We start from the raw sequence: 210,807 nt of genomic DNA on the forward strand, positions 1-210,807 counted from the left end.
CCAGGGAACCGGTAGGCAGACCCACGGCCGTTGCACCCTCCGGCACCCCGGGGGCGAGGTCGTCTCCGGCATGATCGCGGAGAGCCCGGCCGAAGTCCATCGCTTCGGTTCGATCATCGCTGAATCGGAGGCTTCGAGTGACCAGGTGGTGGTCTGCCGTGGTTTCGCCAAAGGGCCAGTTGCTGCTGAAAGTGGCTTCTGCCTGTTCTGCCTCGGAGCCTTCTTCCAGGAGGAATCCATCCGACACCAGCGCGTTCAGGATTTCATCTGCCCGTTGGTTGTCGCCCACGCCGTCATCAAGCTGCCTGCGGATCCGGTCCGACTCCGTCCATTCGGTGCTCTGCCGCAGGATGTTCCAGATCGGCTGCGGAATTCGGCGGACGGCGCCGTTCGATGGGTTGGCGCCCACCACACTCCCATCACGAAACCGAAAGGTCAACCGGTGGGCAGTACGGACCCTGGCGTTCATTCTTCTCCCCATTGAATTTGTTCCCAATCAACTTCAGCCCTGGCGTTCACAACGGGCCGGTCCACTCTAATGCGGCCACTGCTGCTGAGAGTCGAAACTGCCCGTAAGAGTGGCACAAATCCATGTCCGACTCCGAATGCCGTGTCAATAATCTCCAGTTGTGCACCATGTAAGGGAGCATCTCCCCGCAAGTATTCGTTGTAGTCCACTGAATGCAGATGGCAGGAAATACTCTGCCGGGATAGCTGCTGCTTGATATTCGTGGCGACTGTTTTGTTCGGATGGAAATCGGTGTATTGGATGGTTATCGTCCCGAATCCGCCATTGCCAGTCATTGTTGTGTGAGCAGCGGGCAGTTCCGTGTACGTCCCCCCAGTCACGGCGGCCAGTTCCAAGGGATCGAGGCTCGCCGCGAACCCTTGGGAAACCGTTGACCCCCGCGCAAACCTCAGCCCCATCACCAGATCAACGCTGCGGTTTAGGTCTTTGTCCCTACGGAACGGGCGGCCGCCCAACACTCTGGTCAGGTCCAGTTCACCTCGCCTAAACATCGCCTCTCCCTCGTCAACGGATTCAGTGGAAATGATGCTGATGCTGTCCACTCCCTGACTTTTCGAACCTCGGCGACGCCGCAGGTTGACTGTCCTGCCGCCAGCGCCGATGTCATCGATGACATAGGGTCCGCTCGTGTGCCGCGTCGCGCTGTCCCGGATACAGGGAGTCAGTGAAAATGCTGCGGTGGCGAGGAGTGTCTGTAGGCGTTCAACCGGAAGGGGACTGTTTACCAGCAGCCTGTCCGTTTGGCGCTCGACATTCCCTGAGCGCTGACTTGCCGTTACTGCGAGGCCGCGTGCGACGCAGCGCTCGAGTTCCGCGACGGTTACTCTGTGGCCATCCGTCCACGTCGTGTCTTCGGCGGGAAACAGTGCGGTCACGTTCTCTTCGACCTGTTCAAGACAGGCTCCTTGGGGAACGATCGATCCGTTGGGGCGGAGGAGAAAAGGGCGGGCGTGGACAGCTGATGTGGTGAAGGCCCAGGCATGGTCAAGGTGTGGGGGGAAGGTCACCCGCCGCAGCGGAAGTTCAGCTTCGGCACTAAGCATCATGGTGCGCACAGTCCCGGGCGAGTGAGCGGTGAATTGTCAACGAATCGAACTCAAGAGTCATTCGGGTCGGCTCGCTATCGGTGTCCGGGGCCACGGCCCAGTCAAGGACACGTTGTGCCATGAGGGCACCCACCAACGTATTGGTGACTCCATGGGACCACGGGGTTACGGCTTGCTTCGCAGCCCGGGACCCGTACCAGCACGCCAAACATACTGTTTGGCGTGGACTGAAGAAGGGGCCCACATGGCCAAGGTCGACGCCCACGGCGCCGGTCATCACTGGTAAGCCAGCGGACAGGCACGCAGTAACCACTTGCTGTTCAATCCCGGCTGGTGAGTCGATGCACGACGCCACGACGGTGACTGACGGATATTCGCCGAGTAATAGTGCCACGTCGCTCTCACTGGAAATCCGGCGATCGACGGTTTGGATGTCAGCGTCCTCCACTCGCTCCGAGATCCAAGCCTTCGTCGTGTCCAGTTTGGCGGCACCAACGTCGGATGTCCGCCAAAGGAATTGACGGTTGAAGTTGGAGAGCTCTACGGCGTCGTGATCGACCAGGACGAAGCGGCGTACGCCTGCTGCGACCAAGTGTTGGATCAGGACCGTTCCTGTTCCGCCGACGCCAAGCACCAAGACGCGCTGATCACCGATCTGCTGCTGCGCAAGCTGTGGAGCCTTTGAACGCGTGGCCAGATATCCGAGGGATCGACTCTGACGCTCGTCCACTTCAACGTGAGGATGGCGTTCAATGATGACGTGGCGCTCCACGAGCGCGTTGAGCAGTTTGCGCATTGCGGCGTTCGCTGTGGACGGATCCGCCATTGCTGCATGGAGCAGACTCGCAGTGGCGTCGTGTTGAAGTAGAGCCACTGTCCGGCGGCTGTACTCGTCCTCGATGGTCAAGGTTTCCTCGTCGAATGCGACGGCTTTTGCGGGGTGAAATTCGTAGTGGAACATAAGATGCGGCGGGCGCCCGAAGGCACCCGCCGCTCCCTGTCTTCTTCGATCAGCAGCGGCGCATCACGAATTCGCTGGGATCAAAGCTTGTGGTTGTCTCGAAGAACTCGTCAAACTCGATGCCCTTCAAACCATTCTCGAGCGCTTCGAGCGCTCCGGCTTCAGTTGCCACTTCAAGATTCTGCATAATATGCTCCCGTTCGTTATCGGACGGAAAATGCTTTCTGCATCCCCGAGCATGAGCCTAGGGCAACTCCGCTGGTGAGGCTAGAGCAAAATGACAGAATTTATCAATTTATTTGAATACTGTGTCAATAAAATCATCATTCATTCAGAATGCGGCCATTATGAACAAATGGTCGCGTATTCTTGCACATGAGTTTGCGAAATAAAAGTCAAGCCGTGCAGCTGGTTTGGGCAGCTAGAGGTTCTTCTCTGCGTAGATCCGCAGGGCATCCCTGACAAACGTCGCCCCTGATTCGCCGCCGTAATTGGCTGCGAACCGCGGGTCTGCAACGTACATTTCGCCGAGTCCTGTGACGTAACCTTTCACGTCTCCGCCGGGTACCGCCGTCGGGGTTCCCGGGACGCCGCGGAGCCACTCGACGTGGCGCTGCGCGAGGTCCTGCGCTTCAGCACTGTCAGGTGAAACCCCGGATTCTGAGGCGGCGATCCAATCCGTGCCCAATTTCCGGACGCGGTCCTTCCACTGCTGCTTTTCGTCGGCGCTCATCCCGCGCCACCACGAATCACCGGCGGCGTAGGCATCCTTGCCCCAGCGCTCCTCCACCTCGTCCTTGTACTGAGTGTGGTCGAAGCCGTCAAACATGTCCTGTGCCATGTACTTTCCATCCCCTTTCATTGTGTCGATGGTTTGCCGAACGGAGGCGATCTGCCGCGTCAGCCTGTCCTGCTCCTGGGCCAGCCATTCCAGATGGCTGCTTAGCGCTTTGACGGTATCCGTCTCACGGTCAAGAACTTCGGCGATGGCCGGAAGGCCCAGCCCTAGTTCCCGGAGCAGGAGGATGCGTTGGAGCTGAACCAATGCCGGACCGTCGTAGTAGCGGTAGCCGTTATGGCCGGTCCGGCTTGGTTTCAGCAGCCCGATGTCGTCGTAGTGACGCAACGTGCGACTGGTAGTCCCTGCAATCTTGGCGATTTCCTGAATTGACCAGTCCATACGTCCTCCGTCCTGTGCTTGTTCTTCGACAGTAAGGGTTGACGTTACGTCAAGGTCAAGGAGATGGTGACCAGCACTTAGTCGGCCAAGATCAGGTAGAGCGCCCGGCGGGTTTCGTCCAGCTTTTCGATGGCAGCTTGACGCTGTTCGTCGGTAGCGGCTGCACGGAACTGGTGAATGACCCCCATGAGCTTCCCGACGCTTTGGTGGAAAGCTGCGCCGGTGCCGTCAGCCTCGGTGTTCCAGGCGTTGGCTAGTTCCTCTTCATGCTCGGCGATGTAGGCCTTGCCGTCGTCGGTGAGCGTGAACTCGGTGCGGCGACCCTCGCCGACGGCGACGATCAGTTCTTCGTCCACCAGCTGCTGCAGGGTGGGGTACACGGAGCCGGGGCTGGGACGCCAGGCGCCGGACGTCTTCTCTGCGATCGTCTTGATCAGGCCGTAGCCGTTGGACGGCGCTTCAGCCAAGAGCGAGAGAATCGCTGCGCGGACGTCGCCGCGGTTGGCCCTGCGTGTTCCACCGGGACCGAAGCCCCGAGGCCCAAATCCGGGTCCGAAGCCTGGGCCGAAGCCACCGGGACCAAATCCGCCGCCGCCGTGTCCGCCCGGCCCGCGCCGGCCCTTGCCTCGGTTGAAACGGCCTCGGCCCTGTCCGTGTTCGGGATGTCCGTGATCGTGCTCGGGGAATGAGTTGTTGTTTTCGTTGATGCCTTTCATAACAGCATCGTCCTTTCGGTTGTTGTTACGCCGAAGGAGTATCGGCGATAGCTAACGATATATCGGTAACTATCGAGACGTCAAGACCCGAAATCGGGATGTGAGAGAGCGACGCCGAAAAGCCCGGGGGATGTGAGAGAGCGTTGTTAAAGCACGACGGCGGGTGCGGACTTCCGTAGGGAAGCCGGCACCCGCCGTCGTGAATGGTTAAAGCGACGTAGCTATTTCCACCAGGTATCGAAGATGGTGACCGGAACGGTGCGCTTGTGACGCGTGCGCAGGTACTTCTGCTCCAGCAGCTCTGCCGCGTCCTCGGGAACGTCGCGGCCTTCGAGGTAGTCGTCGATGGTGTCGTAGGTGATACCGAGCTCGTCTTCGTCGGTACGGCCGGGCTTGTTGTCCAGGAGGTCGGCGGTGGGAACCTTCTCCCAAACCCTTGATGGTGCGCCAAGCTCTGCCAAGAGTGCGCGGTTCTGGCGTTTGTTCAGGCCGAACAGCGGCAGGATGTCCGCGCCGCCGTCGCCGAATTTCGTGAAGAAGCCCGTCACGGACTCGGCGCCGTGGTCCGTGCCGATCACCAGGTAGTTGTGTTCACCGGCCAGGGCGTACTGGGCGATCATGCGCGCGCGTGCTTTGGTATTGCCCTTGTGGAAATCGGAGATGGGAGCGCCGGTGGTCTTCTCGAACTCGTCCTCGAAGCCGTCCACAGCCTGGGAAATGTTGTAGGTCCACTCGGTCTTGGCCTTGATGAAGTCGAGGGCTGCCTGAGCGTCGTCTTCATCGTGCTGGATGCCGTAGGGGAGGCGGACGGCTACAAAGTTTGCGTCCACGCCCTCGGCTTCCAGTTCCTCAACGGCCAACTGGGCGAGGCGGCCGGCAAGGGAGGAATCGATGCCTCCGGAGATGCCAAGAACGAATCCTTTGGTGTTGGTCGCCTTCAGGTAGTCCTTCAGGAAAGCGACGCGCTTGCGGACCTCCTCTGCGGGGTTGATCCGGGGCTGGACGCCCATTTCTTCAATGATCTTGGCCTGGAGTTCGCGCATGTATTCCACACTAGTCAGCCCGGCTGCGGACGCTCAACCATATTGCGGACTTCCAGCCCACGTGTCAGTTATTTAGAGGGCACCGGACCTGTGGAGCCGCGGACGGTGAGGTGGGTGGGCATGACTGAGCGGCTGCGGTTTCCGCCGCCGGCGAGGGGATTCAGCTGGGCCAGCAACATGGACACGGCCACGCGTCCGGCCTGTTCAATGGGCGAGCTCATGGTGGTCAGCGGTGGGTTGCAGAAGTCCGCGCCAAAGATATCGTCACAGCCCACGATGCTCATGTCCTCCGGCACCCTCAGGCCGCGTTCACGGAGCCGTTGCAGCATGCCGATTGCAATGAGGTCGTTGAAGACGATGCACGCAGTGACCCCGCTGTGCACGGCTGCGTCTGCTGCGGCTGCGCCGGATTGGGTTTTGGGTGCGAAGGGTCCGATTCTGCGGACATCGACTCCGCGTTCCTCGGCGGCTTCGGACAAGGCAGTCCACCGCCGGGCACTGGACTGCGAAACGGCGGGACCTGAGACGTACGCAACTGACGTGTGGCCCAAGGAAATCAGGTGGTCCAAAGCCTGCGGCATGGCTGAGGGGGTGTCGATGAGAACCGCAGGAACGCCGTCGACGTCGCGGTTAACGGTGACCATGGGCATCCTGGCCGCGGCAGCGGCAAGTGCTTCGTCGTTGAGGCGGGACGCCGCAACGATGACGCCGTCGGCACTTTTGCGCAGCTGCTCCAGCGTGCTGGCCTCAACCTCGTCCGATTCTTCCGTATCAACCAGCAGCTGCGTGTAGCCGGCTGCCTTCAGTTGAAGCTGTGTCCCCCGGATGAGGTCGAAATAGAAGGGGTTGGTAATGTCCGGAACCAGGACGCCCACGGCACCTGTCCGGCCGGAGCTCAATGCTTTCGCCTGGGAGTTGGGCGTGTAATTAAGCTCGACGGCGGCGGCCTGGATCCGCTCGCGGGTGCGGATGTTGACGCGCTCCGGATTGGCGAGGGCCCTCGAAACGGTGGACGCTGCTACGCCGCAGTGCGCAGCGATGTCATGGATGGTGGCAGGCCGGCCTGTTGCCATGGGTTGCGTCGCCATGGGCGTTCCTCTCTGAACAGCAAACATGGGCGTTCCTCCCGGAACGACAAGATCATCCGGCTGTGACTACTGCCACACCGTTGAATAAGGATGACACAGGATGGCAGGGAATGGCAATCGGTTGTCAACTGCGTGCCAAGCTGGCTAAACTCAAGGGACAAGACTCGCCTGTGAAGTGCGTCACCGCGACCCTCGGGTGCCGCAACAGGACTACCTAGGAGATTTCGTGACTCAACCCAGTGCCGTGTGGAGCCTGTCCGGTTTCGGCGACGAAGTAGACCCCGATCCCGCCGTCCAGGCCGCCGTGCTGCTGGCCCTTGGTGCGAGCCACATCGAAGTCCGCAGCGCGTGGGGGACCAACGTTTCAGAACTAGAGCGCGACGCTGTGGTGAGGCTCAAAGCCATCCTGGACGAGAAAGGCCTCAAGGTTTCAGCTGTTGCCAGTCCTATTGGCAAGGTGGACGTCAGCCTCCCCGTGGAGCATGAGGTAACCCGGCTTCGCCAGATCATCTCTGTGGCGAAGGCCTTGGACACAAAGTACGTCCGTATCTTCTCCTTCTACCGCGGCGAAGGCCAGGAGCAGGAGGAGATCCGGGAGGCAGTCATGGAGCGCATGTCCGCCCTCGCTGCTGAAGCCGCAGCTCATGGCATTGTCCTGCTGCATGAAAATGAGAAGGGCATCTACGGTGATACTCCGGATCGCGTCCTGGACATTATGGAGACAGTCAACTCGCCGGCGCTCCGGGTGGCATGGGACAACGCCAACTTCGTCCAGGTAGGCGTCAAGCCCTACACCGAGGGATATGCCATCCTGCGTCCATACCTCGAATACCTTCAGGTTAAAGATGCCATCGCCACAACCGGTGAAGTAGTTCCCGCCGGTGAAGGAGACGGTGAACTGGATGCCACCATCAGCGCCCTCGCTGCCGATGGCTACACCGGCTTCGCCTCACTTGAGCCGCACCTGGCCAGTGCCCACGAGCTCGGCGGTTACTCCGGCCCGGTTGCTTTCGGAATTGCAGCCCGCGCTTTTGCCGGCCTCGCCGCCAAGAATGGCGTGGACCTGGTCTAAAAGCGCGGCACCAAGACAACCCCAGCATTAACCTTCGAAGGAGCAGGTATGCCTACAGCAGCAGTTATTGGTTGCGGCGACATCTCGACCATCCACTTCGCGGCCCTGGCCACCATGGACAATGCCGAATTGGTGGCGGTTTGCGATACCGATCCGGATAGGTTGCAAGCGGCGGAAGCCGCCCACGGCGTCCCTGGCTACGCGGACTACCTGGACATGCTCCAGAAGGTGCGTCCCGACGTCGTGCATGTTTGTACGCCGCACCACCTCCACGCCTCCGTTGCCGCTGACTGCCTGGAGCGCGGCGTCAACGTGATCGTCGAGAAGCCGCTGGCCCACACCCTGGCCGAGGGGCAGCGGTTGATTGAGGTGGCGGAGCGGAGCGAAGCGAAGATCGCTGTCTGCTTCCAGAACCGGTACAACGCGACCTCGCAAGCCATGCATGAACTGCTCGACGGCGGCACGCTGGGCCAGGTGATCGGCGCCTCGGCAACTGTCATGTGGCACCGGGACGCCAGCTACTACCGCAACCGCCCATGGCGGGGGACCTGGGCGGAAGGCGGGGGTGGGCTGATGATGAACCAGGCCATCCATACCGTGGACCTGCTGCAGTGGTTGGTGGGCGATGTTGCCAAGGTGGAGGGCCATGCGTCCACCCGTTCCCTGGGCGGCGTGATAGAGGTGGAGGACACCGCGGAGTTCGTTGCCGAGCACGTCAACGGCGCGCGCAGCGTCTTCTATTCAACGCTGGCCAACGCGGTGAATGCGCCGGTGACCCTGGATATCGTCACAGAGAAGGCGACGCTCAGCCTGCGTGGCGACCTCACGGTGAGCTACGCCGACGGCACGGTGGACGTCATCCCGGAGAGGGTGGCTGAGAGTGGTGGCAGGTCCTACTGGGGCGTGTCCCATGAGCTTCTAATCGCGGATTTCTACAACAAGCTGCAGGATGCCGGGCCTTTCTGGATCAACCCTGCCGAGGCCGGAAAATCCTTGAGGATCATCAAGGATATCTACGCGCAAAGCTACCCGGAGATGGCTGACCGGGTGGGTTGATCGGCGCCTGTTATGCCATCTTGGCAACAATCTAAGAAACTTTTGACAATCGGTTGCCAAGATCACGCAAATTCCGTACTGTAAATCTCACACCCAAGAAAAGTGTGGCGCAGGCCACACGCTCAAGCTCTGACTCGCATCAGGCTATGACTCAGTAGGAGCCAACAATGAAGTTAGGTCCCAAGGCGGCAGCAGCCGCCATCGTACTTAGCGCCTCCCTGGCGCTCACCGCATGTGGCGGCGGGAATGCCGGCGCCGGAGCGGGTTCCACTTCAGGAGCTAAGACAGTCACCGCACTGACGCTGGGCACCCTCCGGGACCTCACCTCATGGGACCCGGCACAGGCTCACGTAGGCCACGCGCTCCAGCCGTATCAGGCAGCCTACGACTCCCTGATCCTCCGCGAACCGGACGGCAAGCTCAGCCCCATGCTGGCAACCGCGTGGAAGTACAACGACACCAACACCAAGCTCACCGTGGACCTCCGCACGGATGTCATCTTCAGCGACGGAGCCAAGTTCGACGCCGCTGCCGCCAAGGCGAACATGGACCACTTCAAGAAGGCCAACGGCCCGCAAATGGCCCAGCTGGGGTCAGTTTCCGACGTCGCAGTAGTGGATGCCGACACGATCGACATCAACCTCAGCGCACCGGAACCGGCCCTCGAATACTTCCTCAGCCAGGCCGCAGGCCTGATGGGAAGCCCCGCAGCACTGGGCACGGACGCCATCAAGACCGTGCCCGTAGGTTCCGGTCCTTATGTGATGGACAAAGCCGCCTCCGTCAAGGACTCCCAGACGGTCTTCAACGCTCGCGAGGGTTACTGGAACAAGGACCTCCAGAAGTACAAGAAGCTCACCCTCAAGGTCCTCCTGGACCCCACCGCCCGCACCAACGCACTGGTCTCCGGCCAGATTGACGCAACCCTGCTGGATCCCAAGAACGGCAAGCAGGCCGAGGGCGCCAAGATGAAGCTCGAAACCAACCAGGTTGACTGGTCCGGACTGCTCCTGCTGGACCGTGATGGCACCAAGAACCCGGCCCTGGCAAACGTCAAGGTCCGCCAGGCCATCAACCATGCCTTTGACCGCAAGACCATCCTGGACCAGGTCATGCTGGGCCAGGGCACTCCCACCACGCAGCCCTTCGGCAAGGACAGCGGCGCTTGGAGCGAGGAACTGGAGAACTACTACAGCTACGATCCCGAGAAAGCCAAGCAGCTCCTGAAGGATTCCGGCTTTGAAGGCAAAGTCAGCATTGACGTTCCCACACTTCCCGGTGCTGAAACCCTCATCTCGGTCATGAAGCAGCAGCTCGCAGACGTGGGAATCACGCTGAACCCGGGTGCGGCCATCACCAACACCTTCACCGCGGACGTTGCCGCGCAGAAGTACCCGGCCCTGTTCTTCAACCTCTTCCAAGGCCAGCCCACCGTGGCAATCGACCAGATCGTTTCCACCAAGGCCCTGTACAACCCGTTCAAGACCACCACCCCTGAGCTTGAAGCCAAGATCGCGGCCGTGCGCACCGGTGGTGCCGACGCCGGCAAGCTGGCCCAGGAAGTCAACAAATACGTGGTGGAGCAAGCCTGGTTCGCCCCGCTGTTCCGCGTGAACCAGATGTACTACCACAACGACAAAGTGAACGTCACGCCGCAGGTCCAGCAGGCCGTTCCGTCCATCTACAACTACTCGCCCGCCAAGTAGGAACCCATGATCAAGTTCATTGCGAAAAGACTGGGCAGTGGTCTGGTGGTGTTGTTCGTCGTCTCGGTCCTCACCTTCACCCTGCTGTACACCTCCAGCGGAAGTATCGCCCAGAACATTTTGGGGGATCAGGCAACACCTGAACAGGTTGCTCTGAAGGAACAGGAACTGGGACTCGACCAGCCACTCTTCGTCCGCTACTTCGCCTGGTTGGGAGATGCCCTCACAGGTAACCTCGGTGCCTCCTGGTTCACCTCGGAGCCGGTAGCCAGCTCCCTGGCCACCCGCATCCCGGTCACCATGACCATGGTCTTCACCGCAATGATCCTGATCGCCATCTGCGCAGCACTGATCGGTGTTGCCGCAGCCGTGAAGCGCGGCTGGGTGGACAGGGTGGTCCAGATCGGCGCGATCGTGGGGGACTCCATCCCCGGGTATGTGATCGGCGTGTTCCTGGTAACCATCCTGGCCATCCAGCTGGGTTTCTTCCCCGCCACCAGCACCATCTCCCCGGAGGTGGGCCCGGAGGCCTGGGTCTACTCCATGACCCTTCCGGTGATCGCGTTGCTGATCAACGGTGTGACCGGCGGTGCGCAGCAGATCCGTTCCGCCGTCATCAAGCAGCTTGAACGGGACTACGTCCGGACGCTGCGCAGCCGTGGCATCGGAGAACGCGAAATCCTCTTCAAGCATGTGCTCCGCAGCGCCGCACCTGCAGGTTTGACCGTCTTGAGCCTGCAACTGATCGGCATGCTGGGCGGCGTGGTGATCATCGAGCAGATCTTCGCCCTTCCTGGAATGGGTCCGCTGGCTGTGGCAGCAACCACCCAAACCGATCTTCCCGTGGTCATGGGAGTGGTGATGTACACCGTGGTGGTGGTCATCGTCGTGAACCTCCTGGTGGACATCCTCAATGGTTGGCTCAACCCGAAAGTACGTGTCTCATGAGCGACTCCGTAGATTCAGCAGCAGTATCCGCAGACTCCATGGGCGTCGCGGCAAAAACAGGCCAGAGCGGCACGGTGGTCCGGTCCACCGTGATGCGCCGCCTCCTGAAGAACCCCATGGGCATCGCCTCGCTGGTGATCCTCCTGACGATCGCTGTGCTGGCCATCCTGGCGCCGGTGATCGCCCCTTTCGAAGAGAACTTCGCCAACATTTCCAAGACCCTGGCCGCTCCGGATTCAGTCAACATCATGGGCACGGACAGCGCAGGGCGCGATACCTGGAGCCGCCTGCTCTTTGGTGCGCAGCTCACCCTCTTGTCCGCGCTGCTGTGCGCAGGCGTCGCGATTGCCATCGGACTTCCGGCAGGCCTGATTGCCGGCTACTACGGAGGTAAATTCGAAGCAGTCTCCAACTGGGTGGTCAGCATCCTCATGAGCCTGCCCGGCCTGATCGTCCTGCTCACCATCCGTGCAGCGTTCGGCCCGTCCGTATGGATCTCCATGATCGCTTTCGGTGTGCTGATCAGTCCTTCCTACTTCCGGCTCACCCGCACCGCGGTGCAGTCGGTCCGGAACGAGCTCTACGTGGACGCTGCCCGGGTTTCGGGCCTGTCCGATCTAAGCATTATTGCCCGCCACATTTTCTCCGTGGTCCGCGCACCCATCATCATCCAAACCGCCGCAATCGCCGGTGTTGCCATCGCCATTCAGTCCGGGCTTGAGTTCCTTGGCCTGGGCGATCCCACCAAGGCCACTTGGGGCGTCATGCTCTCCGAAGGCTTCAAGAACGTCTACCTGACCCCGATTCTGCTGCTCTGGCCGGCACTGGCCATGGCGCTCACCATCGGCGGACTCGTCCTGCTGGGCAACGCCATCCGCGACGCCTTGGAAGACGGCGAAAAGATCAAACATCGCAAAAAGCGGTCGGTTGCTTCTGCTGGCAGCACGACGCCGGACCCCGCCAAGGCGCGCCAGTCACGGAAGTTTGTGGCCGCCGTCGACGCCGGAACCGAGCACCACTTGGTCAAGGTGACCAACCTCGGCGTCGGATATCCGCAGGCTGACGGGTCCATCAAAAAGGTGGTGGACGACGTCTCCTTCCACGTGGACCGCGGCGAGATCCTGGGCATCGTGGGCGAATCGGGATCGGGCAAGTCCCAGACCGCGTTCTCCATCCTGGGCCTGCTGCCGGACAACGCACGCATTGTGGGTGGTTCCATCCAGTTTGATGGCAACTACACGGTGGCCCCCGGTGAAGACCGCGTCAGCCAGGAGAGGTTGTCCAAACTACGCGGCAAACGGATTTCCTACATCCCCCAGGAGCCCATGAGCAACCTGGACCCGGCGTTTACCATCGGCTACCAGCTGGTCACACCCATGGTTCGAGTCCTTGGAATCTCCAAGGCTGAAGCCCGCACACGCGCCCTCAAGCTGCTTACCGACGTCGGAATTGCCAACCCGGAACTCACCTTCAATGCTTACCCGCATGAGGTCTCCGGCGGAATGGCCCAACGCGTGCTGATCGCCGGTGCCATCAGCTGCGAACCGGACCTGGTGATCGCGGACGAACCCACCACCGCCCTGGACGTCACCGTGCAGGCCGATGTGCTGGACCTGCTGCGTGAACTGCAGCAGCGCCTCAACATCGGGGTCATCCTGGTGACCCACAACTTCGGTGTCGTGGCCGACCTTTGCGACCGCGTGGCCGTGATGCAGAACGGCCGGCTCGTGGAAGAAGGGACCGTCCGGGACATCCTCCGGAACCCGAAAGAGCCTTACACACAGACCCTGCTGGGGTCCATGCTCGAAGGAAAGACGCCCATGACCATGCTTGTATCCAAGCCTGGATCGGCAGCACAGTCCGGATCAGCAGCACAGAAGGAGCCGGTGGCATGAGCACCTCTCTTGATTCATCGCAGAAGTCTCCGCTCCTTTCAGTGGAGAACCTGGTGGTGGAATACCCCAGCAAGCGGTTCCGGGCGAAGCCCTTCCGGGCGCTGACGGACATCAACATCACCATCGGCCAAGGCGAGACCTTGGGCCTGGTGGGGGAGTCCGGTTCCGGCAAGACCACTCTTGGCCGCGCCGTCCTGGGCCTTGCCCCGGTCACCGCAGGAAAGGTGATCTTTGAAGGCAACGACATCAGCAACGCTTCGCGGAAGGAACGCCGTACCCTGAGCCGGGACCTGCAGGTGGTATTCCAGGACCCCTACACCTCGTTGAACCCTGCGCTGGAGATTGGTGACATCCTTGCCGAGCCCCTCGGCGTGCAGGGGATGGAGCCTGCTGCGGCCAAGAAAAGAGTCAAGGAACTGCTGGACCAGGTGGGCTTGCCGACGGACGCGATCCACCGGTTGCCGCGCGAGTTCAGCGGCGGGCAGCGCCAACGCGTTGCGATCGCGCGGGCACTTGCCCTGTCCCCGAAGCTGATTGTCTGCGACGAACCCGTCAGTGCACTGGACCTCTCCACCCAGGCCCGCGTGCTGGACCTGTTCCTGCAGATCCAGAAGGACACCGGCGTTTCGTACTTGTTCGTCTCACACGACCTCGACGTCGTGCGGCACATCAGCCACCGTGTGGCCGTCATGTATCACGGTGAAATCGTGGAGCAAGGCCCAGCCGAAGTTGTCACCCGCGATCCCGAACACCCCTACACCCAGCGGCTGCTGCTTGCCTCGCCGGTGCCCGACCCTGACCGGCAGGAACAACGCCGGGCAGACCGCCACCGCCTACTCGCAAACCAGCACAGCCAAATCGAACAGCAAGGTGCCGTGGCCTGAACGGCCCGGCATCCCATCACACATCCAGGGTCCGGAAGGGCCCGGAAACCCCGGAGGAAAAAGTGGCCACAATAGGCGTCCAAGCCATGATGTTGAAGGACAGTTTTGCTGACGTTGGAGCATTCGAAACGCTCCGTAAGGTCAGCGCGATCGGCTATAACGCCGTCGAGATTTCCCAGATCCCCATGACCCCGGAGAATGTGGGCGAGCTGGACCGCTCCCGTACGGAGCTGGGCATGGACATCGCCGCGCTTTCGGTCAACATTGAAGGCCGCAAAGGCATGCCCGTGGAATCACTGGCGGACAATTTCGACAAGATCGTGGACGACGCCAAGCGGCTGGACAGCTCGCTGCTGCGCATCGGGATGCTTCCGTTCGGGGCCATGCAGTCACTGGACTCGGTGGTTGAATTCGCCAAGCAAGCCAACGGTTACGCCGAACGGCTCCAGGAACACGGCATCAGCTTGTACTACCACAATCACCACATCGAGTTCGCAAAGTTTGACGGCAAGTACATGCTAGACATCATCGCCGAAAACTCCCCGGCCATGGGCATGGAAATTGACGTCCACTGGGTGCAGCGTGGCGGCCTCGATCCCGTGCGGACCCTGGAAAAGTACGCCGGTAATACCGCCATGGTGCACCTGAAGGATTACAGGATCGGCCAGATGCCGGAATCGTCCTTCGGGCTCCTGGAGAAGGGCGACTTCCCCGGGTTCATGGCCGAGTTCCGCAATGTGGTGCAGTTCGCCGAAGTGGGCGAGGGCAACCTGGACTTCCCCTCCATCATTCCGGCCGCCGTCGCCGCAGGAGCCAAGTACCTCTTGGTGGAGCAGGACGAACTCTATGGGCGGACCGTGTGGGATGCGCTCCAGACCTCGTACGACAACTTGGTGGCCATGGGCCACGCCGACCTTTTCTAGATTTCAGCCACTTCCCGGTTTTCAACACAGGAGATTGCATTCATGAGCAAGAAAGTACGCCTCGGCATCATCGGCCTGGGCCAGCAAGGCGGCGCCTACGCCAAGTTCATCACGGACGGCCTGGTGCCCAATATGGAGATCGGCGCAATCTGCGATGTTGATCCCGCCAAGAAGGAACTCGCAGCCTCGCAGTATCCGGATGTCCCGTTCTACGACGACTACATCACCCTGCTTGAGAGCGGATCCGTAGACGCGATTGTCACCTGCGTGCCGCACTTCCTGCACCCGGAGATGGGCATCGAAACACTCAAGCGCAACATCCACGCGCTCGTGGAGAAGCCCGCCGGCGTCTACACCAAGCAGGTCAAGGAACTGAACGAGTTCGCCGCCTCCAAGCCGGAGCTTTCCTTCGGCATCATGTTCAATCAGCGCAACAACCCGCTGTACAAGAAGCTGAAGGAAATCGTCGATAACGGCGAGATCGGCAAGATCCGCCGCTCCAACTGGATCATCACCAACTGGTGGCGCCCGCAGGGGTACTACAACTCCAGCGAGTGGCGTGCTACCTGGGGCGGCGAGGGCGGTGGCGTTCTGGTCAACCAGGCACCGCACCAGCTGGACCTGTGGCAGTGGATCTGCGGCGTCCCCCAGTCCGTGTATTCCAAGGTGGCGTACGGCTTCCGCCGCGACATCGCCGTCGAGGATGAAGTCACTGCAGTGGTGGATTATGGCGACGGCGCCACGGGCGTTTTCGTGACAGCAACCCACGACATCGTGGGAACCGACAGGTTCGAGATCCTGGGCGACCAAGGCAAGATCGTGGTGGAAGACAGCAAGGTGGCCACGGTTACCCGGCTGGTCAAACCTGAGCGGGAAATCAGTGATTCCATGGATATGGATGGCGTCCGCAAGCTCTTCATGGGCCAGCTGAACCGCGAAGAGCTGTACAGCAGCGAGGTCATCGAGTTCGAGTCTGCGTGGGGTGGCCAGCATGCCGGCGTCCTGGAGAACTTTGCGGCCAACATTTTGGACGGAACTCCTCTACTGGCTCCGGGTTCGGACGGTATCAACGGTGTTCGCCTGGCCAACGCCATCCACCTTTCCAGCTGGACCGGCAAGGAAGTGTCCTTGGACTTTGATGAGGATGAATTCCTGCAGGAGCTAAACAAGCGCATCGCTGAAGAGGGCAAGTTCCCCGAGCGTTCCTAGCCCCTTCGAAGCGGGCCGGTTGTCAACATTCTTTTGGCAACCGGCTTGTTTTGTTGCCAAGCGGTCTACGATGGAGCGGTGACTGACCTGACGAGCACTGGAGCAGCAACCACCCCCACCAAACGAGGCCGGGGTGAGAAGTCCTCTGCCACGATTTACGACATCGCAAAGCTCGCGGGCGTGAATCCCTCTACAGTGTCCCGCGCCCTGAGTAAACCGGGCCGCGTGAGTGCCAAGACGCAGAAGATCATTGAGGACGCGGCGGCGGAGCTGAACTATCAAGTGAATCCCTTCGCTCGCGCCCTCCCCACCGGCCGTACCCAGACCATCGGGTTGATCGTGGCGGACATCACCAACCCCACGTTCTTTGACATCATCCGCGGCGCGGAAACCACGGGATCGGCCCGCGATTACACGCTGGTTCTGGCCGAGTCCGCTGAGTCACCGGAAACCGAAGTAACAGCGGCCCGGCGTCTGTTGAGCACCGTGGACGGTCTCATCCTGGCCAGTCCCCGCATGGACGATGACCAGATCCGGGCTTTGGCTGCGGACAAGCCGGTGGCCGTTATTAACCGTGAGATCACCGGGGTTCCGTGCGTGGTGCCGGACGTCAACAAGGGCATCAGCGAGGCCGTGCGCAGCCTGGCCGCCAACGGCCATGAGAAGCTCGCCTACGTCGCCGGCCCCAAGCAGTCATGGATGACGGGCCGGCGTTGGGATGGCGTCAAAGCCGCTGCGGAGTGGTCCAAGCTCAGCGCGGTCCGCCTGGAGTCCTCCAAACCAACCGTCGACGGCGGCAGGCAAGTAGCGCGCGACGTCCTGGAAAGCGGGGCGACGGCGGTGATCACCTACAACGACCTCCTCGCCATTGGCTTGATGCAGGAGCTGCAGGCTGGTGGGATGAGTGTCCCGGACCAGATCAGCATTGTTGGCTTTGACGACATTTTTGGAGCCGATTTCACCACCCCCGCGTTGACCACCGTGCGCTCACCCTTGGGGGAGTGCGGCACCCGCGCCGTCACCATCCTGCTGGATATGCTGCAGGGCCAGGAGGCCCCGGACGAAGCGGTCCGGGTGGAGACGGAACTCGTGGTGCGAGGGTCCAGCGGACGGCTCCTCGCCTAGGCTCAGTGAGCCGCTGCGCAGCGGGATGCAACAGGGTGGCAATTTTTGGCAACCGGTTGACAAAGTGCCGAACCGGAACGCAAGATTGACCTATGTCACAGTCCATCGCCGCACACCCTGACAGGCTCCTGCCCGCAGATCCCGGGACGCGCAGCATCGCGCGCTCTTTGTTGGAGCGCGTCCAGGACCTGCCCATCATTTCCCCGCACGGCCACGTTGACGCTGCTGTCATCGAGCAGAACACGCCGTTTCCCGACCCCGCAGCACTTCTGGTTAGCCCGGACCACTACGTCACCCGCCTGATCCACGCCAACGGTGTTCCGATGGATCAGTTGCTGGCCGGGACGGCCTCTGCGCCGGAGTCCCGGGAGATCTGGAGGCAGTTTGTCCAGTCATGGCCGCTGTTCGAGGGCACGGCCTCCGGGTACTGGCTGCGCACCCAGTTCAACGACGTTTTCAAACTCGGCGCAGACCTCAGCGAGATGCCGGCAGACGCCAGCTATGACGCGATTGCCGCGAAGTTGGTGGAGCCGGACTTCCGTCCCAGACAGCTTTTCAAGGACTTCAACATTGAGGTCCTGGCCACCACGGACGATCCCTTGGACAACCTTGCCAGCCACAAGGCCCTCACCGAGGATCCCAGCTTCAACGGCCGCGTGCTCCCCACGTTCCGTCCGGATGCCTACCTGAACGTGGCGCATCCGCAGTGGAGCGCGAATGTTGACCGTTTGATCGAAACTGCAGGCGACGGTGCCACAGGCTACGCGGGCTATATTGCGGCGCTTGAGAACCGCCGTCGGTATTTTGTAGAGCATGGCGCGGTATCGGCGGACCATGGCGTCCGCACGCCGGCCACCCTCAAACTGGATGCCGCGGAAGCGGAAGCCCTCTTCGAGAAGGCGCGGGCCGGAAAGGCAACTGCCCAGGACCGCGACGCGTTCGAGGCCCACATGATGTACCAGATGGCGCGCATGTCAGTGGCCGACGGTTTGGTCATGACCATCCACCCGGGCTCCTACCGGAACCACCACGAGCCCACCTTCAAGTCCTTCGGGGCAGACACCGGCCACGACATTCCGTTCGCCGTGAACTACACCGAGGCCATCCGTCCGTTGCTGCAGGACTTCGGCACGGCCAAGGACTTCCACCTGGTGCTCTTCACCCTCGACGAGACTGTCTTCTCGCGTGAACTCGCTCCATTGGCCGGCTTCTACCCGTCCGTGTACATCGGCGCACCGTGGTGGTTCCTCGATGCGCCGGATGCCATGTTGCGCTTCCGCTCAGCAGTTACGGAGACCGCCGGTTTCTCGCGGTCCTCGGGCTTCATCGATGACACCCGCGCCTTCTGCTCCATCCCCGCACGCCATGACGCCTCCCGCAGGATCGAAGCCTCCTTCCTCGCGCGCCTTGTGGCCGAGCACCGCGTTACTGAAGACCGCGCGCACGAGTTGATCCTCGACGTCGTCGATTCCTCGCCACGCAGGGTGTTCAAGCTATGACCGCCGAACTGCCGCGCCTTAGCCGCGCTGTTTCGCCTGCCGGCCAGGCACCGATCAGGATGGTGCATCTGGGCCTCGGGGCGTTTCACCGCTCCCACCAAGCCTGGTACACGCAGCATGCCGGCGACGCGGGGGAGTGGGGCATCGCTTCGTTCACCGGCCGCCGTCCTGACGCCGCGGAAGTCCTCGCTGCACAGGATGGGCTGTTCACAGTGGTGGAGCGATCCGACGCGGGCGATTCCTTCGAGGTAGTGGGCAGCATCGTCGAAGCCGTAGATGGCGCCAACGTGGGCCGGCTGGTTGAACTGCTCGCCGCGCCCCAGACCGCTGTGGTCACCCTCACCATCACGGAAGCGGCGTACGGCCTTGGCACCGACGACGCCCCGCTGCTGGTTTCCGGGGCAAAGCCCACGACGCCGTTGGGCCGCTTGGTTTTGGGACTCGCCGCGCGCAGGGACGCCGACGCCGGCCCTCTGGCCGTCGTTTCCTGTGACAACCTCTCGGACAACGGAAACGTCGCACGGGATGGCGTGCTGGGTATTGCCAGAGAGTTCGACGGCGGCCTGGCCGCCTGGATTGAGGCGAACGTGAGCTTTGTGAGCACGTCCGTTGACCGGATTACTCCGCGTACCACCGCGGATGACGTTGCCTTGGTGCGTGAAAAGTGCGGCTACCAGGACGACGCTCCGGTGGTCACCGAACCTTTCCGCAACTGGGTCCTCAGCGGAGACTTCCCCGCCGGCCGCCCGCGGTGGGAGGACGCCGGCGCGGTTTTCGTGGACGACATTGAGCCCTACGAAAACCGCAAGCTCTGGCTTCTTAATGGTGCTCACTCGATCCTGGCGTACGCCGGGCAACTGCGTGGACACTCCACGGTGGCCGAAGCTCTGGCCGATCCGTTGTGCTTGCAAGCTGTTGAAGATTTCTGGGAAGAGGCGTCGAGGCACCTATCCGGTGATGATCTAGGCATTCCCGAGTACCGGGCGGCATTGCTGGATCGCTTTGGCAACTCCCGGATTGCGCACCACTTGGCCCAGATCGCCATGGATGCCAGCACCAAGCTGCGCATGAGGGCCGTCCCTGTATTCCGCGCCGAACGCGCAGCAGGGCGAACCGGCGAGGCTGCGGCAAGGATGATCGCCGTGTGGGCTGCCTACGTGGAGTCGAACCCCGGGTTACAGGACCCCCAGTCCGGAGCGGTGGCCGAGGCTAACAAAGAGGCGGGCTCTGAGCGCATCGCTGCCCTCGTAGCGTTGCTGGATGCTGAGCTCGCCCGGGATTCCGCGGTGGTGGAGCTCGTTCATAAGCTCAGCAGTAGCTTTGCGCCCGAAGTTTCAGCTAACGCTGGTACTGCGGCGTAGGAATCTATATGCGAGGTGGTCCGGGCCCTGAGGTTTCAGGTGCCCGGGCCACGGTCGTTTAACGTGGTCGACTGGCACCCTTAGCGTCCAACACCGCAAACCCATGCGTTGTGGGGCCCACTCTGCGTGCCTCGACGCGATCTTGGGGCGCAGAGCGGGCCTCACAAGGGAAGAGATTTGGTGTAACTTTCAATGAAATATGGCGGCAACCGATTGCCAAACGCTTGCCAAGGTGACTAGAGTTACATCAGCTGCACAAGCCGGTCCCCTTCCAGTGATCGCCCTCGGGGATCCAATCCCCGTGCGAAGTCCACTGTCGAGTCGGCTCGGACCGCAATGACGCGAAGGGTAAAGGAGCCCGCATTGAAAAAGCTCAGCAAACTCAGCATCGCCGGCTATGGTGCCGGCGATGCCGCCAACAATCTTGCCTTCACCACCGCCACGATGTTCCTGCTGGTGTACTACACGGACGTCGCAGGAATTTCGGCGGCCGCAGCCGGCACACTGCTCCTGGTGGTGAGGATCTTTGACGCGTTCGCCGACGTCTTCGCCGGACGTATGGTTGACCGCTCCTACAGCAAACGCTTTGGGAAATTCCGGCCGTTCATTATGTTCGGCTCCATTCCGCTCCTGCTCCTCAGCGTGGCCACGTTCTCCGTGCCGCAGTGGGGTGAGGCGGGCACCTTGCTCTACGCCTATGTGAGCTACGCGGCCCTGGGGTTGGCGTACTCCCTGGTCAACATCCCGTATGGCTCGCTGGCCGGGGCCATGACGCAGGATCCCGGGGACCGTGCCAAGCTGGGCTCCGCCCGCACGGTAGGGGCACTGTTGGTCGGTTCCGCCCTGGGCATCTTCGTTGCGCCACTGATCAAGCCCGGCGCTGACCTCCAGACTACGTTCACCACCATCACACTGGCTTTTGTGGTGATCGGCGCGGCGCTCTACTTCTTCACGGTTCTCACCGCCAAGGAGCGCGTTCACCGCACGGTCCCCAATGTTTCCTTCAAACAGAGTATGGACACGTTGAAGACCAATCGTCCGCTGCTGATGCTGTGCCTGAGCTCCTTCCTTTTCCTCACCGGCTACATGGCGTTGTCCTCAGTTCAGCTCTACTACCTCCGCGATGTCCTGGGCCGCTTGGATCTCTTTCCGGTGCTTGCCATCGTCCAACTGGCCATGACCCTGGCCCTGGCACCTTTGATGCCGCGAATGGTCCGCAGGATCGGCAAAAAGAACGTCTATATCGCTGCCGGAACGCTGTCCATGGTGGGCGGAATTGTTGTCTTCCTCGCCCCACCTTCCATGGTTTGGGTTGGATTCTCCGGGTTGGTGGTCAGCCTGATGGGCGTCATGGCGGTGAACATCGTGGTGTGGGCCCTGGAGGCCGACACCGTTGAGTATGGCGAATGGAAAACCGGCGTCCGCACCGAGGGAATCACCTACGCGCTGTTTTCCTTCACCCGTAAGACCGGCCAAGCCGTGGGCGGCGCCCTGGCCGCCTATTGCCTCGCCGTGGGCGGGTACAAGTCGGGGGCGGCTCAGAGTGCGGAAGCCATGCAGGGAATCCAATTCGCCGCCGGAGCGCTGCCGGCCATCATGACCATCCTGGCGATAGCGGTGATGGCCAAATACAAGCTCACGGACGCAGTGCATGCGCAGATTGTGGGGGAGATTCGTGCGCGCCGTTCTGCGGACGCCGCGGAGGCTGCACCTGCCGGTCATGCCGCACGCGGCTAGACGCTCCAACTACACAATCCAAAATATTCGGCAACCGGTTGCCACTGGATGCAATCCAACCTAAAATCGTACTTAATCTCAACCAGCCACATCCCGAAAGGAAAAGCTGTGAAAATCATTGCCGCTGAAGTCTTTGTGACCAGCCCGTCCCGTAATTTTGTTACTTTGCGCATCACCACGGAGGACGGTGTAACGGGCATCGGTGACGCCACGCTCAACGGCCGTGAACTCGCCGTCGCTGCCTACCTCAAGGAGCACGTGGCGCAGCTGCTCATCGGCAAGGATCCGCACCGGATCGAGGACACCTGGCAGTTCCTCTACCGCAGCTCATACTGGCGCCGCGGCCCCGTGACCATGGCGGCGATTGCCGCCGTCGACATGGCGCTGTGGGACATCAAGGGCAAGATCGCCGGGATGCCGGTGTACCAGCTGCTGGGTGGCGCTTCCCGCAACGGTTTGCGGGCCTACGGCCACGCGTCCGGCGCTGACATTCCCTCGCTGTTCGACTCCGTTCGTGAGCACCTGGAACTGGGCTACAAGTCCATCCGCATCCAGACCGCCATCCCCGGCATCAAAGCCGTATACGGTGTGGCCGCACAGGCGCAGGCCTCGGGCGAACGCTATGACTACGAGCCCGCCGGCCGTGGCGCGTTCCCGCAGGAAGAGGACTGGGACACCCGCGCCTACCTGCGCCACCTGCCCACCGTGTTTGAAGCCGTCCGGAACGAGTTCGGCCCGGAAATCCCGCTGCTTCACGATGGCCACCACCGTATGACGCCCATCCAAGCCGCCAAGCTCGGCAAAGCCCTGGAGCCTTACGACCTCTTCTGGCTGGAGGACTGCACCCCGGCCGAGAACCAGGAAGGCTTGCGCCTGGTCCGCCAGCACACCACCACGCCGCTGGCCATCGGTGAAATCTTCAACACCGTGTTCGACTTCCAAACCCTCATCAAAGAACAGCTGATCGACTACGTTCGTGCTGCATCCACCCACTTCGGCGGCATTTCACCGCTGAAAAAGGTCATGGACTTCGCGGCCCAGTACCAGATCAAGTCAGGCTTCCACGGCCCCACCGATATTTCGCCCGTAGGTTTCGCCGCCCAGCTCCACGTGGGCCTGGCCATCCATAACTACGGCATCCAGGAATACATGCAGCACTCGGACAAGACCAACGAGGTCTTCCAGCAGTCCATGACCTTCAAGGACGGCTACCTGCACCCCGGCGACGAACCCGGCATCGGCGTCGAATTCAACGAAGAAGCCGCCGCCGCGTTCCCGTACCAGCAGGCCTACCTGCCGTACAACCGCCTCGTGGATGGCACGGTTCATGACTGGTAGAGAGGTCATGACTGATATAGCGCAACCCCGCCACCACATTGTGGTCATGGGGGTGGCCGGCTGCGGCAAGAGCACCGTGGGTGCGGCCCTCGCCGAACGCCTCGGTGCTGGATTCCTCGACGGCGATTCGCTGCACCCCCAGGCGAACATCAGCAAGATGGCCTCGGGTATTCCGCTGAACGACGACGACCGCGCACCGTGGCTGGCCGAAATCGGCAGGCGATTCCCGGCGTCGAACTCTGCTCTTGTCATCGCGTGCAGCGCGCTCAAGCGCTCCTACCGGGACATCATCCGCAACGCCGATCCATCCGTGGTGTTCGTGCACCTGCACGGCACCCGGGAGTTGCTAAATGCCCGCATGACTGCCCGTCCCAGGCACTTCATGCCGGCCTCGCTGCTGGACTCACAACTGGCTACGCTGGAACCGCTCAGGGACGACGAGGCCGGGATCGTTGTGGACATCGCACTGCCTGTGGAGGACATCGTGAATGACGTACATGCCGCGTTGACAGGACAGTCCGCTGCGTCTGCCGGGCCGCACCTGGTGGACTTGACGGCCGCTCCCTACAACCTGGACGACGCCGCGGTGGAGTGGGTGGAGAGCACCATCGGTTCCATGACGCTGGAAGAGAAAATCGGCCAGCTCTTCATCAACCACAACAACGATTACTCCCCGGAGTACCTCGACGGCGTGCTGGAGAACTTCCACGTAGGCGGCATGCGGTACCGGCCGGGGCCCTCTGCAGCCGTGCAGGAACACATCCGCTACGCCCAGTCCAAAACCCGCATTCCGCTGCTGATCGCCTCCAATCCGGAGATGGGGGGCGCCGGCAGTTGCGACGACGGCACGTTCGTTTCCACGCACCTGCAGGCAGGCTCGCACCCGGACAAGACCATTGCACGGCAGATGGGCCAGGTGGCCGGCGTCGAAACTGCTGCGCTGGGCTGCAACTGGGCCTTCGCGCCAATCGTGGACATCCACTACAACTGGCGGAACACGGTCATCTCCACGCGGGCCTTTGGAAACACCCCGGACATAGTGGTGGAACGGGCAAAAGAGTACTTCGACGGCATCAGCGAATCACCCACCGTCTGCGCCATGAAGCACTTCCCCGGTGACGGTATTGATGAGCGGGACCAGCATGTGGTCACGTCCTACAACACCCTGGGATATGACAAGTGGAACGCCAGCTACGGGCACGTGTACCGCGAAATGATCGGGCATGGCGTGCAGTCCATCATGGTGGGCCATATTGGTGCTCCCGAGGTGTCCCGGCATTTCCGGCCAGACTTGTCGGACGCTGAAATCTTGCCTGCCACGCTGGCGCCGGAGTTGTTGCAGGACCTCTTGCGTGGGGAACTCGGGTTCAACGGGCTGGTCCTCACGGATGCGTCCCTGATGGTGGGCCTGACTCAGACCATGAAGCGCAAGGACCTGGTTCCTGCCACCATCGCAGCGGGCTGCGACATGTTCCTGTTCTTCCGGAACCCCGAGGAGGACTTCGGGTACATGCTGGATGGCTACAAGTCCGGGGTCATCAGCGAGGGACGTTTGCAGGATGCCCTGCGGCGGATCCTTGGCCTGAAGGCGAGCCTGGGCTTGCATCTCGCTTCGCGGGAACGGTTGGTTCCGGCGGCCGAAGCCTTGGCTGTTATCGGCAGCGAGGCCCACCGGGCCATAGCTGCTGACATCGCTGACAAGACCGTCACGCTGGTGAAGGACACTGCCCGCAACCTGCCGATCACGCCTCGGACCCATCCGCGAATCCGTCTCTACGGCATCTCCGGGGGCGCCGACTTCACCCGCGCAGATCCTCTGGCTTACCTGGATACCGTCCGGGAAGAACTGGAAGCCGCAGGTTTTGAGGTCAGCGTCTTCCAGACCGCTGAGCAGCGTGAGGCCGCGGGAGAGGCCGGCATGAACTTCATGCGGGTCCTGTCCGAGGAAGCCACCGGCGACTATGCGGAGCGATACGACGCCGCCTTCGTCTTTGCCAATGTGAAGGGCTTCGCGCAGGAGGCCTCCATCCGGATCAAGTGGTCCTCGCCCATGGCCGCCGAGATCCCTTGGTACGCCACGGAGGTTCCCACGGTGTTTGTCTCACTGAACCAGCCGAACCACTTGATCGATGTGCCTATGGTCAAGACCGCCATTCACGCCCACGCAGCAACACGCGAGGCCATTCGCGCAACGATCCAAAAGATCCAGGGTGAGTCCGGATTCCAGGGGACGTTCAATCAGAACGTGTTCTGCGATTCGTTCGACACCCGCCTCTGACAGCAGGCGTTAGCCCGGTACTGCCCACAAGGCGGTGCCGGGCTTTTTGCGTTACTCGGTGAAACCGCCAATTGTGAACGCTAACAACGTTTCATGTCAAGAGTCTTGGGAGCGGTTCTAGTCTGCAATCATTTCGTGATCCACGGCACTTGACCAGCGGTATTGTTAGCGTTCACAATGGCATTCGCATTACATACTCGTGGCATGCGGCATTCAACTGGCCGCAGACCATATATCGCTTCACCGTGCCGGACGCGCAGATGCTCCGGCTGCATCAGAGTTCGCGGCAATGCTGCCGCGGAAGGAGAGCATCGTGAGATTGAAGAAACTCCTGGGCGCCGTAGCGGTTGTCCTTACCTTGACTGTTGGAGCCACTGGCTGCGGTAGTCGCGGGGGCTCGGCCGAGTCCACCAGTAGTGCAAATCCCAGCGATTCGCTGGTTGGCATTTCGATGCCCACCCAGACGTCCGAGCGTTGGATCGCCGATGGCGCCAACGTTGAGAAGTCCCTGAAGGACCTTGGCTACAAGACGGACCTCCAGTTCGCCAACGATGACATTCCCACACAGGTTTCGCAGATCGAGAACATGCTGACGAAGGGCGCCAAAGCGCTCATCATCGCAGCGATCGACGGCACCACCCTGACAGACGTCCTGGCCAAGGCCAAAGAGCAGAACGTCAAGGTGATCGCGTACGATCGCCTCATCAACGGAACGCCGAACGTTGACTACTACACCACCTTCGACAACTACACCGTGGGTGTTCAGCAGGCCACTTCCTTGCTGACCGGCCTGGGCCTGGTTGACGCCAGCGGCAACAAAGTTGAAGGCAAGGGCCCGTTCAACGTTGAACTCTTTGCGGGCAGCCCGGATGACAACAACGCCAACTTCTTCTGGACCGGCGCCATGGACACCCTGAAGCCCTACATGGATGCAGGCACCTTGAAGGTTCCCAGCGGCCAGACCAAGTTCGAGCAGGCAGCCATCCTGCGCTGGCAGGCACCTGTTGCCCAGAAGCGCATGGAAGATATCCTCACCTCCGCTTACAGCTCCGGAACCAAGCTGGACGGTGTGCTTTCCCCGTATGACGGCCTGTCCATCGGCATCATTTCCGCGCTGACCAGCACCGGCGGCTACTCCACCGGCAACCTGCCGGTAGTCACCGGCCAGGATGCGGAGAAGGGCTCCGTGAAGTCCATCATCGCCGGCGAGCAGTACTCCACCATCTTCAAGGACACCCGCCAGCTCGGCGCACAGGCCGTGAAGATGGTTGACGCCGTCCTCAAGGGCACCGAACCGGAGACCAACGACACCAAGACCTACAACAACAAGGTCAAGGTTGTCCCGGCCTTCCTCCTGAAGTCCGTCATCATCACCAAGGACAACTTCCAAAAGGAACTGATCGACTCGGGCTACTACAAGGAAGCCGACGTCAAGTAATCACGTCCCCGGTCTGTGGCCCCAAACCTCTGTGTTGCTGTACGCAGTGCGGCGGGGCCACAGCCTCCCATAGAGCCTGCCCGAGTCCTCGGCCCGGGCCAAGTTCCAACCAGTCAGCGGGAATTGACGATGAACGTACCCATTCTTCAAATGCGAGGAATCACCAAGACCTTCCCCGGGGTAAAAGCCCTTCAGGACGTCACCCTGGACGTCAACCGTGGTGAGGTTCATGCCATTTGCGGCGAGAACGGAGCAGGGAAGTCCACCCTCATGAAAGTGTTGTCCGGGGTCTACGCCCACAACACCTTCGACGGCGACATCCTCTTTGAGAACGAACCCTGCGAATTTTCGAGCATCACCGATAGCGAGAAGCGCGGCATCGTGATCATCCACCAGGAACTGGCCCTGAGCCCGTACCTGTCGATTGCCGAGAACATCTACCTCGGGAATGAGCTTGCCAGGAACGGCTGGGTGGACTGGCGGAAGACCAACCTTGAAGCCGCCAAACTGCTGGCACGTGTTGGCCTCAGTGAAAACCCGGTCACCCCCATCCAGCACATCAGCGTGGGCAAGCAGCAACTGGTGGAAATCGCCAAGGCGCTGTCCAAAGAGGTGAAGCTCCTCATCCTGGACGAGCCCACCGCTGCGTTGAACGACGAAGACTCGGACCACTTGCTGGACCTCATCCTGCACCTCAAGGGCCAGGGCGTCACCAGCATTATCATCAGCCACAAGCTCAATGAGATCCGCAAGGTGGCTGACGCCGTCACCATTATCCGCGATGGCAAATCCATTGAGACCCTGCGCCTGGACCAAGGCCAGATCACCCAGGAACGCATTATCCGGGGCATGGTGGGACGCGACCTGGAGAGCCTGTACCCGGACCGGAACCCCAACATCGGCGAGGAAGTCCTCCGCATCGAAGACTGGACCGTCCAGCACCCCCAGGACCATTCCCGCATGGTGGTGAACAACGCCAGCCTCAACGTCCGCAAGGGTGAAGTGGTTGGCCTGGCCGGCCTCATGGGCGCCGGCCGGACCGAGCTGGCCATGAGCGTCTTCGGCCGGACTTACGGGCGGGCAGTATCGGGCAAGGTCTACAAGTACGGCCAGGAAATCGACACCTCCACTGTCTCTGACGCAATCGACCACGGGATCGCCTATGCCACCGAGGACCGGAAGCACTATGGCCTGAACCTGATCGAAGACATCAAACGGAATATCTCCATGGCTGCACTGAACAAGCTGGCCAAACGAGGTTGGGTGGACGGCAACAAAGAGACCACCGTCGCCAACCATTACCGGAAGAGCATGAACATCAAGGCTCCTTCCGTTGCTGCGATCACCGGCAAGCTCTCAGGCGGAAACCAGCAAAAGGTGGTGCTGAGCAAATGGATGTTCTCAGACCCCGACGTCCTCATCCTCGACGAGCCAACCCGTGGAATCGACGTCGGCGCCAAATTTGAGATTTACACCATCATCGCGGAGCTTGCAGCGGCAGGAAAAGCCGTCATAGTGATCTCCTCTGAGCTTCCGGAGCTCCTGGGCATTTGCGACAGGATCTACACCCTGTCCGCAGGCCACATCACCGGCGAAGTCCCCATCGCCGAAGCCACCCAGGAAACCCTCATGCACTTCATGACCCAAGAGAAGGAATAGCGAACATGTCCGCCCTACGAGAATCCCTTGGCTTCCTCACAAGCCGCCTCCGCCAGGTTGGCATCTTCGTCGCCCTGATCCTGATCGTCATCCTCTTCCAGGTGCTTACGGACGGCATCCTGCTCCAGCCACAGAACGTCACCAACCTGGTGGTCCAAAACAGCTACATCCTGATCCTGGCCATCGGCATGGTGATGGTCATCATCGCCGGGCACATCGACCTCTCTGTCGGTTCCATCGCAGGCTTCATCGGCGCTGTTGCTGGCGTGATGATCGTCCATTGGGGCTGGGCGTGGTGGCTCGCCATCCCGGCCTGCCTTCTGGTGGGTGCGTTGGTGGGTGCGTGGCAAGGCTACTGGATTGCCTATGTAGGTATCCCGGCCTTCATCGTCACCCTTGCAGGCATGCTGATCTTCCGCGGCCTGACCCTCATTACCCTCAAAAACCAGCAGATCACCCCGTTCCCGAACGAGTTGCGTGCCCTGGGCGGCGGCTTCCTGCCTGACATCTCCGGCGGCACATCCGTCCTGGAATGGCTGACAGTGATCCTGGGCGTCGGCGGTACGGCAGCCATTCTTTTCCAGGCCCTCAAGGAACGCCGGGTTCGCCGCAAGTTCAACCTTGAAAATGAACCGATGGCTTGGTTTGCCGTCAAGAACGGGTTCATTGCAGTCCTGATGCTCATCATCACCTTCCTCCTGGCCAGCTACCGTGGCACCCCGATCGTCCTGATCGTCCTTGCTGTCCTGGTGATCGTGTACTCGGCACTGATGAACAACAGCATCTTTGGCCGCCACACTTACGCGATCGGCGGCAACCTCCACGCAGCCGAGCTCTCGGGCATCAAGACCAAGAAGGTCACCTTCCGCCTCTTCGTCAACATGGGTGTCCTCGCGGCCTTGGCAGGACTGGTCTTCACGGCCCGCCTGAACTCGGCGCAGCCCGCCGGTGGTACCGGGTTCGAACTCGACTCCATCGCTGCGGCCTTCATTGGTGGCGCCGCAGTGCAGGGTGGCATCGGAACAGTAGCCGGAGCCATGATTGGCGGCCTGATCATGGGCGTCCTCAACAACGGCATGTCCATCCTTGGCCTGGGCACCGACTACCAGCAGCTCATCAAGGGCCTGGTGCTGCTGCTCGCCGTCGGCTTCGACATCTTCAACAAGAACCGCACCGGTTCCGGTGGAGGCTCCACCATGGGCCGCCGGTTCAAATGGAAGACCACCCCGCCGGCAACCGCAACGTCCACGCCCGCCAAGGCGGAGCCCGTCGCGGTCGACGCGAAGTAGCCACACATGTCCACAGGGGGAGCGGCGCGAGCTCCCGTCATGGGTGATGTTGCCAAGATGGCGGGAGTCTCGCACCAAACCGTTTCCCGCGTCCTGAACAACCACCCGAACGTCAGTCACCAGACCAAGCAACGCGTGGAATCGGCCATCTCCCAATTGGGCTACCGCCGCAACACCGCAGCCCGCAGCCTGGTCACACGCCGGTCCCGGACCATCGGAGTGCTTGCCTGTGAGACAGGCCAGTTTGGGCCCGCGAATACCCTCTTGGGAGTAGAACAAGCGGGCCGGGAAGCAGGGTACTTCGTCAGCATTGCGAACCTCCGCGAAGTGACCGACCACAGCGTTGAGGATGCCATGGCGCATTTCCGGAACCAGTCCGTTGACGGGATTGTCATCCTGGTCCCGCATCCGGATGTCCTGGCCGCCTTGCGCGATGTTTCCTTTCCCGTGCCGATCGTCGCCGTCGGGGCAGGCGCCGGCAACCAGTTGACGGGGGCATCCCTGAACCAGCGGCTGGGAGCCCGCCTCGCGGTTGATCACCTGATCGGCCTGGGCCACCGCCGTATTGCGCACATTTCCGGCCCGCCCCACTGGATCGACGCCGCCGAGCGCATCACGGGATGGCAGGAGTCGCTGAAAAATGCCGGTTTGCACGCCGACGTCCTGCTGCGGGGTGGCTGGGATGCGGCCTCCGGCTACCGCGCCGGCCTTGAGCTCATACAGCAGCACACCGTCACTGCCGTGTTCGTCGCCAACGACCAGATGGCAGTGGGTGTACTCCGTGCTGTCCAGGAATCCGGCCTGCACGTCCCGGGGGACATCAGCGTGGTGGGCTACGACGACCAACCCGAGGCTGAGTTCTTCATGCCGCCACTCACCACCATCAAACAGGACTTCGAGGAACTCGGCCGCCGATGCATGGAGGCGGTGCTGCAGCAACTGGACGGGGACGGGGGAGCGGGCGACCAGATCGTCAACCCCCGCTTAGTGATCCGCGCAACCACGGCGGCCCCACTAAACTAGGAGCCATGACTTCCACGCCTGATACTGCTGCAGCCCGCGCCCGCCTTCTTGAACTCATCAAAGAACTGGCGGTGGTCCGCGGCAAGGTGATCCTCTCCAGCGGCAAGGAAGCGGACTACTACATCGACCTCCGCCGCATCACCCTGCACCACGAAGCCTCCAAGCTGGTGGGTCAGGTCATGTTGGACATGATCGACGACGCCGGCGTTTCAGTTGAGTGCGCCGGCGGGCTCACCATGGGTGCCGACCCCGTGGGTACCGCTGTGATGCACGCTGCTGCCGACGCCGGCCGTGCCGTGGACGCCTTCGTTGTCCGCAAGGCCCAGAAGTCCTACGGCATGGGCCGCCAGGTGGAAGGTCCCTCGGTTGAAGGCCGCAACGTGGTGGTCCTCGAGGACACATCCACCACCGGCGGGTCCGCACTGACCGCCGTCGAAGGTGTCCGCAAGGCGGGCGGCAACGTAGTAGCTGTAGCGGTAATCGTTGACCGCAACACCGGCGCCAAAGAGAAGATTGAAGCCGAAACCGGAGTGCCGTACCTCTTCGCCTTCGGCAAGGATGAACTGGGCCTCGACTAAGCCTATGCTTGCTGCGTGGACGTTCAGGTAGGGAAGCTCCCGGCGCCGCCGGAGGTGACTGAAAACCTCCCCGCACCGGTGAGCGAGGAACCGGAGAAGGCAGCGGATCCGGGCTCATGGGCCCGGATCCTTCCCTACGCTGCCCGGTTGAAGAAAACGTCCCGCCGTAACTTCCTCATCACCGCCGGGGCTTCGGGGGCGCTCGCAGCGGACATGCTTTTCACCCGTCGTGTGCAGGCCGAGCGGCGAGCCACCAAGATCCTCCGTGTGCCGGATCCGTACTCGGACGTTTACTTTCCCAAAGCCAGCTGGATCCTCTTCCCTGGTTACAAAACCAGTTGGGAAGAGGCTCAATGGATCCTCAACTCGCTGCGCCCCGCCCTGCATCAGCGGGGCCGCCTTGCCGCCGTCGGATATTCCAACCTGGGACTGGACGTGGACGAAATTGTCCGCGAAATCATCCTGCACGTCCGTGAGCTGAAACTGGAGAAGCTGTACTTTTATGGCCACAGTTTTGGCGGCATGCTCGCCACCCAGGTAGCTGCCCGCCTGCTGGAGCTGCACGGCGTCGAGACGCAATTGATCGTCCTGGATTCGAGTCCCTTCAGCCGCGCCGACGTCCTGGACCAGAGCTGGTTCGACGGCGTGGTGTTTCTTTACGAGAATGGCTTCCGCATCCCATCGGTCCTGCGCGGCGGCTATGAACTGGGGGAGCGCGTGGCGCATAAGGATGAGCGGACGTGGCGGCAAATCCTCGATCAATCCTTGGAGCAGCTCTCGCCGATCGCCCCCTCCAGCGTGCTGATACAGACGGAATCGGCGTACATCTACCACTTTGACGGCCTCCGGCTGGCAGGAAAAATCGGTGGCGCCAAGATGGCCTTCATTGGCAATGCCAAGGACGCCACCGTGGATTATGAGTCGGCGCGTGCGGGGTGGAGCAAGGTCTTCGGGCCAAACATGGTGATGCCCACGCTCAGTACGGAAGGCGCCCGGCCCGCCCACGCCAGCCCGCAGTGGAACGGGGGCATCTACCGGCCACTGCTGGAACGCGTCCAGGATGAGCTCCAGCCGCTCCCGCCTGAGCCCCGGGAACCGTCATACCAAGAACCGAATGGCAAGGTCATCCGCCCGGCCTAGGTGAACTTTTGTACAAGTGAGCTCTGTACTCGAGTACAGGGTGGATATACCCGATCCTCCGTAGCGTCGTTCTTGACAGGAAATAAGAACGAATTTCGAGGAGCGAAGTATGAACGGCCTACAGCTCACGGGCATCAGCCGCAGCTTCGGTGACCGCAGGGTCCTCCACGATATGGACCTCACGGTCCATCGCGGGGAGATCGTGGGATTCATCGGCGGCAACGGTGCAGGTAAGACCACCACCATGCGCGTGATCCTTGGTCTGCTGACCCCGGACCACGGCGAAGTCACCTGGGAGGGCTTGCCCATCACGGCCAGGGACCGGAGGCGCATCGGGTACATGCCCGAGGAACGCGGCCTCTACCCCCAGATGCCGGTGAGGGATCAGATCATTCACTTCGCCTTGCTGGAAGGGCACCAACCCGAAGCCGCGCGTGGGGTTGCAGACGAACTCATAGCCTCCCTTGGCCTCCAAGGCCGTGAGCAGGCACTGGTTCAGGACCTCTCCTTGGGAAATCAGCAGCGCGTCCAGCTGGCGGTCGCCCTGGTTGGTAACCCGGCCCTGCTGGTGCTTGACGAGCCATTCTCGGGACTGGATCCCCTCGCCGTCGAAACGATGTCCCGCCTTATCCGGGAGCAAGCAGACCGGGGCGTCGGAGTTCTGTTCTCCTCGCACCAACTTGAGCTCGTAGAGCGCCTGTGCGACAAAGTATGCATTCTGGACCGCGGTCGAGTGACGGCAAGCGGCAGCGTCGTAGAGCTGCAGGATGACGGAAAGAGCCGTTGGAAACTCGGTTTCTCCCGGGCGGCAGATTCATTCGCCGCCGAAGTGTCCATGGCCCGCGGCGTCAACGTGGAGTTTTCTGCGGCCGACCGTACTACGGTGCTCGTCTCCGTGGACGGCTCAGAGCGGGACGTGCCCGGCGAAATCCTGGCAGCAGCGCAACGGCACGGCGGGCTGAAGAGCATCGCGTCCGCACAGAGGTCCTTGGCAGACCTGCTCGCCGGCAAGTTCATTTCGTCAGATCCAGAGACCACGCCGGGGGCGGAGCGCCCCCTCGACAAAGTTGGAGTATCGCAATGAGCACAACAACATTTGATCGCACAACCCGCAGTGCCGCTCCTTCTTCCGGCAGTGGACTACGCGAGACGCGCCTGATCATTCGACGCGAAGTCCTCACCAGGCTGGGGAACCGGACCATACTCACGGCAACGGGACTTCTGGCCCTTTTCGCCGGCGCCGCTGCCGGGATCGGCGGATGGTTCCTGGTGGACTCCTTGGGCGGGGCCGGTGCAATGAGCTTTGATCCTCGGGCCATTTTTGCCACCGCCATGATCAGCGCATTGCTGGCCTCACTGGTCTACTCGGCATCGAGCCTGACCTCGGGGGTGGTGGAGGAGAAATCATCGAGGATCGTGGAGATCCTCCTCACCAAGATCGGCATCGTCCCGTTGCTGGCCGGCAAGATGATCGGCATCGGGCTGGTAACCCTGGTCCAACTGCTGGCGATCGGCGGAACCGCCGTGGTGGGGTTCAGCGTGGTGGGGGGCTGGTCCCTCATCAACGTCGCCGTGGGTCCCAGCCTGCTGTGGTTCCTCCTCTGGTTCCTGTTGGGCTACGTGATATTCGCAGCCTTGAACGCGACCCTAGCCTCAACGGTTTCTCGGCAAGAGGACCTGGGCACAGCGGTCATGCCTCTATCAGTCCTGCAAATGGTGCTGCTGGTGGTCTCCCTCTACGTCCTGCCAATGAACATGGGAAACCCATGGCTGGAAGGGCTGTCCTTCGTGCCGCTGTTCTCCTCCTACCTCATGCCGATGCGCTTCGCACTGGAAGACGTGTCCACCTGGGAGATGGTGCTGGCCGCCGGCACAGCGGTGGCAGCGATACCTGCCCTGTTCTGGTTGGCAACCGTGATTTACCGGAACAACGCCCTGCGCACCGGCTCCCGTGTCTCGCTCCAGCAATCCCTGACCTCCGACGAGATGGCCTAACCCCCACCCCGTCACTTAGTCCACAAGCCCGAATCATCGGGTCTCTCCAGATAGGAAAAACCATGTCTGACAACAAGCGCAACCAGTCACTGGCCACCAAAAAGCTTCTCCGCAACGTGGCCCTTCTGTTGATCGGTGTCCTGGCCGCGTACGCGGTAACCGCCCTGCTGCTCTGAAGGAGACCCTCATGATGATTGACACGGCCCCGCACCCGCAGTCCATCACGCTGGCCGGCCTCCGCGCGGCCGATGTGGCCACCACCGTCCTTGCACGCCACGGCAGGGAGGCAGTGGAAGAGATTACCCCGGCCGCCTTTGCAGGCCGCAACGGCACCTGGAACATGAAGCTGCGGAGTGGGGAAAAGGTCTTCGTCAAGCAGATCTCCGCGCAGGCCTCCGGCCCGGCGGCCTTTGACCGCTCGGTAGCCTTCGCCGCCTTTGCAGAGCAGTCCCCCCACTTCGCGCCGGCAACGCCACAGCTCATTGGTAGCGACACCGGGAACGGCCTCTTGGTTTTTGAGCACTGCCCAGGAACCAGCCTGGCGCAGCTGCTGGTGGAGGAGACCATGCCGGACAGCTTCCCGGAGGAAGCCGGCGCGTTGCTCGCCCGGCTCCACTCCGGGCCCGCAGTCGGATTGGAACGCTCTGCACCTCCCAGCCCGCCGGTGGAAATGCTCGCAGTTGGCGTTCCGCACGCTCGCTACCTCGACTTCACCATGGCGGAGATGGCCCTCTGGGCTGAACTGCAGAACGATCGGGAACTGGTCGCCGCTGCGGGGCTGCTAAGGGCCACGGAACGGAAACACCAGGAACGTCCCATCCATGGCGACCTGCGACTTGACCAGTTCCACGTCCACAGCGGAGAGCTATGCGTCCTCGACTGGGAAGAATTCGGACTCGGCGATCCCGCCCGGGACCTGGGAATGCTGGCAGGCGAATGGATCTACCGGGCGGTCCTGGACACGGTCACCACCCGCGGAGGAGCCTCCGCACCCCCCGCCAGGTTCGACGACGAGAGCGCCTCGGCACGCATCGCCGAGCGGATGGCAGCCATTGTTCCGTCAATCCGACGGATGTGGACCTCGTATGCCGATCATGCCAACTACCACGATCCGGAGCTGCCGGTTCGGGCTACCGCGCACTTGGGGTGGCATCTGGTGGACCGAACAATCACCAGGGCTCCCATGGTGTCCCGGCTACCCGGCATCGAACGGGCTGCTGCGGGTGTTGGGCGCGAGGCACTGCTAACACCTGGCCACTATGTCAAAGCCCTCGGTTTCGAAAGGACACCTCGATGACGGTCATGCTCAACGCTCCCACACAGACTACATTCGAGCAGGTCTCATTCGAACAGGTACTGCAGGTCCTGAAACACCGGATTTCCATCGATGTTCGCGAGCTCACCGCCACCATAGACGCCACCAGACTCAGAGCAACCAGCCACACCGAGCTGCGCTCGCAACTGGCCGGAGCGATCTACACCCATCTGCACATCGGGCACCCAGGCATCGAGGCGGTGCCGGGCACTGGACACCAGGACCTGGCCGCGGCGCTGATTGCAGGCATCCCGCACCGCACGGTTGTTCAGGCAGCGACAGGACAGGCATCCGTTCAGGCAGCGTCGAAGAGGACGCAGCTGGGGACTTCGGTCCAAGGCGTTCCGCACCAGGTGGTGGAGCTATCCGGAGTGAAGGTCCTCTTTCCCGAGGAGGCACTGGTACGCAACCCCCTGGATGAGATCGTGGGGGTGCGTGTTCCCAGTTGGCGAAGCCGCACCACCCCCGGATTCCTCCTTGCACTCGGTGCCCACGGATCCATGAACCCTGCGGCCGCTTCAAGGCTCTATTTGTCCTGTTCCACGGCAGCAGAAGCTCTTGAAATGTGGCCGAAGATTCTTGGAGCCCTTGCCGCCAGCGGGCTAGGCCATCAGGTCAAGACCCTCTCCTCATCCCTTGCTTTCCCCCGCAGTGACGCGATGGTCATTTACATGTCAGCCAAACATGCGGACGCCGTGGCTTCCCTTGTTCGTCCTGCCCTGAGGTCCTTGTCCGGGCCGGACGCCCCTGCCTCGGTTTTCACCCATAGCGTCCACGACCGCCTGGCACTTGCCATGGAACCAAACGATCCGCGGCCGGGGTACCGGGGGCTCAGCTTCGGACAACACCGCTCGCGGGTACTGACGGACGCGCTACTCCGTGCGTCTGTGGAAAAGACCGACCTCCAAGCCGCCTGGGTTCTGGAAGCCCATGCGGCCTGCATCAACCCTCACCAGCCCGGATACAACGCCGGCCAGTGATGAAACCGGGCAGCGGCCCGCCGCTGCCCGGCACCCAAAAACCTCCCATGAGGAACCCAAAAAGAAAAAACCCATTCCCACTGAGTGGGAAGCAAAGAAAACAGGAGACACCATGTCCAACGCAGTTGTTAACTTCCACCAGGCCAACCTGACCGATCTGGCACGCGCCCACAGCACCTTCGCGGCTGCCGACGAGCTCGGCGGCGACGCTGCCACCGAAGCTCCGGCAACCTCACCGCTGTGCATCGGCATCATTGTTGGCGCCACCCTCGGTGCCGGCTGCTAAGTCACCCCTGGCACCACCGCAACAAAAGCTTTCACCCAGTAGCAACCCCGGACGCACCCAACCACGTGGTGCCATCAAAAGGAGACACCAGCATGACTCACGCCATCACCAACATCCCGCAGGCCGACCTCACGGACCTGGCCCGTGCGCACAGCACCTTCACGGCTGCTGACGAGCTCGGCGGCGACGCTGCCACCGACGCGCCGGCCACCACGCCGTTCTGTGCTGGGGTGATCATCGGCGCAACCCTGACCATGGGCTGCTAGGCAACTCAAACACGGGGAAGGCGCCGGCGAGGTGGTGGAAACATCATCACGCGGGCGCCTCCTGACCCATAACTGACCCACCCACCCCTCGTGAATGCTGAGACCTGCCATGACAACCACTGACAGCAGTCCTCGTCCAATATGGGCGGACCTCACCCTCGAAGCCTTCGGATACTCCAAGGTTGCCCTGATTCTCACAGGCTCGGCAGTCACCCAAGTTATGCCGTTCTGGATTGAGTGGGCGGTTTCAGCGGCGCCGGAAACGGAATTCAAGGTGGTCATGCGGGATTCCGCACAGCGTTTCATCACCCGTCACAGCATTGAGTCCCGCTTGAAATCCCGTGTACAGGCCGATATCTGGGGGGAAGAGCTCATTGCTGCACACATCGATTTGGCAGAGTGGGCGGACCTGATCCTGGTCTACCCGGCAACCCTTGACTACTCATCGCGCCTGGCTCACGGCATAGCCGATTCGCCGTCCTTGCTGGCAGCAATGACAACGGAAGCCCAGGTCTGCATCGCTCCGGCCTTGCCGCCCCGGGCCTTGGCGAACCCTATCGTCGCCGAGACCCTCGGGAAACTGCGCATGCCGGAAAACTTCCTGGTCATTGACCCCGTCCCTGGCCCCAGCGAGTCCAGCGACGTCGCCCTGGCCTGGGTGCCGCCGTCGTTCCCATCCGTGCTGCGCCGGCTGGAAGAGGAACGGCTCCTCCGTGCGGGGATGACCAAAGAGGCGGCTACTGTATGAGCGCCGCGATGGATTCCCGGCAGAAACCAGTCATCCACTCCACCCGGACCGAGTTGCTGTCCACCGGTGTATACGAGGTAGGCGGGGCTTATGAATGGGTCCACAGCCTGGGCGTCGGAGCGCCCATCCCTTTCTCGTCCCTGCCCATCAGCATCGATCCCGCGCCCGGCGCTGACCTCTTGGTGGTAGGCATCGGGGGTGATCGCCACCGTTCATACTCGACGCCGGCAGGGTCAACGGTCTTCGACCTCATCACGGCGGGGGTGCCCGCAAACCTCCGGGCGGCAGGGCGGGCATGGGGCACTGCCCTGAGCGTTCTCCATGAAAATGCTTCCCTCATCGACTTTCCGGGAAGTACTCCACGAACCGTCCAGCGGGCGGAGGTATGGCTGGGAGGTGCATGGGAGCCGGCCCGCGAAGTTTTGGGCGACCCCGGCCTGCAAGAGATCCGTCGATGGATCAAACGCGTACTTTCCGGCCCCCGCCAAGTCATAGCTCACGGATATCCGGGGATGGCCCATTGGGTGGTGACCCCTGATGGTGCAACGGGGTCGCTCCTCACCGGCGAGGACGTGGGGCTTGCCCACCCGGAATATGACATTGCTTGGGTGCTGGGGGAGATGGCGGAGCTGCATGCATTCCACCCTGTTCTGCGTCCAGCCCTTGAAGAACTGCGCGCAGGGTTCCTTGAGACCTGCGGAGAAGCTCCCGGACCGTCCGAGATTGGCCCGGCATTGGCCTTCAGGATCGCCCAGCATGCCTACGACTGGCACCACTATGCCGGCGCAGGAGAGGCCCAAGCGAAGGCGCTGCTTCACTTGGCTGGCTGGTACCTGGCCAGCCCGGCTGCGGACACCACCCCGGAGATGCGATGACTACCCCTACGATTCTTGGCACATTGGACGGCCGGGCCGTGCACGGCATGCAGCTGGACAGGGGAACACAGCTGATCGCGGTTCACGATCCCTCCGCGCGCATCCTCTCCGTCAGTCTGGGCGTGCCAGCGGGAATGCGCCATGAAAGGCCGGGGGAGGAAGGCATGCTGCACCTCCTCGAACACATGGTCTACCAAGACAGTGAGAACACCACGGCGTCCGAACGGCAGGCTTCGGTTCAGAAAGCCGGCGGAATCCTGGGCGGGAACACCCACATGGACTACTCCGAATTTTACGAGTCCGGTCCCACGGGACACCTCGAACAGATCTCACGTCGCTTGGTTGAGCAAGTCTTCCAGCCCGCACTGACCCAGGAGCAGATTGCGGAGCAGATAGACGCCGTGGCCACAGAACGGGCGCAGCGTTTGGCTCCGGCACCCGGGGGCATCCTGCCCTGGCCGCACCTGACGGCGCAATATTGGGCGGACCACGCCAACGGTCATGACGGCACCGGAGATCGTGATCTGGCATCCCGGGTCACCAGTGAAAAGCTTCACGCACTGCATCGCCGCCTTTATCGTCCCTCGGGGGCGGTTTTGACGGCGGTGACATCTGAAGACCCTGTTAAGACGCTCCGGTTTCTGGCGGCACCGTTCTCTGGAATTTCAGACCAAGCGTACGTCGTCCCTGTGGTGCAGGAGTCCGTGCGCAGGGGTGGTTCGGCGTCCAGGATCTGTTCCGGCGGAGCCACCTCCACTCGTTTACTTTCCGCCACGGCTGCAGCGTTGGGTCACTCTGCAGGCCCGGATCTCCTCGGTGACCTTGTAACAGCTGAGCTGCTGTCCCAGCAGGATGGCCTGGATGCCAGCGCTGGCTTGTTTGGCCCGGGGGACCTTACCCGGGATGATCTATTCGTCCTGGTGGACGACACCGGACAGGCCATAGACCCTTCCGAGAGATTCCGGGCGCTCGCGATCGCCGATGATGCGGTGATGATCTTTGCGGCCCGTCGCGCCGTTCTCCGGATGGAAAGGTTCACGCACGATGACCAACGGCTCGCCCGGACCGTCACCCGCGACGTGCTTCTGAGGGGGACGCCGACGTTCGCCGTTGAGCTGGCGGATGCCCTCGCCAAAATATCCGACGACGCCACGCGGCTCAGGCCGTTGGTCACCGCCGCGGCATGGCGTCTCGCCGAGCAGGAGTCCGTGTCAGTCATCGTCCAGCCTTCCGAGGAGGTTCTCCGATGATCATCACTCGCCGCTATCTGGCCCAGGTTGACCGGCGTTCCCGCTTCACCACGGTGTCGATGGGCTGGCGAACCGCTTCCGACGGCGTCCCGCACCTGCGTAGCGCCGTTTCCACGGCAGGTGAACGCTGCGGGCCGGCCCAGCAGCCGGTTGCCTTGACGTGGACGCCCGGCGATGGGGCCGTGGTCATGACTGCCACCCTGCCGGAGGCTGCGGTAGGGAGCTGGATTGACCATGTCATCAATACCGAACCCCCGGGAAGAGGGGAAGTGGGTGATCCCGTGCTTGCTGTGGTGGGTTCTTCCGGCGTTCTGGAAGAGCTTGAGGACAGCGTGTTGGAGCGGGAGGGAGAAGGGCCTCCAATCCCGCAGCCTGCCTTCCGGAGCACCATGAGGCAGACAACGGCCCAGGGATTCGAGCAGACCTTTGTCATTGGGCAGGATCCCGCAGGCGACGTTGGGTTCGCTGCTACTTTTCTTGCCATCTGCCTGGTGGCCGGAGGACCGGGAACCTTGCTGCCAAACGCGATTCAACAGTCCGGGCACCAGGCTGTACTCCAAGCCAGCCGGGGGCTGCAGGCCTCCACACCGACAGTGATGTGGCAGGTCATCACGTCCCGGCCCAACAGTACGGCCATTCTGGACACAGCGCTTTCCGCAGTGGCGGACTACAGGATTGCGGACCACTGGGAAGCAGTGGAGCAGGCAAGGGAGTTTGCGCGGACAAATCTGAACCGGGCGTGGCAGTCCCCGCTTGAACTGGCACGGTCCCTCGCCCACTACGAGGTGATGGGGTGGGGTGGCGAGCTTATCCGCAACCCGGATACGTCCCTCGATGGGGTGCGTTCCGCTGCCATCGAAAAGGCAGTCGAGGGCTTGGTTCGGCCCATTAAGGAGGTCCTTGGACGCAGCTAGTGCGTGGTGATCCTCAGGAATCCAGCCTTGACCGCGAACCGGGGCTAAGGTCCACCAGCCCGCCCTCAACGGCCGCAACAAGAATCTGTACCCGGTCCCGCACGCCGAGCTTCTCCATGACGTTCACGAACCGTGCTTTGATGGTGGATTCGGTCACGAAGAGCTCCGCAGCCATCTCGCGGTTACTCATTCCCCGTCCAAGCAGCTGGATTACCTCCAACTCCTTCTTGGTCAGCGCGTCCACGAGCTTGGGGTCCGGAACAACTTCGGCAGGGACGGACTCCGCCAGCCCTGTCACCACATGCCGTGTCACTTTGGAGGACAATACGGACTCACCTGCCATCACATTATGGATGGCGGCGGTAATTTCTTTGGGCAGCGTGTCCTTGACGAGGTAACCCGACGCTCCGGCACGCAGTAAATCCACCACGTAGCGATCGGTGGAGAAGGTGCTCAACCCCAGGATGGCAATTTCCGGGAATTCTGCATGAATTTGCGCTGTTGCAGCCACGCCATCCATGACCGGCATCTGCATATCCATCAGAATCACGTCCGGACGAAGCGCAGCTGCCTGGACCACGGCCACGCGCCCATCAGATGCCTCGCCGACAACCTCGATGGACGGGTCGGACGAGAGATAGTCCCGCAGGATCTCCCGGGCCAACAGCTCATCATCCACCAACAAAACCCGCGTCATACTGATCCCCCAATGTCAGTCACGGAGCCCATCTTCCCACAGATGTGATCATGCATTCGAAGAGGCTAATCCTTCCAACGGGATGGACACCGCGGTGGTCCAGCGCTCCTCGCTAAGGCCCACGTCCATGAACCCGCCAAACACTTCGCAGCGGGCACTCATCGCCTCAAGCCCAGTCCGGGAAGACATGATCGGCTCGGCTTTGGAAACTGTATTCTCCGATGTGAGCTGCACACGATCAGCCCCTACGGCCAACCGCAGGTCCACCACCCCGGACGGGTCCGCGTGTTTAAGCACGTTGGTCCCCATTTCCCGTACCGTCCGGCGAAGCGCCTGGCGCAGGCTGGCCGGGATGCGGGCTACTTCACCTTCGACCACCAAACTAACCTGGAAGCCCGCACGGTCCAGTGCTTCCACAACTCCGTCCAGATCGTGAACCAAGCCAACCGCAGTAGTGGTTTCACCGGACATGGCAGGAGCGTCCAGAAACCCAGCGGTTTGTCCTTCACTGCCCGGTATCTGTGGGAGGCCTCCCGGCTCGTCCCTTTCTTCGTCCTTGAGGAGGGTCACCAGGCTACGCAGATCCTGAAGGGTCTGCTGCGCTGCAGTCCCTATGCCTTCCAGGATTTGGGATGTCTTGGCTGGGTCGTTCACGAACTCGGCGCGCCGCGCCTGCATGGCGATGATGGTCACGTCGTGGGCCACGATGTCATGAAGCTCGTGGGCGAGGCGGGTCCGTTCCTCACTCCGGACTAGCGCCTGTTGCTCCTGCAAATCACGGATATGGTGTGTGCTTTGCTCATAGCGGTGCCGGTAGACGTTGACGCTGCGCCATGCCGCGGCCGCAAGGAAGACCACCAGCGCCAGCAGAACCGCCGGTTGGTCAGCCATCTCCGGAGTTGATATGTACAAACCCAGCAAGACACTGGGCACGAACAGCGAGAAATTGATGGCAAGCTTCCACGGAAGAAGGAAGGAACAGAAGGCCACCACCACCATGGTGGGGAAGATCATGGCCACCACAAGGGACGCGTCCCCGCCCAGCACCGTGATGACGGCCAGAGCCAGACACCAGGCAACAGCGGATTGCACGGCGCCAAGGAGGAGCGCCAGGAGCGGCAGGTACGGGACTACCAGCTCCAACCAGCCCTGGAACGACGAAAGATCGTGCTGTTGCCAGCGGATCCCCAACACCAGGAAAAGTATGGTTGCCAGGACGATAGCCGAGCGAAGAACCCACCCTCCGGGCAGGGGTTTGACGTCAGCGAGCCAGTTCGTCCTACTCATCCACCCAAGTATTACAGAGCCAGCGATTCAACCTCGACGGCGGTAAGTCCCGCCTCACGCAGGAAGCTCCGCGCGTCGCCGAACTCCTGCGCAAAGCCGGCCAGGAAGTGCTGCATGGCAGCTTCCGGGCTCTGCAGGATCATCAGCTCGGGGCTGAAGTACTCTGCCGGTGTTGCGGGAACGCTGAGCCGCCACGTTTCTGCCATAACTTCCAGGACGTCCGGCAAGTTGGCTGTGGTGGCGGCATAATCCGCCACTACCTGGTCCTCGGTTCCACCGGATGCCAGAAGAGCTATCGCTGACACCACGCCGGTCCTGTCCTTTCCCAACGAACAGTGAACCAGCGTGCGCTTGCCACGTGCGACGGGTCGCAGTGCATCGCCCACCCATTCGGGCCGCAGCCGGACCCAGCCCAAATACAAGTCGCCGAGGTCCTCCGCTGTTTCCACGGATTGGAGCGACCCGGCAATGGCGTTCGGGTCCAGCGGGTTATGGATGAGCTCGACGGCGGGCGGGGCCGCGGCGGCACCCGCGCCTCCGTCGTCGTCCTGAACCAGCCATGGAACCAACGATCGCTCAAGCTCACTCCGCAGGTCCACGATTGCCTGGATGCCGTGCTCCGTCAGGAAGCCCGACGTTGCAGCGGCATCCAAGCCGAAAGGCTGGCTACCCCTGAGCATCCGGCCACCGGCTATGGGACGCAGATTGAGTACAGCCATGGTTCTGTCCTCTTAGATTTGGCTCTTCAGGTCGGCCACAGAGTTCAGGATCTGGTTGGGCCGGAACGGGAAGGACACGATTTCTTCGCGCTGCGTGATGCCGCTGAGCACCAAAACCGTGTGCAGGCCCGCTTCCATGCCTGCCACGATGTCCGTGTCCATGCGGTCGCCGATCATGGCCGTGGTCTCGGAATGGGCGTCGATCTGGTTCATGGCGGAGCGGAACATCATGGGGTTCGGCTTGCCCACAATGTAGGGCTCGCGGCCCGTGGCCTTGGTGATCATGGCCGCTATGGCACCGGTGGCCGGCATGGGGCCGTCCTTGGAGGGGCCGGTGGCGTCCGGGTTGGTGGCGATGAAACGGGCGCCGGCCAAGATATGGCGGACGGCCATGGTGATTGCTTCGAACGAGTAGGTGCGGGTCTCGCCGAGCACCACGAAATCGGGATCGGTGTCAGTGAGGATGAACCCGGCCTCGTGAAGGGCAGTTGTAAGACCGGCTTCGCCGATGGTGTAGGCGCGGTTGCCCGAGTCCGAGGACTGGACCTGGTCCTTCAGGAACTGTGCGGTGGCCAGCGCAGAGGTCCAGATGTTTTCCTCAGGGACTTCCAGGCCGGACGCGCGAAGGCGGGCTGCGAGGTCGCGAGGCGTGAAGATGGAGTTGTTGGTCAGAACCAGGAAGCGCTTGGACGTGTCCACCCAGCGCTGGATGAGCTCAGCGGCACCGGGAATCGCCTGGTTTTCGTGAACCAGGACGCCGTCCATGTCCGTGAGCCAGCATTCGATTTCGTGGCCATTCCGGTACACCGATGTGGACGTGGTTTCTTCTGCCATATTTGCCTCCGGCTGGGATTGTTCATGCACTGCCACCCAGTCTTCCATCAATCTGCTGCCCCACCATCCTGAAAGCCCCCTTATGTGGGAAGTTCTGCCCATGTGGATAACTCTTTTGACTTGTGTCGTGCGCGTTGGGCTGGTCTACGCTGGTTGCGGCGCTGGTGTGCCACCACCTTGGGTCGGGGGATCGACATGGTGGATTAGCATGTCGCCGCGCTCCCGCAGGTCCCCACTTACCGCATGTGAAAGGGCCTGTCATGAGCAACAACAACGGAGCACCGCAGCCTCCCTATAACCCGGACGGTGTGCCGCAGCCGCGCTACGAGACCGGCAAGGATCAGTACAGCCAGTACCAGCCGGGCCAGACGCAGCCCATGTACCAACCGGAAGCCCAGACTGAGGCGTTCCCGACGCAACCTGCCGCCACACAGGCATTCCCGGCGCAGCAGCCACAGAACCAGCCCGGGCAACACCCCGACGGCGAGTACGCCGAAACCGTGCACCGCTATCCGCAAGGGCAGCAGGGGCAGCAGGGGCAGCCAGGTTATCCAGGTCAGCCGGGCTTCCCGCCGCCGGGCGGCGGCTACCCGGGCCAGCCGGGATACCCGGGTGGACCTGGTGGATCCGGTGGACCTGGTGGATCCGGCGGACCTGGCGGACCCGGCGGACCTGGTGGATCCGGCGGACCCGGCCAGAACCCGGGCGACCACAACAGGAAGTCGTTGTTCCTCATCCTGGGTGGTGTGGCCGTCGTCGTGATCATTGCCCTGGTGGTGACGTTCACGTGGCTGGTTCCGTCCATGACCAAGCCCACGGCGGTGGATAGTCCGGTGCCGTCGGTGACTTCCTCCGACGAGGCGTCCGAGGCGGCAGCGGAGCCTTCTGCCGAACCTTCCGGCGAAGCCTCCGCTTCCTCTGAAATCCCCGCTGACGCCATCCCCCTGCCTGAAGTTTGGAACGAACTTGCCGGACCCAGCAACGTTCCGGCAGACGGTGATCCGCTGTTCAGCAAGTGGGTCACAGGCGAATCGTCCTTCCAGTACTTGGCCGAGTGGACCCACGACGAGTCGTTCGGCATCACCAAGGACCCCACTACCGGTGAGGAGATCCAGAAGAAAGCACAAGGGACCGTGGAAGCTGACGGGGACGGGATTGCGCTCGCCTACGCGTTCTTCGCTGAGTCAGAAGAAGGCAAGTACGGCAAGGATCCCGCAGAGGTCAAGAAGGCCATCCAGGACATCGAAGCCCGCTTCAAGGGGATGACCGCAAGCGAGCTGCCCCAGAACCTGGTGGGCCATAAGTGCACGGCCGACTTCAAGACCAGCATGCCGGAAATCCGGGAGTTCCGGCGCGGTGCAGCCGTAGTAATTGGCTTCACCTGCACCAATGCCCGCGGCGAAGCGATTCAGGCCGTGAACCTGTTCTCCGTGACACCGTGGGGAACCCCGCAGATGCTCGGCGTCAGCGGGCACAAGGAATACTGGGACGCCCACCCCGGACTCTTTGAGCAGCTGGGCAACTCCTACCGCATCAACAAGTGGAAGATGGTCTAAGGGCCGTCCAACTCCGCGCGCTCAGGCAGGCAACCGGGCAGGGCTAAAGTTGAGGGGTGACTGACCTTCCCCCCAACTCAGCCCTGCCCACGCCTGCCGTGTCTCCTCCGGAGAGCGCACCGGAAGGTGAGGCAGAACCGAAAGCCGAGGTCGGCGTCGGGCCTTGGGAGGGTGAATGGCCGGAAGGCGAGCACTGGGACCCGGACCTGTTGAGGGATGGTGACCGCCGCAACGTGGTGGACCAGTATCGCTACTGGAAGCACGAGGCGATCGTGGCGGATTTGGATTCCAAGCGCCACGATTTCCACATTGCGATCGAGAACTGGCAGCACGACCTCAACATCGGCACAGTGGTGCGAACCGCTAACGCCTTCCTCGCCAAAGAAGTACACATTATTGGTCGACGCCGGTGGAATCGTCGCGGCGCCATGGTCACCGACCGCTACCAGCACGTCCGCCATCACCCCACTGTTGAGGACTTTGTCCAGTGGGCTGAGGCGGAGGGCCTGGCGGTCATCGGCATCGACATCTTCCCGGATTCGGTGCCGCTGGAAACCTACGACCTTCCCAGGAACTGTGTGCTGGTGTTCGGACAGGAAGGCCCGGGGCTGACGCCCGAGGTGCACGATGCCGCCGTCGCCACGCTGTCCATCGAGCAGTTCGGCTCTACCCGCTCCATGAATGCGGCTTCCGCCGCGGCCATTGCCATGCACGCGTGGGTCCGCCAGCACGTGTTCCAGCAGCCCGTCAGCTAGCCGAGCTGTCAGTATCGCCCCGGGCAGCTGCGGTCCTAATTGTCTTTGAGAGTCGCTTTTCCGTCGACGATCTGGATCTCACCTGAGACGCGGGCTTCCCTCACCTCAACATGGGGCTCCCATTTGGGGGTGGCCTCGTTGCCGCGGTTTACTTCGTAGCTAACCGTAGCTTTGCCCTTATCCTCTGACTGGATGTACCAAACGTCCTTGGACAGGGAGAGCGTGAAGGTGGGCTCTTGGTCGATGGTCCACTTAACATTGCGGGTGGGGCGGGACTGGTACAGATTGAATCCGGAACAACCGCTGCTGAACGACTGTGTGGTAGTAGCCGGAGCTGACGCGATGCATGCATCCCGCTTCTTTTGGAGAAGGGCCTTTGTCTCGTCCAGGAGGAGCTGGCTGGGCAGTACCTTCAGGGTTTCGGAAGTGTCGGAAATCCTCCGGTCGATGCTGACCAAGGCTTTCTTCTCTTCAACTGTTGTGTATTTGTCCCCGGATATACCGAGTTTGTACTCACCGGGAAAAGCCGGCAGGAGCAGCTGGGAACCCGTCAATGAGCTTCCTGACTCAGGGGCCGCTACGTCTACGCCGTTAACGGTGAACGTCTTCACTGGGCGGTTGGAACTGAGCCGGATTTTCTGGAAGTTCTTGGCCCCTACCTTCCATTCGCCGTCAGGTGACTTGGTCATCATCAGGATGTTCTCCTGCTTTCGGCCGTTCTGGGTTACCTCGGCCCTGACGTACTCGCCCTTTGACTCAAGGATCCGGAAGCCGTCAATGTGCTGGCCCGCTTCCTTGTAGACGTTGTCCTGCAGGAGAACCGCCTCATTCTCCGGGACACCCGGATCCGATACGCTCAACGCCTTCTTGGCATCCCCGTCTACAAGGGCCTGGAAGTACGTAGTAGCAGCCGTGCCACCGTCTTTAGCCGGCGTAAACAGGAAGACCAGCCCGACTGTGGCGGCCGCCAGGACTACCGCGGCTCCGGCTGCGATGGCAATGATCACCGTACGGCTCAGTGTGCGTTTCGGCTGAGGTGGGAAGGTGCCCGGCTGCTGGTAAGGGCCGTTTGGATGCTGGTAGGCGCCGTAGGCCGGGGGAGGAGGCGGGCCGGATGGGGCCGACATGGGGCGCGGTTCGTTGTTGGCGTTCGAGGGGTTCTCCATCCGAGAAGTATATCCATCGTGTGGATGAATCGGGGTTGCCGTGCTGAACGCCGACTCGGCGGAAGTGTTAAGAGCCCCCAGTGACCCGAAACACGGCGTCCCGGCGGATATCGCTAGGATGGGTGCTAGCCGTAAGCGGTCTACTCCAGGGTTACCAACCCACAGACGAATTCAGCATAGGAGTCACCATGCCCATTGCAACCCCAGAGATTTACTCCGAGATGATCGACCGCGCAAAGGCTGGCGGATTCGCTTTCCCCGCAGTCAACGTCACGTCGTCGCAGACTCTGAACGCTGCGATACGCGGTTTCGCCGAGGCAGAATCCGACGGCATCATCCAGGTTTCCACCGGTGGCGCAGCCTACTGGTCCGGCGCCTCGGTCAAGGACATGGTTGCCGGTTCCCTCGGTTTCGCCGCGTTTGCCCGCGAAGTTGCCAAGAACTACAACGTCAACATCGCCTTGCACACGGACCACTGCCCGCAGGACAAGTTGGCAGACTTCGTCCTCCCGCTGCTTTCCGCTTCGGAGGAAGCAGTCAAGGCCGGCAAGGACCCGATCTTCAACTCGCACATGTGGGACGGCTCGCACGAGACGCTCTCCGAGAACCTTCGCATCGGCCGCGAACTGCTTGAACGCGCTGCGGCCGCGAAGATCATCCTCGAAGTTGAAATCGGCACTGTTGGTGGCGAGGAAGACGGCGTTGAGAACGAAATCAACGAGAAGCTCTACACCACCACCGAAGACGCCCTCGCCACGATTGAGGCCCTCGGAGCCGGCGAAAACGGCCGTTACCTCACAGCCCTGACTTTCGGCAACGTCCACGGCGTGTACAAGCCGGGCAACGTCAAGCTCCGTCCTGAACTGCTCAAGCAGATCCAGTCCGAGGTTGGCGCCAAGATCGGCAAGGAAAACCCGTTCGACCTCGTGTTCCACGGTGGCTCCGGTTCCACCGAGCAGGAAATCGCTGACGCCGTTTCCTACGGCGTGATCAAGATGAACATCGACACCGACACCCAGTACGCGTTCACCCGCCCGGTTGCCGGCCACATGTTCTCCAACTACGACGGCGTGCTGAAGATCGACGGCGAAATGGGCAACAAGAAGACCTATGACCCCCGTGTCTGGGGCGCTTCCGCCGAGGCCGGCATGGCCGCGCGCATCGTCGAAGCCGCCCAGCAGCTCGGATCGGTTGGCAAGACCTTCTAATGTCCGACGAATTCCGGAAGAACCTGATGGGGCCGGAGCCCACGCTCCTGCCCGCCGAATCCGAGATCTACCAGCATCTGGCACTCGGCCACGAAGCACTGGACCTGGTGGCGAAGAACCCCACGTCGTCTCTTCTGTGGGCCATCCTTGCGGAGGAAGCCTGGGCCGAAGGCCGGACCATCGAGTCCTATGCCTACGCCCGCGTTGGCTACCACCGCGGCCTGGATTCCCTGCGCCGCAACGGCTGGCGCGGCGTCGGACCCATCCCGTGGGAGCACGAGCCCAACCAGGGCTTCCTGCGTGCTCTGTACGCGTTGGGCCGGGCAGCGTCGGCAATTGGCGAAGCTGAGGAGCCGGAGCGGATCGAGAAGTTCCTGAACGACTCGGACCCGAAGGCCAAGGCGGCGCTCGAAGCCCGCTAGGGATTCAAGCACATAACAACGGCGACCCTCACCGAAAGGTGGGGGTCGCCGTCGTAAATGCGTTGTGAGGCTGCTACGCCTTGCGGGGAATTCCCGTGCGTGCCATGGCCTCGGCGTAGGCGCCGTGGATGGCATCCAGGTATTCCTGCTGGCGGGCCGGGGTGCCGGCGAAGGAGCGGCCACCGAGCGAGCGGACCTTGAAGGTCTTGAAGCCGCGGCGGGCGATGCTGGCCGGGGCAGCCTTCATGAGCTGATCGGCAAGGCGGTGTGCCTCGTTGCCGTGCGCCACCAACGCGGACGTGCGCGGAAGGAGCTGCAGAAGGCGCAGGAGCGGCTTGAGGCCCTCGGTGATGTTGGCCGGCGTGAGCTTTCCCGGTTCCTCGTTGGGTTCAATCCACGGGTAGGCGTTCCAGGGCATCATGAGCTCGGGACGGAGGCCCAGCTGCCACTGCATGCCGAGCATGCGGGTGGTGGCTTCCTCGTCACCCGGGTTGATGAACCCTTCGCCAGTGTTGGTGCGCTGATTGGAGAAAAGGCTGACGATGCGGCAATCATCCATGCTGTGGGCGGGGTCGATGTAAAGGACCTCACTGCCCGGCTTCTGGACCTTGATGGAGTCGCACAGCTCGTTGACCTCGGCGATGTGCGGTTCGTAGCGGCGGTTCCAGAGGATTTCTTCGGGTGATTCAGTCGCCAGTTCTTGCATCAGGGGTTAGGTCTCCTAGGTGTCACAGCGCACCGTTCCAAGGTGCCGCGGGCATGCCGCAGCCGAACCTCAAAGGGTGCTGTTGGGGGCTAACTAACCTTACCGGACTATGGGCGTGAACGGGGCCCGCTTCGGCGCGCCCTCTGAATGCGGCGCGGCGTGTTGCCTGGAAGTGTGTGCGGCGTCATCACTATTAACCCTAAAGTGCAGTCCAGCCCGAGGAGGCTTTTCTCACGCAGATAATGACTGTGAAACTACCGTCGGGCCAGTCCTGACGGCAGTCCGGACCTTGGTGGCCATCAACGTCAACGTTCAACCGGACAAGAACTGGCCCGGGACCAAACCGGCGGATGTTACGGCAGCGGCGGGGGAGTACAAGGTCTCGGCCATCAGAGTGGGGCTGGTGGACAGTGCCGGCTTGCTGAGCCTGCAACTGGGCAGTTCCTCGGCTGGTCCTGTGGCGCTCGCCGTTCCTTGACTTATCCACAACGGCACCCCAACGCCGGCCAAACACCAGAGAAACTGTTGTCATCGGCTAAACTTGGCTGGTAAGAGCCCCGAAACTCTTGCGCATGCCGTGCCTTTGGTCCGGCTGCACCAGCTACGTCGGGGCATTCTCATGTACGGCGCCTGACTCTGGTGATCCAACCGGAGCAAGCCCGAAAGAATGGGGGAGGATCCCATGCCCGCTATCGTGATCGTCGGAGCCCAGTGGGGCGACGAAGGTAAAGGCAAAGCAACCGATCTGCTCGGTGGCCGTGTTGACTATGTGGTCAAGCCCAACGGCGGTAACAACGCCGGGCACACCGTGGTTGTTGGCGGTGAGAAGTATGAGCTGAAGCTCCTTCCCGCGGGCATCCTGAGCCCCAACGCAGTCCCTATTATCGGCAATGGCTGTGTGGTGAACCTGGAGGCCCTCTTCCAGGAAATCGACGGCCTTGAAGCCCGCGGTGCGGATACGTCCCGCCTCCGTGTTTCGGCCAACGCCCACCTTGTTGCGCCGTACCACCAGGTGCTGGACAAGGTCACTGAGCGCTTCCTTGGCAGCCGGGCAATCGGTACCACCGGGCGCGGCATCGGTCCGGCGTACATGGACAAGGTGGCCCGCCTCGGCATCCGCGTCCAAGACGTCTTTGACGAATCCATCCTCCGCCAGAAGGTGGAAGGCTCGCTGCGCCAGAAGAACGAGCTCCTGGTCAAGGTGTACAACCGCCGCGACATCGTGGTGGACGAGATCGTGGAGTACTTCCTGTCCTTCGCTGAGCGCCTGCGCCCGTTGGTCATCGACAGCACACTGGTCCTCAACAACGCCCTGGATGAGGGCAAGGTTGTGCTCATGGAAGGCGGCCAGGCAACGTTCCTGGACGTTGACCACGGCACCTACCCGTTCGTCACCTCATCCAACCCCACCGCCGGCGGCGCGTCCGTAGGCTCGGGCATTGGTCCCACCCGCATCTCGCGGTCCATCGGCATCATCAAGGCCTACACCACCCGTGTTGGCGCCGGCCCGTTCCCCACGGAACTGTTCGACGACATGGGTGTTTACCTGCAGAAGACCGGCGGCGAGTTCGGCGTGAACACCGGCCGTCCCCGCCGCTGCGGTTGGTACGACGCCGTCCTGGCCCGCCACGCTTCCCGCGTCAACGGTTTCACGGACTACTTCGTCACCAAGCTGGACGTCCTCACGGGCATCGAGCAGATCCCGGTCTGTGTTGCCTACGAGGTTGACGGCGTGCGTCACGACGAGATGCCCATGACGCAGACCGAGTTCCACCACGCAGTCCCCATCTTCGAGTACTTCGACGGCTGGACCGAGGACATCACCACGGCCCGCACCCTGGAGGATCTCCCGGAGAACGCCCGCAACTACGTGCTGGCACTGGAGAAGCTCTCCGGTACGCGCTTCTCGGCCATCGGCGTCGGTCCGGACCGCGACCAGACGATCGTTGTCCACGACCTGATCAACGACTGACTTAGCGCTCGACGACGGCGGGTCACCTTGGTTCCCTACGGAACCACCGGGTGGCCCGCCGTCGAGGTTTGAAGGACTAATTTACTGGGGAGTGAGGTTACGCACCTCGGAAGCAGACCAGTGAAGCAACGCGAAGGGGATCAGGTGAGCATAGCGACTGACGACGGCGTCGGATTCCGCTCCCAACGGGGACCCATCCTGATTGCGCTGATGTTGGCCACGGGCCTGGTAGCGATCGATGCCACCATAGTTGCCACGGCGGTGCCGTCAATCGTGGCGGACATCGGCGGTTTTTCCTCGTTTCCTTGGCTGTTTTCCGCGTATCTGTTGGCGCAGGCAGTGTCCGTGCCCGTGTACGCCAAACTCTCGGACGTCGTAGGCCGAAAGCCAATGATTTTGGGCGGGATTGGCCTGTTCCTGCTTGGCTCGATTCTCTGCGGGCTGGCCTGGAGCATGCCGGCGCTCATTGCGTTCCGTGTGCTCCAGGGGCTTGGGGCCGGCGCGGTCCAGCCCGTTGCTATCACCATTGCGGGCGATATCTATACCTTGGCGGAACGGGCCAAGGTCCAGGGCTATTTGGCGAGTGTCTGGGCGGTTTCTTCCGTTGTGGGACCCACTCTTGGAGGGGTCTTCGCATCTCTGGGAATCTGGCGCTGGATCTTCCTGATCAACATCCCGCTGTGCCTGCTGGCTGGTTGGATGCTCCTGCGTACTTTCCACGAGAACGTGGAGCGGACCAAGCACCGCATTGACTACCTGGGTGCCGGACTGCTGACGATTTCGTTGAGCCTGCTCATCCTCGGAGCCCTTCAGGGTGGTCAAGCGTGGCCTTGGGACTCCGCGATCAGCATCTCGGTTTTTGCCGGCGGAGCGGTGTTGTTCCTTGTGTTTCTCCTGGTGGAAAGGAGGGCCGCTGAACCTGTCCTCCCACCGTGGGTTGTCTCCCGCAGGCTGCTGGCGACCACGGCCATGATCTCTTTCGGCGTTGGTGCCGTCATGCTCGGGCTTACCAGCTACGTCCCAACGTTCCTGGAAGGGTCACTGAAGACCTCACCCCTGCTGGCCGGGCTCGCCTTGGCGGCCTTGACCATTGGCTGGCCCATCAGCGCGTCCCAAGCCGGCAGGTTCTACCTCCGCATCGGCTTTCGGAACACGGCCCTCATCGGCATAGCGATCACAGTGATCGGAGCTGCCGTCCTAGCCCTCACGGCCCCCACCCCCAATATCCTGCTCGTGGCGGCGGCTTGCTTCATCGTCGGGCTCGGGCTTGGGCTGGTGGCAACGCCGAGCCTTATTGCCGCGCAAACCAGTGTTGAATGGAATGAACGCGGCGTAGTCACCGGCACCAACCTCTTTGCACGTTCAATTGGCAGCTCCATTGGTGTGGCCGTTTTCGGTGCCATTGCCAACGCCATCTATGCCAACGGTCCCCATGGTGGCCCGGATCCGCAAACCACCGTGCAAGCCTCATCAGCCGTTTTCCTGGCGGTACTCGTCAGTGCCGCCCTCACTGTAGTGGCGGTTCTGGTGATGCCCGCCGACGGAAAGCTCAGCGCTAAGGAACGGACACGCAAGCCCAGCTCGGAACCTGCGAACGATTAGTCTCGAACCCATGGATGAACTGATCACCGGAACCCTGGAAAAGTTGTTTGAAGGAACCGTCTGGGCTGAGGGCCCACTATGGATTCCGACGTCGCAGACCCTTCGCTGGAGCGATATCCCCAACAACAGGATTCTCGAATTCTCTCCCGGCACCGGCGCGACGCGCGAATACGCCACCGGCGTGGAGTACACCAACGGGCGAACGCTCCACCACGACGGCAGCGTGGTGCAGTGCAGCCACGGCCGCAGGCGCGTCGAGAAGGACCACGACGGCGTGGTGACGCCGATCGTTGATGCGTTCGGTGAGTATCGGCTCAACTCGCCCAACGATGTTGTGGTGGCAGGGGATGGGACGGTCTGGTTTACCGATCCTCCTTACGGAATCCTGCCCGGGACGGTGGAAGGACATGAGGGCGAGCAGGAATACGGCGGTTGCTACGTGTTCCGCTTCGACCCCGCCAGGGACGAACTGACTCCTGTGGTCACTGATTTGGTGCATCCCAACGGCCTCGCGTTCTCCCCGGATGAATCGCTTCTCTACGTTGCGGACACGGCGGGCCCTGGCCACGGAGTACCGTTCCGCATTGCCGTCTACCCGGTGGTGGGTGGCTCGTGCGGGACGGGCAGCACGTTCGTTGAGCTCGAAGACGACGCGGCCTCGGACGGATTCCGCGTAGACGTCGAGGGGCGGGTATGGACGTCAGCGGGCTCGTCAGTTCGTGTCTACGCCCCCAGCGGTGCGCTGCTGGCCGCCGTCGAGGTTCCTGAAACGGTTTCCAATCTCTGCTTTGGAGGGGCCGACGGTGCAGATCTCTACATCACGGCCACCACGGCCCTGTACCGGCTGCGTACTTCCACGAGGGACGCACACCTACACACTGACCGCTAGGCTTGCCCGGCTCCGCCCGATACCCTGAACACAGCACCAGCACTGCGATCGAGGAGTGAATGTGTCCGGAAGCAACCCCGACCCGTATGAGGACAAGATCACCGGCTTGGAGCCTGGCGGGGGAGTGCCCCCTGGCGAAACACCTCCCGGCGAATCTTCAACAGCCGGCCCCCAAGGCCACGACGAAGGCGGCCCCAGGAAAGGTACGCAGGTCCTGTGGCTGGGAGCCATCGGTGCCGGTGTGCTGCTCACTCTCCTGTTTTTCATCGGCTACATCGTGGGTTTCTTCGACTAGGAGGCGGGCATGAAGGCGATTACTTACCAGCGATATGGAAGCCCGGAAGTCCTTGAACTAACGGACCAGCCCATGCCCAAGGTCGGGCCGGGCATGGTGCTGGTTAAAGTGAAGGCCACCTCGGTCAATCCCGTGGACTGGAAGATCATGGCCGGGTACTTGGACTCGTTCATGGACCTCCAATTCCCGGCGATCCCCGGCTGGGACGTAGCCGGCGTTGTCGAAGCTGTCGGTATTGATGCTCCGCACTTCAAACCTGGTGACGAAGTGATTTCCTACGGCCGTAAGGACTACGTCCACGGGGGAAGCTTTGCAGAGTACATTGCCCTCCCCGAGCGGCTGCTCGCCCGAAAGCCACAATCCTTGGAATGGAATGAGTCTGCCGGGCTCCCCTTGGCCGGACTTACAGCCCTTCAGGTCCTTAACCGGTTGGGTCTGACGTCGGGAGAGACTGTGCTGATCCACGGCGGCTCCGGCGGAGTGGGCTCACTGGGTATTCAGATCGCCGTCGCGCGCGGCGCCAAGGTGATCGCCACGGCGTCGGAAAAGAACCATGACTTCCTGCGGTCCCTGGGCGCTGAGGCCGTTGCCTACGGTGACGGACTTGCCGAAAAGGTGAAGGCGTTGCGTCCCGAAGGCGTGGAGGTGGTGGCCGACTTCGTGGGTGGCAATCTTGACACAACCTTGGAGGTCCTGGCCGGGAACGGCCGGCACGCCTCCATCGCCGACAGCGAGGTGGAAGCCCACGGCGGTACTTGGATGTGGGTCAATCCCGTGGGAGCTGAGCTGCAGCAGCTCGCTGACTTGGTGGACGAGCACAAGATCCGGGTGGAGGTGGCGCAAGCCCTTCCATTGGCTAAGGCAGCTGATGCTTTCCGGCTCAACATGGAAGGGCATACGCGCGGGAAGATAGTGGTCACAGTTCCCTAACCCCAAGTTCCGCCCAATCAGGCTTCTTACTCCACGAGCTTACCGGCGACCGAATCGTCCGCGTTGGCCTCGGCGAGCGCCCGGAAGGAATCCGGAGCCGGAGGCAGGCTTTCGAAACTGACGCCCTCATCTGTGGACCAGACAAAGTTCCCCTGCAGCGCGGGATCTGCCGTTGGGTAGTCAGCCCGGTTGTGGGCTCCGCGGGTTTCGCGGCGTTCGAGCGCGCACTCAAGGGTGGCTCGTGCTGCCAGCAGGGAGCCGAGGAGGTCATAGGCGTGGGCCAGATCATCGAAGCCTGCGATGTCCGGGTGGGCTGTGACCAGTTGGGCACGTTCCTCCAAGGCGGTCAATTTCTCCAGTCCTCGTTCCAGTCCTTGTTCCGTGCGCACAACTCCGGCGTGTTCGGTCATGAGGTTTCGTAGTTCACGCTGCAGCCTGCGGGCGGACTCTGTTCCACGTTCGCCGAGCAGTGTCTGCATTTCCCCGCGGGCTATTCCGATCGCCCCGGGATCCCGGACAATATGGGTGCGCGAATGAACGTAGTGGGCCACGTGTTCGCCGGTGATACGACCGTAGACGAGCAACTCAATCAATGAATTGCCGCCGAGACGGTTGGCGCCGTGAAGCCCGGAGGATGCCTCACCGATTGCATAAAGGCCGTTCACTCCCGTTCCGTGGTCCTCCGGTGCAACCCACACCCCGCCCATCGAGTAATGAGCGGTGGGCGCAATTTCGATTTTGGTGGTGGTGATGTCCAGCATCTGCAGGTCGATCATGGTGCGGTAGACCCGGGGCAGCTTTTCCATGATGGTTTCCCGAGGCAGGTGGGAGACATCCAGGTAGACGCCGCCCTTCTCGGTCCCGCGACCTTCGGCCACCTCCGTGAATGCGGCCAGCGCAACCCGGTCACGGGTGGACAGTTCCATGCGCTCGGGATCGTAGCGTTCCATAAAGCGCTCGCCCAGAGCGTTGGTGAGGATGCCTCCCTCTCCGCGCGCCGCCTCGGAGACCAAGGTGCCGGCGGCGTCGTCTGGCTCCAAGAGGCCGGAAGGGTGGAACTGGACCAGCTCGGCGTCGCGGATCCTGGCTCCGGCCAGCGCAGCCAGGCGGAAGGAATCCCCGGTGTTCTCATCGCGTCGGGAAGAGGTGTGACGCCAGATGCGTGTGTGCCCGCCCGCGGCCAGGATGACCGCATCAGCGTGGATCTGCACGGGGGTACCGTCTACGACGTCGAATCCGTAGGCTCCAAAGACGGTGCCGTCGGCAACAAGCAACCTCGTGATGTAGACGGTGTCGATGATGGGGACGTTCAACTCTGCCGCCCGGCGCATCAGGGTGCGCTGGATTTCCAACCCGGTGTAGTCCCCGGCGTAGGCGGTACGCCGATACTTGTGGGCGCCAAAGAATCGCTGGGAAATTCGTCCATCCGCCTCCCGGGCGAACGGCATACCCCACCGTTCAAGGTCCTCGATACCTCGTGCCGCGTTGCGGGCTACGGTCTCCACGATTGAGGGATCGGCTAGGAAGTAGGACTCCCGCAAGGTATCAGCGGCGTGCTGCTGCCAGCTGTCCTCAGGGTCCATGGTGCCCAGCGCGGCGTTGATGCCCCCGGCGGCCAGGCTCGTGTGGGCGTCGTGTTTGCGACGCTTACCCACCGCCAACACCTGGACCCCGCGCTGGGCGAGTTCAATGGAAGCGCGCAGACCGGCGCCTCCGGTGCCGATAACGAGCACCGAAGTGGACAAAAGTCGTTCTGGAGTGGTGTTGAGGTTCATGACTATCACGCTAAATGGCCGTACGTCATGTATCCAATGAATTATTTGAGTCACCACGATGCATTTATGCTATGAGAATGAAGCTAGAGCAGTTACGCTCCTTCGAGGCCATCGCCCGAGTGGGGCACTTCACACGCGCGGCGGAGCAGTTGTATCTTGCGCAACCTTCTCTTAGCCGGCAGATCGCAGCACTTGAGGCCGATCTTGGAATGGCCCTGTTCCATCGCGGACCCTCGGGAGCAACTCTGACGACTGCGGGAGAGCTCCTCCTGCCCATAGCCCGGCGCATGCTTGGAGACGCAGAGACTGCGCGGGAGCAGATGAACGAGCTAGCGGGATTGCGGCGGGGCCGCATTCGCCTGGGCGCCCCACCTACCCTGTGCGTCTCACTGGTGGCCGATGTGCTGGCCGCCTTCCGAAGTGCGCACCCCGGAGTCGAACTGCACATCACCGAAGGCGGTTCGCGATTCCTGGTTGATGCCCTGAACGAAAGCGCGCTGGACCTGGCCTTGGTGGTAACCCGTGGATCGGATCCCGCCGTGCACGGCACGGAATTGATTCCGCTGCTGACCGAGGAGCTGGTGGTTGTGTCGGCCGCTGGATCTGCGCAGCGCGAAGAGCTCACCCTGGAAGAACTGGCGAACATTCCGCAGGTGGCCTTCAACAGAAGTTATGACCTGAGGGTGGCCACCGAGGCGGCCTTTTCCGCCAGAGGCTTGGAACCGCTGATCGCCGTCGAAGGCGCGGAAATGGACGCCGTGCTGCGGTTCGTGGAACGGGGACTGGGCGTGGCGGTGGTGCCGGCAATGGTTGTCATCGGCCGGCCTGGGCTGCGTAGTGCCCGTTTGGTCAACCCGTCGCTGACACGGACCGTCAACCTGGCCCGGCGCAACGACATCGCTCCTTCGGCAGCCACGGCAGCAATGCAGGAGTTTATCTTCACTACGGTGGACCGGCTTGCCGCGCCAGGAACTGAGCTTGCACGCCTGGTCACGCCAACTCAGCGCCGCTGACCTATGTCAGATCAAGCCAAGTTCAGCCACGGCAGCCCGCTCGTCCAAAAGCTCACTGGCTGTGGCATCCATCTTCCCGCGGCTGAAGTCGTTCACTTCCAGTCCTTGAACAATTTCCCAGTTTCCGTCCGAAGTCGTCACCGGGTATGAGTAAATAAGTCCCTCGGGCACCCCATATGAACCGTCGGATGCTACGGCCATGGATACCCAATCGTCCTCGGGTGTGCCAAGGAGCCAATCCCGGGCTGCGTCCACGGTGGCTGAAGCTGCCGATGCCGCAGAAGAGGCGCCCCGGGCGTCGATGATCGCTGCTCCTCGCTGGGCAACCGTGGGGATGAAGTGGTTCTCAATCCAGTCCTGATCGTTCACCACCTCGGCCGCGTTCCGGCCAGCGACTTCGGCATGGAAGATGTCCGGATACTGTGTTGCGGAGTGATTGCCCCACACGGTCATCTTGCGGATGTCCCCCACCCGGGCGCCGGTCTTCCTGGCGAGCTGTCCAAGGGCGCGGTTGTGATCCAACCGGGTCAGCGCGCTGAACCGTTCTGCGGGGATGTCCGGGGCGTTGGTCATGGCAATCAAAGCGTTGGTGTTGGCCGGATTTCCCGTTACACCGATCCGGACGTCGTCGGCCGCGACCCTGTTGAGGGCCTGGCCTTGCGCGGTGAAAATCGCACCATTGGCACTGAGTAGCTCGCCGCGTTCCATGCCCTTGGTCCGCGGCCGTGCGCCAACGAGGAGGGCCAGATTCACGGCGTCGAAAATATGGTCGGCGTCGTCGCCGATCTCCACCGAGTCCAGGGTGGGAAAAGCGCAATCGTCCAGCTCCATCACAACACCCTCAAGTGCCTTTAACGCGGGGGTGATCTCCAGGAGCCTGAGTTGCACCTGAGTATCGGGACCGAACAAGGCACCACTGGCGATCCGGAAGAGGAGGCTGTAGCCGATCTGGCCAGCTGCGCCGGTCACAGCGATCTTGATGGGCGTTCTCACGTGTGGTTCTCCTTGCTGATCTGACGTATCCGATGGACTTTGCAAGCTGTAAGTCATCGTGCCAGAGATCACCCGGCCGCGCGAGATCGCGGGACCCATGCGAAATCGCCGGAAGTTTGCCATGGATCTGGCAGCTTTCCGGCGATTTCGGTGTAAGGGCGGGGCGCTAGCGGGTTTCGAGGTCCTCGAGCGATGTGCCCCTGGTGTCCGAGGACAGAAGGGTTGCCACGGCTGCGACGAGGCAGATGCCGAGCGTGGTCAGGCCGATGACCAGCGGGATGTTCGCTGAGCCCGGGGGAGCGATCGCCGTGAAGAGGCTGGGGAAGAAGGAAGCGATCATGAGGCCGATGTTTTGGGAGACCGCGAAGCCAGTGACCCTCATCCGCATGGGGAACTGTTCCTGGAAGAACGTGGCAAAGGTAGCGTTCCACATCTGGAAGAGGATGCCCTGAACGATCACGACGCAGACGAACACCAAGGGCAGGCTGCGCTGTTCGATAGCCCACAGGTATCCCATGGTCAGCAAACCACCGGCCATGCCGCCCGCAACCATCAGGGAACGCCGGCCTATTTTGTCCGAAAGGGCGCCGAACAGCGGGATGGTCAGTACTGCGGCCACGTTGGCGGCCATAGTCACCCAGAGGAACTCGCTGCTGGAGAATCCGATGCCGTAACCCTTTTGGGTGGCGAAGGAGACACCGAAGATGAGGGTGGCCATGCCGATCACATTGGTGAAGGTCATGATGACGCAACGGACCAGAACCCAGGGGTGGGTGCGCAGGAGGTCAACCAAGGGGAAGCGTCGTTTGGCGGTGGCGTCTTCGGACTGCGCCAGGTAGGCGGGAGGCTCTTCAACGCGGCGGCGGATGACGTAGCCTGCGATGATTACCACGGCGCTGAGCAGGAACGGCAAACGCCAACCCCATGAGTGGAACTGTTCGTCAGGGAGGAGTGCAGCGAGCGGAATCAGCACCGCTGTGGCCAGAATGGATCCCACCTGCGTACCCTGCAGGCTGAAGCTGGCGAAGAAGCCGCGCTTCGCGTCGGGGGAGTGCTCCACGATCATCGCACTGGCGCCACCGAGTTCACCGGCGACGGCGAATCCCTGGATCAGGCGCAGGATCACCAGAAGGACGGGGGCCAGGAGGCCCACCTGTCCGTACGTGGGCAGGAGACCGACGGCGAATGTAGCGAAGCCCATGAGCAGCATCGCGAAAACGAGCACCTTCTTGCGCCCGTGCCTGTCACCGTAGGCGCCCAGGATCACGGCGCCGAGCGGACGGGAAACGTACCCCACGGCGTAGGTGGCCAGCGACGCGATGATGCCGACGGTGGGATTCTCCGTGGGGAAGAAGATGGTGGGAAACAGAAGTGTGGCTGCCAGCGAATACAGGGCGAAGTCGTAGTACTCCAGCGCGCTTCCGATCCACCCGCTCATGGCGGCCTTCTTCGGATCTTTCCGGCCGGTGGCTTCGCCCTGGGTTGAAGGGACGTCCCTCCCGTGCATCACGGTCATTGCAGCTGAACTCCTATGTCGTCGTTGGCAAGGAACAAGAGCTCTTCCCGTCCAGGACTGAACTGTTTGGTGCTCATTCAGCGTGAGGAAGGTTACTTCTTGAATCGATTCATAAAGCATAGGACGTGACCTGCGCTACGTCAACGCACGACGGCGGCAGCTCACCTTCGGCTCGTTAGGAACCAAGGCGAGCTGCCGCCGTCGAACGTGTTTTCCGCCGTAGGCGGTTACGTGGCTACTTCGCCAGGAAGCGGAGCAGGACCTCGTTGATTTCGGCGCCATGCGTCCAGAGCATGCCGTGCGGTGCGTCTTCGATTTCCACGTACTCGGCCGAAGGGAGGCGCTTGGTGAATTCGCGTCCCGTTGCATCGATTGGCAGGATGCGGTCGTCGGTGCCGTGGACGATCAGTGAAGGGACGGTGACCTTCTCAATGTCGGAGCGGAAGTCGGTGAGCCAGGAATCCACCACTGCGAAGGACGCGTACCAGGACGAGCCTGCGGCCACATTCCAGGAATTCTTCAGGGCTTCTTCGCTGAGGCGGTTGCCCAGGAAGTTATCGGTGTTGAAGAAGTCGTTGTAGAAGTTGGTGAACCAGGCGTAGCGGTCCTCGATGGCGGCGTTGCGGATGCCGTCGAAGACTGATGACGGAACGCCGGTGGGGTTGTCGTCAGTCTGGAGGAGGAAGGGTTCGAGGGAGGCCAGGAATGCGGCCTTGGCGATGCGGGCTTCACCGTAGGTGCCGAGGTAGCGTCCTACCTCGCCGGTGCCCATCGAGAAACCTACCAGCACGGCGTCCTGAAGGTCCAAGGTTTCAAGCACGGTGTTCAGATCTGCTGCGAACGTGTCGTAGTCGTAGCCGGTGGTCGGCTTGCTGGATTTGCCGAAGCCGCGGCGGTCGTAGGTGATCACACGGTATCCGGCGTTGAGGAGGGCTGCGGTCTGCTTCTCCCAGGAGCCGCCGTCCAAGGGGTAGCCGTGGATGAGGACTACGGGCTGACCTGTTCCGTGGTCTTCGTAGTAGAGCTCAATGTCCGTGGTGTTCTCGGTGCCAACCTTGATGAAGCCCATGATTTGTCCCTTTTCTCGAAGCGGAGAACGATCGTTCTCCCTTGGTGTTTTCCATAGTAGAGAACGTTCGTTCTCAATGCAAGTAGAATGGGTACATGAATTCTTCCGAGGTTCGAGAACGCATCGTTGCCACCGCCGACGGGCTCTATAACGCCAAGGGAATCCAGGCCGTCGGGATGGACGAACTCCGCTCGGCGGCAGGAGTGTCGTTAAAGAAGCTCTACGGGGAATTTCCCTCAAAGAGCAGCATCATCATGGCCGTGCTGGAGCATCGGCATCAGTCCTGGACCGAAGGGCTGGACGCCACGGTGCAACAAGCCGGGACGCCCAAAACGCGGCTCCTCGCCATTTTTGACTACCTTGCGGGATGGTTTTGCCAGGACTCGTTCCGGGGGTGCGGCTTCATCAACAGCTTTGCTGAACTCGGTGCCATCAGCCCCGAGGTGGCCGAATATGCACGGAAACACAAGGAATCATTCCAAGAGTATGTTGCACGCCTGGCGGTAGAAGCCGGCGCCCCACCGTATTTGGCGCCCCAGCTCGCCATTCTCGCCGAGGGCGCCCAGACCACGGCGGCCATCGCGGGGACATCCGATGCCGCGGGGCAGGCGCGTCAAGCGGCCGAAGTTCTGATCGACGCAGCGCTGACTTCCAACTAGGCTTCTGAGACGAGTCGAACGGCTCGTCAGGAAGTAGACCATTCGTGTTTGAAGTCCCCAGCATCTTGTTCCTCTCGGCAGGCTTTGCGGTGTTGGCCGCCGCTGTCCTGCCAAAATTGTTGCGCCACATGCCTCTCTCAATGCCCATGGTCTTCCTGGGTAGCGGCATTCTGGCATTCACCTTGCTTCCTGATTTGCCGGACCCGGACCCTATTCTCCATGCGGACTTCGCGATGCATTTGACGGAAGTGTGCGTCATCATTTCACTCATGGGCGCGGGACTGGCCCTGGACAGGCCCTTCCATTGGCGGGGTTGGTCCACTACCTGGCGCTTGCTGGGGATCGTCATGCCATTGTGCATTCTTGCGATGACGCTGATGGGCTTGTGGGTGTTGGGGCTGGGTCTGGCCGCCGCCATCCTCGTTGGGGCCGCGATTGCACCCACTGACCCGGTGTTGGCCTCCGAGGTCCAAGTAGGAAAACCCGCAGACACGGAAGAGGACCCGGATGAGGATGAGGTCCGCTTCGCCTTGACCTCAGAGGCGGGTTTGAATGATGGCCTGGCCTTCCCGTTTGTATATCTGGCCATCCTCATCAGCTTGGTGGGGGCATCTCCCAGCGCATGGTTGGGGGAGTGGGTTGGCCTGGATGTTCTGTGGCGAATAGCTGTTGGCGTGCTGCTCGGTTTCGGTACCGGCAAACTCCTCAGCCTGATCTTCTTTGCCGCCAAAGGAAAGAGCTTCCGGCTATCGGATCACTCTGAAGGTTTCGTGGCGCTCGCGGCCACCTTCCTGGCTTACGGCGTGGCCGAATTGGTGGAAGGCTACGGGTTCGTCGCCGTCTTCATCTGTGCCGTGACTATCCGTTCCGCTGAACGCCACCACTCGTACCACCAGGTGCTGCACGGTTATGTTGAGCAGCTCGAGCGCCTCATGACTGTGGTGATCCTGGTGCTCCTTGGAGGCGCCATTGCCCGCGGTCTCTTGGATGGGATCGGGTGGACGGAGGTGCTGGTAGCTTTGGTGTTCCTTTTGTTGGTCCGTCCGTTGGCAGGATGGCTCGGGTTGATGGGTGGCAAGACCGGGCCACGGGAACGCCTGGCCATCTCCTACTTCGGCATCCGCGGGATCGGCTCACTGTATTACGTGGGATACGCGCTGACCCATGGGAACTTCGACGCCGAGTCGGAGAAGCTTTGGGCCTTTATTGCGCTGGTGGTGGCGCTGTCCATCGTGGTGCACGGGGCCACCACTGCACCGCTGATGAACCGGCTGGATCGGCTGCGGCTGGCCGCGGCTCGCGAGCAGCATGGCGACGAAGGCCGGGCGCCGACAACCGCTGTTTAGCGTGCGAACGTGTGACCGGCGCCCACTTCACAGTGGACGGGCTCACTGCGGAAGGAGACCGGGCCATGGAAGACTGGTGGCATGTCTCCCCGTCCCATGAAACCGCGCCCCCAGTCCGACGCCGTTGACAATGATGGCCCCAGGCCGCTGAGTAAAGGGCGCCGTCACCTCGCTATGAGGCTCGACGACGCGTGGCTTGGTTTTCAGACGCGCCTCGCCATCCGGCGTGGCCGGGTGGAAACCGTCATCCCTTACACCGGGTACGGGAGCACGTCCTGGGTGCGGGTCCTTGCGCGGGTTGTCCGCAGTGACCCCCGGGACGCCGCGGGTCACGCCCGTCCATTGCAGGAAAGCATGCGCGGGTGGCGCAACTTCACCAGTGCGCCCGTGGCAAATGCTCGTGTGAACGTGACCATTGCCGGCACGGTTTTCGATGTGAAGGCTGACCGCGGCGGAGTGGTGGATGCGCGTATTCCAGTAGCCCTGGACGCCGGGTGGCACACCATCACCCTTCAGTCGGGGGAATCCGAAACCGTAGAGGCTCCTGTGGAGATCGTCGCGGATGATGCAGAGTTCGGCGTGGTATCTGACATCGACGACACCGTGATGGTCACGGCACTGCCGCGTCCTTTCCTGGCAGCGTGGAACACTTTTGTCCTCAACGAGCACGCCAGAACCCCCACGCCGGGCATGGCGGTGTTGTACGAACGGATTGCCCGGACGGCGCCTTCGGCTCCAGTGCTGTATCTGTCCACCGGGGCCTGGAACGTAGCACCGACGCTGTCCAGATTCCTGTCCCGCAATCTGTACCCCGCCGGGCCCAAGCTTTTGACCGACTGGGGTCCCACTCCTGACCGTTGGTTCCGCAGCGGGCAAGAGCACAAACGGACCTCGTTGGAACGCCTCGCGGAGGAATTCCCCAACATCAAGTGGCTGTTGGTGGGCGACGACGGCCAGCACGACGAAGCGATTTACTCCGAGTTCGCCCACCGTCATCCCGCCAATGTCAGGGCCATCGCCATCCGCCAACTCTCGGCCGGTGAAGCGGTGCTGGCGGGTGGTCGCTCCAAGTCAGGCGGCCAACCAACCCCCGGGGTTCCTTGGATCTACGCGCCGGATGGGGCGGGAATGTCTGCCAGGCTCGAAGAGCTGGGCGTCATCCGGAACGAGGTCCGCTCCGCCGACGATCCAGAGGAAGGCGACGTTCAAGCAGCCTCGGAGTAGTCACTACGCGACGTCGACAAACGTCGAAGCGGGCCCAAACTACCGGCGATCCGGCAGGATTCCAGCGATCTCGGCGCCGTTACCCTCTTAGCCGCCGGCCTGGCTGAGTACGTCCGCCTCTCTGGGTGCTCCGACGGATCCCCGGTGGATCAAGGTGGCCACCAACTCGCGAGCAGGCGCTGACGATCTCCTGCCCTCAATTTGCCGGATCAATGCCGAAGCGGCTGCAATTCCCATGTCGTAGACGGGCTGTGCGATCACGGTGAGCGGGGGAGTGGTGAGGCGCGTCCACGCGAAATCGTCGTACATGAGGAATGAGACGTCGTCCGGGATGGCAAGCCCGGATTCCTGGATAGCTTCCACCACGCTCAGGGCGATCAGGCCGTCCGAGGCGATGATCGCTGTGGCTGCGTCCGGCCCACTAAGAAGCTGGCGGGTGATCTCCTTGGTGGATTCGGCGTCTCCGGCGTTGAGCCGAACCAGGTCTGCCGGGAAGCTGAGACCCTGGTCGTCGAAGGCTCGGCGGATCCCGTCAAGACGGTCCGAGATCTGCGAGGAGTCCAAAGCCATCCCGTCCTGGTAGGGTCGGTCTGCCTTGAGGGTGGAAACGAAAGCGATGCGCCGGTGTCCGGCCTCGATCAAGTACTTGGTGGATTCATAGGAGATGCCGCCCATGTCCACGGCGAAGGTCTCAACGTCCAGACCTTCGGCTCCACGGTCCAACAAAACAAGTGGACGACCGGAATCGCGGACCTGCCGCAAATGCGAGGTCTCCACGGACGATGCAGGCGCCACAATGAGCCCGTCCACCCGTTTGTCCAGCAGCACGCGGACGGCGTCCACTTCGGCCTCCCGTTCCTCGTCCGTGTTGATGAGGATGACGTTGTAGCCGCTTTTCTTTGCGGTGTCCGTGATTCCCCGCATCGCGAGCCCGAAGTGGGGGTTTTCGATATCGCCCACCACAACGCCAATGGTGTTCGATTTGCCCGTGTTCATGCTGCGCGCCAGCTCGTTGGGCCGGTACTCGAGCTTTTCGGCCGCGGCCAGGACGCGCTCGCGGACGTCGTCGCTGACCGCCCCGTAGTTGCCCAGTGCGCGGGCTGCTTGGGCCTTGGACACTTGCGCGGCCTTGGCGACGTCGGCAACCGTTACGTCCCGCCGTCGGGATCCTTCAGTGCTCATGTTCACCTTTCACGTGGGGTGTTGACGCGGCTTTGTGACTTCCGCTACATTCTAATCAATCGATGTGAGTCCGGTCTCAATCCTAGGGTCTGAGACCGGACTCAACAAGACTCCGCATCGAGCAATAACACTTTGCGGCTCCTGACAGCACCGCTCTCCCTCCCACGATTGGACAACGCTGTGTTCAAACTGAACTTCCGCCCGGCAGCCCTCGCAGCAGCGGCTCTGGCGGCCATCCTCGCCCTCTCGGGATGCGGCGGATCCTCCGCCAGCTCCTCGCCCTCAGCCGATAACCCCTACGGCCTGATCGAGCCCGGCACCATCCGCGTCGCCAGCCTCGGCGATTCCAAGCCCTACACCTTCACCGACGCCTCGGGTAACTTCACTGGCTTTGACGTGGAACTCTTCAAGGACGTGGCCCAACGGGCCGGCGTAGACAAAGTCGTCTTCACCGGACAGGACTTCTCCGGACTTCTGGCAGCGGTAGCCAACGGTCAGTTCGACGTGGGCGTGGCGGCCATCGGCATCACGGACAAGCGCAAGGAAACTGTGGACTTCTCCGACGGCTACCTCGCCGGATACCTGACAGTCATCACCACCAAGAACTCCGGCATCAACGACGCCGACGGCCTGAACGGCAAGCGCCTGGGCGTTGTCCAAGGCACCCTGCAGGAAGCCTACGCCGTGAAGAACTTCACCTCGGCGCAGTTGGTCCGCTTCCCGGACAACAACACCGCCATTTCAGCAGTCAACAGCGGTTCCGTGGACGCCCACTTCCTGGACTACGAGGCCGCCAAGGAATACCAGGAGCAGTTTGGACTGGTCAGCGCCGCGGACATTCCGTCCTTCGATGCTCCGGCAGGTTTCGCAATAGCCAAGGACAAGCCCGCCTTCAAGGAAGCCCTGAACAAGGGCCTGGCCGAAGCAATGGAGGACGGCACGTGGAAGAAGCTCTACGAAAAGTGGTTCCCGGGTTCGCCGATGCCGGAACAGTACCTCCCGAAGGCCGAGCGGACCTCCAGCCCTTCCCCGACGGCAAGTAAGTAAGCCAGTAAGTAAGCCACCCAACACCTAACGTCTGAGAGCATTTCAATGGATTGGCTCAATACCATCAGCCGCACGTTCTTCGACTTTGACGCCATGGTCGAAGTACTGCCCCAGCTCCTCGGAGTTGGCCTCCTCAACACCCTGATCATCTCCATCGCAGCAACCATCCTCGGCGTAGTGATGGGCATGGTGGTGGCGGTCATGGGAATCTCGCGGTCCAAGTGGCTGCGCATCCCGGCACGGATCTACACGGATCTCTTCCGTGGCCTGCCCGCCATCCTCACCATCCTGCTGATCGGCCAGGGTTTTGCACGGTTGAGCCAGTCTGTCTTCGGGCCATCACCGTACCCGCTGGGAATCATCGCGCTAAGCCTCATCGCCAGCGCTTACATCGGAGAGATCTTCCGGGCCGGCATCCAGAGCGTGGACAAGGGCCAAGGGGAGGCTTGCCGCGCTTTGGGCATGAGCTATTCCAAATCCATGGCCCTGGTGGTGGTGCCGCAAGGGATCCGCAGGGTCCTGCCGGCCCTGGTGAACCAGTTCATTGCCATCGTCAAGGACTCTTCCTTGGTCTACTTCCTTGGACTCCTGGTCAGCGAGCGTGAACTGTTCCGGGTGGGCCAGGACGCAGCAGTATTGTCCGGCAACCTCTCACCGCTGGTCATGGCAGGCATCTTCTACCTGATCATCACAGTGCCGCTGACCCATCTGGTCAACTACTTCGACAACAAGTTCCGCACCGGCCGCCGTCGTCCCACGGCACCCACCAGTGGGCTGAAGGAAGTCAAGGAACTCGATGCGGCCTCGCCGCTCATCACCGGGAGCAACACGTGAACCTCACAAGCAGCAGCGCACCAAGCAACAGTGCCACCAGCACCAGCAAGACCCAGGACATCGAAAAGTTCCACGGCTCCAGCTTGGAACTTCAGAACCTGACCATGGCTTACGGGGACGTCGATGTGCTCCGCAACGTCAGCCTCAACGTGGCTCCGGGAACCACCACCTGCATCATCGGCCCATCCGGCTCAGGCAAATCCACGCTCCTGCGCGGAGTCAACCGCCTGCATGAACCCAAGAGCGGCGATGTACTGCTGGCCGGTGAAAGTGCCCTCAAGGTCAAGCCGGACATTCTCCGTGCACGGATCGGTATGGTGTTCCAGCACTTCAACCTCTTCCCGGACCACACCGCCTTGGAAAACGTGGCGCTGGCCTTGTGGAGCGTCAAAGGAATGTCCAAATCCGAGGCCCGGGAACGCGCCCGGCGCCGCCTCGCCGAAGTAGGCCTCGCCGAACGCGCCGATCACCGGCCACGGGACCTCTCCGGCGGGCAGCAGCAACGCGTCGCCATTGCCCGCGCACTGGCCATGGAGCCCGAGGTCATGCTCTTCGACGAAGCCACCAGCGCACTGGACCCCGAACTCGTCAAAGGCGTCCTCAATCTCATGGCCGGCCTCGGCAGCCGCGGGATGACCATGCTGGTTGTCACCCACGAAATGGGCTTTGCCCGAAAAGTGGCGGACCAGGTGGTCTTCATGGACGAAGGCGAAGTAGTGGAAATCGGAACGCCCACCCAGCTCTTTGACAACCCACGCAGCGAACGCCTGCAGCGCTTTCTTTCGGAAGTGCTGTGATGGGCGGGCCCCCACTGGGCAAGGCAACAGCGGCACCCATCCGGACCGCCGTCGTCGGGTTTGGCGTCTCGGGCAAGGTGTTCCATGCGCCGCTGATCCACGCGGACCCGGACTATTCCCTGGACGTCATCGTGACGGCCGACCCGCAACGACAGGCCGAAGCCCGGCGGCTCTATCCGCAGGCAACAATCGTGCCGACGCCGGAGGATATGTTCACCCTTGCCGGGAAGCTGGACCTCGTTGTCCTCGGAACACCGCCGCTCACGCACCTTGAGCTCGGTTCCACGGCCATCGCCCACGGGCTCAACGTTGTGGTGGACAAGCCATTCGTCACTACCGTCGCCCACGGTGAGGAGCTTGCCGAGCGAGCGTCCGACGCCGGTGTGCAGCTTACGGTCTTCCAGAACCGCCGGTGGGATGCCGACTTCCTGACGCTGCGAAGGCTGCTGCGGGACGGCGCCTTGGGCGAGGTGCGGACCTTCGAATCGCGTTTTGAGTGGTGGCGGCCGGAGGGCTTCGGGAACTGGCGCGATTCAGCCACATTGGCTGAAGGCGGCGGCATCCTCCATGACCTCGGCGCCCATCTGATAGACCAAGCGATCCAACTGTTCGGCCCTGTGGAGGACAGTTACGGCGAGACCGCCAACCACGGCCCGCACACAGATGCTGCAGATACCGAAGCTTTCGTGTCACTGCGTCATGAATCCGGGGTCCGTACACGGCTGTGGATGAACGGAATGGCCGCCCAAGTGGGCCCGCGCTTCCACGTACTCGGCTCAAAAGCCGGCTACACCAAGTGGGGACTCGACAGCCAGGAACCAGCGCTCGCAGCCGGCATCACGCCGTCGGACGCTGCTTACGGCACCGAACCCCAGGAGTCTTGGGGGCTTCTGGGAGTAGCCGGATCAGCCACGCCTGTACCGGCGGAGAAGGGCGACTACCCGCAGTTCTACCGGGAACTGGCCTCCTCGCTCCGCGGGCACGGACCGCTTCCCGTGCAAGCGGCCGAGGCTCTGGAAACCCTCAAGATCATCGAAAAAATCCACGCGTTCGCGTAGGCAGCACGTCGCCTAAGCCAGGCGCATTTCAGAATTCAGAACCCGAAAGAGAGATCACGCATGTCCTCCACCAAGCACGTTGCCGTCATCGGAGGCGGCATCCTGGGCGTATCCACCGCCGTCCACCTCCTCCGCCGAGGCGCCGCGGTAACCCTGCTGACCGAGCAAGGACTGGCCAGCGAAGCCACCGGCCGCTCGCTGTCCTGGCTCAACTCGGCGGGCGAACGCTCCACGCCGTATCACCAGCTGCGGGTGGCAGGCGTTGACCGGTACCGCACGCTCTTCGCCGCGGACCCCAGCCGTGAATGGCTGCAGTTCGGGGGTGGACTCATGTGGAACGCCGCCGGGCAGAGTGAGGTTACAGAAGCCCGTCACGCGTACGAGAAGTCCATTGGCTATGACTCCAAGCTGTTGGCCCCTGAAGAGATTGCCTCGGTGACGCCCGGTATCGATGCCAGTGCGGTCCCCGAAAACGCCATTTTCAACCCCGGCGAAGGATGGGTCAGTCTCCCGGATCTGGTGAACTTCCTGATGGAGGAATTCCACGCCTTGGGCGGCCAGCTGGTCCTTAACGCCGGAAAGGCCTCAGTGACGGTGCACGACGGACGGGCCACCGGCGTCGAAACTGTCGGCGGTGAAACGTACACCGCTGATGCCGTGCTGGTTGCCTGCGGTGCCGCAACACCCGCCGTCGTCAAGCCGCTGGGCGTGGAGATTCCCAACGGTTCACCGGTTTCCATGCTGGTGGTCACCAAACCGGTGGAACACGGCGTCACGGCAGTGATGAATACACCGCGGGCAGCTGTTCGGCCGAATCCCGGCAACACATTTGCCTTGGATCACGACTGGTACGAGCACCAGATTACGGAGCACTCCGACGGTACTTTCAGCATCCCGGATGACGTTGTCCAGGAGCTGGCGGACGAGTCCTCCAAGCTCATTGCGGGCAATCCCGAGCTCAAGCCTGCCTCGTGGAAGATCGGCTACAAGCCCATCCCCGGCGACGGCGAACCAGTCTTCGGTGAACTCGGCCAAGTGCCGGGCTGCTTCGTGGCCTTCACGCATTCAGGTGCCACGCTAGGCCTCATCGCCGGTGAGCTTTTGTCCGGTGAGATCCTGAGCGGCCAGAAGCACCCCATGCTGTCCACGTTCCGCCCGGGCCGATTCTCCTAGAGCCCACTTAGACAGGCCAATGGCCCCGATACGCCATCTGCTTAACGTGTCGGGGCCATTGGAGTTTAAGGTGACCTGATCAGCAGGTCATGGTGCCCTTGAAGGGCTTGCCCGTCCAGAAATTGTTGGAGCCGGGAACCTTGTAGAACCCGCGGACTTCGTAGCTCCAGGTGCCGATGATCTCGATGCCCGAACTGTACGTCCTTCCAGAGGCCTGGCTGAGGTCTCCCGTGAACTCGAGGTTGCCGGAGCGGTCATAGACCTTCACCTCGTAGTGATTGGCATTGGCCACCGCTCCGTAAGAATTCACGGTAACTACGGTTTGCAGGCCGAAGGTGCATCGCATGGTGACGTTGGCGGTGGCCGGAGCGGGAATGATCGCGGCTGAGAACTGTGGGGTAGCGCGCTCACTGTCGGTGAAGGCAGCAAGAGCGGCCGTAGGCCCGGCTATCAGGCCAAGAACGACGACGGCGACGATCACCAAGGCACGGAGGAAACTGTTCCGCGGTGTCATGGTGATGGTTCTCCGTTCTGGTGAAGTGGCTGTGCTTGACGGGATACTCGCCGGGCCTGATCGGGCTGGGGGAAGGAACCGATCAGACCCGGCGGGGCCGGTGGTGTTGTTTACTTGGTGGTTTCGGTGCGTTGGGTGCCGGTGAAGGCGAAGGCGATGGTGGAGGTGGCGCCTTGGAAGTCGTTGTTCGCGGTGGTGGGGAACGCGGTGGTGACTTTGAGGTTGTCGGTCTTGGCCGAGGTCAGCGAGGTGAGGTTGTTCAGGACCTTGTTCGCTGCGATGACCGGTCCGGAGGCCAGGACGGTGGTCTTGGTCCCGGTGCAGTTGTAGGGGGCTGCGGCGCCGGTCCAGGCCACGGAGCAGTTTTCGATGGTCAGCTGCAGGCCGTTGGTCACGTCCGTGGTGAGCAGGGATGCGGTGGTGCCGGCGTTGGTGGTGAGGGTGACGTTGTTCAGGTCCGAGTTGCCGGTGTTGGCCAGGGTGACGAGTTTTTCGACCTTGTCGCCGGGCAGCAGTCCAGCGACCGGGACGTTAAGGGTGTTCGCCGGGCCGGGTGCGCCCAGGGCGATGGTGACCGTTCCTGCGGTGACGGCCTGGGAGGCGGAGGTCGAAGAGGTGAACGCGCCGTAGGTGCCCATGCCGGCGACGGCGGCTGCGGTGCCGACCAGTGCGACGGAAGCGAGGATCTTGCCGGAGGTGGTCTTGAGGCTGATGGCCATGGGAATCAGTTTCCTTTCGGGAGGCCACCGTGAGACCGGCCGGCCGTTCGTTTCCAGCCTCTCTGGCTGACAAGAACTACTGTGCCGGGCCAGAATCAAGAACAAATCCTGCATACCCGCAACACTTCCTCAGGAAAACCTCAAGACTCCCGCAACACACTCCGCAGCAGAATCGAGCAATTTCGGAGAAGCCGCGGATCCGCGGGCAACTTAGCGTTAGGGGTATCAGTTCATAAGACCAAGGGGAGCGAACACCATGACGGATACGGACAAGACGGCAACTAAGGAAAAGTCCTACGACGGCTTCACGGAAGAGGAGCGCGCCGCCATGAAAGAGCGCGCGCAAGAACTCAAGAAGGCGCCGCGCAAGAAGGCATCCAAAGCGGACGGCGAGGCTGATGTCATGGCCAAGATCGCTGAGATGCCAGAGGCGGACAAGCTCATAGCCGAGCGACTCCACGCAATCGTCAAGGAGCACGCACCTGAGCTCAGCCCCAAAACCTGGTACGGAATGCCGGCTTATGCCAAGGACGGGAAGAACATTATTTTCTTCCAGAGCTCCCACAAGTTCAAGGCGCGGTATGCCACGCTCGGCTTTGAGGAGAACGCGAAGTTGGATGATGGAGCCATGTGGCCCACGTCCTTCGCCGTCACGGAAATCACCCCCGAGGTTGAAGCGCGGATCGTCGAACTCATTAAGAGGGCGTTGGGGTAGGGGATCTACTACGTCGGCTGACTGTCGGCGGGCGGCAAGTCCGGGTTCATGTCTTCCAGGTTTGGGTCTTCTGCCGTCCACACCTGGATGATGGCCCATGTTACGGCCGCGATGGGTACGGCCAGGACTGCGCCGATGATTCCGGCCAGGATGGTGCCGGCCGTCAAAGCCATGAGGATAACCAGCGCGTGGAGCTTCAGGGACTTGCCCATGACGATCGGCTGGAGGAGATCACCTTCGAGCTGATTGACGGCGATCACAACGATCACCACGATCAACGCCACGATGGGGCCGTTGGCAACCAGTGCCACCAAAGCGGCCAGGATGCCGGCAACGGTGGCACCCACCAAGGGGATGAACGCGCCGATGAAAACGATAATCGCCAAAGGAATGGCGAGTGGAACCTGCATGATGAGTAGCGCCGCGCCGATGGCCACCGTGTCCACCAAGGCAACGATCGCTGTTCCCCGGACGTAGCCGCCAAGGACCTCCATGGTCCGCTTGCCAACACGGCGAAGCTTGGCTTCCCGCACGCCTTTGAAGGGGCGCAGGAAGAAGTCCCATATTTTGGCGCCGTCCTTGAGGAAGAAGAAAAGGATGATGACCACCAGGCTGGCGCCTGCCAGGAACTCCGTGACCACTGACAATCCGGTCACTGCTCCGGAGCGTACCTGGCTGCTCTGTGCGAACTCCACTACGGCTTCGCGCGCTTGGTTCAGTTGCTCCCGTTCAAGGGGGAGCGGTCCTGTCAGCAGGAAGTTCTCAAGTTCGTCCAGCCCACGTGCCGCCTGACTGATCAATTCGTCCCACTGGCTGCGGACAGAAAACACGATGACAGTGATGACTCCGCCGAGCACTATCAATAAGCCCAGGAATGCGACACCCGTTGCCAGGCCCCCGCGCCATCCCCGACGCCGCAGCATATTCACGAAGGGGCCAATGGCTGCGGCCAGAATGAGCGCGATGAGCACCGGAATGACCAGCAGACGGATCTGCAGGAGTCCGAAGATCGCCACCACTGTCAGGGTCAGGATGAGCAGTATCTGGCTTGCCCGGACAGCCGTCCGGCCAAGTGAGTCCTTCCAGAGATCCGGCTTGGATGGCTTGCGGACGGAAAAGTGGGCGGTTTCCTGGGGTTCCGTCATGGTGGCTCCTGTTCGTTCGCATCGGTCAGCCGATGAGATCAGACATAAGCCTACTGATTATTCCCCGATGTGGTGGCGTACCTGCTGGCATCGCCCTGCTAGTGCGTCGGATCAGGGTGTGGAGGTACCGGGCCGGGATCGGGAGCCGGAGACGGGCGGGGGGTTGGATTCGGGTCAGGAATGGGGCTCGGCGGAAACGGCGTGGTGGGATCCGGGGGTGGTGGTACGGGTCCGGGATCTGGAGGAAATGGCTCGGGCTCGTGGTGTGGAGGCAATGTCACGATCTCTCCTTTGCGCACTGAAGGGTATTGCTCCGGCAGATAACTGCAGCCTACTCCCGGTTTCCACTCGGCCACAGGGTGTCCTTCACAGCTAGCGGACAGAAGCGGACCGCAATGCTGATTACCGCGGTAAAACATTTTTAGGTCATATGACCTAGAATTAAACTCATGACCGATTTCCTTGAACTTGATACCGCAGGTCCCGTGCTGATCGTCGGCGGGTACGGCACCGTCGGCACAGCGCTGACCCGGCTCGCCGCAGCCGAATGGCCCTTGCTCATCACGGGCCGGAACCCGGAGCGCGGCAGCCATTTGACTAGCAGCAGCGTTCCCGGTGAGCAACGAAAAGTGACAGTAAAGAGAGTGTCAGTACAGAAATGGGACCTCAACCAAGCGGAGCCATTCGCCGCCAAGGTCAGGGCGGTCATCAGTACCGTCAACGATCCCCATGACAGGGTGCTTCGCGCAGCTGTCGGCGCCGGAATTCCGTACGTCGATGTCACCCGTTGGACCAGCCGCGTCACCAGGGCACTCACGCTGGCAACCCTTCTGCGGCCAACGGCTCCTGTCTCACTGAGCTCAGGCTGGATGGGAGGGGTCACCAACATCGTGGCAGCAGCTTTGGCCCAGGATGTGGGCGGCGGTGACAAGATCGACGTCGCCATCCGATACGACATCAATGACCAAGCCGGAGCCGATTCAGTGGACTTCATGGATCGGCTGGGACTGGACTTCGAAGTACGCAAAGGCGGTCAGGCCGCCGTCGTACGCCCCCTGACTGACACGCGCTGGGTGGACATTGCCGGGCATCGCACCAAAGTGGCGCGGCTCGACACACCTGAACAGTTCACGATGCCGCTCACCCTTGGTGCCGGATCGGTGTCCACCCGGATCGGCTTCAGTTCCAACGCGTCCACGACGGCGTTGCTCGCCGCACGTGCGGTGGGACTCTTCCGCTGGGGTAGCGGGGCACGGTGGGCGCCGCTGCGAAGGTCCTTCCTCTACTCGCCCGGCTCAGGTGGCACGGCACATATCCGCATCGATGTGAAAGGTCCGGCCGGAACGCGAACTGCCGTCATATCCGATCCGCAAGGGCAGGCACACCTCACCGCTTTGGGCGGTTTGCTGGGACTGCGCAGTGTTCTCGCGGAGGGCACCGGGCCCGGTGTTACCTTCCCCGAATCCACACCGGATCCAGCGTCCCGGCTGGCGGAACTTGAATCACACGGTGTGACAATATTGAGGTCATGACCGAAAGCAAGGGCGCCCTGCGGAAGGCGGCGCTCCTTGACGCTGCTCAACAAGTTCTGGTCACCAAGGGCAACGCCAATGCTGCCATGCGGGACTTCGCCGCCGCGGCCGGGGTGCGCATCGGACACCTGCAGCACTACTTTCCTACGCGGGCGGACCTGATCCGCGCTGTCCTTGAGCGAAGCCTTGAACGCTCACTGCAGAGGCTTTCGGAAGAGGCCGGGCTGGACCTTGGTGCCGGTGCGTCCGGAGGCCTGACCCGGGAGGATTCCCATCGACTCCTGACGGCGTTGCTGCACGAACACTCAGCGCTTGAAGACGTGAAGATGCACCTGGAGATCTGGGCCCTGGCCTCAGCAGACCAGCAAGCGGCGGCTGCGCTGAGGAGCTTCTATGGGCAGTATGCAGCGCACGTCAGCAGCATGGTGCGGCGCGGTAGGCCAGAGTTGTCGGAGCCGGAACTCGCCGGCGTTGCTGCCGCGATCGTGAGCCTCTTCGAGGGGGCGGCCGTCACACGCTCGGATATTGCCGGCCTCCGGACAGAGTACGGAGACCGATCCATTATCAGCGCGGCGCAGTCGTTGATCCACGGACAGGAGCCCGCCCGGTGACTCAGCTAGTGCCCACTCCGGCCCAACTCCGTTGGCAGGAGCTCGAGCTCGGTGTCTTCATCCACTTTGGCATCAACACTTTCGCCGGCACGGAGTGGAGTGACGGCACCGTCCCGGCGTCAAGTTTCAACCCGACCGAACTCGACGCCGGCAGCTGGGTCCGCGCGGCAAAAACGGCAGGTGCCCGGTACCTCATCCTCACAGCAAAGCACCACGACGGATTCTGCCTGTGGCCGACGGCCACCACCGATTACTCCGTTGCGTCATCGCCGTGGCGGGGCGGCACAGGTGATGTTGTCAGGGAAGTCGCCGAAGCCTGCAAGGAACAGGGGATCGGCCTGGGGCTCTACTTGTCGCCGTGGGACCGCAACGCTGACTGCTACAACAACCCCGCCGCATACGACGATTTCTACGTCCGTCAACTCACCGAACTCTGCACAGGCTACGGTCCGCTCATGGAATTGTGGTTCGATGGCGCGGGTTCGGTGGGTAGAAAATACGACTGGGACAGGATCATCGCCGTCGTTAAGGAACACCAGCCCGATGCCATGATCTTCAACATGGGCCAGCCCACCATTCGCTGGGTGGGTAACGAGAATGGACTGGCATCGGACCCCGTCACCTATGTTGTGGACCGCACGTCCGATACCCAGTACACAGAGACCAGCTCGGGGCTGCTCGCCGAACACTACCTGCCGCCCGAATGCAATGTCTCCATCCGCCGCGGCTGGTTCTGGCATCCGGATGACCAACCGAAATCCGTTGAGCACCTGCTCGCCATCTATTACCAATCGGTGGGAATGGGTGCCAACCTCTTGCTGAATGTGCCACCCGATACCCGTGGTCTCATTCCTGACCGCGACATTCTGGTTCTGAAGGAGTGGAAGGCGGAATTGGATCGTCGCCTCTCCGGCGTGGTTGAGGCGACGCTGGAACATCACGACGGCGGAGTGACGCTGGGTTTCCCCGCTGCGGTTACGTTCAACCACCTGGAGTTAGTTGAGGACTTGAACGCGGGGCAGCGGATCACCCGTCACGTGGTGTCCTCCGAAGGCGCGAACCTTATTGACGGGATGACCGTGGGTAGCCGCCGAATCCACCAATTGCCGGTTGTCACCGCATCAGAGCTGCACGTGAAGTTGTCAGGCGAGGGCGCCCGCCTGCTCTCGGCGCGGGTTTTCACCGGCGCTTTGGATGCTGATGTTCCAGCAATCCCCGAAGGGTATGAAGCCCCCACGGTGGCGCCCGAGTAGTTCTTCCCCGTGCACTGTCCGGCCTGTCCGCCACCGTCACCATGTGGCCCAAGCTAAAAATGTCGGTGCCTGCTGACAGAGTTATGACATGGAGCGGATTGGGGAAAGTCGAGCAGGTGCGGTGGCGCCGAACGCGCTTGTTCGTGCCTCGTCTGGTGGCCTGTCGCCGCGGGTTTCTGCTCAGCCCGGCGCTGTTCCTGGGGGCTCGGTCAGTGGGGATCTGATTGAGCAGTTGCGGGTGTTGGAGGAGATGAAGTCGGCTATCACCGCGTTGCAGGCGCGGGTTGTGGTGGCTTTTGATCTTGCCCAGCGCGCCGAGCAGGCTGAGGCTGGTGTTCCTGCGTCCGAGCGTGGTCAGGGGGTGGGGGCTCAGGTGGCGTTGGCGCGTCGGGAGTCCCCGAACCGTGGGTCACGTTTGCTGGGTTTTGCGAAGGCGCTGGTGGTGGAGATGCCGCGGACGATGGCGGCTCTGCGGTCGGGGCAGTTGAATGAATGGCGCGCCACGCTGCTGGTGAGGGAAACGGCGTGTTTGTCTGTTGAGGACCGGTGTGCGGTGGATGAGGAACTCGCCGCCGATACCGGGACTTTTGATGGCAAGGGCGACAAAGCGATCATTGCGGCGGTGAAGGCGGCTGCGTATCGGCGTGATCCGCGGTCGGTGGTGGGTCGTGCCAGTCGTGCCGCTGCTGAGCGGACGGTGAGTTTGCGTCCGGCGCCGGACACCATGACGTATTTGACGGCGTTGTTGCCGGTGGCTCAGGGGGTGGCGGTTTATGCTGCGTTGTCCCGGGCTGCTGATACTGCCCGTTCCACAGGTGGTGCTGGTACTGGTGGGGGTGTCGGGTCTGGTGGAGTAGCCCCGACCCGTGGCCAGGTCATGGCGGACACATTGGTTGAACGGGTTACCGGCACTCCGGGTGGGTTTTCTGGGATCAACCTGGATCTTGTCATGACCGACCGGACGCTCTTTCAAGGGGACAGTGAACCGGCCCGGCTCAAGGGTTACGGAATCGTCCCGGCAGAGTGGGGGAGGGAACTGCTGGGGTTGGGACCGGCCGGAAGCCCAAGTCGGCGGCCCGGTTCCGGGCGGGCAGTGGCCGAACCACAGGCACGGGCAGGACAGGCAGCACAGGCACCGCCGGACACAGAGTTCGCTGTGTGGCTCCGCCGGCTTTACACAGCCCCTGCTACGGGAGAGCTCCTGGCCACCGATTCCAAAGCCCGGCTCTTCACCGGCAGGTTACGGCGGTTCGTTGAGACTCGCGACGATACCTGCCGGACGCCGTATTGTGATGCGCCCATCCGGCATATCGACCATGTGGTTCCGTGGCGTTCAGGAGGGACAACGAATCTCGCTAACGGGGCTGGTCTGTGCGAGGCGTGCAATCACACCAAGGAAAACCCCGGCTGGACCACTACATCCCTGCCCGGCGAGAACCACAGCGTGCACACCCTGGAAATCCGCACCCCCACCGGGCACACCTACCAATCAAAGGCTCCACCCCTACCCGGGCACCACCCCGCCAGAATCTAGACACTGTCCAGGGACGCTGGCGGTCTCAAACGCGCCTTCCAAAAGAATTTCAAAAAAGTTTCTACCCGCGCGTAACCCTTTGGCGTGCCCTGACGATTACGTCTTTGAAAGGGCCGAGCTGGAATTTGTCCCCCATCATGTTCCAGCTCGGCTCTTCCTTGTCTCCGGCGGTTCCTTGTCTGCGGCGGTTTGCTCTCACGGGAGTCGCTCTCTGCGGAGTTCGGTCAAGAGCCTGCCTGATAAGGCAGCGGGTCATTCCATGGAAGGCCACGTGGAGCGGTTACCCTTGGTGGGGTCGTCCGTTGGTGACATTGCGGACGTCCAGGCCCAAGCAACGGACCTGCCGCCGATCGAAAGCCTCAATCCTGTGACCGACGCATTGACCGATGAAGCGCTACTTGCACTCAAGGGCAATAACGCGGAATTGTTCGGCGCCGTCTACCAGGCGTACGCCGGCCAGGTCCTCGGTTATCTGACGGCCAAAGGTGTATCGGATCCGGAGGCAGTTACGCAGGACGTGTTCCTGGCCATCCTGCCCAGGCTGGATGACATCAGCGGTGGGGCTCATGGCCTCCGAACCTTCATTTTCTCGGTGGCTCATGCCCGCATGGTGGATGAGCATCGGAAGCAAAGCAGGTCGCCGGAACAGCACGAGTTCGAGCCGGACCGGGACACCCGGGAAGTGAGTTCCGCAGAGGCGGAAGCTTTGGGACTTTTGGCGCCCAAGGAGGTCATGAAGCTCCTGGACTACCTCGGCGACGAGCAGCGGGAGGTCTTGACCCTTCGCATCGTGGCGGGCCTGACCGTGGAGCAGGTTGCCGACATCATGGGGAAATCCGCCGGGGCAGTGAAACAGCTGCAGCGGCGGGCACTAATAACGCTCCGTGAGCATTCGGCAGTAAAGGAATACGTGTCGCCATGACATACAGAGATAGTGAACGTGAAGTGATCGCGGAGGAGCTGTTGCTCGACGCCGATGCGGCCGACTCAGCTGACGTCCGGCGTGCGCTCCTCTCCTTGGGGTCCTTCGCCAATCTTGCGGCCCCAACTCCGGGTGCCGAGCTTTCCGCCATGCTGTCCGGCCCTCACGATGAAGTCAGCAACCGCCGCTGGAGGCGCAAGCACCGCACCGCCGTGGTCGGCGTCGCCGTGGTAGCAGCGATGGGTCTGGGCGTCAGTGGCGTTGCAGCCGCAAGTTCCGGATTTACCCGGAACCCTTCGTTCATGGATGAGCTTCTGGGAAACGTCCGGCCGCAGCCGGCAGTCGCACCCCCCGCGCTGCCCAGTCCCGACGCCCCGCGCGTTATGACCGAACCCGCTCCGGCGGTGGATCCAGCTGCGCTTCCGACCACCCCAGCTGCCGGATCCGTGCCGGTGCCCGGTAGCGGTGCGCCTGCCGAAATTCCTGCACAGACGCAGGCGCAGGCGCAAATACCCGCGCAGCCGCCGGCCCCTGGCGTGGTTCAAGCGCCCGCCCACAACAGCACCCCTCCAAGCGGTGCTGTCCCGGGCAGTGCCGTACCGGTTGGACCTCCGCAAACGAAGACTGCGCCGAATCTACCCCTGAGCCCGCAGCCCAAGCCGGACTCAGGCAAGGAGGACAAGTCAGGCAAGGAGGACAAGTCAGACAAGTCAGACAAGGAGGACAAGCAGCAAGCCGCTAAGTCTGCGGAACGAACCAAACCCGGATATCGGCACACCGCGCTCAGCGACGAGCGCAATGACGCGCAATTACCGGCGTCCGTGGACACCTGGAAGCAGTGGCCTAAGTAAGCTTGGGTCATGATGCATGTCAACGATCCCGCCGTCGTCGAGCGGTTGATGCGAACAAAGGGCACCTGGGCAATTGTTGGCTTGAGCACCAATGAATGGCGCTCCGCCTATGACGTCTCGCTGTACGTGCGGGACAAGATGGGCATGGAGATCATCCCCGTCAACCTCAAAGGCGAGGAAGTGCACGGAGAAAAAGGGTACAAATCCCTGGCGGAGATCCCCGAGGCCAGGTACCCCATTGATGTTGTTGATTGCTTCGTCAACTCCCAACGTGTTGGGGCGGTCATTGATCAGGCGATAGCTATTGGTGCCAAGGCCGTTTGGCTTCAGCTGGGAGTCTTTGACGACGACGCCGTACAGCGGGCACATGATGCGGGACTGGACGTAGTGGTTAACTCCTGCCCGGCACGTGAAGGCTGGCATTACGGCCTGTGATGGCCGTGCCGATTCCTCTGCTAGATTGCAGCTGAATCACTTTTGAGTCTTTGGGGGACAACCATGTTCGGCAGTCATTCTGCGGTGCCTTTTTCCACTCCCAGCAGGCGGGCCGTCTTCAGTGTTTTGGGCGCTTCCATGGTGGCCGGCCTGACGGCCTGCAATGCCGCTGAGAGTTCGACGCCGGTGCAGACGCCCAGTGGCGCTGCCGCCTCGCCCGAGGTGCCGGGACCGAACGGCGCCATGGCCGTTGCAGGCGAGGTTCCGACGTCGTCCGCTTCTCCGACAGCCACACCGACAGCGACCGCCACCAAGCGCATCCGGCGGACGTTCATCCCGGACTATCAACTCCCGCCTATTGTCGGCGGCCTTGCGCCCGTGCTTACCAAGATCGAAACCAAGCACCCGGTGGTATTCCTGACCATCGATGACGGCAACATCAAAACGCCGGAGTCGATCAAGCTCATGACAGAGTACGACTATCCTGCCTCGCTCTTCCTCACCAAGGACACCGTGGCGGACAACCCGGCGTTCTTCAACGCGTTCAAAGCCCAGGGCAGCCTGATCGAGAACCACACGGTCACCCACAACATCAACATGGTGCGGCAGTGGGGCTATCAGCAGCAGTTCAATGACATGGTGGGAATGCAGGAGTACGCATTTCAGCACTACGGACGACGTCCCACGCTTTTCCGACCCCCGGGAGGCGCATACTCCAACGTGATGCGCCAAGCCGTTGCCGATGCAGGGATGAAGGCGATTGTTACGTGGGAGGCCAAGGCAAACGCCGGGAAGATGGACTACCAGGTGGGCAACTCACTTCGTCCCGGCGATATTGTGCTCATGCACTTCCGGGCGGAGTTTGCCGCCGACCTCGCCGCATTCCGCGCCGCCCAGTTGGCAGCAGGGCTGGAAGTGGTGCTGCTGGAGGACTTCCTGGGCGTGGCGTAAGGCGCTGCCCGGTGAGGGGCGTGGTCGCCGGCCCGGACCGCCAGTAGGCTCTCTCCATGGATGTTCCCGCCCTCCGCGAAATTTGCCTCAGCTTCCCCGGCGCGTTCGAAGACTTGCCATTCGGCCCCGAAACCTCAGTGTTCAAGGTCCGTGCAGCCGTCACTGGAGGGGCCAGGCACCAAGCTAAGATGTTCGCGTTGTCATCCATGGATCCGGACAACTGGTCCGTGAGCCTCAAATGCGAGCCCGCCCTGGCTGAACAGCTCCGGGCAGCAAACCCCGAAATCACCGGCGCATGGCACATGAACAAGACCCATTGGAACGGGGTCCGACTGGACGGGAACCTTTCTGATGAGGTGATCCGGGACATGGTGGAGGACTCCTACGACCTCGTGGTGGCCACGCTGAGCCGCAAACAACAGGAACAGCTCGGCTGGGCCAGGCTCGCAAAACCGCAGGGCACCTGACACGCCCGCAAACCCCTCCCCACGGCACTGACATGGGACTAGATTGATAGTGCATAGCTGGATGATTGCTTTGCGCGCAAGCTTTGGCTCGTTTCCGCCTGGTAAAGAGGTGCTCACCCCAGGCCTGGCGGAGTCCCGTTTTGCCCAACAATGCCCGGTACCACTGGGAACTGGGAGGCAAAGGGTGACGGCCCGCCAGGCGATCGCCGAGTGCGGAAAGGCCCTCGCCGGTGGCCCGTAGAAAGATCACGCTTTGACAAATGTTGATCGAAAGTACCAAGAAAGATTGATTTTCGATCATTCCTGGTGAATTATGTCACAGAAGGTTGGTGCTGCCAGAGCGCCAGCCCAGACTGTCTGGCTGAACGGCTTTCCCGCCGCAACAGTCCGGACACTACGAGTCACTGGAGGGTTTAGAAATGAACGTTCAGCACCAGTCCGTCGGTCGCCGTGGATTCCTGCGCGGAGCACTCGCAGCAGCCGTGCTCGTGCCCATGGGGGGAACCATCGCTTCCTGTGCCGCAGGCGGCGGCACCACCACAACCGGTCCCACGGGCACCGTTTCCGACACCAACCCGTTCGGCATGGCTGACAAGGCCGCCCTGGACGCCGTGATCTTCAAGGGTGGCTACGGCATCGACTACGTCGAGTTCGCCGGAAAGATCTTCGAGAAGACACACGAGGGCTCCACTGCAAAGATCTCACCGTCCACGGACATTGCGCAGGAACTTCAGCCGCGCTTCGTCGGTGGCAACCCGCCGGACCTGATCGATAACTCCGGCGCGAAGGCCATCGGCTTCAGCACCATCCTTGCCCAGCTTGAAGACCTCACCAGCGTCGTGGAGGCCAAGAACCTTGAAGGCAAGGTCATCAAGGACACCCTGTACACCGGCGTACTGGCTCCAGGTACTTTCGACGGCAAGCTTGCCGCCTTGAACTACGTGTTGACCGTCTTCGCTGTGTGGTACTCCGACTCCCTGCTCAAGGAAAACGGCTGGACTGTTCCCAAGACCTGGGATGAAATGTACGCCCTGGGCGAGCAAGCCAAAGCCAAGGGCAAGTACCTCTTCGTCTGGGGCAAGGAAGCGGCCACGTACTACCAGGAACTGGCCATTGCATCTGCCATCAAGGAAGGTGGCGACGACGTCCGCCTCGGCCTTGAAAACCTCAAAGCCGATTGCTGGTCGCACCCGGCCATCCAGTCCGTCTTCGCGGCCATGGACAAGATCGTCAAGGCCGGCTTCTTCAAGCCGGGCGGCTCAGGCACCCAGTTCACGGCAGCACAGGCACAGTGGAGCAACGCCCAGGAAGCCGTGTTCTACCCCTCGGGCTCCTGGATCGAAAACGAAATGAAGGACCAGACCAAGGCCGGCTTCAACATGATGGGTACCCCGGCCCCGTCTGTCACCGCCAGCCCCAAGATGCCCCAGACGGCACTTCACAGTGCTGCAGGTGAGCCGTTCATTGTCCCGTCGCAGGGCAAGAACGCTGCCGGTGGCAAGGAACTGCTCCGGATCATGCTCTCCAAGGAAGCTGCCACCAACTTCGCCAAGACCAAACTGGCGCCGACCATCGTCAAGGACACCGTCCCGGCCGATGGTTTCGGTTCCACGGCTCTGGTTTCGCAGACCAAGATGCTCAGCGATGCCGGCGACAACGTCTACTCCTGGAACTTCATTGACCTGTACGGCACCAACAAGGACCAACTGGTTGTCTGGAACACCTTCCTGGACGGTAAGTCGGACGTTGCAACCCTCACCTCCGCACTGCAGAACATCACCGATAAGGTTCGTAACGACAGCTCGGTCAAGAAGATCGAAGTGAAGTGACTTCAGTGAAAACTCAGCAGAGCCGGAACGACGACGGCCTGGCCGCCGTCGTTCCGGCGAAGGCCCCACTGCAAGTGGTGAGGCGACGGCGTAAGCCATTGACGTGGGACAAGGTCAGTTTCTTTGCGGTGTTCCTCGGACTGCCGTTGGCGATCTACCTGTTGTTCGTGATTTGGCCGTTTATTCAGGCATTCGGGTATTCGCTGACGGACTGGTCCGGTTTCTCGCCCAACCAGAACTTCATCGGCCTCGAAAACTACGTGAAGATCTTTACTGACGACATCTTCATGAAGGCGATGTCCAACAACATCGTCCTGGTCATCTTCCTTCCCATCATCACCATCATCTTGAGCCTGGTGCTTGCCTCGCTGGTGACTGTAGGCGGAAGCAGTAAAGGCCAGATCAAGGGTTTGCGCAATTCCAGCTTCTACCGCGTAGTGTCGTTCTTCCCCTACACCATTCCCGCTGTAGCAATCGGCATCATGTGGGGGCAGATCTACGATCCTTCGGGCGGTCTGCTCAACGGCATCCTGACGGGCCTCGGCCTGGACCAGTTCAAGGACTTCGCTTGGCTGGGTGATAAGAACACGGCCATGATCGCCACCATGTTCGTCATTGTGTGGGGCTTCGTTGGCTTCTACATGGTCCTGTTTGTAGCCGGCATCAAGGGCATTCCTGCCGAGCTTTTCGAGGCCGCCAGGATTGATGGCGCCGGACGTTTCCGGACCGCCGTATCCATCACCATCCCCTTGATCCGCGACAACATCCAGACCGCCTACATCTACATGGGCATTCTGGCGTTGGATGCTTTCGTCTACATGGCTGCCCTCAACTCCGGCGGTGGTCCCGACAACTCTACGCTGGTCATGGCGCAACAATTGTTCTTCACCGCATTCAGCAAGGGGCAGTTCGGCCTCGCCAGTGCCATGGGCGTTGTGCTGGCCATTGCCACGCTGATCTTCTCCGGCTTGGTGTTCATGGTTAACCGGCTCACCGGCGGCGATAAGGATGTGAGCCAGTAATGACAACCAAAGTCTCATCTCCGGAAATGAAGTCGTTGCACTTCCAACCGCGGACTCCGGGAACCACGCCGGGTGACAAAGTGGTGGGAGCGGTGTCGCACACCGCGCTGACCATTTGGACACTGATCGTCATCCTTCCACTCCTGTGGACGTTCATGTCCTCCTTCAAGACCTCCAGCGAGATCTTTGCTTCGCCGTTCGCCTTGCCGGGTGAATGGAAACTGGACAACTACGTCAAGGCTTGGAGCGATGCCGGGATCGGCAGCGCCTTCCTGAACTCCATCATCGTTGTGGCCGCAGCCCTGGTGATCGTGATGGTCCTCGGTGCGATGTGTGCCTATGTGCTGGCCCGCTACACTTTCCCGGGCAGCAGGGCCATCTACTACCTGATGCTCGCCGGCCTGACGTTCCCGATCTTCCTTGCCATGGTTCCGTTGTTCTTCGTCCTGAAGAACATGGGGCTCCTGAACACTTTGCCGGGACTCATCCTGGTGTACGTGGGCTTCGCGCTTCCGTTCACGGTGTTCTTCCTCTTCTCCTTCTTCAAGTCACTGCCTCACGAAATCACTGAAGCAGCGGCCCTGGACGGCGCAGGGGAGTGGCGGACGTTCTTCCAGGTCATGTTGCCGATGGCCAAGCCGGGCCTCGCCTCGGTTGCCATCTTCAACTTCCTGGGCCTGTGGAACCAGTTCCTGATTCCGGTATCCATCAACGCCGCCGGTCCGCGCGTCCTGTCGCAGGAACTCGCGGCCTTCGCCGGCCAGATGGGCTATGCGGTGGACTACGGCGCGCTGTTCGCAGCCGTCAGTGTCACGGTCATTCCGGTGCTTATTGTCTATGTGATCTTCCAGCGCCAGCTGCAGGGCTCCGTGTCACAGGGCACCTCAAAGTAGTAGCTCCACGCAGCAGACAGCGTTCGACGGCGGTCCTCACCTCAAGGTGCGGGCCGCCGTCGGGCGTTAAATCTGAAAGGATGGAACGGATCTGTAGTGCAACGAAAGGCAGCAGCCCGTGATCTTTATTGTGGTCAAGTTCAACGTCAAGCCCGAGTGGTCCGAACGGTGGCTGGATTTGGTGGCCGACTTCACCAAGGCGACCCGCGAAGAGCCGGGCAACCTGTGGTTCGACTGGTCCCGCAGTGTGGATAACCCCAACGAGTTTGTCCTGGTGGAAGCCTTCCAGGACGACGCTGCCGAGGCGCACGTCAACAGCGATCACTTCAAGAAAGCCATGGCGGACATGCCGCAGGCTCTCGTGGAGACCCCGCACATTATCAGCCGCCAGTTCGAAGGCAGCGGCTGGGACCGCATGGGTGAGCTCACCATCGCGTAGGGGCTGGGCCGCTGGGCCCGCTAATCCTCGCTGTGCAGCTCCCGCTGCCGTGCGCTGAGCAGCTCGAACTCAGGCCGGGCGGCCACGAACCGTTCAACGGCGTCGAGCACTTGTTGGAGATGCGCGTGATCCGGGGCCACCACAGCGGCTCCAACCAGCGCCCGACGATGCTGGTCCTGAAGCCCGGTTTCGGCAGCAGAGACCTCGAAGCGCCGCTTTAGCTCGGCTACCAGGGGCCGCAGCAGCGAGCGCTTCTCCTTGAGGCTATGGACATCGCCCAAAAGGACGTCGAACTCAATCCAACCGATCCACATGAATTCATTATCGCCGCAGGTCAGGGCGGTGGACCACTGTGGAGTTGATGGAATCTTGAGCCAACTCAGGCCGCGGCGCCCACTGAAGGAGCAGCCCTCCAATCGTCGTCCTGGCCTACCCGCTGGTGGTGGGTGGGGCGGTGTCCCTGCTGTTCGGCAACGCCATGATGATCATCGTCTCCGGCCTGGCTACCTTGCGTCGCCACGGATGGCGGATTGCGATCTTCGCGTTGCTCGGCATATCACGACGACGGTCACTGGGTTGGGTGAGGGACCACACCGTATCTTGAGCAAATCTTGAGCAAACACAGCATGCAGGTTGAGGAAGCCCGGCGACACTGAAACTCAAAGGCACAGGATGACCAGCTGAGGGGGTTGGCATGGAGCTCGATGCATTCTCGGTAAGAGTAGCTCTGGGCGTGGTCACCGTGACGCTCCTGATGCTGTTCTGTACTTCCTTCCACCGAACCCGCTCGCCGTACGCAGGCTGGTGGAGCCTGGCCTTGCTCGAGTTCATGGCGGGCAACGCCGCCTTCCTCCTCAATGGAACCCCCCATCAGGTGTGGGCAAACCCCGTGGGCAACGTCCTCGTGGTGGCAGGTGCCTTCAGCGTGTGGGCCGGGGCGAAGACCCTCCGGGACCGGAAGGCCAAGCTGTGGCAGCTGGCTGTTGGTCCTGCCGTCACCGCTATCGCATCCTTTCTGGAAAGCCCCGGGAACAACGTCTGGTCCGGTGGATTTGTCTATCTGGCCATGATGACCGTGGGCATAGCCTTGGCCGCCTATGACCTGTGGTTCATCAAGTCTTCCCACTCCCAAGTCCACAGAGCCCTCTCCATAGCCGCAGGCCTGCTGGCCGCCTACTACCTGGGACGCTGGGTGGTTTATGCGTTGGAAGGACCGGCCAGTTACACGTTCCGCACGTACTTTGGGCCTGGACCTTCAGCCCTCATCTCCATGGTCCTCCTGGTCACCGTTTCCTTCAGCATGACGGCCCTGACCAGCGACCAACTCATCAAAGGCCTTCGCGAACGTGCTACCCGCGACCACCTGACAGGGCTCCTCAACCGCGGAGCCTTCCTTGACCTTGCCACCACTGAACTTGACCGGTTGCATTCAACGGGTTCCGGGGCAGCTGTTATCCTGGCCGATCTGGATCACTTCAAGGCCGTTAACGATGAACACGGCCACGGAGCCGGGGATGTGGCCTTGCGCGCCTTCGCCGAAGCATGCTCAGCCTCGGTGCGGTCCACGGACCTCATCGGACGCTATGGCGGGGAAGAATTCGTTCTCTTCCTGCCGGGGGCAACACAGGACCGAGCAGAGAACATCGCAACCGAAATCAGCCGCCGAATGGCAGAATTTCCAGCCCCTGGCGGCGTGGTGTTTCCCACCATCAGCTACGGAGTGACGTCAAGCATTCCCGCGTCCGCTGACCTCAGTTTCATGATCGAGGTAGCTGACGCAGCCCTTTACAGCGCAAAGGCGCAAGGGAGAAACAGGATTGTAGGAGCCGACCGCCCGGAGGCGGCCACTATAGCGGATGAGGCACGATCATGACCCTAAACGAACTCACCACCCGGATTCAGATTCAGCACACCCAGGAGCTGTCCGTCTTCCGCCAGAGCATCACCAGTGCCCCCTATAAAGCCGGGACAGCCACCACGCTGAACGCTGACCGCCGCTCCGTCAGGATGGGCCCCGTGCAGTCGGTGGAGGACAGCAACGCGAACCTCACCATAGTGGCCGACGTCGAAGGCCTGGCCTGGTTCACCGCGGACAAAGGACTCCTGGGCAGCTGCATCACAGTCTCGATTGCGGGCCACCGCAGGAACACCGGCACCCGGGTGCACCTCCCGCTCGCCGAATGCGATGCCTGGATCGAGGCCATCGTCGGAGGGGCCTGGATCCCCCACGTCTACCGTGCCGGCAACAAAGTTGAGCCGGATGGAAGGTTGGATGTTGCCTCCTACCGGCTCTTCCTGGACGAACGCCGCAACCCCGTCTCCAAGCCCCAGGCTGTTGCCGACTCAACGTTGCGACGCCTGGAAGAGTCGTGAGTGCCACGAAGCCCCACAAGCTTCTCTCCGTCGATTCGCGGATCCAGAAACTGGAGTTACACGTCCAGGCCCTGATGACGGAACTCCATCTTGCCCGGTATGAACAGCGCCGGGACGCTCTTACCGATCCACTCACCGGGCTCGGCAACCGCCAGGCCTTGGAGAATGCCTTCTCCGAAGCCCAGGCAGCTGCTGCCAAGGGTGCCGTACCCCCTGCCCTGCTCCTCATGAATCTGGACGGTTTCAGGGCACTGAAGAACTCCGCAGGCCATGCCGCGGCGGACCAGATTCTGATCACCGTCGCCATGCGCATCCGGTCAGCCGTGCGGGAGGACGACGTCGTCACCCGCCTGGGTGGGGACGAATTCGCTGTGCTGTTGCCCGCCACCGCGCACAGCCGGGCCACCGCCGTCGGGAACCGCATCCTGGCCGCGCTGGAACCGAACATAGACCTCGGGAACAACAGCATCCGCTGCGGCGCCAGCGTCGGCCTGCGCACCGCGGAGCCGCATCACAGCATCGAGGACCTTCTCCAAGAGGCCGATCTGGCCATGGAAGAGTCCAAGAATGAGGGCCGGAACAAACTCAAAGTGTTCGATCCCGCAACCCTGCATGCACGGCTGCTGCAGCGGCAGATCGTGGGCGAACTCCGCGAAGCCATCCGTTCGGACCAGCTGGTCCTTTACTACCAGCCGATCGTGGAGCTCGCCACCGGCAGGATCGAGGGCTGCGAGGCTTTGGTCCGGTGGAAACACCCCGTCCATGGCCTGATCATGCCGGACCAGTTCATCCCCGTTGCCGAGGCCACCGGCCTGATCGCGGAGTTGGGCAGATGGGTCCTGCGGACGGCCGTGGGCCAGTTGCGGCGGTGGCGGGATGCCCCGGCCACCGCACACCAGGACTTCTCCATGAGGATCAATGTCTCTGCTGCCGATCTCCAAAGCCTGGAATTCGTGGACGACGTCAGTCAGGCATTGGCGGGGCAAGGCGTGGCCCCGGAATCACTGGTGCTGGAGCTCACCGAGAGTGCCATCATCCACAACAACGAGCTTGACCGTTACACCCTGGCGAGCCTGCACAGGCTCGGTGTGGGGCTTGAGATCGACGACTTCGGGGCCGGCTACTCGTCCATGGGATACCTGAGGAAACTGCCCGTAGACCGGGTGAAGGTGGACCGACAGTTCGTGAAGGACCTGGGCAAAGATCCTTCACAGCTGGACTTCCTGGCCGCAATACAGCAGGTCATCCGCTCCTGCGGCTTGGAGGGTGTGTGGGAGGGGATTGAGACCTCCGAACAAGCAGAAGCGCTCCGGAGCATAGGCTGCGCGAGCGGGCAGGGCTACTACTTTGGCAGGCCGTTGCCGGAGGCCGAGTTCACCGAACAGCTGATGTTGCTGCGGACCTGGCCGGGCTAAAACCTTATGAGAAGGCAAAAGGCCCCTGCACACGTCCTGGCGGACGCTCGCAGGGGCCTTTTGGCATAGCTTCTTCTAGCCGAAGTACTTCGGCAGGGTGCCTTCGTGTGCTTCGCGGAGAGCGTCCAAGGAGAGCTCGTCCACGCCGTTGATCTCCAGCTTTCCACCGGCAGCGTCAACAACGCCGATCCGGAGGTGGGCGAAGCCGCGGGCCGTGCACATGTCCTTGAAACGGACTTCCTCGGAGCGCGGTACGGACACGATGGCCCGGGCCTGCGTTTCGGAGAAGAGTGCCGTGAACAGGTCCACACCGTCGCGCTCCATGAGCTCTTCAAGGGCGATGCGTGCGCCGACGCCGTAGCGCAGCGAGGACTCCACCAAAGCAGCCGCGAGGCCACCTTCGGAGAGATCGTGTGCTGCGTCAACCATGCCGTCGCGGGAAGCGTTGATCAGGATCTCGCCCAAGGCGCGCTCTGCTGCGAGGTCCACCTTCGGCGGCAAGCCACCGAGGTGTCCGCGGAGGTTGGACCATTCCGAACCATCCAGCTCTGCTGCGGTGGTGCCCAGCAGGTAGATGGCCTGGCCGTCCTCGCGCCAGCCCGACGGCGTGCGGCGGGCGACGTCGTCCAGCTTGCCCAGGACTGCCACCACAGGGGAGGGGTGGATGGGCGTGGTGCCGGTCTGGTTGTAGAGCGAGACGTTGCCGCCGGTTACCGGGATACCCAGCTCCATGCAGGCGTCTGAGAGGCCACGGATGGCTTCGGCCAGCTGCCACATGACATCCGGGTCCTCGGGGGAGCCGAAGTTCAGGCAGTCGCTGACGGCCATCGGAACAGCACCTGAGGTGGCAACGTTGCGGTAGGCCTCGGCCAGCGCCAGCTGTGCACCCTGGTAGGGCTCGAGGTAGGTGTAGCGGCCGTTGGCGTCGGTGGCCAAGGCAACGCCCAGGCCGGTTTCCTCGTCAACGCGGACCACGCCGGCATCGTCCGGGAACGCCATGGCAGTGTTGCCGCCAACGTAGCGGTCGTACTGCTTGGTGATCCAGGCCTTGCTGCACATGTTGGGCGATGCCACCAGTTCGGTGACGGCTGCAGCCAGCTCGGTGGGAGCCGACGGACGGCCTGCGTCCTCCACGGAACCGGTGAAGGCGTTGGCCTGCACAGAGTCCTGCCACTCCGGGCGGGCGAACGGACGGTCGTAGACCGGGCCGTCGTGCGCAACGGTGCGGGGATCGACGTCGACGATTACTTCGCCTTCCCAGGTGATGATGAGGCGGCCGGTATCGGTGACCTCACCCAACCAGGAGTACTCCACGGCCCACTTGTCCATCACAGCTTCGAACGCTGCGATGTTCTCCGGGGTGACCACGGCCATCATGCGTTCCTGCGACTCGGACATGAGGATCTCGCCAGGGGTCAGCGTGGGGTCGCGGAGCAGGACCGAGGTTAGCTCCACCTCCATACCGCCGTCGCCGTTGGACGCGAGCTCGGACGTGGCGCAGGAAATTCCTGCAGCGCCGAGGTCCTGGATGCCTTCAACCAGCGAGCCCTTGAAGAGCTCCAGGCAGCACTCAATGAGGACCTTCTCAGCGAAGGGGTCGCCCACCTGGACGGCCGGACGCTTGGAGGGCTTGGTGTCATCGAAGGACTCCGAGGCCAGCACCGAAGCGCCGCCGATTCCGTCGCCGCCGGTGCGCGCGCCGAACAGGACAACCTTGTTGCCCTTGCCGGATGCGTTGGCCAGGCGGATGTCCTCGTGGCGCATGACGCCTACGGCGAGTGCGTTCACCAGCGGGTTGCCCTGGTATACGGAGTCGAACACCATTTCGCCGCCGATGTTCGGCAGGCCCAGGCAGTTGCCGTAGCCGCCGATGCCGGCAACAGCACCGTGCATGACGCGGGCGGTGTCCGGGTGGTCGATCGCGCCGAAACGCAGCGGGTCCATCACGGCAACCGGGCGTGCGCCCATGGAGATGATGTCGCGGACGATGCCGCCGATGCCGGTAGCGGCACCCTGGTACGGCTCAACGAACGACGGTGAGTTGTGGGACTCGATCTTGAACGTCACGGCCCAGCCGTCGCCCAAGTTGGTGACGCCGGCGTTCTCGCCGATGCCAACCAGCATGTCCTTCTTCATTTCCTCGGTGACCTTCTCGCCGAACTGGCGAAGGTGGTTCTTGGAGGACTTGTAGGAGCAGTGCTCGCTCCACATGACGGAGTACATGGCCAGCTCGGCGCCGGTGGGGCGGCGGCCGAGAACCTTGACGATCTCGTCGAATTCGTTCTGCTTCAAGCCCAACTCGGCCCACGGGAGTTCCGTGTCCGGGGTCTTGGCAGCGTGCTCAACGGTGTCGATGTTGAACTTCTTGGTGGTTTCCGTGGTCACTTGTCGCCTCCCACAATCTTGGTCAGTACGGAGGTGAAGAAGCCCAGGCCGTCGGTGTCGCGGGGCTCTCCGGCGGAGCCGGACAAGCCAGACTCCGGGCCGAAGCCGGTCTCCACAGCGTGCTCGGGGTGCGGCATGAGGCCCACCACGTTGCCCGCGGCGTTGGAGATGCCCGCGATGTCGCGGCGGGAGCCGTTCGGGTTGAAGCCCACGTAGCGGAACACCACGCGGCCCTCAGCCTCAAGGGCATCCAGGGTCTTCTCGTCAGCGATGTACTGGCCGTCCTGGTTCTTCAACGGCACAATGATTTCCTGGCCGTCGGTGTAGTCCACGGTCCACGCAGTGTTGGCGTTTTCCACGCGCAACGTCTGGTCGCGGCAAATGAACTTCAGGTGGTCGTTCTTGATCATGGAGCCGGGCAGCAGGTGCGACTCGGTCAGGATCTGGAAACCATTGCAAATACCCAAAACCGGGAGCTTTGCGTCCGAGTTCGCGGCATCGATGATCTTGGACATCAACGGAGCGAAGCGCGAGATGGCACCGGCGCGGAGGTAGTCGCCGTAGGAGAAACCGCCGGGGATGATGACAGCGTCAACATCGCCCAGTTCGGTGTCTGCATGCCAGAGCGAAACGGCGGTGCCGCCTGCAAGACGCACTGCACGGGCGGCGTCGCGGTCGTCAAGGGTGCCGGGGAAGGTGACGACGCCGATTTTGGCGCCGGCCAAGCGGGGTTCTGCGGCGACGGCGACAGCCTCGCCAATCAGGGGGATCGACGTCATATCAGGCCTCGACGACCTCGACGTTGACAACATCCTCGATCACCGGGTTGGACAGGAGGGTCTCGGCAGCTTCGCGGGCCTGGGCCAGGATAGCGTCGGTCACCTCGCCGTCGACGGTCAGTTCGAAACGCTTGCCCTGGCGGACTGCGCTGAAGCTGTTGAAGCCGAGGCGGGGCAGTGCACCCACGATGGCTTTCCCCTGGGGGTCCAGAATCTCGGGCTTGGGCATGACGTCAACGACGATCCGGGGCATCCGGTAACTCCTGTGCGTGAGTTGGGTGAACCTTAAATAAGGCTGCCGCGGAGGTGCCGTCTCACGCCGTTCAGCCGCATTCAAACAGCGTCTTGAACACAGGGTTAAACACGGTGGTGAACTGCAATGTTTGAACGGCATGGGGGGCGCTCCGCGAGCTTGCACACCTATTCTACCGGGAGCGGCGCACATACCCTATTCAGCCGGATTGCGCGAGGACACCCCGCCGCGGCGGAGGAAATTGGACCAGATGAGGGCCCGACGGCGGCACTTTCGCCGGGTGGTTCGCGTCACTAGGATTGCGGCATGGCTGAGAAACCGAAATCGATGGTGCTGGGCGTTGTGGCCGCAGCCGTTTTTGCTGGTTTGGGCCGGATGGTCATTCAGAAGATCAGGGCGGATCGGGTGGCGAGAGACAATCGCGTGACGGCGCCTCTGGACGCCGAAACACGTGCCAAAATCAGTGATGCCCTGCGAACTCCCCGATAATCCTCCGGGCATTAGCGCACATACAAATGCGCTATTCGAAGAGGTTAAAGGGCGTGATTCGGGCGTAGCTTGGGTAATACACGCGGGGTTTAGCCTCAGTATTATTCAGGATCCAACCAGGAGGAACAATGACCGAACACATTGCCGAAGTATCCGCCTGTAGCGTTGGCAGCTGCGGATTCAACCATGACGGCTGCACAGCCTTTGGCATCACCATTGGTGGCAGCCAGGATCACGCTTCCTGCGCAACGTTCATTGACACCAATGCCATGGGCGGCCTTCCCAAGGTCCTCGCCCACGTTGGTGCCTGCCAGCGCTCCGAGTGCGTCCACAACAACAACCTCATGTGCGAGGCACATGACGTCAAGGTGGGTCCCGGCCGCGAAGCTGCAGACTGCCTGACGTACGAGCACTCCTGATCTCTACCACCTACCAAAAGGGTCCCCGCCTCGGTTAAGGCGGGGACCCTTTTTGTGGTTCGTTATTTCTTCTTGGCCGACGTGGACTTGGCTTCCTTGGGGCTGTCCGCGTCCTTCATTTCCTGTTCTGCCGTGGCTTGGATCAGGGCCATCAATTCCGGATCAAGGCCGGGCGCAAATTCTTCCTTGCGTTCCGGTGAGACCGTCATGGGGAACCCGTCGGGCATGACGTCGGTGCTCAACTCGGTTCCGTCGTTTGACGGAGAAGCTCCCCGGTAGAGTTTGCCTGCTTCGCTGAGATTGTCAGCGCTGAAGGTGTACTGGATGCTCTGCAGTCCCTTGTCCAGGAGCTTCTTCACCTCCGGGAACTGCTCGGCGTTGGTCTTGGGTATGGGCAGCAGCTTGCCCCAGTTCACACCCAGACTCTCCAATGCCTTGGCATACGCATTCTCGTGCGCCTGGTCCCGGACAATCAGGTACGCGATGGTGGAACGCGCGGTCTTGTTGTCCGTCATTTCGTAGATGCGGCACTTTTGCAGCCTGCCCGTTGACTCCAACATCAGGTTGTAGAGCAGGTCCAGCACCAGGTTGCCGCTGTTGTAGACGTACGAGCCGCTCCACGGGTTACCGGCGGCATCCACAGGCAGGGCACCTTGAGCGCCCACCAAGTAGTGGTGGATGTTGCTGGTGTCCAGTGCGATCTTCAAGGGAGTAGATCCCCCTGCGCCCGGCTGGTCCACGGGATCGGACTTCTTGCCCTGATAGCGGGGTGAGCCGTCAAGGAGCTGGGAAATGGTGGTTCCGATGAGCTCCACATGGCTGATCTCTTCAGTGCCGATGCCCTGCAGTAGATCCTTGTACGGTTTCGATGCCGCGTCACCCCGGAAATTCATGCTCTGGAACAGGTATTGCATCATGGTGCGCATCTCGCCGAACTGGCCGCCCAGGCCTTCCTGGAGGGCATTGGCGGCTGCAGGATCCGGCTCGTCGGCGGCGATTTCATTGATGAGAAGCTGGGTGTGCAGGTACATACGTTTCCTCACGTTGTCTCATGCTCTGTGTGGGATGGAAACCCTCTGCTGGCCACCCCGGACTCACATACCATAAGCATGCTTACTATTCGGAGGCAACGAAATCCTGTGAGGAATTGGATCCCGTGAGGAAAAGGGGTGGGATCTAGCCGGCCACTTGGTTGGTGAGCGGCTTGCCTTCCTTTAGTGCGGTGACGTTCTCTGTGACCAGGCGAGCCGAGCCTTTGGGTCGGTTGCCTGCAACGTGCGGCGTGATGATCAGGTTGGGGGCGGCCCATAGCTTCGAGTCGGCCGGTAGGGGTTCAACCTTGGTCACGTCCAGTGCCGCTACGCGCAGGCGGCCCTCGGTAAGCGCTGCAAGAAGCGCGTCCTCGTCCACGGTGGCGCCGCGGCCTACGTTCACAAAGATGGCCGACGCCGGCAGGGACCGCAGGATCTCCTCGTTGAGAGAGTCGGTGGTGTCCGCCGTGGCGGGAAGGATGGAAACCAGGACGTCGGTGGCCTGCAGGACCTCGGGCAGTTGATCGGTGGAAACCACGGGGAAGCCATATCGTTCGCCCGCGGAGTTCGCTACGCCGGTGACGTCAGCGCCCAAGGCCGCCAGCAGGGGAGCGAGCCGCCCTGCAATGGAACCGAAACCCCAGATGGTGACCTTGGCGCCGTCGAGCGTGTAGAGCTGTTCCGTTGCCGGGTCCGACTGCGCTGCGTTGTAAGGCTGGTTCCAGGTGGCAGCCTTCTGGGACTCCTGCAGGACATCCATGCGGCGCACGGCTGCCAAAACCAGTGCCAGTGCGTGTTCGGCCACGGGGCCGTCGTGGAGCGAGCGTCCGGAGGTAATGGCCACGCTGGACGCAAAGCCGGCGGAGAGAACGGAGTCGGGGCCGGCCGCGAGTGTCTGCACCAACCTGAGATGGGGCATCGAGCGGGCGGCGTCGGACAGATTGTCCGAAGTGTTCCGCCAGACAACCAGGACCTCGGCGTCCCGGTGTTCTGCGGGGATCGGCTGGTCCACCTGATAGACGAAGACCTGGTCCTCGAGGGCGGAGAGGTCCAGCTCGATGGTGTCCGGGACGAGAATTTTCACGGCAACTCCAGTGCTCAAGGGTGGGTGGTTTCGAGTTTGAGGCTACCGCTTTGCCCGTCCGCCAAGCGCGCTCCAACTTCATCTCTGGCAATGTGACGCTGAACACCTTAGGGTATGAGGACGTCCCTAGGTTGTAGGACGTTCGACGTAGCACGTAGCACCCACTCGAAAGGACCCTCGATTTGAGATCTTCATCCTTTGCGCGAACAGCAGCCGCCGGCGCCCTCAGCGCCGCCCTCCTGGCCGGGCTCGCTCTTCCGGCCACAGCTGCCCCGATTCCGCCCACCAACCCCGCAGCAGCGCCCGGTACATTCTCCGAAACCAACATCGGTGCAGACCGCACGGGTGCCAACTTTTTCTACCGGATCCCCGCTCTGACGTATCTGGGCAACAACGTGGTCCTTGCTGCTTGGGACGGACGTCCGGGTTCAGCGGCGGACGCTCCCAATCCCAACTCGATCGTCCAGCGTCGCAGCACCGATGGCGGCCGGACGTGGGGTCCGGTCACTGTCATAGCGGCCGGACATGTTGGTGATGCCAGCGGGCCGAAATATGGTTACAGCGACCCCTCCTATATCTATGACGCTGAAGCGGGCAAGGTATTCGCGTTTTTTGTCTACTCCAAGGACCAGGGCTTCGGCGGGAGCCAATTCGGCAACAATGACGCCGATAGGACCGTGATCTCCTCGGCAGTTATCGAGTCCTCAGACGGCGGCGTCACATGGAGCCAGCCACGGCTTATCACCAACGTCACCAAGCCGGGCACCAGCAAGACGAACCCTGTCGCCGGCGACATCAGGTCCAACTTCGCCTCCTCCGGGGAAGGTATCCAACTCAAATATGGCCAGTACAAAGGGCGCCTGATTCAGCAATACGCCGGCGATGTCCGCCAAGCAGATGGCACCAACAAGATCCAGGCCTACTCCGTCTACTCCGATGACCACGGCGCCACCTGGCACAAGGGCGCCAACGTCGGGGACCGCATGGACGAGAACAAGACCGTGGAACTCTCCGACGGCCGCGTTCTCCTGAACTCCCGGGACAACGCCAACCAGGGCTACCGCAAAGTGGCCATCTCCACGGACGGCGGCGCTACGTACGGTCCGGTCACCCAGGACACCGAGCTCCCGGATCCCGCCAACAACGGTGCCATCGCACGTATGTTCCCCAACGCGGCGCAGGGCTCAGCTGATGCAAAGAAGCTCATCTTTACCAACGCCAACTCCAAAACCGGCCGCGAAAACGTCTCGGCCCGCGTCTCCTGCGACGACGGCGCCACCTGGCCCGGCGTCCGCACCATCCGTTCCGGCTTCTCCGCGTACTCCACGGTGACCCGCTTGGAAGAAGGCAAGTTTGGGGTCCTCTACGAAGGCAACTACACGGACAACATGCCCTTCGCCACGTTCGACGATGCTTGGCTGAACTACGTCTGCGCCCCTCTGTCTGTCCCGGCTGTCACCACTGCGCCCGGTGCTACGCAGCAGGTGCCCGTGACCGTCACCAACCAGGAAGCCAGCACCCTGTCCGGCGCAACTGCCACTGTCTACACTCCCACTGGCTGGTCGGCCACCACGGTGCCGGTTCCCGACGTCGCACCCGGCGCGTCGGCAACCGTGAACGTGGCGTTGACGGCACCGGCCAACGCCAGCGGACCGCAAAACGTGAATGCGGCGTTCACCACCGCGAATGGCAGGGTTTCGCAGTTCACCTTCACCGCCACCGTGCCCGTGGCTCCGCAGGTGGGCCTGACCATCACGGGAACGGCACCTGCCCGGGATATGGTCGCCAACCCGTACCAAGTGGGCGATGTTCTCAGTTACTCGCTCAACGTCAAGAGCACTGCCAACGTCACGGCAAACGCGGTGCCGGTTTCCGGGACCTTCGACTCCGGGTTCCTTCCGCCGTCGGCCCCTAACTGCCGGTACAACAACCTGGCCGCAGGTGCCAGCTATAACTGCACCACCGCCAAGCACGTGATCACCGCGGCCGACATTGAGCGCGGTTACTTCGTGCCCGAGGCGAGCTTCAGCATCACAGCCAGCACGACGCCGTCGCTCACCAAAACGGTGCCGTTTACCGGCGCTGCGGTCGCCTTGCGCGACGGACTGCTGACAACCGATATCAGCGGGGCGCGTGCCGACGTCGGACGTGACCTTGCAACCCAGCCCTACGCGGCAGGTGACCAGGTCCCGTACACCTTCACGGTGAAGAACACGAGCCCGCTGGTGGAGAAGGTGGTCCCCACCGCCGGCAACTTCAGCCCGTTCCTGCCGGAAGGGCCGGGCAACTGCCGCTACAGCGTGCTGCCGGCCGGCCAGAGCTACCAGTGCGCCACCCCGCGCCACACCGTCACTGCCGAAGAAGCTGAGCAGGGGTTCTTCATTCCAAAGACCACCTGGGAAGTCAGCTCGGCGGGGCAGACCACCAAGATCATCACCGTGAATGGTGACCCGGTAGAGCTGAGGACCAAACCGGACACGGAACCGGCCATCGCGCGCCAGGAACTCGGCACGCCGGCGTTCGACCTGGGTACGGCAGAGAAATACCGGACGGGCCAGGAAGTGGTCTTGAACGGCCTTGACCATGGTCAGTGGTACTACCTGTACCTGAACAAAACGGGCTACCGCCTTGGCTGGAACTTTCCAGGGGCGGATAACACGGTGAAGTTCACGCTTCCCGCCGACGTGAAGAACGGCCGGGATGACGTGGTGGTCCTGGATCAGAACGGCGTGCAGGTCTCCTTTGACCGGATGCAGGTGACACCGAAGGGCTAGCTCATTGGCTCGGAAGTAAGCGGCGGACCGCGGTACTCTGCAGCGGTCCGCCGTTTGTCATTCCCTGACGAATCACCCTCGCTGTGACAAGACAAAAATCTTGAAATGTGCTGTATGTCATATTCGGCTCTCACTAGGTACTCTGTGACTCGGCTGGTTGCGCTGCTTTGACAAGAACTGTCAAAGGTTCAACCAACTTAAAGTTGACAGGCCTGGGCGATGGAGCCCGGTCCTCCCTCAGTGAAAGGTGCAACCACTCGTGAAATCACAAGGAAAGAGCTTCGTCAGAAGCGGGGGACTCCGGAAGGCTGCGGCGCTCGCCGTCGGCCTGCCGTTGCTGCTCTCGTCCATGGCGATGCCCGCCCAGGCCGCTCCCGCGCCGGAGGCGCCCGGGAATGGTGCAGGCGTGGCCAAGAAGAACCTTGACCCCAGCGCCTATAAGGACGGCCGCTACATGGTGGTCCTGGCCGAGAAACCTGCAGCTACTTACGACGGCGGCACGGCAGGCCTCGCGCCCACCAAGCCGGAGGAAGGCAAGAAGCTCGACGCAGACAGCGCCGAGGTGAAGGAATACCAGCAGCACCTCCAGCAAAAGCAGCAGGAAGTCGCCCAGCAGGAAAACGTCACCATCAAGCGTGACTTCACTACCGCCGTCAACGGCTTCAGTGCCAACCTCACGGCGGACCAGGCCATCAACCTTGCCAAGGACCCCAAGGTCCTCATGGTTGCACCGGACACGCAGTACGCTCCGGACTACTCCACCACCGACTTCCTCAAGCTCAGCGGCCCCAACGGGACCTGGGCTACCCAATACGGCGGCCAGGACAACGCCGGCAAGGGCACCGTGGTTGGCGTGATCGATACGGGGTACACCCCCTCCAACCCGTTCTTCGCCGGGGAGCCCGTTGGTCCGCTGGTGGGGAACCCCCAGGTAGGGGTTCCGTACCGCACCGCTGACGGCAAGATCGCCATGCTTAAGGCCGACGGCGATACGTTCGTGGGCGAATGCCAGCCCGGTACCGATACCGGCGCGGACTACGATGGCAGCGCCTGCAACTCCAAGGTCCTCAGCACCCACTACTTCGCGGACGCCTTCCTGGAAACAGTCCCACCGGAAAACCGCGCTTCTGAGGAAGTCATTTCTCCCGTGGACGTGGACAGCCACGGCACCCACACGGCCAGCACGGCAGCGGGCAACGCCAACGTTGACGCCGTAGTGGATGGCCGCAGCTTCGGAACCACCAGCGGGATCGCACCCGCCGCCAAACTCGCCGTCTACAAGGTCTGCTGGGAAGACACCGATCCCGCCACCGGTGGTTGCTACGGCTCCGCTTCAGTTGACGCGATCGAGCAGGCCATCCTGGATGGCGTGGACGTGCTGAACTACTCCATTTCTGGTTCAACCACCACCACCACGGATCCGGTTTCCTTGGCGTTCCTCTCAGCAGCTTCCGCAGGGATCTTCGTGGCCACCTCGGCCGGTAACTCCGGTCCGACCGCCAGCACCGTGAACCACGGAGCGCCGTGGCTGACCACGGTAGCCGCCACCTCCTTCTCGCAGGAGCTCCAGGGCACAGTTGAGTTCTCCGATGGCAGCAAGTTCCGCGGAGCGTCCATCATGAACCGCGAGGTGACCGGGGCCGGCGTCGTGCTGTCCACCAGCGCTGCAAGCGGCCAAGGAAATGCGGCCCTGTGTGCTCCGGGCTCACTGGACCCGGCCAAGGTAGCCGGCAAGGTTGTTGTCTGCGACCGTGGTGTTGTTGACCGAACGGCCAAGAGCGCCGAGGTCCTGCGCGGCGGTGGCGTGGGCATGATCCTGGTGAACCTCACGGAATCCTCGCTGGACACTGACAAGCACGTCATCCCCACCGTCCATGTGAACCCGCCTGCAACGCAGACCATCAAGGACAAGGTCACGGCCAACCCGGCCATCACCGTGTCCCTGCTGAACCGCGACACCACGGGACTGCCTGCTGAAGCGCAGCCGCAGATCGCCGGATTCTCCTCCCGCGGACCGCTGCTCGCCACGGATTCTGACCTGTTGAAGCCTGACGTGTCCGCTCCCGGCGTCGCTATCCTCGCGGGCGTCTCGCCGATCGGCACCGGCGGAGACAACTTCGGCTTCCTGTCCGGAACGTCCATGGCTTCACCCCACGTAGCCGGTTTCGGCGCACTGATCCTGGGCAAGAACCCGCAGTGGTCCCCGGCCACGGTGAAGTCCGCCATGATGACCACCGCAGGTCCGGTCAAGCTGGCCAACGGTGCCGTCAACAAGGACGTCTTCGCCACCGGCGCGGGTCAGGTTGATCCGGCCAAGGTCCTTTCACCGGGCCTCGTGTACGACGCCACCACCGAGGACTATCTCAAGTTCATCCAAGGCACGGGCATGGACCTGGGCATGGAGGGGCTCGGCACCACAGCTGCCCGCGACATGAACGTACCTTCCTTCGCCCTGGGCAACCTGGCCGGGAAGATCGAAGTCACGCGTACCCTCACGGCGCTGACGGCGGGAACGTACCGGGCAACAGCCAACGTCCCGGGTGTCAACGTCAAGGTCACACCGTCCGTACTGACGTTCGGTGCTCCCGGTGAGAAGAAGACGTTCAAGGTTCAGTTCGAAAACAAGAACGCCGAGCTGGGCAAGTTCGCCATGGGTTCGCTGAACTGGCAGGGTGCCAACAAGACCGTCACCTCGCCGATCGCCGTCCGGCCGCAATCCGTCATTGCGGACAAGGCGCTCGCCTTCACCGCAACGGGCCCCAATGGCTCGGCAACCATCAACATCACCTCCGGCACCAACCTGCCGGTGGGTGTGACCATTGATGGCTTGTCCAAGGCGGATTCCTCGGCAGTCGAGCTGGTTCCTGGTCCGTTTGCCGGCGAAACCAACGCGTCCAACTACGTGAAGAAGGTGACCGTTGGCGCCAACAGCGCGCTGGCCAAGTTCTCGGTTATCTCCTCCAACGAGGCCGCGGACTTCGACATGCTGGTGGTGACGCCTTCCGGTCAGCAACTGCCTGCCGCCACGGCCTCTGCCAGCGAAACCCTGTCCGTCCCCAACCCGGCAGCCGGCGACTATCACGTCTACGCCAACCTGTACGCGAGCCCCAACAACCAGCCCACCAAGGCCACTGTTGACGCTGCAGTCCTGGGCGCCAACCAGGGCAACGCCACCGTGACGCCGAATCCGATCCGCCTCGCCAACGGCAAGACCGGTCAGATCTCGCTGAACTGGAAGAACCTGGAGCCCGGCTCCTACATTGGCCGCCTGACCTTCGCAGGAACCAGCGAGCCAAGCTTCGTCACCGTCCTGGTCAACCCGGGCGGAGCCGTTGTGGTCCCGGACGAGGAAGATCCCAAGAAGGACAAGAAAGACAAGAAGCCCCGCGGCAAGATCCGCGCTGACGAGCCGACGCAGAGCAACAACGCCGGCTAGTTTCCGCTTGATCCAATAACGGCAGTGGCCGGTGGGGTTTCCCACCGGCCACTGTGCTTAATCCTCAAGCACCTGCTGGCTCGCGTATGAATGGCAGCTCTCCGGCGAGGAGATTTTCCGGCTGGTCTGTGGCGCTGAGGCAAGCATTCTCCCGGAGCCATTCGCGCATCCCGGGACCTGTGTCCCCGCGTTCCAAAGCGACAGTCATCACGGCCTTGAGATAGCTCAGTTTGTCGCCTGTGTCGAAGCGCCGGCCGCGGAAGACCACACCGTACACGCCGGAACCCGGGCCTTCGGAAACCGCCAGGGTTTGCAGGGCATCCGTCAGCTGAATTTCCCCTCCACGGCCTGGAAGCGTCTCCTCAAGGACCTCAAAAACCCGCGGGTGCAGGACATAGCGGCCGATGATGGCAAGGTTCGACGGCGCGTGGTCAGGTTCAGGTTTTTCGACGAGGCCGCGGATCCTGAAAGCCCCGTCCACTTCGCTGGAGGCAACGTCGGCACAACCGTAGGAACTGATCTGTTCGGGGTCCACCTCCATCAAGGCCACGACTGAGCCCCCGGTGCGTTCCTGGACCTGGGCCATTTCGTCCAGAATGCTGTCCTGTTCGTCGATCAGGTCATCACCGAGCAACACCGCGAATGGTTCATTGCCGACGTGCGCGCGCGCCCGAAGGACGGCATGGCCCAGCCCTTTCGGGTCGCCCTGGCGCAGGTAGTGCAGATCCGCCAACGACGAGGACTCCTGGACGGCTGCCAGCTTTGCGTGATCTCCCTTGGCTATGAGGGTTTGCTCGAGGAAGGGCTCGCGGTCGAAGTGATCTTCCAAGGCCCGCTTGTTTCGCCCGGTGATCATGACGACGTCGGTGATACCTGCCCGGACGGCTTCTTCCACGACATACTGGATGGCAGGCTTGTCGACGACGGGAAGCATTTCTTTCGGCATCGCTTTAGTAGCCGGCAGGAACCTTGTTCCGAGCCCTGCCGCGGGAATGACTGCTTTACGCATGGGAATCCTTTGGTTTGTGGTTGTTACCGGCGACGAAGTCCGCCGGGCAGTAGTCGGACATCTCATCAACAGGTGTTGCGGGGTCCCAGTAGTGAAAAATGGCGCACGGGAACGCGTCCGCCAAAGTGGTACGGGAATTGCTGTCGAAGGGTTCGAGGGTGATGACGTCCCGGAACTGAGCGAATACGGACCCCGGGAAGTCGTTGAGCCGCTGGGGAAGCGCCGATGGCACCACCAGCAGGTCCGCTTCGGTCTCGCTGAGGTGCTGCTTCAAGCAGTCTCCGGTCAGTGATTCGTGGTGGTTGACCAGATCGACTGTTCCACCGGCGGCCAGAACCGCCCACACGTCGATCATGGACCCTGGGTGCACCACGCTGGTGAGTCCGAGCACGGTGCGCATCGAGAGGCTGAACCTTTTTTCAGCGCCTTGGAGAACATCGACGAACTGCTGGAGATTCACCGCGGTTGTCCCGGCATCGGACCCCTCGTGAAGCCATACGGCGGATGAAAAGGATGAGGTTGGCTCGGATACGGCGGCGGCTTTGAGGTAGTCCCCGTCAGGGTGCATGAAGCCGGTGGCCTGCTCAAGGATCGCGTGAGCCGGAAGCTGTCCTTCGGCGCTTGACGGGAGCGGAAATCCTGCAGCCCCGAGTGCCCAGAGCGCCGCGGATTCCACGATGGTTTCCGGGCCCGGGACTGCGCCAAAAGCCACCAGCTCACCTGCCCGCACGCCTTTGAGCTGCATGGCCAGTGCACGGGTGTTGATATCTCTGTGCACGGCAGCGTAGGGGAAGTCATGGCAATTCCACCGAAGCGCCACACTGCCAGGGTGGTGCCTGGCAGTGTCATGAATGGCTGAAACGAGGGGATGCACTCCTTGCCCCTTCCTGGGCGCCATTGTCTTCGGGGGACAGGTTGTCTCCGGGGGACAGGTGGGCAAAGGCCCGGGCTATGAGCGAGTTGGAGTTGATGCGGTCCTCCAACCGGGGAACAGGACTGCTAATCATCAGTTCATCGACGCCCAGGTCTTCCGCCAGGGTGGCGAGCTGGTGGGCGACATCTTCGGCGGCGCCGACGATCAGCCGGCTTTCGTTATTTTCAGCCCGGCGAAGCTCCTCTGCGGACCAGCCTGAAGGACGGGTGCTGATGGGGAAAGGTTCGTCCAGGCCGAGGTCTTTCCGTGCCCTCCAGAGCCTCACCGGGTTGGCGATTTCCTGTGCCTTGGCGTCGGAGTCGGCTGCGATGGCCCGCACCGCAAGCAGTGCCTCCGGTTCCCTCCGCGCCGGACCGGGATGAAAGTTCTCCCGGTAGTGCGCGAGCGCTGTCCTGCTGCTTCCGGTGTTGAGGAAATGGGCGTGGGCGTAGCCTGCCCCGGTGGCGGCGGCCAGGGGCGCCGAGCCGGTGCCGGCGCCCAGCAGCCAGATGTCCAGATCATCCCGCCCCTCCGTTCCGGGCATCAGGCCAAGCCGTGCATGCAGTTCAATGATCTTCTCGTTGAAGGAACCCGTACCGCCGCTGCCGGCCCGGCCGACGCCGAGGTTCACGCGGCCCGGATGGAAGGCGGCAAGGATGTCGAAGGACTCCGCGACCTGCCACGGCTCGTGCAGGCCCAACAGGACCCCGCCGGAACCGACGGTGATCCGCGTGGTGGCATCAAGGACGGCCATCGCCATCAGCGAGGGCGTGGTGCCGGCGAAGCCCGGGGAGTCGTGGTGTTCGGCGAGCCAGAAGCGGTGGTAGCCGGCTTCCTCGGCAGCGCGGGCCAACGCAATGGTTTCACCCAAGGCACCGGCCTTGCTGTGGCCCGCGGCGATGGGGGACTGATCGAGGACTGAGAGCTTCATCGCGTCGAGGTGGTGGTGCCGGGCTTGGAAGAGGGAACGATCGTGTAGTCGGCCAGGAAAACGAGGTTGTGGATCTCGGCCGAAGCAATAGCGCGCAGGATCGGCAGTTCCTGTGCGGCTTGTTCGGGGGTAAACACGTTCAGCGGCCATTCCTTGACCGTCCCGCCCCGCAGGTGGGGGTGATGGAAACCCCGTCCGTAGTAGGCGTGAATAGTGATTGGAGGGATGCCCGCAGCGCGTTGTTCTGCCCATCGGAGCGTCCAGGAGCAGATCAGGCCGGTGTCCGGTGACCGGCCGATCCCGGAGGATTCCACGGTGCCCTGCCCCAGCATGAGGACCTGGTTGACCTCATCGAGGGCCTGGCGTGCGTAGGGTTCCAGCAGATCAACGGCGGATCGGAAGAGAGCTTCCTTGTCTTGCCGGCTGACGGCCTCTCCGTGGGTTCCATCGCGGAGGTCAGCGAAGTGCCGCAGCAGCGCTTTGGTGTAGGCGGCGTCCGGGCTGGTGGTGGTGCTCATCTCATGCTCCTTCAGTTGTAGTTGGTTGGTTGTTTTTGAGGCTCAGGCGGGTTTGGATCCACCGATGGACCGGGTTCGCCCGCGAGCTGTCCAGGAAGTGTCCGTGGGCGACGGCCGGGCTTACTTCCAGATCCACAGGGACAGATGATGCTGCCAACCGTTGGGCGAACTGCTCGACGTCGTCACGCACCGGGTCGGCCGCGCCGACGATCAGTGAGACAGGACAGAGCCCAGTGAGTTTAGTGGCGTGCAGCGGCGAAAGGTACAGCCGTTCCCGGAGGTCAGTCCCGGAGCCGGCGTACTCGCCCCACGCATCCAGTAACAATGATCGGGGTGGGAAGGACCTGCTGTGCCGGTAGGAGGCGGCGCTGCACTCGGGATCCAGGGGAGGGTAGGCCAGGACTTGTCCGTGAAGCGGCAGTCCATTGTCCCGGAACCAGAGTGCGACTCCCGCAGCCAGGGTGCCACCTGCGCTGTCACCGCCCACTAGGACCGGGTGGTTGTACGTTTGCTGTGCCCAGAGAGTGGCTGCGGCGATGTCCATCACGGCGGTGGGGTGGAGCCACCGGGGAGCAAGCCGGTAGCCCACGCTGATGATCCTTGCAGTGCCCAGAGAGGCCAGAGCGGCGCACGCTTCATGCCAGCCCTCAATCGATCCACGGGTCCAGCTGCCGCCATGGGCCCACACCAGTGTTACGGACGGGCGGGCTGCGGCTTCATATATGCGCAACCGGATATCGGCATCGTCCGCCCCCTGCACAAAGAGGTCCGACCACGGCACATTGATGTCCGGCCGCGGCGCAGGGGGCCGTTTTTCGCGGAGGCGCGGGGTCCCTGGCAGCGCAGAAGTATCTGAAGTCATGCTTTCATCCTTCACGCCATGGAGGATCCGCGCCTGTCCCTGCTCTGCCTATCACTGACAGGGGGTGGATAACTTTGCCTGGCACTGCCAATACTTGCTCCAGTGGGACAGTGTTGTGGCCTGGCGAAGGTTTCGCACCGTTCCACTTCTTTGTGCCGATCCGTAGGTGCGCAGAGATTAAATGATGACCTTGGGGGTAATTGTGGGAACTGTCCTATTGGAAGAACTGTCCTTTAGCAGCGAGTTGACTCATGCCGTCGTGCTGCGGGATGTCCAGCAGTACGAGGTGACAGGGCCCGTCGTCGTGGTGAATCTGGCTGGTAGCGACGCCTCCGTCGGTCACGGACAGTCGGCGGCATTGCCGGCCTTTAGCTCAACGATTCTCCACGGCGGTTCCATCACAGGGGCCCTGCTCGCTGTGCTGTCCGTGGAGACGGTCCAGAACGGGGAACAGCGCGCAAGGGATCTCGGATGGGCCGACTTCTATGGTGCCGAGGCTGGACAGCCGGTCCTGCTGCGCTCCACGCAGGACACGCTGGGGACGGTCCTGCTGGACCCCGCCTTGGTTCTTCGCCAGCCCGGCCTGGCGCCGGGGGAGAAGGCTTTCACTGTGAAGGCCAATCTGTGGTTCAGCCCCGCAGGAACCGACTGCGGAATACACAACCGGCATGATTTCATCGAGGTTCACACCCAGATTTCCGGGCTTGGACGCATGCAGAAGTTCACCTCGCAGGAACACAGGTCCATTTACGAGGACCAGCTATTGAGCCCTGGCAATACCAACCCTGTGCCGTTCTGTCTGGAACGGGAGGGTACCTTCACCTACCCGTGGCACCAGTACCGGGCCGACACAGACTGTATCTGGCTCGCGCTGGAATACCACCTCAGCTAATCACTCCGTCTCATATCCGCCGGCGACAACCGGCAGGTCCTTCACGCCCATTTTCAGGAAAGAAGCAATGAAAAACATTGGAATTGTCTTCGGTACACGACCCGAAGCTGTGAAATTCGCCCCCATCATCCACGCTCTGATCCAGGATCCCCGTTTCCGCCCGGTGCTGATTTCCACGGGCCAGCACCGTGAAATGCTTGACAGCACCTTGGAGGAATTCGGCATCACCCCTGATGTTGAACTGCGCATCATGAAAGAACAGCAGACCCTCTCCCAGGTGACCCACCGGATACTGGAGGGACTCTGCTCCGGAGACCACATGGAAGGCCTCGACGCCGTCATGGTCCACGGGGACACCGCCACCACCCTTGCCGGCGCCCTGGCCGCACTGCACCGCTCCGTGCCCATCATCCACGTCGAGGCCGGCCTGCGAAGCGGGAACAATTACTCGCCGTTCCCGGAGGAAGTGAACCGGAAGCTGGTGGCGCAGATCGCCGCACTGCATCTGGCCCCCACTCCGGGAAACAGCGCCAACCTGATCCGTGAAGGCGTCCGGGAACACTCCATCGTGATCACCGGGAACACCATAGTCGATGCCCTTCAATGGGGAATGAACAACCTTCGCGGCTACGGGGAACCGGCGTTGACGGATCTCGACAGCGATCCCCGCAAGGTGATTCTGTCCACCACCCACAGACGCGAAAGCCATGGCCGTCCGATGCGGGAGATTGCCGCGGCACTGGCTGACATCGCCCGGCGCCGGGAAGATGTCCGCATCGTTGTTCCACTTCACCTGAACCCCAAGGTACGCGAGGTCATGGTTCCGATCCTGAGTGGTATCCCCAACGTGGACATGGTGGACCCGCTTCCCTACCTGAGCTTCTGCAGGCTCTTGCAGCGCAGCGATCTGATCCTCTCGGACAGCTCGGGGGCAGAAGAAGAAGGCCCTGCGCTGGGTAAGCCGACGCTGGTGTTGCGTGAAATCACCGAACGCAGCGAATCGATCCTGACGGGAAGTTCGCGCCTGGTCAGCCGAAACCGTGGCCAGATCGTTCACGAGGTGGAACGCCTGCTCGATGATGCGAATGCCTACATGGAGATGGCGACAGCCATTAACCCCTACGGAGATGGCAAAGCCACCGAACGAACCATTGCTGCGGTGGCCCACTACTTCAAGTTGGGCCCGGCTGCCATGCCGTTCGTGCCCGGTGCAGATTTCGTGCCGGCACAGACGCGAACCGCAGCATGACGAGGATGCCGTTGGGCCTGCTGGCCCTCGCGGTGGGAGGTTTCGGCATCGGCCTCACCGAGTTCGTCATCCTGGGCCTGTTGCCGGAGGTTGCCGCGGATTTCTCCGTCAGCATCCCGGTCGCAGGGCACCTGGTTTCCGGCTACGCACTCAGCGTGGCCGTTGGAGGGGTGTTGGTGACTGCCGCGACGGCGGCCCTTCGCCCCAAGACGGTCCTCTGCGCCTTGATGGTGCTCTTCATTCTGGGGAACCTTCTGTCGGCAGTGGCAGGGGATTACACCACTATGTTTGCCGGCCGAATTGTGGCCGCACTGTGCCACGGGGCGTTCTTTGGGATTGGTGCCGTGTTGGCTTCGAACCTGGTCACGCCCGATCGCAAAGCCAGGGCCATCTCCATCATGTTCGCCGGGCTGACCATCGCGAACGTCCTCGGCGTTCCGATGGGCACGTTCCTGGGCCAACAGCTCGGCTGGCGGTCCACCTTCTGGGCAATCACCATCGTGGGGGTCATTGCCCTGACCGGGCTGATCGCCTACGTCCCTGCGCAGGACGCGGTCGAACGCGGACCTGGACAGCTTCGTCGTGAGCTCGGGGCCTTCACATCCGGCCAGGTATGGCTGTCCATTCTGGTCACCGTCTTCGGGTTCGGGGCCATGTTCGGTGCCTTCACCTACATAGCGCCGATGCTCATCTCACTGGCCGGGATGCCGGCTTGGGCCGTGCCGTGGATGCTGGTCATCTTCGGTGCCGGGCTGTTCACCGGGAACATCCTCGGTGGCAAGGCTGCAGACGGAAACCTGGACAAATCCCTGCTGATCCTCCTGTCGGCACTGACCTTTGTTCTGCTGGTGTTCACCGTGACCGTCCACAATCCGTGGGGTGCAGCGGTGACGCTGTTCCTCCTCGGCGCTGTCGGATTCGCGGCAGTGCCCGGCATGCAGACCCGTGTCCTGTCCTTCGCTCACCGGGCGCCAACACTGGCCTCCGGTGTCAACATCTCCGCATTCAACCTCGGCAATGCGATCGGAGCCCACCTCGGCGGGACAACCATCGCGGCTGGGTTTGGCCTGGCCTCGCCCATCTGGGTAGGTGCAGGCCTGGCCATCATCGCTGTAGCTCTCATAGCGTCAGCGTCGTTGGCGCTGCAACGCACGAACACCCCACCCGCCGGCACGCCGGAAACAGCACCATCACCTGCACTCACACGAAAGGTACTCTCATGACCTCAACGGCGCTCCCCAAGACCACACCCACCTTGGACGTCACCGAACCGGAGTTCGGAACCGAGACAGTCACGGACTTCCTGCGCGATGGCTATTGGCTGGAGGCGGCAGACATCGACGGCGACGGCAAGCCCGACCTCGTCGGCTACGGCCTGAAAGTCGGTGAAATCTACTGGTACAAGAACCCCACCTGGGAAAAGAAGTTGGTGCTCGACAAGATTAAGGAACCCGTCGGCATGGACTTCGGTGACATCACCGGTGACGGCACCACGGACCTGGTGGTTTGCTACCAGCTTTACGGTCCTGGCGGAACCATCCACCACGCCGACCCCGAGGGCGGCAAGATCGACTGGCTGGAAAACCCCGGCAACCCGTCAGAAGCTACCGACAACTGGAAACGTCATTACGTCGGGCGCGCCATCGGCATGCACCGCCTGCGCGTGGGTCACTTCACGCGCACAGACAAAATCCAGATCATCGGGTTCCCGATCGTTGCCGTCGAAGACGTGCACGCAGTCCTTCCCGTGGTGCTTTTCACCCCCACGGATGACCCTCGCGCCGAATGGGACAAGGAGATCATCAGCGACTCGGACTTCCGAATGATCCATGGCGTCGCCAAGAAGGGTGGACTGATTCCCGGCTCACCGCTGGACTCGATCCTCATGGCCTCCGATGAAGGCGTCACCTGGCTCTACTACGACCAGGACAACCGCAGCTGGGCGTGGCAGCACATCGGAGACGGTGAAGAAAGCCAATTCGAGAAGACCACCTTCAAAGGCAGCGGCGACGTCGACGGCGGACGCATCGGCGATGACCCACTTGCCTTCGTCGCAGCCATCGAACCTTTCCACGGCAACACCGTTGCCGTGTACGTGCGCAGTGGGGGAGACGCTGAGGCCGCGGGGTGGACCCGTCACCTGCTGGATATTTACGGGGACCCGAACCAGAACGGTGAAGGCCCCGGACACACCGTCATGTGCCGCGATTTCGATGGGGACGGAGACGATGAATTCCTGATCGGCCTGCGCGGTCCCGAACCCTGGCAGGGCGCGTACTACTACAAAGCCGTAGATCTGGCCAAGGGCCTGTTCCTGAAATGGAAAGTCTCCGGCGAGTCCATCGCCCGGATCGTTGCCGGTGACTTTACCGGCAACGGCGCGGAGGATTTCGCCACCATCTCCTACTCGGTCCAGCACTACTTCGTTGCCCCCAAAGCCGAAATCACCCTGCACCCGAACAACACCGTCCAGCGCGGAGGATCGAACTGATGACAACCACAGAAAAGACCGGCGTTGGCAGACGCTTCTTCATGGCCGGTTCCGCCGGCACCATTGCAGCAGCCTCCTTGGCCGCACTCGGAACCGCCAATGTCCCTAAAGCCCAGGCCGCTACCGGCTCCGCAACGGTGCCTGACGGCTCGGTGATCAACTCCGGGGACTCCCGCTATGCGGACCTCATGACAGGCAACAACCAGCGTTTCGTCTCCCATCCCGACTACGTCCGGCTCATCACCAGCACCAAGGACGCAGAGGATGCTGTCCGCGAAGCAGTCCGCACCGGGAAGAAGGTCTCGGTCCGAAGCGGCGGCCACTGCTTCGCCGATTTTGTCTGCAACCCCTCCGTCCAGGTCATCCTCGATGTGTCCCCGATGAACGCGGTGTACTACGACAAGAAGATGGGCGCCTTTGCGGTGGAACCCGGCGCCCGCCTCATGAACGTCTACGAAACGCTGTACAAGAACTGGGGCGTCACCGTTCCCGGAGGCATCTGCTACAGCGTGGGTGCGGGAGGGCACATTGCGGGTGGCGGCTACGGCCTTCTCTCACGCTCGCACGGCTTGGTGGTGGACCATCTCTACGCCGTTGAAGTGGTGACGGTGGACGATCGTCGTAAAGTCCGCACCGTGACCGCCACCCGCGACGACAAAGGTGAGCTCGGTGACTTGTGGTGGGCGCACACCGGCGGGGGCGGCGGCAACTGGGGCATCGTCACCAAGTACTGGTTCCGATCACCGGGAACACAGGACAAGAAGCCCTCAGACCAGCTGGTCAAGGCACCCTCCACCGTTTTGGTCAGCGCCATCTCTCTTCCATGGGACCAGCTGGATGAAACTAGATTCCGGCGCCTCATCACCAACTTCGGAACATGGCACGAGAAATACCGCCAACCGGGCACCCCGGAATCGCATCTGAGCAGCCTCTTCAACGTCAGCTCCAAGGCCCACGGAAGCCTGGGGATGTTCACCCAGATCGACGCGGCAGCCCCGGACGCCAAGGGCGTGATGGAACGCTATGTGGCGGCAATCCTCGACGGGGTTGCCATCACCGCCGAACCCGTGGAAAAGCCCAACGGGGAAATTCCGGCTATGCCGGAGTTTTTCAAGACCCGGGAAATCCCGTGGCTGCAAGCAACCCGCTTGGTGGGGACCGATAATCCCGTCATCACCAACCCCACCAGTCGCGGCGCCCACAAATCGGCCTATCTGAACCGGAAGTTCACCGATGACCAGATTGCGGTGCTCTACGGGCAGATGAGCCGACCGGACTTCACCAATCCCAACACGATGCTGGTTCTCTTCTCCTTCGGCGGGCAGGTCAACGCCGTAGCCCCTGACGCCACAGCAAACGCCCAGCGCCAATCCGCGTTCAAGTTCTGCCTCCAAACTTTTTGGCCGGATGCCGCCGATGATGACTTCTACCTTGGCTGGGAGCGGGAAACCTACGAGGGCATGTTCAAGAGCACCGGTGGGGTGCCCGTGCCCGGAGACCAACTCGATGGCTGCTACATCAACTATCCAGACGTCGATGTTGCCACCACGGACCACAACAGCTCCGGGGTGGGTTGGCAAACCCTGTACTTCAAGGACAACTATCCGCGGCTCCAACGTGCCAAGGCCAGCTGGGACCCAACCAACTACTTCACTCACAGCCTCGGCATCGAACTCCCGACGGGAAGTGACTCATGACCGCCCCAGTCCCGGAAGCATCCGCCGCACGGCCCCGGCTCAGCAAGCTGCCGTCCCTGACAGGATTGCGATTCTTCGCCGCGCTGTTGGTGTTCTTCTTCCACATCACCCTGTCCAACTCACCCATACCGCCAAATGACCCGATCAATCCGTTCGCGGACGCCGAGCTCGGATCCACGCTTGAATGGCTGGTCAGCAAAGCAGGATATGTCGGTGTGTCGTTCTTCTTTGTCCTCAGCGGATTCCTGCTGGCGTGGGCGTCGAAACCGGGGGAGCCAAAACGGCAGTTTTGGCGCCGCCGACTGCTCAAGATCTTCCCCAACCACTTGGTGATGTGGGTGCTGTCGATGATCCTGTTCGCAGCCGCCATCAACCCTCCTCTGGGATGGATCAGCAACTTCTTCCTGGTGAATTCATTCATCCCTGACGCCTCCGTCTACGTCGCGGTGAACCCGCCCTCATGGACGCTGAACAGCGAACTGCTGTTCTATATGCTGTTCCCCTTGCTGATGGTCCCTCTCCGGAAGATCCCAGGCAACCGCCTCTGGGCTTGGGCATGGATCATGGTCGCTGCGATGATCGCAGTTCAGCTGGTCACCACCTACCTGATCCCCGCTACCCCCGTCTCGGCTCTGACACCGATCTCCGAGGCCCAGTTCTGGTTCGGGTACATCTTCCCGCCGGCACGCCTGTTCGAATTCATTCTGGGCTCCATCCTGGCCCGGATCGTCCTGTCCGGGCGTTGGGTTCCCTTGAAGATGTGGCACAGTCTTCTTCTGTGCGTCGTCGGTTATGTCGCTGCGATGGTGGTCCCGTTTGTGTACTCCTTCAATGTGGCAACCATCATTCCGGTCGCTGCAATCATCTGCACCGTCGCCACCCGGGACATCGCAGGCCGTACCGGCTTCCTCGGCTCCAAACCAATGGTTTGGCTGGGGAACATCTCCTTTGGCTTCTACCTGTGCCAGGGAGTGGTGATTTTCTACGGCCGCATCCTCCTAGGTGACGATGTATACCCAACGCCCGTCGCCTTGTTGGTGGTGGCCGGGTTCTTCGTGGCTACGCTGTTGGGCGGATGGGCCCTGTACGCCCTCGTGGAGAAGCCCGTGATGGACCGATGGGCACGGCCGCGACACAATCAGGTACAGCCTGAGCCTGATCGGGCCACAGCAACCGTGGTGTAGACGCGGAAGAAGAAGGAGAACAAGAAGGCCCGATCCTGATGGATCGGGCCTTCTTGGCTTTCCTGTCGTGACAGAAGGACTACCTGGCTGCGATGCGTTGAGCCACCACGCTGGCGTCGCTGGACGTCAGCAATTGCAAGGCCTCGGCCGCGGGCGTGCCTGGATCAGCGGTGTACATGAGGATCCGGTGACCCGATTCGTCAGGCGGGGTGAGGACTTCGAAGTTGAGCTCAATATCGCCCACCTCGGGGTGGTGCATGTATTTCAGCCCGGACATGCAGTTCTCAACAGGGTGCCGTGCCCACAAATTGGCGAACTCTTCACTGTTCATCGTTAACTCGCCAACCAATGACGCCAGCTCCGGGTCATCGGTGGCGCGGCCCGCGACCAGTCGTAACGATGACACGGCCCGGGTGGCTTCTTCGAGCCATCGCGTGTACAACTCACGGGTGTGGCGGTCCAGAAACAACAGCCGCGTCATGTTGGGCCTCGTCGATGGCGTCTCGGGCGCAGCGAAATCCAGGTGACCGGCCACTAGCCTATGACCAATCCGGTTCCACGCCAGCACTTCGCTGCGGCGTCCCAGGACGACCGCGGGTGTGTTGGACATTGACTGGATAAGGCGCAGCGTACCGGGCCTTACCTTATCCGGCTTGGTTAGCGTTCGCCTTTTGGTGGTTCCGGGCTGGGCAAGATTGAAAAGATGGGCGCGTTCGTCCGTGTTCAGGTTAAGTGCCCGGGCTATTGCATCGATGACCGCTTCGGACGCGTTGTTACTGAGGCCCTGCTCCAAGCGGGTGTAGTACGTATTGCTGACGCCGGCCAACATTGCCAGTTCCTCCCTCCGGAGGCCGGGTACGCGGCGGATGCCGTAATTCAGAAGGCCAACGTCCTCTGGCTGTAAGGCAGCCCTTCGAACGCGAAGGAACTCCCCAAGTTCACTCGGATTACTCATGTGCCCATTCTGCCTCTCTTGCGCGGGTCTGTCCTGTCCCTGCCAGTGACACTCTGATCCGGCGTCGCGCAACTTCTTGTGACAAGACAAAGGCGGCAACGGCGGGTATGGCATTGTCCCGCCTGTCACTGCCAGGGGTAGGCAGAAGGGGGTGTGGTTGATCCCTGGCCAGTCAGTGAATGTGGAGATGTGAAGATGCCGTCCGCGGACGGCTACCCCTCCAGAAAAGGAACACTCCCATGACCACGCAACCGGATGTCACCACCGGACCCGGCGTTCCACCGTTGACCGAAGCCGGGCGGCCCACTGAATATTCGCCACGGGACGAACCGTCGCAGCGGATGACCGGTCGCCAAAAGCTGGCACTCATTGTCCTGCTCGCGGCGAGTTTCACCCTCGCCGTTGATTTCTCGATTCTGAACGTCGCCCTCCCGGCCATCGGCGCCGACGTCGGATTCAGCCTGGAGAGCCTCCAGTGGATCGCGACGGCGTTCGCGCTCTGCGCCGCCGGGCTGACACTGTTGTTCGGGCGTGTCGCGGACATCGCCGGCCGCCGCCGGATGTTCATCATCGGTATGGCTTTGCTGGGTGCAGCATCTCTCGCCGGTGGCCTCGCGGCCGATCCTGCTTTGTTGCTCATCGCCCGCGTGGGCCAAGGCGTTGCGACGGCGATCGTCGTTCCGGCTGCGTTGTCCCTGCTGCTGGCGTCGTTCCCGGAAGGTCCGCTGCGCGAGAAAGCCCTGGGCCTCAACGGGTCCCTGATGGCTGCCGGGTTCACCACCGGGGCAATCCTCGGCGGATTGTTGACGGACCTGCTCAGCTGGCGCTGGGCCTTCTTCATCAATGTTCCAGTGGCCATCGCAGTGCTGATCATTGCCCCCATCGTCCTGGCCGAGAGCAAGCCGGCCAGCAAGGTGAAGCTGGATGTTCCGGGCGCCATCACGGTGACCCTCGGCCTTCTGGCCCTGGTATTTGGTTTGACGAACGCCGCTGAACACTCGTGGACTGATCCGCTGACGCTGGGTTCCCTCGCAGCAGCTGTGGTGTTGTTCGTGGCTTTCGTGGCGGTCGAACGCAAAGCCGCCTCACCCCTGGTGCCGCTGGAGATCCTGAAGCGCTCCACGGTCGCCTGGGGAAACATCGCGGGCATCCTTGCCTTTGTCACCGAAACGTCCTTGGTGTTCCTGTTGACGCTGTACCTGCAGCAGGTCCTCGGCTACACCCCGCTCGGTGCCGGTCTGGCCTTTGCGGTCCTGGGTCTTGGAACCGTACTGGGTGGCGTCCTAGGCCCCAAGGTCATCGGAAAGATCGGCAACAAGAAAGCCATTGTCTATGGATTCATTGTCCAGGCAATCGCCACCGGTTCCCTGGTCTTGCTCAGTGCCGACCCCGCCTCCATCGCCTTGCTGCTGGCGGCAACGTTCGTAGGGGGCGTGGCCAACCTCGTCGTCATCGTCGGATTCATGGTCACTGCAACCTCCGGCCTGCCTGATGAGGAGCAAGGCCTTGCTACCGGATTGGCAACCATGAGTCAGCAGGTGGGCATCACCATGGGTATTCCGATCATGAGCGCCATCTTCACCGCACAGATTCTTGCCATCGGAAACAATGATGCCCCGGCTGTGCTCAGCGGTGTCACCACAGCCATCTGGGTGAATGCGGGTCTGTGCCTGCTCACGGCGCTGGTGGTGGGATTGTTCCTCCGGAGGCCCACCCCGGCGCTCGGCTAGGAATACTTACACGGCGCCCGTGGAGCCCCCGGTGTTCCCCAACAGCGATGCCAGAGTTTTCCAACGTGCGATCTCGCAGCCATCGGTCCTGCTGAACTGGCTGTGGACCCTCCGGCCACGGAACCAGCCCGTCACAACCGCTACCTGCGGCCCACCGTACTGCTGGGTGCAGATTCGGTCCGGTTTGGGTTCGGGAAAGAAGATTTCCTCGCCGAACTGCTCCACGGCGGCCAGCGCCGCCGTGGCGTCGGGCAGATTTGAATCAACGGAATCGGCGTTCGCGGACAGCACACCGTTCATGGAACGCAGGCGGAACTCCCGCGGCTCAGCATCAGGTGCCTCTGTCAGCGTGACTGTCAGGTCGACGTCGTATTCTTTGTCGTTTGGGTCGCTGGTGGCGGAGTCGTTCTCTTTAGCGGAAACCATGGTTACCTTTCGCTGGTGGCGGCGGGTGCTCAGGCAGCCAAGCCGCTCAGCTCGTCCAAGAGCGGCCCTACTGCCTGGAGCACACGGGCCCGCAGCTCCTGGGATTCGGCCGCGAAAGCCCGCTGGTATTCAACGTACTCGGACTTGCCCTGCGGTGTCTCAATCCTGATGGGTGGGTAGCCCCATTCTTCAAGATCGTAGGGTGAGGCCTGCATATCCATCGCCCGGATCCGCCACGACAACTCGAAAGCGTCCATCACCAGCTCGCTGGGCAGGGCAGGCGTCAACTTGTACGCCCATTTATAGAGGTCCATGTTGGCGTGCAGGCAACCTGGCTGTTCCATGGTGCGCTGGTTCTCCCGGGTGGGCGTGAGCTCATTCAACGCGGTGGCGTCCGGTGTGTAGAAGCGGAAAGCGTCAAAGTGCGAGCAACGGATGCGGTTCTCTTCAACAACGGAGTCAGTGCCCTCGCCGCCGAGCCTCAGCTTCAGGTATTCGTGCCGTAGCTCGAACTTTTCCTGCCGGTACACCATGGCCCACTCATGCAGCCCAAAGCACCCGAATTGTGCCGGTCGCTTGGCCGTTCCCGAGAGGATGATTCCCGCGAAGCGGACAGCTTCGGCGCGGTCGGCCAGGAAGCCGCCGCGATCAAAGGTGACCGCCGGCGTGCCTGGAGGCAGCCCCACTAAGGCGAGTTCGCCGTCGTCGAGCGTTCGGTAGAACTTCCAGGCCACACGGTCAAGGGCGCGTTCGCCGCTAAGGACCACGCCGTGTCCGGGGTGCCAGCGCTGCAACTGCCCCGGCTTCTGCGTGTAGTAAGTGAAGAGGAAATCCTCCACGGGGTGCTTCTTGCCGGCCGAACGCCTGGCCAGATACGGATCGGCGTACTGCGCGACGCGAGCATGGTGGGCTGCCTCCAGCCCGAGCCATTGCTCTTGGGGGAGGTGCCGCAGCCTAGAGGCCGCCATCTGATCCGAGGACGCTCTTCGCGGCGTCCCACAGGGCGATCTGGCAGCCGTCCGAGCGTTTGAAGGACGCGTTGACTTCCTTGCCGTCCACTGAACCGGTCACCTTGGCTGTTGCCGGGCCGCCGTACTGCATGGTGCAGGCTTGGTCCGTCCGGGTGGGGGCCGGGCTCAGGATGGAGGGGCCGCTCTTGAGGGTGCTGCAGGCCTCGGCTCCTGATGGGTGGCTGCTTTCGGCCGCCGGTGCGCCATCCTTACAGACGAGCGTAAATGTTTGCGGAGCAGACTCCGGGGTTTCGACAAGCGTGATGGACAGCTCGGCGTTGCCCGCGCCGGTGGCTGCTGACGCACTGGGAGTTGCGGTCTTGCCGGGACTGCTGCTGGAGGGGGCCGACGACGACGGTGCCTGGCTTGCGCTGCCTGTGGAACCTGGTGTCGGGGTGCCTGAGCATGCGGCGAGGCCGGCGACGGCCAGTACTGCCAACAGGGGCCGAACAAATCGCATGCGCATGGAATCTCCTAGGTTGCGTCCATTTTACGTGGCACTAGTGGTGCCTGTTTCCGTGTTCGCTTCAAGAAGACCACCGGGGGAGCGTGCTTGGCTAGTGGCCGCGCGGGTTTGTTAAAGCGAGTTATGCCGTTGGGTGGCGGCGATCAACCCCGTCATGGCCTGGTGGAGTTCAGCCACTTCTTCGCGGCTGAGTTGCAGGCGCTCACGGATCTCGCCCGGAACTGCTGTGGCCTGATCGCGGAGTGCAGCGCCTTTATCTGTCAGCTTGACGGCCAATGCCCGCTCGTTGCCCGGAACGCGCTCGCGGGTAATGAGTTCGGCTTCCTCCAGGCGGCGAAGCAACGGGGAGAGGGTGGCGGGGTCGTGGAGGAGGCTGTCGCTGATGTCCTTCAGCGTTCGGGGGCTCCGCTCCCAGAGGGCAAGCATTACCAAGTACTGGGGATGGGTGAGCCCGAGCCGTTCCAGCACAGGCTTGTACACGCCCACAACACTTCGCGAGGCCACGGTCAGGGCAAAACACAGCTGGCGTTCGAGGAGGAGGTCGTCGGTCTCCTGAGTGGGCTCTTTTGTGGTTGTCATGGCTGCCTCCTGTGCTCGCTGCCAGATCTATTAGCGCACACTCATCAATTAGTTAGTGCACTAATGATTAGCGTACTATGTACTTATTGAACCGCCTAAAAGAGGAGTCGATCCGCGTGGCCCAGGAATCCTTTACACGGAAATTCATGCGCGCGACAGGGAAGTTCCGGGTAATTTTCGGCCCCGCACACAGCAGCTCCCTCGACCATGAGATGACCGAGGACAACCGGAAGTTGCTCGCCCAGCGCCAAGCCGAGACGCAGCAATGGGAAACCCTCCGCCGTCCCGATGGCAGCACCTACGTGGTGCCCCGTAACCCGGAGGACAAGTCGCTGCGGTAAACCCGTCTCAGCGACGGATTTCGGCGTTGGCTGAAGCGCCGAGGGCCACGGAAAAGTCCCGGGCAACCTTCGCGGCCAGTATCCCTGCTTGATCCAAGTGCCGTCCAAACCTCTGCTTGGGTGCGCTGACATTGAAGGCTGCAACGACGCGTTGCTTGAAGTCGTAAACGGGTGCTGAGACGCCCACTACGCCCAGTTCGAACTCTTCGTCCACCACCGCATAGCCCTGCCGTCGGATGAGGTTGATCTCGGCGCGAAGGTCCTCGAACGTTTGGATCTTGGACGTGAGGTCCCCTGTTGACGGGCTTTGGCCCGCTTGAAGCGCCAAGGGCGAGAGGTCCTGCCGATCAGGCCGCACCCCGGCCTTGGCTTCGGCGGTATGCGTGTCATACCAATCCTTCAAGGCGGCGTCGTCCCAGTCGCTGACGAGTACCCTGCCGGCTGATGTGCTCCAGGCGTCCACGCTGACGCCTTCCCAGCCCAGCGCCCTATAGGTGTGATTGGACATTTCACTCTTGAGGGTCAGGACGGTGCCGCCGCGCAGCACGCAAAGGTGCGTTGTTTCGTGCGTAGCCGCCGATACTCGCTTGAGGTATTGCGCCGCTGCGCTAACCATCCGAGCCTCGGTGGTCCGGGCGGCCAGGGCGTAGAGGCTGTGCCCGAGGGTGTAGAGCAGGCTTTCCGGGTCCCTGCTGACCAAGCCCGCTTCCGCCAGTGTGGCAAGTGTCCGGGACACTTGGGCTTTGTCCCGCCCTGTGATCTCGGCAACCTTGTTTACTCCGAGTCCCCCTCCGGCCACTGCCTCCGGGGAGCCCAGAATTTCCAGCAGTTCCAAATCCCTGCGCAGGCCCGAGGAATTGCGCCTGGGGGTGGGTGTTCCGTTCACGGCTGGCTCCTTGGTTGTTCCGGTCACGCTCCGATCCTAACGGCAGTGGCGTTGACATTTCAACAACATTCATTGCGCAAAAGGGAACCGCACCTCTACGGTTGTGTCATGGCTCACGGAGATGTGGGCCCCGATCCTTACCCCCAATGAAGTGAAAAGGAGGATCACGTTGAACGACACCTTTCTGTCCGATCTTGGACAGTTCCTCGTCAAGAGATCGGCCGACATTGCCGAATCCGCCGCCCAGCACCTGGTGGTTGTCTTGGTCTCCCTGCTGATAGCAACGGTCATCGGTGTGGGGGTCGGTGTCCTTGTGTGGAACAGGCCCATCAGCCGCTCGATGGCCATCGCCGGCGCCGGTGTGGGCCTGACCATTCCGTCCATGGCGCTCCTGGCACTCCTTATCCCTGTGCTGGGACTCGGCTGGACTCCCACCGTTGTGGGGCTGGCCTTCTACGCGCTGCTCCCCATCATCCGCAACACGGTGGTGGGGCTGCGCGAGGTCCCGCCGGCAGTGTCCGAATCCGCACTCGGCATGGGGATGGGCGCCGTCAAGACCCTGTTCCGGGTCCAGCTACCCATGGCTTGGCCGGTAGTGCTCACCGGCGTCCGTGTTTCGGCCCAACTGTCCATGGGTATCGCAGCCATCGCTGCCTACGTAGGTGGTCCCGGTCTGGGCGAGATGATCTTCAAAGGCCTCTCGAGCCTGGGGTCCAAGAACGCCCTGAACTTCGCCGTCGTCGGAACCGTCGGTGTCATTATCCTTGCCCTGCTGCTGGATGGCGCATTCGTGCTCATCCGCCGCGTTACTACTTCAAGGGGACTTCGTGTCTGAATCAACAACCCCGGCCGCCGGCGCCCGGATCGTCCTCAAGGACGTCACCAAGACCTACTCCGGTCAGGTGATTCCCGCCGTCGAATCCTTCTCCATGGACATTGCGCCAGGCGAGCTAATCATGTTCGTTGGTCCATCCGGCTGCGGCAAGACCACCACCATGAAGATGATCAACCGGATCATCGAACCGAGCTCGGGCTCCATCACCATCGACGGTGAGGACGTCCTGTCGCTGAACCCCAACGAACTGCGCCGTCGGATCGGCTACGTCATCCAGCAGATCGGCTTGTTCCCGCACATGACCATCGCGGAGAACATCTCGGTGGTGCCCAAGCTCCTGGGCTGGGACAAGAAGCGCACGCGGGACCGCGTCGAAGAGCTGCTGGCCGTCGTCGAGCTTGACCCCGGAACGTTCGCATCCCGCTACCCGCGCCAACTGTCCGGCGGGCAGCAACAGCGTGTTGGCGTTGCGCGGGCTTTGGCCGCAGATCCGCCCGTGATGCTCATGGACGAACCTTTCGGTGCCACGGATCCCATAACCCGGGAAAAGCTGCAAAGCGAATTCCTGCGCCTGCAGGAGAAGCTGAGCAAAACCATCGTGTTCGTCACCCACGACTTCGATGAAGCGGTTCGGCTCGGCGACAGGATCGCGGTGCTGTCCGAACGAAGCCAGATCGAGCAGTTCGACACCCCCGCGAACATCCTGGCCAATCCCGCCAACGATTACGTGTCCCAGTTCGTAGGACACGGTGCCGCCCTTAAGCGGCTGGGACTCATCCCTGTGGGCCATGCGGCGCTGGGTCCGGCCGGGGGACAAACCGCCATGACCATAGGTGTGGACGACTCCCTGCGGGACGCGCTGGACGCCTTGGTGCTGTCCGGTGGCCTTCCCGTCATGGTTCTGGACCAGAACGGCAGGTCTGTAGGAACGATCGATATCGAACGAATCTCCGCTGTCCTTGGCGCCGAAATCCTCCCGCCAGCCCTTGCCGGGGGAGTGCGGCCATGACTGCGCAGGCAACGCGGGATCTGGCGACGTCCTTTGGCACCGCCTCAAACCGCAAGGGCAAGTACTTCTCCTTCAAACGGTTCGGAACACCGCTGATCATCGTTGGCGCGTTGCTGGCACTGTTCCTCTGGATCTCCTCGCTGACCCTCGATTCCATTGAGTTGCGCACCCTGAACTGGGATTACCTTGCCGATCGGACCAGGGAACACCTCCTGCTGACTGTCACGGCGTCCGCGATCGTGTCCCTGATTGCCATTCCGGCAGGTATTGCACTGAGCAGGGTGCATTCCAAGACTGTCCACGCGGTGGTGTTCGGGATTGCCAACGTTGGACAGGCAACTCCAGCCATCGGCTTGGTGATCCTGCTGGCCATCGTGTGGAAGACAGGCTTCGAAGTGGCACTGGTGGGCCTGGTTGCCTACTCGGTCCTTCCTGTCCTCCGGAACACCCTGGTGGGACTCCAACAGGTTGACTCCAGCCTCACGGAAGCGGCCAAGGGCATGGGCATGCGACCGCTGGAAGTGTTGGCCCGCATCGAACTTCCCTTGGCCGTGCCCGTGATCATTGCCGGACTAAGGACCGCGCTGGTCTTCTGTGTCGGCGTCGCCACAGTTGCCACGTTCATCAACGCCGGCGGCTTGGGCGACATGATCGTCAACGGCCTGAAACTCCAGCGCTGGCCCGTCCTCATCACCGGAGCCGTGGTGGTCTCCTGCATCGCCCTCACCATCGATTGGCTGGCAGGCCTCGCAGAAGACCTGCTCAAGCCCAAAGGCATCTGACTTTTCCTACTTCCCCAAAGGACTTTCATCATGAAGAAACCTGCAATGACCCTCCTGGCCACCTGCGTAGCCGTGGCCCTCAGCCTCACAGCCTGCGGCGGCTCGGCCTCCTCCACTTCAAGCGGAGCCGGAAGCAACGAACTCGAAGGCCTCACCGGCGTGTTCGGTGCCAAGGACTTCTCCGAGCAGTTCATCCTGTCCCACATCACCAGCCAGGTCCTGAACGCCCACGGCGCAGACACCACCACCAACACCAGCGTGGTGGGCTCTGCCAACGTCCGCACGGCTTTCGAGACCGGCCAGTTCGCCGGCTACTGGGAGTACACCGGGACATCCTGGATCACCTACAACAAGCAGACCACGCCCATCAAGGACAAAACGGAGATGTTCAAGGCCGTCAAGGATGCCGACGCCAAGAAGGGCATTGCCTGGCTGGACCCCGCACCGCTGAACAACACTTACGCATTCGCCATCCGCGAGGATAAGGCCAAGGAACTCGGCATCAAGAGCCTCTCGGACGTGGCCAAGCTTCCTGCCAGCGAGCAGACCTTCTGCGTGGAAAGTGAATTCTCAACCCGCGACGACGGCTGGCCGGGACTGCGCAAAGAGTACGGACTGAGCCCGGATGCCAAGGTTTCCATGCTGGATACCGGCGTCATCTACACCGCCACCCAAAAGGGCCAGGACTGCAACTTCGGCGAAGTCTTCGAAACGGACGGCCGCATTCCCGCACTGAAGCTCCAGGTCATGGAAGACGACAAGAACTTCTTCCCGATCTACCAGGGTGCCCTGACCATCAAGGCAGACATCCTCGCCAAGTACCCGGCCATCGCGGACATCATGGCCCAGGTCTCGCCCAAGCTCACCACCGAGGTCATGCAGCAGCTGAACGCCAAGGCTGACGTGGACGGCGACGACCCGGAAGACATCGCCAAGGAATGGCTCGAATCCGAAGGACTGATCTGACAATGACTGAACAACTCCAAATCGGCGAGTCCTTCATTGGGGACGGCGTCAACGCAGCGCACGTCAATACTGTCATCGGACACCGGAGTGGTCCCGCCGGAACTGCCTGGGCAACTGCCCTGGCATCACCGAGTACTGGTCACGTTCCATTCGTCGCCGTCCTCCGGCCCTCACTCCCTGTGAAGCCACTGACGCTCTTCGTCACTAAGGCGGCGCCGGCCAATGACCAGCACGGCAACCTCATCTGGGGCGCCGCGCAGGCTGGAATCGCGGCGGGCGTCGCTGACGCAGTGGCCGATGGCATCCTGACCAACGAACAGGCCGATTCACACGCGCTGATCGCCGCCGTCTGGGTGAACCCCAACGCGGACGACGACGACGCCGTATACCGCAATAACCGTGAGTCGGTCCGGACTGCTTTGGAGAACGGGGTCAAGAACCTCCCGTCCACGGTAGAAGTGATCGAGGCACGCAACTCCCCGTCCAACCCCTTCTTCACTCCGCGAGGCTGACAGCAATGAAGATCACCGCAATCCGGCTGACCCGCATGGTCCTGCCGCTGGACCCGCCGTTCAACGCCGCTTGGGACCCGGAACCCCGCACCTCCTTCCCTGCAACCCTGGTGGAGGTGGAAACCGACGAAGGCATCACCGGCGTAGGATCCGGCGACACCATGGACGGCTTCGAAGCCTACGAGCACTTGTTCATTGGGACCGACCCCATGGCCATCCTCAACCAGGTCCGCCGGATCGAGACCATCAACTTCCACGGCGGCCGCTACTGGCCCCTCGAAGCAGCACTCTGGGACATCATCGGCAAAGTTGCCGGACTCCCGGTGGCCACACTCTTCGGCGGAGCACAGGACCGCCTGGTGGCCTATGCCTCCTCCGGCGAACTGAAAGCCCCGGCAGCCCGGGCTGAGTCAGCGCTTGCTGCCAAGGACCGTGGTTTCAAGGCCATGAAGATCCGTATTTCCCGCGACCACCTGGACGAAGGCGTGGAGTCCGTCCGCGCTGCGAGGGAAGCCGTGGGCAAGGACTTCGACCTGATGGTGGACCTCAACCAGATGTGGCGCATGAGCGGCGACATCGAGCCGGCCCTGGAACTCGCCAAAGTCCACCGACTCGCAGCCCAGCTGGCTGAACTGGATGTCCGCTGGCTCGAGGAACCACTTCCGCAGGCCGATATCAAGGGCGCACAGCGCGTGCGTGAGCAGACCGGCATCCAGGTCTCGGGCGGCGAGATGGTCCGCAGCATGCCGGAAATGATGGCCCTCATCGAAGCCGACGCCTACGACATCTACCAGCCCGACGTCGCCCTGGCAGTTGGCATGTACCGCGCCCGCCAAGTGGCCGAAACGGCAAACCTGAAGCACCGCTTCTTCACACCGCACACGTGGAGCAACGGCTTGGGCTTGCTGGCCAACCTGCACGTAGCCGCAGGCGTGGACGCGGGGCCATACTTGGAATTCCCCTATGACCCGCCGGGCTGGACCCCGGAGCGCCGCGACTTCTTCATGGAGCCCCTGGACATCGACGACGACGGTGCGCTCCGCGTCCCCGACCTGCCGGGCCTGGGCGCCGTCATCGACTACGACGCCGTCAAGAAGTACTCGGTCTAAGGAACCCGCCATGACAAGCAAGCAAGAGTGGATCCAAAGGGCGGCCGCACAGCAGCCGGCCACGGGACTGTACATCGACGGCGGTTTCCGTGACGCGCAAGGTGGCGAAACCTTTCCGACAGTCTCCCCGAGGGACGGTTCCATCACCGCTCACATAGCGGCAGCGGGGGAACAGGACGTGGACGACGCCGTCCAGGCCGCGCACCGTGCTTTCGAAAGCGGACTATGGTCACGGACGGACCGCCGCCACCGGCAAGCTGTCCTCACCCGGCTCTCGGACCTCATCCTGGAAAACCTCGAGGAACTCGCACTCCTGGAGTCCACGGATGCTGGCCACCCGATCAGCGACGCGCTCGCCGTCGATGTCCCCAGCTGCGCCCGGACCTTCCGCTGGTACGCGGAGGCTTTGGACAAGGTCTACGACGACGTCGCACCCACCCCGCGGAACGCCCTGGCGGTCATCTCGAGGGAGCCGCTTGGCGTGATCGGCGCCGTGGTTCCGTGGAACTACCCGCTGATCATCACGGCCTGGAAGGTGGCTCCTGCCCTCGCGGCCGGGAACTCGGTGGTCCTCAAGCCCTCGGAACAGACCAGCCTCACTGCGCTTCGCCTGGCCGAACTCGCCACTCAGGCAGGCGTGCCGGACGGTGTGTTCAACGTTGTCCCCGGCCTCGGTCACGTTGCGGGCGCCGCCCTGGGCCGGCACGAACTCGTGGACAAGATCACCTTCACGGGATCGCCGGAAGTTGGCCGGTACTTCCAGCGCTACGCCTCCGAATCGAACGGCAAACAGGTGGCGCTGGAGCTCGGCGGCAAGTCGCCGCAGGTGGTTCTTCACGACGTCGGAGACATCGCCGCGTGTGCCTCGGCCGTGGCCTGGGGGATTTTCTACAACGCGGGCCAGACCTGCCACGGCGGGTCCCGGCTCCTGGTGGACGAACGCGTCCACGACGAGTTGCTGGAAGAGGTCATCAAGGTTGGGCGCTCGCTGCAGCTCGGCGACCCACTGGATCCTGCCACCCAGATCGGCGCGATCATCGACGACCGGCAGCTTGAGAGCATCCTCGGTTACTACGCCGTCGCAGAAGACGAGGGCATCGCAGTGGCCAGCGGCGGCACCCAGGTCCACCCTGCCGGCGTCGAACAGGGCTACTACCTGGAGCCCACGGTCCTGGACCGGGTCAACAACGCCGGCCGCATCGGCCAGGAGGAGATCTTCGGGCCGGTCCTGGCAGTGAGTACCTTCCGTGGCGCGGCCGAGGGCATCCGGATGGCCAACGACACCAAGTACGGCCTGGCCGCCAGCGTGTGGACGCAGGACATCACCAAGGCACACACCGCCGCCCGCGAACTGCGCGCCGGTACCGTCTGGGTGAACACCTTCGACGTCGCGGACATCATCACTCCCTTCGGCGGGTTCAAAGAATCAGGGTTCGGCAGGGACCGTTCACTGCATGCCTTGGACGCCTACTCCGCACTGAAAACAACCTGGATCAACCTCGGCGACGCCGCCCTGGACGACTGAACCACCCAGCCTGAATTGAGACTCGACATGACTGCAACAACGCACGTTTCCGCCACGGAAACACAACCCCTCACGCCCGGCACCGCCCGCATCGGGTTCATCGGCCTCGGCAACATGGGCTCGGGCATGACACGCAACCTCCAAGCCGCCGGCTTCCAGCTGATCGTCAACGACGTCCGCAAGGAATCCGCCGCCGACCTCCTCGCCAACGGCGCAGAGTGGGCGGATGATGCAGCGGCAGTCGCCGCCGGCTCCGACGTCGTCATCACCATGCTCCCCACGCCCAAGCATGTGGAAACCGTCGCCATGGGTCCCGGTGGGCTCTTGAACGGAATGCCCGACGGCGGCACGTGGGTGGACATGTCCACCTCGGTTCCGGAGGTGGCCAACCGGGTTCGCGAGGCCGGGGCTGCCCGTGGCATCCGCGTCCTGGATGCACCGGTCAGCGGCATGTCCGTGGGCGCCGCGAACGGGATGCTGCAGATCTTCATCGGCGGCGAGACGGCCGACGTCGAACGCCTCCGTCCCGTGTTCGAAGCGATGGGCGACCCCGAACGGATCCTGCACGTAGGCGGCCACGGTGCCGGTTACGCGGTGAAGCTCATGATCAACCAGCTGTGGTTTTCGCACCTGGTAGCCACCGCGGAAGTGCTGAGCACAGGCGTCAAGGCGGGCGTGGACCTGGAAGTCCTGCGGCAGGCACTCATCGCCAGCCCGGCAAACTCCAATTTTGTGCAGAACGACGTCCTGTCCATCCTCAACCACGGCGACTACGACGAAGGCTTCGCGATCGCCTTGGCCTGCAAGGACCTTGGCTTGTCCGTGGACCTGGCCCGCTCGGTGGGTGTGCCCATGGAGTTGTCCGGCCTGGTGGAGCAGCTCTACCGCCGGGCCAAGGCGCTCTACGGCGACAAAGCCGGCGAGATGACCCCCGTGAAACTTTACGAAGACGCCATTGGCGAGCAGTTGCGGACGCCCGCACAGGCATACGGCATCGCAGCAGAAGGAGCTTGACCACCATGCAGACACGTATGCAGATCCACGCCGAGCTGGCGTCGACGGAGCTGACGCTCGATCCGAAGCCCACCGCCTATTTTGGGCGGGGCCGCGTGGTTGAGATCGGCGGGATTGTCGCTGCCCTCGGCGCGAGGTCAGCCCTGATCGTCACTGACCCGTTCCTTGCCACCACCGAAGTTGTGGCGGCGGTCCGGACTTCCTTGGAAGCTGCCGGGCTCTCCGTCAGCGTGTTCGACGGAGTGACGCCCAACCCCACCACCACATGCGTGGATGCCGGCTCGGACCAAGCCGCAGCTTCCGGAGTTGATGTCCTGGTCCCTGTGGGCGGGGGATCGTCCATGGACGCAGCGAAAGGAATCTCGCTGGGTGCCGTGAATCCGGCCAGGGGAGCGGGGCTGGACTACAGCAACCATTTCGAGAACCCGGCGCTGCCCATTGTTGCCGTCCCTACCACTGCCGGCACCGGTGCAGAGGTCAACGCCTTCGGTGTGGTCACGGACGTTGACGCGCACCGGAAATTCTACGTGGGCCACGAATCGGCACTGCCCAAGGCAGCCGTGCTGGACCCTGAACTGACCCTCGGGCTTCCGCCGAAAGCCACCGCGGCCACCGGCATGGACGCGCTCACGCACGCCATCGAGTCCTACTCCTCCGTCCGGCAGAACCCCTACTCCGATGGCATTGCCCTCCAAGTGGTCTCCATGGTGGCCGAGTTCCTGCCCCGCGCAGTGGCCGACGGCAACGATATCGAGGCCCGTTCACAGCTCCTCCTGGCGTCGCATATCGCCGGAGTCGGCTTTTCGCACACCGGTCTCGGCCTGGTCCACGCGATAGCCCACCCGCTGGGAGGCCGCTTCAACATTCCGCACGGACTGGCGCTGTGCTTGGTGATTGAGGATGTGCTTCGCCTCAACCTCAGGAACCGGCTGGACCGGACAGCGCGCCTGGCTTTTGCGCTTGGGGTTGGTGACACCGCGGCGAGCATCGAGCAAAACGCGGAGGCCGCCGTCGTCGCCGTTGCTGAGCTGGCACGGGAGGTTGGAATGACTGCCCGGCTGGCCGACTTCGGTGTGACCGAGGCCGATCTCGATTCCTTGGTTGAAGACACTCTGGCCGACGCCGTCATCAACAACACTCCGGTCCCGCCCACCGCCGTCGAAATCCGTACGATCCTCGAGAAAGCTCTTTAAGTGGACAACACCATGACTCTTGACACTGACGCTCTACCCGGCGCCGAGCGGGCGTTCGTTGAGTCCCTGCCCACGCAGCTCTACATCGATGGCCAATGGACAGACTCTTCCGACGGCGGGACCTCGGCTGTGGAGGACCCCTCTACCGGCGCTGTCCTCACCAGGATCGCTGACGCGTCTCCCGCTGACGGTGACCGCGCGTTGGCAGCTGCTGCCCGGGTCCAGGAGTCCTGGGCGGCAACCCCGCCCCGCGAGCGTGGCGAAATCCTGCGCCGAGCCTTCGAGCTGGTCACGGCCCGGGCCGAGGACTTCGCCCTTGTGATGACACTGGAGATGGGCAAGCCACTGGCGGAGTCCCGCGGCGAAGTTGCCTACGGCGCCGAGTTCCTACGCTGGTTCTCCGAGGAAGCCGTCCGCGTTTCTGGCCGCTACTCCACAGCGCCGGACGGCAAGTCCCGCCTGCTGGTGACCAAGCGTCCCGTGGGCCCATGCTTGTTCATCACGCCGTGGAACTTCCCCTTGGCCATGGCCACGCGGAAGATCGCACCGGCCATTGCCGCGGGCTGCACCATGGTCCTCAAGCCGGCTAACCTCACCCCGTTGACGGCCTTGTTGTTCACTCAGGTCCTGGAGGAAGCAGGCCTTCCCGCAGGCGTCCTGAACGTCATTCCCACCACCCGCCCGGCGGACGTCACGGGTCCGCTCATCCGGGACAGCCGCCTGCGCAAGCTCTCGTTCACCGGATCAACCGGTGTGGGACAGCAGCTCATTGCGGACTCGGCGCACCAGGTGCTCCGGACGTCCATGGAACTGGGCGGCAACGCTCCGTTCCTGGTCTTCGAGGATGCGGACCTGGATGCAGCGATTGATGGCGCCATGGTGGCCAAGCTCCGGAACATGGGGGAGGCCTGCACGGCGGCGAACCGGTTCATCGTTCACGAAACCCTGGCATCGGAGTTCAGCCGGCGTTTGACTGAACGGATGTCTTCTTTGGTGTTGGGGCGAGGCTCCGCTGAAGGCACCAACATCGGGCCGCTGATTGATGCAAAGAGCCGCGCGAAGGTGGACGAGTTGGTCAGGGATGCCGTTGACCGCGGCGCGACTGTCCTGACCGGCGGGGCTCCGGCTGAGGGAGAGGGGCACTTTTACCCACCCACTGTCTTGGTTGATGTCCCGGGCGATGCCCGGATCCTGCACGAAGAGGTCTTCGGCCCGGTGGCACCGGTTGTCAGCTTCAGTACCGAGGCAGAGGCAATCGCACTGGCCAATGACACCGAGTACGGCTTGGTGGCCTACGCCTACACGCGGGACCTGAACCGCGGCATCCGGCTGTCCGAGAAAGTGGACGTGGGAATGTTCGGACTCAACACGGGCATCGTGTCCAACCCCGCGGCACCCTTCGGCGGCGTGAAGCAATCAGGCCTGGGCCGCGAGGGTGGCACCGAGGGAATCGAGGAATTCCTGGAGACCCGCTACATCGGCATCGCGGACCCCTCCTGATGCTTCGTTTACTGGTGACGGGCGGTACCAGCGGGATTGGTGCCGCCCTGGTCAGGGAGTCCCTGCGAGCCGGTCACTCCGTGTTCACCACTGGGCGTGATCCCGGGAGGCTCGCGGAGTTCCTAAACTCCTGCGTCGGGTTGGGGCCCGTGAGTGGTGTGGTTGCAGACGCCGGTGATTGGGAGCAGACCCGTGCTGCCGTGTCCGCAGCGCACCAGTTCCTTGGCAAGATCGACGTGGCCGTGGCAAACGCCGGGTTCTCCGCGGCCGGCGACCTCGCCGACGGCGATCCGGACCGTTGGCGAGACATGGTGCTCACCAACGTCTATGGCCCGGCGATCCTGGCGAAGGCGGCACTGCCGCACCTTCTGGAGAACCGCGGTCACATGGTGCTGATCGGCAGCACGGCAGGACGTAAGGTCTACCCCGGGAACCTGTACACCGCCACGAAATGGGCCGTCACCGGTTACGCGGAGTCGCTCCGTCAGCAACTCGTGGGGACCGGAGTGAGGGTACTGCACATTGCGCCTGGCCACGTCGACACGCCGCTGTGGACGGAGGCGCCGGATGCCTTCATTCCGCCCGAGTCCGTGGCCGGGACCATGCTGTGGGCGCTGACCCAGCCACCCGGCGTCGACGTTTCAGAAGTCATGGTCCGGGCGACCGGCCAGGCGTTCTAGAGCGAATCCCCGCCAGAGCCTTTTCCCGACGGCGGGCGTAAAATTGGCACACGGGCGGCACGCACCAGCCCTGCCGCTTTTTCGCTCTCCGGTAAGAAAGGAGGTGGAAAACATGGGACGCAGAATGGAAGGCTTCGTCCACGTGACCGAGCGGCTGCAGTCCGTTTTTGGACCGGCAACCCACGGCGATACGGACAGCCCCGTGGTGCACAGGCACGATGATTTCGAGACCGCTTCCGAGGCGGATCTGAAGAACTTCGACGTCGAGACCGACTCTGAGGGCCATCACTACGCAGTCCGGAACAATGATCCCGGCCCAACCACCACTGACTACAGCCTCTAGGGAGGCGTGAGATGCCGAAGGGCCGGACCGCGAACTCCGGCCCTTCCTCATTTTCAGAACGGCTGCCACCTTGACCCTGATCGGTTCACCGTGCAACTGTTGAGCAACTAGTCAGCATCCTTATTATGTGGGTAACACGTAGGTGCCGGCATTCAGAGGGGGCCATCAATGAGTTTCCAAGACGATGCAGCAAGACCAACCCGCACCGCCGCCTTGTGGGTGGCAGTAGCTGTTGGCCTGGTGGTTCTGGTGATGTTGATCGTGTTCTTCGTCCAAAACCAGGACATGATCACGGTCAGGTTCTTCGGGTTGCAAGGGACGCTCGCACTCGGCACCACGCTGTTCATAGCGGCTGTGGGTGGCGGCGTCCTGGTGGCGCTGGCGGGAGGTGCGCGCATCCTTCAGCTGAGGATGAGCAACCACCGCCGGAAAAAGGCCGTGAGTGGGCCCGGCATGGCCCCTTAGGACCTGTTAGCTGCGTTAACTGCGGAAGGACCGGAGCGCTTGCTCCGGTCCTTCCGCAATTTAATCCCGACGGCGGCACTCCCTGACGTTCTAGGTCCGCCGGGGTGGTGGGTCGTCTTAGCCTTCGCAGTCAGTGCAGTAGGCGACGCCATCTTTTTCGCGGGCGATCTGCGAACGGTGGCGAACCAGGAAGCAGGAGTGACAAGTGAACTCGTCATTTGCCTGCGGGATGACCTGGATGACCAGTTCTTCGGCGACGATTTCGCCGCCGGGGCCGCTGGCGTCGAGGCCATCGGTTTCGTCCAGTTCAAGCACGACACTCTTGGCCGTGGGGGCACTGGCGGACTGGAGAGCCTGGAGGGACTGCTCCTGGTTCTCTTTTACATCGGTACGGAGTTCGTCGTAATCGGCTGCCACTTTTTAATGCCTCTTCGTGTTAGGGGGTTACCGGGTATGCAACGTACAGCATGCCACGAAAATTCCATACCATACCCCAGTTATGCGGCTTGTGGCGAAAACCACGTGGGTGACGGGCAGAAAAACCCGCCACCAAGCGTGATTTCGCCCATCTGTTACCGGAGTTCGATGTCCAATGATTGGAATTGGTCCGCCGCGTGGCGACCAACCAACAACCGGAACGTACCCCGCTCAAACTGCCAGCCGGCGTCGTAATGTGCAAACGCCTTGGCCGGGATGCTTATTTCCACACTCTCGGTTCCGTTAGCTGCCAGGTGGGTTCCGGCGTAACCGGCAAGCCAGCGCACAGGCCTCTCCACGCCGGATTCGGGGCGTTCCAGGTAAACCTGGACTACTTCCCGCCCGGTGCGGGTGCCGGTGTTCTTGACGGGGACGTGCACTACGACGTCCTTACCGGCGGTCACCGCCTGGGGTGCGTGGGCTTTGCCGAGCTCGAACGTGGTGTAGCCAAGGCCATAACCGAAGGGGAGTGCCGGAGCGGCCCCGCCTTCGGCTTCCTGCTTCAACCATGCCCGGTAACCGATGTGGATGCCCTCGGAATAGACCACCTTTCCCTCAACTGGCGTGGTGTTCAGTACGGGGACATCTTCCAATGCGGCAGGCCAGGTGGTGGGCAGGCGTCCACCCGGCTCTTCGGCACCCAGGAGGATGTCCGCGATTGCGTTGCCGAATTCCTGCCCTCCAAACCAGCCCAGCAGGACCGCGTCCACCGTGACCAGCCAGGGCATCAGTACCGGGGAGCCCGAGTTGACCACCACAACAGTGCGCGGGTTGGCTGCGGCAACGGCGTCGACCAATTGGTTTTGGTAACCCGGAAGGTTCAGGTCTTTGCGGTCGAAGCCTTCGGATTCGATGGCGGCGTTGGTGCCCACCACCACCACGGCGACGTCGGACGTGCGGGCCGCTTCGACGGCGGCGTCGATTTCCGCCTGCGGGTCCGTGACGATGGTTTCCTCGCCCAGCAGGATGGCAGTGAACGGGATGATCTGTTCCGCTGGCAGTTGGTACTCGGCTTCGATGCGGACCGTCTGGCCCGCCGTGGTTTCGATCGCGTGAACGGTTTTGGGCGGATCGAACAGCGCCGCACCCAAGACTTCGGTATCGTCCTCAAGCTCGCTGTTGAAGACTTCCGTGCCGTCCAGGACATAGCGGATCCGGCCCACTGTGCCGACGCCAAGGTGGTGGACACCTGCTGTTTCTGCTGTCCAGTCCGCTTCCATGCGGATGGAGGCCGCGCCGTCGGGAATTCCGATGCCGAACCAAATCAGGTGCGAGGCCAAGCGGTCTTCGCCGGAAATCTCCGAGCCGTCAGCCGCTAGGAAGGTCACGCGGATTCCGGGGACGTCGGAGGCGGGATTATGCAGGGACGCGCGGGGGAATGGCTGGATGCCCTCGGCAACCTTGGCGCCGCGCGCGTAGGCGACCGTGACGTCGTCGGGCAGTGCCTTCCGCAGCCCCTCCAACGGTGAGACGGTGTACTTGGGCATCACCGTGGCGCTGCCGCCGCCCTGGGTGCGGGCTTCGTCAGCGTTGTGGCCGATCACGGCCACGCTGCTTAGCATTTTGGCATCCAGAGGCAGGAGCCCCTTATTGCGGACCAGCACGGCGCCGCGGACGGCTACTTCACGGGCGACGGCGGCACCGTCAAGTTGTGTGGGGACTTGGGTGACTGCGGGCGCGAATCCCTCGAGTGAACCGACGCGGGCCGCCAGGCGCAGGATGCGGGTGACCTTCTCCAGGATGGCTTCACGGCTCACGCGGCCATCATTGACGGCGGCCAGCAGCTTGGGTCCCCAGTGCCCCACCGGTCCCGGCATTTCCAGGTCCTGGTGGGCGTTAGCGGCGTCCACGGAACGTACGCCGGTCCAGTCGGACACCACCACGCCGTCGAAGCCCCACTCGGTGGACAGTGGCGTTTCCAACAGCTTGTTCTCACTGGCGGTGGTGCCGTTGATGGAGTTGTAGGAACTCATCACCAACCAGGCGCGGGCCTCGGTGATCGCGTCCTCGAAGGCGGCGAGGTAGAGCTCGCGGAGCGGGCGCTCGTCCACTACGGAGTCTGCGGTGAAGCGCTCGGTCTCAGCCTCATTGGCGAGGTAGTGCTTGGGGGTGGCGCCCACACCCATGGACTGGACGCCGGAAACGTACCCGGCGGCCATGGTGGCGGTGAGCCGTGGATCCTCGCTCATGCACTCGAAGTGGCGGCCGCCCAGCGGTGAGCGGTGCAGGTTGATGGTGGGGCCCAGGACTGCGTGGACGCCTTTGCGGCGGGCCTCCTGGCCCAGGATCTGGCCGTAGCGGTGGGCGGTTTCCACGCTCCAGGTGGCGGACAAGGCGGACGACGACGGCAAGGAGACTGAGTCGTGGCGCTCATCGAAGTCTTCGCCGCGGACGCCTGCCGGGCCGTCGGACATCACAATGCGGGACAGGCCGATCTCCGGGATGGCGTGGGTGGACCAGACGTCCGCTCCGGTCAGCAATTGGACCTGCTGCTCAAGGGACAGACTCGTGGCGAGTTCACGGATCTTCGCTTCGGCGTCCGGGGATCCGGCCTGCGGTGCCGTGACGGCAGCTGCGAGTGTGGGATTCATGGGTGGCTGCTCCTTCTATGCCCGTCGTTGGGTCTACCTAGAACTCTAACCGCTAAAATCTAGTGTGACTAGGTTTTTAGCTCAAGTGCCCCTGAAATAGACTGAGCCAATGCCAACTTCGAGGGCCCGCGGCCAATACGCCAAGGGAGCGGAACGCCGCGAACAGATCATTCAGACCGCCACGGACGTCTTTGCCACCGAAGGCTTTGAGGGAACAGCCCTCAAACGCGTCGCCGAGCTGGTGGGCGTCAAGGAAGCAACGCTGTTCCACTACTTCAAAGGGAAGCAGGAACTTCTCACTGCCGTCCTGGCCGAACGGGATCGTCGCTCCCTGGCCCTTGGCGGCGAATCCGAGGTGGGGCTGGCCCTTATGCCGGGCATCGCCGAGCGGAACGAGCGGGAGCCGGGGCTGACTACCCTCTACGCGGTTGCCTCGGCAACTGCCAATGACCCAGGGCACGACTCCCACGCGTACTTCAAGGACCGCTACGAGACCGTGATTCGGGGCATTGCTGCCGACATCGAACGGCGCCAGTCGTCCGGCGAGGTACGCACCGACGTCGGCGCTGAAGCTCTTGCGCGGCTGGTGGTGGCTGCCTTCGACGGCTTGCAGTTGCAGTGGCTCTATGACAAGTCCGTGGACATGGCCGAAGGACTGCGGCAGCTCACCGACGTGTTGCTGGCCCCCTCGCACCCAACTGGGTAGCAGATAAGGCCGTTCTGAGAGCTCAGAACGGCCTTATCTGCTACTTACTTGGGGGCGATGCCCGTGGTGATGCTAGCGGCCGGTGCCGCCGTAGACGGTAGCCTCAGCGTCGCCGTCGAGCTCGAACGCATTGTGGATGGCGCGCACGGCATCATCCAAGGCGTCAGCGCTGGTAACCACGGAGATACGGATTTCCGAGGTGGAGATCATGTCAATGTTGATGCCGGCGTCAGAGAGGGCCTTGAAGAACGTGGCCGAAACGCCGGGGTGTGAGCGCATGCCTGCACCAATGAGGGAGAGCTTGCCCACGTGCTCGTTGTATTCGATGCTCTCGAAGCCGATCTGGCCCTCGGCGGCGCGCAGGGCGGCCAGGGCGTCCGCACCTTCAACAATGGGAAGGGTGAACGAGATGTCCGTGCGGCCGGTGCCGTGGGTGGAGACGTTCTGGACGATCATGTCGATGTTCGAGTGCGCATCTGCGATCACCTGGAAGATTGCAGCTGCCTTGCCGGGGATGTCCGGTACGCCCACCACAGTGACCTTGGCTTCGGACCGGTCGTGTGCAACGCCGGAGATGATTGGCTGCTCCAAGGCAACTCCCTCTTGAATAGTGAACTTTTCGTCGGCGCCGGGGATGACCCAGGTGCCTTCGTTCTGGCTGAATGACGAGCGGACGTGCAGGGGCACACCGAAACGGCGGGCGTACTCCACGCAACGCAGGTGCAGGATCTTGGCACCGGAAGCGGCCAACTCCAGCATTTCCTCGCTGGAGATACGTTCGATCTTCTGGGCGCTGCTGACGACGCGGGGGTCGGCGGTGTAAATGCCGTCCACATCCGTGTATATTTCGCAGACGTCAGCTTCGAGAGCCGCAGCCAAGGCAACAGCGGTGGTGTCCGAGCCACCGCGGCCCAAGGTGGTGATCTCGTTGGTGATGCGGCTCATGCCCTGGAAACCTGCCACGATCGCAATGTGACCCTTGTCCAGGGCGGTGCGGATGCGGTGAGGATCGACGTCGATAATTCGCGCCTTGCCGTGGATGCCGTCGGTAATCATGCCGGCCTGGGAGCCCGTGAAGGACTGCGCGGAGGCACCGAACTTGTTGATGGCCATGGCGAGCAAGGCCATGGAAATTCGCTCACCGGCGGACAACAGCATGTCCATTTCACGGGCTGGAGCCGAGTCGGTGACCTGGCTTGCAAGGTCCAGGAGTTCATCAGTGGTGTCGCCCATTGCGGAAACAACAACCACGACCTCGTTGCCGGCCTTCTGCGCGTCCACGACGCGCTGAGCGACCCGCTTGATGCCATCAGCATCGGCAACCGAGGAACCGCCGAACTTTTGAACGATCAGCTGCTTGGTAATGGCAGCCTCGTTGGAGAGCTCGTCGATCTTCACTTCGGTAGTGGGCATAGTCATGCGCGCACCCTCACTGCATCAATAGGGTTCGAACGCGGCCTGCCAAATCCAAATTTGAGCACGCCTGCGTAGCTTATTTGCCCAGTTTATCGCCGTGTGCAGGGCTGGTAGGAATTGTGACCACATAGCGGCCACCCCATCCCTCTACCATCCGGCCGTGCCCGGACCGCCCTTGAACGGGCCCACAATCTGCCGGGTGATCCAGCCGCCATAAAAGCCGCCTTCCTGGAACGTCACCTGCTCACCGTCCACCGTGCAGGCTTCCATGTTTTCCGGATACAGGGCCACCCGTGTGCTCAGGGCCTCGAAGCCCCGGGTCGGGTGTGGGTACGTCCAACCGCCGCGCTCAACAACCGTCCCGCCGGCAGCGATAGTGAAATAGCTCGCCTGCCCCTTGAATTCGCAGAATGTGGTGCCCCCAACAGGAATAAGAACACCTTCCGGGAAGGCATCCAACGGCACGTAATAGACAGGAGGATGGCTGGTTTCCAACACCCTCACAGCATCGGTGGTGTCTACGATCACCTGACCTCCCAGCCGCACCACAACCCGCTCGGCACGCGGCTCAACCCGGGGCGGGCGCGGATAGTCCCACACCGATTCCTGACCGGGGGCCGGCTTGATGGGACGGGGGCGCCGGAAGACGCCGGAAACACTGCGACTGGAGACCATGTCCCATAGTGGCACGCTTGGCTGGGATCTCCCCGTGAAGTTTTGGGCGTATCCGTGGCAGCGTGCCCGGCGTACCATCCATTCATGAGGAGTGCGAGAGGCAATGGCCGGCGTTCCTGACCGCCCACGCGGTCCGGGTCCAACCCATGAACCCGAATACGAAGTGATCGGCGGCGTGATCGACGATCAGCCCTCCGGCTTTGATCGCACCAGTCCAAGGACTGGGTCTCCGGGCAGACCCGCCCCGCAGTTCGGGACAGACTTGGCCGTTGCATGGCACAGCGCCCGGACATCTTTTACCTCGTGGAGGTTCTGGGTGGCCTGCGCCTTGGGGATTGCGGCCGCTTGGGGATCAGCTGCCGCTGTGATTGCGGTAGGGGAAGCCAATGGGTGGTTCGACGTCAGGGTTCCAAGCGCCATCTACCTGATCACGGCGGTGTTCCTGGCACTTGCCGCCGCCGTGTTGGGCGCGATGTGGGGCTTCCGTCATTCCCATGGGCGCGTACCCGTTCTTCTGCTGTCAGGGGCCATGCGAGGGATGGCGTTGGCTGCGCTGGCCGGTGGCGTCTTGCTCGCGGTGGGCAGCAGCGTTGGTGGGCCGACCGCGCTGACCGGTGCCGCCGTCGTGGTGATTGTCCTCGAAGTAGCCGTGTTCGGGCTGATCGGTGCAGGTGCACGGACGTGCTTTGCCACGGCGGCGCCGGGTGCGGCGTTGGCCGCCGTAGTGGTGGCATTCCTCTGCTTAGGCAACGTTGTTGTCACGGCCCTGCTGCTTCCTGGCACCACCGGAATGGACCAGGCGTCAGTACCGGTGAATGTGGAGCGGGACGGTGCGGGGCGGGTCATTGCCTACGAATGTGTGGGCGAGCTTCAACCGGTTGAGGTTGCCCACACGGACCGGGTCGTGTGGCTTGCCACAGCCAACCCGGCCCTCCTTCTGGGGAGCATCGGCGCCGACATGGTGCCCCCGGATAACGCGCTGGGCTGGGTGATGTCCGGACTGCAGTGGGCTTCCGACGGGCCATCCCGTGAAGTGCCGTGCCTCCGCGGAGAATCAAGCACCAACCGTGCGCCGTCCATGCCAGTGGCGCTGACAGGCTTGGTGCTGCAGGCACTCACGGCCGCGCTGGTGCTGGTTCCGGGACGCTGGCTGGCTGCGAGGAGGCTGCGAACTAGTCCGCGTTCCGGCTAGCCCCGTCGCACGTACTCGGAAACCACCACGCCCGAGCCGAACGCCGTCGTCGAAACCTCATCGAAGGCGCTGGGCTGATAGGCGCCGGGCGCAAACAGCGGGATGCCGTCGCCAAAGAGGAGCGGGTTGCGTTTGAGCACCAGCCTGTCGATCTCCCCGGAAAGCCGGGTGGCCAACGTGCCACCGCCGCACAGCCAGATGGAGTTCCCCGGCTCGGATTTCAACCGGCGCACCACTTCCACCGGGTCCTCGGACGTCAACGTCAGGTTCGGGTGCTCGCCAGGAATGTCTGCCCCAGTCCGGGTCCGCGAGAAAACCACCTGCTGCAGATGCTGATACGGGCTTGTCATGCCCACCGGCAGGCCCACCGCGTAGGTATTCCAGCCCATCACCACGGTGTCGAACATGGTCCCGGTGCGTTCGATGCCAAAGGCGTCGGCAATCGCAGTGGGAATGGCATCTGAGAACCGCGCATTCAAGGCGGCCATGTGGTCGCCCTCCACCGGAAACGCGTCAAACTCGCCTCCAGGGCCGGCAATATAGCCGTCCAGGCTCACAGCAACGTAGTACACAAGTTCTCGCACGGGACCCCAATCACGGTTGATGTTGTGACTGCGAGACTACAACAGCGCGTTGCGCCTGCCCTCGAACGCCCTGCCGAGCGTGACTTCGTCCGCGTACTCCAGGTCCCCGCCTACGGGAAGGCCGGAGGCCAGCCGAGTCACGGTGATGCCTATCGACTTGAGCATGCGGGCAAGGTAAGTGGCTGTAGCTTCGCCCTCAAGGTTGGGGTCCGTGGCGATGATGATTTCCTGGATGGCGCCGTCGTTGAGGCGCGTGAGGAGTTCACGAATGCGCAACTGCTCCGGACCGACGCCTGCGATGGGATTAATTGCCCCGCCCAGCACGTGATAACGGCCGCGGAAGGACCGCGTGCGCTCAACGGCCAGGACGTCCTTGGACTCTTCCACGACGCAGATGACCGACGGATCACGACGCTGGTCGCGGCAGATATTGCACGTTTCCTGCTCGGTCACGTTAAAGCACACGGTGCAGAACTTCACCCGTTCCTTGACCGTGGTGATGGCCGTGACCAAGCGCTTCATATCCTCAGGATCGGCCTCAAGAATGTGGAACGCCAGGCGCTGCGCTGATTTGGGGCCCACACCGGGAAGCCGGCCGAGCTCATCAATCAGCTCTTGAACTGCACCTTCGTACACAATGTCCTCGTTAGGTTGAAATCAATGCTGGAGTCAGCGGGGCTGCAGGGGAGAACCGTCCAAGGCGCGCTCTTCAATCAGCTTCCCGCCCAGAATACGCTCCACGGCAGCCCGCCCAAAGACACGGGATTCTTCGATGGTTTCGTCTTCCGGACTGGGAATGTCCTCCGTCACGGTGGCGGGGGCTGCCTGGGTCCGTGCGGGTGCCTGAACACGGCCCGCTTGGGCTTCGGGGCTGTTGGTCAACCGCTGGTACAGGCTCTGGCGACCATTCGGACTTCCCGACGGCGCGGCCTCCTCCAGTGTGGCTACCGAACCGTGCGCTTCCTCGGGTTGCGTCGCCAAGGATGGCCAGGTCGCCGGTGCGTTGCTGGCAGACGGGGCGGCGCTACTTGCCGGGGCGGGCATCGATTGGGTCGCGGGCCAGCTCGACGCCGGTGCGACGTCCCAGCTGGAGCTCGGGTTCTGCTCCGCGTTGGTGGGATGGCCGTAGGCAGCGGTGGCTGCTTCCGGCACCTGCGCTGCGGCGGGTTCGTAGTCAGGGGCGTCCGTTGCCGGGGCGACATCTTGGGCCGCTTCGGCGGGTTTCCTGCCCACATTGGACTCGGTGCCCACAACCCACGTCCCAGGCGCTTGCTCGACTGCACGGGACCACGGATCCTCGGACGCGTTGCCACGTGCTGCCTGGGACGCTGTGGTTGTGGTGGCCTGGGACGGTGTTGCCGACGCCCGGGGTGACGACGGTGATTGGGGTGTGGAAGGCGATGCCGATGCCGACGGGGATGGGCTGGCCGCTGCGGGGGCAGCCGTTTGCGTGCTGGTACGGGCGTAGCCCGAAGGCGGCTCCCAATCCGCAGGAGGCTCTTCATCCAGAGGCGGTGCGTCTTCGTCCAGCGGCGGACCCCAATCGTCGTCAGGGTACGAGTAATCGCCGGAGGGCTCGGGAGCCGGGGCCGAGACGGCTTCCGGTGCCACTGCAGTTGCCGGTGCAGCAGCCTGCGGGGGAGCTACTGGCGTGGCTGCCCGCGGGGGAGCTACTGGCGTGGCTGCCGGTGCGGATGCCGCCGTCGCCGAAGCGGGTGCGAGACCCCAGGCGGAGTCGACAGCTGACACCGGCGCCGGCGTCGAGGCTGCGTCCGCGGTGGCTGACGTAACATCTGCTGCTGTTTCCACAGGGGACCCGGCACCAGCCGACGCCTGGGCGCTTGCTGGTGCCGCAGCAGCCGGAGTGTCCCGGCTAGTAGGTGCTTTTGGGTTTGGCTCAGAGCTCGCTGAGCTGTTGCCGCCAGCGACCGCGACGATCTGGCAGTCGATGCCGATGGTCTTATGAATCGCCTGCCGAAGGTTCTCGGAGTGATCCGCACGTCCGAACGCGCCTGCAAGACCGCCCGTGGTGAATGCCAACGTCAGCACCTGGCCGTCGAATTGGGCCACTTGGGCATTCGGTTCCACGAGAGCCCAGGTACTGCGCTTGATCTTGGTCAGCGTCTGAAGAACGTCCGGCCATGCACGGCGCAGAGCCTCCACGTCGCCGCTGCCAGCTGGGGTCGGAGCCTGGGCCTGCGCCGGAGCTGGAGCCTGCGCCGGAGCTGGAACCGGAGCTGGAGCCTGAACGGCAGGCTGCGGCGCTGCCTGGTGCGTCACCGTTGCCTGCGCCGGGGCTGCCCGCTGAACCTGCGGAGCTGCCTGCGACGGGGGAGGGGTGAGAGCTTGAACAGGTGGGGTTTGCTGTGCTGGTGCCGGGACAGGAGCGGCTTGAGCCGCAGCAGCTTCCGGTGCAGCAGCCCGGGAAGATCGTTCAGCAGCCGGACGATCTTCGATGGGCCAATCGCTGGTGGATACTCGCGGTGCTGTAATGGCGTCGCGTGATCCACTACTGGTTGACGGCTCGGGAGCGGCGGGGGCCGCGGCGGCAGGGGCAGCTGCCTGCGAGGTAGCCGCAGCTGCGGGTGGGCCGGCAGGGACAGCCGGTGCGCCGCCGTCGCCCGCGTAATTCAGGCGCCGTTCCACGCGGTCGATGCGGGCCGCGATACCCCGCTCGGTCTGCTCGGAGCTGGGCAGGAGGATGCGGGCACACAACAGCTCAAGGTGGAGTCGCGGCGATGTGGCCCCCGTCATTTCCGTGAGCGCGGTATTGGTGACGTCTGCAGCCCGGGACAGCTCGGCTGCCCCAAGGTTGGTTGCCTGGTTGCGCATCCGGGCGATCTGGTCCGCCGGCATACCGCGGAGGATGGCCTGCGCGCTCTCGGGCATCGCTTGGACAATGATGAGGTCGCGGAAACGCTCCAGAAGGTCTTCAACGAAGCGCCGGGGATCGTGGCCGGTTTGGATGACGCGGTCCACGGCTTTGAAGACCACCGCGGCGTCGGACGCTGCGACGGCGTCCACGATGTCGTCCAGCAAGGAAGCGTGCGTGTAGCCGAGCAGGGCAACAGCGAGCTCGTAATCCAGGCCGTTTGGTCCGGCGCCGGCCATGAGCTGGTCCAGGACGGACAAGGTGTCGCGAACGGAACCGCCACCTGCGCGGATGACCAGCGAAAGAACGCCGGGAGCGACAGGAACATTCTCCTGCTGGCAAAGGAGTTCGAGGTACTGCATGAGCGGCTCGGGTGGCACCAGCCGGAAGGGGTAGTGGTGCGTGCGGGAGCGAATGGTCCCGATGACCTTGTCCGGCTCCGTGGTGGCGAAGATGAACTTGATGTGTTCCGGCGGCTCTTCGACGATCTTGAGCAGTGCGTTGAAGCCGGCCGACGTGACCATGTGGGCCTCGTCAATGATGAAGATCTTGTAGCGGTCACGGACCGGGGCGAACGTTGCGCGTTCGCGGAGATCGCGGGCGTCGTCAACGCCACCGTGGCTGGCGGCATCGATCTCGATGACATCCAGCGAGCCGGAGCCGCCGCGTGCGAGTTCGATGCAACTGGGGCACTGGCCGCAGGGGGTGTCAGTGGGTCCCTCGGCGCAGTTAAGGCAGCGGGCCAGGATGCGTGCGGACGTGGTCTTGCCGCAGCCGCGGGGGCCGGAAAAGAGGTAGGCGTGGTTCACACGGTTCTTGCGGAGCGCCGTCATCAGCGGCTCCGTGACGTGTTCCTGCCCGATAACGTCCGCGAAAGAGTCCGGGCGATACCTTCGATACAGGGCAGTTGTAACAGTCACAAGTGAAACCTACCTATAGAGACTGACATTTAAATAAGTGACCCCTCATGCACCCGCCAGAGCCCATCTACCCTTGCTACCTTCCGGTCCTGGGGGAGTTCAACAGGATGACGCCACATGAGGGGCCGTCGACAAGCTTACCCGAACTTGGGTTGGGGTTCGAATCGGCTCGAAGGGCTGTGGATAAGGCTCGACGGCGGGTGGTTAACCTTCTCACTTTGTCGGGGCTGGGTGGTAAACCTCGGACTGCATGAGGGGTTCGTTGGAAAGGTTGGGGCAGTGGGGCGGGATGAGTAGTGGGGATTGGGTTGACCCAAAGGACGTAACCGGCGAGATTCACAAAGACGTGCTCGCTGTGGTTCGTGTCCTCGTCGTCTCCGGATGGAGGCTGAGGCGCCAAGGGCACAAGTTCTACATGTACTGCCCCTGCGGATCTGGCGGTGCGCAGTTGAGGGTTGACGGCACTACTGGGAATTCGTCCCAGCGAGCCAAGATCCTCCTTCGCGACGCACGTCGGTGTCCGGGCCAGCATGAACTACTCAGAGGGCGGCGGTAGCTGTTGTCACTTGTCAACACATTGGAATATTCTAAAACTATGACTACCGAGCACCCATTCGAAGTGCGTCTCCGTTTGCGGGAACTTCCCGAGCCGGTTGAAGACCTGCTTGTGGAACAACTTGACGCGATCGTGTCCCGCTTTGCGGAAGTGCCATATGTGACCGTGCTGCAGGACGCCGAGAGCGGCACACTGGCCGCCCACCGGGTGGTTGACCAGGTTCGTCATCTGGGTGGAGACGTTCTAGCAATTGATTTCGACTATGTCACCCGGGGTGAGATAGCGGAGCGGCTGGAAACGACACGACAGGCTGTGGCCCACTGGGTTGCCGGCGAGCGGCAAGCGGCTTTTCCATTCCCCCTTCCAGCCATCCAGGCGGGGATCTCACTTTGGTGCTGGTCGGACGTCGTCAACTGGGCGCGCGCCTCGAACCGAGCTTTTAGCGCGGATGTAAGACTGATGTCCGCCGATGAGATCGCAATGATCAACGGAGAATTGGCAGCGGGGCGAATGCCCATCTTCGCCTGACCCGGATCACCGCCACCCATTCACCGGCCACGTCATGAAAGCCGGCTCCTCGTAAGGGTGCGCCGCCCGCAGAGCCAGCACCACGCCGTCGAGCCTGTCCTCCTCGACCACGCACTCAACACGTACTTCGGGCACCTGCTCCTCAATCCCAACCTCGCCGATAGCGGGCCGTGCTCCCGGCAGAGGCGTGAAGCGCCCAGTGCCCGGTGCGGTGAAGGCGCAGTGCGAGTAGTTCCCTATTCGGCCCCCGCCGGCGTCGCCGATGGCCAGGAGGACCTCTTCAATGTGGGTCTCTGGTACGTAAACCACCAAGGCGTGGAGCTGCGTCATGGGGACATCCTGTCAACAAACTTCGGCTACAAACAGGTCTCAACCATTGCAAATCACCCGGCCTCAGCGGACCATGGGTATGTACACCGATTGGGGCAATCTCAAGATTGTGAGCTGCGGGGCCTGGGAGCGAGGGGCCGGACCCGGCAGCTCAACGTTGTACCGCAAGAATGGGCGCGTTGGGGGCGTCCATTTTTCCGTTAACGAGCCCTCCTTCGAGGGTGCTTGGACGTGGCAAATCAGCCCGATTACACGATGCCGAAATTCTCAGGTACAGTAGTATCTGCTTTCGAATCGGAAGCAAGGAGAATTCGCCTAGCGGCCTATGGCGCACGCCTGGAACGCGTGTTGGGTTAACGCCCTCGGGGGTTCAAATCCCCCATTCTCCGCCGGAAAAGGCTCCGGGATCCACGTGATCCCGGAGCCTTTCTCTTTGCCCAAAATTCGGCTCCCGCCATGATGGTTTTCCGGCATGAGGTCCGCACATTCCGAGCACGCCATTTGTCCTATGACGCGCTTTGCCGGACCTCTATGCCCTCCTAGGATTGCGTGGACTTGTTCGCAACCAGAGGGGATCCGGTGTCGGACCTTAGTGCGGCCCTGCCGAGTCGGGCTCGGGCGGCGGACCTGGACGCAATCAGGCTTATCGGAATCGCTGCCGTAGTGGTTGGGCATGTCTGGACGTCCGGGCCGTTCACTGACGCCCTGTTCGCGTGGCATGTCCCCGTATTTTTCATCCTGACGGGCTATCTATGGAAACCGGGCCGGACGGTGCGCGATGAGATCACCCGCCGCTCCAAGACGCTCCTGGTCCCGTACGTTGCTTGGCTGGCCGTCATCAGTGTCGCGTTCGCTTCCGTGGAGTACCTGCGCGGCGGATCCCTACCCGTCGAAGCACTCCGAAATGCAGTCTACGGCGGAGCTTTCGCGGTGCGACCATACTCCGCATTCTGGTTTGTACCGGTCCTCTTTTTCACGGCTGTGCTGTGCCGCTGGCTGGAACGCTTTCCGGCGTGGGTTGCGTGGATCATCGCTGGACTGGGGCTGGCAGCAAGCGTTATTGCGGGGGAGGTGATGGCAAGGACGCCGCTGGGAATAGCTTTGGCAGTGCCGTGCCTGGTGTTCGTCCTCGTCGGTCGCGCTTTGCCTGCCATGGTCCCACGCGTTCGCTATAGAACCGCCGTGGGCGTGGGTCTGGTACTTGCCGGCGTTGCCCTGACGGTGGGCGGTGCGGTGCGGCCGCTGAACATGAAAGACGGCGACTTCGGCACGGTCGCGTTGAGCGTGGTCAACGCATCAGCAATGAGCCTGGGGCTGATTCTTGTCTTCGCAGCGCTGTACCGCGGGGTTGGCCCGGCAGTGAATCGCCTGACGATCCGGCTGGCCTCCGCAGGGCTGGTGGTTGTTCTCACCCACGCATTTTTCCTCTACCTGCTCAACACGCCTGCGTCGGGAGCGATCTTGGACGCCGTTGTAGCTTTGGCGGTGCCCTTTGCTCTCGCCTTACTGGTGCTCCGGTCGCCGCTCCGCCGCTGGCTTGTGGGTTAGCCGTCAGCCTGCTGCTCGGTATCTTTCTGCTGAGCGGCGGCCACCCGTTCCAGCACTTCCCGGCAGGCCAGAATTGCCGGGTGGATCCGGCCGGCCGTCCTGGTGGAGGTGAACACGGTTCGCTCCGGCAGGCCGGGAAGGTCCAGGAGTTGGACTGTGCGGCTGCGGCCGGTCCACACGAGGTCCGGCATGAGTGCCACGGCGTTCCCGGATTCGATGAGCCGGATTTGGGCTTGGAGGTCGGCTGTTTCGTAGCGCACGTCCGGCTCGAATCCCGCGGACCGGCAGGCCTGCTCTGCCCAATGCCGGGATGCTGCGCCGCGGGGTTCCATGACCCACGGCATGGACGCCGTGTCAGCGAGGGTGGCTACGGTTTCGCCGCCAAGTCCTACGGGGGGAGTGGCCAGCCGGATGGCGTCGCTGGTAAGGGTAACCCGGTCCAGGCCGCTATGGTGCGGGGCCGCGTGGCCCGGGTATTGCTCGGCCACCACAAGGTCGAAGTCCCGCGCCCACGTTTCGTAGAGTGCGGTCTCCGGTTCGCGCTGTGTCATCTCCACGCGTACCTCGGGATACTCCTGGCGCATGATGGTGAGGAACTCAGGCAGCAACGCCAGTGCCGCGGACTGGAACACCGCCAGGCGCACGGTCCCGGTCACCGTGGACAGCGATGCCGCGAGCTCAGTTTCGGCTCGCTCCAAGGTTTCCAGCAGCGCAGCGGTGTGGGCCACCAGGATCTCCGCCTGCGGAGTCAACTGCACCCGACGCCCCGCTTTTCGCAGCAGTTCCACCCCCGCTTCCTTCTCCAATAGCGTCAGCTGCTGCGACACCGAAGAGGGGCTGTACTGCATCGCATCGGCTACCTCGGCGAGGGTTCCGCGGATCTTCAATTCGTGCAGCAAACGCAGCCTGCGGACGTCCAGCACGGCAGCCTCCAAAGATTCGGGATGAGTAATGAATATTCGTCAGAAAAGATCGCTTTTCCTAACGTGATTGTAGATCCATACTGATGGAAACAAACAAACTTCTCCGCCCCAGAAGGAGCCCCCATGACCAGCACCCTCCCGGATGCCACCGCCCCGCGCACCCAGGATTCCGGGCAGTTCGATGCTTTGGCTCAGGAAGCCATTGCCTTGGTCCGCCACTGGCTTACCGAAGCCAGCAAGATCCCCGTGGACGTGTCCGCGCAGCGCCTCGCCGGCGTCTTGAAGGACCCGAACGGCCTTGACTTCACTGTCGGATTCGTCGACGGCGTCATCCGCCCCGAGGACCTGTCCGTCGCCGGCCGGAAGCTGGCCGAGCTGGCTCCGAAGGTGCCGAAGTTCCTCCCGTGGTACATGCGCAGCGCTGTCCGCGTGGGTGGCGTCATGGCTCCGATCGTCCCGCAGCTTGTCATCCCGATCGCCCGCCGCGTGCTCCGCGAAATGGTGGGCCACCTGATCGTTGACGCCACCGACGCCAAGCTTGGCCCGGCCATCGCCAAGATCCGCCAGGACGGTGTTCACCTCAACGTGAACCTCCTGGGCGAAGCAGTTTTGGGCGAGCACGAAGCCCAGCGCCGCCTGGATGGCACGTTGAAGCTCCTTGCTCGTGAAGATGTGGACTACGTTTCCATCAAGGAATCCTCCACCGTGGCACCGCACTCCCCGTGGGCTTTCGACGAAGCCGTGGATCACGTCGTGGAGAAGCTCACCCCGCTCTACCGCCTCGCTGCCTACTTCCCCAAGCCCAAGTTCATCAACCTGGACATGGAGGAATACAAGGACCTCAGCATGACCATCGCGGTGTTCAAGCGAATCCTTGACATGCCCGAATTCAAGAACCTCGAGGCCGGCATCGTCCTGCAGGCCTACCTGCCTGATGCTCTCGGTGCCATGCAGGAACTGCAGGAGTGGGCGTCTGCCCGACGTGCCCAGGGTGGCGCTCCCATCAAGGTCCGCGTGGTCAAGGGTGCCAACCTTCCCATGGAGCAGGTTGAAGCATCCCTGCACGATTGGCCGTTGGCTACCTGGGGCACCAAGCAGGACTCGGACACCAGCTACAAGAACGTCATCAACTACGCCCTCACCCCCGAGCACATCGATGCTGTTCGCATCGGCGTCGCCGGCCACAACCTGTTCGACGTAGCCTTCGCCTGGCTACTCGCCAAGGAACGAGGCGTAACGAAGGGCATTGAATTCGAAATGCTCCTGGGCATGGCAACGGGCCAGGCCACCGCGGTCCGCAAGGACGTTGGCAGCCTCCTGCTCTACACACCCGTGGTCCACCCGGGTGAGTTCGACGTCGCCATCGCTTACCTGATCCGCCGCCTCGAAGAGGGCGCCAGCCAGGAAAACTTCATGTCCGCAGTCTTTGAACTCAGCGAAAATGAAGCGCTGTTCAAGCGCGAGCAGCAGCGCTTCCTGGACTCCCTGGCCGGAATGACGGACGAGGTTCCGGGCCCCAACCGCAAGCAGGACCGCCGTCTCCCCGCCGAGCCCGCGCCGCTGGAGGGCTTCATCAACACCCCGGACACGGACCCGGCGCTCCCGGCCAACCGTGCATGGGGCCGCGACATCCTCAAGCGCATCCCCGGTTCCACCGCCGGCAACAAGATCGTGGAGTCCACCAAGGTCTCCGACGCTGCCCAGCTGGATCGGATCATCGCCACCGCCGTTGACCACGGCAAGGCCTGGGGCGCCCGCCCCGCCGCCGAGCGCGCAGCCATCCTGCACCGCGCCGGCGAGGTCCTCGAGGCCCGCCGCGCTGAACTCCTGGAGGTCATGGCGTCCGAGACCGGCAAGACCATCGATCAAGGCGACCCCGAGGTCAGCGAAGCAATCGACTTCGCTCACTACTACGCCGAGCGCGCCAAAGACCTGGAAACGGTGGACGGCGCCAGGTTCGTCCCAGCCAACCTCACCGTGGTGACCCCTCCGTGGAACTTCCCGGTGGCGATCCCCGCAGGTTCGACGCTCGCAGCGCTCGCCTCGGGCTCCGCCGTCGTGATCAAACCTGCAAAGCAGGCCCGCCGCTCCGGCTCGGTCATGGTGGATGCCCTGTGGGAGGCTGGTGTGCCGCGCGAAGTGCTGGCACTCGTTCAGCTTGAAGAGCGCGAGCTCGGCACCCAGTTGGTCTCGCACCCCAGCGTTGACAGGGTCATCCTCACTGGTGGCTACGAAACGGCTGAGCTGTTCCGTTCCTTCCGTCAGGACCTGCCGCTGCTCGCGGAGACCTCCGGCAAGAACGCCATCATCGTCACCCCGAGTGCCGACCTGGACCTTGCCGCCAAGGACGTCGTGTACTCGGCCTTCGGCCACGCAGGCCAGAAGTGCTCGGCTGCCTCGCTGGTGATCCTGGTGGGCTCAGTGGCCAAGAGCGCACGCTTCCACAACCAGTTGATCGACGCGGCCCGCTCACTGACCGTCGGTTACCCGGAGAACGCAACCACCCAGATGGGGCCGATCATCGAAGCGGCCAACGGCAAGCTCCTCAACGCCCTCACCACCCTGGGCGATGGCGAAACCTGGGCCGTCAAGCCCGAGCGTCTCGACGAGACCGGCCGCTTGTGGTCCCCGGGCATCCGCTCGGGCGTCAAGCGTGGCTCCTACTTCCACCTGACTGAGTTCTTCGGCCCGGTCCTGGGTGTCATGACCGCTGAGACCCTTGAAGAAGCCATCGCCATCCAGAACGAGATCGAGTACGGCCTCACCGCCGGCCTGCACTCCCTGGACTCCGCGGAAATGGGCGTCTGGCTGGACAGCATCCAGGCCGGAAACCTTTACGTCAACCGCGGCATCACCGGTGCGATCGTTCAGCGCCAGCCGTTCGGTGGATGGAAGAAGTCGGCCGTTGGCGCCGGAACCAAGGCCGGTGGACCGAACTACCTGGTGGGCCTGGGCAGCTGGCTTCCCGCCGAGGCCAAGGCCAAGCGGGGCACCATGCTTCAGGGTGCGGCTGCGCAGCTTCTCGCGGCTGCCAAGTCCGCTGACGTGACGGCTGAGGAGCTTCAGATGCTGCAGCAGTCACTCTTCAGCGACGCAGCAGCGTGGGAATCCGAGTTCGGCACCGCGAAGGATGTTTCCGCCCTGTCGGCTGAGCGCAACGTCTTCCGCTACCGTTCCCTCCCCGTCACGGTCCGCCTCTCCGAAGGCGAGCGGCTCGCTGAGTTGCTCCGCGTCGTAGCAGCCGGTGCAGTGGCTGGCTCGAAGCTGACGGTGAGCTCCGCCGTCGTACTTCCCGACGCTGTGGTGAGCGTGTTCGCGAACCTGGGCGTCAGCGTCCGGATCGAGGACGACGCCGCGTGGCTGGCCCGTGCGGCACAGTTCGACGCCGGCCGCATCCGCTTGATCGGTGGCGACTTCGCCGCGCTGAGCGCAGCCATGGGTGGCCGCCCGGACGTCGCGGTCTACCACGGCGCTGTGACCCAGGCCGGCCGGATCGAGATGCTGCCGTTCCTCCGCGAGCAGGCCGTGTCCATCACCGCCCACCGCTTCGGCACCCCGAACCACCTCTCGGACCACCTGATCTAGCACGCGAGAAAGGGTTGAAAGCCAACCCCTCTGCGATACTCACTTGCGCGGAGGGGTTGGCTTTCGGCTTTAAGCCTCCGCGTATCCCAGCCTCTGCAACCTTCGCCGGGCGGCCAGCTCACTGGGTCCGTGGGAGCCCAAGGCAAAGCGAACCATGCCCAGCACTGCCCGGGCGGCGGTGATGACGGGCAAGGGAACCGGACCCACCGCGGGGCGGCGGATGCCGAGCATCTCGCGGTACTTGGGTTCAAGGCTTGCGACGGCGGCCGCGAACAGGATGGTGTAGCCGGGCTTGAGGAGTGGGCTTAGGGGCGGATAGCGGATAAAGGACACCGTCTGGGCGAGCCGCTCGTCGGCCCTGAGTATCCCGGAGGCGTACCACTGTTCGAGTTCGTCACGGACCTGAGCCTCAGTGAGCGGCGGGTCTACAACTCCCATGAGCCTCCCCGCGGCCGCCCATTCACGAACGTAGGCATCAGGACCGCCCGGGATGGGCCTTCCCCAGATGCGGTTGGCGGTGATGAAGGAATCCGCGTAGGTGACGTGAACCCAGCGGAGAAGCTCGGGATCGTTGGCGGCATACCCGCGCGTGACCCCGTTGCCGTCCACGTACGTCCCCCGGACGCGCTCATGGATCTTCCGCACACGGGCGGTGGCTGCCTCGGCGGCCTCCGTGGAACCGTACGTCACCGTAAAAATCCAGCGGACAGTGTTTGCCAACCGGCCAAGAGGGTCCTTCTGAAATCCCGAGTGCTCATAAACCCCTGCCAGAGCGCCGGGATGCAGGGCCTGCATCAGCAGGACCCTGATCCCGGCCACAATGGTAGCCACATGACCATGCACCGCCCAGACCGCCGATCCCGGAAGGTGATAGCCGGCGTCGTTCCCTTCAGCAAGGCGCGGTACCCACTCCGGAGGCGTGCCCGACGTCCCTGTGAACGTGCGCTGCAGCTCATGCCTATACTCCGTGAGGTAATTCCTCATAGATCCCATGAGACCTCGCTTTGGCTCGCCTGTACAGGGGAGATCAGCTGCGCACGCGTCGCCGTTTCGGTGCTGCCGCCACCAAGAGCGCGGCGATGGCGACGGCGGCACTCAGGATCAGGCCCGGACGGTACTGTTCCAGCATGGCTTGGGCGCTGACGGTTCCGGCGGCCTGACCGTGTCCGCTGACGAGGGCTGTGGTGACAGCCAAAACCAGTGCGGCGCCCACTTGGGTGCTCGTTTGTATCAGCCCGGCAGCCAGCCCCTGCTCGGAATCGCGAATGCCGGTAGTCGCCTGGACATTGATGGACGGGAACGCCAGCGCAAAACCGATACCCGACAGGACCACCGACGGCAGGATGTCCAGCACGTAGTTGGGGGTGGTGCCCACCCGGAGGAACAGGACGTACCCCAGGCCAAGTGCCGTGAGCCCGGTCAGAATCAGTTGTGTGGCACCGAACTTCTCAATGAGGCGGTCCGCGAACGGCGCGCTGCCCATGACCAGCAAACCTGCCGGCAGCAGGGCAAGCGCCATTCCCAGCGGTGTCCAGCCCAGCACCGACTGCAGGTACATGGTGACGATGAACTGGAAGCTGAGGTAGGAGCCGAACAGCCCCACGGCGCTGAGGTTTGCCCTGGCCACCCAGCCTTCCTTGAGGATGCTGAAGCGGATCAGCGGATGCTTGACCTTGTTTTCGATCACCGCGAAGGCTGCCAGCACGGCGATGGACACTGCGAATCCGGCGATTGTTGCCACAGATCCCCAGCCCTGCTCCGGTGCTGAAACCAAGGTGTAGACCAGGCCAAGCATGCCCAGTGCGAGGGTAACGGCACCCCAGATATCGTGCCCGCTGTTCTCCGCTGAGGGCTTGTCCTTGGGGATGAATTTCATGCCCAGGAGGACAACCACCACCGCGATGGGAACCGAGACCAGGAACGTCCAACGCCAGCTCAGGCTGGTCATGAGGCCGCCCACCACCAGGCCCAGTGAGAAACCGCTGGCGCCGAACGTGGTGAAGATGGACAGCGCTTTATTGCGCTCGCGGCCTTCGGCGAAGTTGGTGGTGATGATGGAGAACCCGGTGGGTGCGGTGAACGCGGCGGCCAGTCCCTTGATGAACCGGGTAGCGATCAGGATGGCGGGGTCGTCAACCAGCCCGCCCAGCAAGGACGCCGCGGCGAAGACGGTCAAAGCGATAAGGAAGATTCGACGGCGGCCCAACAGGTCCGCGAGTCGGCCGCCCAGGAGCAGGAGGCTCCCGTAACCAAGGACGTAGGCGGAGACGATCCACTGCAGGGAGTCGGTTCCGAGATTGAGTTCCTGCCCGATGGAGGGCAGCATGGCAACGACGCGTGACCGTCACCTGCAGGACCGCCAATTGGTGGAGCAGTGGCGCAGCATCCAGAACTCCTACTTCCGTACCGCCGGAGCGATCGACCGCGCGCTCGAAGCCAAGTTCGACATTGGCCTCAACGAGTTCGAAATCCTGGACCTGGTGGCCGAGAGCGAAGAGTCCGCGTGCCGCATGAAGGCCTTGGGGGAGCGCACCCCTATGACCCAGAGTGCTGTGTCAAAGGTGGTGGATCGCCTGGAAAAGGCGGGCCTGGTGTCCCGCGAAACCTGCGCCGACGATCGCCGGTCCCTCTTCCTGGAATTGACCGAGGCGGGCCGCGCACTTCACGCCACTGCCGCCGTCGAACACCGCGCCCTGCTCAAGGAAAACCTGGGCTCCTAGCCGCAGAAGTCCAAGCTCAAGATTCTTGAGCCAAAACTGAGGCAACCTTTCGGTAGAAGGGACCCGGGAAGCCTTTATTTCTCCCCTGATACCCGCAACAATGGTGCTTGCACGCCAGGCTGGGGTTTGGTGCCGCTGGCTTTGGGGAGTGTTTTGTGGGCAAGCATCATGAATCAGACCGGGCAGTAGAACTGATCCGCACCGTAGGTTTCCATCGCGTTCTGATCGCAGGGAGCCTCGCGGTCCTCGCCTTCTTCGCGTTTGGCTTCCAACCCTTGAACGCTGTCTCCAGCAGTTCCGTGGGCGGAGCACTGGCGCAGGGGGTGGTGGAACCGACAGCCCTGGGCACCCTGGTGCCGCCGGAAGCCGAAACCCTGGTCATCGACCCCACCATGGAACCACCCCAGCAGGTTGCCGGTACGCCCATGGTCTACTTCGACCGCGCCATGATCCGCACAGTCAGCAAAGACGGCTCCACAGGCCTGACCGTTGCCTCCGCAGGGCTGTCACGACCCCCTGCAGGGAGCCTCTACTCGCCGCTTGAGGTCCTCAACAAGAGTTCGTCCTACGGCTACCGCTATAGCCCCTTGACGGGCCTGGCCGGAGAATTCCACTGGGGCCAGGATTACGCAGCCGCCTGCGGTACGCGTGTGTACGCTGCCGACGCCGGCGTGGTGCGGGCTGTCGGGTGGCACGTATGGGGCGGTGGGAACCGGGTTGAAATCGAGCACGGCAACGGCCTGGTCACCACCTACAACCACCTCCAGGCGATCGGCGTCACTCAAGGCCAATCAGTGCGGGTGGGCGAGGTCATTGCGGAGGTTGGGACCACCGGATGGTCCACCGGCTGCCATCTCCACTTCGAGACGATCGTCAACGGCCTTCACACTGATCCCGCCAACTGGACGCTGTTGCCCATCCGGCAGGTTGATGCGCTGCAAACCATTGCCATGGTGAACTACCAGCCCGGTGTTGGCACCGGCACCTCGGCAACACCGCAGTGGGCCGTTCCCGTATCGGATGGCACCACCCGGGCCGTCATCGGCGGAGAGCACGAAAACGACGAACCGCTTCCGGTTCCCCCCGCAGCTCCCTCGGGCACCACCCCGCCTGCCACCAACCCACCCAGCAGCCCTGGCGTTACCCAGACCACCCCGCCTGCCACCACGACGCCGGTTCAAACCACGACGCCGGTTCAAACCACGACGCCGACGCCCTCACCTTCCGTGACGGCTACTCCGACTCCGACCGCCACCCCCACGCCGACCCCTACGGCTACAGTGACACCGACGCCGACCACCACTGCGACACCGACGCCGACTGCCTCCACAACACCATCGCCGTCAACCAGCGCGCCGGAAACCAACATAGTCCCGCCGGCTCCTGTGGCGCCGGCTCTGGTAGCACCCGCTCCGGCTGCACCGGCCCCCGTAGCGCCTGTTGTGGTGGAACCCGCGCCGGTGGTTGTGGCGCCAGTACATGTTGCACCCGCGCCGGTGGTGAGCCAAGCCGTTGCTCCAGTGGCTCCGGCGCCTCCCGTGGCTCCGGCGCCTCCCGTGGCTCCGGCACCCTCGCCTGTTGCAGTCCTCCCGACGTCGCTGCCGGCAGTAGTCCTGCCGCCCGGATACATTCTGATCGCCCCGGACCTGGTCCAGCGGCCGGACGGTGTGCTGGTGCCGTTGTCCTCGCTCATCCTTCCCACGCCCTAGGTTTCGCCACCCAAGCCGGCTCCCGTAAGCTCGATGGCGGCAATACCGCCAGACGACGTCGTCAGGAAGCGAATCCCATGACCAGCCTGTACAGCATTCCCCTCACCTTCAACGATGGCACCGAAGCAGACTTCGGCCGCTTCGAAGGCCAGGCGGTCCTGGTGGTAAACGTCGCTTCAGAGTGTGGCTTCACGCGCCAGTACGCAGGCCTCGAGGAGTTGTACGGCAAGTACCGCGGCCAGGGCTTGGAGATCCTGGGGGTGCCTTGCAACCAGTTTGGCGGGCAGGAGCCCGGCGCGGACCACGAGATCGCTGAATTCTGCGAACGGAACTTCGGTGTGTCCTTCCCGTTGACCAGCAAAGCCAACGTCCTGGGAAAGCAGCAACATCCCTTGTTCGCGGAGCTGACCCGGGACGAGGATGGGCAGTCGGCCAAGGTCAAGTGGAACTTCGAGAAGTTCGTCATAAACCGCAAGGGAGAACTTGTAGCAAGGTTCCCATCCGCAGTGGAGCCCGACTCCGAATACCTCATGAAAGCAGTGGAAGAGGCGCTGGCATAGACGCCGCTGATCCAGAAGGGAGAAAAGTAATTTTCCAACATTCCGCCGGATGTTAGCCAGTTGTTGGCTTGTTGTCTGGTTGGATTGGGACTACTGGATTGATACGGGAGAAGCCGTCTCCCACCAAACGCTAAGGCGAAGCTATGGAGCTCATCGAGGCCGAATACCCCAAACCAGGTCATGTGCTTTTGCACCTGAGCGATCTTCACCTGGTGGGTGGTCCGGGCACGCTCCACGGCTCGGTGGACAGCTCAGCCAGGCTCCGGGAGATCTGTGAGCAAATCATCGCCTCAAGGATCCGGCCCGAGGCCATCATTTTCACCGGAGACCTTGCCGACAAAGGTGAGTTGGAAGCTTACGAGCACCTCCGCGAAATGATTGAACCCCTGTGTGCGTCACTTGGAGCCAAAGCTATTTGGGCCATGGGCAACCATGACAACCGGGCAAACTTCCGTTCAGCGTTCGCCGACGCCTCTGCAGCCAGCAAGCCCCAGGACCCCGTGGACCGCAGCTACTTCGTCAACGGGCTCCGCATCATTACCCTGGACACCACGGTCCCCGGCCACCACTACGGCGAACTGTCGGAATCGCAGCTGGAGTGGTTGGAAGCTGAATTGGCAACGCCGGCCCCGGACGGCACCATCCTGGCCCTCCACCACCCGCCCGTCCCGTGCGTGCAGGACCTCGCCGTCCTGGTGGAGCTGCGTGGCCAAGCCGCACTGGCCGCCGTCGTGCGTAATACTGACGTCCGCGCCATCCTTGGCGGTCACCTGCATTACTCGACGACGGCGAGCTTCGCCGGCATCCCGGTATCGGTCGCCTCAGCTACGTGTTACACCCAGGACCTGGCGGTGCGTGCCGGCGGACAGCGCGGGCGCGACGGAGCGCAGTCGTACAACATGATCCATGTTTACGAGCACACGATCGTGCATTCAGTGGTCCCGATGTCCGGAGGAGTCACTGTAGGTGAGCCAGTGGATGCCGACGAGGTTCAGCGGCGCTTGGCCGAAGCCGGTATCCGCATTCCGCACGAGTCCCGGGTAGGGGCTCACACATCGCCGGGCACGCACACCTCTTCGCTTCCGATGGTTTCCTCCGGCCCTACTTCTCCCAAGGCGCCTTAACCGGGAAGTACTTCTCCAGGAAGTCGGTCACCAGGTCTGCGCGCTCGTTTGCTTCAACCTCGGGGAAGCTGCCGTCGTTGAGGCAGAAGAAGTCCATGTGGCGCTTTGCCAGGAGCTTGGGCAGATAGTGCAGCCCGGCCCACATGGTGGAGTCCACATACCTGACCTTTGCGCTGGTCTGCGTGACGGCGCGGCCCGTGAGCAGGGCGTAGTAGTGATAGAACGAGTTGGTCACGGAAATGTTGTCCGCGGCCCGGAACCGGCTACCTGCGGTCTTCGCGAACTCGGCCGGGAATTCCTTCTCCATTTGTGCCACCACACTCCTGCGCAGCGGCGCGGCCGTGTGCTCAAGGTGCCGGGTGGTGATTCGGCCAAAGCGCTCCCACAGCAACTTGCGGTTCACACGGGCTGCGTTCTCAAAACCGCTGCGTTCGGCGTCGTTCTCACCCAGGCCGATCCGGGTGTCGGCCTCGATGAACTTGGTGATGCCGCCGGGCGTGAAGAACATGTCAGGACCCACGGGACGGCCAAAGAACATGTCGTCGTTGGAGTACAGGAAGTGCTCCGAGAGGTCCTTGATGTGGTGCAGCTGGCATTCCACGGCCTGGGAATTGTGGGTAGGCAGAACTGAGGGGTCGGCAAAGAATTCCTCGCTCCGGACGATGGTCACCGAAGGGTGGTCGGCCAGCCATTCCGGTGCGGGGGAGTCCGTTGCGATGAAGATCCGCCGGATCCACGGAGCGAACATATGCACTGAGCGCAGCGCGTACTTCAGCTCGTTGATTTGCCGGAAACGGGCTTCGTGGTCATCGCCCTCGCCGAGGACGGCGTCGGCTTGCTGTGCGCGCCTCCTGGCGATGTACTCGGGGTCGCTGCCGTCCACCCACGAGAAAACGATGTCGATGTCGAAATCGATGTCGCTGGCGTGGTCCGCGAACATGTTTTCGATAGTGGGCCAAGACAGGCCATGCCTCTGAACCGTGCCTCGCACCGCGTCCTGACGCAACATGGTGCGGCGGGTCAGGGAGTTCTCCACAGGGAGTTCCAGGTGGTCGCCCTCGAACCTCCACAGCTCAAGCTGTACGCCCAGGGCGGGGCCGTACCAGAGACCGCCGCCGATCTCGACGCGCGGCCGGTACAGGCGGAAGATCCGGGCTTTCCGGTTTGCGGACAGCTCGCCATCTGCAACCAGCACCGAGGTCTTCTTTTTGGCATCCACGGTCATGGAATAGAACGGCTCATTGCGGAAAGCCGAGACCAGCGCCTCCCGGACGTCCTTGCGGGACTCCCAGTCCACGGCAATGACGGGCCGCTCATCATTTCCGCGCACCAGGATGAAGTCGATACCGGCAGCGTCCAAAGCGGCCCGGACAGCCAGGAGATCGGACACCATGGCCTGTTGCGGGGTCAGGTCGTCGTTGACCAGGGCGTACCGCCCGCGGTGACGAACGACGTCGGACCTGTGCTTAAGATGCGCGACGACGGCAGGCGAGATTGCCTCAGCAATCGTGTCCTCTTCGATGGACGGGCTGCCGTGGTAAATCGGATCGACCTGTGCTTGTGTGATGGCTGTATCTCCGGGATCTTTGCGGTGCGGGTTGCTCTGAAACTCTACAACTATGATGCGCTGGAACTTAGATCGAAAGGGCCTCGCGCCAGCTGCGGAGGAATGCGCCGCCGGCGTCGTCGTGGATGACGTCGTCGGCCAGTTCAAGGTCGGCCGCCGTCAGGATGGTGTAGGGCTTGACGGGTATGCCATCTGCCGGCCGGACGTCCACGTGCTTCACATCGTGATCGTTGTGGTGAAGCCAGTCTGCCATGGCGTAGTCCGTACGGGAATCACCCACAGTCCTCCAGGAGAGCGGGGTGATGCCCTGGGCTGCCAGGAGTTCAACGGCCCGGCTGGCCCCGAGGTCCTTGCCCAGGCGGACGGATTCGATGTCCGTGGAGATGATGGTGGGGTCCAGGCGGTAGTCCGCAGTGTCATCGGACTCCGGTGCGTGGTGGTCCAGGATGGCGGCGTTGAGGCCGTGGCGTCCCATGATCTCCAGTGCATCGGCGTCGAAAAGCTTCTGCTCGGCCAGGTAGTCCTTGCTGGCCACGTCCACGTGCTGCTCCACCGAAACCATGGCGCGCTTGGTCTCATCGAAGAACATGTGCGCCGAGTAGTCCTCGGCAACAAGCCGGCGGATATCGTCCCCGTACGCTGCGGGCACGGCGAGCTGGTGGTCCACATGGATGGGACCGGGCCCTTCTGCGGTGTAGCTGAACCAGACGGCGCCCTTCTCGCAGATTGCGTGAATGACAGTGTCAGCCGGCATGCCCGCCGCAATCATGGGCTCCATGACCTGCTCGCTGATAAACGCATCCGAGCGCCCCGTGTTGAAGATGACCGGTATGCCCGCGGCAGCCAGGGCCACCATGTCCGCAATGATGTCCGGCTTGACGTCGCGCGTCACAGGGCTGGCGATGGGACCATCGACGTCCAGCAGCAGCGCCAGCGCGGGCGTCGCACGGGCAGCGGTCCGGTGAGTACCTTGGAGCGGTTGAGTCATGCCCCCATTCTGTCAGTCCCGGAGGTTCCCATCACAGCTATGACTTCTGTGACGCCATGCGAAGGTTAGTCACCTTTTGGCCACAACCTGCCTGTGCTGCGGGTCACAAGTTCCGTTAGCGCGGCATCTTCCATAGGCTTGCAGGGTGATCTTCAAAGCTGTGGGCGAGGGACGCCCGTACCCTGACCATGGATTCTCTGCGCCGCGGGACTGGGCTGCCCTGCCCCCGCGGCCCATCCGCCTCGATGAATTGGTGACCACCAAACGGACCTTGGACCTGGAGGCGCTGTTGGCTGAGGACTCAACGTTCTTCGGTGATTTGTTCCCGCACGTGGTCCAGTATCAAGGGGTCATGTACCTCGAAGACGGACTTCACAGAGCCGTCCGAACCGCGCTTCACCAAAGGACGGCCATTCACGCGCGTGTATTGGTAATCGATGGCTAGCAAGGGCAGGCGTCCCAAAGATGTGACGCAACTCCATGGACACCGGGTAGTCACAGGGCCCGAACTTCGGGCGACCTTTGCCGAGGACGAGCTGGCGCACAAAGGCCGCTTCCGGCGGAGGCTGTTCCATGGAATTGTCCTTGTCCTGTTGGTGGGTGTCATAGCTGCCGGCGCGGTGGGTGCGTGGGCGATCATGAACGGTGTGGTCAAGGTTCCCAGCGCCATCGCCAGCAAAGCTCCCATTAGCCTGTGTCCCACCACCACGTTCGACTACGTCCCGAACGAGACCGTGACGCTCAACGTCTTCAATGCCACCTCACGCGGAGGGCTGGCCGGCACAGTGGCAGAACAGTTCACGGCCCGCGGCTACAAGGTGGCCTCGGTGGACAACAGCGATACCGCCTATTCGGGCATTGGCGTGGTGGTCTCGGGCGTCAAAGGCCAGGCCGCGGCGTTCAATATTCAGCGGAACCTTGCAGGAACGGATTACTTCGAGGACAACCGTGAGGACGAGTCCGTGGACGTGATCCTCACGCCGGGCTTCGAAGGTTTGGTGGAGCCACAGTTGGTGGACCAGACACCGGGCACGCTGGAGTGCCCGCGGGAGGACCTGCGGATCGCTGACAACTCCAAGTGGCCCATTATTCCGACGCTTCCGGCGGGTCAGTAGTTAGCCAGCCAGGGCGTCGTGGGCTGGCGCTTCGAGCCTGACGGGCCTGCCGGCGTCGTCGAACCGGGCACCGGCGCCCAACTGAATGAAACGCACCGTTTGTGCCGTATGAAGTTCAACAGCTGAGTGAGGCTCGACGTCGGAGGCCGGCGACGGCGCGGGAGTCTCGCCGTCGGGCGTTCGGTTGCGGCGTGCGGCGCTGGCTGAGAGCGTTCCGAGAATGAGCCGCGCCAACTGCTCGACGTCGACGTCCGGCAGATAGCCCTGCCGGACTCCGTCCTGGAGGATGTCCTGCAACAGTACGTTGAGATCTCCCACGTGGTCGGCCAGCTTGGCGAAGGACCCGGGGGAGAGGACTGCAGCCATGGCCGGGCCAGGGGGCAGATGGCGTCGGCTGAGATCCTCCACCTGGGCGCGGACGTAAAGGGCAAGGCGGTCAACCGGGTTTTCCAGCGCGGCCAGTGAATCGCGGAGGTCCACAATGAAGCGCTCGGTCTCGTCCAAGGCATACGCGATGAGCAGTTGCTCCATGTCCGCGTAGTAGTTGTAGACAGCCGTGCGTCCCACGCCGGCGTGGCGCGCAACGTCGGTCATGGTGAGGCCGGGGAGTCCATGGGTGAAGAGGAGCTCTCCAAAGGCGGTGAGAATCCGACGTTGGGTCGCGGCGCGTTGGGCAGCATTCGTGGCGGCCGTGATCCTTGGCATACAGACACTTTACCGCGATCTGTCACTAAGAGCGGTGAAGCGTTGACATCAACTGTGCGCAGAAGCCTGTGCCGTGGTGCGGCGGAGGACCAGATGCGGTGTCCGGACCACGCTGCCCGGTGACTGTGTCCCCTCGATTCGGTCTACCGCCCGGCCAACGGCGGCGGCAGCAAGGAGCGGAGCGTCCTGGCTGACAGAGGACAATTGCACGTAACTTAGCCTGGCGAAGTGACTGTCGTCGTAACCGAGTATGGAGACATCCGCGGGAATGCTGATCCCCGCGGCCTTGAAGCTTTCCATTACTCCCAGCGCCTGCCTGTCATTGAAGGCGATGACAGCCGTGGGCAGATCCGCCTGAAGGATCTGCCCCGCACCCATGCCGTCCTCCTCGCCGGGGCCGCCTGGAATAATCACAGGTTGCAGGCCGTGCCGGATCATTTCGGTACAGTACGTCTCCCGACGTTTGTCCGACGAGACGGCAGAGCCACCGTCCACATGAACGATCCGTCGATGGCCAAGGCTCACCAGGTGGTCCACGGCTATCGAGATGCCGGCGTAATCATCACTGCTGACCGAGTCCACAGAATCGCCTACGTCGTCGCGTAGCAAGCTCACAACCGGCACTTGGCGGGCGTGCAGTGCCAGGTCTTCCGCGCTGAGGGTGGGAGCGATGATGATCAGCGCCTCCGCACCTACATCCAGCAAAGTCTCGATGGCGCGGGCCTCGGGCCTGCCGTTGGCCACTGCGCTCAGTGCTATTTCATAGCCTCTGGACGAGGCTTCGGCATACGCGGCATCCACGATTTCGGCATGAAAAGGCTGTGAACTGGAAAAGATGAGGCCCAGGAGTTTGGTTCGGCTGCTTCGCAGCAGCCTGGCCCGGGAGTCCGCGCGATATCCGAGTTGGCGGGCCGTCTCCAAGACTTTTTGCCGCGTTGATTCCGCCGCGCCGGGTGCACCCCGCATCACGATGGAAACAAGTGCGCGTGAGACACCGGCGGCCTCGGCTACGTCCATCAGGGTGGGGCGGCGCTGCGGTTCGGACATATTTTCCTCCAAGTTTGTTCAGTGTATAGAACGATCTAGACGCAGTGCGAATCGCATGCCACTATGGATCGACTAGAACGATCTAGAAGAATTCTTTAGGAGCAACCATGGGTTACCTTCAACATCCGGTCAGAGAAGACCGACCGGTTCGTATTGGTCTGATTGGAGCGGGCTGGATTGGGACTTTCCACGCTGAATCCGTGGCGCAACGCATCCCCTCAGCCCGGCTTGAAGCAATCGCCGATCCCGCTCTTCCCGCCGTCGAGGCATTGGCGGGCCGCCTGGGTGTGGGCAAGATCAGCATCGACGCCGAGGATGTACTGAACGATCCGGACGTGGATGCTGTCCTCATCTCCGCTCCGGCGCGGTTTCATTCCGGGCTGATCGCGGCAGCAGCGCGGGCAGGTAAGCATGCCTTCTGTGAAAAGCCGGGAGGCCGAACGGTGGAAGAGCTTGATGCGGCCCTGGAAGCAGCACACGCCGCAGGCGTGGTTGTCCAGTTCGGTTTCAACCGCCGCTACGCGAATGACTTCGCTGCCGCCCGGCGACTCATCGATGCCGGCGCCGTAGGGACCCCGCAACTGCTTCGGTCCTTGACCCGCGATCCAGGCAGCCCGGACGGGATCGCCAACCCGGAACGGATTCCGCCGGGCACCATCTTCCTTGAAACACTCATCCACGACTTCGACACCCTGAACTGGTTGAACCCGGGCGCTGTCCCTGTTCGCGTTCATGCTGTGGCTGACGCGCTGGTGGCTCCTGAAGCGAAAGAGGGTGGCCTGTTGGATACCGCCGTGGTCACCGTGACCTACAGCAACGGGGCCATTGCCGTGGCCGAGGCCAACTTCAACGCGCTTTACGGCTATGACGTGCGGGGAGAAGTTTTTGGCTCTGCCGGAATGGTGACGGCGGGAGGCCCCCAGGCCACCACGGCCACAAGCTACACCGCCGCCGGTATCAATGCGGCCACCGTCCGCCTGAACGTTGACCTCTTCCATGATGCGTACACAGCCGAACTCGCCCACTTTGTGGAGTCGGTGAAGGCTCACCGCGACGGCATCCAGGCCTCCGCCGCCCAGGACTCCGCTGCTCCCAAAGCTCCCGGTGGAATCGATGCGCGGAACGCCCTTGCCGTGGCCCTTGCCGCCACCCGTTCAGCCCAAACCGGGTTGCCGGTTGATGTGGCAGATATTGCCGTCCTTAGCCCAGCGGAACCCGCGCTGCAAAGGGTGGGGGATAAAGCATGAGCTTCCGCCTGGCCGCCTGCGCTGAGATGCTCTACGGCGAACTGCCGTTGATAGAGCGTGTGAAGAGAATTCATGAGCAAGGCTTCGAGGTGGAGTTGTGGGACACCCGGGGACGGGACATCGCGGCCCTGGCAGCAACGGGCGCCCGGTTCTCTTCGATGAGCGGTTACTTTGGCGGTAGCCTCACTGACCCCGGTAGCGCAGATGAAGTACTGGCATCGGCGGAGAAACTGATTCCTGTCGCGCTTGAACTTGGTATCCAGCGCATGGTGGTCCACCCCGCAGAACTCGGAGAAGGCGGCCGGGCTGTCCGCCCAGTTCACAGGTCTACCGGCGAAATGTGGCTGACGGGCCGGAGCACGCTCGAACGTCTGGCGGATTTGGGGGAGAATCACGGTGTGGTCTTCGCCTTGGAAAACCTGAACACCATCCTGGACCATCCCGGAATCCCTTTGGCCCGCGCCAAAGACACCTTGGCGCTGGTGGCGGCGGTGAACCACCCCAACGTCAGGATGATGCTGGATCTCTATCACGCCCAAATTGGTGAGGGGAACCTCATTGAACTCGTCCGGGCCGCATTGCCTTGGGTAGGAGAAATACAGGTAGCCGACGTCCCCGGCCGCTGTGAACCCGGCACCGGGGAAATCAACTACACCGGTGTGGCATCAGCCCTGAAGAAGGCCGGATACGAGGGCGTGGTGGGTCTGGAGGCGAATGCCGCGGGAGGATCCGGCCTGGAAGCAGGGGACACCGCGCTGGCGGCCTTCCGTGCGGCCTTTGAAAGCTAGCTGGGTGCGGCCAGCGCATCCGTCCGAGATGACGGCGTGAGCTTTTGCGTTGACGCCCGCGGGCGCCAGTCCTCTGCGTCCGCGGGCCAAAACTCGCGTAGCATCAAGGAAAACCGGTCAACAGCAGCGCCGGCCAACAGCAGCTAGGGGGCGTCTTGCGCGCAACGGTCAAGGACGTAGCGCGCCGTGCGGGGGTCTCGCCCAAAACGGTTTCGAATGTGATGAATGGGATCGTGCCTGTCAGTGGCCCCACACGGCTCAGGGTTGAGCAGGCCATGGCTGAGCTGGATTACGTCCCCAACCTTTCGGCACGCGGACTGCGGAACGGGCGCTCAGGGGTCATTGGGCTGGCGTTGCCGGACCTGGCCACTCCGTTTTCCGCAGAGATTGCCCAAAGCATTGTGGAGATTGCCCACGAGCAAGGCTTTAGCGTGCAGATCGAGGAAACGGGCTCGGATCCACAGCGTGAGCAGGAGTTGATGACACGTGCGCGGGCCAACCTCATCGACGGCCTGATCCTCAATCCCGTGGTCCTGGATGAGAGTGCCGTGAAAGTTGGCATTGCACTGCCTCCTGTAGTCCTGCTCGGTGAGGTGTCCCAGCAGTTGGCTGACCGGGTGTTTGTGGACAGCTTCGCAGCCGCGCGGGACATGACCCTGGCGCTCGCCAGCTCCGGACGGCGGCGTATCGCCGTGCTGGGCACCACCCAGGGGCGCGGATCCGCGGCGGCCCTTCAGCGTACCCAGGGGTATGAAGCGGCTCTGGACAGCCTCGGGATTCCGCGCGATGAATCGCTGATGATCCCGTGCGAAAAGTGGACGCCGGAAACCGCCGCGAAAGCCCTGGGTGCTTATCTGGAAGCGAATCCCGTTCCCGAAGCATTGTTCTGCTTCACGGATTCCATGGCAATTGGTGCGCTGAACGTGCTCTGGAAGCGGGGCTTGCGGGTTCCGGAGGACATTGCGGTAGCGGGCTTTGATGACATAGCCGATGGCCGCTACGCCGTTCCTTCGCTGACCACGGTCTCTTTCGACAAGCGCACCATCGCCAGCGAGGCACTACGTCTGCTGACAGAGCGCATGGCGGACAGGGGCTCCGCGCAGCGCGTGGTCAGCGTTGAATACACCATCGTCGAACGGGACAGCACCCGCTCCTAGGGGGACGCTCCGCAAGGATGAGTCGAGAGTCATCCATCAAATTGTGCGCGCTAACAATTTTCTCTTGCCCTGCCTATTACATCGATGTAATGTGAGACCTGCGTCACCCTGGGGCCAACCTTAACTCCAGAGCGGGGACGCGCCGGAGCCGGAATTCCATGCAGTAGCAGTGCAGCAACGCACTCCAGTAAACGCACCACAGCAGTGACCTTTCAGCGGACCCATCCAAAGGAGTGACGGGTGAAGCAGTTTGAATCTTTGACCGGGAAACAGTTGTCCCGGAGACAATTAATGACAGGGTCAGCCCTCCTTGGCGGCGGCCTCCTGGCGGCAGGCCTCACGGGCTGCGGAGGTGCAGCACAGGCCGCGGCGGTTCAGGACATCGGGTTTTGGCACCTCCTTTCCGGCGGTGACGGCATCAAGATGCAGGCCATGATCAACGCCGCCAACCAGGCCAATCCAGGATTCAAGGTGCACCCCACCGTGCTTGCCTGGGGTCCGCCGTACTACACCAAACTGGCCATGGCATCGGCGGGAGGTCGCCCACCGGAGGTGGCCATCATGCACGCCAGCCGGGTTCCCGGGTATGCGCCAGGTGGACTCATTGAGCCGTGGGACCTGGACCTGCTGGCGGAAAACGGAGTCACCGCTGCGGACTTTGCCCCCAGGATCTGGGAAAAGAGCCAGCACAACGGCAAGGTCTTCTCCATCGCACTGGACTCCCACCCGTTCGTGATGTTCTACAACACGGATATAGCAGGAAAAGCGGGCGTACTGGCTGCCAACGGTCAGCTTCAGGAGGTCAGCTCGCCCTACGAGTTCAAAGCCATGGCCTTGGAAATGCAGAAGGTTACCAAGGCCCATGGCCTGTCCTTCGGCTACCTTGGCAGTGGTTCGCAGATGTGGAGACTGTTCTACACCCTCTACAAGCAGCACGGCGTTGACATGGAACTGACACCGGGTCAGCCCATGAAGGTGGACCGGGAAGCGGCTATTGAGTCGCTGGAATTCATGGCGTCCCTCTTTGACGACACCATCGCAGCCCAGGCCGGGGATATCAGCACGGGCATCGCGGAGTTTGCCCGCGGAGGATCGGGCATGCTGTTCAGCGGTGTGTGGGAGCTGCCCACCATGAAAAAAGCCGGCATCCCCGTCGATGCGGCCACCATACCCACCCTCTACGGAACACCCGCGTCCTACGCGGACTCACACTCCTTTGTCCTCCCGCGCCAACTGAAGCTCAACGAGGACAAGCGCAGGGACGTCTACAAATTCGTCACCGATGTGCTCAAAGGATCGCTGTCCTGGGCTGAAGCCGGACACATCCCCGGCTATCAGCCCGTGGTCCAGTCACAGGCCTACCGCGAGCTCACGCCCCAGATTCACTACGCCAACGCGGCGGACATCATCGCCTACGATCCCGAATCCTGGTTCAGCGGTTCGGGCTCGGACTGGCAAACCTACTTCGCGGAGAACGTCCAGAACGTCCTTCTGGGAAGGGACAAAGCAGCTGCAGGATGGGATGCCTTCGAACAACGCACCAACACCCTCCTCTCCCGCCCCAACCCGGTTTAACCGGCCCCCGTACCGAGCGACCAAAGGAGTTCTTGAATGAGTACCTCTACGCTGTCCCGGCCCAGGCCGGAGAATCTACGCAAACCCGGCAGCCGCACCCGAAGCAACCTGAGCGGCTGGGGATTCGCCGCTCCGTTCCTTGTTTTCTTCCTTGCTTTCCTGGTCTGGCCCATTCTCTACGGCTTCTACATGAGCCTCACGGGCAAGTCCCTCACTGGAGCGAACGACAGCCTCATCGGCTTCGCGAACTACGCCGAAGCTCTGGCCGACGCCGATATGTGGCGTTCCTTGGGCAACACCCTCTACTTCACGGTGATCAGCACCGTCCCATTGGTCCTCGTCGCGCTGGTCATGGCCGCGTTGCTCAATATCGGGCTACCCGCGCAGTGGCTGTGGCGCCTGTCCTACTTTGCGCCCTATCTCTTGGCATCAACCGTGGTGAGCCTGTTCTTCACCTGGATGTACAACCCTCAACTAGGCCTGATCAACGAGTTCCTCACGGGCATCGGTCTCCCCAGGGTTGCTTGGCTCAATGATCCCAACGTAGCTATGTGGGCGATCGTCATCGCCACTCTCTGGTGGACCGTGGGCTTCAACTTCCTGCTGTACCTGGCCGCGATGCAGAATATTCCGGCCCAACACTATGAGGCAGCATCGCTGGACGGTGCGGGCGCGTGGCGTCAATTCTTCTCCATCACCCTGCCGCAGCTCACTCCCACCACGGTGATGATTGTGCTGTTGCAGATCCTGGCGTCACTGAAGATTTTCGATCAGGTGTACCAGATGACCGCGGGTGGCCCCGGTGGATCCACACGGCCAGTGGTCCAGTACATCTTTGAAACCGGGTTCACCGGTTACCGGCTGGGTTACTCGGCAGCCATCTCCTACATCTTCTTCGGACTGATCGTGGTCATCTCGGTCATGCAGTTCGTCATCACCCGCCGCAGGAGTGCATAACCATGGCAACCCCTACCCTGACCCGTCCCGCACCACATGCCACAACCGCAGATAGCCTCACAATCCGCCAGCCGCGCAAGAAGCTGACGGTCGGCAGGATCGCCGCCATCGTCGTTGCTGCCTTCATCGCAGTGCTGTGGCTGATTCCCTTCGCATGGGCCACGGCCACCGCTTTCAAAACCGAAACGGACGCCGCAGCTCCGGACGTGACCTGGCTGCCGCCGTCGGGATTTACACCCGAAGCGTTCGTGAAGGTGTTCCAGGACGGCAACATCCCGCTGTGGACCTGGAACTCGCTCTACACATCCGCGGCCATTACGGCCATCACACTGGTGATCTCGGCACTGGTGGCCTACGCGCTTTCCAGGATCGACTTCAGGGGCAAGAAGGTGCTGATGACCGTGATCATCGCGTCCATCATCATCCCGCCGCCCGTCTTGATCATTCCGCTGTTCTACCAAATGCTGGCGCTGAACTTGATCGATACCTCGTGGGCCATCATCCTGCCGCAGGTCATCCACCCCGCCATGGTGTTCGTGCTCAAGAAATTCTTCGACCAGATCCCGCGCGAACTCGAAGAAGCGGCCGTCATGGACGGTGCCAGCCGCTTGCGGATCTTCACCCAGATCATCCTGCCGTTGTCCCGGCCCATCCTGGCCGCCGTCGCGATCTTCGTGTTCATCGGCGCGTGGAACAACTTCCTGTGGCCGTTCATCGCCACCAACGACGGCAACCTCCTGACACTCCCGGTCGGATTGCAGACCATCAAGAGCGCCTACGGCATCCAGTACGCGCAGAACATGGCGTCCGCATTGCTCGCGGCGCTCCCGCTCATCCTCGTCTTCCTGTTCTTCCAGCGCCAAATCATCAAAGGCGTCGCGACGACGGGACTCGCCGGAACCTGACCGGCACCTTCCACTTATCAACAGTTTCGATACACAACCAAGGAGATACATGTCCCGCGCACGCATCACCCTCGACCGCGACTTCACCATTGGCGAGGTACCCCGACGACTTTTCGGCTCCTTCGTGGAGCACATGGGCCGCTGTGTTTACACCGGAATCTACGAGCCCGGCCACCCGGAGGCCGACCAGAACGGTTTCCGCCAGGACGTCATGAAGCTCGTGAAGGAACTTGGCGCCACCGTCATCCGGTACCCCGGCGGCAACTTCGTCTCGGGCTACAACTGGGAAGACGGGGTGGGCCCGCGTGAAAACCGGCCCCGCAGGCTGGACGGAGCCTGGCACACCGTGGAGACCAATGCATTCGGCCTTCACGAGTTTGTGGACTGGTCCAAGCAAGCCGGCACGGAAATCATGGAAGCCATCAACCTGGGCACCCGGGGCGTGAACGCGGCCCGCGAGATCGTGGAATACGCCAACCACCCCGGCGGAACTTACCTGTCCGATCTCCGCGCCAAGAACGGGCACAAGGACCCGTTCAACATCAAGCTCTGGTGCCTGGGCAATGAGCTGGACGGGCCCTGGCAGATCGGCCACAAGACCGCCGACGAGTATGGCCGCCTGGCCCAGGAAGCCGCCAAGGCCATGAGGTTTGTGGATCCTTCCCTTGAACTGGTGGCCTGCGGAAGCTCCAGCTCTTCGATGCCGACGTTCGGCGCGTGGGAACAGACCGTCCTCACGCACACCTACGACGAAGTGGATTACGTGTCCCTTCACGCCTACTACCAGGAGCACGACGGCGACGTCGGCAGCTTCCTGGCCTCCGCCGTCGACACCGATTACTTCATCGAGTCAGTGATCGCCACCGCGGATGCCGTGCGCGCGAAGGGCAAGCACAAGAAGCACATCAACCTGTCCTTCGACGAGTGGAACGTTTGGTACCAGCGAGGCCTGGACACCGAGGACCAGCCGCACAACGTGGCCAAGGCAGGCTGGCGTGAGCACCCCCGCGTGATCGAGGACAAGTACAACGTCACCGATGCCGTGGTGGTGGGGACACTGCTCAACTCGCTGCTGCGCCACGGTGACCGTGTCAAGATCGCCAACCAGGCACAACTGGTCAACGTCATTGCTCCGATCCTTTCGGAGGAGAACGGCCCGGCGTGGAAGCAGACGATCTTCCACCCGTTCGCACGCATGGCCGAGCTCGCCAAGGGCCAGATCCTGCGGCTCGCGGTGGACTCGGACAAGTACTCGAATGCGCGGTTTGGCGACACAGACCTGGTGGACGTCAGCGCTACGTGGAATGAGGAAACGGGCCGGGTGGCACTGTTCTTCGCCAACCGCGGGCTGGAGGAAGCTGCCGACGTCGAGGTTGCCTTGCGCGGTTTCGATGCCCGGCAGGTGCTCCGCGCAGAGGTCCTGGAGATCCCCGCGGGTGGCGACCGCTTCACCATCAACAGCCAGGACCAGCAGAGCCGTGTTGGCCTGACGGCTCTGGAAGGTGTGAAGGCGACCGGCTCCGAACTGCGCCTGACGCTACCCGCATTGTCCTGGGCCGTCGTCGAGCTTGATGTGGTGAAAGGCTAGCCGGGTTAACGCACGACGGCGGGTGGCTGGCTAGATTGCGCAGCCGTCAGGGCCGCAGGCCTCGGCGTCGGAAGCGCCTACCGGGATGAGCGGATTGGCTTCCTGCCACGCCTGGTTCAAGGCCTGGCTGAAAAGATCGGCAGGCTGGGCGCCGGAGATGCCGTACTTGCGATCGATCACGAAGAACGGCACCCCGGTGACGCCAATGGCGCGGGCCTCGTTGATGTCCTGATTGACCTCATCCGCGTACTTGTCTGAGGTGAAGAGCTCAGCCACTTCGTCTTCCGGGAGGTCCAGCGCGGCACCGAGTTCCGTGAGGTACTCCTTGCTGCCGATGTCCTTGCCGTGCTCAAAGTGATCGCTGAGCAGCTGTTCCTTGGCCGCATCCTGGCGTCCGTGGGCAGCGGCAAGGTGAATGAGGCGGTGGGCGGTGAAGCTGTTGGCCACCACCACCTTTTCGAAGTGGTAGTCCAGGCCCTCGCCCTTGGCGGTCTCCGTGACGTGAGCGAACATTTGCTTGACCTGCTCGGGAGCCATGCCTTTGCGCTTGCTCAGGTAATCAAGCTCCGTACCGTCATAGTGCTCCGGGATTGAGGGGTCCAGCTGGTAGCTCTTCCACTCAATGTCCACGGAATCGCGGTGCGGGAACTGTGCCAAGGCGGTCTCGAAACGGCGTTTGCCGATGTAGCACCACGGGCACGCGACGTCTGACCAGATCTCAATCTTCATGCTCTCTGCAACCCTGAGCGCCGCCCACACATTCCATACACGGCTGTTATTTTCCTCACCCGTTGTTGTTGCAGGCCAAGGCAAATAGTCTGTGTAAAGGGTTATGTAGCCAGCCCTTGGAATGGGGGTTTTGCGCGGAGGCACCAGCATGCGCATCGGACTCATTGTTGGCCCTTGGTTTACCGTGCCGCCCGAAAAGTACGGCGGAACTGAGCGTGTAGTAGATGCCTTGGCACGGGCGTTCGTGGATGCGGGACACGAGGTACTGCTTGCAACGGCAGCGGACAGCACGTGCCCGGTGCCCCAGCTTCCGGGCTTTGGGCCCAGTGAGCCGGAAGAAGTCGGCCTCACACTGAGCGAGCTGGGCCATGTCATCAGGGCCTATCGGGACATGGGCGATGTGGACATCATCCACGATCACACCCTGGCCGGCCCCCTCTACTCCCACCGGCCGCAGGATGTGCCCGTAGTGACCACCATCCACGGGCAGCTCTCACCACGGGCGGCAACCCTGTACCGGGACATGGCACAAGACACCGCCATCATCGCCATCTCCCACGATCAGTGCAGCAGGGTCCAGGACCTGGAAATCTCGGCGGTCATCCATCACGGGATCGACCTCTCCGCGGTGAGTCCCGGCCGCGGCGCCGGGGGATACCTGTGTTTCGTGGGACGGATGTGCCCGGATAAAGGACTCATGGAGGCGGTGCGTATTGCCCGGGCAGCGGATGTCCCCCTGCGGATCGCAGCCAAGATGCACGCACCGGATGAACTTGCCTACTTCCATGACGTGGTGCAGCCTTCCTTGGCTTCCAACGAGGAGTTCTTGGGCGAACTCCCGGATCCGGAGAAATACGAGTTGATGGGCGACGCGATGGCCCTGCTCAACCCCATCCAGTGGCACGAACCCTTTGGGCTGGTCATGATCGAAGCCCTGGCCACGGGAACCCCCGTCCTGGCCACACCCATCGGGTCAGCTCCGGAAATCGTCAGGAATGGTGTCACCGGTTTTGTGGCGTCCACGGGAAAATTGGTGGAGTGTGTTGGCCGCATCCCGGACCTGGACCGTGAGGCTTGCAGACGCTCCGTGGAAGAATCCTTCAGCGCGCAACGCATGGCAGCGGACCACGTTGACTTTTACGCGAAGGTCATTGAACAATTCCGCGCCGGACCTCTTCCCGGCGGGGACGTATTGCAAGAGAATCGGAGGCAAGCCCTCCAAGGCTACCCACCCTCAAGGAAAACTCCGGAGGAGGCCCGCCGGCCATGACTGCCTGGAACGAAGAGACTGAAGCCGGGGCGTCCGAGCTGGGCGCCGTTACGGTCGTCGAAGGTTCATCGTTCTGTATTTCCTCGCATTCCGGTGACATTCACGGAGGCGGTTCCCAAGGTGCCTACTATCAGGACACGCGGATAGTGTCGCGTTGGATCCTGCGGGTCAACGGCGCGTTGCGGGAGCCGTTGACTACCCGCAATCCCACCGCTTTCCAGGCTGAGTACGTTGGCAGGGCCTGCTCGGCAGACGGCAGGTTCGACAGCCCGCTGGTGGTCCAGCACCAAAGGCACGTGGGGGCCGGCCTGCGGGACGACATCACCATCATGAACTATTCGAGCCAGGACGCGCCGTGCGAGATTGAACTGCTGATCGACGCCGACCTCGCTGATCTCTTCGACGTCAAGGGCGGCCGTACCAACAAAGCCGGCAACCCTGTGAAGAAGGCCCACAGGAAAGAACTGCACATCGATTCCCTCCACTCCAGCGGGCAACGCCGGGGTGTGTCGTTCCGGGCCTCAGGCGCCAAGGTTTCCGATGATGGGCTACGGTTCCACGTCACCATTCCTGCCCGCAGCCAGTGGTCCACCAGCATCATCGCCCTTCCCCTGGTCAACGGAAAAGGACCTAGCGACCCCTTTACCGAAACCACGCCGCTGCACCACACGCCGGGCGTTCGCCGCCACGTCGCATGGGAAGAGCATGTTCCCCGGATTGCCGTGACGGACGCCAACGTAGAGGAAGTCCTGGAAAGGAGCCAGCGTGATTTGGGCTCGTTGCGGATCTTCGACCCCGCACACCCAGGCCGCGCCGCCGTAGCCGCGGGTGCGCCGTGGTTCATGGCACTGTTTGGGCGTGACTCGCTCCTTGCCTCCTATATGTCGCTCATGGTGGATCCCAACCTGGCGGCCGGAACCCTGCAGACCCTGGCCACGCTCCAAGGGACCAAGGTTGATATCGACTCCGAGGAAGAGCCGGGACGCATGCCCCACGAGGTGCGACTCGGGGTCACAGCAGGGCTCGCCCTGGGAGGGACCGCCTACTACGGAACCGCGGACGCGACGCCCCTGTTCGTCTCAACGCTCGGTGAGCTCAGCCGGTGGGGCCTCGGCACGGACATCATCGAATCCCTCCTCCCGCACGCTGACCGCGCCATCGAATGGATGGAGCAGTACGGGGACCGCGACGGCGACGGCTTCATCGAGTACCAACGGCCCAACCAGCACGGCTTGGTGAACCAGGGCTGGAAGGACTCCTGGGACGGCATCAACTTCGCCGACGGCCGCATGGCAGAGACGCCCATAGCCCTCTGCGAAGTTCAGGCCTACGCCTACGCGGCCTACGTGGGACGGTCCCTGCTGGCGCGGGCAGCGGGGGACTCCGCCGTCGAACGCCGATGCGCGGACCGCGCCGAAGCGCTGAAAGCCGCCTTCAACGAAGCCTTCTGGCTCCCGGAGCGGGGCTATTTTGCCCTGGCGCTGGACAAGGACAAGAAGCCCGTGGACTCCTGCACCTCCAACATGGGGCACTGCCTCTGGGTGGGCATCGTGGATGAGGACAAGGCCCCATTGGTGGCGGAGCGGCTGATGTCCCCTGAGATGTTCACGGGCTGGGGCATCCGGACTCTGGGGTCCGACATGGGCGCGTACAACCCAGTCAGCTACCACAACGGCTCCGTGTGGCCCCACGACACCGCGCTCGTCGCCACAGGACTGATGCGGTACGGCTTCGTGAAGGAAGCCAGCCGGGTTGCGAGCGGACTGTTCGACGCCGCCGAGTACTTTGGCGGGCAACTTCCGGAGCTTTTCTGCGGCTTTGACCGTGGCGACTTTTCGGAGCCGGTTCCGTATCCGACGGCGTGTTCCCCGCAAGCGTGGGCGGCTGCGGCGCCGGTCCAACTCGCCCGGATCCTGCTGCGGTTCGACCCCGACTTCACCCGGAACGTGCTGCATCTGGCGCCGATCCTGCCGGACGCTTATGGGTCGTTCCGCGCGGACAACGTGCTGCTGGGGCGCTCGCGGATCACCGTGCAAGCCTCCGGTTCGTCCGGTACCGTAAGCGGGCTTCCGGCAGGGCTCGAACTGCGCTCAGACCCTCGGCCGCCGCTGACGGGGGACTTGTTCGGCTAGAGCTCGTTTTCCATGACGAAGTCATGCTCCACGGTGTTGCCGAGCTTGAAAGATTTTGTGCCTACCCGCTGGAAACCGCTCTTCTCGTAGAAGCGGATGGCTTTCGCGTTCTCGCTGTTCACGCCCAGCCACACCCCGGCTGCGCCCTTGTCAGCAGCATTCGCCAACGAGGCCCTGATGAGTTCTGATGCTGCGCCCTTGCCGTGGTGGTCCGGGTGGACGTAGCACTTGCTCAGCTCGGTGGAGGGGAGCGCGGACAAGACGGATGCGACGTCGGGGTCGCTGGTCGGCTTGGCAATCAGCATGGTGTACCCGTTGAGCTGCCCGTCGTCGTCGATCACCAGGATGGTGATTTTCGCGTCGGCGAGGTAGTCCTCAAAGTTGTCTTCGCTCAGGGTCTTTTCAATGTGGGCCTGGATGTCCGCCGGTGAGGCGCCCGGCGGGCAGGCCAGCGGGAAGGTGATGGCGGCAAGCTCAGCCAGCTTCCCGGCGTCGTGCGTTGTTGCGGTGCGGATGGTTTCAGTCACGTGAGTCCCCCTTGCGAGTTTTTGGACAGCTAATGCCCCCAAGAACGAATCTTAAGGGCATTAGCTGTACGAAAAAGTCCTGTTACTCCGCCTTGACCGCCAGCACCGGGCAGTCCGCCTCCAGCAGGATCCGTTGGGACACGCTGCCCATGATGAGCTTGCCCACTGGGCTGCGGCGGCGAAGGCCGATCACAATCAGGCTGGCGTCATTTTCGTCGGCGGCGTCCAGGACCTCGGCCGCTGCGTCATGGCCGCGGACCGGCTGCTTGATGATGTGCTGGATTCCATGGTCCGCCAGCCGCTCCTCGATGCTTTGGATATCCGGTTCCTGGGCGTACCGGTTATCCACCAGGGCGTCGCCCTTGGAGGAGTTGATGACCAGCAGGGTGTCGTTGCTCTTCTCGGCCTCGGCAATGGCTTGTGTCAGTGCCGCTTCGCCTTCCGGTGTGGGGACGTATCCCACCACGATGGTCATGGTTTCTCCTTGGTGTATTTGTAGTTGAAAGGGCGGCTGGCCTTGACAGGCGCCAGGCTAGCCGTCGCCATCACCGTCCGCCGTTCCGTCCGCGCGGTGGCTGCCGTGGCTTATGCCGCCGGCTTCCCTCGGGACAGTCGCCCCGGAATTCCCCGGGATCACGGTGGCTGGCATTGGCCGATTGCGTCGGATGAGCTTGTAGATGAACGGCCAGGCCAGGATGATCGCCACGATGATGTAGACCACGATCGCGATGGGTTCGCTGAAGAGGCCTGCGGGGTCGCCCGCGCTCAGTTGCAGCGTCTTGCGGAGCTGGCCTTCGATGCGCGGGCCAAGGATGACGCCGAGGATTAGCGGCAGGACCGGGAGCCCGAAGCGCCGCATCATGAAGCCCAGGGCGCCCAGTACCAGCAGGATCACCAGGTCGAAAGCCTGCAGATTGACCGAGTAGGCGCCCAGCGTGGCAAAGAACAGGATGCCTGCGTAGAGGTATGGGCGGGGGAGTTGCAGCAGCTTGGCCCAGACCGGCGCCAGGGGCAGGTTGATGAGCAGGAGCAGGAAATTGCCGATGAACAGGCTGGCGATGAGTGCCCAGACCAGGGGGCCTTGGCTGGAGAACAGCTGCGGGCCCGGCTGGATTCCGTAGGACGTAAAGGCAGCGAGCATCACGGCAGCCGTTGCGTTGGTGGGCAGGCCCAGGGCAAGCATGGGGGTCAGTGTTCCGGCAGCGGCGGCGTTGTTTGCCGCTTCCGGTCCGGCGACGCCCTCAATAGCGCCCTTGCCGAACTCCTCGGGGTGTTTGCTGAGCCGCTTCTCGGTGACGTAAGAGAGGAACGTAGGAATTTCCGCGCCGCCAGCTGGAAGGGCGCCAAACGGGAAGCCGAAGGCAGTGCCGCGAAGCCAAGGCTTCCAGGAACGCTGCCAGTCGTTCTTGCCCATCCATGGGCGGCCAACGGGAATGACGTGCAGCGGGGTCCGGCGCAGGTGGGCGGCAACCCAGAGCGCTTCACCCACGGCGAAGATGGCAACAGCCACCACCACAATGTCCAGGCCGTCCACCAGCAGGGGCTGGCCGAACGTCAGGCGCCGCTGGCCGGTCACGGAGTCGATTCCCACCAGGCCGATTGCAAGGCCAAGAGCCAGTGAAGCGAAGCCGCGGAGTCTTGAGGAACCAAGGACTGCGGTGACGGCAAGGAGGGCCAGAATCATGATCGCGAAGTAGCTGGGAGCGCCCAGGCTGACGGCGAATTGCACCACAATAGGTGCGAAGACGGCCAGCAGGGCAGTGCCGATGGTACCGGCAATGAAGGAACCGATGGCCGCAGTGGCAAGCGCCTGCGCGGCCCTGCCCGCCTTGGCCATCTTGTTGCCTTCGATGGCCGTCACCACCGACGACGATTCTCCCGGTGTGTTGAGGAGGATGGAGGTGGTGGAACCGCCGAACATGCCGCCGTAGTAGATACCGGCGAACATGATGAAGGCACTGGTGGGCTCCAACGCAGCGGTCACCGGCAGGAGCAAAGCCACAGTCATGGCCGGGCCAAGTCCGGGAAGGACGCCGACGGCGGTGCCCAAGAGGACGCCGATTACGGCGAACAAGAGGTTCATGGGGGTCAGGGCGGTGGCGAAACCGTCCATCAAGGAGGACCAGACGTCCATTAGAGGATTCCTTCCAGGAGCCCGGCCGGCAGTGCGATGCCCAGGCCGAGGTAGAAACCGTAGAAGGTCAGCAGGGCCAGGGCGACAGAAATGAGGCCGTCACGAATGTAGCGGCGGCTGCCCAGTGCCAGCACGCTGCCCCAGAAGAGCACCGTTCCGGAAATGACCCAGCCGGCCCAGTCGATGAGCAGGATATTCAGGATGAAAGCTCCTGCCAGGGGAAGGACAGTCTTCCAATCTGCAGAGTGGGCGAGGTCCACGTCTTCGCCGCCTTCGGCTTCACCCTTGCCGCCCCGGAGGACGTTGATGGCAAGGAGGACGGCGCAAATAATCAAGAGTCCGGAAACAATGAACGGAACAGTCTTCGGACCCACCGGGTCCGACTGGGAGTACGGGGTCACCAGGCCGTTCGCATCCAGGAAGACCAGGACGCCCACCGCGCCGAGCAGGAGGGCTACCCCCAGCTCGGCGCGGCCTTTAAGGCCTGTGGCTAAGGAGCTCACGCCAACCCGAGCTTGGTGAGGACGTCCGCCACCCGCTTGTCCTGGTCAGTCAGGAACGTCTTGAACTCGTCACCGGTAACGAACGCATCGGACCAGCTGTGGGTCTTGAGAGCTTCCTTCCAGCCAGCGGATGCGTGCATCTTCTCAAGGGCGGCGATCAGGGACTTCTTGTCGTCCTCGCTGATGCCCGGAGGGGCCACAACGCCACGCCAGTTGGTGAAGACCAGGTCAATGTTGGATTCCTTCAGTGTGGGAGCGTCCACACCGTCCAGGCGGTTCTCGCCACTGGTGGCCAGTACGCGGATCTCACCGGACTTGATCTGCTGCAGGTACTCGCCGGCACCTGAAGCGGCGAAGCCGAGCTTGTTACCGAGGATGGCCGGCAAAAGGTCGCCACCGCCGTCGTAGGAAACAAAGTTGACCTTTGTGGCGTCAATGCCAACAGCGCCGGCCAACTGCATCGGCAGGAGGTGGTCCGGACCGCCGGGAGAGGAGCCGCCGCCAACCGAGATGGAAGCAGGATCGGCTTTCCATGCCTTCACCAAATCATCAATGGTCTTGTACGGGGAGTCTTTGCCCACCATGATGGCGCCCGGTTCCTCGATGAGCTTTGCCAGTGGCGTGGTTTCGGTCAGCTTGGACTCGGACTTGTTGGTGTAGCTCGCCCCAACAACGCCCAGGCCCATGAGCATGGTGAGATCACCGTTGCCCTTCTCGTTGACGATGCGGGCCAAGCCCACGGTGCCGCCCGCACCGGCAAGGTTGAAGACCTCGGTGTTGGTGGAGATTTTCTCGTCGTCCAGGACCTTCGCAGCTGCACGCGCCGTGGTGTCGTAGCCACCGCCGGGGGTGTTGGGAACCATGATCTGGAGGCCGGTGATGGGTCCTGCTGCGCCGGTGCTGTCAGAACTGGTGGACTTGCCGGTGGCACCGCAGCCGGTGGCCATCAGGGCGATGCCGGCGGCGACGGCGGCGACTCGCAATGCGCGGATCTGGCGCATGGTGTTCCTCTTCTCATCATCGAAAATTCAGTGCAGGGCGATCAGCGTTGTGCCCCGTTGATTTGATGCTAGGTCCGTAAGTGACAGGGATCACTCTTGTGTTCGCAGTGATCTTTAAGTTCATTGCGTTCACGGTTTTTGACGGTCTGAGCTGGCCTTCTGTACCACTGGGGTCTTCTGTGCCGCTGGGGTATAGTTCCGATACGCCAGGGGGAGCAGTTGCCCGCACCCCGCTCACAGGCGCCACCAAAGGAACCCAGCAGTGACGCGATTGACTCGACGGCCTCGAAGACGAGGGATGTCCTTGGCAGGGCAATACCTTGTGCTGCAGTTGCTGATCGTCCTGGCGGTTCTTGTTGCCGTGGTGGCTATTTCGCTGGCGCAATCCGCCGCCGTCTTCGAACGGACCGAAGGCCGCCGGGCGCTTTCTGCAGCCGAAGCCCTGGGCAACAACCCTACGGTGCGTGCACTGCTACCTGCTGCCGAACCCCGCACCGGATCAGCACTTCCCGCCGTTGCCGAATCTGTCCGCACCGTCTCCGGATCCTCCCACGTGGCGCTCGCCAGGATGGACGGCACCGTGGTGGCCTCCTCAGATCCAAGCCTGGTGGGGCAGTCGATGCCGCTCGGTGACAGCAGGGTCATGGAAGGCCGTGCCTGGACAGGCGTCCTGCCGGGCAGTAACGGTGCCGTACTTTCCGCCCACGTCCCCGTCCTGGACGACGCCGGAACAATGATCGGCATAGCCTCCATCAGCCGGAACTACCCTTCCACCATCGAGCGGCTGGGAGACGCCGTTCCCAACCTCCTCACCTATCTGGGCGTGGCCAGTGTCCTCGGAGTGGCCGGATCCCTTCTGCTGTCCCGCCGCGTCAAACGGCAAACCCTGGGCATGGAACCGCGGGAAATCACGGGGCTCGTGGAAAACCGCGAAGCGATGCTGCAAGGCCTGAAGGAGGGAGTGGTCGCCTTGGACCCCCACGAACGCATCACAGTGGCCAACCAAAGCGCCCGGCAACTCCTCGGCCTGCCAGCGGATTGCGTAGGGAAGAAGCTGCGATCCCTCCACGTGGACCCCGCGCTGAAAATCGTCCTCACCCGGGAACAATCCGACCCCGACCAGCTGGTGCTCGTGGGGGAGCGGCTGGTGGTCATGAACCGCGTGGCACTGCGCTCGCACGGCCGCGACATCGGCTCCGTAACAACGCTGAGGGACCGGACCGAGTTGTCGTCCCTGGAGAGCGAACTCGGCGCCACCCGCACCGTCACCGACACCCTGCGGGCCCAAGCCCACGAGTTCGCCAACCAACTCCACGTCATCTCCGGCCTCATCCAAATCGGCGAATACGATTCCGTGGTCCAGTTCGTCAACGGCGCCACCGTGGACCGCACCCGGCTCAACGACGACGTCACCAGCCGCATCCAGGACCCCGCGCTCGCCGCCCTCCTCATCGCGAAAGCCAGCCTGGCCACCGAACGGGGCGTGGAACTGCAGCTTGACCCAGAGTCCGCGCTGCCGCGCGTCAACGAGGAACTGTCGCGGGACCTCACCACGGTGGTGGGCAACCTGGTGGATAACGCGTTCGACGCCGTCACCGGCCTTCCGGGGGCATCGGTCCGGGTGCTGGTGGCAGACTCCGGTGACGAGGTGGCCGTCACGGTCCGGGACAACGGCCCCGGTGTACCCTCCGGCTCCGCCGAGGACATCTTCCGGCAGGGCTTCTCCACCAAAGAGCCCGGCCCGGGAGACGCCCGCGGTTTTGGCTTGGCGTTGTCACGGGTGATCTGCCGGCGATCCGGAGGGGACCTGAGCTTCTCGAACGACCATGGAGCGGTGTTCTCTGCACGCTTCAGCAACAAGGGGGCAACTCAGCCGTGATTAAAGTACTGATCGTCGACGACGACTTCATGGTGGCCAAGGTCCATGCCGGGTTCATCCAACGGACGCCCGGCTTCGGAGTGGTGGGCGTAGCCCATACGGGTGCGCAGGCCCTGGTGGAGACCGAGCGGCTGCAGCCGGACCTGGTGCTGTTGGACATCCATCTCCCGGACATCAACGGGCTTGACCTCATGCACCAGCTCCGCGATATTGCCCCGGAGCTGGATGTCCTGGTGATCAGCGCTGCCCGCGAAGTGGAGACTGTGCGGAAGGCTTTGCGCGGCGGCATAGTCCATTACCTGATCAAGCCGTTCTCCCAATCCGACCTACAGGAGCGGCTGGAGCACTATCTCAGTGCTTACCAGGGCCTGGACGCGTCCAAGGTTGAAGCGGAGCAATCCGATGTAAACCGCGTCTTCGGGTTGAGTGTTTCCGAGCGGACCCTTCCCAAGGGCTGCAGCGTGGAGACGCTCGAATTGGTTGAATCGGCGCTCAAGTCTGCGCCCGGTGACCTCTCAGCCGCCGAGCTTGCAGAACAGTTGGGTACGTCCCGGGTCAGCGCCCGTCGTTACCTTGAGTACCTCCACGACGAGGGGGCGCTGGAGGTCAGACTCAAGTACGGCGTCGGACGCCCTGAAAGGCGATATGTGCTGAAGGGGCGGTGAGTCCTGAGGGGTGCGAATCAGTGCTGGTAGATATCACGACGGTGGCCCATGGCGACTACCAGAACAATAAGTTGAGCGTCCCGGATCTCATAGATAATCCGGAAGTCGCCGGTACGGACACGCCAGTCACCACTGTTGCCGGATAGCTTTTGCCTCTGGCGGGCGAGGTGTTTCGGCGAGGAGTTCAATTGCAGCCTGAATACGTCGGCGTGCGTCCGGCGGGAGCTTTCGCAACCGACGGACGGCGGCAGGCGCGAGCTGCACTGACTAGCTCAAGCCAAGCCCAGCTCCGCTTTGACTTCCTCCCATGGCACGGCACCACTGCCGGTCTCGGTCATTTCGGTTCGAGCAGCTCAGTGCCGCGACGCGGCGACCACGGCGCAACAAATACACCGGTTCGTGGCTTACTCGCGCGGTATCAACCGCTTCGGAAAGCCGGCTTCGCGCAACAGTGACTGTCATCTCGCTCATACACCATTTCAGGCTTTTCTACGTTGAAATGTACATTTCAGCGCTAGGTGCTCATGCGGTCGGGTTCCAGCCCAATGCCGGCCCCAGCTTCCCGGCGATGTCGCTAAGGATCTGCACGTAGTCCTCGTGGTCAAAACTGAACGGCAGGGCGAAGGCGACTTCGTCCACTTCCTGGAAGCCCTCATGGGCGTACAGTTGCGCGGCGATTTCGTCGCTGCTGCCAATGAGGTCCTTTGCGAAGAGCATGCCCTTGGGCCCCTGCGGAGCGCTGGTCCGCGGAGTGCGCTGATCGACGTAGCGCTGGTATTTCTCCTGCTGGGCCGCGGAAGCCGAATCGGTGGGGATGACCACCAGGCCCTGCGAAGCCCGGGCGGTGTTTCCGGACGCTGCTGCGGCTTCACGGTACGCCCGGATCTGTGATTGTTGGACCCTGGCAAAGTCCGGTTCCTGGTCCTTATCCGGGAAAATCACGCTGCTGGACAGCAGATTGAAGCCGTTGGCCCCCGCCCATACGGCCGACTTCATGCTGCCCGCCCCGTACCAAAGGCGGCTGCGCAGTCCGGGTGAGTGCGGCTCCACCCGGTTGGAGTACTCCTCCACAACGCCCTGCTTGCCGGAGAAGTCCCTTACTTTTTCGCCTGCCACCAACCGTGCGAACCGGTCCACGCGGGCATATGAGAAGTCTTCTGATTCCGAAGAATCCGGGTACAGCTCATGCTTCACGGTGTGGTAGTTCATGGGTTCGCCCACGCTCAGCCCCGGATTGATCCGTCCCCCCGCGAGTAGGTCCACGGTGGCCAAGTCCTCTGCCAGGCGTAACGGGTTTTCCCAACCCAGCGGCGTTACTGCGGTGCCGAGTTCAATCCTGGACGTGCGCTGGCTGGCGGCGGCCATCACCGCCACCGGGGAGGAGATGCCGAACTGCAGATGGCGGTGCCGCAACCATGCGCTGTCGAACCCCAGCTGCTCGCCGAGTTCAATGATCTCCAGCGTGGATCGGTGCCCGGCGGCCGGATCGGTGGGGTCGAACAGGCCGATGGTGAGGAATCCAAGCTTGCTGAGGGGATGTTCTTGGGTTGGCATGGGCTTCCTTCGGGCTGGGCGTGAGGTTACTGCCCAGAATAATTGCCGGTACCGAGGACGACGGCGGGACGTTACCTTTTGTGATGGGTGCACGTTACGCCAAGCACAGCTTCTTCACAGCGACGTGGCTGATGACGGCTTCCAAGGTCCAAGGTACCGCTTTGGTACCATCGAACCATGGCTATGAATCTGCGCGTCCCAGAAGACCTCGATCGACGGCTGGAGAAGTTGGCCGCAGAGGAACACACATCCAAATCCGCACTCCTGTTGCAGGGGGCAGAGTTGGTTCTGCAGCGTCATGCGCGTCGACGCGAAATCAGTGAAGGCCTTGATTTCGTGATGAGTCATGATGCTGAGCTGCTGACGCGCCTTGAGGACGCGTGACAGCGTACCTGGACATTGAAGACGCCCTTCAAGTCGTTTACCGGTACGGCTTTCATATTCGCGATGTTGGCTTGTTGGCCTCGGCGTTGACCAGGCCGGCTACAACTGTCATGGGAGCGGAAGCCTATCCTGATCTTGCAATTAAGGCAGCTGCGCTATTGGAGTCTGTCGCCCGGTTCCATCCCCTCATAGATGGGAACAAGCGAACTGCGTGGACGCTCATGGTGCTGTTGCTGTGGATCAACGGATATAAGCATGACTTCACCACGGAAAAAGGCTTCGAGCTTGTGGTTGGAGTCGCCGCGGGCGCCATCGAACTGCGGGATTCTTCCGCTGAGATTTCTCAGCACTTGGTGCCCCGCCGCTAGACCCCTACCGTCTTCAGGTAGTTCCGTATTCCGTCCACCACCATCTGGTGGTCCTCGTCAGAGCTCAGCCCCGAAACCGTGACAGCACCGATCACACCGGCGCCCCGGACGCGGATGGGGAAGGAACCGCCGTCGAGGGTGTAGTCCTCGGGGGCAAGCCATCCGCCGCCCAACGGGTTGCGCTCGGCGAATTGTTCACCCAACAATGCCGTACTGTGCTCGAATCGCAGCACGGCGGCGGACTTGCGGCGGATCCACTCTTCCTGGTCGCCCGTGGCACCGGGCAGGACGCAGCGGAACAGCACAATGTTGTGCCTGCGGATATCGATCGCGACGCCGAAGTCCGACGCAATGGCGTGGTTGGCGATCAGTGAGCCGAGTCGCCATGCGTCATGGTGATCGAACGAACCGAACACCAGTTCATCTTCCTGCTGCTTCAGCTCCACCATGCGTGCAGATTCGCTCATGCCGCACCAACCCGGTCAGCGTCGTAGCTCAGTCCTACCTGGCGCCGGATTTCGTCCATGGCGGCCATGATGGCCACGGTCTCGGCTGGCGGCAGGATGGTCCCGGCAGTCTCACCTGAGCGGATCAGGCGTTCCAGTTCAGCAGCCTGATACTGCATGCCGCGGCTGGTGACGGGCTGGTCATACCGCTCAATGACACTGCCGTCCACGGCATGAACTGTGAAGGGAACCGGGTTGTACCAAGTGCTTTCTATGTCGATCCACCCTTCGCTGCCGATCACCATGGCACGGTTGGCGCTGGCGGCGTCGAGTTCGCAATCCACCATCGCCTGGGCACCACTGGCGTATTCGAAGATCGCTGCGGTCTGACGATCGACTCCGGTGGCCGACATGGAGGCGCTGGCCTTTATGGACGCAGGAGTGCCCAGGATGTCGAAGGCAAAGGAGACTGGGTAGATGCCCAGGTCCAGCAGCGCCCCGCCGCCCAGGGCGGGATCGTTGAGCCGGTGGGCGGGATCCTTGGGAAGGCTCTGGTTGTGGGTGGCCACCACCTTGCGTACTGCACCGATGGTTCCTGAAGCGATGATGTCCCGGAGGCGAATCATGTGCGGCAGGAACCGGGTCCACATGGCCTCCAGCGCCACGAGCCCCTTGGATTCCGCGAGGTCAACAATGTCCTGTGCCTGGCGGGCATTCATGGTGAACGCCTTCTCCACCAGGACGTGCTTGCCCGCATTCAACGCCAAGAGGGCGTTCTCATAGTGGAAAGGGTGCGGCGTGGCCACGTAGACCACATCAACCAGGGGATCTGCAACAAGGTCCTCATAGCTGCCATGCGCGGTGGCCACGCCGTGCTCCCCAGCGAACGACTCACTCGATTCTAACGATCGCGATCCCACGGCTTGCACCGTGAAACCGTTCTCCTTCAAGTCCTTGGTCTGGAGCCCCGCGATGAATCCTGTGCCGAGGATTCCCCAGCGGATTGTTCCGTCGGAGGTGCCGTTGCTGAGGGTCACGTGCTTAGTCCTTGCTGCTGAAGGCGGCGTCGAAGGAGGTCTGCGAAGCCGGGAAGTCGAACTTCTTGAGGGCGGCGAGGGCTTCGGGGGCGCCGTGGAGGCGGTCCATGCCGGCGTCTTCCCATTCCACGCTGATGGGTCCGTTGTAACCGATGGCGGTGAGGGCACGGAAGGACGATTCCCAGGGCACGTCGCCTCGTCCGGCGGAGACGAAGTCCCAGCCACGGCGGGGATCTCCCCAGGGCAGGTGCGAGCCCATGACGGTGTTCCGGCCGGTGGGGCGCAGCTTGGTGTCCTTGCAGTCCACGTGGTAGATCCGGTCCTTGAAGTCCCAGATGAAGGACACAGGATCGATGCCCTGCCACATGAAGTGGGACGGGTCCCAGTTCAGGCCGAACGCTTCCCGGTGGCCGATCGCTTCGAGGGTCCGGACGGTGGTCCAGTAGTCGTAGGCGATCTCGGACGGGTGGACTTCGTGGGCGAAGCGGACCCCGCATTCGTCGAAGACGTCCAGGATGGGGTTCCAGCGGTCGGCGAAGTCCTGGTAGCCGGCCTCGATGACCTTCTCGGGGACAGGCGGGAACATGGCCACGTATTGCCAGATGGAGGAGCCGGTGAACCCGACGACGGTGTCCACGCCGAGCGCTTTTGCGAGGCGGGCTGTGTGCTTCATTTCTTCGGCAGCGCGTTGGCGCACGCCTTCGGGGTCGCCGTCGCCCCACACCTTGGACCCAACGATCGCCTCGTGGCGGAAGTCGATGGGGTCATCGCAGACGGCTTGGCCCTTGAGGTGGTTGGAGATGGCCCAGACCTTGAGGTTGTACTTTTCCAGGACAGCGAGTTTGGATTCGACGTAGCCGGGTTCGTCCCAGCGCCAGGCGTCCAGATGGTCTCCGGAGACGGCGATTTCCAGGCCGTCGTAGCCCCAGCCGGAAGCAAGACGCGCGACTTCCTCGAAGGGGAGGTCGGCCCACTGGCCGGTGAACAGGGTGTACGGGCGGGGCATGTCAGGCTCCTTCAGTAACGGATGCGGTGAGCTGGATCAGTGAGCTTTTGGCGGCTGCGGACTCTTCCACGGCGGCCAGGATGTGCTGGACGTTCAGTCCCTCTTCAAACGACGGCGACGGCGACTCACCCGCGGCGATCGCGGTGAGGAAGTCGCGGATCTGGTGCGTGAAGGTGTGTTCCCAGCCGATGATGTGACCTTGCGGCCACCACGCTTCCAGGTACGGGTGTTCGGCCTCGTTGACCAGGATCCGGCGGAATCCTTGCTCACGGACGGGCACTGTGGTGTCCATGAAATAGAGTTCGTTCAGGTTCTCCAGGTCAAAGGTCATTGAACCAAGCGAGCCGTAGATTTCCAGTCTCAGGGAGTTCTTCTGGCCAGTCGCTACGCGGGAAGCTTCAACTGAGGCGATTGCTCCTGAGGCGAGCGAGAGGTTTACCCAGGCGGCGTCGTCGACCGTGACATCCTCCGGGCCCTCTGCGCCGGGGCGCTGATCAACAAAAGTCTGCAGGCGGCCCGAAACCTCGGTGACAGCATCGTTCAGAAGGTACAGGACCTGGTCGATGGCGTGAGAGGCGATGTCGCCCAGGGCGCCGGATCCGGCGGTTTCCTTGCGGAGGCGCCAGGACATGGGGGACTGGGCGTCGGTCAGCCAGTCCTGCAGGTACGCGGCGCGAACATGCCGGACTGTGCCGAGACGACCTTCCGCAATGAGTTCCTTGGCGAGGGCAAGCGCTGGGACGCGGCGGTAGTTGAAGCCGATCATCGACTGCACACCGCGGTCCCGGGCCTTTGCGGCGGCTGCGGTCATCAGCTCGGCCTCACCCAAGGTGTTGGCCAGCGGCTTCTCCACCAGAACGTGCTTGCCCGCTTCCAAAGCCGCGATGGCGATTTCGGCGTGCATCCAGCCCGGTGCGCAGATATCGATGATGTGGATGTCGTCCCGTTCGATCACGGAGCGCCAGTCTGTGGCGGACTCGGCCCAGCCGTACTTGGCGGCGGCTTCCGCGACGGCATCTGCGTCCCGGCCCACCAGCACTTTTTGCTCGAAGGCCGGGACGTCAAAGAAGCTGGAGACGTTCCGCCAAGCATTCGAGTGGGCCTTACCCATGAAGGCATAACCGATTGCCGCGACGCCCAGCGGCGAGGAGGTAGGAATAGTCATCAGGTTCGTCGCCGGCTCTAGAGGGTGGCGGTTTCGGGTGCCCAGTCCTCGGGGAGGGCGGCCGAGGCGGGTGCGTTGCTGGTGACGTCCACGAAGGTACCCGATTCCACGGATTCGGCTATCGAGACCATGCTGTCCAGCACGTGGTAGGCGAGGTCGCCGGTGGCCCGGTGGGCAGTTCCGGCACGAAGGGCGCGGGCCATGTCCAGAACACCCAGGCCACGGCCGTTGGCCGGACCCGTTGCAGGGATGATCTCCGGCTCTTCCGCACCGGGACGCCAGAGCTTGAGGTCGCCGTCGAAGTAGTTCGGATCCGGGAGGGACAGGGTGGCCTCAGAGCCGGTGACTTCCACGAAGCCCATCCGCAGGCGCGGTGATTCGAAGGAGAAGACGCTGTGGGAGGACTGGCCGCCTTCGAACTGCGCCATCGCGGAGACGTGGGTGGGGACCTCGACGGCGAATTCCTCGCCTGCCTTGGGGCCGGAACCAATGACGCGGGTCGCTTTGGCGGAGGAACCGACGGCGGCCACCTTGCGGATCGATCCGAAGGTCTGGATCAGGGCGGTGAGGTAGTACGGGCCCATGTCGAACAGGGGGCCGGCGCCGTGCTGGAACAGGAACGCGGGGTTGGGGTGCCAGGACTCCGGGCCGGGGGTTTGGAACGTGGTCATGCCGGTCAGGGGCGTTCCGATGTCGCCGCGTTCGATGATGCGTCGGGCGGTTTGCAGCCCGGCGCCGAGGAACGTGTCCGGGGCCGTGCCCAGGCGGATCCCAGCGGCGTCGGCTGCCTTGAGCAGGCCGAGCCCGGATTCGCGGTCCAAGGAGAAGGGCTTCTCGGTCCAGACGTGCTTGCCCGCGTTGACGGCTGCGGTGGCGACTTCAACGTGCGCTGCCGGGATGGTCAGGTTCACGATGATCTCGACGTCGGGGTGGTTCAGGGCCAGCTCCGGGGCACCGAATTCGGGGATCCCGTATTCTTCGGCGCGCGCCTTTGCTGCCTCTTCGAAGAGGTCCGCGATCACCAGGACTTTCAGGTCCGGGAAGACCGTGAGGTTGTCCAGGTACTGCTTGCTGATGTTGCCCGCGCCGATGACGGCAACGCCCACGGGGCCTTTGCGGGTAGACGGTGCGAAGCTCATGCCTTGGCTCCTTCTGCTGCCTGGGTGTCGGTTGCAGCGTCTGCGCTGGCCGCTGCGGTGAGGTAGTTCAAGCTCTCGGTGATGCCTTGGAAGATGTCTCCGGAGTAGTCATCGAATTCCACCACGCCCACTTCCAGGGACTTCGCTGCGGCGATGACATCCAGCACCGGGACGGTGCCCTGGCCTGCGGGCTGCTGGGCTTTGGTGTCGGTGGTGGCCGGGCCGTCCTTGATGTGGATGAGCTTCACGCGGTCACCCAGGCGTGCCAGCAGTTCCACGGGGTCCTGGCCACCGACGGCAACCCAGTACGTGTCTACTTCAAGGACGAGTTCGGGATCCAGCAAACCTTCGAGGTACTCCAGGGCGGTTTTGCCTTCGATGGTGGACTCCAGCTCCCATGCGTGGTTGTGGTAGCCGACGCGGATGCCGTACTCGGCACCCTTCTTCGCTGCTGCGTTGAGCTTGGCCGCGGTGGCCTGGATGTCCTGGGCCGACTGCCAGTGCTCGGCGGGAAGGAATGGATCGATCACCGTGGTGATGCCCAGCTCCTTGGCTGCTGCAAAGATCTCATCCTGGTCCTGGCTCAACAGCGGGGCATGGCCGGACGGAGCCGTCAGGCCGTTCTCCTTTAACGCCGCGCCAAGTTCCTTGGCCGTGGCCACGAAGTTATAGGGCTCCACCTGCGTGAAACCGATCTCGGCAACCCTCTTGATGGTGCCTGGCAGGTCCTCCTGGATGGCATCTCGGAGGGTATACAGCTGGAGCGAATACGACATGGGGATCCTTTTCGGGAGTGCTTTTCCGGGATTTCAGGGCCTTGGCGCCAGTCTAGTGAGCACCCCCTCGGGGAGCCACCGATTCCACACGTCAATGGACTGGACACCAACTCCTTTCAGCCTAAAGGGACTTTTGCCGAGCGTCTAGCAAAAGTTGTAAGAATTCCGCAAAACTTCTGCTGGATGACATGCATAAGCAATCATGCTTCACTAATTGCATGACATCTGAGGCCGGAATCGACGCCGGAAATAGCTCCGTGCCCGAAGCCGGCAATCTCTCCCGCGCCGGAAATCTCTTCCAACTCCTCCGCGACGGTAAGGCGCGCACCCGGGCTGAGCTTGCAGAAACCACTGGCCTTGCCCGCTCCACCGTTGCCTCAAGGATTGACGCCCTCATCAGCTCAGGGCTCGTCGGCCCTGCTGGCGAGGCGAGCTCCACAGGCGGCAGGCCGCCGTCGCGCGTTGCCTTCAACCCCGCCGCGCGCGTTGTCCTGGCCGTCGACGTCGGAGCTACCCACGTGATTGTTGCCGTCACCGATCTCGGCGGCGACGTTGTGGCCGAGCGACGGCTGACGCAGGAGGTCGCTGACGGGCCGGACGTGGTCCTGGGCCGCGTGGTTTCAGCGGGCATGGAACTCCTGGCCGAAGCCGGCCGCGAACCCGGCGAGCTCGCCGGAATAGGCATCGGCCTGCCCGGTCCCGTAGAACACGCCAGCGGCAGGCCGGTCAAGCCGCCCATCATGCCTGGCTGGGACGGATTCGACGTCGTCACGTACGTTCAGCGCTCCCTGCCGGTTCCAGTCCTGGTGGACAACGACGTCAACATCATGGCCCTCGGTGAACGCACCGCGTACTGGCCGGACCATGAAAACTTCCTCTTCATCAAAGTGGCCACCGGAATCGGCGCGGGCATCATCAGCAGCGGACAATTACAGCGCGGCGCCAACGGCACCGCCGGCGACCTCGGCCACGTCCGTGTGCCCCGCGGTGACGACGTCCTCTGCCGCTGCGGCAACCACGGCTGCCTCGAGGCGCTGGCCTCAGGTCCCGCCGTCGCGCGTCAACTGCAGGCACAAGGGCTGGAAGCTGCCAGCGGCGCCGACGTCCTGCGACTCGTTGGCGAAGGAAACCTGCAGGCCATCCAGTCGCTTCGGCAGGCCGGACGCGATGTTGGCGATGTCTTAGCCACTGTGGTCAACCTGCTCAACCCGTCCATGATCATCATCGGCGGCAGCGTGGGGGAGGCAGGTGAGCACCTGGTGGCCGGGATCCGCGAAGTGGTCTACCGGCGGTCCTTGCCCCTGGCCACCACGCACCTGCGCATCGGCATTTCCATGGCCGGTCAGCGCGCGGCGATCCTTGGCGCCAGCCACCTGGTGACCCAGCATGTTCTCTCACCGTCCGTGATTGAGGCCACGCTCCAAGCGGCGGGCTAAGCCCTTCTTATGGGCTTCCGCGGCGTGGGAGCGTGATAGCAATGAAAGTGATGAGTACTTTCTTCGCTTCCCCGTGCGCCCAATGACCCGGTTCCTCGCCAGAATTCCCCGCGGCTGGCTGATCCTCGCGTGCATCGGCCTCATTGCCCTGAACATGCGCGGACCCTTCGTGGCGGTGGCGCCCGTGGTGGATTCGTTACAGCAGGATCTCGGATTCTCGCCTGTGGAACTCGGGCTCCTGACCGGCATTCCCGTCCTCTGCTTCTCCCTTGCTTCGCCTTTGGCTTCGTTGGCCGGGCGCCGCCTGGGCGCCGAATTCGCGGTGATGCTCACCCTGCTGGGTGTTCTTGCGGGCGTGGTGATTCGATCCAGCGGCGGTGGCCTTTCGGTCATGGTGGGCACGGTCATCATTGGCGTGGCCATCACCATCGGCAATATTGCAGTGCCGCTGATCATCCGTCGAGACTTCGCACCGCGGCGTCAGGCAACCGCCATGGGCGTTTACACTGCTGCACTCAACGTGGGCTCATTCTTTACCTCCGTGGCCACCGCACCCCTCGCCGAACTGGTGGGCTGGCGGCTTGCCCTTGCTGCGAGCGCTTTGTTGGCGTTGGCGGCCATCCTGTTTTGGGTTCCAACAGTGGGTGCGCGGCGGGCGTTTGTTCCCGCGGCGGTTCCCTTGCCTGTTGCTTCCGGGGCCGGTCCTGTTGCGGGTGTTCGCTGGCTGACTGTGGGCCTGACTCTCGGCTTCGCGGGTCAGGCGTTCTCCTACTACGGGGTCACCGCGTGGTTGCCCAGTTTTCTTGCCGACGAACTCGCCATGGGTACCGCCGAAGCCGGTGCGGGGTCCTCGCTGTTCCAGATTTTCGCGATCGTGGGCGGCCTGGGCGTGCCACTCCTGGCCCGTTTCACCAGTACGACGACGGTGGCGGTCACCTTGAGCGCGCTGTGGCTGACGGTTCCCGTGGGCTTGTTGCTGGCTCCTGGTTTCTGGTGGTTGTGGTCCTCACTGGGCGGTGTTGCGCAGGGTGGCGGGATCACGGTGATCTTCATTGCCATCATCAAGTTTGCGCAGTCGCAGGCCGCGGCCGGGAAGATGTCCGCTGTGGTGCAAGGGGTTGGTTATTGCTTCGCCGCGTTGGCTCCCACTGTTGTTGGGTTCGTGCACAGTGAGACCGATGGGTGGACGGTGCCGCTGTTCGTGATCCTCGGCTCGGTGCTCGCGTTCTGTGTGTGCACCACGTTGTCCGTGCGCTGGGTGGCCCGCCAGCGCTGAGCTCTTCTCGCGTGCCCGATTCGGGGGTTCCCTGCGGAGGATGCCGTTCGCACGGCACGGTGTGCAGCGAGCCATCGAATCGGGAGGGCCCGGGCATGGAGAAGCCCCGCTGCTGGGCTGCCTCCCCGGCGGTCGGGGTCACTTGTTGCGAAAAGTGCAGGCAGCCCAGCGTCGGGGCTTGATTGTGTCGCTACTCAGGTCCTGGACCTAAGCGGCGACGAGCTCCTCTTCCGTGGCCTCTTCACGGGCCTCGGTGAGGAAGCGGGCGTACGCGGGGATGGTCAGGAAGGTGGGGAATTCTTCGGCCAGGGTGACTTCTTCGAAGATGGCGCGGGCGTCAGCGAAGCGGTCTCCGTCGAAGCGTTCCAGGCGGGCGAATTCCTCATCCAGCATGTCCTCCACCCACTGCGCGGTGATGATGTCCCCGTGGTCCGTGATGGCGTGGGAGTGGATCCACTGCCAGAGCTGGGAGCGGGAGATCTCCGCGGTGGCGGCGTCTTCCATGAGGTTGTGGATGGCCACGGCCCCGTTGCCGCGCAGCCAGGACTCGATGTAGCGGATGCCCACCTCGATGTTCAGGCGAACCCCGCCCTCGGTGATGGTGCCCTCGGTGCTGGCGATGTCGATCAGTGCACGGTCATCCGGGGTGACGTCCTCGCGGGAGCGGTCCAACTGGTTGGGCTTGTTGCCCAGCACCTTGTCAAAGACCTCGCGTGCCACGGGCACCAGATCCGGGTGGGCCACCCACGAACCGTCAAAGCCGTCGTTGGCCTCGCGGGTCTTGTCAGCACGAACCTTCTCGAACGACGCCGTGTTCGCGGCCTCGTCCTTCCGGTTCGGAACCGCTGCTGCCATGCCCCCAATGGCCATGGCACCGCGGCGGTGGCAGGCCCGGACCAACTGCTCGGTGTAAGCACGCATGAACGGCTGGGTCATGGTCACCTGGCCACGGTCCGGGAGCACGAAACGCGGTCCACGGGTGCGGAAGTTCTTGATCAGGGAGAAAATGTAGTCCCACCGGCCGGCGTTCAAACCCGAAGCATGGTCCCGAAGTTCGTACAGGATCTCTTCCATCTCAAACGCAGCGGTGATGGTTTCGATCAGCACCGTGGCGCGGATGGTGCCCTGCGGGATGCCCAGCAGGTCCTGCGCCAGGACGAAGATGTCGTTCCACAACCGGGCTTCGAGGTGGTTCTCGATCTTAGGCAAGTAGAAGTACGGGCCCTTGCCCTGGGCCAGCAGCCGGCGGGCGTTGTGGAAGAAGAACAGCCCAAAGTCCACAATGCCGCCGGCGATCGGCTTCCCGTCGATCAGCATGTGCTTCTCCGGCAGGTGCCAACCACGCGGGCGAACCACAATAGTGGGCAGGTCCTCGGCGGCCTTGAGCTTGTACTCCTTGCCCTCAGGAGAAGTGAAATCGATCCGCCGCTCCAGCGCATCCGTCAGGTTCAGCTGCCCCTGGATCACGTTGCGCCACGTCGGCGTGGACGAGTCCTCCATGTCTGCCAGCCACACCTTCGCACCCGAGTTCAGGGCGTTGATGGTCATCTTCTTATCCACCGGACCCGTGATTTCAACACGACGATCCTCCAGCCCGGGCGCCGGGGGAGCGACCCGCCAAGACGGGTCATTCCGGATGGCCTCGGTCTGCGGCAGGAACCGCGGATCCTGGCCCCCTGAAATCTGGTTGCGGCGGGCGTGCCGTGCCTGCATCAGCTCCTGACGACGATCCGCCGTCGCCCGGTGCAACTTGCCAATGAACTCAAGGGCGTCCGGCGTGAGGACCTCGTTCTGCCGGCAAATGGGCTGCGCGGTGATGGTGATGCCATTGATAGTGAAGTTGTCAGTGAAGCTGTTCATTTCAATCTCTCCTATGAGAAGCAAATGTTCGACGGCGGCACGTCCGTGAGGTGCGCACGAGGCCGAAGGGCCGGTAATGCGGCAGCCTGCGTAAAGGGGCCCTGTATCCGCCCTCGACCGAGTTCTACGAGGTCATAGGGCGGATATGGGGATAGCAGGCAGAGCGTTGCCGGTCTGTAGGCCGGAGGTTCAGGCCGGGACCAGCTGCCGTCGGGTGTTGATTAGTGGAATTGGCCCTCTTCGGTCGATCCGACCAGTGCGAGGGTGGATGCGTTCGGGTTGAGCGCGGTTGCGATGTCGTCGAAGTAGCCGGTGCCGACTTCGCGCTGGTGCTTGGTGGCGGTGTAGCCGCGGGACTCGGAGGCGAATTCCTTCTCCTGGAGCTCGACGTAGGCGCTCATGCCTTCACGGGCGTAGCCGTGGGCGAGATCGAACATGGAGTAGTTAAGGGCGTGGAATCCGGCCAGGGTGATGAACTGGAACGTGAAGCCCATGGCACCGAGCTCACGCTGGAACTTGGCGATGGTGGTGTCGTCCAGGTGCTTGCGCCAGTTGAAGGACGGGGAGCAGTTGTAGGAGAGCATCTGGTCCGGGAACTCGGCCTTGACCGATTCGGCGAACTTACGGGCCAGTTCCAGGTCCGGGGTGCCGGTCTCCATCCAGATGAGGTCGGAGTACGGTGCGTAGGCCTTTGCACGGGCGATGCAGGGTTCGATTCCGTTGCGGACCTTGTAGAAACCCTCGGCGGTACGTTCGCCCGTGATGAATTCCTGGTCGCGCTCGTCAACGTCTGAGGTGATCAGGGTTGCTGCCTCGGCGTCGGTGCGGGCGATGACCACCGTGGGGGTACCGGCGACGTCGGCTGCCAGGCGGGCTGCGTTCAGGGTCCGGATGTGCTGCTGGGTGGGAATCAGGACCTTGCCGCCCAAGTGGCCACACTTCTTCTCCGATGCGAGCTGGTCTTCCCAGTGAACGCCCGAGGCGCCTGCGGTGATCATGGACTTCATGAGCTCGTAGGCGTTGAGCGGGCCACCGAATCCTGCTTCGGCGTCGGCGACGATCGGGACCAACCAGTCTTCAACGGTCTTGACGCCCTCGGCATACTCGATCTGGTCTGCGCGGAGCAGGGCGTTGTTGATGCGGCGGACAACCTGGGGCACCGAGTTGGCCGGGTATAGGGACTGGTCCGGGTAGGTCTGGCCCGAAAGGTTGGCATCAGCGGCCACCTGCCAACCGGAGAGGTAGATGGCTCGGAGACCAGCCTTGACCTGCTGAACCGCCTGGTTTCCGGTCAGTGCGCCCAAGGCGTTGGTGTAGCCACCGGTGGGAGCTTCCTCGGTGAGCTGCTTCCACAGCTTCTCTGAACCGCGGCGGGCCAGGGTGTGCTCTTCGGAGACGCGACCACGGAGGCGGACGACGTCGGTGGCCGAGTAATCACGGGTGACGCCTTCCCACCGCGGGTTGGCGGACCATTCAAGTTCCAGCGCTGCGGCCTGCTGCTCTGCGGACTGCTCTGCGGGTTCAAATGATGCGGTCATTTTTGATCTCCTATGTGGTGCCCGGGCCGGCCTCCGCTGCGCCTTTGCTGCATTGGCCGGCTTGCCCGGGATCTGTATTTCTTTTTCGTAAGTCCTACTTTTCTGCACTTCCAAGAGGGTTACTAGAGGAAAACTATGGAAAGAAATGCACTTCTTCGCGTATTCTCAAGAAATGTCGCCTGTGAGCTGGAATCGCGAAGTAGCATCGCCGTCGTTGTCCGCTGCGTCCCCTGAACTGGACGTCATCAGCCTTGGCCGCCGCGTGCGTCATCTGCGCAAGCAGGCCGGGCTGACGCTGGATGACTTGAGTGCCGCCGTCGGGACCGCCCCGAGCCAGTTGAGCCTGATCGAAAACGGCAAGCGCGAACCCAAACTGGGGCTGCTGCAGCAGCTCGCCGCGTCACTGAATGTGACCATCGATCAGCTGCTGGGGGCCGAGCCGCCCAGCCGCAGGGCAGCCTTGGAAATCGAGTTGGAACGGTACCAGCGCGGACCACTGTATGAGTCGTTGAACCTGCCCAAAATCCGCATCAGCTCGCGGCTTCCGCTCGATGTACTGGAGTCGCAGGTGGGGCTGCTTCAGGAGCTCGAACGCAAACTTAATGAGCAGGTGGCGACGCCGGAAGAAGCCCGCCGCGCGAACGGCGAGTTGCGTGCCATGATGCGCGAGCGCGGTAACTATTTCCCCGAGTATGAGGCGGAGGCGCAGAAGGTCCTCAAGGGGGTTGGCTACACCACGGGTCCGCTCAGCCAGCACGTCATTGCGGACATCGCCGAGAACCTTGGATTTACGCTGCATCACGTGGGCGATTTGCCGCACTCCACGCGGTCCGTGACCGATTTGAAGAACCGCAGAATTTATCTCACGCAGAACCAGCGCCAGGATCACGATCCGCGGTCTGTTTTGCTCCAGGCGCTGGGACACTACGTCCTGGGTCATGAAACTCCCCGGAACTACGGGGATTTCCTGGCGCAGCGGGTGGCCACCAACTACTTTGCCGCGGCGTTGTTGCTGCCGGAGCAGGCCACGGTGGAGTTCCTGCAGAAGGCCAAGGCCGCCAAGGAAATCGCCGTGGAGGACATCCGCGACGCCTTCGCTGTGTCCTACGAAACCGCTGCGCACCGCTTCACCAACCTGGCCACCAAGCACCTGGGCATCACCACACACTTCCAGAAGACCCACCAGTCCGGCATCATCTACAAGGCCTACGAGAACGATGGCGTGGCCTTCCCGCAGGACCACACGGGGGCCATCGAGGGTCAGCCGTCGTGCAAGGCATGGACCTCGCGGGCGGTATTCGATGTGCCTGACAAGTTCAGCGCCTACAGCCAATACACGGACACTCCGTCGGGCACCTACTGGTGTACTGCCCGCACCGAACGCTCCGCCGCTGGTGAATTTTCCTTGAGCATTGGGGTGCCATACCAGCACGTGAAGTGGTTCCGTGGCCGGGAGACCACGGCCCGGGCAACGTCAAACTGCCCGGACCCGAATTGCTGCAAGCGACCCCCGGCCTCGCTGGCGAACGAGTGGGCCGGCAATGCGTGGCCCTCCGCCCGCGCACACTCGCACCTGCTTGCCGCCATGCCCCCGGGTGCGTTCCCGGGCGTGGACGAGACCGAGGTGTACAGCTTCCTGGCGGCCCACTCCGAGCGCTGACGCTCTCTCACGTCCCGCGTGTTAGAGCCGATCGCTCTCTCACGTCCCGCGTAGTGGGCTATGGCGCTTGCTGCCAAACCCTCAGATTAGAGGGCCGGGCTACTTCATGAGATGGCTGGTGCTCAACAGTCAATGCGGCGGCGCCCGGCCCCTTGAAGGTCTTCGCGCCTGAGGAGTAGCCTGCACGCAAGAAGCGGAGATTGCAGGATTGGCCTAGGAGCGCGGCATGAATGTGCTAAGCCAGATACTCGCTGGATCCACCGGCCTGGCACTGATAAGCGTTGGCGTCCTGGAGATCTTCTTCCATGGCGACCAACGGTTCCACCGGATCTTCCTGATCAGGCCGGAAGACGTGCGCGCAGTTCGGATGTGGGCGATGAATGTTGGCGCCTACAACATCACCTTCGGCCTCGGCATCGCAGTGGGCCTGTGGCTAGTGAACTTCTCAGGCACTCCCGCCAGCGGGTCAGCCATAGTGATTTTCTGCTGCGCGTGCCACGTCTTCCTTGGTTTCTGGCTGTGGGTCACAGAGAAGCGCCTCCTGCTCAGCGCCATCGGCCAGGCGCTCTTCCCGGCGTTGGCAATCGTCTTTTACCTTGTATTTCGCTAGGGGGTGGTAGTTGGCGAAGGCTGGTCAAAGGGCAGCGGGCGAGCCAGGGATCAGCGGACCAGTCGCTTCACCAGCACGGCCGCAGCATCAACAACCTCGTCGGCCTCGTGCTTGGAGGCGCTCAGGGCAACTTCCTGGCCGGACACAGTCACGATGTCCGTGATCACGGCTACGGTGAGTCGGCCCAGGGTGTCGTCGCTGGCGCCGAGGAGCACGGTGTTCTGCCGGACCCACTCGCGCCCACGTTCCCGCCGCAGGACTTCGAAGCCTGGGGGAGTGTCGCCCTCGATGAACACGCGCTCCAGGTCCCGGTGCTTCCACGTGTAGTCGAAGTAGCTCCGGCTGCCTACGTTGAAAAGTGCCAGGGGATCGGATTCGCCGGCCTTCCGGGCTTTGGCCACGGCCGCGGCAACGAGCTTTTCGTGTTCGTTTTGGTAGTCGTCCCAAAGTGCGAGGAAGAGTTCGGTTTTGCCACCAAAGTGGTGGTAGAGGCTGCCAACGCTGGATCCCGCGCGGGAAACAATGTCGGAGATGCTCGCGTCGGTGAAGCCATGTTCCACGAAAACGTGGGTGGCAGCGTCCAGCAGGTTGCGTTGGGTGGCTGCTGTCCGGGTCCATTGCCACGAGCCCGCGTTGCTGGCTACTTCGGACGTCTTACGGACCACGCTTGGGCTCCTCTCGCAGGCAGGACGTAGATCGGAGTGTCGGACGGCTATTTTCTGGAATCCTACCTCCGAAAGAATCCACATAGCCAACAACAAGTCTTGACTGAGCCTTGAACTGCGGGAAATAATTCTGGAAGTCTGTTCTAGAAATACACATTGCGGCATGTATCCGAATGCTGCGATTTTTGACGCAGGACGCCCCGAAACCCGGGTGCCGTTTTTACCGTCGGGCTGCAACTGGTTGAATCGCTATATAGCGCCAACTGGTCGCAGCCAAACAAGCCAGAGAGGAACGCGGCCTGATGTCCGTTTCAAGCAAGTCGTCCGGGATCACGTCGAACAGGTGGTTCAAGCCCGTCGTCGTCACCGCAGGAGCTTTGGTGGTGGCACTGATCCTGGTGCTCGTTGCTCAATGGCTCCGGACCCTTCAGCCCGTGCAGCAGTTCCTGGTGGACTACCCCGGGCACTCGGCCATTCCCGAGGGCACCCCCACTGGCTTCCCCGCGTGGCTCGGGTGGCAGCACTTCCTCAACATGTTCTTCATCGTTCTGATCATCCGTTCGGGCTGGCAGGTACGCACCACCACCCGCCCGGCCGCCAACTGGACCAGAAACAACAAAGGTCTCATCAAGACCAAGAACCCACCCACCAAGATCAGCCTGGATCTCTGGTTCCACCTGACGCTGGACGCACTCTGGGTCCTGAACGGCGTCATCTTCATCGTGCTCCTCTTCGCCACCGGCCAGTGGTTGCGCATCGTCCCCACCAACTGGGACGTCTTCCCGAACGCGGTCTCAGCAGGCCTGCAATACGCCTCGCTGAATTGGCCCGTCGAAAACGGCTGGAACAACTACAACAGCCTGCAGCTCCTGACCTACTTCATCACGGTCTTCATCGCGGCCCCGCTGGCCATCATTACCGGAATCAGGATGTCCGGTGCGTGGCCCAAGAGGGCCGCGATCAACAAGTTCTACCCAATCGAGCTTGCCCGCAAGATCCACTTCCCAGTGATGATCTACTTCGTGGCCTTCGTGATTGTCCACGTCACGCTGGTGCTGGCAACCGGCGCGCTGAGGAACCTCAACCACATGTACGCGTCCACTGACGATAACAACAGCTGGTGGGGCTTCGGCATCTTCGCGGCTTCCATTGTCTTCACCGCGGCGGCCTGGTTCCTGGCCAGACCACTGTTCCTGCGGCCCATTGCCTCCCTCATGGGCAAGGTCTCGCGCTAGCGTCCCCGCGTTCGCACCAAGAAAACTTCGCGCAAAGAAAACAGCCGCCCCGGAAGTGTTTCCGGGGCGGCTGCTTGTGTCTGTAGCGAGAGAGGCTAGGACAGAGCCCCACCCTGCCACAGTGCATCAAACGGAGCGCCGGAGGACACCCGGTTCTTGATACCGGCAGTCACGAAAGCTTTCGCGGTGCGGGCGGCTTCAAGGGGCGTCGCGCCCTTGGCCAGTTCGGCGGTCACAGCGGCAGCAAGCGAGCAGCCGGCACCGGACACGGCCACTTCGCCAACCTTCGGGGCGCGCAGGACCTCCAGCGTCTCACCGTCGTAGTAAACGTCGACGGCGTCAGGGCCTTCCAGCCGCACCCCACCTTTGGCGAGGACTGCTGCGCCGCTGATTTCATGAATGCGAACGGCGGCAGCCTTGAGGGACTCTTCGTCGGTGATGGTGAGCCCGGACAGGGACTCGGCTTCAAAGTGGTTAGGAGTCACGAAGGTAGCCAGCGGCAGGATTTGTGCCTTCAAAGCTTGGTCGGTGTCCAGCGCGTGTCCCGGTTCCTGGCCCTTGCAGATCAGCACCGGGTCCAGCACCACGTGCTTGAACGCGCCATCAGTCAGCGCCTTCTCCACCGTGCTGATGGTTGCCGGGCTTCCGAGCATGCCGATCTTGACGGTGTCCAGCACCGATGGTGCGCCGGAAGCGGCACCGTAGGCCGCCGTCGTGGCCTCCAGTTGGTCTGCGATGACCTGCTGGTCCACCGGCACAAAACGGTGGTTCCAGTTGTCCTTCGGGTTGAAGGAAACGATGCAGGTGAGGTTCGCGATGCCGAACACGCCGAGTTCCTGGAAGGTCTTGAGGTCGGCCTGCGCGCCGGCGCCTCCGGTCGCTTCGGAGCCGGCAATGGTCAGGGCAATGGCAGGGGCAACGGCAGAAGTCATGGTTTCCATTTTGCCAGTTTCCCGGTCGTACGCCGATTCCGGCCCGTGAAAGGTGCTCGTGAGTCCTAGCCGTGCAGCGCCCTGTAGGCAGCTTCGGCCGCCGGATGCAACGGGATACCCGCGGTGTTGATGAGCGTCTCCGGGCTAAGGAATTGCACGCCGGTGCTGGATGTGGGAACCAGATCCTGGGCTTGTTCCACCAGCACCTCCACAGTTTGCCGAACAACATGGTCGGCCAGGTCCCTGCGGCACAGGAGTAGGTTGGCAACGCCTACCGTCCAGACGGCGGGAGCGTTGCCATAGCTGTTTGCGGGAATCAGGACGCGATCGTAAAAGAACCCCGACTGAGCCCGCGTCGCCGGGATGAGCTCGGAAATATCCAGTAGCCGAAGTCCAATGTCCTTTGCTGCGGCAGCGATGGGAGCGGTGGGCACTCCTCCCGATTGGATCATCACGTTTATTGAACCGTCCTGCAGTGAGGCCAGGGCCTGGTTTAGGCCGAGGTTGACTTGCTTCACGGCGCGGGGCGGTTCGGAAAGTCCCGCAGCTGTGATGATCCGTCCAGCGGTCAGGGTGGTCCCCGAGCCCACTTCACCCACTCCCGCGGTCTTCCCGGCGAGGTCTGCCAGGGTCCGTATCCCGCTGTCTTCGCGGACGATGCAGTGGACATAGTTCTGGTACACCTTGCCCAGCGCCACCAAACCCTCTCCGGTCCGGCTGGTGGCAGCGGCCTGGGCTGCTGCATCTGCCAGTGCGACGGCGAACGTCGCCTCGCCGGATAAGACCCGCTGGATGTTCTCCAGACTGCCGCCAGTGGTCAATGCGACGGCCCTTTCGGCGATGCGCTCCCGCTGCAACAGGCCTGCCAGGAGAGTGGCGAACTCCAGATAGAAGCCACCGGATTCACCACCGGCAACCGTGAGCTCCTGCAGGGGTTCCTCCGGCGTGCAGGCGGTGGTCGTCGCGAGCAGGCTGCCGCCCAGGCCGATCGCGACGGCGGTTTTGAGGGCGTTCCGCCGGGAGAACCTGGGTAAGTCAGGCATGCGTGCCCTCCTTGGGTTTCACGAACTCGAGGCGGGCCGTCAGGCCATGGGGATCGCCCGGCTCCAGGATCAGTCGCCCACCGTTTGCCTGCGCCAGCCGCTCCACGATGGTCATGCCCAGACCGTTGCCGGGAATCTTGCTGTGCTGCGGCGCCCGCCAGAACCTGGTGGTGGACGCGGCCAGTTGCTCGGCTGGGAGGCCGGGCCCGTCGTCGGAAATCACGACGGCGGTGCCGCCTTGCGTCGGCTGGGTCGCCACGGAGATACGCGCAGCGGGGGCGTACTTGATGGCGTTGGCGAGGAGTTCGCCCACCATGTGCGCGAGTTCGTCGGGGTCGCACATGATGTGGTTTTCCGAGGTTGGGGCCAACAGCGTCAGCTGCGATCCTGCACGGTGAGCGGCCGGCGCCGCCCTTTCCACTTCACCCTGCAGGACCGGGTAGGGGTCGATGACGGCCAGGCGTTTGTGCTCTGCTTCTTGCACGCGCGTAGCCCCCTCAAAGGCGCGGTGTTCCGCCGTCGCCAGCTTCAGCACGCCGTCGAGCATTTCCTCCACCCGCTCGAGTTCCGCAACGACGCCGGCGGCTGCCTCCTTCTCGGGTTCCGAGCGCAAGGCGAGCTGCAGCAGATCGATGCGCAGGCGCAGCGCGCCAACAGGGTTCCGGAGTTGATGTGAAGTGTCGGCAATGAGCCGGCGCTGCGACTCCATGCTTTCGGTCACGGCGTCGGCCATAGTGGTGAAGGAGCGGCTCAGCTCGCGCAGCTCAGGCGGACCGGCTTCAGGAAGCTGGCTGGTTTTGCCCGTGGATTCCAACTCGTGGACAGCTTTGCTCAGTCTGTGCACCGGGCGAAGGACCCAGGCAGTGATGCGCGATGCCGCCAGCAGGAGCAGCGCACCCAGCGCCAAGGCGGCGGTTCCGACGGCGAGCCAGCGCTCCCGTAGCTTCTGCCGGGACGCGTCGAGGTCCACTTCAAGGACTACCTCGCCGAGTACCTGGCTGGCGGTGCCGAAAGATCTTGAAATAGTGTCCCCGCCGGAGCCAAAGGCACGGATGGGGCTGAGCGTGGTGTCGCTGAGGTTGAGGCTCGCCCGGTTCAGAGCATCCCTGACCTCGGGCTGGTCCTCGCTGAGGCCGCCGGAACGGAGGGTTTTCTGTTGGAGCCGGATCAGAATTCCTTCATCATATAGCTCTGAGTATCGGTCCATCTCGCGCTGGAGTTGGGTGGTGTCGTTATCCTCCGCAGCTTCGCTGGCCAGTTGCGCAAAGCGGTTCAGGGCTGCGACGCGGTTGATTTGTAGTTCCTGGGTGAGTTCCCGGCTGGCCGAGGTCAGGATCACACTGGATACCGTCACCACGATGATCACCACCAGCAGGCTCAGGATGCCGAGGACGCGGACTTTCACGGTTGCTCGACGCGATAGCCGACACCGCGGACATTGATGATGAATCCGGGAAGCTGGAGCTTGGACCTGAGGCCGGTCAGGTGCACGTCCAAAGAACGTGAGTGGGCCAGGAAGGCGTCGCCCCAGAGCGCGTCAAGGATCTGCTCACGCGTGACAACCGAGCCTGCGTTCCTGACGAGGAGGCTCAGGAGGTCGAACTCCGTGGCGGTCAGGGCCAGTTGTCTTTCCCCGACGGCGGCCGTGCGGCGATCGAGGTCTACTTCCAGTTCTCCGAGCACGATGCTGTGCGGCGTTGCATTGCCCGCCCGATTGGTTCTGCGCGTCACGGCCTCGATTCTGGCCAGCAATTCCACGAGCTTCACCGGCTTGACGAGGTAGTCATCCGCTCCCGAACGGAGTCCAAGAACCACACTGCGTTCGTCGTCGCGGGCCGTCAGGATCAGGATGGGGATCTGCGTGACCTGGCGGAGCTTCCGCAGGACATCCAAGCCATCCAGGTCCGGAAGGCCGAGGTCAAGGAGGATGACCTCGTGCTGGCGGTGGGCCAGGAGTGCGTCCTCGCCGCGGGAAACCCGGGTGTGCTTGTGGCCAGCGGAGGCGACGGCAGCGCTCAAGGCCGACGCCATGGCGTCGTCATCCTCGACGATGAGCACGTGCACTGTCTGGGTCCTTCGGTTCGCTGGGCTGGCTTCACTGGTGGGGTTCGCTGGGCTGGTTCGCTACTAGAGCTTAACGTTGCGAGGCCCGCTCTGCGCCCTTCGGAGTATCCAAAGTGCGCAGAACGGGCCTCACAACGCAGGCAGGTCAGGCGTCGACGCGAGCCTTCATGCCGTCGTCGTCGGTTTCCTGCACAGTGCCCTTGGCCACGAAGGCGTTGCCCTGCTCCGCATCCAAGTGCGTGGGCTTCTTGTTCTTCAACGCGAAGATGTACACCAGCAGCGATATGAAGATCGCGGCGGTGACGTAGGTGAAGAACATGTCCACCTGACCCGACTTCTGCAGGGCCGCACCGATCAGCGGAACCGTGCCACCGAACAGCGAGTTGGCAATCGCGTAACCGAGCCCGACGCCGAGGGCACGGATGGATGCCGGGAACAGTTCAGCCTTCACCAGCGCGTTGATGGACGTGTAACCACCCACCATGAGCAGGCCGCCGAGCATCAGCAGGAATGCGATGAACGGATCCTTGGTGCCGGAAAGGGTGGAGAGCAGCGGCCACGTGAAGAGCACGCCGGTCACGCCGAACCAGATCAGCAAGGGCTTGCGGCCAACCTTGTCCGAGATCAGGCCGTACACAGGCTGCAGCAGCATGAAGATCAACAACGCCCAGAAGTTGATCACTGAGGTATCGGTCTTGGCGATGCCGGATGTATCGTTCATGAACTTCAGGATGAAGTTGGTGTACGTGTAGAACGCCACGGTGCCGCCAAGGGTGATGCCGATGCAGATGAGCAGTGGCTTCCAGTGCTTGGTGAGCAGGAGCTTCATAGTGCCAGGCTGGGCCTCGCCCTCAACCTTGACGTGGGCGGCGCGGAGCTGATCGGAGGACAGCGTTTCTTCCATGGAACGGCGGAGCCAGAGAACAACCAAAGCAGCGACACCACCGATGGCGAATGGAATCCGCCAGCCCCACGCTGTCAGGTCTTCCTTGCTCATGGTGTTCTGGAGGATGACCAGCACCAGGAGTGCCAGCATCTGACCGCCAATCAGCGTCACGTACTGGAAGCTGGAGAAGAAGCCTCGACGCTTGGCCGTAGCAGCCTCGGACATGTACGTAGCGCTGGTGCCGTACTCCCCGCCAACCGAGAAGCCCTGCACCACACGGATGAACACCAGCAGGATCAGGGCCCAGAGGCCGATCACGTCCTGCGTCGGCAGGATCGCGATGGCGAAGGAACCGGCTGACATCAGCGTCACGCTGAGCGTCAGCGCAGCCTTGCGGCCCTTCCGGTCGGCATAGCGGCCGAAGAACCAGCTACCGATGGGACGCATGAGGAACGACGTGGAGAAGACAGCCATCGCCTCAAGGCCTGCCTGCAGATCGTCCGAGGAGTTGAAGAAGTGCGACTGGAAATACGCCGCGAAAACCGTATAGACGTAGAGGTCGAACCACTCCACGAGGTTGCCCGCGGAGCCCTTGAGGATATTGCTCACGGCCTTGCGTGTCTGGGCGGCTTCGCTCAGAGGTGCAGCTTGTTGGGTGCTCATCAATGAACCTTCCTGGACGGCAGCGTTTTGCAACGGCCGTGTCTTGCATGAGTTCGTTCTGTCCATGAAGCTCGTGCTCATGGCGTCCTTGCGCATGGCTCTTCGTTGACTAAGAAAGGCCCTCCGGGGTGAAGAGGACATGTTCCAAACTATGGGTGATGCACGGCACAGCCCTAGTCCGAGGGGGATTTCCTAACACTTCCTTAGGTTTCGGGTGACGTCGGTTAGTGCTCGACGGCGGGCGCTCGCCACAGGATTCCCGGCTGCCGGTTCGGCTGTGGCTTTCCCGGGCGGCCGGGGATATCTTCTTGGCATGGGTGCAGTTCTACGAACCGCCCGCGCGGTGAAACGTGAGGCAGCCAGCATTCCGCTGCCACCAGGGCAGGTTGTGGGCCTGGTGCTGGATGTAGTCCTCGATCGTGTGCATCCCGCCTCCGTCCTTGGGCGCGACGCTCACCTTGGGCGCGACGTCCGACGCCGGGCGGCCGGTGTGGGCTTGGCGCTGACCGGCGCGGGAATCACCGCTTGGGCTGTTGCGGAGCGCCGGCGTAAAACGACTGGAAGCTTTGCTCTGGGCCACCCCGAAGGTTTGGTGACCAGCGGACCCTATGCGGCGAGCCGCCACCCGATGTATTTGGGGTGGTGGCTGATTCACTCAGGTGTGGCGGTTTCCAGGGGTTCCGCTTGGGCTCTGGTGACTTTGCCTGCTGGAATGCTGGTGGAACATCTGGGCGCGCTGTGGGAAGAAAATATGCTCAGGGAGCGATTCGGCCAGTCCTATGCCGACTATCAGAGAGACGTTCCCCGCTATGTGGGCTCGCCCATCTGGTTGATTCGCACCAGCTTCCACACGGCGAGGCGGCCCACGCCGGCAGCGGCTGCGATCGACAAGGAAAACAGAAACGAACCCGTGGACGAAAATGCGCCGAAGGGTACGCACATGAGCAAACCCGCAGCGAAGAATGCGGCCACGTGAACCCACTGGTTCCGAACGCGTCGCAGGGCTAGTCCGAGGAGTGATCCTACTGCGGCACCAACTGCCCAGACTGGGAGAAGGCTGTAAATGAAAAAGACAACGGCCCACTCGGGACTTTGGCTGGACAGCAACACGCAGAACGTCAAGTGCGCTACGGCGATGCCCAGCGTCAGTCCCTTGCCTCCCAGTACCACCCGATCCTTCGGTCCGTAGCGCCATCCAGTGGATGGGCTCCTTGTTGCCAGTGCGTACTCTTCATCGATTGACCACGGGTCCTGACTCATGACTACCTCCGAGAGATGTGAGCGAGGGATCGGCTCAAGGGGCGATTATGTGAGAGAGGGATCGGCTTTGCCCTTGGCGATCTGATTCAGCGCACCAGCCAGGGCGGGGTACTGGAAAGAGAATCCTGCGTCGAGCAACTTGCGGGGCTCCACCCATCTGCTCTTCAGCACCAGCTCCGTTTGCGTGCGGATCAGAACGGCTCCGGCCTCGAGCAGCCACGCTGGAGTGGGAATACCGAACGAGACGCCCATGCTTCGGCGAACCAGTGACATCAGCTCCCGGTTGTCCACGGGGTAGGGCGACGCCGCGTTCACCGGACCCGTCACTCCGGCATCCGCGTGGATGAATACCACCACACGGAACAAATCCTGCACATGGATCCAGCTGAACTTCTGCGTGCCCGGGCCCATGTGCCCACCAAGGCCGAGCCTGCCCAGGTTCCTGAGAGGGCTCATGACCCCGCCGGAACCCAACACGATCGCAATGCGTAGCGGAACCTTCCGCGTAGCCGGCACAACGGCAGCCGCTAACTCGTTCTCCCAAGCCCTGGCCACGTCCACGGAGAACCCGCTGCCCAGTTCGCCCGAAACCTCTGATTGTGGGTAATCTTCCGCATGCCTATAGATGGTTCCCGTACTCGAATTGATCCACGTCCGGGGCGGTTCGGCGCAAGCAGCCACAGCCCGGCCCAATGCACGCGTGGTCAGAACCCGGGAGTCCAGAATCTCCCGCCGGTGCTTCTCGTCGTAACGGCAATTCACAGACCGTCCGGCGAGGTTCACCAGCAGTTCGGCGCCGTCCAGCGCTTTGGTGATGGCGCCGTCGTCGTCCCATTGTGCGTCAGCCGAAGCGTCCCGCCCCACCGTCCTGACCTGCCAGCCTTCTTCAAGAAACCGACGCCTGAAGTAACTGCCAATGAAGCCGGAAGCACCTGCGATCACCACCGTCCGCGGCATTATGAGTCTTCCTTGACGCTGCGTACGAGCCCCAAAACGTCGTCGAGCACTTTGCTCACGCCGGGAATCGTCGCCAGCGACAGGCCGCGCGCCACCAGCGGGGCAGCGCCGTCGATCAGTTTGCGTGTGCGGCGTTGGCCTTCGGACCGGTCATAAACCCAGAACAGCGCCACGCCCATGTACGCCAACCACAGCAGTTCGGGCAGATCGCCGCGCAGTTTCTTGGCGACGGCGGGGGAGGAACCGTCGACGGCGGAACGGAAGATTGCGAGTGAGGCCTCGCGGGCGGCGGTGGACGCCTCGCCAAATGGGTTGACGGGCGACGACGGCCGGATCGCCGTCGCGATGAAGTCGGAACCGAACTGGTGGTACGGAGACATGACGTCGACGCCGGTGTGCAGCACGGCTTTCAAGCGCCCTGAGAGATCCTGGACGCCTTCAAGCGCCTGCGCCGCAACGACGGCGTGCTGATCCTGGACTTGGATGTACAGCTCCTGGACCAGCTCGTCCTTGGAAGCGAAGTAGTAGTAGGCGTTACCTACCGACACTCCGGCCTCCTGTGCAATGGCCCGCATTGTGGTCTTCTCGAAGCCGATCTCACGGAACATCTTCAGCGCCACATCGGCCACCAGTTGCCGGGTCTGTTCACTCTTTGCTGCCATCAGCTGCTCCTTGCGTGAAGTTTTGAACGTGTTCAAGAATGAGTATGTCACGATTTCTGAACGTGTTCAAAAGTTTATGTGATCGAGCGTTTGGTTTTGCGGTCGTCAAGTTTTTGAGACAGGTCTCGTTGTTGTTTTTGGTTAGGCGGCCAGGGGTTGCTGGGCGCGGGTTTGGTAGTTGGTGTGGGCTTTGGCTGGTGGTATGCCGCCGGCTCGGCGGTTGGGCCGGCGGCGGTTGTACCAGCCCTCGATGTATTCCATGACACCGGTTCGG

200 protein-coding genes, 1 tRNA gene, 1 other RNA gene and 1 pseudogene (1 of these 203 cut by a window edge) are annotated in these 210,807 nt (G+C 62.6%); 122 read left to right on the forward strand and 81 right to left on the reverse strand.

Going from position 1 to position 210,807, the window contains the following annotated elements; genetic code table 11:
* From HAV21_RS07395 to HAV21_RS07430, 8 genes are all read right to left on the reverse strand, one after another.
* Nucleotides 1-409: the 5' end (the start) of a SagB/ThcOx family dehydrogenase gene (locus HAV21_RS07395; RefSeq protein ID WP_166841219.1), read on the reverse strand. The gene continues 656 nt to the left of window position 1, outside the view; the window shows 409 of its 1,065 coding nt (coding positions 1-409); the start codon lies at nucleotides 407-409; its stop codon lies beyond the left edge, outside the window.
* A 56-nt stretch (nucleotides 410-465) separates the two neighbouring features.
* Nucleotides 466-1,575 (reverse strand): hypothetical protein, encoded by a 1,110-nt coding sequence (locus tag HAV21_RS07400; RefSeq protein WP_166841220.1) that lies wholly within the window; start codon nucleotides 1,573-1,575, stop codon nucleotides 466-468.
* On the reverse strand, nucleotides 1,565-2,482 hold the full coding sequence (locus HAV21_RS07405) for a ThiF family adenylyltransferase (RefSeq protein ID WP_166841221.1): 918 nt from the start codon (nucleotides 2,480-2,482) through the stop codon (nucleotides 1,565-1,567). The genes HAV21_RS07400 and HAV21_RS07405 overlap by 11 nt, the downstream gene beginning before the upstream one ends.
* Before the next feature lie 103 nt (nucleotides 2,483-2,585).
* Nucleotides 2,586-2,723, reverse strand: a complete 138-nt coding sequence (locus HAV21_RS07410; protein ID WP_160147613.1) for a hypothetical protein — start codon at nucleotides 2,721-2,723, stop codon at nucleotides 2,586-2,588.
* 234 nt (nucleotides 2,724-2,957) lie between these two features.
* Nucleotides 2,958-3,716, reverse strand: coding sequence for a MerR family transcriptional regulator (locus tag HAV21_RS07415; protein ID WP_166841222.1), 759 nt, complete (start codon nucleotides 3,714-3,716; stop codon nucleotides 2,958-2,960).
* A 77-nt stretch (nucleotides 3,717-3,793) separates the two neighbouring features.
* The gene (locus tag HAV21_RS07420; RefSeq protein WP_166841223.1) at nucleotides 3,794-4,432 is read right to left on the reverse strand and encodes a PadR family transcriptional regulator; all 639 of its coding nucleotides are present in this window, start codon (nucleotides 4,430-4,432) and stop codon (nucleotides 3,794-3,796) included.
* A gap of 221 nt (nucleotides 4,433-4,653) precedes the next feature.
* The gene (gene nadE / locus HAV21_RS07425; RefSeq protein ID WP_166841224.1) at nucleotides 4,654-5,475 is read right to left on the reverse strand and encodes an ammonia-dependent NAD(+) synthetase; all 822 of its coding nucleotides are present in this window, start codon (nucleotides 5,473-5,475) and stop codon (nucleotides 4,654-4,656) included.
* A gap of 68 nt (nucleotides 5,476-5,543) precedes the next feature.
* Nucleotides 5,544-6,563, reverse strand: a complete 1,020-nt coding sequence (locus HAV21_RS07430) for a LacI family DNA-binding transcriptional regulator (protein ID WP_166841225.1) — start codon at nucleotides 6,561-6,563, stop codon at nucleotides 5,544-5,546.
* A gap of 226 nt (nucleotides 6,564-6,789) precedes the next feature.
* Between HAV21_RS07430 and HAV21_RS07435 the strand changes: the two genes are divergently transcribed.
* The 30 genes from HAV21_RS07435 to HAV21_RS07580 all read left to right on the forward strand — a co-directional run bounded on the left by HAV21_RS07435 (nucleotide 6,790) and on the right by HAV21_RS07580 (nucleotide 41,350).
* Nucleotides 6,790-7,635 carry a sugar phosphate isomerase/epimerase family protein gene (locus HAV21_RS07435; protein WP_166841226.1) on the forward strand — a complete coding sequence of 282 codons (846 nt, stop codon included), beginning with the start codon at nucleotides 6,790-6,792 and terminating at the stop codon, nucleotides 7,633-7,635.
* A gap of 48 nt (nucleotides 7,636-7,683) precedes the next feature.
* A complete protein-coding gene (locus tag HAV21_RS07440) occupies nucleotides 7,684-8,691 on the forward strand; it encodes a Gfo/Idh/MocA family oxidoreductase (protein WP_166841227.1) in 1,008 nt (335 codons plus the stop codon).
* A gap of 167 nt (nucleotides 8,692-8,858) precedes the next feature.
* Nucleotides 8,859-10,397, forward strand: coding sequence for an ABC transporter substrate-binding protein (locus HAV21_RS07445; RefSeq protein ID WP_166841228.1), 1,539 nt, complete (start codon nucleotides 8,859-8,861; stop codon nucleotides 10,395-10,397).
* Between the two features lie 6 nt (nucleotides 10,398-10,403).
* Nucleotides 10,404-11,345 carry an ABC transporter permease gene (locus tag HAV21_RS07450; RefSeq protein ID WP_166841229.1) on the forward strand — a complete coding sequence of 314 codons (942 nt, stop codon included), beginning with the start codon at nucleotides 10,404-10,406 and terminating at the stop codon, nucleotides 11,343-11,345.
* On the forward strand, nucleotides 11,342-13,240 hold the full coding sequence (locus tag HAV21_RS07455) for a dipeptide/oligopeptide/nickel ABC transporter permease/ATP-binding protein (protein ID WP_166841230.1): 1,899 nt from the start codon (nucleotides 11,342-11,344) through the stop codon (nucleotides 13,238-13,240). The genes HAV21_RS07450 and HAV21_RS07455 overlap by 4 nt, the downstream gene beginning before the upstream one ends.
* Nucleotides 13,237-14,124, forward strand: a complete 888-nt coding sequence (locus HAV21_RS07460) for an ATP-binding cassette domain-containing protein (protein ID WP_166841231.1) — start codon at nucleotides 13,237-13,239, stop codon at nucleotides 14,122-14,124. Before HAV21_RS07455 ends, HAV21_RS07460 begins: the two co-directional genes overlap by 4 nt.
* An 86-nt stretch (nucleotides 14,125-14,210) precedes the next feature.
* Entirely contained in the window at nucleotides 14,211-15,047 is an 837-nt protein-coding gene (locus HAV21_RS07465) for a sugar phosphate isomerase/epimerase (RefSeq protein WP_166841373.1), read from the forward strand.
* Nucleotides 15,048-15,089: 42 nt separating this feature from the next.
* Nucleotides 15,090-16,256, forward strand: coding sequence for a Gfo/Idh/MocA family oxidoreductase (locus HAV21_RS07470; protein ID WP_166841232.1), 1,167 nt, complete (start codon nucleotides 15,090-15,092; stop codon nucleotides 16,254-16,256).
* Between the two features lie 78 nt (nucleotides 16,257-16,334).
* Nucleotides 16,335-17,381, forward strand: coding sequence for a LacI family DNA-binding transcriptional regulator (locus HAV21_RS07475; RefSeq protein ID WP_166841233.1), 1,047 nt, complete (start codon nucleotides 16,335-16,337; stop codon nucleotides 17,379-17,381).
* 92 nt (nucleotides 17,382-17,473) lie between these two features.
* Nucleotides 17,474-18,880 (forward strand): glucuronate isomerase, encoded by a 1,407-nt coding sequence (uxaC, locus tag HAV21_RS07480; protein ID WP_166841234.1) that lies wholly within the window; start codon nucleotides 17,474-17,476, stop codon nucleotides 18,878-18,880.
* Complete coding sequence (locus HAV21_RS07485) at nucleotides 18,877-20,241, forward strand: mannitol dehydrogenase family protein (RefSeq protein ID WP_166841235.1); 1,365 nt, start codon at nucleotides 18,877-18,879, stop codon at nucleotides 20,239-20,241. Before uxaC ends, HAV21_RS07485 begins: the two co-directional genes overlap by 4 nt.
* A gap of 363 nt (nucleotides 20,242-20,604) precedes the next feature.
* A complete protein-coding gene (uidB, locus tag HAV21_RS07490; RefSeq protein ID WP_166841236.1) occupies nucleotides 20,605-21,978 on the forward strand; it encodes a glucuronide transporter in 1,374 nt (457 codons plus the stop codon).
* Between the two features lie 108 nt (nucleotides 21,979-22,086).
* Nucleotides 22,087-23,316: a D-mannonate dehydratase ManD gene (gene manD / locus HAV21_RS07495; protein WP_142936842.1), complete on the forward strand. Its 1,230-nt coding sequence runs from the start codon at nucleotides 22,087-22,089 to the stop codon at nucleotides 23,314-23,316.
* 7 nt (nucleotides 23,317-23,323) lie between these two features.
* Nucleotides 23,324-25,594 (forward strand): gluconokinase, GntK/IdnK-type, encoded by a 2,271-nt coding sequence (locus tag HAV21_RS07500; RefSeq protein ID WP_166841237.1) that lies wholly within the window; start codon nucleotides 23,324-23,326, stop codon nucleotides 25,592-25,594.
* Between the two features lie 313 nt (nucleotides 25,595-25,907).
* Nucleotides 25,908-27,032, forward strand: coding sequence for a multiple monosaccharide ABC transporter substrate-binding protein (gene chvE, locus HAV21_RS07505; protein WP_347877617.1), 1,125 nt, complete (start codon nucleotides 25,908-25,910; stop codon nucleotides 27,030-27,032).
* Between the two features lie 129 nt (nucleotides 27,033-27,161).
* Nucleotides 27,162-28,691 (forward strand): multiple monosaccharide ABC transporter ATP-binding protein, encoded by a 1,530-nt coding sequence (gene mmsA, locus HAV21_RS07510; protein WP_142936839.1) that lies wholly within the window; start codon nucleotides 27,162-27,164, stop codon nucleotides 28,689-28,691.
* A 5-nt stretch (nucleotides 28,692-28,696) separates the two neighbouring features.
* Complete coding sequence (gene mmsB, locus HAV21_RS07515; protein WP_166841238.1) at nucleotides 28,697-29,980, forward strand: multiple monosaccharide ABC transporter permease; 1,284 nt, start codon at nucleotides 28,697-28,699, stop codon at nucleotides 29,978-29,980.
* A gap of 39 nt (nucleotides 29,981-30,019) precedes the next feature.
* Nucleotides 30,020-31,003 carry a LacI family DNA-binding transcriptional regulator gene (locus HAV21_RS07520; RefSeq protein WP_166841374.1) on the forward strand — a complete coding sequence of 328 codons (984 nt, stop codon included), beginning with the start codon at nucleotides 30,020-30,022 and terminating at the stop codon, nucleotides 31,001-31,003.
* A gap of 5 nt (nucleotides 31,004-31,008) precedes the next feature.
* The gene (pyrE, locus tag HAV21_RS07525) at nucleotides 31,009-31,581 is read left to right on the forward strand and encodes an orotate phosphoribosyltransferase (RefSeq protein ID WP_166841239.1); all 573 of its coding nucleotides are present in this window, start codon (nucleotides 31,009-31,011) and stop codon (nucleotides 31,579-31,581) included.
* Nucleotides 31,582-31,596: 15 nt separating this feature from the next.
* Nucleotides 31,597-32,721, forward strand: a complete 1,125-nt coding sequence (locus tag HAV21_RS07530; RefSeq protein WP_142936836.1) for an alpha/beta hydrolase — start codon at nucleotides 31,597-31,599, stop codon at nucleotides 32,719-32,721.
* 109 nt (nucleotides 32,722-32,830) lie between these two features.
* Nucleotides 32,831-33,805, forward strand: coding sequence for an ATP-binding cassette domain-containing protein (locus HAV21_RS07535; RefSeq protein ID WP_166841240.1), 975 nt, complete (start codon nucleotides 32,831-32,833; stop codon nucleotides 33,803-33,805).
* Nucleotides 33,802-34,716, forward strand: a complete 915-nt coding sequence (locus HAV21_RS07540) for an ABC transporter permease (RefSeq protein WP_166841241.1) — start codon at nucleotides 33,802-33,804, stop codon at nucleotides 34,714-34,716. Before HAV21_RS07535 ends, HAV21_RS07540 begins: the two co-directional genes overlap by 4 nt.
* Before the next feature lie 187 nt (nucleotides 34,717-34,903).
* Nucleotides 34,904-36,013, forward strand: a complete 1,110-nt coding sequence (lxmK, locus tag HAV21_RS07545) for a class V lanthionine synthetase subunit LxmK (RefSeq protein ID WP_166841242.1) — start codon at nucleotides 34,904-34,906, stop codon at nucleotides 36,011-36,013.
* Nucleotides 36,010-37,011: a T3SS effector HopA1 family protein gene (locus tag HAV21_RS07550; RefSeq protein WP_166841243.1), complete on the forward strand. Its 1,002-nt coding sequence runs from the start codon at nucleotides 36,010-36,012 to the stop codon at nucleotides 37,009-37,011. The genes lxmK and HAV21_RS07550 overlap by 4 nt, the downstream gene beginning before the upstream one ends.
* Before the next feature lie 112 nt (nucleotides 37,012-37,123).
* Complete coding sequence (locus tag HAV21_RS07555) at nucleotides 37,124-37,297, forward strand: hypothetical protein (protein WP_165450138.1); 174 nt, start codon at nucleotides 37,124-37,126, stop codon at nucleotides 37,295-37,297.
* Nucleotides 37,298-37,389: 92 nt separating this feature from the next.
* A complete protein-coding gene (locus tag HAV21_RS07560; protein ID WP_165450137.1) occupies nucleotides 37,390-37,563 on the forward strand; it encodes a hypothetical protein in 174 nt (57 codons plus the stop codon).
* A gap of 109 nt (nucleotides 37,564-37,672) precedes the next feature.
* The gene (locus HAV21_RS07565) at nucleotides 37,673-38,311 is read left to right on the forward strand and encodes a flavoprotein (protein WP_243753164.1); all 639 of its coding nucleotides are present in this window, start codon (nucleotides 37,673-37,675) and stop codon (nucleotides 38,309-38,311) included.
* Nucleotides 38,308-39,186, forward strand: a complete 879-nt coding sequence (locus HAV21_RS07570) for a hypothetical protein (RefSeq protein ID WP_166841245.1) — start codon at nucleotides 38,308-38,310, stop codon at nucleotides 39,184-39,186. The genes HAV21_RS07565 and HAV21_RS07570 overlap by 4 nt, the downstream gene beginning before the upstream one ends.
* Complete coding sequence (locus tag HAV21_RS07575; protein ID WP_166841246.1) at nucleotides 39,183-40,436, forward strand: insulinase family protein; 1,254 nt, start codon at nucleotides 39,183-39,185, stop codon at nucleotides 40,434-40,436. Before HAV21_RS07570 ends, HAV21_RS07575 begins: the two co-directional genes overlap by 4 nt.
* Nucleotides 40,433-41,350: a hypothetical protein gene (locus HAV21_RS07580; RefSeq protein ID WP_166841247.1), complete on the forward strand. Its 918-nt coding sequence runs from the start codon at nucleotides 40,433-40,435 to the stop codon at nucleotides 41,348-41,350. Before HAV21_RS07575 ends, HAV21_RS07580 begins: the two co-directional genes overlap by 4 nt.
* A gap of 13 nt (nucleotides 41,351-41,363) precedes the next feature.
* Here the strand turns inward: HAV21_RS07580 and HAV21_RS07585 are convergent, their stop codons facing one another.
* Genes HAV21_RS07585 through HAV21_RS07600 form a run of 4 tightly spaced genes read right to left on the reverse strand, consistent with a single transcriptional unit; the run spans nucleotide 41,364 to nucleotide 44,887 of the window.
* Entirely contained in the window at nucleotides 41,364-42,047 is a 684-nt protein-coding gene (locus HAV21_RS07585) for a response regulator transcription factor (protein WP_166841248.1), read from the reverse strand.
* 48 nt (nucleotides 42,048-42,095) lie between these two features.
* The gene (locus HAV21_RS07590) at nucleotides 42,096-43,334 is read right to left on the reverse strand and encodes a histidine kinase (protein ID WP_166841249.1); all 1,239 of its coding nucleotides are present in this window, start codon (nucleotides 43,332-43,334) and stop codon (nucleotides 42,096-42,098) included.
* Nucleotides 43,335-43,345: 11 nt separating this feature from the next.
* Nucleotides 43,346-44,053: a tyrosine-protein phosphatase gene (locus tag HAV21_RS07595; protein ID WP_166841250.1), complete on the reverse strand. Its 708-nt coding sequence runs from the start codon at nucleotides 44,051-44,053 to the stop codon at nucleotides 43,346-43,348.
* A 12-nt stretch (nucleotides 44,054-44,065) separates the two neighbouring features.
* Nucleotides 44,066-44,887 (reverse strand): HAD-IIA family hydrolase, encoded by an 822-nt coding sequence (locus HAV21_RS07600; protein ID WP_035761154.1) that lies wholly within the window; start codon nucleotides 44,885-44,887, stop codon nucleotides 44,066-44,068.
* A gap of 260 nt (nucleotides 44,888-45,147) precedes the next feature.
* Here HAV21_RS07600 and HAV21_RS07605 point away from each other — a divergent pair, with 260 nt between their 5' ends.
* Nucleotides 45,148-46,443 (forward strand): hypothetical protein, encoded by a 1,296-nt coding sequence (locus tag HAV21_RS07605; protein WP_166841251.1) that lies wholly within the window; start codon nucleotides 45,148-45,150, stop codon nucleotides 46,441-46,443.
* A gap of 83 nt (nucleotides 46,444-46,526) precedes the next feature.
* On the forward strand, nucleotides 46,527-47,198 hold the full coding sequence (locus tag HAV21_RS07610) for an RNA methyltransferase (RefSeq protein WP_166841375.1): 672 nt from the start codon (nucleotides 46,527-46,529) through the stop codon (nucleotides 47,196-47,198).
* Between the two features lie 35 nt (nucleotides 47,199-47,233).
* On the opposite strand, the gene HAV21_RS07615 is transcribed toward HAV21_RS07610, so the two are convergent.
* Entirely contained in the window at nucleotides 47,234-48,364 is a 1,131-nt protein-coding gene (locus HAV21_RS07615; RefSeq protein WP_166841252.1) for a hypothetical protein, read from the reverse strand.
* 188 nt (nucleotides 48,365-48,552) lie between these two features.
* Between HAV21_RS07615 and fbaA the strand changes: the two genes are divergently transcribed.
* Nucleotides 48,553-49,572: a class II fructose-bisphosphate aldolase gene (fbaA, locus tag HAV21_RS07620; RefSeq protein ID WP_142936822.1), complete on the forward strand. Its 1,020-nt coding sequence runs from the start codon at nucleotides 48,553-48,555 to the stop codon at nucleotides 49,570-49,572.
* Nucleotides 49,572-49,994, forward strand: a complete 423-nt coding sequence (locus HAV21_RS07625; RefSeq protein WP_142936821.1) for a DUF3151 domain-containing protein — start codon at nucleotides 49,572-49,574, stop codon at nucleotides 49,992-49,994. Before fbaA ends, HAV21_RS07625 begins: the two co-directional genes overlap by 1 nt.
* A gap of 73 nt (nucleotides 49,995-50,067) precedes the next feature.
* On the opposite strand, the gene HAV21_RS07630 is transcribed toward HAV21_RS07625, so the two are convergent.
* A complete protein-coding gene (locus tag HAV21_RS07630; RefSeq protein WP_142936820.1) occupies nucleotides 50,068-50,700 on the reverse strand; it encodes a uracil-DNA glycosylase in 633 nt (210 codons plus the stop codon).
* A 292-nt stretch (nucleotides 50,701-50,992) separates the two neighbouring features.
* Here HAV21_RS07630 and HAV21_RS07635 point away from each other — a divergent pair, with 292 nt between their 5' ends.
* The 6 genes from HAV21_RS07635 to HAV21_RS07660 all read left to right on the forward strand — a co-directional run bounded on the left by HAV21_RS07635 (nucleotide 50,993) and on the right by HAV21_RS07660 (nucleotide 56,388).
* Complete coding sequence (locus tag HAV21_RS07635) at nucleotides 50,993-51,178, forward strand: hypothetical protein (RefSeq protein WP_187697060.1); 186 nt, start codon at nucleotides 50,993-50,995, stop codon at nucleotides 51,176-51,178.
* Nucleotides 51,179-51,382: 204 nt separating this feature from the next.
* Nucleotides 51,383-52,672 (forward strand): adenylosuccinate synthase, encoded by a 1,290-nt coding sequence (locus tag HAV21_RS07640; protein WP_142936819.1) that lies wholly within the window; start codon nucleotides 51,383-51,385, stop codon nucleotides 52,670-52,672.
* Nucleotides 52,673-52,816: 144 nt separating this feature from the next.
* Entirely contained in the window at nucleotides 52,817-54,274 is a 1,458-nt protein-coding gene (locus tag HAV21_RS07645) for an MFS transporter (RefSeq protein ID WP_166841253.1), read from the forward strand.
* 10 nt (nucleotides 54,275-54,284) lie between these two features.
* Nucleotides 54,285-55,163 carry an SMP-30/gluconolactonase/LRE family protein gene (locus HAV21_RS07650; protein ID WP_166841254.1) on the forward strand — a complete coding sequence of 293 codons (879 nt, stop codon included), beginning with the start codon at nucleotides 54,285-54,287 and terminating at the stop codon, nucleotides 55,161-55,163.
* A gap of 61 nt (nucleotides 55,164-55,224) precedes the next feature.
* On the forward strand, nucleotides 55,225-55,458 hold the full coding sequence (locus HAV21_RS07655) for a DUF6480 family protein (RefSeq protein WP_142936817.1): 234 nt from the start codon (nucleotides 55,225-55,227) through the stop codon (nucleotides 55,456-55,458).
* A gap of 9 nt (nucleotides 55,459-55,467) precedes the next feature.
* Entirely contained in the window at nucleotides 55,468-56,388 is a 921-nt protein-coding gene (locus HAV21_RS07660; RefSeq protein ID WP_166841255.1) for an NADP-dependent oxidoreductase, read from the forward strand.
* Nucleotides 56,389-56,414: 26 nt separating this feature from the next.
* On the opposite strand, the gene HAV21_RS07665 is transcribed toward HAV21_RS07660, so the two are convergent.
* Entirely contained in the window at nucleotides 56,415-58,163 is a 1,749-nt protein-coding gene (locus tag HAV21_RS07665) for an FAD-dependent oxidoreductase (RefSeq protein WP_166841256.1), read from the reverse strand.
* Nucleotides 58,164-58,234: 71 nt separating this feature from the next.
* On the opposite strand from HAV21_RS07665, the gene HAV21_RS07670 reads away from it, so the two are divergent.
* Complete coding sequence (locus HAV21_RS07670) at nucleotides 58,235-59,176, forward strand: LysR family transcriptional regulator (RefSeq protein WP_166841257.1); 942 nt, start codon at nucleotides 58,235-58,237, stop codon at nucleotides 59,174-59,176.
* A gap of 6 nt (nucleotides 59,177-59,182) precedes the next feature.
* Here HAV21_RS07670 and HAV21_RS07675 read toward each other — a convergent pair whose 3' ends face one another.
* The 3 genes from HAV21_RS07675 to HAV21_RS07685 all read right to left on the reverse strand — a co-directional run bounded on the left by HAV21_RS07675 (nucleotide 59,183) and on the right by HAV21_RS07685 (nucleotide 62,754).
* Nucleotides 59,183-60,169 (reverse strand): malate dehydrogenase, encoded by a 987-nt coding sequence (locus tag HAV21_RS07675; protein WP_166841258.1) that lies wholly within the window; start codon nucleotides 60,167-60,169, stop codon nucleotides 59,183-59,185.
* Nucleotides 60,170-60,335: 166 nt separating this feature from the next.
* Nucleotides 60,336-61,685: an MFS transporter gene (locus tag HAV21_RS07680; RefSeq protein ID WP_166841259.1), complete on the reverse strand. Its 1,350-nt coding sequence runs from the start codon at nucleotides 61,683-61,685 to the stop codon at nucleotides 60,336-60,338.
* 235 nt (nucleotides 61,686-61,920) lie between these two features.
* Nucleotides 61,921-62,754: an alpha/beta hydrolase gene (locus HAV21_RS07685; protein WP_166841260.1), complete on the reverse strand. Its 834-nt coding sequence runs from the start codon at nucleotides 62,752-62,754 to the stop codon at nucleotides 61,921-61,923.
* 95 nt (nucleotides 62,755-62,849) lie between these two features.
* On the opposite strand from HAV21_RS07685, the gene HAV21_RS07690 reads away from it, so the two are divergent.
* From HAV21_RS07690 to HAV21_RS07700, 3 genes are all read left to right on the forward strand, one after another.
* Entirely contained in the window at nucleotides 62,850-63,413 is a 564-nt protein-coding gene (locus HAV21_RS07690) for a TetR/AcrR family transcriptional regulator (RefSeq protein WP_166841261.1), read from the forward strand.
* Nucleotides 63,414-63,457: 44 nt separating this feature from the next.
* The gene (locus tag HAV21_RS07695; protein WP_142936810.1) at nucleotides 63,458-64,759 is read left to right on the forward strand and encodes a cation:proton antiporter; all 1,302 of its coding nucleotides are present in this window, start codon (nucleotides 63,458-63,460) and stop codon (nucleotides 64,757-64,759) included.
* Nucleotides 64,760-64,840: 81 nt separating this feature from the next.
* Nucleotides 64,841-65,983: a phosphatase domain-containing protein gene (locus tag HAV21_RS07700; RefSeq protein ID WP_142936809.1), complete on the forward strand. Its 1,143-nt coding sequence runs from the start codon at nucleotides 64,841-64,843 to the stop codon at nucleotides 65,981-65,983.
* Nucleotides 65,984-66,070: 87 nt separating this feature from the next.
* Here HAV21_RS07700 and HAV21_RS07705 read toward each other — a convergent pair whose 3' ends face one another.
* Nucleotides 66,071-67,165 carry a LacI family DNA-binding transcriptional regulator gene (locus HAV21_RS07705; RefSeq protein ID WP_166841262.1) on the reverse strand — a complete coding sequence of 365 codons (1,095 nt, stop codon included), beginning with the start codon at nucleotides 67,163-67,165 and terminating at the stop codon, nucleotides 66,071-66,073.
* A 180-nt stretch (nucleotides 67,166-67,345) separates the two neighbouring features.
* Between HAV21_RS07705 and HAV21_RS07710 the strand changes: the two genes are divergently transcribed.
* The 5 genes from HAV21_RS07710 to HAV21_RS07730 are packed head-to-tail and all read left to right on the forward strand — an operon-like array spanning nucleotide 67,346 to nucleotide 72,074.
* Nucleotides 67,346-68,212 (forward strand): ABC transporter substrate-binding protein, encoded by an 867-nt coding sequence (locus HAV21_RS07710; RefSeq protein WP_166841263.1) that lies wholly within the window; start codon nucleotides 67,346-67,348, stop codon nucleotides 68,210-68,212.
* Between the two features lie 45 nt (nucleotides 68,213-68,257).
* Complete coding sequence (locus tag HAV21_RS07715) at nucleotides 68,258-69,046, forward strand: amino acid ABC transporter permease (RefSeq protein WP_011773348.1); 789 nt, start codon at nucleotides 68,258-68,260, stop codon at nucleotides 69,044-69,046.
* Nucleotides 69,043-69,843 (forward strand): amino acid ABC transporter ATP-binding protein, encoded by an 801-nt coding sequence (locus tag HAV21_RS07720; protein WP_142936806.1) that lies wholly within the window; start codon nucleotides 69,043-69,045, stop codon nucleotides 69,841-69,843. The genes HAV21_RS07715 and HAV21_RS07720 overlap by 4 nt, the downstream gene beginning before the upstream one ends.
* Nucleotides 69,843-70,901, forward strand: coding sequence for a Gfo/Idh/MocA family oxidoreductase (locus tag HAV21_RS07725; protein ID WP_166841264.1), 1,059 nt, complete (start codon nucleotides 69,843-69,845; stop codon nucleotides 70,899-70,901). Before HAV21_RS07720 ends, HAV21_RS07725 begins: the two co-directional genes overlap by 1 nt.
* Before the next feature lie 60 nt (nucleotides 70,902-70,961).
* Nucleotides 70,962-72,074 carry an FAD-binding oxidoreductase gene (locus HAV21_RS07730; protein WP_166841265.1) on the forward strand — a complete coding sequence of 371 codons (1,113 nt, stop codon included), beginning with the start codon at nucleotides 70,962-70,964 and terminating at the stop codon, nucleotides 72,072-72,074.
* A gap of 79 nt (nucleotides 72,075-72,153) precedes the next feature.
* Here HAV21_RS07730 and HAV21_RS07735 read toward each other — a convergent pair whose 3' ends face one another.
* Entirely contained in the window at nucleotides 72,154-72,588 is a 435-nt protein-coding gene (locus tag HAV21_RS07735; RefSeq protein WP_142936803.1) for a SipW-dependent-type signal peptide-containing protein, read from the reverse strand.
* Nucleotides 72,589-72,698: 110 nt separating this feature from the next.
* On the reverse strand, nucleotides 72,699-73,307 hold the full coding sequence (locus HAV21_RS07740) for a TasA family protein (RefSeq protein WP_142936802.1): 609 nt from the start codon (nucleotides 73,305-73,307) through the stop codon (nucleotides 72,699-72,701).
* 256 nt (nucleotides 73,308-73,563) lie between these two features.
* Between HAV21_RS07740 and HAV21_RS07745 the strand changes: the two genes are divergently transcribed.
* Nucleotides 73,564-74,022: a DUF1801 domain-containing protein gene (locus HAV21_RS07745; protein ID WP_166841266.1), complete on the forward strand. Its 459-nt coding sequence runs from the start codon at nucleotides 73,564-73,566 to the stop codon at nucleotides 74,020-74,022.
* A gap of 8 nt (nucleotides 74,023-74,030) precedes the next feature.
* On the opposite strand, the gene HAV21_RS07750 is transcribed toward HAV21_RS07745, so the two are convergent.
* Nucleotides 74,031-75,167, reverse strand: a complete 1,137-nt coding sequence (locus tag HAV21_RS07750) for an AI-2E family transporter (RefSeq protein WP_166841267.1) — start codon at nucleotides 75,165-75,167, stop codon at nucleotides 74,031-74,033.
* Between the two features lie 449 nt (nucleotides 75,168-75,616).
* Here HAV21_RS07750 and HAV21_RS07755 point away from each other — a divergent pair, with 449 nt between their 5' ends.
* From HAV21_RS07755 to HAV21_RS07785, 7 genes are all read left to right on the forward strand, one after another.
* Nucleotides 75,617-76,699, forward strand: a complete 1,083-nt coding sequence (locus HAV21_RS07755; RefSeq protein WP_166841268.1) for a saccharopine dehydrogenase — start codon at nucleotides 75,617-75,619, stop codon at nucleotides 76,697-76,699.
* Complete coding sequence (locus tag HAV21_RS07760) at nucleotides 76,696-77,310, forward strand: TetR/AcrR family transcriptional regulator (RefSeq protein WP_166841269.1); 615 nt, start codon at nucleotides 76,696-76,698, stop codon at nucleotides 77,308-77,310. The genes HAV21_RS07755 and HAV21_RS07760 overlap by 4 nt, the downstream gene beginning before the upstream one ends.
* Nucleotides 77,307-78,563, forward strand: a complete 1,257-nt coding sequence (locus HAV21_RS07765) for an alpha-L-fucosidase (protein ID WP_166841270.1) — start codon at nucleotides 77,307-77,309, stop codon at nucleotides 78,561-78,563. Before HAV21_RS07760 ends, HAV21_RS07765 begins: the two co-directional genes overlap by 4 nt.
* Before the next feature lie 88 nt (nucleotides 78,564-78,651).
* Nucleotides 78,652-80,097: an HNH endonuclease signature motif containing protein gene (locus tag HAV21_RS07770; protein ID WP_166841271.1), complete on the forward strand. Its 1,446-nt coding sequence runs from the start codon at nucleotides 78,652-78,654 to the stop codon at nucleotides 80,095-80,097.
* Nucleotides 80,098-80,464: 367 nt separating this feature from the next.
* A complete protein-coding gene (locus HAV21_RS07775) occupies nucleotides 80,465-81,019 on the forward strand; it encodes a sigma-70 family RNA polymerase sigma factor (RefSeq protein ID WP_166841376.1) in 555 nt (184 codons plus the stop codon).
* Nucleotides 81,016-81,870: a hypothetical protein gene (locus tag HAV21_RS07780; RefSeq protein WP_166841272.1), complete on the forward strand. Its 855-nt coding sequence runs from the start codon at nucleotides 81,016-81,018 to the stop codon at nucleotides 81,868-81,870. Before HAV21_RS07775 ends, HAV21_RS07780 begins: the two co-directional genes overlap by 4 nt.
* A 9-nt stretch (nucleotides 81,871-81,879) precedes the next feature.
* Nucleotides 81,880-82,305: a CoA-binding protein gene (locus HAV21_RS07785; protein ID WP_142936795.1), complete on the forward strand. Its 426-nt coding sequence runs from the start codon at nucleotides 81,880-81,882 to the stop codon at nucleotides 82,303-82,305.
* A 74-nt stretch (nucleotides 82,306-82,379) separates the two neighbouring features.
* On the opposite strand, the gene HAV21_RS22185 is transcribed toward HAV21_RS07785, so the two are convergent.
* A complete protein-coding gene (locus HAV21_RS22185) occupies nucleotides 82,380-82,640 on the reverse strand; it encodes a hypothetical protein (protein WP_223941693.1) in 261 nt (86 codons plus the stop codon).
* A gap of 43 nt (nucleotides 82,641-82,683) precedes the next feature.
* Here HAV21_RS22185 and HAV21_RS07790 point away from each other — a divergent pair, with 43 nt between their 5' ends.
* The 6 genes from HAV21_RS07790 to HAV21_RS07815 all read left to right on the forward strand — a co-directional run bounded on the left by HAV21_RS07790 (nucleotide 82,684) and on the right by HAV21_RS07815 (nucleotide 87,906).
* Nucleotides 82,684-83,256, forward strand: a complete 573-nt coding sequence (locus HAV21_RS07790) for a polysaccharide deacetylase family protein (RefSeq protein ID WP_347877618.1) — start codon at nucleotides 82,684-82,686, stop codon at nucleotides 83,254-83,256.
* A 56-nt stretch (nucleotides 83,257-83,312) separates the two neighbouring features.
* The gene (locus HAV21_RS07795; protein ID WP_166841274.1) at nucleotides 83,313-83,723 is read left to right on the forward strand and encodes an MmcQ/YjbR family DNA-binding protein; all 411 of its coding nucleotides are present in this window, start codon (nucleotides 83,313-83,315) and stop codon (nucleotides 83,721-83,723) included.
* Between the two features lie 419 nt (nucleotides 83,724-84,142).
* Nucleotides 84,143-85,552, forward strand: coding sequence for an N-acetylglucosamine/diacetylchitobiose ABC transporter substrate-binding protein (gene ngcE / locus HAV21_RS07800; protein ID WP_166841275.1), 1,410 nt, complete (start codon nucleotides 84,143-84,145; stop codon nucleotides 85,550-85,552).
* Entirely contained in the window at nucleotides 85,549-86,574 is a 1,026-nt protein-coding gene (locus HAV21_RS07805) for a sugar ABC transporter permease (protein WP_347877620.1), read from the forward strand. Before ngcE ends, HAV21_RS07805 begins: the two co-directional genes overlap by 4 nt.
* On the forward strand, nucleotides 86,574-87,467 hold the full coding sequence (locus tag HAV21_RS07810; protein WP_142936790.1) for a carbohydrate ABC transporter permease: 894 nt from the start codon (nucleotides 86,574-86,576) through the stop codon (nucleotides 87,465-87,467). The genes HAV21_RS07805 and HAV21_RS07810 overlap by 1 nt, the downstream gene beginning before the upstream one ends.
* 118 nt (nucleotides 87,468-87,585) lie before the next feature.
* Entirely contained in the window at nucleotides 87,586-87,906 is a 321-nt protein-coding gene (locus HAV21_RS07815; RefSeq protein WP_166841277.1) for a putative quinol monooxygenase, read from the forward strand.
* Between the two features lie 20 nt (nucleotides 87,907-87,926).
* Here HAV21_RS07815 and HAV21_RS07820 read toward each other — a convergent pair whose 3' ends face one another.
* Entirely contained in the window at nucleotides 87,927-88,220 is a 294-nt protein-coding gene (locus tag HAV21_RS07820) for a DUF503 domain-containing protein (RefSeq protein WP_142936781.1), read from the reverse strand.
* Nucleotides 88,221-88,335: 115 nt separating this feature from the next.
* Nucleotides 88,336-88,461, reverse strand: a complete 126-nt coding sequence (locus tag HAV21_RS22445) for a hypothetical protein (RefSeq protein ID WP_279538999.1) — start codon at nucleotides 88,459-88,461, stop codon at nucleotides 88,336-88,338.
* 139 nt (nucleotides 88,462-88,600) lie between these two features.
* Here HAV21_RS22445 and HAV21_RS07825 point away from each other — a divergent pair, with 139 nt between their 5' ends.
* Genes HAV21_RS07825 through HAV21_RS07835 form a run of 3 tightly spaced genes read left to right on the forward strand, consistent with a single transcriptional unit; the run spans nucleotide 88,601 to nucleotide 91,694 of the window.
* Nucleotides 88,601-89,779 (forward strand): GGDEF domain-containing protein, encoded by a 1,179-nt coding sequence (locus tag HAV21_RS07825; protein WP_166841278.1) that lies wholly within the window; start codon nucleotides 88,601-88,603, stop codon nucleotides 89,777-89,779.
* Nucleotides 89,776-90,279 carry a hypothetical protein gene (locus tag HAV21_RS07830; RefSeq protein ID WP_166841279.1) on the forward strand — a complete coding sequence of 168 codons (504 nt, stop codon included), beginning with the start codon at nucleotides 89,776-89,778 and terminating at the stop codon, nucleotides 90,277-90,279. The genes HAV21_RS07825 and HAV21_RS07830 overlap by 4 nt, the downstream gene beginning before the upstream one ends.
* The gene (locus HAV21_RS07835; RefSeq protein WP_166841280.1) at nucleotides 90,276-91,694 is read left to right on the forward strand and encodes a bifunctional diguanylate cyclase/phosphodiesterase; all 1,419 of its coding nucleotides are present in this window, start codon (nucleotides 90,276-90,278) and stop codon (nucleotides 91,692-91,694) included. The genes HAV21_RS07830 and HAV21_RS07835 overlap by 4 nt, the downstream gene beginning before the upstream one ends.
* 75 nt (nucleotides 91,695-91,769) lie before the next feature.
* Here the strand turns inward: HAV21_RS07835 and purL are convergent, their stop codons facing one another.
* From purL to purS, 3 genes are read right to left on the reverse strand one after another with little or no spacing between them, the layout of a single operon-like run.
* Nucleotides 91,770-94,079: a phosphoribosylformylglycinamidine synthase subunit PurL gene (purL, locus tag HAV21_RS07840; RefSeq protein ID WP_166841281.1), complete on the reverse strand. Its 2,310-nt coding sequence runs from the start codon at nucleotides 94,077-94,079 to the stop codon at nucleotides 91,770-91,772.
* Nucleotides 94,076-94,858: a phosphoribosylformylglycinamidine synthase subunit PurQ gene (purQ, locus tag HAV21_RS07845; protein ID WP_166841282.1), complete on the reverse strand. Its 783-nt coding sequence runs from the start codon at nucleotides 94,856-94,858 to the stop codon at nucleotides 94,076-94,078. The genes purL and purQ overlap by 4 nt, the downstream gene beginning before the upstream one ends.
* 1 nt (nucleotide 94,859) lies before the next feature.
* The gene (gene purS / locus HAV21_RS07850; protein WP_011773385.1) at nucleotides 94,860-95,111 is read right to left on the reverse strand and encodes a phosphoribosylformylglycinamidine synthase subunit PurS; all 252 of its coding nucleotides are present in this window, start codon (nucleotides 95,109-95,111) and stop codon (nucleotides 94,860-94,862) included.
* A 306-nt stretch (nucleotides 95,112-95,417) separates the two neighbouring features.
* Between purS and HAV21_RS07855 the strand changes: the two genes are divergently transcribed.
* Both HAV21_RS07855 and HAV21_RS07860 read left to right on the forward strand, forming a co-directional pair.
* On the forward strand, nucleotides 95,418-95,600 hold the full coding sequence (locus HAV21_RS07855) for a hypothetical protein (protein WP_142936775.1): 183 nt from the start codon (nucleotides 95,418-95,420) through the stop codon (nucleotides 95,598-95,600).
* A gap of 128 nt (nucleotides 95,601-95,728) precedes the next feature.
* A complete protein-coding gene (locus HAV21_RS07860; protein ID WP_142936774.1) occupies nucleotides 95,729-96,019 on the forward strand; it encodes a DUF1540 domain-containing protein in 291 nt (96 codons plus the stop codon).
* A 62-nt stretch (nucleotides 96,020-96,081) separates the two neighbouring features.
* On the opposite strand, the gene HAV21_RS07865 is transcribed toward HAV21_RS07860, so the two are convergent.
* Nucleotides 96,082-97,050 (reverse strand): manganese catalase family protein, encoded by a 969-nt coding sequence (locus tag HAV21_RS07865; RefSeq protein ID WP_142936773.1) that lies wholly within the window; start codon nucleotides 97,048-97,050, stop codon nucleotides 96,082-96,084.
* Nucleotides 97,051-97,195: 145 nt separating this feature from the next.
* Nucleotides 97,196-98,134: a phosphoglycerate dehydrogenase gene (locus tag HAV21_RS07870; protein ID WP_166841283.1), complete on the reverse strand. Its 939-nt coding sequence runs from the start codon at nucleotides 98,132-98,134 to the stop codon at nucleotides 97,196-97,198.
* 182 nt (nucleotides 98,135-98,316) lie between these two features.
* On the opposite strand from HAV21_RS07870, the gene HAV21_RS07875 reads away from it, so the two are divergent.
* Both HAV21_RS07875 and HAV21_RS07880 read left to right on the forward strand, forming a co-directional pair.
* Nucleotides 98,317-100,908, forward strand: coding sequence for an exo-alpha-sialidase (locus HAV21_RS07875; protein WP_166841284.1), 2,592 nt, complete (start codon nucleotides 98,317-98,319; stop codon nucleotides 100,906-100,908).
* 349 nt (nucleotides 100,909-101,257) lie between these two features.
* Nucleotides 101,258-104,344: a S8 family serine peptidase gene (locus tag HAV21_RS07880; RefSeq protein ID WP_166841377.1), complete on the forward strand. Its 3,087-nt coding sequence runs from the start codon at nucleotides 101,258-101,260 to the stop codon at nucleotides 104,342-104,344.
* Nucleotides 104,345-104,408: 64 nt separating this feature from the next.
* On the opposite strand, the gene galU is transcribed toward HAV21_RS07880, so the two are convergent.
* From galU to HAV21_RS07905, 5 genes are read right to left on the reverse strand one after another with little or no spacing between them, the layout of a single operon-like run.
* Nucleotides 104,409-105,353: a UTP--glucose-1-phosphate uridylyltransferase GalU gene (gene galU / locus HAV21_RS07885; RefSeq protein WP_166841285.1), complete on the reverse strand. Its 945-nt coding sequence runs from the start codon at nucleotides 105,351-105,353 to the stop codon at nucleotides 104,409-104,411.
* Nucleotides 105,346-106,227: a hypothetical protein gene (locus HAV21_RS07890; protein WP_166841286.1), complete on the reverse strand. Its 882-nt coding sequence runs from the start codon at nucleotides 106,225-106,227 to the stop codon at nucleotides 105,346-105,348. Before HAV21_RS07890 ends, galU begins: the two co-directional genes overlap by 8 nt.
* Complete coding sequence (locus HAV21_RS07895) at nucleotides 106,199-107,197, reverse strand: LLM class flavin-dependent oxidoreductase (RefSeq protein ID WP_166841287.1); 999 nt, start codon at nucleotides 107,195-107,197, stop codon at nucleotides 106,199-106,201. The genes HAV21_RS07890 and HAV21_RS07895 overlap by 29 nt, the downstream gene beginning before the upstream one ends.
* The gene (locus HAV21_RS07900; protein WP_166841288.1) at nucleotides 107,194-107,715 is read right to left on the reverse strand and encodes a hypothetical protein; all 522 of its coding nucleotides are present in this window, start codon (nucleotides 107,713-107,715) and stop codon (nucleotides 107,194-107,196) included. Before HAV21_RS07900 ends, HAV21_RS07895 begins: the two co-directional genes overlap by 4 nt.
* 1 nt (nucleotide 107,716) lies before the next feature.
* Nucleotides 107,717-108,577 carry an alpha/beta hydrolase gene (locus HAV21_RS07905; RefSeq protein WP_166841289.1) on the reverse strand — a complete coding sequence of 287 codons (861 nt, stop codon included), beginning with the start codon at nucleotides 108,575-108,577 and terminating at the stop codon, nucleotides 107,717-107,719.
* Between the two features lie 202 nt (nucleotides 108,578-108,779).
* Here HAV21_RS07905 and HAV21_RS07910 point away from each other — a divergent pair, with 202 nt between their 5' ends.
* The 6 genes from HAV21_RS07910 (at nucleotide 108,780) to HAV21_RS07935 (ending at nucleotide 116,090) form a co-directional block, all read left to right on the forward strand.
* Nucleotides 108,780-109,469, forward strand: coding sequence for a hypothetical protein (locus tag HAV21_RS07910; protein WP_166841378.1), 690 nt, complete (start codon nucleotides 108,780-108,782; stop codon nucleotides 109,467-109,469).
* Between the two features lie 67 nt (nucleotides 109,470-109,536).
* On the forward strand, nucleotides 109,537-110,718 hold the full coding sequence (gene wecB, locus HAV21_RS07915; protein WP_166841290.1) for a UDP-N-acetylglucosamine 2-epimerase (non-hydrolyzing): 1,182 nt from the start codon (nucleotides 109,537-109,539) through the stop codon (nucleotides 110,716-110,718).
* A 5-nt stretch (nucleotides 110,719-110,723) separates the two neighbouring features.
* Nucleotides 110,724-111,941, forward strand: a complete 1,218-nt coding sequence (locus HAV21_RS07920) for an MFS transporter (RefSeq protein ID WP_166841291.1) — start codon at nucleotides 110,724-110,726, stop codon at nucleotides 111,939-111,941.
* Nucleotides 111,938-113,209, forward strand: a complete 1,272-nt coding sequence (locus HAV21_RS07925) for a VCBS repeat-containing protein (protein ID WP_166841292.1) — start codon at nucleotides 111,938-111,940, stop codon at nucleotides 113,207-113,209. Before HAV21_RS07920 ends, HAV21_RS07925 begins: the two co-directional genes overlap by 4 nt.
* Nucleotides 113,209-114,906 carry an FAD-binding protein gene (locus HAV21_RS07930; protein WP_208096386.1) on the forward strand — a complete coding sequence of 566 codons (1,698 nt, stop codon included), beginning with the start codon at nucleotides 113,209-113,211 and terminating at the stop codon, nucleotides 114,904-114,906. The genes HAV21_RS07925 and HAV21_RS07930 overlap by 1 nt, the downstream gene beginning before the upstream one ends.
* Nucleotides 114,903-116,090: an acyltransferase gene (locus HAV21_RS07935; protein ID WP_166841293.1), complete on the forward strand. Its 1,188-nt coding sequence runs from the start codon at nucleotides 114,903-114,905 to the stop codon at nucleotides 116,088-116,090. The genes HAV21_RS07930 and HAV21_RS07935 overlap by 4 nt, the downstream gene beginning before the upstream one ends.
* Nucleotides 116,091-116,169: 79 nt before the next feature.
* Here HAV21_RS07935 and HAV21_RS07940 read toward each other — a convergent pair whose 3' ends face one another.
* A complete protein-coding gene (locus HAV21_RS07940; RefSeq protein ID WP_166841294.1) occupies nucleotides 116,170-117,045 on the reverse strand; it encodes a helix-turn-helix transcriptional regulator in 876 nt (291 codons plus the stop codon).
* 341 nt (nucleotides 117,046-117,386) lie between these two features.
* On the opposite strand from HAV21_RS07940, the gene HAV21_RS07945 reads away from it, so the two are divergent.
* Nucleotides 117,387-118,775: an MFS transporter gene (locus HAV21_RS07945; protein ID WP_166841380.1), complete on the forward strand. Its 1,389-nt coding sequence runs from the start codon at nucleotides 117,387-117,389 to the stop codon at nucleotides 118,773-118,775.
* Nucleotides 118,776-118,781: 6 nt separating this feature from the next.
* Here HAV21_RS07945 and HAV21_RS07950 read toward each other — a convergent pair whose 3' ends face one another.
* The 4 genes from HAV21_RS07950 to HAV21_RS07965 form a co-directional block, all read right to left on the reverse strand.
* Nucleotides 118,782-119,201 carry a serine protease inhibitor gene (locus HAV21_RS07950; protein WP_166841295.1) on the reverse strand — a complete coding sequence of 140 codons (420 nt, stop codon included), beginning with the start codon at nucleotides 119,199-119,201 and terminating at the stop codon, nucleotides 118,782-118,784.
* Nucleotides 119,202-119,230: 29 nt separating this feature from the next.
* A complete protein-coding gene (locus tag HAV21_RS07955; protein ID WP_166841296.1) occupies nucleotides 119,231-120,169 on the reverse strand; it encodes a 3-methyladenine DNA glycosylase in 939 nt (312 codons plus the stop codon).
* Complete coding sequence (locus tag HAV21_RS07960; protein WP_166841297.1) at nucleotides 120,156-120,677, reverse strand: SSI family serine proteinase inhibitor; 522 nt, start codon at nucleotides 120,675-120,677, stop codon at nucleotides 120,156-120,158. Before HAV21_RS07960 ends, HAV21_RS07955 begins: the two co-directional genes overlap by 14 nt.
* 111 nt (nucleotides 120,678-120,788) lie before the next feature.
* A complete protein-coding gene (locus HAV21_RS07965; protein ID WP_166841298.1) occupies nucleotides 120,789-121,256 on the reverse strand; it encodes a MarR family transcriptional regulator in 468 nt (155 codons plus the stop codon).
* Between the two features lie 116 nt (nucleotides 121,257-121,372).
* On the opposite strand from HAV21_RS07965, the gene HAV21_RS07970 reads away from it, so the two are divergent.
* Nucleotides 121,373-121,597, forward strand: a complete 225-nt coding sequence (locus tag HAV21_RS07970; RefSeq protein WP_142936766.1) for a hypothetical protein — start codon at nucleotides 121,373-121,375, stop codon at nucleotides 121,595-121,597.
* A gap of 7 nt (nucleotides 121,598-121,604) precedes the next feature.
* Here HAV21_RS07970 and HAV21_RS07975 read toward each other — a convergent pair whose 3' ends face one another.
* Nucleotides 121,605-122,510, reverse strand: coding sequence for an IclR family transcriptional regulator (locus tag HAV21_RS07975; protein ID WP_166841299.1), 906 nt, complete (start codon nucleotides 122,508-122,510; stop codon nucleotides 121,605-121,607).
* A gap of 94 nt (nucleotides 122,511-122,604) precedes the next feature.
* On the opposite strand from HAV21_RS07975, the gene HAV21_RS07980 reads away from it, so the two are divergent.
* From HAV21_RS07980 to HAV21_RS08040, 13 genes and pseudogenes are all read left to right on the forward strand, one after another.
* Nucleotides 122,605-123,318, forward strand: coding sequence for an ABC transporter permease (locus tag HAV21_RS07980; RefSeq protein ID WP_166841381.1), 714 nt, complete (start codon nucleotides 122,605-122,607; stop codon nucleotides 123,316-123,318).
* The gene (locus tag HAV21_RS07985) at nucleotides 123,311-124,327 is read left to right on the forward strand and encodes an ABC transporter ATP-binding protein (protein WP_166841300.1); all 1,017 of its coding nucleotides are present in this window, start codon (nucleotides 123,311-123,313) and stop codon (nucleotides 124,325-124,327) included. Before HAV21_RS07980 ends, HAV21_RS07985 begins: the two co-directional genes overlap by 8 nt.
* Nucleotides 124,324-125,109: an ABC transporter permease gene (locus tag HAV21_RS07990; protein ID WP_166841301.1), complete on the forward strand. Its 786-nt coding sequence runs from the start codon at nucleotides 124,324-124,326 to the stop codon at nucleotides 125,107-125,109. Before HAV21_RS07985 ends, HAV21_RS07990 begins: the two co-directional genes overlap by 4 nt.
* Before the next feature lie 30 nt (nucleotides 125,110-125,139).
* Entirely contained in the window at nucleotides 125,140-126,075 is a 936-nt protein-coding gene (locus HAV21_RS07995; RefSeq protein WP_166841302.1) for a glycine betaine ABC transporter substrate-binding protein, read from the forward strand.
* Nucleotides 126,076-126,077: 2 nt separating this feature from the next.
* Nucleotides 126,078-126,587: a formaldehyde-activating enzyme gene (fae, locus tag HAV21_RS08000; protein WP_166841303.1), complete on the forward strand. Its 510-nt coding sequence runs from the start codon at nucleotides 126,078-126,080 to the stop codon at nucleotides 126,585-126,587.
* A 5-nt stretch (nucleotides 126,588-126,592) separates the two neighbouring features.
* On the forward strand, nucleotides 126,593-127,696 hold the full coding sequence (locus tag HAV21_RS08005) for a mandelate racemase/muconate lactonizing enzyme family protein (RefSeq protein WP_166841304.1): 1,104 nt from the start codon (nucleotides 126,593-126,595) through the stop codon (nucleotides 127,694-127,696).
* A gap of 10 nt (nucleotides 127,697-127,706) precedes the next feature.
* Complete coding sequence (locus HAV21_RS08010) at nucleotides 127,707-129,221, forward strand: aldehyde dehydrogenase (protein WP_166841305.1); 1,515 nt, start codon at nucleotides 127,707-127,709, stop codon at nucleotides 129,219-129,221.
* Nucleotides 129,222-129,248: 27 nt separating this feature from the next.
* The gene (locus tag HAV21_RS08015) at nucleotides 129,249-130,235 is read left to right on the forward strand and encodes an NAD(P)-dependent oxidoreductase (RefSeq protein WP_166841306.1); all 987 of its coding nucleotides are present in this window, start codon (nucleotides 129,249-129,251) and stop codon (nucleotides 130,233-130,235) included.
* A 5-nt stretch (nucleotides 130,236-130,240) separates the two neighbouring features.
* Nucleotides 130,241-131,428, forward strand: coding sequence for an iron-containing alcohol dehydrogenase (locus HAV21_RS08020; RefSeq protein ID WP_166841307.1), 1,188 nt, complete (start codon nucleotides 130,241-130,243; stop codon nucleotides 131,426-131,428).
* 12 nt (nucleotides 131,429-131,440) lie between these two features.
* Entirely contained in the window at nucleotides 131,441-132,928 is a 1,488-nt protein-coding gene (locus HAV21_RS08025) for an NAD-dependent succinate-semialdehyde dehydrogenase (RefSeq protein ID WP_166841308.1), read from the forward strand.
* On the forward strand, nucleotides 132,928-133,608 hold the full coding sequence (locus tag HAV21_RS08030) for an SDR family oxidoreductase (RefSeq protein WP_166841309.1): 681 nt from the start codon (nucleotides 132,928-132,930) through the stop codon (nucleotides 133,606-133,608). The genes HAV21_RS08025 and HAV21_RS08030 overlap by 1 nt, the downstream gene beginning before the upstream one ends.
* Before the next feature lie 112 nt (nucleotides 133,609-133,720).
* The gene (locus HAV21_RS08035) at nucleotides 133,721-133,951 is read left to right on the forward strand and encodes a hypothetical protein (RefSeq protein ID WP_166841310.1); all 231 of its coding nucleotides are present in this window, start codon (nucleotides 133,721-133,723) and stop codon (nucleotides 133,949-133,951) included.
* 192 nt (nucleotides 133,952-134,143) lie between these two features.
* Nucleotides 134,144-134,416 (forward strand): annotated as a pseudogene (locus HAV21_RS08040) (LapA family protein); the annotation flags it as partial.
* Between the two features lie 117 nt (nucleotides 134,417-134,533).
* Here HAV21_RS08040 and HAV21_RS08045 read toward each other — a convergent pair.
* Entirely contained in the window at nucleotides 134,534-134,833 is a 300-nt protein-coding gene (locus HAV21_RS08045) for a DUF4193 domain-containing protein (protein ID WP_142936764.1), read from the reverse strand.
* Nucleotides 134,834-134,988: 155 nt separating this feature from the next.
* Nucleotides 134,989-137,484 carry a glycoside hydrolase family 3 C-terminal domain-containing protein gene (locus tag HAV21_RS08050; RefSeq protein WP_166841311.1) on the reverse strand — a complete coding sequence of 832 codons (2,496 nt, stop codon included), beginning with the start codon at nucleotides 137,482-137,484 and terminating at the stop codon, nucleotides 134,989-134,991.
* Nucleotides 137,485-137,593: 109 nt separating this feature from the next.
* On the opposite strand from HAV21_RS08050, the gene HAV21_RS08055 reads away from it, so the two are divergent.
* Nucleotides 137,594-138,190: a TetR/AcrR family transcriptional regulator gene (locus HAV21_RS08055; protein WP_142936761.1), complete on the forward strand. Its 597-nt coding sequence runs from the start codon at nucleotides 137,594-137,596 to the stop codon at nucleotides 138,188-138,190.
* A gap of 72 nt (nucleotides 138,191-138,262) precedes the next feature.
* Here HAV21_RS08055 and HAV21_RS08060 read toward each other — a convergent pair whose 3' ends face one another.
* Nucleotides 138,263-139,609: an aspartate kinase gene (locus HAV21_RS08060; RefSeq protein WP_142936760.1), complete on the reverse strand. Its 1,347-nt coding sequence runs from the start codon at nucleotides 139,607-139,609 to the stop codon at nucleotides 138,263-138,265.
* A gap of 144 nt (nucleotides 139,610-139,753) precedes the next feature.
* Nucleotides 139,754-140,281: a DUF427 domain-containing protein gene (locus tag HAV21_RS08065; RefSeq protein WP_187697058.1), complete on the reverse strand. Its 528-nt coding sequence runs from the start codon at nucleotides 140,279-140,281 to the stop codon at nucleotides 139,754-139,756.
* A gap of 103 nt (nucleotides 140,282-140,384) precedes the next feature.
* Between HAV21_RS08065 and HAV21_RS08070 the strand changes: the two genes are divergently transcribed.
* Nucleotides 140,385-141,473 (forward strand): hypothetical protein, encoded by a 1,089-nt coding sequence (locus HAV21_RS08070; RefSeq protein WP_166841312.1) that lies wholly within the window; start codon nucleotides 140,385-140,387, stop codon nucleotides 141,471-141,473.
* Here HAV21_RS08070 and HAV21_RS08075 read toward each other — a convergent pair.
* From HAV21_RS08075 to ffs, 4 genes are all read right to left on the reverse strand, one after another.
* The gene (locus tag HAV21_RS08075) at nucleotides 141,470-142,057 is read right to left on the reverse strand and encodes a dihydrofolate reductase family protein (protein WP_166841313.1); all 588 of its coding nucleotides are present in this window, start codon (nucleotides 142,055-142,057) and stop codon (nucleotides 141,470-141,472) included. The two genes, HAV21_RS08070 and HAV21_RS08075, sit on opposite strands and share 4 nt — an antisense overlap.
* A gap of 36 nt (nucleotides 142,058-142,093) precedes the next feature.
* The gene (gene recR, locus HAV21_RS08080; protein ID WP_142936756.1) at nucleotides 142,094-142,693 is read right to left on the reverse strand and encodes a recombination mediator RecR; all 600 of its coding nucleotides are present in this window, start codon (nucleotides 142,691-142,693) and stop codon (nucleotides 142,094-142,096) included.
* A 33-nt stretch (nucleotides 142,694-142,726) separates the two neighbouring features.
* Nucleotides 142,727-145,849, reverse strand: a complete 3,123-nt coding sequence (locus tag HAV21_RS08085) for a DNA polymerase III subunit gamma and tau (RefSeq protein WP_166841314.1) — start codon at nucleotides 145,847-145,849, stop codon at nucleotides 142,727-142,729.
* A gap of 33 nt (nucleotides 145,850-145,882) precedes the next feature.
* An RNA gene (ffs, locus tag HAV21_RS08090) (signal recognition particle sRNA small type) lies at nucleotides 145,883-145,979 on the reverse strand.
* Between the two features lie 465 nt (nucleotides 145,980-146,444).
* On the opposite strand from ffs, the gene HAV21_RS08095 reads away from it, so the two are divergent.
* Nucleotides 146,445-146,933 (forward strand): hypothetical protein, encoded by a 489-nt coding sequence (locus HAV21_RS08095; RefSeq protein ID WP_166841315.1) that lies wholly within the window; start codon nucleotides 146,445-146,447, stop codon nucleotides 146,931-146,933.
* A 6-nt stretch (nucleotides 146,934-146,939) separates the two neighbouring features.
* Here HAV21_RS08095 and HAV21_RS08100 read toward each other — a convergent pair whose 3' ends face one another.
* On the reverse strand, nucleotides 146,940-147,263 hold the full coding sequence (locus HAV21_RS08100; RefSeq protein ID WP_166841316.1) for a hypothetical protein: 324 nt from the start codon (nucleotides 147,261-147,263) through the stop codon (nucleotides 146,940-146,942).
* Nucleotides 147,264-147,567: 304 nt separating this feature from the next.
* Between HAV21_RS08100 and HAV21_RS08105 the strand changes: the two genes are divergently transcribed.
* Together HAV21_RS08105 and HAV21_RS08110 are read left to right on the forward strand one after the other, a co-directional pair.
* A tRNA-Ser gene (locus tag HAV21_RS08105) sits at nucleotides 147,568-147,652 on the forward strand.
* Between the two features lie 190 nt (nucleotides 147,653-147,842).
* Nucleotides 147,843-148,811 (forward strand): acyltransferase family protein, encoded by a 969-nt coding sequence (locus HAV21_RS08110; RefSeq protein ID WP_347877622.1) that lies wholly within the window; start codon nucleotides 147,843-147,845, stop codon nucleotides 148,809-148,811.
* On the opposite strand, the gene HAV21_RS08115 is transcribed toward HAV21_RS08110, so the two are convergent.
* A complete protein-coding gene (locus tag HAV21_RS08115) occupies nucleotides 148,808-149,734 on the reverse strand; it encodes a LysR family transcriptional regulator (protein ID WP_166841318.1) in 927 nt (308 codons plus the stop codon). The two genes, HAV21_RS08110 and HAV21_RS08115, sit on opposite strands and share 4 nt — an antisense overlap.
* A gap of 123 nt (nucleotides 149,735-149,857) precedes the next feature.
* On the opposite strand from HAV21_RS08115, the gene HAV21_RS08120 reads away from it, so the two are divergent.
* Complete coding sequence (locus tag HAV21_RS08120; protein WP_166841319.1) at nucleotides 149,858-153,319, forward strand: bifunctional proline dehydrogenase/L-glutamate gamma-semialdehyde dehydrogenase; 3,462 nt, start codon at nucleotides 149,858-149,860, stop codon at nucleotides 153,317-153,319.
* A gap of 69 nt (nucleotides 153,320-153,388) precedes the next feature.
* Here HAV21_RS08120 and HAV21_RS08125 read toward each other — a convergent pair whose 3' ends face one another.
* Nucleotides 153,389-154,312 carry an oxygenase MpaB family protein gene (locus HAV21_RS08125; protein ID WP_166841320.1) on the reverse strand — a complete coding sequence of 308 codons (924 nt, stop codon included), beginning with the start codon at nucleotides 154,310-154,312 and terminating at the stop codon, nucleotides 153,389-153,391.
* A 34-nt stretch (nucleotides 154,313-154,346) separates the two neighbouring features.
* Entirely contained in the window at nucleotides 154,347-155,645 is a 1,299-nt protein-coding gene (locus tag HAV21_RS08130; protein ID WP_243753165.1) for an MFS transporter, read from the reverse strand.
* Between HAV21_RS08130 and HAV21_RS08135 the strand changes: the two genes are divergently transcribed.
* From HAV21_RS08135 to HAV21_RS08150, 4 genes are all read left to right on the forward strand, one after another.
* Nucleotides 155,644-156,039, forward strand: coding sequence for a MarR family transcriptional regulator (locus HAV21_RS08135; RefSeq protein ID WP_166841321.1), 396 nt, complete (start codon nucleotides 155,644-155,646; stop codon nucleotides 156,037-156,039). The two genes, HAV21_RS08130 and HAV21_RS08135, sit on opposite strands and share 2 nt — an antisense overlap.
* A gap of 155 nt (nucleotides 156,040-156,194) precedes the next feature.
* Nucleotides 156,195-157,748, forward strand: a complete 1,554-nt coding sequence (locus HAV21_RS08140) for a M23 family metallopeptidase (protein ID WP_166841322.1) — start codon at nucleotides 156,195-156,197, stop codon at nucleotides 157,746-157,748.
* 77 nt (nucleotides 157,749-157,825) lie between these two features.
* Nucleotides 157,826-158,308, forward strand: a complete 483-nt coding sequence (locus HAV21_RS08145; protein WP_166841323.1) for a glutathione peroxidase — start codon at nucleotides 157,826-157,828, stop codon at nucleotides 158,306-158,308.
* A gap of 143 nt (nucleotides 158,309-158,451) precedes the next feature.
* Complete coding sequence (locus tag HAV21_RS08150; protein ID WP_166841324.1) at nucleotides 158,452-159,432, forward strand: phosphodiesterase; 981 nt, start codon at nucleotides 158,452-158,454, stop codon at nucleotides 159,430-159,432.
* Here HAV21_RS08150 and HAV21_RS08155 read toward each other — a convergent pair.
* Both HAV21_RS08155 and HAV21_RS08160 read right to left on the reverse strand, forming a co-directional pair.
* Nucleotides 159,410-160,954, reverse strand: a complete 1,545-nt coding sequence (locus HAV21_RS08155) for a stealth family protein (protein ID WP_223942584.1) — start codon at nucleotides 160,952-160,954, stop codon at nucleotides 159,410-159,412. The two genes, HAV21_RS08150 and HAV21_RS08155, sit on opposite strands and share 23 nt — an antisense overlap.
* A gap of 112 nt (nucleotides 160,955-161,066) precedes the next feature.
* Entirely contained in the window at nucleotides 161,067-161,987 is a 921-nt protein-coding gene (locus HAV21_RS08160; RefSeq protein ID WP_166841325.1) for a hypothetical protein, read from the reverse strand.
* A gap of 145 nt (nucleotides 161,988-162,132) precedes the next feature.
* On the opposite strand from HAV21_RS08160, the gene HAV21_RS08165 reads away from it, so the two are divergent.
* Complete coding sequence (locus HAV21_RS08165) at nucleotides 162,133-162,432, forward strand: type II toxin-antitoxin system VapB family antitoxin (RefSeq protein ID WP_024819465.1); 300 nt, start codon at nucleotides 162,133-162,135, stop codon at nucleotides 162,430-162,432.
* 22 nt (nucleotides 162,433-162,454) lie between these two features.
* On the forward strand, nucleotides 162,455-163,102 hold the full coding sequence (locus tag HAV21_RS08170) for a LytR C-terminal domain-containing protein (protein ID WP_142936742.1): 648 nt from the start codon (nucleotides 162,455-162,457) through the stop codon (nucleotides 163,100-163,102).
* On the opposite strand, the gene HAV21_RS08175 is transcribed toward HAV21_RS08170, so the two are convergent.
* Nucleotides 163,103-163,807 (reverse strand): TetR/AcrR family transcriptional regulator, encoded by a 705-nt coding sequence (locus HAV21_RS08175; RefSeq protein WP_166841326.1) that lies wholly within the window; start codon nucleotides 163,805-163,807, stop codon nucleotides 163,103-163,105.
* A 48-nt stretch (nucleotides 163,808-163,855) separates the two neighbouring features.
* The gene (locus HAV21_RS08180; protein ID WP_142936740.1) at nucleotides 163,856-164,854 is read right to left on the reverse strand and encodes a LacI family DNA-binding transcriptional regulator; all 999 of its coding nucleotides are present in this window, start codon (nucleotides 164,852-164,854) and stop codon (nucleotides 163,856-163,858) included.
* A 107-nt stretch (nucleotides 164,855-164,961) separates the two neighbouring features.
* On the opposite strand from HAV21_RS08180, the gene HAV21_RS08185 reads away from it, so the two are divergent.
* The 7 genes from HAV21_RS08185 (at nucleotide 164,962) to HAV21_RS08215 (ending at nucleotide 173,071) form a co-directional block, all read left to right on the forward strand.
* Entirely contained in the window at nucleotides 164,962-166,101 is a 1,140-nt protein-coding gene (locus HAV21_RS08185) for a Gfo/Idh/MocA family oxidoreductase (protein WP_166841327.1), read from the forward strand.
* A complete protein-coding gene (locus HAV21_RS08190) occupies nucleotides 166,098-166,889 on the forward strand; it encodes a TIM barrel protein (protein WP_166841328.1) in 792 nt (263 codons plus the stop codon). Before HAV21_RS08185 ends, HAV21_RS08190 begins: the two co-directional genes overlap by 4 nt.
* Nucleotides 166,890-167,044: 155 nt before the next feature.
* Entirely contained in the window at nucleotides 167,045-168,046 is a 1,002-nt protein-coding gene (locus HAV21_RS08195; RefSeq protein ID WP_166841329.1) for a LacI family DNA-binding transcriptional regulator, read from the forward strand.
* A 240-nt stretch (nucleotides 168,047-168,286) separates the two neighbouring features.
* Nucleotides 168,287-169,621 carry an extracellular solute-binding protein gene (locus HAV21_RS08200; protein WP_166841330.1) on the forward strand — a complete coding sequence of 445 codons (1,335 nt, stop codon included), beginning with the start codon at nucleotides 168,287-168,289 and terminating at the stop codon, nucleotides 169,619-169,621.
* A gap of 36 nt (nucleotides 169,622-169,657) precedes the next feature.
* Nucleotides 169,658-170,578, forward strand: a complete 921-nt coding sequence (locus HAV21_RS08205) for a sugar ABC transporter permease (RefSeq protein ID WP_142936735.1) — start codon at nucleotides 169,658-169,660, stop codon at nucleotides 170,576-170,578.
* Nucleotides 170,579-170,580: 2 nt separating this feature from the next.
* A complete protein-coding gene (locus HAV21_RS08210) occupies nucleotides 170,581-171,483 on the forward strand; it encodes a carbohydrate ABC transporter permease (RefSeq protein WP_142936734.1) in 903 nt (300 codons plus the stop codon).
* 49 nt (nucleotides 171,484-171,532) lie between these two features.
* Complete coding sequence (locus HAV21_RS08215; protein WP_166841331.1) at nucleotides 171,533-173,071, forward strand: alpha-N-arabinofuranosidase; 1,539 nt, start codon at nucleotides 171,533-171,535, stop codon at nucleotides 173,069-173,071.
* 30 nt (nucleotides 173,072-173,101) lie between these two features.
* On the opposite strand, the gene HAV21_RS08220 is transcribed toward HAV21_RS08215, so the two are convergent.
* On the reverse strand, nucleotides 173,102-173,800 hold the full coding sequence (locus tag HAV21_RS08220; protein ID WP_166841332.1) for a DsbA family oxidoreductase: 699 nt from the start codon (nucleotides 173,798-173,800) through the stop codon (nucleotides 173,102-173,104).
* A gap of 148 nt (nucleotides 173,801-173,948) precedes the next feature.
* Between HAV21_RS08220 and HAV21_RS08225 the strand changes: the two genes are divergently transcribed.
* Entirely contained in the window at nucleotides 173,949-175,070 is a 1,122-nt protein-coding gene (locus HAV21_RS08225) for a glycosyltransferase family 4 protein (protein WP_166841333.1), read from the forward strand.
* Nucleotides 175,067-177,202 (forward strand): amylo-alpha-1,6-glucosidase, encoded by a 2,136-nt coding sequence (locus HAV21_RS08230; protein WP_166841334.1) that lies wholly within the window; start codon nucleotides 175,067-175,069, stop codon nucleotides 177,200-177,202. Before HAV21_RS08225 ends, HAV21_RS08230 begins: the two co-directional genes overlap by 4 nt.
* Here the strand turns inward: HAV21_RS08230 and HAV21_RS08235 are convergent.
* The 5 genes from HAV21_RS08235 to HAV21_RS08255 all read right to left on the reverse strand — a co-directional run bounded on the left by HAV21_RS08235 (nucleotide 177,199) and on the right by HAV21_RS08255 (nucleotide 181,367).
* A complete protein-coding gene (locus HAV21_RS08235; RefSeq protein ID WP_166841335.1) occupies nucleotides 177,199-177,729 on the reverse strand; it encodes a GNAT family N-acetyltransferase in 531 nt (176 codons plus the stop codon). The two genes, HAV21_RS08230 and HAV21_RS08235, sit on opposite strands and share 4 nt — an antisense overlap.
* Nucleotides 177,730-177,811: 82 nt before the next feature.
* The gene (locus HAV21_RS08240; RefSeq protein WP_166841336.1) at nucleotides 177,812-178,204 is read right to left on the reverse strand and encodes a universal stress protein; all 393 of its coding nucleotides are present in this window, start codon (nucleotides 178,202-178,204) and stop codon (nucleotides 177,812-177,814) included.
* Nucleotides 178,205-178,261: 57 nt separating this feature from the next.
* Complete coding sequence (locus HAV21_RS08245; protein ID WP_166841337.1) at nucleotides 178,262-179,863, reverse strand: tripartite tricarboxylate transporter permease; 1,602 nt, start codon at nucleotides 179,861-179,863, stop codon at nucleotides 178,262-178,264.
* Complete coding sequence (locus HAV21_RS08250; RefSeq protein ID WP_166841338.1) at nucleotides 179,863-180,366, reverse strand: tripartite tricarboxylate transporter TctB family protein; 504 nt, start codon at nucleotides 180,364-180,366, stop codon at nucleotides 179,863-179,865. Before HAV21_RS08250 ends, HAV21_RS08245 begins: the two co-directional genes overlap by 1 nt.
* Nucleotides 180,363-181,367: a tripartite tricarboxylate transporter substrate-binding protein gene (locus HAV21_RS08255; RefSeq protein ID WP_142936725.1), complete on the reverse strand. Its 1,005-nt coding sequence runs from the start codon at nucleotides 181,365-181,367 to the stop codon at nucleotides 180,363-180,365. Before HAV21_RS08255 ends, HAV21_RS08250 begins: the two co-directional genes overlap by 4 nt.
* A gap of 298 nt (nucleotides 181,368-181,665) precedes the next feature.
* On the opposite strand from HAV21_RS08255, the gene HAV21_RS08260 reads away from it, so the two are divergent.
* A complete protein-coding gene (locus tag HAV21_RS08260; RefSeq protein ID WP_166841382.1) occupies nucleotides 181,666-183,246 on the forward strand; it encodes a sensor histidine kinase in 1,581 nt (526 codons plus the stop codon).
* On the forward strand, nucleotides 183,243-183,911 hold the full coding sequence (locus tag HAV21_RS08265) for a response regulator (RefSeq protein WP_142936724.1): 669 nt from the start codon (nucleotides 183,243-183,245) through the stop codon (nucleotides 183,909-183,911). Before HAV21_RS08260 ends, HAV21_RS08265 begins: the two co-directional genes overlap by 4 nt.
* A gap of 17 nt (nucleotides 183,912-183,928) precedes the next feature.
* Here HAV21_RS08265 and HAV21_RS08270 read toward each other — a convergent pair whose 3' ends face one another.
* Together HAV21_RS08270 and HAV21_RS08280 are read right to left on the reverse strand one after the other, a co-directional pair.
* A complete protein-coding gene (locus HAV21_RS08270; RefSeq protein WP_347877623.1) occupies nucleotides 183,929-184,099 on the reverse strand; it encodes a type II toxin-antitoxin system RelE/ParE family toxin in 171 nt (56 codons plus the stop codon).
* 334 nt (nucleotides 184,100-184,433) lie between these two features.
* Complete coding sequence (locus tag HAV21_RS08280) at nucleotides 184,434-185,465, reverse strand: LLM class flavin-dependent oxidoreductase (protein WP_166841339.1); 1,032 nt, start codon at nucleotides 185,463-185,465, stop codon at nucleotides 184,434-184,436.
* A gap of 177 nt (nucleotides 185,466-185,642) precedes the next feature.
* Here HAV21_RS08280 and HAV21_RS08285 point away from each other — a divergent pair, with 177 nt between their 5' ends.
* Together HAV21_RS08285 and HAV21_RS08290 are read left to right on the forward strand one after the other, a co-directional pair.
* Nucleotides 185,643-185,849, forward strand: coding sequence for a ribbon-helix-helix protein, CopG family (locus HAV21_RS08285; protein ID WP_223941739.1), 207 nt, complete (start codon nucleotides 185,643-185,645; stop codon nucleotides 185,847-185,849).
* Nucleotides 185,846-186,217 (forward strand): type II toxin-antitoxin system death-on-curing family toxin, encoded by a 372-nt coding sequence (locus HAV21_RS08290; protein ID WP_166841340.1) that lies wholly within the window; start codon nucleotides 185,846-185,848, stop codon nucleotides 186,215-186,217. Before HAV21_RS08285 ends, HAV21_RS08290 begins: the two co-directional genes overlap by 4 nt.
* On the opposite strand, the gene HAV21_RS08295 is transcribed toward HAV21_RS08290, so the two are convergent.
* From HAV21_RS08295 to HAV21_RS08320, 6 genes are read right to left on the reverse strand one after another with little or no spacing between them, the layout of a single operon-like run.
* A complete protein-coding gene (locus HAV21_RS08295) occupies nucleotides 186,214-186,684 on the reverse strand; it encodes a heme-degrading domain-containing protein (RefSeq protein WP_142936721.1) in 471 nt (156 codons plus the stop codon). The two genes, HAV21_RS08290 and HAV21_RS08295, sit on opposite strands and share 4 nt — an antisense overlap.
* Complete coding sequence (locus HAV21_RS08300; RefSeq protein WP_166841341.1) at nucleotides 186,681-187,700, reverse strand: Gfo/Idh/MocA family oxidoreductase; 1,020 nt, start codon at nucleotides 187,698-187,700, stop codon at nucleotides 186,681-186,683. The genes HAV21_RS08295 and HAV21_RS08300 overlap by 4 nt, the downstream gene beginning before the upstream one ends.
* 4 nt (nucleotides 187,701-187,704) lie before the next feature.
* On the reverse strand, nucleotides 187,705-188,706 hold the full coding sequence (locus tag HAV21_RS08305; protein ID WP_166841342.1) for a sugar phosphate isomerase/epimerase family protein: 1,002 nt from the start codon (nucleotides 188,704-188,706) through the stop codon (nucleotides 187,705-187,707).
* A 1-nt stretch (nucleotide 188,707) separates the two neighbouring features.
* The gene (locus tag HAV21_RS08310; RefSeq protein ID WP_166841343.1) at nucleotides 188,708-189,871 is read right to left on the reverse strand and encodes a Gfo/Idh/MocA family oxidoreductase; all 1,164 of its coding nucleotides are present in this window, start codon (nucleotides 189,869-189,871) and stop codon (nucleotides 188,708-188,710) included.
* Nucleotides 189,872-189,888: 17 nt separating this feature from the next.
* On the reverse strand, nucleotides 189,889-191,010 hold the full coding sequence (locus tag HAV21_RS08315) for a Gfo/Idh/MocA family oxidoreductase (protein WP_166841344.1): 1,122 nt from the start codon (nucleotides 191,008-191,010) through the stop codon (nucleotides 189,889-189,891).
* Nucleotides 191,007-191,786, reverse strand: coding sequence for a sugar phosphate isomerase/epimerase (locus tag HAV21_RS08320; protein ID WP_142936716.1), 780 nt, complete (start codon nucleotides 191,784-191,786; stop codon nucleotides 191,007-191,009). The genes HAV21_RS08315 and HAV21_RS08320 overlap by 4 nt, the downstream gene beginning before the upstream one ends.
* A 218-nt stretch (nucleotides 191,787-192,004) precedes the next feature.
* Here HAV21_RS08320 and HAV21_RS08325 point away from each other — a divergent pair, with 218 nt between their 5' ends.
* A complete protein-coding gene (locus HAV21_RS08325) occupies nucleotides 192,005-193,222 on the forward strand; it encodes an ROK family transcriptional regulator (RefSeq protein WP_243753167.1) in 1,218 nt (405 codons plus the stop codon).
* Between the two features lie 82 nt (nucleotides 193,223-193,304).
* The gene (locus tag HAV21_RS08330; RefSeq protein WP_166841346.1) at nucleotides 193,305-194,498 is read left to right on the forward strand and encodes an MFS transporter; all 1,194 of its coding nucleotides are present in this window, start codon (nucleotides 193,305-193,307) and stop codon (nucleotides 194,496-194,498) included.
* A gap of 207 nt (nucleotides 194,499-194,705) precedes the next feature.
* On the opposite strand, the gene aceB is transcribed toward HAV21_RS08330, so the two are convergent.
* Entirely contained in the window at nucleotides 194,706-196,358 is a 1,653-nt protein-coding gene (gene aceB / locus HAV21_RS08335) for a malate synthase A (protein WP_142936713.1), read from the reverse strand.
* Nucleotides 196,359-196,579: 221 nt separating this feature from the next.
* Nucleotides 196,580-197,896 carry an isocitrate lyase gene (gene aceA, locus HAV21_RS08340; protein ID WP_110504936.1) on the reverse strand — a complete coding sequence of 439 codons (1,317 nt, stop codon included), beginning with the start codon at nucleotides 197,894-197,896 and terminating at the stop codon, nucleotides 196,580-196,582.
* Nucleotides 197,897-198,041: 145 nt separating this feature from the next.
* Here aceA and HAV21_RS08345 point away from each other — a divergent pair, with 145 nt between their 5' ends.
* Together HAV21_RS08345 and HAV21_RS08350 are read left to right on the forward strand one after the other, a co-directional pair.
* A complete protein-coding gene (locus HAV21_RS08345; RefSeq protein WP_142936712.1) occupies nucleotides 198,042-199,556 on the forward strand; it encodes an XRE family transcriptional regulator in 1,515 nt (504 codons plus the stop codon).
* Nucleotides 199,557-199,782: 226 nt separating this feature from the next.
* Entirely contained in the window at nucleotides 199,783-200,166 is a 384-nt protein-coding gene (locus HAV21_RS08350; RefSeq protein WP_142936711.1) for a DUF1304 family protein, read from the forward strand.
* A gap of 50 nt (nucleotides 200,167-200,216) precedes the next feature.
* Here HAV21_RS08350 and HAV21_RS08355 read toward each other — a convergent pair whose 3' ends face one another.
* Nucleotides 200,217-200,831, reverse strand: a complete 615-nt coding sequence (locus tag HAV21_RS08355) for a TetR/AcrR family transcriptional regulator (RefSeq protein ID WP_166841347.1) — start codon at nucleotides 200,829-200,831, stop codon at nucleotides 200,217-200,219.
* 302 nt (nucleotides 200,832-201,133) lie between these two features.
* Between HAV21_RS08355 and HAV21_RS08360 the strand changes: the two genes are divergently transcribed.
* Complete coding sequence (locus tag HAV21_RS08360; RefSeq protein ID WP_166841348.1) at nucleotides 201,134-202,066, forward strand: cytochrome b/b6 domain-containing protein; 933 nt, start codon at nucleotides 201,134-201,136, stop codon at nucleotides 202,064-202,066.
* Between the two features lie 95 nt (nucleotides 202,067-202,161).
* Here HAV21_RS08360 and HAV21_RS08365 read toward each other — a convergent pair whose 3' ends face one another.
* From HAV21_RS08365 to HAV21_RS08385, 5 genes are all read right to left on the reverse strand, one after another.
* Nucleotides 202,162-203,007 carry a hydroxymethylpyrimidine/phosphomethylpyrimidine kinase gene (locus HAV21_RS08365; protein ID WP_142936708.1) on the reverse strand — a complete coding sequence of 282 codons (846 nt, stop codon included), beginning with the start codon at nucleotides 203,005-203,007 and terminating at the stop codon, nucleotides 202,162-202,164.
* 56 nt (nucleotides 203,008-203,063) lie between these two features.
* A complete protein-coding gene (locus tag HAV21_RS08370) occupies nucleotides 203,064-204,041 on the reverse strand; it encodes a TAXI family TRAP transporter solute-binding subunit (protein ID WP_166841349.1) in 978 nt (325 codons plus the stop codon).
* Nucleotides 204,034-205,446, reverse strand: a complete 1,413-nt coding sequence (locus tag HAV21_RS08375) for a HAMP domain-containing sensor histidine kinase (RefSeq protein WP_166841350.1) — start codon at nucleotides 205,444-205,446, stop codon at nucleotides 204,034-204,036. Before HAV21_RS08375 ends, HAV21_RS08370 begins: the two co-directional genes overlap by 8 nt.
* A complete protein-coding gene (locus HAV21_RS08380) occupies nucleotides 205,443-206,105 on the reverse strand; it encodes a response regulator transcription factor (protein WP_166841351.1) in 663 nt (220 codons plus the stop codon). The genes HAV21_RS08375 and HAV21_RS08380 overlap by 4 nt, the downstream gene beginning before the upstream one ends.
* A gap of 145 nt (nucleotides 206,106-206,250) precedes the next feature.
* Nucleotides 206,251-207,654: an MFS transporter gene (locus HAV21_RS08385; protein WP_142936704.1), complete on the reverse strand. Its 1,404-nt coding sequence runs from the start codon at nucleotides 207,652-207,654 to the stop codon at nucleotides 206,251-206,253.
* Between the two features lie 214 nt (nucleotides 207,655-207,868).
* Here HAV21_RS08385 and HAV21_RS08390 point away from each other — a divergent pair, with 214 nt between their 5' ends.
* Entirely contained in the window at nucleotides 207,869-208,630 is a 762-nt protein-coding gene (locus tag HAV21_RS08390; RefSeq protein ID WP_347877624.1) for an isoprenylcysteine carboxylmethyltransferase family protein, read from the forward strand.
* 329 nt (nucleotides 208,631-208,959) lie between these two features.
* On the opposite strand, the gene HAV21_RS08395 is transcribed toward HAV21_RS08390, so the two are convergent.
* Entirely contained in the window at nucleotides 208,960-209,874 is a 915-nt protein-coding gene (locus tag HAV21_RS08395) for a TIGR01777 family oxidoreductase (RefSeq protein WP_166841384.1), read from the reverse strand.
* A complete protein-coding gene (locus HAV21_RS08400) occupies nucleotides 209,871-210,533 on the reverse strand; it encodes a TetR family transcriptional regulator (RefSeq protein WP_166841352.1) in 663 nt (220 codons plus the stop codon). Before HAV21_RS08400 ends, HAV21_RS08395 begins: the two co-directional genes overlap by 4 nt.
* Nucleotides 210,534-210,807: the final 274 nt, after the last annotated feature.

The sequence above is a fragment of the Paenarthrobacter sp. MSM-2-10-13 genome, from assembly GCF_011605365.1.
Lineage (GTDB): Bacteria > Actinomycetota > Actinomycetes > Actinomycetales > Micrococcaceae > Arthrobacter.

What these genes read in the sequence shown, in the direction of transcription:
- HAV21_RS08385 (WP_142936704.1), bottom strand. Translation starts at nt 207,654, where the DNA reads ATGAGCACCCAACAAGCTGCACCTCTGAGCGAAGCCGCCCAGACACGC.
- HAV21_RS07785 (WP_142936795.1), top strand. Translation starts at nt 81,880, where the DNA reads ATGATGCATGTCAACGATCCCGCCGTCGTCGAGCGGTTGATGCGAACA.
- HAV21_RS07895 (WP_166841287.1), bottom strand. Translation starts at nt 107,197, where the DNA reads ATGAAGCTCTCAGTCCTCGATCAGTCCCCCATCGCCGCGGGCCACAGC.
- HAV21_RS07455 (WP_166841230.1), top strand. Translation starts at nt 11,342, where the DNA reads ATGAGCGACTCCGTAGATTCAGCAGCAGTATCCGCAGACTCCATGGGC.
- HAV21_RS08125 (WP_166841320.1), bottom strand. Translation starts at nt 154,312, where the DNA reads ATGGGATCTATGAGGAATTACCTCACGGAGTATAGGCATGAGCTGCAG.
- fbaA (WP_142936822.1), top strand. Translation starts at nt 48,553, where the DNA reads ATGCCCATTGCAACCCCAGAGATTTACTCCGAGATGATCGACCGCGCA.
- HAV21_RS08305 (WP_166841342.1), bottom strand. Translation starts at nt 188,706, where the DNA reads ATGCCCCGCCCGTACACCCTGTTCACCGGCCAGTGGGCCGACCTCCCC.
- HAV21_RS07410 (WP_160147613.1), bottom strand. Translation starts at nt 2,723, where the DNA reads ATGCAGAATCTTGAAGTGGCAACTGAAGCCGGAGCGCTCGAAGCGCTC.
- HAV21_RS08120 (WP_166841319.1), top strand. Translation starts at nt 149,858, where the DNA reads ATGACCAGCACCCTCCCGGATGCCACCGCCCCGCGCACCCAGGATTCC.
- HAV21_RS22445 (WP_279538999.1), bottom strand. Translation starts at nt 88,461, where the DNA reads ATGCCGAGCAACGCGAAGATCGCAATCCGCCATCCGTGGCGACGCAAG.
- HAV21_RS07935 (WP_166841293.1), top strand. Translation starts at nt 114,903, where the DNA reads ATGACCGCCCCAGTCCCGGAAGCATCCGCCGCACGGCCCCGGCTCAGC.
- HAV21_RS08260 (WP_166841382.1), top strand. Translation starts at nt 181,666, where the DNA reads ATGTCCTTGGCAGGGCAATACCTTGTGCTGCAGTTGCTGATCGTCCTG.
- HAV21_RS08005 (WP_166841304.1), top strand. Translation starts at nt 126,593, where the DNA reads ATGAAGATCACCGCAATCCGGCTGACCCGCATGGTCCTGCCGCTGGAC.
- HAV21_RS08020 (WP_166841307.1), top strand. Translation starts at nt 130,241, where the DNA reads ATGCAGACACGTATGCAGATCCACGCCGAGCTGGCGTCGACGGAGCTG.
- HAV21_RS07945 (WP_166841380.1), top strand. Translation starts at nt 117,387, where the DNA reads ATGACCGGTCGCCAAAAGCTGGCACTCATTGTCCTGCTCGCGGCGAGT.
- HAV21_RS07595 (WP_166841250.1), bottom strand. Translation starts at nt 44,053, where the DNA reads ATGGCTGTACTCAATCTGCGTCCCATAGCCGGTGGCCGGATGCTCAGG.
- HAV21_RS08220 (WP_166841332.1), bottom strand. Translation starts at nt 173,800, where the DNA reads ATGAAGATTGAGATCTGGTCAGACGTCGCGTGCCCGTGGTGCTACATC.
- HAV21_RS07555 (WP_165450138.1), top strand. Translation starts at nt 37,124, where the DNA reads ATGTCCAACGCAGTTGTTAACTTCCACCAGGCCAACCTGACCGATCTG.
- HAV21_RS07520 (WP_166841374.1), top strand. Translation starts at nt 30,020, where the DNA reads ATGGGTGATGTTGCCAAGATGGCGGGAGTCTCGCACCAAACCGTTTCC.
- HAV21_RS07830 (WP_166841279.1), top strand. Translation starts at nt 89,776, where the DNA reads ATGACCCTAAACGAACTCACCACCCGGATTCAGATTCAGCACACCCAG.
- aceA (WP_110504936.1), bottom strand. Translation starts at nt 197,896, where the DNA reads ATGACCGCATCATTTGAACCCGCAGAGCAGTCCGCAGAGCAGCAGGCC.
- HAV21_RS07640 (WP_142936819.1), top strand. Translation starts at nt 51,383, where the DNA reads ATGCCCGCTATCGTGATCGTCGGAGCCCAGTGGGGCGACGAAGGTAAA.
- HAV21_RS07865 (WP_142936773.1), bottom strand. Translation starts at nt 97,050, where the DNA reads ATGTACCTGCACACCCAGCTTCTCATCAATGAAATCGCCGCCGACGAG.
- purQ (WP_166841282.1), bottom strand. Translation starts at nt 94,858, where the DNA reads ATGACGTCGATCCCCCTGATTGGCGAGGCTGTCGCCGTCGCCGCAGAA.
- HAV21_RS08065 (WP_187697058.1), bottom strand. Translation starts at nt 140,281, where the DNA reads ATGGTCTCCAGTCGCAGTGTTTCCGGCGTCTTCCGGCGCCCCCGTCCC.
- HAV21_RS07590 (WP_166841249.1), bottom strand. Translation starts at nt 43,334, where the DNA reads ATGAGTAGGACGAACTGGCTCGCTGACGTCAAACCCCTGCCCGGAGGG.
- HAV21_RS08015 (WP_166841306.1), top strand. Translation starts at nt 129,249, where the DNA reads ATGACTGCAACAACGCACGTTTCCGCCACGGAAACACAACCCCTCACG.
- HAV21_RS07470 (WP_166841232.1), top strand. Translation starts at nt 15,090, where the DNA reads ATGAGCAAGAAAGTACGCCTCGGCATCATCGGCCTGGGCCAGCAAGGC.
- HAV21_RS08030 (WP_166841309.1), top strand. Translation starts at nt 132,928, where the DNA reads ATGCTTCGTTTACTGGTGACGGGCGGTACCAGCGGGATTGGTGCCGCC.
- purS (WP_011773385.1), bottom strand. Translation starts at nt 95,111, where the DNA reads ATGCCCCGGATCGTCGTTGACGTCATGCCCAAGCCCGAGATTCTGGAC.
- HAV21_RS07485 (WP_166841235.1), top strand. Translation starts at nt 18,877, where the DNA reads ATGACCGCCGAACTGCCGCGCCTTAGCCGCGCTGTTTCGCCTGCCGGC.
- HAV21_RS08320 (WP_142936716.1), bottom strand. Translation starts at nt 191,786, where the DNA reads ATGTCGTATTCGCTCCAGCTGTATACCCTCCGAGATGCCATCCAGGAG.
- HAV21_RS07990 (WP_166841301.1), top strand. Translation starts at nt 124,324, where the DNA reads ATGACTGCGCAGGCAACGCGGGATCTGGCGACGTCCTTTGGCACCGCC.
- HAV21_RS07810 (WP_142936790.1), top strand. Translation starts at nt 86,574, where the DNA reads ATGACAACCAAAGTCTCATCTCCGGAAATGAAGTCGTTGCACTTCCAA.
- HAV21_RS08400 (WP_166841352.1), bottom strand. Translation starts at nt 210,533, where the DNA reads ATGGCAGCAAAGAGTGAACAGACCCGGCAACTGGTGGCCGATGTGGCG.
- HAV21_RS08370 (WP_166841349.1), bottom strand. Translation starts at nt 204,041, where the DNA reads ATGCCTGACTTACCCAGGTTCTCCCGGCGGAACGCCCTCAAAACCGCC.
- HAV21_RS07660 (WP_166841255.1), top strand. Translation starts at nt 55,468, where the DNA reads ATGAAGGCGATTACTTACCAGCGATATGGAAGCCCGGAAGTCCTTGAA.
- HAV21_RS08035 (WP_166841310.1), top strand. Translation starts at nt 133,721, where the DNA reads ATGGGACGCAGAATGGAAGGCTTCGTCCACGTGACCGAGCGGCTGCAG.
- HAV21_RS08055 (WP_142936761.1), top strand. Translation starts at nt 137,594, where the DNA reads ATGCCAACTTCGAGGGCCCGCGGCCAATACGCCAAGGGAGCGGAACGC.
- mmsB (WP_166841238.1), top strand. Translation starts at nt 28,697, where the DNA reads ATGTCCGCCCTACGAGAATCCCTTGGCTTCCTCACAAGCCGCCTCCGC.
- HAV21_RS08150 (WP_166841324.1), top strand. Translation starts at nt 158,452, where the DNA reads ATGGAGCTCATCGAGGCCGAATACCCCAAACCAGGTCATGTGCTTTTG.
- HAV21_RS08330 (WP_166841346.1), top strand. Translation starts at nt 193,305, where the DNA reads ATGACCCGGTTCCTCGCCAGAATTCCCCGCGGCTGGCTGATCCTCGCG.
- HAV21_RS07565 (WP_243753164.1), top strand. Translation starts at nt 37,673, where the DNA reads ATGACAACCACTGACAGCAGTCCTCGTCCAATATGGGCGGACCTCACC.
- HAV21_RS08310 (WP_166841343.1), bottom strand. Translation starts at nt 189,871, where the DNA reads ATGACTATTCCTACCTCCTCGCCGCTGGGCGTCGCGGCAATCGGTTAT.
- HAV21_RS07570 (WP_166841245.1), top strand. Translation starts at nt 38,308, where the DNA reads ATGAGCGCCGCGATGGATTCCCGGCAGAAACCAGTCATCCACTCCACC.
- aceB (WP_142936713.1), bottom strand. Translation starts at nt 196,358, where the DNA reads ATGAACAGCTTCACTGACAACTTCACTATCAATGGCATCACCATCACC.
- HAV21_RS08225 (WP_166841333.1), top strand. Translation starts at nt 173,949, where the DNA reads ATGCGCATCGGACTCATTGTTGGCCCTTGGTTTACCGTGCCGCCCGAA.
- HAV21_RS07420 (WP_166841223.1), bottom strand. Translation starts at nt 4,432, where the DNA reads ATGAAAGGCATCAACGAAAACAACAACTCATTCCCCGAGCACGATCAC.
- HAV21_RS07795 (WP_166841274.1), top strand. Translation starts at nt 83,313, where the DNA reads ATGGATGTTCCCGCCCTCCGCGAAATTTGCCTCAGCTTCCCCGGCGCG.
- HAV21_RS07605 (WP_166841251.1), top strand. Translation starts at nt 45,148, where the DNA reads ATGAGCAACAACAACGGAGCACCGCAGCCTCCCTATAACCCGGACGGT.
- HAV21_RS07400 (WP_166841220.1), bottom strand. Translation starts at nt 1,575, where the DNA reads ATGATGCTTAGTGCCGAAGCTGAACTTCCGCTGCGGCGGGTGACCTTC.
- HAV21_RS07995 (WP_166841302.1), top strand. Translation starts at nt 125,140, where the DNA reads ATGAAGAAACCTGCAATGACCCTCCTGGCCACCTGCGTAGCCGTGGCC.
- nadE (WP_166841224.1), bottom strand. Translation starts at nt 5,475, where the DNA reads ATGCGCGAACTCCAGGCCAAGATCATTGAAGAAATGGGCGTCCAGCCC.
- HAV21_RS07860 (WP_142936774.1), top strand. Translation starts at nt 95,729, where the DNA reads ATGACCGAACACATTGCCGAAGTATCCGCCTGTAGCGTTGGCAGCTGC.
- HAV21_RS08365 (WP_142936708.1), bottom strand. Translation starts at nt 203,007, where the DNA reads ATGGAAACCATGACTTCTGCCGTTGCCCCTGCCATTGCCCTGACCATT.
- HAV21_RS08060 (WP_142936760.1), bottom strand. Translation starts at nt 139,609, where the DNA reads ATGACTATGCCCACTACCGAAGTGAAGATCGACGAGCTCTCCAACGAG.
- HAV21_RS07825 (WP_166841278.1), top strand. Translation starts at nt 88,601, where the DNA reads ATGGAGCTCGATGCATTCTCGGTAAGAGTAGCTCTGGGCGTGGTCACC.
- HAV21_RS08010 (WP_166841305.1), top strand. Translation starts at nt 127,707, where the DNA reads ATGACAAGCAAGCAAGAGTGGATCCAAAGGGCGGCCGCACAGCAGCCG.
- HAV21_RS07740 (WP_142936802.1), bottom strand. Translation starts at nt 73,307, where the DNA reads ATGGCCATCAGCCTCAAGACCACCTCCGGCAAGATCCTCGCTTCCGTC.
- HAV21_RS08295 (WP_142936721.1), bottom strand. Translation starts at nt 186,684, where the DNA reads ATGAGCGAATCTGCACGCATGGTGGAGCTGAAGCAGCAGGAAGATGAA.
- HAV21_RS08255 (WP_142936725.1), bottom strand. Translation starts at nt 181,367, where the DNA reads ATGCGCCAGATCCGCGCATTGCGAGTCGCCGCCGTCGCCGCCGGCATC.
- HAV21_RS07560 (WP_165450137.1), top strand. Translation starts at nt 37,390, where the DNA reads ATGACTCACGCCATCACCAACATCCCGCAGGCCGACCTCACGGACCTG.
- HAV21_RS07705 (WP_166841262.1), bottom strand. Translation starts at nt 67,165, where the DNA reads ATGAGCACTGAAGGATCCCGACGGCGGGACGTAACGGTTGCCGACGTC.
- HAV21_RS08135 (WP_166841321.1), top strand. Translation starts at nt 155,644, where the DNA reads ATGGCAACGACGCGTGACCGTCACCTGCAGGACCGCCAATTGGTGGAG.
- HAV21_RS08145 (WP_166841323.1), top strand. Translation starts at nt 157,826, where the DNA reads ATGACCAGCCTGTACAGCATTCCCCTCACCTTCAACGATGGCACCGAA.
- HAV21_RS07460 (WP_166841231.1), top strand. Translation starts at nt 13,237, where the DNA reads ATGAGCACCTCTCTTGATTCATCGCAGAAGTCTCCGCTCCTTTCAGTG.
- HAV21_RS07630 (WP_142936820.1), bottom strand. Translation starts at nt 50,700, where the DNA reads ATGCAAGAACTGGCGACTGAATCACCCGAAGAAATCCTCTGGAACCGC.
- HAV21_RS07500 (WP_166841237.1), top strand. Translation starts at nt 23,324, where the DNA reads ATGACTGATATAGCGCAACCCCGCCACCACATTGTGGTCATGGGGGTG.
- HAV21_RS08095 (WP_166841315.1), top strand. Translation starts at nt 146,445, where the DNA reads ATGACTACCGAGCACCCATTCGAAGTGCGTCTCCGTTTGCGGGAACTT.
- HAV21_RS07540 (WP_166841241.1), top strand. Translation starts at nt 33,802, where the DNA reads ATGAGCACAACAACATTTGATCGCACAACCCGCAGTGCCGCTCCTTCT.
- HAV21_RS07715 (WP_011773348.1), top strand. Translation starts at nt 68,258, where the DNA reads ATGGATTGGCTCAATACCATCAGCCGCACGTTCTTCGACTTTGACGCC.
- HAV21_RS08345 (WP_142936712.1), top strand. Translation starts at nt 198,042, where the DNA reads ATGCACTTCTTCGCGTATTCTCAAGAAATGTCGCCTGTGAGCTGGAAT.
- HAV21_RS07650 (WP_166841254.1), top strand. Translation starts at nt 54,285, where the DNA reads ATGGATGAACTGATCACCGGAACCCTGGAAAAGTTGTTTGAAGGAACC.
- HAV21_RS07960 (WP_166841297.1), bottom strand. Translation starts at nt 120,677, where the DNA reads ATGCGCATGCGATTTGTTCGGCCCCTGTTGGCAGTACTGGCCGTCGCC.
- HAV21_RS08175 (WP_166841326.1), bottom strand. Translation starts at nt 163,807, where the DNA reads ATGCCAAGGATCACGGCCGCCACGAATGCTGCCCAACGCGCCGCGACC.
- HAV21_RS07725 (WP_166841264.1), top strand. Translation starts at nt 69,843, where the DNA reads ATGGGCGGGCCCCCACTGGGCAAGGCAACAGCGGCACCCATCCGGACC.
- HAV21_RS08185 (WP_166841327.1), top strand. Translation starts at nt 164,962, where the DNA reads ATGGGTTACCTTCAACATCCGGTCAGAGAAGACCGACCGGTTCGTATT.
- HAV21_RS07950 (WP_166841295.1), bottom strand. Translation starts at nt 119,201, where the DNA reads ATGGTTTCCGCTAAAGAGAACGACTCCGCCACCAGCGACCCAAACGAC.
- HAV21_RS07450 (WP_166841229.1), top strand. Translation starts at nt 10,404, where the DNA reads ATGATCAAGTTCATTGCGAAAAGACTGGGCAGTGGTCTGGTGGTGTTG.
- HAV21_RS07585 (WP_166841248.1), bottom strand. Translation starts at nt 42,047, where the DNA reads ATGACGCGGGTTTTGTTGGTGGATGATGAGCTGTTGGCCCGGGAGATC.
- HAV21_RS08025 (WP_166841308.1), top strand. Translation starts at nt 131,441, where the DNA reads ATGACTCTTGACACTGACGCTCTACCCGGCGCCGAGCGGGCGTTCGTT.
- uxaC (WP_166841234.1), top strand. Translation starts at nt 17,474, where the DNA reads ATGTCACAGTCCATCGCCGCACACCCTGACAGGCTCCTGCCCGCAGAT.
- HAV21_RS07780 (WP_166841272.1), top strand. Translation starts at nt 81,016, where the DNA reads ATGACATACAGAGATAGTGAACGTGAAGTGATCGCGGAGGAGCTGTTG.
- HAV21_RS07680 (WP_166841259.1), bottom strand. Translation starts at nt 61,685, where the DNA reads ATGACCGTGATGCACGGGAGGGACGTCCCTTCAACCCAGGGCGAAGCC.
- HAV21_RS07820 (WP_142936781.1), bottom strand. Translation starts at nt 88,220, where the DNA reads ATGTGGATCGGTTGGATTGAGTTCGACGTCCTTTTGGGCGATGTCCAT.
- HAV21_RS07925 (WP_166841292.1), top strand. Translation starts at nt 111,938, where the DNA reads ATGACCTCAACGGCGCTCCCCAAGACCACACCCACCTTGGACGTCACC.
- HAV21_RS07905 (WP_166841289.1), bottom strand. Translation starts at nt 108,577, where the DNA reads ATGACTTCAGATACTTCTGCGCTGCCAGGGACCCCGCGCCTCCGCGAA.
- mmsA (WP_142936839.1), top strand. Translation starts at nt 27,162, where the DNA reads ATGAACGTACCCATTCTTCAAATGCGAGGAATCACCAAGACCTTCCCC.
- HAV21_RS08215 (WP_166841331.1), top strand. Translation starts at nt 171,533, where the DNA reads ATGTCCCGCGCACGCATCACCCTCGACCGCGACTTCACCATTGGCGAG.
- HAV21_RS07465 (WP_166841373.1), top strand. Translation starts at nt 14,211, where the DNA reads ATGATGTTGAAGGACAGTTTTGCTGACGTTGGAGCATTCGAAACGCTC.
- HAV21_RS07615 (WP_166841252.1), bottom strand. Translation starts at nt 48,364, where the DNA reads ATGGAGAACCCCTCGAACGCCAACAACGAACCGCGCCCCATGTCGGCC.
- HAV21_RS08285 (WP_223941739.1), top strand. Translation starts at nt 185,643, where the DNA reads ATGGCTATGAATCTGCGCGTCCCAGAAGACCTCGATCGACGGCTGGAG.
- HAV21_RS07735 (WP_142936803.1), bottom strand. Translation starts at nt 72,588, where the DNA reads ATGACACCGCGGAACAGTTTCCTCCGTGCCTTGGTGATCGTCGCCGTC.
- HAV21_RS08240 (WP_166841336.1), bottom strand. Translation starts at nt 178,204, where the DNA reads ATGACCATCGTGGTGGGATACGTCCCCACACCGGAAGGCGAAGCGGCA.
- HAV21_RS07550 (WP_166841243.1), top strand. Translation starts at nt 36,010, where the DNA reads ATGACGGTCATGCTCAACGCTCCCACACAGACTACATTCGAGCAGGTC.
- HAV21_RS07965 (WP_166841298.1), bottom strand. Translation starts at nt 121,256, where the DNA reads ATGACAACCACAAAAGAGCCCACTCAGGAGACCGACGACCTCCTCCTC.
- ngcE (WP_166841275.1), top strand. Translation starts at nt 84,143, where the DNA reads ATGAACGTTCAGCACCAGTCCGTCGGTCGCCGTGGATTCCTGCGCGGA.
- HAV21_RS07730 (WP_166841265.1), top strand. Translation starts at nt 70,962, where the DNA reads ATGTCCTCCACCAAGCACGTTGCCGTCATCGGAGGCGGCATCCTGGGC.
- HAV21_RS08160 (WP_166841325.1), bottom strand. Translation starts at nt 161,987, where the DNA reads ATGACTCAACCGCTCCAAGGTACTCACCGGACCGCTGCCCGTGCGACG.
- HAV21_RS08190 (WP_166841328.1), top strand. Translation starts at nt 166,098, where the DNA reads ATGAGCTTCCGCCTGGCCGCCTGCGCTGAGATGCTCTACGGCGAACTG.
- HAV21_RS07670 (WP_166841257.1), top strand. Translation starts at nt 58,235, where the DNA reads ATGAGAATGAAGCTAGAGCAGTTACGCTCCTTCGAGGCCATCGCCCGA.
- HAV21_RS08315 (WP_166841344.1), bottom strand. Translation starts at nt 191,010, where the DNA reads ATGAGCTTCGCACCGTCTACCCGCAAAGGCCCCGTGGGCGTTGCCGTC.
- HAV21_RS07665 (WP_166841256.1), bottom strand. Translation starts at nt 58,163, where the DNA reads ATGAACCTCAACACCACTCCAGAACGACTTTTGTCCACTTCGGTGCTC.
- HAV21_RS08245 (WP_166841337.1), bottom strand. Translation starts at nt 179,863, where the DNA reads ATGGACGTCTGGTCCTCCTTGATGGACGGTTTCGCCACCGCCCTGACC.
- HAV21_RS07880 (WP_166841377.1), top strand. Translation starts at nt 101,258, where the DNA reads ATGGCGATGCCCGCCCAGGCCGCTCCCGCGCCGGAGGCGCCCGGGAAT.
- HAV21_RS07575 (WP_166841246.1), top strand. Translation starts at nt 39,183, where the DNA reads ATGACTACCCCTACGATTCTTGGCACATTGGACGGCCGGGCCGTGCAC.
- HAV21_RS08180 (WP_142936740.1), bottom strand. Translation starts at nt 164,854, where the DNA reads ATGTCCGAACCGCAGCGCCGCCCCACCCTGATGGACGTAGCCGAGGCC.
- HAV21_RS08360 (WP_166841348.1), top strand. Translation starts at nt 201,134, where the DNA reads ATGTCCGTTTCAAGCAAGTCGTCCGGGATCACGTCGAACAGGTGGTTC.
- HAV21_RS08210 (WP_142936734.1), top strand. Translation starts at nt 170,581, where the DNA reads ATGGCAACCCCTACCCTGACCCGTCCCGCACCACATGCCACAACCGCA.
- wecB (WP_166841290.1), top strand. Translation starts at nt 109,537, where the DNA reads ATGAAAAACATTGGAATTGTCTTCGGTACACGACCCGAAGCTGTGAAA.
- HAV21_RS07685 (WP_166841260.1), bottom strand. Translation starts at nt 62,754, where the DNA reads ATGGGCTTCATCAAGGTTGGCACCGAGAACACCACGGACATTGAGCTC.
- HAV21_RS08205 (WP_142936735.1), top strand. Translation starts at nt 169,658, where the DNA reads ATGAGTACCTCTACGCTGTCCCGGCCCAGGCCGGAGAATCTACGCAAA.
- HAV21_RS07445 (WP_166841228.1), top strand. Translation starts at nt 8,859, where the DNA reads ATGAAGTTAGGTCCCAAGGCGGCAGCAGCCGCCATCGTACTTAGCGCC.
- HAV21_RS07690 (WP_166841261.1), top strand. Translation starts at nt 62,850, where the DNA reads ATGAATTCTTCCGAGGTTCGAGAACGCATCGTTGCCACCGCCGACGGG.
- HAV21_RS07980 (WP_166841381.1), top strand. Translation starts at nt 122,605, where the DNA reads ATGTGGGCCCCGATCCTTACCCCCAATGAAGTGAAAAGGAGGATCACG.
- HAV21_RS07930 (WP_208096386.1), top strand. Translation starts at nt 113,209, where the DNA reads ATGACAACCACAGAAAAGACCGGCGTTGGCAGACGCTTCTTCATGGCC.
- HAV21_RS07920 (WP_166841291.1), top strand. Translation starts at nt 110,724, where the DNA reads ATGCCGTTGGGCCTGCTGGCCCTCGCGGTGGGAGGTTTCGGCATCGGC.
- HAV21_RS07580 (WP_166841247.1), top strand. Translation starts at nt 40,433, where the DNA reads ATGATCATCACTCGCCGCTATCTGGCCCAGGTTGACCGGCGTTCCCGC.
- galU (WP_166841285.1), bottom strand. Translation starts at nt 105,353, where the DNA reads ATGCGTAAAGCAGTCATTCCCGCGGCAGGGCTCGGAACAAGGTTCCTG.
- HAV21_RS07940 (WP_166841294.1), bottom strand. Translation starts at nt 117,045, where the DNA reads ATGAGTAATCCGAGTGAACTTGGGGAGTTCCTTCGCGTTCGAAGGGCT.
- HAV21_RS07625 (WP_142936821.1), top strand. Translation starts at nt 49,572, where the DNA reads ATGTCCGACGAATTCCGGAAGAACCTGATGGGGCCGGAGCCCACGCTC.
- HAV21_RS08350 (WP_142936711.1), top strand. Translation starts at nt 199,783, where the DNA reads ATGAATGTGCTAAGCCAGATACTCGCTGGATCCACCGGCCTGGCACTG.
- HAV21_RS07855 (WP_142936775.1), top strand. Translation starts at nt 95,418, where the DNA reads ATGGCTGAGAAACCGAAATCGATGGTGCTGGGCGTTGTGGCCGCAGCC.
- HAV21_RS08325 (WP_243753167.1), top strand. Translation starts at nt 192,005, where the DNA reads ATGACATCTGAGGCCGGAATCGACGCCGGAAATAGCTCCGTGCCCGAA.
- HAV21_RS07535 (WP_166841240.1), top strand. Translation starts at nt 32,831, where the DNA reads ATGAACGGCCTACAGCTCACGGGCATCAGCCGCAGCTTCGGTGACCGC.
- HAV21_RS08280 (WP_166841339.1), bottom strand. Translation starts at nt 185,465, where the DNA reads ATGCCAACCCAAGAACATCCCCTCAGCAAGCTTGGATTCCTCACCATC.
- HAV21_RS07440 (WP_166841227.1), top strand. Translation starts at nt 7,684, where the DNA reads ATGCCTACAGCAGCAGTTATTGGTTGCGGCGACATCTCGACCATCCAC.
- HAV21_RS07700 (WP_142936809.1), top strand. Translation starts at nt 64,841, where the DNA reads ATGTCTCCCCGTCCCATGAAACCGCGCCCCCAGTCCGACGCCGTTGAC.
- HAV21_RS07770 (WP_166841271.1), top strand. Translation starts at nt 78,652, where the DNA reads ATGGAGCGGATTGGGGAAAGTCGAGCAGGTGCGGTGGCGCCGAACGCG.
- HAV21_RS08100 (WP_166841316.1), bottom strand. Translation starts at nt 147,263, where the DNA reads ATGACGCAGCTCCACGCCTTGGTGGTTTACGTACCAGAGACCCACATT.
- HAV21_RS08230 (WP_166841334.1), top strand. Translation starts at nt 175,067, where the DNA reads ATGACTGCCTGGAACGAAGAGACTGAAGCCGGGGCGTCCGAGCTGGGC.
- HAV21_RS08050 (WP_166841311.1), bottom strand. Translation starts at nt 137,484, where the DNA reads ATGAATCCCACACTCGCAGCTGCCGTCACGGCACCGCAGGCCGGATCC.
- HAV21_RS07900 (WP_166841288.1), bottom strand. Translation starts at nt 107,715, where the DNA reads ATGAGCACCACCACCAGCCCGGACGCCGCCTACACCAAAGCGCTGCTG.
- fae (WP_166841303.1), top strand. Translation starts at nt 126,078, where the DNA reads ATGACTGAACAACTCCAAATCGGCGAGTCCTTCATTGGGGACGGCGTC.
- HAV21_RS07745 (WP_166841266.1), top strand. Translation starts at nt 73,564, where the DNA reads ATGACGGATACGGACAAGACGGCAACTAAGGAAAAGTCCTACGACGGC.
- lxmK (WP_166841242.1), top strand. Translation starts at nt 34,904, where the DNA reads ATGATGATTGACACGGCCCCGCACCCGCAGTCCATCACGCTGGCCGGC.
- HAV21_RS07415 (WP_166841222.1), bottom strand. Translation starts at nt 3,716, where the DNA reads ATGGACTGGTCAATTCAGGAAATCGCCAAGATTGCAGGGACTACCAGT.
- pyrE (WP_166841239.1), top strand. Translation starts at nt 31,009, where the DNA reads ATGACTTCCACGCCTGATACTGCTGCAGCCCGCGCCCGCCTTCTTGAA.
- HAV21_RS07430 (WP_166841225.1), bottom strand. Translation starts at nt 6,563, where the DNA reads ATGGCGACGCAACCCATGGCAACAGGCCGGCCTGCCACCATCCATGAC.
- HAV21_RS07755 (WP_166841268.1), top strand. Translation starts at nt 75,617, where the DNA reads ATGACCGATTTCCTTGAACTTGATACCGCAGGTCCCGTGCTGATCGTC.
- HAV21_RS08070 (WP_166841312.1), top strand. Translation starts at nt 140,385, where the DNA reads ATGGCCGGCGTTCCTGACCGCCCACGCGGTCCGGGTCCAACCCATGAA.
- HAV21_RS08130 (WP_243753165.1), bottom strand. Translation starts at nt 155,645, where the DNA reads ATGCTGCCCTCCATCGGGCAGGAACTCAATCTCGGAACCGACTCCCTG.
- HAV21_RS07600 (WP_035761154.1), bottom strand. Translation starts at nt 44,887, where the DNA reads ATGGCAGAAGAAACCACGTCCACATCGGTGTACCGGAATGGCCACGAA.
- HAV21_RS22185 (WP_223941693.1), bottom strand. Translation starts at nt 82,640, where the DNA reads ATGAACGTCCGCCGGATGCGCTTGGTGGCGGTCGCTGTCGGTGTGGCT.
- HAV21_RS07955 (WP_166841296.1), bottom strand. Translation starts at nt 120,169, where the DNA reads ATGGCGGCCTCTAGGCTGCGGCACCTCCCCCAAGAGCAATGGCTCGGG.
- HAV21_RS07750 (WP_166841267.1), bottom strand. Translation starts at nt 75,167, where the DNA reads ATGACGGAACCCCAGGAAACCGCCCACTTTTCCGTCCGCAAGCCATCC.
- HAV21_RS07760 (WP_166841269.1), top strand. Translation starts at nt 76,696, where the DNA reads ATGACCGAAAGCAAGGGCGCCCTGCGGAAGGCGGCGCTCCTTGACGCT.